General features: G+C 69.6%; 122 protein-coding genes and 29 pseudogenes (1 of these 151 only partly in view). 72 read left to right on the top strand and 79 right to left on the bottom strand.

Annotation, left to right across the window (positions count from 1 at the left end; genetic code table 11):
- Together ASC60_RS25740 and ASC60_RS25745 are read right to left on the bottom strand one after the other, a co-directional pair.
- A protein-coding gene (locus ASC60_RS25740; protein ID WP_234357129.1) for a glycosyl hydrolase 53 family protein crosses the window boundary here: on the bottom strand, nucleotides 1-621 show its 5' portion. The gene continues 510 nt to the left of window position 1, outside the view; 621 of the gene's 1,131 nt are visible here — the first part of the coding sequence; it begins with the start codon at nucleotides 619-621; its stop codon lies off the left edge, out of view.
- Entirely contained in the window at nucleotides 618-3,026 is a 2,409-nt protein-coding gene (locus ASC60_RS25745) for a glycoside hydrolase family 44 protein (protein WP_055554936.1), read from the bottom strand. The genes ASC60_RS25740 and ASC60_RS25745 overlap by 4 nt, the downstream gene beginning before the upstream one ends.
- A 231-nt stretch (nucleotides 3,027-3,257) precedes the next feature.
- Here ASC60_RS25745 and ASC60_RS41780 point away from each other — a divergent pair, with 231 nt between their 5' ends.
- From ASC60_RS41780 to ASC60_RS25755, 3 genes are all read left to right on the top strand, one after another.
- A complete protein-coding gene (locus ASC60_RS41780; RefSeq protein ID WP_159043312.1) occupies nucleotides 3,258-3,431 on the top strand; it encodes a hypothetical protein in 174 nt (57 codons plus the stop codon).
- Between the two features lie 533 nt (nucleotides 3,432-3,964).
- On the top strand, nucleotides 3,965-4,858 hold the full coding sequence (locus tag ASC60_RS25750; protein ID WP_159043313.1) for a VOC family protein: 894 nt from the start codon (nucleotides 3,965-3,967) through the stop codon (nucleotides 4,856-4,858).
- Between the two features lie 59 nt (nucleotides 4,859-4,917).
- Nucleotides 4,918-5,694 (top strand): SDR family oxidoreductase, encoded by a 777-nt coding sequence (locus ASC60_RS25755; protein WP_055554940.1) that lies wholly within the window; start codon nucleotides 4,918-4,920, stop codon nucleotides 5,692-5,694.
- Nucleotides 5,695-5,702: 8 nt separating this feature from the next.
- Here the strand turns inward: ASC60_RS25755 and mdlC are convergent, their stop codons facing one another.
- The 7 genes from mdlC to ASC60_RS25790 are packed head-to-tail and all read right to left on the bottom strand — an operon-like array spanning nucleotide 5,703 to nucleotide 13,168.
- Nucleotides 5,703-7,289 (bottom strand): benzoylformate decarboxylase, encoded by a 1,587-nt coding sequence (gene mdlC / locus ASC60_RS25760; protein ID WP_055554942.1) that lies wholly within the window; start codon nucleotides 7,287-7,289, stop codon nucleotides 5,703-5,705.
- The gene (locus ASC60_RS25765; RefSeq protein ID WP_063787210.1) at nucleotides 7,286-9,673 is read right to left on the bottom strand and encodes a xanthine dehydrogenase family protein molybdopterin-binding subunit; all 2,388 of its coding nucleotides are present in this window, start codon (nucleotides 9,671-9,673) and stop codon (nucleotides 7,286-7,288) included. The genes mdlC and ASC60_RS25765 overlap by 4 nt, the downstream gene beginning before the upstream one ends.
- The gene (locus tag ASC60_RS25770; protein ID WP_055554946.1) at nucleotides 9,670-10,134 is read right to left on the bottom strand and encodes a (2Fe-2S)-binding protein; all 465 of its coding nucleotides are present in this window, start codon (nucleotides 10,132-10,134) and stop codon (nucleotides 9,670-9,672) included. The genes ASC60_RS25765 and ASC60_RS25770 overlap by 4 nt, the downstream gene beginning before the upstream one ends.
- A complete protein-coding gene (locus tag ASC60_RS25775; protein ID WP_055554948.1) occupies nucleotides 10,131-10,991 on the bottom strand; it encodes a xanthine dehydrogenase family protein subunit M in 861 nt (286 codons plus the stop codon). Before ASC60_RS25775 ends, ASC60_RS25770 begins: the two co-directional genes overlap by 4 nt.
- Nucleotides 10,988-11,191 carry a hypothetical protein gene (locus ASC60_RS25780; protein WP_055554951.1) on the bottom strand — a complete coding sequence of 68 codons (204 nt, stop codon included), beginning with the start codon at nucleotides 11,189-11,191 and terminating at the stop codon, nucleotides 10,988-10,990. The genes ASC60_RS25775 and ASC60_RS25780 overlap by 4 nt, the downstream gene beginning before the upstream one ends.
- Nucleotides 11,192-11,216: 25 nt before the next feature.
- The gene (locus ASC60_RS25785) at nucleotides 11,217-11,804 is read right to left on the bottom strand and encodes an aromatic-ring-hydroxylating dioxygenase subunit beta (protein WP_055554954.1); all 588 of its coding nucleotides are present in this window, start codon (nucleotides 11,802-11,804) and stop codon (nucleotides 11,217-11,219) included.
- Nucleotides 11,801-13,168, bottom strand: a complete 1,368-nt coding sequence (locus ASC60_RS25790; protein WP_159043314.1) for a Rieske 2Fe-2S domain-containing protein — start codon at nucleotides 13,166-13,168, stop codon at nucleotides 11,801-11,803. Before ASC60_RS25790 ends, ASC60_RS25785 begins: the two co-directional genes overlap by 4 nt.
- Before the next feature lie 771 nt (nucleotides 13,169-13,939).
- Here ASC60_RS25790 and ASC60_RS25795 point away from each other — a divergent pair.
- The 5 genes from ASC60_RS25795 to ASC60_RS25815 all read left to right on the top strand — a co-directional run bounded on the left by ASC60_RS25795 (nucleotide 13,940) and on the right by ASC60_RS25815 (nucleotide 20,761).
- Nucleotides 13,940-15,190 carry a cytochrome P450 gene (locus tag ASC60_RS25795; RefSeq protein ID WP_055554958.1) on the top strand — a complete coding sequence of 417 codons (1,251 nt, stop codon included), beginning with the start codon at nucleotides 13,940-13,942 and terminating at the stop codon, nucleotides 15,188-15,190.
- Between the two features lie 97 nt (nucleotides 15,191-15,287).
- On the top strand, nucleotides 15,288-16,709 hold the full coding sequence (locus ASC60_RS25800; protein ID WP_055554960.1) for an aldehyde dehydrogenase family protein: 1,422 nt from the start codon (nucleotides 15,288-15,290) through the stop codon (nucleotides 16,707-16,709).
- Between the two features lie 18 nt (nucleotides 16,710-16,727).
- Complete coding sequence (locus tag ASC60_RS25805; protein WP_055554962.1) at nucleotides 16,728-18,104, top strand: MFS transporter; 1,377 nt, start codon at nucleotides 16,728-16,730, stop codon at nucleotides 18,102-18,104.
- Nucleotides 18,105-18,255: 151 nt separating this feature from the next.
- Entirely contained in the window at nucleotides 18,256-19,857 is a 1,602-nt protein-coding gene (locus ASC60_RS25810; protein ID WP_055554963.1) for an ABC-F family ATP-binding cassette domain-containing protein, read from the top strand.
- A 121-nt stretch (nucleotides 19,858-19,978) separates the two neighbouring features.
- Nucleotides 19,979-20,761, top strand: coding sequence for an SDR family NAD(P)-dependent oxidoreductase (locus ASC60_RS25815; protein WP_055554965.1), 783 nt, complete (start codon nucleotides 19,979-19,981; stop codon nucleotides 20,759-20,761).
- Between the two features lie 217 nt (nucleotides 20,762-20,978).
- Here the strand turns inward: ASC60_RS25815 and ASC60_RS25820 are convergent, their stop codons facing one another.
- The gene (locus ASC60_RS25820; RefSeq protein WP_159043315.1) at nucleotides 20,979-22,187 is read right to left on the bottom strand and encodes an NAD(P)/FAD-dependent oxidoreductase; all 1,209 of its coding nucleotides are present in this window, start codon (nucleotides 22,185-22,187) and stop codon (nucleotides 20,979-20,981) included.
- Between the two features lie 439 nt (nucleotides 22,188-22,626).
- Between ASC60_RS25820 and ASC60_RS25825 the strand changes: the two genes are divergently transcribed.
- From ASC60_RS25825 to ASC60_RS25845, 5 genes are all read left to right on the top strand, one after another.
- A complete protein-coding gene (locus ASC60_RS25825; RefSeq protein WP_199831047.1) occupies nucleotides 22,627-23,379 on the top strand; it encodes a hypothetical protein in 753 nt (250 codons plus the stop codon).
- A gap of 401 nt (nucleotides 23,380-23,780) precedes the next feature.
- Nucleotides 23,781-24,380 (top strand): cysteine dioxygenase family protein, encoded by a 600-nt coding sequence (locus ASC60_RS25830; RefSeq protein WP_055554969.1) that lies wholly within the window; start codon nucleotides 23,781-23,783, stop codon nucleotides 24,378-24,380.
- Between the two features lie 79 nt (nucleotides 24,381-24,459).
- Nucleotides 24,460-26,169 (top strand): non-ribosomal peptide synthetase, encoded by a 1,710-nt coding sequence (locus tag ASC60_RS25835; protein ID WP_055554971.1) that lies wholly within the window; start codon nucleotides 24,460-24,462, stop codon nucleotides 26,167-26,169.
- On the top strand, nucleotides 26,166-32,351 hold the full coding sequence (locus ASC60_RS25840) for a condensation domain-containing protein (RefSeq protein WP_159043316.1): 6,186 nt from the start codon (nucleotides 26,166-26,168) through the stop codon (nucleotides 32,349-32,351). The genes ASC60_RS25835 and ASC60_RS25840 overlap by 4 nt, the downstream gene beginning before the upstream one ends.
- Nucleotides 32,348-33,085 (top strand): thioesterase II family protein, encoded by a 738-nt coding sequence (locus ASC60_RS25845; protein ID WP_055554975.1) that lies wholly within the window; start codon nucleotides 32,348-32,350, stop codon nucleotides 33,083-33,085. Before ASC60_RS25840 ends, ASC60_RS25845 begins: the two co-directional genes overlap by 4 nt.
- Nucleotides 33,086-33,108: 23 nt before the next feature.
- On the opposite strand, the gene ASC60_RS25850 is transcribed toward ASC60_RS25845, so the two are convergent.
- Nucleotides 33,109-33,651, bottom strand: coding sequence for a class I SAM-dependent methyltransferase (locus tag ASC60_RS25850; RefSeq protein WP_055554977.1), 543 nt, complete (start codon nucleotides 33,649-33,651; stop codon nucleotides 33,109-33,111).
- Nucleotides 33,652-33,895: 244 nt separating this feature from the next.
- On the opposite strand from ASC60_RS25850, the gene ASC60_RS41785 reads away from it, so the two are divergent.
- The 3 genes and pseudogenes from ASC60_RS41785 to ASC60_RS25860 all read left to right on the top strand — a co-directional run bounded on the left by ASC60_RS41785 (nucleotide 33,896) and on the right by ASC60_RS25860 (nucleotide 35,419).
- The gene (locus tag ASC60_RS41785) at nucleotides 33,896-34,066 is read left to right on the top strand and encodes a hypothetical protein (protein WP_199831049.1); all 171 of its coding nucleotides are present in this window, start codon (nucleotides 33,896-33,898) and stop codon (nucleotides 34,064-34,066) included.
- Nucleotides 34,060-34,161, top strand: a pseudogene (locus ASC60_RS41025) (IS5/IS1182 family transposase); the annotation flags it as partial. The gene ASC60_RS41785 and the pseudogene ASC60_RS41025, both read left to right, overlap by 7 nt.
- Nucleotides 34,162-34,636: 475 nt before the next feature.
- Nucleotides 34,637-35,419 (top strand): hypothetical protein, encoded by a 783-nt coding sequence (locus tag ASC60_RS25860; RefSeq protein ID WP_234357131.1) that lies wholly within the window; start codon nucleotides 34,637-34,639, stop codon nucleotides 35,417-35,419.
- Nucleotides 35,420-35,461: 42 nt separating this feature from the next.
- Here ASC60_RS25860 and ASC60_RS25865 read toward each other — a convergent pair whose 3' ends face one another.
- Both ASC60_RS25865 and ASC60_RS25870 read right to left on the bottom strand, forming a co-directional pair.
- The gene (locus ASC60_RS25865; protein WP_159043317.1) at nucleotides 35,462-35,701 is read right to left on the bottom strand and encodes a universal stress protein; all 240 of its coding nucleotides are present in this window, start codon (nucleotides 35,699-35,701) and stop codon (nucleotides 35,462-35,464) included.
- Nucleotides 35,702-35,795: 94 nt separating this feature from the next.
- Nucleotides 35,796-38,159 carry a phosphoketolase gene (locus ASC60_RS25870; RefSeq protein ID WP_055554985.1) on the bottom strand — a complete coding sequence of 788 codons (2,364 nt, stop codon included), beginning with the start codon at nucleotides 38,157-38,159 and terminating at the stop codon, nucleotides 35,796-35,798.
- Between the two features lie 277 nt (nucleotides 38,160-38,436).
- On the opposite strand from ASC60_RS25870, the pseudogene ASC60_RS25875 reads away from it, so the two are divergent.
- Together ASC60_RS25875 and ASC60_RS25880 are read left to right on the top strand one after the other, a co-directional pair.
- Nucleotides 38,437-38,968 (top strand): annotated as a pseudogene (locus ASC60_RS25875) (response regulator transcription factor).
- A gap of 409 nt (nucleotides 38,969-39,377) precedes the next feature.
- A complete protein-coding gene (locus ASC60_RS25880) occupies nucleotides 39,378-40,583 on the top strand; it encodes a globin domain-containing protein (RefSeq protein ID WP_055554987.1) in 1,206 nt (401 codons plus the stop codon).
- A 345-nt stretch (nucleotides 40,584-40,928) separates the two neighbouring features.
- Here the strand turns inward: ASC60_RS25880 and ASC60_RS25885 are convergent, their stop codons facing one another.
- Nucleotides 40,929-42,644 carry a GAF domain-containing protein gene (locus ASC60_RS25885; RefSeq protein ID WP_055554989.1) on the bottom strand — a complete coding sequence of 572 codons (1,716 nt, stop codon included), beginning with the start codon at nucleotides 42,642-42,644 and terminating at the stop codon, nucleotides 40,929-40,931.
- Between the two features lie 114 nt (nucleotides 42,645-42,758).
- On the opposite strand from ASC60_RS25885, the gene ASC60_RS42325 reads away from it, so the two are divergent.
- The gene (locus tag ASC60_RS42325; RefSeq protein WP_199831062.1) at nucleotides 42,759-42,917 is read left to right on the top strand and encodes a hypothetical protein; all 159 of its coding nucleotides are present in this window, start codon (nucleotides 42,759-42,761) and stop codon (nucleotides 42,915-42,917) included.
- A gap of 191 nt (nucleotides 42,918-43,108) precedes the next feature.
- Here ASC60_RS42325 and ASC60_RS39735 read toward each other — a convergent pair.
- From ASC60_RS39735 to ASC60_RS25900, 3 pseudogenes are all read right to left on the bottom strand, one after another.
- A pseudogene (locus ASC60_RS39735) lies at nucleotides 43,109-43,507 on the bottom strand (GAF domain-containing protein); the annotation flags it as partial.
- Between the two features lie 17 nt (nucleotides 43,508-43,524).
- Nucleotides 43,525-46,203: pseudogene (locus tag ASC60_RS42330) on the bottom strand (acetate--CoA ligase family protein); the annotation flags it as partial.
- 217 nt (nucleotides 46,204-46,420) lie between these two features.
- A pseudogene (locus tag ASC60_RS25900) lies at nucleotides 46,421-47,226 on the bottom strand (type I glyceraldehyde-3-phosphate dehydrogenase).
- 119 nt (nucleotides 47,227-47,345) lie between these two features.
- Between ASC60_RS25900 and ppk2 the strand changes: the two are divergent.
- Nucleotides 47,346-48,149, top strand: coding sequence for a polyphosphate kinase 2 (gene ppk2, locus ASC60_RS25905; RefSeq protein WP_055554992.1), 804 nt, complete (start codon nucleotides 47,346-47,348; stop codon nucleotides 48,147-48,149).
- 17 nt (nucleotides 48,150-48,166) lie between these two features.
- Here ppk2 and ASC60_RS25910 read toward each other — a convergent pair whose 3' ends face one another.
- The 4 genes and pseudogenes from ASC60_RS25910 to ASC60_RS43210 form a co-directional block, all read right to left on the bottom strand.
- A complete protein-coding gene (locus ASC60_RS25910) occupies nucleotides 48,167-49,036 on the bottom strand; it encodes a universal stress protein (RefSeq protein WP_055554994.1) in 870 nt (289 codons plus the stop codon).
- Nucleotides 49,037-49,041: 5 nt separating this feature from the next.
- Nucleotides 49,042-50,064 carry a zinc-dependent alcohol dehydrogenase gene (locus ASC60_RS25915; protein WP_055554996.1) on the bottom strand — a complete coding sequence of 341 codons (1,023 nt, stop codon included), beginning with the start codon at nucleotides 50,062-50,064 and terminating at the stop codon, nucleotides 49,042-49,044.
- Between the two features lie 35 nt (nucleotides 50,065-50,099).
- Nucleotides 50,100-51,044 carry a universal stress protein gene (locus ASC60_RS25920; RefSeq protein ID WP_055554998.1) on the bottom strand — a complete coding sequence of 315 codons (945 nt, stop codon included), beginning with the start codon at nucleotides 51,042-51,044 and terminating at the stop codon, nucleotides 50,100-50,102.
- A 151-nt stretch (nucleotides 51,045-51,195) separates the two neighbouring features.
- Nucleotides 51,196-51,549, bottom strand: a pseudogene (locus ASC60_RS43210) (hypothetical protein); the annotation flags it as partial.
- 249 nt (nucleotides 51,550-51,798) lie between these two features.
- On the opposite strand from ASC60_RS43210, the pseudogene ASC60_RS39750 reads away from it, so the two are divergent.
- Both ASC60_RS39750 and ASC60_RS43215 read left to right on the top strand, forming a co-directional pair.
- Nucleotides 51,799-52,032, top strand: a pseudogene (locus ASC60_RS39750) (SulP family inorganic anion transporter); the annotation flags it as partial.
- A gap of 573 nt (nucleotides 52,033-52,605) precedes the next feature.
- A pseudogene (locus ASC60_RS43215) lies at nucleotides 52,606-52,698 on the top strand (regulator); the annotation flags it as partial.
- Here ASC60_RS43215 and ASC60_RS25925 read toward each other — a convergent pair.
- Nucleotides 52,699-53,391, bottom strand: coding sequence for a response regulator transcription factor (locus ASC60_RS25925; protein WP_055555000.1), 693 nt, complete (start codon nucleotides 53,389-53,391; stop codon nucleotides 52,699-52,701). It lies immediately after the preceding pseudogene.
- A gap of 271 nt (nucleotides 53,392-53,662) precedes the next feature.
- Between ASC60_RS25925 and ASC60_RS25930 the strand changes: the two genes are divergently transcribed.
- From ASC60_RS25930 to ASC60_RS25950, 4 genes and pseudogenes are all read left to right on the top strand, one after another.
- Entirely contained in the window at nucleotides 53,663-54,061 is a 399-nt protein-coding gene (locus ASC60_RS25930) for a hypothetical protein (RefSeq protein ID WP_055555002.1), read from the top strand.
- 144 nt (nucleotides 54,062-54,205) lie between these two features.
- Nucleotides 54,206-54,883, top strand: coding sequence for a CBS domain-containing protein (locus ASC60_RS25935; RefSeq protein WP_063787213.1), 678 nt, complete (start codon nucleotides 54,206-54,208; stop codon nucleotides 54,881-54,883).
- A gap of 361 nt (nucleotides 54,884-55,244) precedes the next feature.
- Nucleotides 55,245-55,828: pseudogene (locus ASC60_RS44155) on the top strand (iron-containing alcohol dehydrogenase); the annotation flags it as partial.
- A 216-nt stretch (nucleotides 55,829-56,044) separates the two neighbouring features.
- Nucleotides 56,045-56,509, top strand: coding sequence for a pyridoxamine 5'-phosphate oxidase family protein (locus ASC60_RS25950; RefSeq protein WP_199831051.1), 465 nt, complete (start codon nucleotides 56,045-56,047; stop codon nucleotides 56,507-56,509).
- A gap of 531 nt (nucleotides 56,510-57,040) precedes the next feature.
- Here the strand turns inward: ASC60_RS25950 and ASC60_RS25955 are convergent.
- Together ASC60_RS25955 and ASC60_RS25960 are read right to left on the bottom strand one after the other, a co-directional pair.
- Nucleotides 57,041-57,523 (bottom strand): annotated as a pseudogene (locus ASC60_RS25955) (pyruvate formate-lyase 1-activating enzyme); the annotation flags it as partial.
- A gap of 100 nt (nucleotides 57,524-57,623) precedes the next feature.
- Nucleotides 57,624-58,064, bottom strand: coding sequence for a pyridoxamine 5'-phosphate oxidase family protein (locus tag ASC60_RS25960; protein ID WP_055555010.1), 441 nt, complete (start codon nucleotides 58,062-58,064; stop codon nucleotides 57,624-57,626).
- Nucleotides 58,065-58,241: 177 nt separating this feature from the next.
- Here ASC60_RS25960 and ASC60_RS25965 point away from each other — a divergent pair, with 177 nt between their 5' ends.
- Both ASC60_RS25965 and ASC60_RS25970 read left to right on the top strand, forming a co-directional pair.
- Nucleotides 58,242-58,631 (top strand): STAS domain-containing protein, encoded by a 390-nt coding sequence (locus tag ASC60_RS25965; RefSeq protein ID WP_055555011.1) that lies wholly within the window; start codon nucleotides 58,242-58,244, stop codon nucleotides 58,629-58,631.
- A gap of 137 nt (nucleotides 58,632-58,768) precedes the next feature.
- Nucleotides 58,769-59,032, top strand: a complete 264-nt coding sequence (locus ASC60_RS25970; protein ID WP_055555013.1) for a hypothetical protein — start codon at nucleotides 58,769-58,771, stop codon at nucleotides 59,030-59,032.
- A gap of 209 nt (nucleotides 59,033-59,241) precedes the next feature.
- Here ASC60_RS25970 and ASC60_RS25975 read toward each other — a convergent pair whose 3' ends face one another.
- From ASC60_RS25975 to ASC60_RS25995, 5 genes are all read right to left on the bottom strand, one after another.
- Entirely contained in the window at nucleotides 59,242-59,619 is a 378-nt protein-coding gene (locus ASC60_RS25975; RefSeq protein WP_234357132.1) for a nuclear transport factor 2 family protein, read from the bottom strand.
- A complete protein-coding gene (locus ASC60_RS25980; protein ID WP_055555015.1) occupies nucleotides 59,616-61,037 on the bottom strand; it encodes an NAD(P)/FAD-dependent oxidoreductase in 1,422 nt (473 codons plus the stop codon). The genes ASC60_RS25975 and ASC60_RS25980 overlap by 4 nt, the downstream gene beginning before the upstream one ends.
- Nucleotides 61,038-61,045: 8 nt before the next feature.
- Nucleotides 61,046-61,657 (bottom strand): hypothetical protein, encoded by a 612-nt coding sequence (locus tag ASC60_RS43235; RefSeq protein ID WP_055555017.1) that lies wholly within the window; start codon nucleotides 61,655-61,657, stop codon nucleotides 61,046-61,048.
- Nucleotides 61,658-61,701: 44 nt separating this feature from the next.
- A complete protein-coding gene (ubiA, locus tag ASC60_RS25990) occupies nucleotides 61,702-62,643 on the bottom strand; it encodes a 4-hydroxybenzoate octaprenyltransferase (RefSeq protein ID WP_234357133.1) in 942 nt (313 codons plus the stop codon).
- A gap of 227 nt (nucleotides 62,644-62,870) precedes the next feature.
- Nucleotides 62,871-64,433 (bottom strand): class I adenylate-forming enzyme family protein, encoded by a 1,563-nt coding sequence (locus ASC60_RS25995; protein WP_079038623.1) that lies wholly within the window; start codon nucleotides 64,431-64,433, stop codon nucleotides 62,871-62,873.
- Nucleotides 64,434-64,945: 512 nt separating this feature from the next.
- On the opposite strand from ASC60_RS25995, the pseudogene ASC60_RS44160 reads away from it, so the two are divergent.
- A pseudogene (locus ASC60_RS44160) lies at nucleotides 64,946-65,105 on the top strand (integrase); the annotation flags it as partial.
- Between the two features lie 122 nt (nucleotides 65,106-65,227).
- Here ASC60_RS44160 and gshB read toward each other — a convergent pair.
- From gshB to ASC60_RS26030, 7 genes are all read right to left on the bottom strand, one after another.
- A complete protein-coding gene (gshB, locus tag ASC60_RS26000) occupies nucleotides 65,228-66,166 on the bottom strand; it encodes a glutathione synthase (RefSeq protein WP_055555022.1) in 939 nt (312 codons plus the stop codon).
- The gene (locus ASC60_RS26005) at nucleotides 66,163-67,056 is read right to left on the bottom strand and encodes an amidohydrolase (protein WP_055555024.1); all 894 of its coding nucleotides are present in this window, start codon (nucleotides 67,054-67,056) and stop codon (nucleotides 66,163-66,165) included. The genes gshB and ASC60_RS26005 overlap by 4 nt, the downstream gene beginning before the upstream one ends.
- A gap of 3 nt (nucleotides 67,057-67,059) precedes the next feature.
- Nucleotides 67,060-67,689, bottom strand: a complete 630-nt coding sequence (locus ASC60_RS26010; protein WP_055555026.1) for a carboxymuconolactone decarboxylase family protein — start codon at nucleotides 67,687-67,689, stop codon at nucleotides 67,060-67,062.
- A gap of 50 nt (nucleotides 67,690-67,739) precedes the next feature.
- Nucleotides 67,740-68,909, bottom strand: a complete 1,170-nt coding sequence (locus ASC60_RS26015) for a CaiB/BaiF CoA-transferase family protein (RefSeq protein ID WP_055555027.1) — start codon at nucleotides 68,907-68,909, stop codon at nucleotides 67,740-67,742.
- Nucleotides 68,906-69,553 (bottom strand): glutathione S-transferase family protein, encoded by a 648-nt coding sequence (locus tag ASC60_RS26020; protein ID WP_055555029.1) that lies wholly within the window; start codon nucleotides 69,551-69,553, stop codon nucleotides 68,906-68,908. The genes ASC60_RS26015 and ASC60_RS26020 overlap by 4 nt, the downstream gene beginning before the upstream one ends.
- Nucleotides 69,554-69,631: 78 nt before the next feature.
- Nucleotides 69,632-70,366, bottom strand: a complete 735-nt coding sequence (locus tag ASC60_RS26025) for a GntR family transcriptional regulator (RefSeq protein ID WP_199831054.1) — start codon at nucleotides 70,364-70,366, stop codon at nucleotides 69,632-69,634.
- Between the two features lie 46 nt (nucleotides 70,367-70,412).
- Complete coding sequence (locus ASC60_RS26030; RefSeq protein ID WP_055555031.1) at nucleotides 70,413-71,741, bottom strand: MFS transporter; 1,329 nt, start codon at nucleotides 71,739-71,741, stop codon at nucleotides 70,413-70,415.
- Between the two features lie 174 nt (nucleotides 71,742-71,915).
- Between ASC60_RS26030 and ASC60_RS26035 the strand changes: the two genes are divergently transcribed.
- Together ASC60_RS26035 and ASC60_RS26040 are read left to right on the top strand one after the other, a co-directional pair.
- Complete coding sequence (locus ASC60_RS26035; protein ID WP_199831055.1) at nucleotides 71,916-72,785, top strand: fumarate hydratase; 870 nt, start codon at nucleotides 71,916-71,918, stop codon at nucleotides 72,783-72,785.
- Between the two features lie 5 nt (nucleotides 72,786-72,790).
- The gene (locus ASC60_RS26040) at nucleotides 72,791-73,411 is read left to right on the top strand and encodes a fumarate hydratase C-terminal domain-containing protein (protein ID WP_055555033.1); all 621 of its coding nucleotides are present in this window, start codon (nucleotides 72,791-72,793) and stop codon (nucleotides 73,409-73,411) included.
- Between the two features lie 55 nt (nucleotides 73,412-73,466).
- On the opposite strand, the gene ASC60_RS26045 is transcribed toward ASC60_RS26040, so the two are convergent.
- Nucleotides 73,467-74,216: a GntR family transcriptional regulator gene (locus ASC60_RS26045; protein WP_159043318.1), complete on the bottom strand. Its 750-nt coding sequence runs from the start codon at nucleotides 74,214-74,216 to the stop codon at nucleotides 73,467-73,469.
- Nucleotides 74,217-74,325: 109 nt separating this feature from the next.
- Here ASC60_RS26045 and ASC60_RS26050 point away from each other — a divergent pair, with 109 nt between their 5' ends.
- The 5 genes from ASC60_RS26050 (at nucleotide 74,326) to ASC60_RS26065 (ending at nucleotide 78,301) form a co-directional block, all read left to right on the top strand.
- Nucleotides 74,326-75,141, top strand: coding sequence for an enoyl-CoA hydratase-related protein (locus ASC60_RS26050; protein WP_055555037.1), 816 nt, complete (start codon nucleotides 74,326-74,328; stop codon nucleotides 75,139-75,141).
- A 162-nt stretch (nucleotides 75,142-75,303) separates the two neighbouring features.
- Nucleotides 75,304-76,026 carry an enoyl-CoA hydratase/isomerase family protein gene (locus ASC60_RS26055; protein WP_370592965.1) on the top strand — a complete coding sequence of 241 codons (723 nt, stop codon included), beginning with the start codon at nucleotides 75,304-75,306 and terminating at the stop codon, nucleotides 76,024-76,026.
- A complete protein-coding gene (locus ASC60_RS26060) occupies nucleotides 76,023-76,880 on the top strand; it encodes a 3-hydroxyacyl-CoA dehydrogenase family protein (RefSeq protein ID WP_055555041.1) in 858 nt (285 codons plus the stop codon). The genes ASC60_RS26055 and ASC60_RS26060 overlap by 4 nt, the downstream gene beginning before the upstream one ends.
- A complete protein-coding gene (locus tag ASC60_RS41790) occupies nucleotides 76,877-77,014 on the top strand; it encodes a hypothetical protein (RefSeq protein ID WP_159043319.1) in 138 nt (45 codons plus the stop codon). The genes ASC60_RS26060 and ASC60_RS41790 overlap by 4 nt, the downstream gene beginning before the upstream one ends.
- Before the next feature lie 81 nt (nucleotides 77,015-77,095).
- Nucleotides 77,096-78,301 (top strand): thiolase family protein, encoded by a 1,206-nt coding sequence (locus ASC60_RS26065; RefSeq protein ID WP_055555043.1) that lies wholly within the window; start codon nucleotides 77,096-77,098, stop codon nucleotides 78,299-78,301.
- A 111-nt stretch (nucleotides 78,302-78,412) separates the two neighbouring features.
- On the opposite strand, the pseudogene ASC60_RS39765 reads toward ASC60_RS26065, so the two are convergent.
- Both ASC60_RS39765 and ASC60_RS39770 read right to left on the bottom strand, forming a co-directional pair.
- Nucleotides 78,413-78,623, bottom strand: a pseudogene (locus ASC60_RS39765) (IS701 family transposase); the annotation flags it as partial.
- Nucleotides 78,624-78,654: 31 nt separating this feature from the next.
- Nucleotides 78,655-79,245 (bottom strand): annotated as a pseudogene (locus ASC60_RS39770) (integrase core domain-containing protein); the annotation flags it as partial.
- A gap of 933 nt (nucleotides 79,246-80,178) precedes the next feature.
- Here ASC60_RS39770 and ASC60_RS26080 point away from each other — a divergent pair.
- On the top strand, nucleotides 80,179-81,093 hold the full coding sequence (locus ASC60_RS26080) for an MBL fold metallo-hydrolase (protein ID WP_055555049.1): 915 nt from the start codon (nucleotides 80,179-80,181) through the stop codon (nucleotides 81,091-81,093).
- 200 nt (nucleotides 81,094-81,293) lie between these two features.
- Here ASC60_RS26080 and ASC60_RS26085 read toward each other — a convergent pair.
- Nucleotides 81,294-81,917 (bottom strand): annotated as a pseudogene (locus ASC60_RS26085) (integrase core domain-containing protein); the annotation flags it as partial.
- Between ASC60_RS26085 and ASC60_RS26090 the strand changes: the two are divergent.
- Both ASC60_RS26090 and ASC60_RS26095 read left to right on the top strand, forming a co-directional pair.
- Nucleotides 81,847-82,206 (top strand): hypothetical protein, encoded by a 360-nt coding sequence (locus tag ASC60_RS26090; protein ID WP_055555052.1) that lies wholly within the window; start codon nucleotides 81,847-81,849, stop codon nucleotides 82,204-82,206. The pseudogene ASC60_RS26085 and the gene ASC60_RS26090 sit on opposite strands and share 71 nt — an antisense overlap.
- 48 nt (nucleotides 82,207-82,254) lie before the next feature.
- Entirely contained in the window at nucleotides 82,255-82,749 is a 495-nt protein-coding gene (locus ASC60_RS26095; protein ID WP_055555054.1) for a cupin domain-containing protein, read from the top strand.
- 158 nt (nucleotides 82,750-82,907) lie between these two features.
- Here ASC60_RS26095 and ASC60_RS43240 read toward each other — a convergent pair.
- Nucleotides 82,908-83,121: pseudogene (locus tag ASC60_RS43240) on the bottom strand (cupin domain-containing protein); the annotation flags it as partial.
- On the opposite strand from ASC60_RS43240, the gene ASC60_RS41045 reads away from it, so the two are divergent.
- The 5 genes and pseudogenes from ASC60_RS41045 to ASC60_RS43245 form a co-directional block, all read left to right on the top strand.
- Nucleotides 83,056-83,355 carry a hypothetical protein gene (locus ASC60_RS41045; RefSeq protein WP_234357153.1) on the top strand — a complete coding sequence of 100 codons (300 nt, stop codon included), beginning with the start codon at nucleotides 83,056-83,058 and terminating at the stop codon, nucleotides 83,353-83,355. The pseudogene ASC60_RS43240 and the gene ASC60_RS41045 sit on opposite strands and share 66 nt — an antisense overlap.
- A gap of 155 nt (nucleotides 83,356-83,510) precedes the next feature.
- A pseudogene (locus ASC60_RS39785) lies at nucleotides 83,511-83,795 on the top strand (aldehyde dehydrogenase); the annotation flags it as partial.
- A 502-nt stretch (nucleotides 83,796-84,297) separates the two neighbouring features.
- The gene (locus tag ASC60_RS26110) at nucleotides 84,298-85,197 is read left to right on the top strand and encodes an RNA polymerase sigma-70 factor (protein WP_055555058.1); all 900 of its coding nucleotides are present in this window, start codon (nucleotides 84,298-84,300) and stop codon (nucleotides 85,195-85,197) included.
- A 405-nt stretch (nucleotides 85,198-85,602) separates the two neighbouring features.
- Nucleotides 85,603-86,732: pseudogene (locus ASC60_RS39790) on the top strand (integrase core domain-containing protein).
- Between the two features lie 8 nt (nucleotides 86,733-86,740).
- A pseudogene (locus ASC60_RS43245) lies at nucleotides 86,741-87,100 on the top strand (hypothetical protein); the annotation flags it as partial.
- Between the two features lie 189 nt (nucleotides 87,101-87,289).
- On the opposite strand, the gene ASC60_RS26125 reads toward ASC60_RS43245, so the two are convergent.
- Nucleotides 87,290-87,895 (bottom strand): lytic polysaccharide monooxygenase, encoded by a 606-nt coding sequence (locus ASC60_RS26125; protein ID WP_037952771.1) that lies wholly within the window; start codon nucleotides 87,893-87,895, stop codon nucleotides 87,290-87,292.
- 756 nt (nucleotides 87,896-88,651) lie between these two features.
- Between ASC60_RS26125 and ASC60_RS43250 the strand changes: the two genes are divergently transcribed.
- Nucleotides 88,652-89,149, top strand: coding sequence for a hypothetical protein (locus ASC60_RS43250; RefSeq protein ID WP_234357135.1), 498 nt, complete (start codon nucleotides 88,652-88,654; stop codon nucleotides 89,147-89,149).
- A gap of 30 nt (nucleotides 89,150-89,179) precedes the next feature.
- Here ASC60_RS43250 and ASC60_RS44165 read toward each other — a convergent pair whose 3' ends face one another.
- From ASC60_RS44165 to ASC60_RS26140, 3 genes are read right to left on the bottom strand one after another with little or no spacing between them, the layout of a single operon-like run.
- On the bottom strand, nucleotides 89,180-89,386 hold the full coding sequence (locus ASC60_RS44165) for a hypothetical protein (RefSeq protein WP_370592966.1): 207 nt from the start codon (nucleotides 89,384-89,386) through the stop codon (nucleotides 89,180-89,182).
- 48 nt (nucleotides 89,387-89,434) lie between these two features.
- Nucleotides 89,435-91,213: a sulfatase gene (locus ASC60_RS26135; RefSeq protein ID WP_055555064.1), complete on the bottom strand. Its 1,779-nt coding sequence runs from the start codon at nucleotides 91,211-91,213 to the stop codon at nucleotides 89,435-89,437.
- Complete coding sequence (locus tag ASC60_RS26140; RefSeq protein ID WP_079038628.1) at nucleotides 91,210-91,800, bottom strand: PadR family transcriptional regulator; 591 nt, start codon at nucleotides 91,798-91,800, stop codon at nucleotides 91,210-91,212. Before ASC60_RS26140 ends, ASC60_RS26135 begins: the two co-directional genes overlap by 4 nt.
- 89 nt (nucleotides 91,801-91,889) lie before the next feature.
- Between ASC60_RS26140 and ASC60_RS26145 the strand changes: the two genes are divergently transcribed.
- The 12 genes and pseudogenes from ASC60_RS26145 to ASC60_RS26195 all read left to right on the top strand — a co-directional run bounded on the left by ASC60_RS26145 (nucleotide 91,890) and on the right by ASC60_RS26195 (nucleotide 107,844).
- Nucleotides 91,890-92,537, top strand: coding sequence for a TetR/AcrR family transcriptional regulator (locus ASC60_RS26145; protein WP_063787217.1), 648 nt, complete (start codon nucleotides 91,890-91,892; stop codon nucleotides 92,535-92,537).
- 163 nt (nucleotides 92,538-92,700) lie between these two features.
- Nucleotides 92,701-94,266 carry an ABC transporter substrate-binding protein gene (locus ASC60_RS26150; protein WP_159043320.1) on the top strand — a complete coding sequence of 522 codons (1,566 nt, stop codon included), beginning with the start codon at nucleotides 92,701-92,703 and terminating at the stop codon, nucleotides 94,264-94,266.
- Between the two features lie 5 nt (nucleotides 94,267-94,271).
- On the top strand, nucleotides 94,272-95,225 hold the full coding sequence (locus ASC60_RS26155) for an ABC transporter permease (RefSeq protein ID WP_055555188.1): 954 nt from the start codon (nucleotides 94,272-94,274) through the stop codon (nucleotides 95,223-95,225).
- Nucleotides 95,222-96,127: an ABC transporter permease gene (locus ASC60_RS43255; protein ID WP_079038630.1), complete on the top strand. Its 906-nt coding sequence runs from the start codon at nucleotides 95,222-95,224 to the stop codon at nucleotides 96,125-96,127. Before ASC60_RS26155 ends, ASC60_RS43255 begins: the two co-directional genes overlap by 4 nt.
- The gene (locus ASC60_RS26165; RefSeq protein WP_055555070.1) at nucleotides 96,124-98,244 is read left to right on the top strand and encodes an ABC transporter ATP-binding protein; all 2,121 of its coding nucleotides are present in this window, start codon (nucleotides 96,124-96,126) and stop codon (nucleotides 98,242-98,244) included. Before ASC60_RS43255 ends, ASC60_RS26165 begins: the two co-directional genes overlap by 4 nt.
- Before the next feature lie 259 nt (nucleotides 98,245-98,503).
- Nucleotides 98,504-99,730: a sulfatase-like hydrolase/transferase gene (locus ASC60_RS26170; protein WP_079038631.1), complete on the top strand. Its 1,227-nt coding sequence runs from the start codon at nucleotides 98,504-98,506 to the stop codon at nucleotides 99,728-99,730.
- A gap of 139 nt (nucleotides 99,731-99,869) precedes the next feature.
- Nucleotides 99,870-100,058, top strand: a pseudogene (locus tag ASC60_RS44170) (oligopeptide/dipeptide ABC transporter ATP-binding protein); the annotation flags it as partial.
- A gap of 192 nt (nucleotides 100,059-100,250) precedes the next feature.
- The gene (locus ASC60_RS26175; RefSeq protein WP_055555074.1) at nucleotides 100,251-102,719 is read left to right on the top strand and encodes a glycoside hydrolase family 3 protein; all 2,469 of its coding nucleotides are present in this window, start codon (nucleotides 100,251-100,253) and stop codon (nucleotides 102,717-102,719) included.
- Nucleotides 102,716-104,167: a sulfatase-like hydrolase/transferase gene (locus ASC60_RS26180; protein ID WP_055555076.1), complete on the top strand. Its 1,452-nt coding sequence runs from the start codon at nucleotides 102,716-102,718 to the stop codon at nucleotides 104,165-104,167. Before ASC60_RS26175 ends, ASC60_RS26180 begins: the two co-directional genes overlap by 4 nt.
- A gap of 34 nt (nucleotides 104,168-104,201) precedes the next feature.
- A complete protein-coding gene (locus tag ASC60_RS26185; RefSeq protein WP_055555078.1) occupies nucleotides 104,202-105,731 on the top strand; it encodes a sulfatase in 1,530 nt (509 codons plus the stop codon).
- Nucleotides 105,732-105,738: 7 nt separating this feature from the next.
- Nucleotides 105,739-106,668: a formylglycine-generating enzyme family protein gene (locus ASC60_RS26190; protein WP_055555079.1), complete on the top strand. Its 930-nt coding sequence runs from the start codon at nucleotides 105,739-105,741 to the stop codon at nucleotides 106,666-106,668.
- A 93-nt stretch (nucleotides 106,669-106,761) separates the two neighbouring features.
- Nucleotides 106,762-107,844, top strand: a complete 1,083-nt coding sequence (locus tag ASC60_RS26195) for an integrase core domain-containing protein (protein WP_055555081.1) — start codon at nucleotides 106,762-106,764, stop codon at nucleotides 107,842-107,844.
- Nucleotides 107,845-108,045: 201 nt separating this feature from the next.
- On the opposite strand, the gene ASC60_RS26200 is transcribed toward ASC60_RS26195, so the two are convergent.
- The 3 genes from ASC60_RS26200 to ASC60_RS26210 form a co-directional block, all read right to left on the bottom strand.
- Nucleotides 108,046-109,416, bottom strand: coding sequence for an FAD-binding oxidoreductase (locus ASC60_RS26200; protein WP_370592970.1), 1,371 nt, complete (start codon nucleotides 109,414-109,416; stop codon nucleotides 108,046-108,048).
- A 105-nt stretch (nucleotides 109,417-109,521) separates the two neighbouring features.
- Nucleotides 109,522-110,376, bottom strand: coding sequence for an alpha/beta hydrolase (locus tag ASC60_RS26205; protein ID WP_055555083.1), 855 nt, complete (start codon nucleotides 110,374-110,376; stop codon nucleotides 109,522-109,524).
- A complete protein-coding gene (locus tag ASC60_RS26210) occupies nucleotides 110,373-111,599 on the bottom strand; it encodes an amidohydrolase family protein (protein ID WP_055555085.1) in 1,227 nt (408 codons plus the stop codon). The genes ASC60_RS26205 and ASC60_RS26210 overlap by 4 nt, the downstream gene beginning before the upstream one ends.
- A 51-nt stretch (nucleotides 111,600-111,650) precedes the next feature.
- On the opposite strand from ASC60_RS26210, the gene ASC60_RS26215 reads away from it, so the two are divergent.
- From ASC60_RS26215 to ASC60_RS26225, 3 genes are all read left to right on the top strand, one after another.
- On the top strand, nucleotides 111,651-112,268 hold the full coding sequence (locus ASC60_RS26215) for a TetR/AcrR family transcriptional regulator (protein ID WP_055555087.1): 618 nt from the start codon (nucleotides 111,651-111,653) through the stop codon (nucleotides 112,266-112,268).
- A gap of 172 nt (nucleotides 112,269-112,440) precedes the next feature.
- Nucleotides 112,441-113,751, top strand: coding sequence for an FAD-binding oxidoreductase (locus ASC60_RS26220; protein ID WP_055555089.1), 1,311 nt, complete (start codon nucleotides 112,441-112,443; stop codon nucleotides 113,749-113,751).
- Between the two features lie 836 nt (nucleotides 113,752-114,587).
- On the top strand, nucleotides 114,588-114,842 hold the full coding sequence (locus tag ASC60_RS26225; RefSeq protein WP_159043321.1) for a hypothetical protein: 255 nt from the start codon (nucleotides 114,588-114,590) through the stop codon (nucleotides 114,840-114,842).
- An 81-nt stretch (nucleotides 114,843-114,923) separates the two neighbouring features.
- Here the strand turns inward: ASC60_RS26225 and ASC60_RS26230 are convergent, their stop codons facing one another.
- Entirely contained in the window at nucleotides 114,924-115,364 is a 441-nt protein-coding gene (locus ASC60_RS26230) for an Lrp/AsnC family transcriptional regulator (protein WP_055555194.1), read from the bottom strand.
- A 67-nt stretch (nucleotides 115,365-115,431) separates the two neighbouring features.
- Between ASC60_RS26230 and ASC60_RS26235 the strand changes: the two genes are divergently transcribed.
- From ASC60_RS26235 to ASC60_RS43265, 3 genes and pseudogenes are all read left to right on the top strand, one after another.
- The gene (locus ASC60_RS26235) at nucleotides 115,432-119,013 is read left to right on the top strand and encodes an indolepyruvate ferredoxin oxidoreductase family protein (RefSeq protein ID WP_234357136.1); all 3,582 of its coding nucleotides are present in this window, start codon (nucleotides 115,432-115,434) and stop codon (nucleotides 119,011-119,013) included.
- A 138-nt stretch (nucleotides 119,014-119,151) separates the two neighbouring features.
- Nucleotides 119,152-119,355 (top strand): annotated as a pseudogene (locus ASC60_RS43260) (acyl-CoA dehydrogenase family protein); the annotation flags it as partial.
- Nucleotides 119,356-119,475: 120 nt separating this feature from the next.
- Nucleotides 119,476-119,817, top strand: a pseudogene (locus tag ASC60_RS43265) (transposase); the annotation flags it as partial.
- A 132-nt stretch (nucleotides 119,818-119,949) separates the two neighbouring features.
- On the opposite strand, the gene speB reads toward ASC60_RS43265, so the two are convergent.
- Nucleotides 119,950-120,936, bottom strand: coding sequence for an agmatinase (gene speB, locus ASC60_RS26245; protein WP_055555095.1), 987 nt, complete (start codon nucleotides 120,934-120,936; stop codon nucleotides 119,950-119,952).
- A gap of 159 nt (nucleotides 120,937-121,095) precedes the next feature.
- A pseudogene (locus ASC60_RS26250) lies at nucleotides 121,096-122,285 on the bottom strand (IS110 family transposase).
- Between the two features lie 239 nt (nucleotides 122,286-122,524).
- Between ASC60_RS26250 and ASC60_RS26255 the strand changes: the two are divergent.
- Nucleotides 122,525-123,577 carry a serine hydrolase gene (locus ASC60_RS26255; protein WP_055555097.1) on the top strand — a complete coding sequence of 351 codons (1,053 nt, stop codon included), beginning with the start codon at nucleotides 122,525-122,527 and terminating at the stop codon, nucleotides 123,575-123,577.
- A gap of 125 nt (nucleotides 123,578-123,702) precedes the next feature.
- Here the strand turns inward: ASC60_RS26255 and ASC60_RS43270 are convergent.
- The 11 genes and pseudogenes from ASC60_RS43270 to ASC60_RS26310 form a co-directional block, all read right to left on the bottom strand.
- A pseudogene (locus ASC60_RS43270) lies at nucleotides 123,703-124,014 on the bottom strand (aldehyde dehydrogenase family protein); the annotation flags it as partial.
- A gap of 20 nt (nucleotides 124,015-124,034) precedes the next feature.
- Complete coding sequence (locus tag ASC60_RS26265; protein WP_055555101.1) at nucleotides 124,035-124,220, bottom strand: aldehyde dehydrogenase family protein; 186 nt, start codon at nucleotides 124,218-124,220, stop codon at nucleotides 124,035-124,037.
- Between the two features lie 22 nt (nucleotides 124,221-124,242).
- A complete protein-coding gene (locus ASC60_RS26270; protein WP_055555103.1) occupies nucleotides 124,243-125,802 on the bottom strand; it encodes a GMC family oxidoreductase in 1,560 nt (519 codons plus the stop codon).
- A 2-nt stretch (nucleotides 125,803-125,804) separates the two neighbouring features.
- Nucleotides 125,805-126,941 (bottom strand): o-succinylbenzoate synthase, encoded by a 1,137-nt coding sequence (gene menC / locus ASC60_RS26275; protein ID WP_055555105.1) that lies wholly within the window; start codon nucleotides 126,939-126,941, stop codon nucleotides 125,805-125,807.
- 1 nt (nucleotide 126,942) lies between these two features.
- Entirely contained in the window at nucleotides 126,943-127,779 is an 837-nt protein-coding gene (locus tag ASC60_RS26280) for a hypothetical protein (protein WP_159043322.1), read from the bottom strand.
- Nucleotides 127,776-131,099, bottom strand: a complete 3,324-nt coding sequence (locus ASC60_RS26285) for a serine hydrolase (protein WP_055555109.1) — start codon at nucleotides 131,097-131,099, stop codon at nucleotides 127,776-127,778. The genes ASC60_RS26280 and ASC60_RS26285 overlap by 4 nt, the downstream gene beginning before the upstream one ends.
- Nucleotides 131,096-131,938, bottom strand: coding sequence for an ABC transporter ATP-binding protein (locus ASC60_RS26290; RefSeq protein ID WP_055555111.1), 843 nt, complete (start codon nucleotides 131,936-131,938; stop codon nucleotides 131,096-131,098). The genes ASC60_RS26285 and ASC60_RS26290 overlap by 4 nt, the downstream gene beginning before the upstream one ends.
- Complete coding sequence (locus tag ASC60_RS26295; protein WP_079038635.1) at nucleotides 131,935-133,761, bottom strand: dipeptide/oligopeptide/nickel ABC transporter permease/ATP-binding protein; 1,827 nt, start codon at nucleotides 133,759-133,761, stop codon at nucleotides 131,935-131,937. Before ASC60_RS26295 ends, ASC60_RS26290 begins: the two co-directional genes overlap by 4 nt.
- 2 nt (nucleotides 133,762-133,763) lie before the next feature.
- On the bottom strand, nucleotides 133,764-134,792 hold the full coding sequence (locus ASC60_RS26300) for an ABC transporter permease (protein ID WP_234357137.1): 1,029 nt from the start codon (nucleotides 134,790-134,792) through the stop codon (nucleotides 133,764-133,766).
- A gap of 7 nt (nucleotides 134,793-134,799) precedes the next feature.
- Complete coding sequence (locus ASC60_RS26305) at nucleotides 134,800-136,350, bottom strand: ABC transporter substrate-binding protein (RefSeq protein ID WP_055555115.1); 1,551 nt, start codon at nucleotides 136,348-136,350, stop codon at nucleotides 134,800-134,802.
- A gap of 144 nt (nucleotides 136,351-136,494) precedes the next feature.
- On the bottom strand, nucleotides 136,495-138,105 hold the full coding sequence (locus ASC60_RS26310; protein WP_063787214.1) for a CdaR family transcriptional regulator: 1,611 nt from the start codon (nucleotides 138,103-138,105) through the stop codon (nucleotides 136,495-136,497).
- A gap of 110 nt (nucleotides 138,106-138,215) precedes the next feature.
- Here ASC60_RS26310 and ASC60_RS26315 point away from each other — a divergent pair, with 110 nt between their 5' ends.
- Nucleotides 138,216-139,061, top strand: coding sequence for a M55 family metallopeptidase (locus ASC60_RS26315; protein ID WP_055555117.1), 846 nt, complete (start codon nucleotides 138,216-138,218; stop codon nucleotides 139,059-139,061).
- Here ASC60_RS26315 and ASC60_RS26320 read toward each other — a convergent pair.
- From ASC60_RS26320 to ASC60_RS26350, 9 genes and pseudogenes are all read right to left on the bottom strand, one after another.
- Nucleotides 139,045-140,061 carry a M20/M25/M40 family metallo-hydrolase gene (locus tag ASC60_RS26320; protein ID WP_370592968.1) on the bottom strand — a complete coding sequence of 339 codons (1,017 nt, stop codon included), beginning with the start codon at nucleotides 140,059-140,061 and terminating at the stop codon, nucleotides 139,045-139,047. The genes ASC60_RS26315 and ASC60_RS26320 overlap by 17 nt on opposite strands.
- Nucleotides 140,062-140,203: 142 nt before the next feature.
- The gene (locus ASC60_RS26325) at nucleotides 140,204-141,445 is read right to left on the bottom strand and encodes an alanine racemase (RefSeq protein WP_055555121.1); all 1,242 of its coding nucleotides are present in this window, start codon (nucleotides 141,443-141,445) and stop codon (nucleotides 140,204-140,206) included.
- Between the two features lie 204 nt (nucleotides 141,446-141,649).
- Nucleotides 141,650-142,245: pseudogene (locus tag ASC60_RS39815) on the bottom strand (integrase core domain-containing protein); the annotation flags it as partial.
- Between the two features lie 65 nt (nucleotides 142,246-142,310).
- Nucleotides 142,311-142,466: pseudogene (locus ASC60_RS44175) on the bottom strand (hypothetical protein); the annotation flags it as partial.
- A 37-nt stretch (nucleotides 142,467-142,503) separates the two neighbouring features.
- Nucleotides 142,504-143,133, bottom strand: coding sequence for a nitrile hydratase subunit alpha (nthA, locus tag ASC60_RS26330; RefSeq protein WP_107097170.1), 630 nt, complete (start codon nucleotides 143,131-143,133; stop codon nucleotides 142,504-142,506).
- Between the two features lie 83 nt (nucleotides 143,134-143,216).
- Nucleotides 143,217-144,689 carry an ABC transporter substrate-binding protein gene (locus tag ASC60_RS26335; RefSeq protein WP_055555123.1) on the bottom strand — a complete coding sequence of 491 codons (1,473 nt, stop codon included), beginning with the start codon at nucleotides 144,687-144,689 and terminating at the stop codon, nucleotides 143,217-143,219.
- A 115-nt stretch (nucleotides 144,690-144,804) separates the two neighbouring features.
- A complete protein-coding gene (locus ASC60_RS26340; protein ID WP_055555125.1) occupies nucleotides 144,805-145,023 on the bottom strand; it encodes a hypothetical protein in 219 nt (72 codons plus the stop codon).
- 244 nt (nucleotides 145,024-145,267) lie between these two features.
- Nucleotides 145,268-146,248 carry a PLP-dependent transferase gene (locus tag ASC60_RS26345; RefSeq protein WP_079038638.1) on the bottom strand — a complete coding sequence of 327 codons (981 nt, stop codon included), beginning with the start codon at nucleotides 146,246-146,248 and terminating at the stop codon, nucleotides 145,268-145,270.
- Nucleotides 146,249-146,308: 60 nt separating this feature from the next.
- Nucleotides 146,309-146,959 carry a GntR family transcriptional regulator gene (locus ASC60_RS26350; protein ID WP_055555129.1) on the bottom strand — a complete coding sequence of 217 codons (651 nt, stop codon included), beginning with the start codon at nucleotides 146,957-146,959 and terminating at the stop codon, nucleotides 146,309-146,311.
- A 117-nt stretch (nucleotides 146,960-147,076) separates the two neighbouring features.
- Here ASC60_RS26350 and ASC60_RS26355 point away from each other — a divergent pair, with 117 nt between their 5' ends.
- From ASC60_RS26355 to ASC60_RS26365, 3 genes are read left to right on the top strand one after another with little or no spacing between them, the layout of a single operon-like run.
- A complete protein-coding gene (locus ASC60_RS26355; RefSeq protein ID WP_055555131.1) occupies nucleotides 147,077-148,246 on the top strand; it encodes a glycerate kinase in 1,170 nt (389 codons plus the stop codon).
- Nucleotides 148,243-149,646: a C69 family dipeptidase gene (locus tag ASC60_RS26360; RefSeq protein WP_055555133.1), complete on the top strand. Its 1,404-nt coding sequence runs from the start codon at nucleotides 148,243-148,245 to the stop codon at nucleotides 149,644-149,646. The genes ASC60_RS26355 and ASC60_RS26360 overlap by 4 nt, the downstream gene beginning before the upstream one ends.
- 45 nt (nucleotides 149,647-149,691) lie before the next feature.
- Complete coding sequence (locus ASC60_RS26365; RefSeq protein WP_055555135.1) at nucleotides 149,692-151,119, top strand: cytosine permease; 1,428 nt, start codon at nucleotides 149,692-149,694, stop codon at nucleotides 151,117-151,119.
- Nucleotides 151,120-151,791: 672 nt separating this feature from the next.
- On the opposite strand, the pseudogene ASC60_RS39825 reads toward ASC60_RS26365, so the two are convergent.
- Both ASC60_RS39825 and ASC60_RS39830 read right to left on the bottom strand, forming a co-directional pair.
- Nucleotides 151,792-152,174: pseudogene (locus ASC60_RS39825) on the bottom strand (integrase core domain-containing protein); the annotation flags it as partial.
- On the bottom strand, nucleotides 152,144-153,298 hold the full coding sequence (locus ASC60_RS39830; protein WP_159043323.1) for an IS3 family transposase: 1,155 nt from the start codon (nucleotides 153,296-153,298) through the stop codon (nucleotides 152,144-152,146). The gene ASC60_RS39830 and the pseudogene ASC60_RS39825, both read right to left, overlap by 31 nt.
- Before the next feature lie 414 nt (nucleotides 153,299-153,712).
- Between ASC60_RS39830 and ASC60_RS26375 the strand changes: the two genes are divergently transcribed.
- Nucleotides 153,713-155,761, top strand: a complete 2,049-nt coding sequence (locus ASC60_RS26375; protein WP_234357139.1) for a polysaccharide lyase family 8 super-sandwich domain-containing protein — start codon at nucleotides 153,713-153,715, stop codon at nucleotides 155,759-155,761.
- A 305-nt stretch (nucleotides 155,762-156,066) separates the two neighbouring features.
- On the opposite strand, the pseudogene ASC60_RS39835 reads toward ASC60_RS26375, so the two are convergent.
- The 5 genes and pseudogenes from ASC60_RS39835 to ASC60_RS26395 all read right to left on the bottom strand — a co-directional run.
- Nucleotides 156,067-156,291, bottom strand: a pseudogene (locus ASC60_RS39835) (IS3 family transposase); the annotation flags it as partial.
- A gap of 4 nt (nucleotides 156,292-156,295) precedes the next feature.
- Nucleotides 156,296-157,375: a glycosidase gene (locus tag ASC60_RS26380; protein ID WP_055555139.1), complete on the bottom strand. Its 1,080-nt coding sequence runs from the start codon at nucleotides 157,373-157,375 to the stop codon at nucleotides 156,296-156,298.
- Between the two features lie 2 nt (nucleotides 157,376-157,377).
- On the bottom strand, nucleotides 157,378-158,220 hold the full coding sequence (locus tag ASC60_RS26385; RefSeq protein WP_055555141.1) for a carbohydrate ABC transporter permease: 843 nt from the start codon (nucleotides 158,218-158,220) through the stop codon (nucleotides 157,378-157,380).
- Nucleotide 158,221: 1 nt separating this feature from the next.
- Nucleotides 158,222-159,241, bottom strand: a complete 1,020-nt coding sequence (locus ASC60_RS26390; RefSeq protein WP_055555143.1) for a carbohydrate ABC transporter permease — start codon at nucleotides 159,239-159,241, stop codon at nucleotides 158,222-158,224.
- 11 nt (nucleotides 159,242-159,252) lie between these two features.
- Complete coding sequence (locus ASC60_RS26395) at nucleotides 159,253-160,527, bottom strand: extracellular solute-binding protein (RefSeq protein ID WP_234357140.1); 1,275 nt, start codon at nucleotides 160,525-160,527, stop codon at nucleotides 159,253-159,255.
- 302 nt (nucleotides 160,528-160,829) lie between these two features.
- On the opposite strand from ASC60_RS26395, the gene ASC60_RS26400 reads away from it, so the two are divergent.
- The gene (locus ASC60_RS26400) at nucleotides 160,830-161,873 is read left to right on the top strand and encodes a LacI family DNA-binding transcriptional regulator (RefSeq protein ID WP_055555199.1); all 1,044 of its coding nucleotides are present in this window, start codon (nucleotides 160,830-160,832) and stop codon (nucleotides 161,871-161,873) included.
- A 116-nt stretch (nucleotides 161,874-161,989) separates the two neighbouring features.
- Here ASC60_RS26400 and ASC60_RS43280 read toward each other — a convergent pair.
- Nucleotides 161,990-163,100 (bottom strand): annotated as a pseudogene (locus tag ASC60_RS43280) (integrase core domain-containing protein).
- Nucleotides 163,101-163,263: 163 nt separating this feature from the next.
- Between ASC60_RS43280 and ASC60_RS26410 the strand changes: the two are divergent.
- A complete protein-coding gene (locus ASC60_RS26410; RefSeq protein ID WP_370592969.1) occupies nucleotides 163,264-163,407 on the top strand; it encodes a hypothetical protein in 144 nt (47 codons plus the stop codon).
- 467 nt (nucleotides 163,408-163,874) lie between these two features.
- A pseudogene (locus ASC60_RS43285) lies at nucleotides 163,875-164,083 on the top strand (hypothetical protein); the annotation flags it as partial.

Genomic DNA, 164,083 nt, shown 5'->3' on the forward strand with positions numbered 1-164,083 from the left:
CTTGGTGGCGTCCGCGCCCGCCTTGAGCAGGAGGCTGAGGTTGGTGAAGTCGTTGTTGACCACCTTGCCGTCGTTCCACAGCATGCCGACGTTGATCTCATTGCCGAGCTGCACGCTGTCCGGGGCGGTGCCCTGGGCCTTGAGGCTGGTGCAGACGTCGTAGGTGTAGTTGTAGACGTCGGTCTGCAACGCGCCGATGCCATGGTTCGCCCAGGCCGCGGGCTTGCGCTGATTGCCCGGGTCGGCCCAGGTGTCCGAGTAGTGGAAGTCGACCAGCAGCTTCAGGCCCTTTGCCTTGACCGCCCTTGCGTAGGCCAGCACCTTGGCCTTGTTGTTGTAGCCGCTGGCGGGGTTGTTCCAAAGCCGCAGGCGGACGTAGTTCACTCCGGAGCCCTTGAGGATGTCGAGCGGGTCCGCGGCATTGCCGTTCGCGTCGTAGTACGTGGCGCCGAGGTCGAGGGCCCGCTGCGCGGTCGACACATCGGCGCCGCGCATGCTGAGCGCGTTCGCGGCGGACGCTTCGGCCGGCACCGTGAGCAGGGCCGCCGCCAGGGCGATCACGGCGAGCAGGGCGACCTTGAGCGTGTGCGTGCGCCCGGGGCCGGGCCGGCACACGGTCACCGCGCTCTCCTCCGGTTCGGCACCGCCGCCGCGCCGGGGGCGTGGCCGGCCGGGGCCGCGATGTGGGTGGCGGCCGCGGTGCCGGGGGCGGTGCAGGGCTTGCCGTTCAGGGTGAAGTCCCGTGGCGCCCGGTTGCCGCCGGTGTAGGAGCCGTTGAAGCCGACGGTGGTGGAGGCGCCGGTGGCCAGGGTGGCGTTCCAGCCGGCGTCGTCGACGGTGACCGCGGTGGCGTCCTGGCGCCAGGTGCCGTTCCAGCCGCTTGCCACCTTCTGGTCACCAGTGAAGGAGAAGCCGAGGCGCCAGCCGTTCAGCGCGGGGCCCTTGTTGGTGATGGTGGCGGTGGCCGTGAAGCCGGTGCCCCAGTCGTTGCCCACCACGTAGCCGACCGTGCAGGTGGCCGCCGGGGCGGCGGCGGCGGTGGTCACCCGGACCGGGGCCGATGGCGGGGAGCTGCGGCCGGCGGTGTCCTTGGCCACGACACGGAAGGTGTACGCGGTGGCCGGGGAGAGCCCGGTGACGGTGGCGCTCGTGGCGGGGGCGTCGACCGTGGCGACCGGGGCGCCGGTGGTGTCGCCGGAGTACACCTGGTAGCTCGCCACCGGGGACGATCCGGCGGTGGACGCGCCCCAGGTGAGGGTGGCCCGGTCGGAGCCGACGGCGGTGGCGGACGGGGTGCCGGGCGCGGTGGGCGGCTTCGCCTCGGAGGATCCGGCGGGCAGGACGTACTCGGTGATGGAGTAGGCCGGGAAGGTGGTGGTGAAACCGCCGTCGGTCAGCGGCTGATCGGCCAGGTGCTTGATCGCGGTGACGTCGTCCTGGCCGTACCGGTAGACCTGCGCCGCGCCGCCCGGCGCGGTACTGCCGGTGATGGCCACCGGGGCGGTCAGATCGCCGGTGGTCTTGTTGACGACGATCACGGTCAGCGCCTTGTCGCCGCTGCGCTGGGCCGCGTAGACCGCGAGCTTGCCCTGGTCGGCGCTGGCGGCGTGGACCGAGGTGTCGCCGAAGGAGCCGCCGTCGCCGTCGTAGTTGCGGAACATGCGGAAGGCGAAGGCGCCCGGCTCGGTGGATGTGGGGGGATCCCACAGGGTGGCGAGGTCCAGCCCCTCCCGGCCGAAGATGCCGAGCACATCGGTCTGGGCGAGGGCCCCGTTGATGTGGTCCAGCGCGCCCCAGTTGTACTCGGTGATGGCGAGCTTGGTGCCCGGGTAGTTCTCCTCGACCAGGGAGCGCATGCGCGGGATGAACTGGACGGGCTGGTTGATCCAGCTCTCGTCCACGTACGTGGGGTCCCACAGCTGCCGTGTGGAGCGCAGCCGCAGCGCCTGGGTGGCCGCGTCCACGTTGTCGCCGAACACTCCGGTCTGCTGGGGGTAGATGTGCTCGTCGAAGTAGTCCAGGATGCGACGGTCGTGCGTCTGCTCGTACGCCTTCATCTGCTGGAGGTACCAGGGGGCGAACAGCTGCCCGCCGTGGGCCGCCCGGTCGGGCGGGTCGGACCAGCAGTCGCCGCCCTTCTCGTTGCACGTCTTCTGGTCCAGGCCGGAGTAGATCAGGGAGTTGAAGCCCCAGCCGACCGGGCCGAGGGTCTTCGCCCCCGGGTCGGCGTCCTTGATGGCGGCGGCGGTGGCGTAGGTGCTGTCGCGCATCTCGTCATAGCCCGTGCCCTGCGGGTGGACGTCCCGGTGGGTGCTCCACCACAGGTCGGGCTCGTTGTCGAGGTTGTAGAAGCGGACCCCGCCGTCGTCCGCGGTGCCGTAGGTGCGGTTCAGGTACTCCACCCAGCCCTTGGTGAACTCCGGACCTGCGGGGACGCTGGTCTCGGCCGGGTCGTTGCCGGTGACGTTCGTACCGTCGGCCTTCACACCGTTGCCGCAGTCCGGGCGCCACTGGGCGTCACTGGCCTTCTGCGGGCCGTACTTGGCGATGCTGAAGCCGCAGGCGGCGTTGCGGGCCGCGGTCGTCCAGCCGCTCATCGGCACGGTCAGCACGGTGTCGGTGCCGGTACGGCGGTTCTGCTCGACGAACTTGTCGGCCTCCGAGCCGTTCGGCATGTCCGCGGTGCCGTTCTCGTAGTACAGGTTCTCGAAGTACCAGTCGGCGCCCGCGTTGTACGCGTCGAGCTTGTAGTTGTAGCGGGTGGTGGCGTTGCCGCCCCACCGGCGGACCGGCAGACGCAGTTCCCGGGCCAGCGCCTCGTCGGCGAAGTTGATCCCGTAGATGTGCGGGTCGATCGCCTTACGGCCGGTGGTGGTGTCGACGCTGAGGGCGGGGCCTTCCGGGGCGGCGGAGGAGACGGCGGACCGCGCTCCCCCGCCCGGTAACGCGCTCGCCTGGCCGGGACCGGCCAGACCGGCGCCGGCCACCAGCAGCACCACGGCCACCGGCGCGGCTCTCGACGTCATACGCCTCGGTCTCGACGTCATACGCACGAACCTCCTTCTCAACGGCCGTGCCGACAGCAGGACCGGACGACAAGGGATGGGAGCGCTCCCATCTAGCGCATAGTCAGTGAAGCCCCCGGAAGTGTCAACCACCTCGACCGGCAGCATGGCAACGGTCGGTACGGCAAGCCGCCGGCGCGCCCCGGTGGCGTTCTTTGGCGCGCGGTGGGGCGCGGTCATGCGGGTGCCAGGGTGAGCAGTCCGCATCCGTCGGCTTTGCCGCGTCCGATTCTCCTCGGTGAGACGGCGCTGGAGCAGGTCGGCGTCGGTGATGGTGGCGGTGTCGTCGAAGCGGGTGCGGGCGTGGCGGATGAGGTGCTTGCCCTCGGCGTGTTCGCCGCGCGCTGTGTCCAGGGGGGCCTGTGAACGGTGTGGATGGTGAGGCCGCTTTGGCGGGCCTGGCGGATCCTGTGCGGCTCGGCTATTCATCGTTGCTGGTCAAACGCCCCACCCGGCGCCCCCACCGGACCCGACGCCAACTACCTCCCCAATCTCACGGACACCCACCTCCGGTCCTGGAGCCGGCCAGCCGCAGAGTCCTGCGCACCCGCATCCTCGGCGGCGTGATCAACGAGTACAGATATGCCGCTTGACCAGGAGCGACGATGATTCGAGCCCCACAGGGCCGGGCGTGAAACTCCGCAGCCTCCGACCAGCGGTCCGGCCGGAACACGGCGGGACGCACCGCCGCACAAGCCGCCTCGTCCGCCACCGCGCCCGGAACGAAAGGCACGGGAAAACCTCAATGGCCCGCGGTAACCGATAGCGATGCAAGAGGCCGATGAAAGGCTGAATCAGGGTAGTTCTTTCCGGGACGAGCAGCAGTATCGTTCTGATGGAAGCCGTTGAAGCCGAACTGCATCAGCCGGGGGATCCCTTTGATTACCCATGTCCGGAGCGTGGCGCTCGGCGTACCCGACCTCTCCGCCGCGCGCGAGTTCTTCCAGAAGCACTGGAAATTGGACCTCGTCGATACGGACTCGGACCGGGTGTTTCTCGGAGCCGGGTGCCAGGAGAACCAAGTGCTGCGGTTACGGGCCACCGCCGAGCCCCGGGTCGATCTGCTGTGCCTGGCCGCGGCCACCGACGCGGATGTGGACGCGATCGCCGGGCGAGTGGCGGCACACCCGCTCGGCCGCCTCGTCAGCGAGCCTGCCACCTGTGATGATGTGGGTGGCGGTTACCGGTTCCGGTTCCTTGACTGCGAGGGGCGCACGGTCGAGGTGTCGTCCCGGGTGGCCGCGCGGGCGTTCCGGTCCGTCGAACCGGGCGAGGGCAGGCCGACCGGGATCAGCCACGTGGTGCTCAATACGTCTGATCTGCGGACCGCGCTGGCCTTCTACCAATCGATATTCGACCTCAAGGTGAGCGACTGGGTGGAGGACATCATGGTATTCCTCCGATCCGGAACGGCCCACCACATGCTCGCGTTCACCCGCGCACCGCACACGTCACTGAACCATGTCGCCTTCGAATTACGCGGGATCGATGAATTCATGCGAGCAACCGGCGCCATGGTCAGGAAGGGGTACTCACCGCTGTGGGGGCCGGGCCGGCACGGGGTCGGTGCGAATACTTTCACGTATTTCCAGGAACCCGTATCGAGATTCGTCGCCGAATACACCACGGGGATGCTGCGGATCGACCCCGACCACGAGTGGACTCCCCGCGTCTATCCGGGCAACGCGCAGACCAGTGACACCTGGGGGGTGGCATCGCCGCGTGACGACGCGGTGTCGGCGAACCTCCTGGGCTGCCCGGACACGGGATTGTGGCAGCCGCCACCGGTGTGACCGGGAGGGGACCGGAGAACGAGGAGTGAGGGATGGCGAGATGAGGAGGGGACAGCCGCATGGGAGGCGAAGGTGGACGGCGGATGGAGCGGGAGCCGGTTGCCGTGGTGACGGGGGGTACCTCCGGAATCGGCCGTGCCGTCGTGGCCGACCTGGCCGCACACGGCTACCGGGTTGTCGTGCTCGACCGAGACGCTCCCGTGGACGGCGACTCGGACAGGGTGCGGTGGGTTGTCGGCGACGTACGCGACCCCGATGCGAACGATCACGTGGTGGACGCCGCGTTGACCCGCTTCGGAGGGCTGGACCTGTTCGTCGGGAACGCGGGGGTTCACGACGGCGGGGTCGGGGTGCGCGACGTCGGCGGCGCCGAGCTGGCCGAAGTGGCCCGGTATGTGCTCGACGTAGACGTCGTCGGCTACCTGCTCGGGGCACGGGCTGCCGCCAGGAGCCTCTCGGACAGTGGGGGGTCGATGGTATTCACCCTGTCCGACGCCTCCTTCCTCGTGCGTGGCAACGGCGCGGGCATCGCGTACGCCGCCGCCAAGCACGCGGCGCTGGGGGTGGTGCGCCATCTGGCCGCCGACCTGGCGCCCGCGGTCCGGGTCAACGCCGTGGCCCCGGGTGGGATCGTGACCGGGCTGCGCACGGTGGACGGTCGGCAGGTCTACGCCGACCCTGACGAGATCACGGCGACGGTGCGGGCGTTCAACCCGCTGGGCGTGATGCCGCGCGCCGAGCAGGTCGCCCCGCTCTACCGGTTCCTGGCGTCCCCCGCGGCAGCAGGCATGACCGGTGAGGTGCTGCGCCCCGATGGCGGCCTGACCGTGCGGTAGGGCGTGGCTCACCCGTTCACCACCACGTCGAGCACGTGGGGGCCGGTGGCGGTGAGCGCGGTCCTCAGCGCGGGCACCAGTTCGGCCGGGTCGTCGACGCGTGTGCCCGCGCACCCCTGGGCGGTGGCGAGTGCGGCGAAGTCCAGCCCGCCGAGCGTCGTGCCCACCGGTTTGCCCATGCCCAACCGTTCAGCGAAGCCCTCCACCGTGGCGTAACGGCGGTTGTTCACCACGATGACGGCAATCGGGAGACGTAGCCGGGCCGCCGACCACAGCGCTTGGATGGCGTACATGGCGGAGCCGTCGCCCACCAGGGCGACCACGCGGGTCCCCGGCCTGCCCAGCGCCATGCCGACCGCTGCGGGAAGTCCGTGTCCCAGCGCGCCGCTCGCGGTCGTGTAGAAGGTTTCGGGACCCAGGTTGGGCAGGTAATCGCACATCACGGGCCGGGTTCCGGGGGCCTCCTCGACCACGACGCAGCCCACGGGCCGTTCCTCCGCAAGGGCGTGCATCAAATGGGCCTGGGAGATCCGGTCGGCGGAGGGCACGGGCGGCTTTGCGGGCTGCCGGGCGGGCGGCGGTGTGCGCGGCCGCCTCGGCGGGTGGGCGCCAAGCATTCGCAGCGCGGGCGCCAGACCGGTGATGACAGCGGTTCCACTCGGGCACCAGGACGCCTGTTCGGGGTCGTCGGTGAGCAGGCAGAGGTCGGCCCCGGGCGGGAGGTGCGGGCCGGTTCCCGGCACATGGTAGGTGAACACCGGTGCACCCACCGACAGCACGAGGTCGTGGCCGGTCAGCTCGCGAACGATGCCCTCGCGCACCGGCGGCAGGAAGCCGGCGAACAGCGGGTGCAGTTCGGGGAAGGCGCAGCGGTGGGACATCGGTTCCGCCCAGACCGGCGCCTGGTGCGCCTCGGCCAGCGCCACCAGGTCGGGTACGGCCTTCTCGCGGTCGACCCCGGCCCCCGCGATGAGGACGGGCGACTCCGCGCGCGCCAGCGCCTGGCCGACGCGGGCGAGCAGGCCGGGGTCCGCGGCCACGGTGGTGCTTGTCAGCCTGGCAGTGACGGGTGGTTCGGCGGGGTGGTCCCAGTCGTCGCTCGGGACGGATACGAGCACGGGCCCCGCGGGCGGAGCCGTCGCGAGGTGCCGGGCGCGGGAGATGGCCGACGGCACGTCCTGGGCGCGGGCGGGCTCGCGACTGAGCTTGACGTACGGGCGGGGCAGCGTGGCCGGGTCCTCCGACAACAGGTACGGGTGGCCCTCCAGCAGCGAGCGCGCCTGCTGGCCGGCGACGACCACCAGCGGCGTCCGATTCCGGCGAGCGGTGAACAGCGCGCCCATCGCGTGCCCCACCCCGGCCGCCGAGTGCAGGTTGACCAGCACGGGACGGTGGGTGGCCTGCGCGTACCCGTCGGCCATCGCCACCACCACCGATTCCTGAAGGCCCAGCACGTACCGGAAGTCGTCGGGAAAGTCGCGCAGCATGGGGAGCTCCAGCGACCCGGGGTTGCCGAAGACGGTGGTCATGCCCTCCGCGCGCAGCAGGTCGAACACCGCCTCACGCACTGTTGTGGTCTCGCCGGAGTGTGTCATCGGACGCCGCCTTCCGCCGTGATGCCCGCTGCTCGCAGCGCCGCGCGGACGCGCGACGGAGTCAGGGGGAGCGAGGTGAGGGTGTGTGCGATCTCCGGAACCGCGGCGGCGACCGCGCAGGTGACCGCCGCGGGCGGCAGGATGGTGCCGCCCTCTCCGAGGCCCTTGAACCCACCGGGGATCGCTGTGCTGGGAGTGCAGGTGTGCTCGATGACGAGGTCTTCGGGAATGTCCTGGTCCGCGGGGATGGTGTACTCCCGGAAGGACCGGGTCACGGGGACGCCCTCGGTGTCGGTCCTGGCCTCCTCGGTGAGGGCCTGTCCCAGTCCCTGGGCGATCCCGCCGGCAATCTGTCCGTGCGCGATCAGGGGGTTGACCAGCACGCCGCTGTCATGAACGGCCCAGTAGCCGGTCACCGTGACACGCCCGGTGCCGACATCGACCGTAACCTCGGCGGCGTGCGCGCCATGGGCGAAGGTGAGCTGCGGCGGGTCGAAGTCCACCGCCTCTTCCAGCCGTATCCGGTCGGTACTCTTCCTGGTCCCCCATCCCCGGTAGCCGCGGTGGGCGACCTCGCGCCAGGTGATCCGCGCGCCGCCGGTACCGTGAAAGGCCGCGTCCGGGGACGACGGGCCCGCATGGGAGGGGATCCGCTGGGTCACCCGGTCGGGATCGGTGCCCAGGAACCCGGCAGCCAGTGTTCTCATCCGCTCGGCGAGCCGCCGAGCGGCGATGAGCAGTGCGCCGCCCGCGAGCGTCAGAGCCCGGCTTGCCTGGGCGGACAGATCGGAGTGCGGGGCGGTGTCGGTGTCCCCGAGTTCGACCCGCACCCAGTCGAGGGGTACGCCCAGCCCCTCGGCTGCGATCTGGGCCAGGCTGGTCTCGATGCCCTGGCCGACCGCGATCACCCCGGAGTAGGCGGTAACGGTCCCGTCGTGATTGATCCGCAGCCGCACTCCCTCCCAGCCGCTCCACGCGATCCCGAACGCTTCGAGCAGAGCCGAGGGCGCGAACGCGCTGATCTCCACCGCGGCCACGACTGCGGTGGCCCGGCGCACCCACGGCGGGTCCGAGGGGGGCGGGCGCTCGGCCAGCGTGGCGGCACGGCGCAGTGCGGCACCGTAGTCGCCGCTGTCGTAGGTGAGCCCGGTGTACGTGGTGTGCGGCAGTTCCTCCGGCCGGATCAGGTTGCGCAGTCTCAACTCCAGTGTGGACACGCGGAGTTCGCGGGCCGCTTCGTCAATGAGCCGTTCGCGGATGAACGCCGCTTCCTGCATGCCGTACCCGCGGTAGGCGCCGGTGGGGACGCGGGTGGTGTACACCCCGGTGACGGTGGCCGCGGCGGCGTCCACGTGGTACGGGCCCTGGAGGGTCAGGGCGGTCACCTGGTGCGGTCCGCTGCCCGCCTGGGTCGCGTACGCACCCAGGTCCGCGAGGATGTGCGCGTCGAACGCGAGGAACCGGCCCTCGGAGTCGATGGCGAGGCGAGCGGTGGTCCGCTGGCCCCGCCCCTGATAGGCGCCGGTGAGGTTTTCCGTGCGCGACTCCACCCAGCGCACCGCGGCGCCCAGGGCGACCGCGGCCGCGCACACCATCGCCTCGTCCGGGTAGAGCAGGACCTTGCTGCCGAACGACCCGCCCACGTCGGGCGCGATGACGCGCACCCGGTCCGCACGCATCCCCAGCACGGTGCAGAGGTCCTGGCGCATGGAGTGCGGGGACTGGCTGCTGGCGTGCACGGTGAGCAGTCCGGTGCCCGGGTCGTACTCGGCCAGCACACCGCGCGGCTCCAGGGGGGAGTGGTTCACCCTCGGCAGGGTGAACTCGCGTTCCACGACCAGTTCCGCTCGTGAGAAAGCCGTGGCGATGTCCTCCTCGGGAGAGCCGAAGCGAATGCTCCCCGCCTCGTTGCCGACGGCGCCCGGCACGATGAGCGGCGCTTGCCCGGCCAGCGCGTCGGCGATGGTGACTGCCGGAGGCAGGGGATCGAGGTCGAGCCGTACGGCTTCGGCCAGGTCCTCGGCCGCGGTCGGCGTGTCCGCGACGACAATGCCCAGCGGCTGCCCGGCGTAACGAGCGGTGTGCGTGGCGACGGGGATGTGGTCCTCCGGCTGGCCGGGCAACCGCCAGACGGTGGGGATCGGTGCCGTGCGCTCGGCGAGGTCGTCGGGGCCCAGCACGAGTGCGCAGCGCGGGTCGTTCCTGGCGGCGGTGGCGTCGAAGCCGACAACCCGCGCGTGCGCGAGCGGGCTTCGCACAAGCGTCGCGTACAGCGATCCCGCCGCGCGCAGGTCGGCGAGGAACCGGCCGTGCCCGCGCACCAACCGGTCGTGGTGGTGGGGCGGAACGGGCCTTCCGATGTGGTGGTGCCGCGTCCCGCTCATCGGTCGGTCCCCGAGTCACCGCAGATCCCGCGAAGCGCGGCGCGGATGCCGCCGTAGCCGGTGCACCGGCACAAGTGCCCGGCCAGCACGTCCTCTTCGCTACCGCCGCGGTCGGCGGCGTGGGCCATCCGCACCACCAGGCCGGGGGTGCAGAATCCGCACTGGAGGCCGTGCTCCTCGATGAGGGCCCGTTGCGCCCTCGTCAGGTCACCGCCGGCGGCGACGCCCTCCACCGTGCTGACCTCCCGGCCGTCGGCCTGCACCGCGAGGACGAGGCAGGAGCAGACCGGGTCCCCGTCGAGCAGCACGACGCAGGCGCCGCAGTCCCCGGTACCGCAGCCGACGTGCGTGCCGGTCAGCCGCAGCGCGGTGCGCAGGTGTTCGGCCAATGTGGTGTGGTTCCAGGCGTCCTCGGTGCGCACGACCCCGTTGACCCGTACCGTGACCGTCCGGACGCTCATCGTCCCTCCCGGCCGGCTCGCGCCGACAGCGCTCGCAGGAGCAGCACACCGGCCACCTCGGCCCGGTACTCCTGGTCCTCGTATCCAGGGCCTCGGGCCGCCTCCCGTGCTACCGAGGCGACCAGCTCCGGGTGCGGTCCGGTGACGGGGCGGCCTGCGAGTGCGGCCTCGACGCCGGGCAGCCGGGCAGGGACGGGCCCGCACCCGGTCACCACCACGCGTGCGGTCCGGACGAGACCGTCGGCGACCTGGAGCCCCAGGCACACGCCGACGACGGGGTACCCGGTGCTGCCACGCGTGCACAGCTCACTGAACTCGTACGCGAGCCCATCGATGCGGGGGAAGGTGACCTCTGTCAGCACCTCGTCCCGCGCCCGGACCGTGGTTCCCGCACCGGAGGCGAACCGGGCCGCGGGAACGGACCGCGCACCGCGCACCGACCGCAGTACCACGTCGGCGCCGAGAGCGACCGCGACCGCAGGCAGTGCGGCGGCCGGGGCCGCATGGCACAACGAACCGCCCAGCGTGGCACGCACACGGATGTGCGGATGGGCCACCGAGGCGGCGGCGGAGGCCAACACGGGCAGCGCCCTGGCCAGTTCCGCGTGCTGCTCCAGATCACGCAGTCTGGTCATCGCGCCGATCCTGACGCGGTCGGGACCCACGTCGATCCCCGCGAGAGCGGATATCCCGTTCAGGTCCACGACCACGTCCGGGCGTATCTCTCGGCGGGTCAGCAGAGGGACCAGGCTCTGCCCCCCAGCCAGCGGTGTCACCGTCAGGCCCGGGGCGTGAAGCGCGCGCAACGCGTCGTCGACGGTCGTGGGTGCGGTGTAGTCGAACGCGACGGCCGTCATGTGGGCGCCCCCTCCTGTACGGCGGCGCGCACCACGGCGGTGACCGCCGAGGGGGTCAGGGTGCACAACGCGTCCAGGACGGTGGCGTCGAGCAGCGCACGGTGTCCCGTGCGCTCGGACACCAGCAGCAGCCGCCGGCCGTTGCCGGTCGGATGCAGCAGGACGTCGACCGCCGCCGACTCGCACGAGACCCTGCACAACAGGACATCCTCCCGGGGTTCGCCTTCACACGATGACGGAGAGCTGTTCATGGGTGGCGACCTCCACGTCTAGCAGGACACACCTGCGCAACAACAGCCAGCGCCCGTGGCGCTCGCGGAGCAGGTCCCGGCGGGCGGCGCTGATGAGCACGGTGTGCTCGACTCCCCGGTTACTGGTGACCAGGAGATTGGCGTCGGCCCGCACTACGCCGGCGGCGGGTGCGTCGAACACCCGCACCGAGCCGATGAAGTGACGCGTGGTGGCGGCCGGCCGGTCCGACCACGCCGGGAACAGTCCGACACGGCCGAACTTCAGCTCGAGCACCCGCTTGGAGGCCTCGAACAGCACGGCGCCCCGGCTGTGCCGGGGCAGCGCGGGGTCCTCCCGCAGCAGCGGCACCGGGATCTCGTAGCGGAAGGCGGGATCGAGCATGTCCAGCCAGCGCTGGTGCTCGCCCTCGTCCAGCGCGGCGCTCTCCTCCGTGAGCACGGCGGTGATCTCCGCGTCGAGGCCGGTGAGCCGTGGGCCGCGGTCGGGAAACGGGCATCGGGCCAGCTCCTCGGCGCAGGCGACGAACTGTGCCGGGGGGCGCGGGTCAGGCTGGTCGATCACGGCAGTTCCCCCATCAACGTCGACCAGCGCCGGTAGAAGGCGCGCTGGTTGTGCTCGCTGAGGGTGGCGACCTCGGCCGTCGCCGGCCCCGGGAACCCCCGGGCCGGGGTGGACCGGCCGATACCGAGGGTCAGGTCCACGGGCCCTCCCCGTCCCGGTGCCGAGCGGGTGAGGGCGGCATCGATCCGGGCGAAGTTCTCGAAGTCGTCCATCTCGAACAGGATTCCGCCCGCGGACTGGGTGCGTGCCTGGAAACGGTAGGAGCGGCGCCGCCATTCCGGGTCCATCGCGGTGGGCACGAGCGTCCAGTACAGGCACTCGGTCTCGCGGGCGTTGACCGGCACATGGGCGCGGACGACCAGGTAGCGGGTCAGCGGATCGGTGTCCTCACCCACAGCGCGGTCATGCGCGACGGTGAGGAACACGGTGTTCGGGAACACCACCCCGTGCGCGACCTCGCAGTGCGAGGTGAACCGCACCTGTTCCGGGGTTTGCGCCGCGGCCAGTTCGGCCCAGCGCTCGGGCGGGTAGCCGGGGAACTGCGGGGCGGTGAGGTCCCTGTCGTCGATAGAGCGCCCGCTCTCGACGACGTAGCCCGCGCGCACGCTGTGCCCGGCCGCGGTCGCAATGTTGACCGCGACGAGGTCGGTTCCCGCGCGCCCCCGGGTGCCGTCGGCCAGGGTGTCACCGTAAATACCCTGGTCGAGCGCGATCTGGTGAGTGGTCCGCATGTGGTAGCCGTCGCCCGCGAAGTTGTCCGTGGGGATCTTCCAGTTGCCCTTGGCGCGCACGCGCTGCGGGGGGCCGCAGACCTCCCACTCTCCTGCCCCACAGTCGAGGATGGCGTCGAGGTACCAGGCGATCTCGCCGAGGTAGTCCTTCAGGGCGGGGGCTTCGGGGTCCCAGGTGGCGAACAGGAACCCGCGCCGGCACACCACGCGCGCAGTGGGCAGGCCGTGACGGGTGTGGTCGAAGTCCGGTGGGTACCCCGACCGGAGCGCGGGCACGCCGACCAGCCTGCCGTCGTTGGCGAAGGTCCAGCCGTGGTAGCTGCACCGAAGGTGTGCGGTGTTGCCCAGGCTCGCACGGCACAGGCGGGTGCCCCGGTGGGTGCATGAATTGTGCAGCGCGCGTACTTCGCCGTCTTCTCCTCGGACGACGACGACCTCGTCCCGGCCGAGCACGCGCAGGACGTAATCGCCCGGCTCGGGCACCTCGTCAGCGAATCCGAGAAATTGCCAGGAAGGGTAGAAAACGCGATCGTATTCAGTGTCGAGGATGTCGCTGTCAATAAATGCCCGGCGACCGATTGCGCGCACGAAAGCATCAACTCCGAACGGCATGCATCCCTCCCGAAGGGCCATTTCGCGACAGGGTGAACCGCGCATCATGCAGCGAGGGACACCCGTTCCGGAAAAGCGGATCGCGTAAACGCTGCAAGGGTCAGGACAAGAAGGACGACAGGGGGGACGTACAGACGCGAGTCCCGCCAGGCAGTCGCATCGCAGGTCACTACCGGATGAGGACTCCGGGTCCCGCCAGACAACGGAGTGCCGCTCACCGGAAAGCCATGCTAAATGCGGCGACTTGGGCACGCAAGGGCCGGTCCTCAGGACCGTGTGCCACCCGCCCCGATCGCCCCGGCACGCCTCCGCTCCCGCGTGACGGCCGGACCCTCATGCCCTTTCCCCTGGTCGCGAGGGGTGTGGCGGTGGGTGCGGGAGCCCTCGGACGGCAGGCCGACCGCGTCGGGCCGCCGGCTGCACAGAAACGGCAACCGCCTCAACTGAGCCAGGTGAACCGGCCGTTCGTTGGCGATATCCGACCGCTTTTCCCGCGGGCCGACGCCTCCCTGCACGGGTCTTCAGCCTCGTCGGCGCGCACCTCTGCCCCCCTGTCGGCGACCTGTGAGGCGGCGCCTGTAGGCCCGTCGAAGCTGACTGAAAAGCAACCGTAATTCCGTCTGAAAACCAGAAGCGAAAGACGGGATCCCGGCGCCTTGAAGCACGCCAGAAACATATATTACGGTGACACCGCGAGATTCACGGATTTATGTTCCGGCTCCGATCCCGGTGTCAACTCCGGCCCTATCGGATGCCCAGTGTCCTCCCACCTACCTCTTGGGAGTCCTTGCTGTGTCACTCGACCTGACAGCCATCGATGACTTCTCCCACAACAACGTCCAGTACATCGAGGACCCGTTCTCCTTCTACGCGCTGATGCGCGAGCACAGCCCGGCCCACATGTCCGGAACGATCTTCGGTGGCACCTGGCTGATGTTCCGGTACACCGACTGCGCGCGCCTGATGAAGGACGAGCGGCTGTCCAACGCACGCTCGGCGGTCCCCTTGCGGTTCCTCCCGCCCGAGCAGCGCGAGGAGTTCGCGGACATGCTCGACATCTACGGACGCTGGCTGGCGTTCCACGACGGCAAGGAGCACACCCGTAACCGCCGGCAGGCCAACCGGGGCTACGTGCCGTTCACCGACGAGTACCTCGAGCCGCGCATCCAGGGCATCGTCGACGGACTGCTCGACCGGGTCGACCCCACCGGGTTCGACCTCATATCGGATTTCGCCTTCCCGCTGCCCGCGATGGTGATCGCCGATGTGCTCGGCGTCCCCGTCGAAGCACACGCCGACCTCAACCGCTGGACGGATGACATCGCGCACCTGTTCGGCTCGACCTCGGTTTCGGTGGAGCACCTGCGCCGGACCAGGAAAAGCACCCAGCAACTCGCCGACTTCCTGGCGTCCGAGGACAACGCGCGCCGCTCGCGCGCCGCGGGCGGGTTGCTGCACCACTTACGGGAGATCGAGGTACACGGGCACCGCTTCTCCGAGCGCGACGTGATCGCGCAGGCGGCACTGCTGCTGTTCGCGGGCGTGGCGTCCATCCGCTATCTCATCGGCAACAGTGTGCACGCCCTCGCCGCCGTCCCCACCGCCGAGCGGGACCTGCTGCTGCATCCAGGCTCCGTGGGCCCCGCCGTCGAAGAACTGCTGCGCGTGTGCACACCGGTCTCGTTCGTCGGACGAGTCGCGGGTGAGGACTTCGATTACACCGCTTCCGACGGGACCGTCGTCCCGCTGCGCAAGGGGCGGCCCCTGCTGCTGTACGTGGCCTCGGCCAACCGCGACCCCGACGTCTTCGACCGCCCGGACGAGCTGGTCCTCGACCGTCCGCTGCCCAACCCACACCTCACCTTCGGCATCGGCCGGCACCTCTGCTTTGGTGACCCGCTCGTGCGTCAGACGACCCGGATCGCGCTGAGTGCCCTGTACCGCAGGTGGCCGGACCTGCACGTGCCGCCCCAGGAGACCAACTGGAACAACAACCTCGGCTTCCACGGCTTCACGTCGCTGTGGGTCACCGGCGGCCGCTGAACACCGGACCGGACCGGTCGCCGCTCGTCCGCCACCAGCGGCAGATCCACCTCACCGCCCACAACGGACTCCTCGGAGCCGACAGGAGAACACCGCCGTGACAGCACCCACCGTTCGCAACGTCATCAACGCCAAGCGGGCCGATCCGGTCCCGGGCACCGAACACATCGAGGTGCTCGACCCGTGCACCGGCGACGCTCACTTACGCGTACCCAGCACCGGAGCAGAGGACGTCGACCGCGCCATGCGCGCGGCGGCGTCGGCCTTCGTGGAGTGGTCGCGGAGCACGCCCAGGGACCGCCAGTCCGCACTGCTGGAGCTGGCCGACGCCGTCACCGGGCAAGCCGCCGAGTTCAGCGAGGCGGAGCTGCGGGACACCGGAAGCCGGGACGCCGCGGGCGAGATCCGCGGGATCGTCGACGAACTGCACTTCTTCGCCGGTGCCGCGCGGCTGCTCGACGGTGTGGCGGGTGGCGAGTACGCGCCGAAGCACACCTCCTATACCCGGCGCGAACCGGTGGGAGTGTGCGCGCAACTCGCCCCGTGGAACTTTCCGCTGCTGATGGCGGTGTTGAAGGCGGCTCCGGCGATAGCCGCCGGGAACACCGTCGTGCTCAAGCCCGCGCACACCACCCCTTCGTCGGCGCTCATGCTGGCCGACCTCGCCGCCCGAATCCTGCCACCCGGCGTGCTCAACGTGGTCTGCGGCGGCCCGGCGACGGGGCGCCTCATGGTCGAGCACCCCGTTCCCGCCGCGGTCTCGCTGACCGGATCGGTGGCGGCCGGTGTAGACGTGGCCACCCGCGCCGCCGCCACGCTCAAACGCACCCACCTCGAACTGGGCGGCAAGACCCCGGTCCTCGTGTGCGCCGACGCCGACATCTCCGACGCCGCGCGGACCATCGTCACCGGGGCCGTCACCAACGCGGGGCAGGACTGCACGGCCGCCAGCCGGGTCCTGGTGGTCGACGCGGCGCACGCGCCGCTGCTCGAGGCGCTCGTGGCGGAGGCCTCGACACGGCGCCCCGGTCCGCCCTCGGAACCCGGCAGCGCGTACGGGCCGCTGAACAACCCCGAGCAACTGGCGCATGTGCGGGGGTGCGTCGAGGCGCTGCCGCCGCACGCACGGGTGGTCACGGGCGGCCACGAGGTGGGCGACCGAGGCTTCTTCTACGCCCCCACCGTCATCGACGGAGTGCGCGGGGACGACGACATCACTCGTACGGAGATCTTCGGCCCCGTGATCACCGTCGAGCGCTGCACCGACGAAGCGGACGCCCTGCGACGGGCCAACTCCTCGCCGTACGGCCTCGCTTCCGCCGTCTGGACAACCGATCATCAAAGGGCGATGCGGCTTTCGGCGGAGCTGGCCTACGGCACCGTATGGGTCAACACCCATCTACAGTTTCCCTCGGAACTGCCGCACGGCGGCTTTCGCCAGTCGGGCCACGGCAAGGATCTGTCACGATACGGTTTCGAAGCGTACACACGGATCAAGCAAGTGACGCATCGTCTGTAGCAGTTGGTTGAGGAGATCGTGGAACGTTCCCCTGGTGTTTTCGCACCGCAGTGGCGGCTCACCAGCATCGGTATCGCCGTGTCCATCAGCTTGTTCGCGTTCGAGGGTCTGGCGGTCGCGACCGCAATGCCCTCGGCGGTGCGCGAGCTGCGCGGGCTCGCCTTCTTCGGCTGGGCCTACAGCGCTTTCTTGGTCATGAACCTGGTGGGCCTCGGCGCGGCGGGCCAGTGGTGCGACCGCGTCGGTCCGCGCAAACCGCTGCTCACCGGCATCGCCGTGTTCACCGTCGGACTGCTGGTGGCGGGAACCGCTGTGAACATGGCGTTGTTCGTCCTGGGCAGGGGCGCGCAGGGGATCGGCGTCGGGCTGGCCTCGACAGCGGTGTTCAAGATCGTGGCCACCGCCTACCCGCCGGAACTGCGCCCCCGGGCACTGGCCATCATCTCCGCGGCCTACGTCGTGCCGGCACTGGTCGGGCCGGTCCTCTCGGGCACGATCACCGCGCACGCCGGGTGGCGCTGGGTGTTCCTCGGCCTGGTACCGCTGGCGCTGGCCTGTGCGGGGGCGCTGCTCCCCGCCCTGCGCACGTCGGACGCGCCCGGTAGCGCCCCGGCGGGCGGGGTCCGCAAGCCCCTGTTCGCGCTGCTCGCCGGGGGTGGAGTCGTCGTGCTCCAGTCGGGGGGCAACGCCGTCGTCGCCGGGCGGACGCCGCTGGCCGTGCTCCTGCTGGGAGTGGGTCTGCTGGCGCTGGTGGCGGGGCTGCGGGAGCTCCTGCCCCGGGGGGCGGCACGACTGCGCAGGGGGGTACCCGCCGTGATCGCGGTGCGCGGCCTGCTGGCGGGGGCGTTCTACGCCGTGGAGTCCGTCGTGCCGTTGACCCTCGCCACGCTCCACGGCTTCGGGACTGCGGCTGCGGGCCTGCCCCTGCTCGCGGGATCCATCGGCTGGTGGGCCGGGGCCCAGGCGCAGGGCCGGATCACCAGGATGACGAGGTCGTCGCTGCTTCGCTGGGGTCTCATCGCCCTGGCGTGCTGCTTCGTGGGCATGACGGCCCTGTGTCTCGAGGGGGCTCCGGGGTGGCCGGTGTACCTGCTGTGGATCGTGGGCGGACTGGGCATGGGGGTGTGCGTTCCCACCACCGGTGTACTCGTCCTCGAACAGTCCGCCGAGGACGAGACGGGAGCGAACTCGTCGGCGCTACAGATCAGTGACGTGACCGCGGCCGGACTGGGCACGAGTGTGGCCGGACTACTCGTCGGCGCCACCGAGGCCGGGCACCTGGGGTTCGGCGTCGGGATGGGGGTGCTCGGCCTGGTGGCCACGGCCGTCTGCGCCGCCACGGCGATGGGTGCCTCGCGCACCGCCCCCGCGAGGGAGAGTGCCGCTGCGGGCTGAGCCGTACGGGACCCGGGCCCACCAAGAATCGGCTGGCGTGTCTCGGCAGTAGGTTGCTAGCATGACGCGCATGTCTACTCCGCGTGTTTCCTAGCGACCGATCCCGCCTCATGGGACAGGTCTGCCTTCAGGAAGCCACGGAGAGTATTCATTGATTACAGTTTCTCGTGTGGATGTGCGTGTCGGTGCACGTCTGCTGCTGTCGGACGTCGACTTCCACATCTCCCCCGGCGACCGGGTCGCCCTCGTCGGGCGCAACGGAGCGGGCAAGACGACGCTCATGCGCACGATCGCGGGTGAGCTGCGGCCCGCCGCCGGGACCATCAAGGCGACCGGACCGGTCGGGTACCTCGCACAGGACCCCCGCGGAGCCGACCAGAACCAGACGGTCATGGACCGGGTCCTGGCCGCCCGTGGCCTGGACCGGGTCACGGCCGCGATGCGCGCCGCGGAGACCGCCATGGCCGAAGCCCGGTCCGACGCCGAGCGGGACCGGGCCATGCGCGCCTACACCAGGGCGCAGGACGAGTTCGACGTCCTTGGGGGATACGCGGCCGAGGCCGGCGCCGCACAGGTGACCGCGGGCGTCGGGCTGCCCGACCGGGTACTGACTCAGCGGCTCGGCGAACTGTCCGGCGGGCAGCGCCGACGGGTGGAGTTGGCGAGAATCCTCTTCGCCGAGCAGGACACGCTGCTGCTCGATGAACCGACCAACCACCTCGACGCGGACTCCATCGCCTGGCTGCGCACCTTCCTGTCGGGGTTCCCCGGCGGTCTCCTGATGATCAGTCACGACATTGATCTGATCGCGGCCGTGGCGAACCGGGTCGTCCACGTCGACGCCGAACGGCTCGCGATCGAGGTGTACAACACCGGTTGGCGGCGCTACCAGGCCGACCGTGAGGCCGCCGAGCGCAGGAGAGCCAGGGAGCGTACCAACGCCGAACGCAAGGCGGCGGCGCTGCGCGCGCAGGCTGAGAAGATGCGCTCACACGTGGCGACAGCGGTGGCCGCGCGGAACATGGTCCGGCGTGCGGACACCATGCTGAGGGAACTGGAGCCGGCACGCAGGGCCGAACGCGTGGCCCGGGTGCGGCTGCCCACCCCGGACCCCTGCGGGCGCATCCCGCTGGCGGCGGTCGGCTTGACCAAGTCGTACGGCGAGCACACGGTCTTCAACGGGATCGACCTGGCCGTCGACCGGGGCAGCCGCCTGGTCGTGCTGGGGCTCAACGGTGCGGGCAAGACCACACTGTTACGCGTCCTGGCAGGTGAGGAGCGGCCCGACCGGGGACGGGTGGTGCCGGGATACAACCTGCGTCTGGGGTACTTCGCCCAGGAGCACGACACGCTCGATCCCGCCGCGACGGTGTTCCAGACGCTGTCGTCCGCGGCCCCGGGACTGGCCGACGGCGAGGTGCGACAGGTGCTGGGCGCGTTCCTGTTCCGAGGCGACGACGCCGACAAGCCCACCGGTGTGCTCTCCGGCGGCGAGAAGACCCGGCTGGCGCTGGCGTGTCTCATCCACTCCGGCGCGAACGTGCTGCTGCTCGACGAACCCACGAACAATCTGGACCCGGTCTCCCGCGACGAGGTCCTGGCCGCCGTGGGCGACTATCCGGGCGCGGTCGTCATGGTCACCCACGACCGCGGCGCGGTGGAGGCACTGCGCCCCGACCGGGTCCTCTTCCTCCCCGACGGGGAGGAAGACCTGTGGAGCGAGGAATACGCCGACCTGATCTCCCTGGCCTGACCCCGGGCACCGGCGCGCCGCCCGGTCCGTAAGGACCGGGCCCCTTCCGGGCCCATACCGGCACAACACCATACGGCCGTACCCGGTCCTTGCGGACCGGTCGATTCGCTGAGGGAGCACCATGCTCGACCTGAAAGGCCGCACAGCACTGGTCACCGGTTCCTCGCGCGGAATCGGCCGCGGCATCGCCGAGCGGCTGGCGGCGGACGGCGCCCGTGTGGCCGTCCACTACGCACACGACGAACGGGCTGCCCAGGAGACCGTGGCGCACATCCGTGAACGCGGCGGAGAAGCGTTCGCCGTCGGTGCCGACCTGTCGACGGTCGCCGGGGTGGACGGCCTGCTGGCCGAGACGGGCTCCCGGTTCGCCGACGGCGGCCGGGACAGACTCGACGTGCTGGTCAACAACGCGGGCTTCAGCACGACGTTCTTCGAGGCCACCACCCCCGAGATCTTTGACAGGCTGTTCGCGGTGAATGCCCGGGCGCCGTTCTTCCTGGTGCAGCGCGCGCTGCCGCTGCTCGCCGACGGCGGCAGGGTGGTGTCGGTGTCCTCCGCGGCGGTCCGGGTGGCGGTGGCGGACGTGGCGTACACGATGGCCAAGGCCGCGGTGGTGGCCATGAACCGGACCCTGGCGCACCTGCTGGGCGAGCGTGGCATCACGGTGAACACCGTGGCCCCCGGTGCCGTGGACACCGACCTGACCGCGGCCGAGCGACGGGAGCAGCCGGAAACCAGGCAGGTCATCATCGACATGACCGCGCTCGGCCGGATCGGCACCCCCGCCGATGTCGCCGATGTCGTGGCGTTCCTCGCCTCGGATGACGCGAGGTGGGTCACCGGGCAGCTCATCGAGGTCAGCGGTGGCCTGTTCCTGGGGCTTCCCCCGGGTCTCGCACACTGACCGCGTTTCCGCCAATGACGGAGGGGAGGAGTCCGTGTCTTCAGGGCGTGTTCCGAAACTGCCGCCTGCCCGTCGGCGCCTGACGCGCACGCTCGCCGCGTTGTCGGGATCGTCCGAGTACGCCCAGTACGAGGGCGAACTTCCGCCGTACGATCGCACGCACCAGGCGCCGCCGGGCCCGCCCTGCGGGCGGATGGCGCTCGTTTCGAGGCACGCCCTAGTGGGACTCGCCGAGCCAGCCCGCGTCCGACGGGGCATCACAGCCGACGAAGGTGTTCACGAATGCCTCAACGGCCCGCTCGTCGGCAGCGGTCCGCGTCAGGTCGTCGAGGAACTCGCCGGTGAAGGGACGCAATTCGGCCTGCTGGCAGGTGTAGGCGAAGGCCGCGAGCCGCTGCGCATCGCGGGTCGCGGAATAACCCGCCAGTGCCTCGTCGAGCCCGAGGGATCCCGAGAGCCCGGCGTCGAGGGCGTCGGCGAGCACGGCGGCGTCGGCGAAGGCGTCGGAGATGCCCTGGGCCGAGACGGGATCCTTGTGGTGGCCGGCGTCGCCGGCCAGGACCCATCCTGGGCCGTGGACGTGTCTGCGGGCATTGCGGACAGCTGCGGATCGAGGCTGCGATACCAGGTCCGCGCCGGCCAGGGCCTGCCCGACCTCGGGCACCTCTCTCAGCGACGACATGTAGAACGCATCCCGCGCCGTACGTCCCGGGGCGGGGGCCTCCTCCGGAGGGAAGACCAGCGAAACCACGGTGAGATCGCCGTTCGTCGGCCACAGGGAGATGCCGCGCCGACCGCGGAACACCACCCGCACCCCCCGTTCCGCGGCACCCCTCCAGTAGCCGTAGAGGCTGCGTGCGAGGATCCCCCTGTCCTCCAGGACCGGGGCCTTCACCAGGCGGGCAACCGTCGAGTTGCGGCCGTCGGCCCCGACGACCACGCGGGCGTGCAGGTCGACGGGCCCGTCCGGGCCGGTCCCCCGCACCCCCGCCACCCTGCCGCCGACGACGATGAGACCGGTGACCGCGAAGCGTTCCCGCAGCCGCGCCCCCTTGGCGCGGGCCTCGGCCACCAACAGGGCATCCAACGCGGTCCGCCGGGGTGCGTAGGTCACGGCTTCCGTCCCTCCGGCCTTCGGTCCGCCCGTCACCACACGGCCCTCGAAATCGAGCGAGGCGCTTGCAATGGGCGGGCAGCCCGTTTTCTCCAATGCTGGAACAAGGCCCCATGCACGAAGCTGTTGAACACCCGGCCACCGGATCCAGTGAGTGGATACCGTATCGGTTCCGGCTGCGTTTTGATCTACCATCTCCACCGCGTAGCCGCGTTGAGAAAGCAGCATTCCCAGTGGGGCGCCCGCGCACCTCGCACCCACGACCAAGACATCGTAAGGGTGATCTTCCGTACCTAATTGATTAACGCTCACTAAACACTTTCCTTTCCCTACGGCAAGGCTGACTCCGGTGTTCGCGCAGCCCGCGCACCATCGAAAGGTGACGCGGCGCAATCGTGCCTAAAACAGCAGCTCAGACGCACTGTAGAGGCAGTCGAGTGAGTGACGGGTTTCCGTCGCAGGTGACTTAATCCCACCCCCCGGAGGGAACCGCCCCCGCCTGCGATCACAGGTACCCGTCCGGCTGCGGGCCGACACTCCGCAACATTGGCTTGGCTTAAATCATTTTACTTACTTTGATGTACTGTTGACGTCGCTCGGCGGACCAACCTAGCATCGCATTATGGTCAGCGATTCGATGCCGCTAATTGCGGCGCGATGTCATCAGGAGACAGATCCCGTACACCTGCTCTGTTATTTCGCCCCCGAGGTCGAACAGGAATTGACCTCCGTAGGACTCCAGCCAGGGCACATGGCGTATTTCGCCGGCCGCGCCGCTGCGCTCGGCCGCGCCTCGTCCGCCGCAGTGGCAGCCATGTTCTACAACTTCAACCCCGCTCTCGTCGCCCGCCATCTCCCCCGGGCGTGGGACCTGGCCTCGCCGGAGTGCGTGATCGAGGCCCGTCTGACTGCCGTGGACCGCGCGTTGCGCCGCATCCTCGGCGACGAAGCGCTGGACAGCCCGGAGGTCGCCGAGGCGGCCGCACTCGCCCGAGTCGCCGCCGAGGCATGCTCTCCCGAGGGACGGCCCCTGTACGCCGCGCACGCCGACCTTCCGTGGCCCCGTGAACCGCACCTGGTGCTGTGGCACGCCATCACGCTCCTGCGCGAGCACCGGGGCGACGGCCACATCACCGCGCTGGTCGGCCACGGTGTCGGCGCCATCGCGGCGCTGGTCACCGATACCGCCACCGGCAGAAGCCTGTTCCGGGCGCAGCAGATGCGCGAGCACCGCGACTGGTCGGAACAGGAGTGGGACGCGGAGGTGACCGCGCTCACCGAATCGGGCTTCCTGGACTCCTCCGGTCAGTTGACCGAGGCGGGCAGGCGGCTGCGTTCCCGGATCGAGGACGCGACCGACGCCGCCGCGGCTCCTCCCTACCGATCCCTGGGAGCCGAACGCGCGGAACGGCTCATCGCGCTGTGCAAGCCGCTCCGTGATGCCGTGGTCGCCTCAGGCGAGCTGCCCGGCGACGACGCGGTGGACGAGCCCGCCCACGGGTGAGACCGAACCCACTCCCCGTCCGCACGCACCGGGGCTCCCGCCGACCACCGGTGCCCGCCTGGGAGGAGGAATCCGCACACCACCCCGCCACACGTTGTCCACCTCACCACTTTCCGCTCGCCGTCCCGCTGCGGGTCGTGTCCGTACCGCCATTCGGACGCGACCCGCTCCAGACGCAACGCCCGGAATGAGTCGCCGGTACCCGGTCCGCCCGCCGTGCCCCGACCGACGACCCGTTGAGGTCGTCCGTTCCGTGGCAGCACGTGGAGCACAGGGTCGGGCCGTCCACCGCCAGGAGCGTCGGCATCCGACGCCGACCGGCGGGCACCACCTGCGGCCCCGTACCCCGCCACGCGACCAACCCCAGCGGATCCAAACGACTCACGCAGTGGAAGTGATCTATGGACGTCACCACACTCATCGACGCGGTCGCACGGATCAAGAGTCAGGCCGACGAACTCACACAACAGCAGATCGTCGACAGCCTCTCCCGCACGCTCGCGGAGTTCACCACCTCGGCGGAGAACCAAGTCTTCGCCGAGGCGTACAGCCCGAGCGGGAACTACACGCGACTGCTGCTGAACGACCCACAGGAGCCCTATCAGATCGTCCTCGTGTTCTGGGGGCCGGGACGGGGGAGCCCGATACACGACCACGACGACACGATCGGCGCGGTCAGCGCGCTCACCGGTACGGCGAAGGAGATCAAATACATCGTCACCCGGTGCGCGGGAGAACAGGTCAAGCTCACCCAGGGCGACGAGTTCACCATCGCGCCCGGCCGGGTCACCCCGATCCTGCCCGAGGACGACAAGCAACTGCACCTGATGGTCAACGAGGAGACACGCTGGGCGGCCACCGTCCACGTCTATCTCACCGCCATCCACCGATACCGGCAGTACGAGCCCGCGCCGGACGGCTTGTTCCGCACGGCCGAGATCTCGCTGTGGTTCGACGAGTGCGGAGTCGGGCGCAGGATGCCCGCGAGCACCCGCTCCTGACCCCGCCGGGCTACACCTCCCGGCCGCCCGGGGCGCGCCACGCCCACCGTGCGCGTCCGGTCCCGAGGAAAAGGGGGTAATGATGGACATGCTCGACGCCGTGGCCCTTCACGCCCGCCAGACGCCGAACTCGCCGGCGCTCACTGACCACCGGGGCACCCGGTTGTCCTACGCCGAACTCGACTCCTCCGCCCGTGCGGCGGCCGGTGCCCTGAGCTCTCTCGGCGTACGCCCCGGGGACCGTGTCGGGCTGGTGCTGCCCCGCACCGCAGACCTGTTCGTGCTCGAACTCGCCGTGCTGCTCGCGGGTGCCTGCTTCACGCCACTGGACCAGGCCCAGCCACCGGACCGGCTACGCCTGCTGCTGAAGCGCGCCTCCGTGGCGCTGCTGGTAACCGACGACGACGAACTGGCCGCGGCCGCCGATGTCCCCACGGTACGGCCCGATGGGCTGCCGGCCCGGGACGGCCCAGCCCCGCACGATCCGGGTGCCCGCCCGGAGGACCCCGCCTACTGCCTGTTCACCTCAGGATCCACAGGCACCCCGGTGGGCACCCTGATCAGCCGTGCGGCGCTGGACGTCTACGTCGCCGCCTACGCGCGGCTGGTGGGCGCCTCACCACGAGAGCGCGGAGCGCAGATCGGCTCGCCCGGGTTCGACGTCACCATCGACGAGCTCTGGCCGTTCCTGAGCACGGGCGCATCCGTACACATCGCGGCCGACACCGATCGCTCGTCGCCCCGCGCGCTGGTGGACTGGCTGCGCGTCAACCGGATCACCCAGACCTACGTCCCCCCGCTGCTGCTGGAGGCGATTTTCCGTCTCGACGGCGTGGACCTCGGCGACGTACGGCTCATCCGCACCGGGGGCGAGCGACTCGCCGCCTACCCACCGCCGGGTTTCCCCAGCCGCGTCCTCAACGAGTACGGGCCGACCGAGACCGTCGCCGGCGCGGTGTTCTGCGATCTCTCCGCGTGGCCCGACCGCGACATCCTGCCGCCCATCGGGACGCCGCTGCCGCACATCAGGGCCAGTGTCCGCGACCCGCGGGGAGCGCCGGTCGTACCGGGCACACCGGGTGAGCTGTACCTGGGCGGCCCGACCGTCGGCATCGGCTACGTCGGCGACGACGAGCGCACCGCGCGCAGGTTCATCGAGGTGGATGGGGAGCGCTGTTTCCGCACCGGCGACCTGGTCCGCCAACTGCCCTCCGGCGACCTGGAGTTCCTGCGCCGACTCGACGACCAAGTGCAACTCTTCGGGAAGCGCGTCGAGCTGGGCGAAACGGAGAGCGTGGCGGTCACCCATCCCGCAGTCCGGCGGGCCGCGGTGGCCGCTCCGACGGACGACGCGGGCCGTGCGGAGCGACTGGTGTGCTTCGTGGAGTGGCACCCGGGGCACGGCGACGCGGACACCGCCGACCTCCGCGCCCACCTGAGCCGACTACTGCCCGGCCACATGGTGCCCACCGAGGTGCGCACAGTCGACCGGCTGCCCACGACCCCCGCCGGGAAGATCGACCGGAGAGCGCTGCTGCGCCCCCGGCCGGGTCCGCCACGTCCGGCGCCGACCCCGCAGGCGCTGGTGCGGGTCTGGGAACGGGTCCTGGGCGTCACCGGTCTCACCGTCCATTCCGACTTCTTCCTGCACGGCGGTGACTCCGCGCGGGCGGTGACCGTGGTGACCGAGATCGGTCTGCGGCTGGGCCTGCGGGTCAGCGTGCGCGATGTGTTCGTCAACCCCACCCCTGCCAAGCTGGCCGAACGGCTGACGGAGGATAAGCAGTGAGCGCAAGCCTTGTGCTCGACATGGTCACGAACACAGCGACCGCCCACCCGGAGGCGGCCGCCATCGTCCAGGGCGAGCGGTCTTTGACCTACCGCGAGCTGGCGGCGGCCGTGCACCGCTTCGCGGCGGCACTGACCGGTGCGGGCGCGTCCCCAGGTGCGCACGTGCTGCTCGCGCTGGACAACCGGCCCGAGTTCGCGGTCGCCTACTTCGCCACGGCCAAGGCGGGCTGCACGGTGGAGGCCATCGATCCGGACCAGCCGGAAGAGGTCCTGCGGCGGAGGCTGGCAGACGGCCGGCCGGCCGTCGTGGTCACCACGCCGGGACACCCCGTCGCCGCACTCGCCGGCTGCTCCGTCCTCACCGTGGACGCCCCCCTCCCCCCGTCGCGGTCGACGACGGGACACCCTCCATCACCGACGGACGGCCCGTGGGTGACCGCCCTCTCCTCGGGCAGCACCGGCGAACCCAAGCGCGTCGTCCGCACCCAGGCCCACCAGGTCGCCGAGGCGACCAATATCACCGCGACGGCGGGTATCACCTCCGATGACGTCCTGCTCTGCCCACTGCCGCTGTTCCACGCCCTCGGACAGTTCTGCTGCCTGCTGGCGGCGGTGCGCTCCGGCGCCACGCTGGTGCTGCCGGACCGGAGCGCGGGCGCGTCGTCGGTGGACGCCGTGGTGCACGCCCTGGCGCTGCACCGCGTCACACTGCTGATCGCCGTGCCCCAGATCTTCGACGCCCTGGCCGACCTGCCCTCGGACATTCCGGCCGACCTGGGCACGGTGCGCCTGTGCCTGTCCGGAAGCAACTTCCTCGATCCCGTTGTGGTGCAGCGCTTCGAGGCGCGCTTCGGCCTCCCCATACGCCAGACCTACGGGAGCACGGAGGCGGGCAGCGTCTGCTGGGACGTTGCGGCGGAGCCCTCCCCGGGCACGGTCGGCAGACCGCTGAAGGGCGTACAGGTCCAGGTGACCGACGAGGGCGGCGCCCCGCTGCCGCCGGGTGTGACGGGCGAGATCGTGGTGTCCGGCCCCGCCGTGGTCAACGACCCCGGAAGCGGCCACCACAGAACAGGCGACCTGGGCAGGCTGGACACACACGGTCGACTGACCGTCGTCGGGCGGTCCCGGGTACTGATCGACACCGGCGGGCACAAGGTGAATCCGGTCGAGGTCGAACAGGCGCTGGCCGACCACCCGCTGATCGCCGACGCCGGAGTGGCCGGAATCCCGCTGCCCGGCCGGGGGGCCCTGCTGGTGGCGGCGGTACGGCTCCGCGACGGCACCCGGGCGGCACCCCCCGATGTGCTCGCGCACTGCGCACAGCGCCTGCCCCCCTACGCGGTCCCCAAGCGGGTGCGCGTGGTGGCCGAGGTGCCGCGCACTGCGCTGGGCAAGATTCGCCGCGCGGTGCTCGCCGCCCGGCTCGCGGACGAGCGGAACGAGGCGACGGTCGGCCTACGGGAGCGGCTGGCAGCGCTCCCCCCGGACCGGCGGCGCGCCGAGGTGTGCGATCACCTGCGCCTCCAGGTGGCCGAGGTGGTGGGTACGGCGCCCTCGGCGGTGGAGCCCGGTGCCTCAGCCCGGGCGGCCGGCGTGGAATCGCTCGCCGCGCTGCGGCTGCGCATGGCCGTGCACCGGGAACTGGGGGTGAAGCTGTCGCTGCCCTCTCTGCTGGGCGCACGCACGCTGGTGGAACTGACCGACGAAGTCGTGAAACGGCTCGACGGGGCCGAGGACGACCCCGACCCGGTGCCGCACGGACCGGCCGAGGGCCCATTCCCACTGGCACCGAACCAGATGTCGCTGTGGCACGCCGACAGCCTCGACCTGGGCGGGTCGGCCTACGTGGTGGCTTTCGCGGCGCGCCTGGCCGACGGCTGCGACGTGGAGGCACTGCGGCGGACGTGGACGACCCTGGCCCACCGGCATCCCGTTCTGCGCACGTCCTTCCCCCTGCGCGACGGCACCCCCGTGCAGCAGGTGTCCGCCGGGGCGGACGTGGACTTCGCGGTCGTGCCGGTGCCATCGAGCTGGGACCGCACGAACCGCGAGGACCTGGTCTGTTCGGCGTTCGAGCCCTTCGACCTGACCGCACGACCGCCGCTGCGCGTCCGGCTCTACACCGGACCGGCCGAGGGGCCGGTGATGGTGGTGTCCCAGCACCACCTGATCACGGATTACTGGTCCATGATCACCATGCTGAGGGAGCTGGCGGTGGTCTACGCGGCGGAGAGCAGCGGCACGGAGGCCTACCTGCCCGCCCCCGCACACACCTACACCGACTTCGCGTCCTGGTCGATCGCACGGTCCCGGACACCCCGCGGCGCCGAGGACCTCGAGTACTGGGTGCGGCATTTGACGCCTCCGCCCCCGCCCGCGGACCTGCCCACCGATCACCCCCGACCGGTGGTGCGCGGGCAGCGCGGCTCGGCATTGCGAAGGGACCTGTCGCCCACCCGGGTGACCGCCGTCCGCACACACGCCCGTGCCACCGGGACAACCCCGTTCGCCGTGCTGCTCGCGGTGTTCCACGTGCTGCTGCACGCCCACACCGGACGCGGCGACAGTGCCGTCGGGGTGAACACCGCAGGCCGCGAGCGGCCCGAATTCGCCGATGTGCTCGGCTACTTCGTCCTCCCCGTGGTGCACCGGGCCCAGCTGACACCGGACCAGACGTTCTCCGCCCTGCTCGACTCGGTCACCGAGACGCTGCTGGCGGGGCTCGGGCACAGCGGCGCCACCTTCGAGGACTTGCTGGGACCGGTGGGCGCACCCCGCGACCGAAGTCGCGCACCGCTGGTGGAAGTCGGCTTCGGACAGAACACCGCGCACGACCCGGCACTGAGCGGAGTGGGCGCACTGCTCTTCGCCGACCGCGACGGCGTACGCGTGCCCCTGGGCCCGCTGACCCTCGAAACGGTCGCACTGCGCCGCACGGGAGCCGTCTACGATCTGGCGGGTGCGGTCTTCGAGGGCGACGATTCGATCTCGATCACCTGGGAGTACGACGCGGACCTGTTCACCCGGGCCACGGTGTGCCGGCTGGCGGCCCGGTTCGAAACCTTGCTGGACACCCTGCTCGCCGCACCTGACACCGAGCTGGGGACCCTTACCGTGGCGGCCTCGCGCCCGCGTGGGCTCACCGGAGCGCCTCCCAGTGAGCCGATCACCGACCGTGTACGGCGGTGGGCCGAGGCGGACCCCGCGGCCCTGGCGATCGTCGACGGCACGGACAGGGCCACCTACGGCGAGATCGACCAGCTCGCGGATCGGGTGGCAGCCGCTCTCACCGTCCACACCGACCCAGCCCGCCCCGCCGTGGTGGCCGTGCGGGCAGAGCGGGCAGCCGACCTGGCCGCCGCGTGCCTCGGGGTGCTGCGCGCGGGTCTGGTCTGTGCCCCCGTCACCGGAGAGGGAACGGAAGCGTCTGACGAGCCGTCAGAGGTGGGGGCATCGGCCCTGCTGGACATGGCAGGGTCCGCGGACGACCCGGGCACCCCCACGGTGCGCGTCCATGGCACGTCCGCGGCATCCACGCCGTCGGCAGAGCGCCCCGACGGTCCGCGGGCACCGCTGCTGGTGGTACGCACCAGCGGTACCACCGGCGCCCGACGGCCGATGGCGCTCCCACACCGGGCGCTCGCCGGCGCGGTGCGCGACGATGAGCGGGGCGAAGTGCTGATCGCCCGCGGCACGGCCGACCGTCTCGCACTCGACCTGCTCACCGCTCTCGCGGTAGGGAGTACCGCGGTGCCCCTGGCTCCCGCCACGCGGCTGGCGGAGCTCGCCCGGGGGCGAGCGGCGGCCTCGGCCCAGGTCACCCCCACCGAACTGGCCGATCTCCTCCGCCGGTTGGACGAGGACGGCGGCACCCCGTCGGTGCGGACCCTGGTGGTAAGCGGCGAGACCCTCGGCTCGGACCTCGCCGACCGGTGGCGGAACCACGCTCCGCAAAGCCGCCTCGTGCACAGGTACGGCGGTGTCGAGTGGGGACCGGTGGTCGCCGAGGAGGAGGTGCCCACCGGCCATGCCGCGACGGTTGTGGAACCGGTCACCGGCATCGTGCCCGTGGGCAGGCCCTCGGCCGATCCGCTGCTGTGCGTGGTGGACCCGTGGGGCCGTGCCTGCCCGACGGGGGTGCCCGGGGAGATCTGCGTCGGTGCCGAGGGGGCGCCAGCACCGCTCGGCGCGGCACGGGAGGACCCCGCGCTCAGTCACCCGCTGGCACCCGATGCCCGAGTGCGGCGGACGGGGGACGCCGGCGTGTTCCTCCAGGACGGCAGGCTGGTCGTGCTCGGCCGGATCGCGGAGATCCACTCCGAACACGGCTACCACCATGCCCCGGCCCGGGTCGAGCGCGTGCTGCGGGGGCACCCGGCCGTACGGGCGGCCACGGCTCCAGGAGGCGGAGCGGAACGGTCCGTCGCGGTGGTGGAGACGGACGGTTCGGTGCCCGAGGGCGAGCTGATGGACGCGCTGCGCCGCGAGCTGCCGGCCCACCTCCTGCCCGAAGAACTGCGATGCGAGGCGCGGCTGCCGAGGACGCCGGACGGCAAGGCCTCGCGCGTCCTGCCGACACCAGTGGTCACCGGCCCCGGGAAGCCCGTGCAGGCCCGGGACATGACCGAGGTCGAGGCCGCGCTGGCGAGCGTGTGGCGCGAAATCCTCGGCGTCCGGTACGTCGGCCTGGATGACGACTACTACGCGCTGGGCGGCGACTCGGTGCAGGCCGTGCGGATCGCCACCAAGGCCGCCGAAAAGGGGCTCCAGGTCACCCGTCGGCATCTGTTCACCCACCCGACCATCCGGTCGCTGGCCCGGGTCACCACCTCGGCCGCCGGGGCGACCAAGGTGAGCGAGACCTTCGCCCGGCGCAGGTCCATCCCCCTGACCCCGGTCCAACGCTGGTTCTTCGGGCTGGATCTGTCCGACGCGAACCACTGGAACCAGTCGGTCGGGGTGCGCGTACCGCGGTCGCTGGCCTCACAGACGCTGCTGGCCGCCGTCCAAGCGGTGGCCGACCACCACGGCGTGCTGCGCCACCGCTTTCGCCGACGGGGAACGGAATGGGAGCAGGTCAGCGATCCGACGGCGCAGACCGTGGCGATCGAGGACGTGACGGCATCCGACGACGATGCCGTGTCCGCCGCGATCAACCGGGCCAGGCGGGGTGTCGACATCTCCGGGGGGCCACTGCTGCGCGCCACGCTGATCCGGGACGCGGCAGGCAGCCGCCTACTGGTCCTCACCGCGCACCACCTTGTGGTGGACGTGCTGTCGTGGGGCGTGTTCCTGGACGACCTGCGGGCCGCCTGCGTCAACCGCGCCGCGGGAGATCCCGTCCGGCTGCCCCCGGTGCCCATCCCCTACCACCAGTGGGCGCGTTCCCTGGCGGAGCACGCCGACGGCCTCGCCAGGCGCCTCGGCCCGGCCGTACGGGCCGACACCCCCGGCGCCATCCCCGGTCCGCCACCCACGACGTACGAGGGCGACACCCGCGTCGTCGAGCGCGCGCTCGACTCGGTGCACACCCGCTCCCTGCTCGAGGGCCTGCGGAGGCTGGGCGCGCACCCGGCTGACGCCGTGCTGGCGGCCGCGGCGGGCGCAGCCGCAGCCGACCTGGACTGCCGCGGGCTCCGCGTCGTGATGGAACTGCACGGCCGTGAAGAGGAGGTGGTCGGCGGTGCGGACCTGTCGCGGACAGTGGGCTGGTTCACCACCCTGGCCCCCGTGCTGGTCGACGCCGCGCCGGATGCCGAGCCGCGCGAGGTGCTCGACAGCGCCCGGGAGGCCCGTTCACGCCATGCCCTCGAACACGGCCTGGTGCGGTACGGCACCCCGGACACCGCCGCTCGGTCCCGGCCCGCGGAGACGGAACGCCCGTGGGTGAGCGTGAACTACCTGGGCCGGCTCGGAACGGTGTTCACGGGCACGGCCGGACGGAGCGACGACGGCCTGGTGGAAGTCCCGTTACCGCACCGGGGTGACCGGGCCCCGGATAACCCAAGGCCATTTCACTGGGAGTTCAGCGCGTACACGAAGGGGGGCGAGATGAGGTTGCGGCTGGCGCACGCGGGCAACGGCGGCCAGGCGGAACGCCTTCTGGACACCGCCTGCGACTACCTCCGCTCCCTCGCCGCCGTCCTGGACCCGGCAGAGACGCAGGAGTTGCGGTGAGCGAGAACTGGCTGGTGGACCTCGTGCCCGCCGAGCAGCCGGGGCGGGTGGCATACCTGTTCCCGCACGCGGGCGCGGGCGTCGGCGCGGTGCTGGCATTGGGCCGGGCCCTGGCTCCGGACCCCCATCCGGTGGCGATCCGTCTGCCCGGGCGGGAGGCGCTGCTCGACCACGCTCCGATCGCCGACCTTCCGGCCGTGGCCGGGCGGCTGGCGGACGCCATCCGTACGCACGCGGGCGAGGCGCGGATCATCCTCTACGGCCACTCGTCAGGGTCGGTGCTGGCGTACGAGACGGCCCGTGCGCTGGAGCCGGAGAGCGCCGTTCTGCTCGCGGTTTCGGCGCAACAGGCGCCGGGGACGCCCGTCCGTACGGCCGCCGGGCTCTGGGACCTCCCGGACGACCAGTTCTTCGCCCAGGTCGTCGCGGACGGCTACCTGCCCGCCGAACTGCTCGACGCCCCGGACGTCCTGGAGCTGGTGGCTCCGGCTCTGCGCGCAGACTACCGGGCGACCCACGAGTACCTCGCCGGAACCACCCGATGGTCACCCGTGGCGTCGCCGATCCTGGCCATCCGCGCCACGGAGGACGAGACCGTCGCCGAGGAGGACATCGCCGCGTGGGCGGCGCTGACGACGGGCGGCCACACGACCGCGCTGATCGCCGCCGAGCACAACCTGCTGCGCGACCGTCCTGCGGAGTTGGCCGACGCGCTCCGGGACGCACTGTCCTGAGCGCCGGGCCCGGCGGTGGCCGGTCAGGGCCTACAGTGCACGGAAACGGCGTACTCTCCGCCGGTGTAAGGCTCCCGGGACCACGTCGCGTAACGGACTTCGAAGGTGAGTCCCGCCGCACGGCAATGAGCGTCGTAGTCGTCCAGCGTGTAACCGCGGTTCAGGGAGAACCCGGCGACCAGGCGCCCGGCCGGACGGACGTGACCGGCCACCCCGGCCACCAGGGCCGGCTCCGTTCCCGGCGGGGTGAACAGCGGGACGTTGCCCGCCATCACCACAACGTCGAACGACTGCCCGAGGTCGAGGTCCACCAAGTCGCGCTGGTACCAGCTGATCCCCGGCGCCCGGCGCCGGGCGGTGGCGAGCATCGACTCGTCGACGTCCACGCCCGTCACGGCGATCCCGTGGCGGGCCAGCTCGATGGCCACCCGCCCGGTGCCACAGCCCGCATCGAGGACCGAGGCGGGCTGGAAGGAACGGACCAGCGCGGCCTCACCGTGGATATCCCCTCCTTCGGCGGCTATGCGGTCGAACCGGGACTGGTACTCCTCACCGTTCCACGTCATGCGGCCAGAGTGCCACATACGCGCGTGCGCGCGACCATACGGGCAGCAAACGACTCTGGCCGCTTCCGGAATCCGCCCGAGGAAACTGCCATCAGCCTGACTCAGTCCCCACCGATGGCATGCTTGGCACACTATTCACGTTGATCATCCGCGCACGCACCAACAGCCGCGCTACCGCACTTGTCGCCACGCCAAGAGGAATCTCCAGGTCAGCCCCCTGTAGGGCATGAGGTGGTCGCATGATGTGTCCCTGGGCGGAGACTGGTGGTGTCGACTTACCGCAGGCATCCCCCTCACCATCGTCTCCAAGACCCTGCGCCACTCCACCCTCTCCACCACCGCCAACATCTACAGCCACCTCACCCACCAAGCCGCACACGACGCCGTCAACGCCATCGACACCACCCTGGAATGACGGACGGTTACGGAATCCCGCTGGGCCGGGTCCTGGCCGGAGCGAACTGCCATGACTCGCCACTACTGGCCCCGACCCTGGACCTGGATGAGGGCTCCCGAACTGAAGAACGCCGCGACCGCGAGGAGCACAAAGAGCGTTGCCCAATTCATGGCGAAACAGGGTAGGGCGAACAGGCCTGCCAGAAGAACGCTGCCGCTCCCTATCGCACCCCAGGTCATTACCCACCGGTGCCCGGCCCGGTCCCGGAACGTGTGCTTCTCGGCCTCCGCGATGGGTAGGATCACGCCGCACGCTGAGCGGGCGGTTCGAACCGCGCCGCGCACGGCACAGATCGAAACATCGGGGGAGCACGGCATGAGTACGAACGGCAATGGTTACTGGGATCCGACGGGCGGACCCGGACCCGGTCCCGGTCCCGGTGGACAGCCGGGCCCAGGTCCCGGCCATCAGCCCTACCCCGGGGCCGGACACCCCTCGTACCCCGGCGGTCCCGGCGTGGGTCCCTACCCGCCGCAGCCCGCGCCCGTGCCGCCGCAGGGGTACCCGCGGCATCCGCACGGCGGTGGCTTGCAGCCGCCGTTCCCGCGCCCGCCGCTGACGCGCAGCCAACGGATCCTCAAGTGCGTCTACAACCCGTTCTACGCCGCCCAGCGGGCCTTCCGCCCCTCGCGCCCGGACGCCGTCGAGGACCTGACGGTACGCAAGATCCAGATGTGGCGGACCGGGCTCGGCATCGCCGCCTGGCTCGTGCTGGTCATGTCGTACAAGCCGGTCGACACCGCCAAGGGCGTCGAGACCGTCGCGGGCGACAAGTTCAACCAGAGCTGGATCAGCACACTCGTCCTCGTGTGCGCCTTCCCGTTCATGATCGCCCTGTTCGCGTTCGCCGCGCAGGGTGCGCTGCGCGGGCTCTACCTGCGTCGGTCCCTGAAGTCCTTCGGGGCGGTGGCGGCTCTGATGGGGGCCATGGCCACGTTCCCCCTCGCCGTCGCGCCCGACCCGGAGACCGCCGGCTTCCGTGACGCCATCGGGACCCCCGGCATGGTCGTCGTCATCACCCTCTGCACGTGGTCGCTGGGCTTCGCCCTGTACGGGATCGCACTCTGCCTCATGCACGTGTTCCGCACCGCCGACATCCACGCGGTGCTGCCGCCGATCCTCGCCACCTTGCTGGTGTGGGTGATGGCCGCCCTCGACGTGATCAACAACGAGAACGCCGAGGTTCCCGTCCTTGCCCGGATCGTGTTCCTGCTCGGCGCTCCGGTGTCGGTGACGGTGTTGTCGTGCTGGGAACTGTACCGGCTGCGGAAATACCACAACCTGACCGTGCGACAGGCCCTCGGCCGCTAGGTCATCTCTGCGTCGCTAAAGCTCGCACAGATAGGTGTGGGGTCATGGTCGTCGGGTGGGGCGGTCGTCCCAGCGGTCGCGGGTGACGGCGAGCTGTCCGCCCCGGGCCGGTGCCGGGCGGCCTTCGCCGTGGCCGAGTTCCTCCCAGGCCGCCACCGCGTCCAGGACCGCGTGCCTGTCACGCGCTTGCTCCGCCGCCCAGGCAAACGCCTGGGCGGCGCCGAAGGAGCCGTCGACGCCCACGACAATCCGCCGCTGTGCCGCCAGCTGCCGATCAGCCACCTCCTCCACGGCGGGAGCCAGGCCTGCGGTACTCGCGGCGAGACGCTGATTCGTCACGGCCTTGTCCGTCCCCTTTGCGGGGCCCGTTCGGCGGTCAGCCGGTCCAGGTCCAGTCGGCGACCTCGGGTAGGTCGGTGCCGTGCTCGCGGATCCAGGCGTGGTGGCGCAGCCGGGTGTCCTCCATCTGCTGCCGCAGCGACGCGGCGCGTACGGCGAGGCCGGGGACGCGGTCGATGGCGTCCATGACGAGCCGGTAGCGGTCGAGGTCGTTGCGGACGACCATGTCGAAGGGCGTGGTCGTGGTGCCGATCTCCTTGTATCCGCGTACGTGGAGGTTCGGGTGCCCCGCTCGGCGGTAGGCGAGCCGGTGGATCAGCCACGGGTAGCCGTGGTAGGCGAAGATGACCGGCTTGTCCCGGGTGAACAGGGCGTCGAAATCGGCGTCCTTCATACCGTGCGGGTGTTCCTCGTGGGGCAGCAGCCGGGCCAGGTCGACCACGTTGACCACGCGCACCATCAGGTCGGGCAGGTGGCGGCGGATCAGCTGGGCAGCGGCCAGGATCTCCTGGGTGGGCACGTCCCCGGCCGCGGCGAGGACGATGTCGGGCTCACGGCTGCCGTCCTCGGTGCCCGCCCACTCCCAGATCCCGGCGCCGCGGGCACAGTGGGCGCGGGCCTGGTCGAGGGTCAGCCAGTCGAAGCAGGGCTGCTTGCCGGCGACCACCACGTTGACGTAATCGCGGCTGTCCAGGACGTGGTCGGCGACCGACAGCAAGGTGTTGGTGTCCGGCGGCAGGTAGACCCGGACGACCTCGGGTGCCTTGTTGAGGACGTGGTCGACGAAGCCGGGGTCCTGATGGGAGAAACCGTTGTGGTCCTGCCGCCACACGTGCGAGGTGAGAAGGTAGTTCAGCGAGGCGATCGGCGCGCGCCAGGGCAGTCGGCGGGTGGTGCGCAGCCATTTGATGTGCTGGTTGACCATGGAGTCGACGATGTGGACGAACGCCTCGTAGCAGGAGAACATGCCGTGCCGGCCGGTGAGGAGGTAGCCCTCGAGCCAGCCCTGGCAGGTGTGTTCGGAGAGGATCTCCATGACCCGGCCGTGCCGGTCCAGATGCTCGTCGACGTCGAGAGTCTTGGCCTGCCACGCCTTGCCGGTGGCGCCGTAGACGGCCTGGAGCCGGTTGGAGGCGGTCTCGTCGGGGCCGACCAGCCGGAAGTCACGGCGCTCGGTGGTGTCCTCCATGACCTGCTCCAGCAGGCCGCCGAGGACTCGCGTCGGCTCGTGCAGGGTCACTCCTGGCTTGTCGACGTCGATCGCGTACCGCTCCAGCGGCGGCACCGGCAGATCGCGCAACCTGAGCCCACCGTTGGCGTGTGGGGTGGCACCGAGCCTGCGGTGTCCTTCGGGTACGCAGTCGAGCACCTGGGCGGTGGGGCGGCCGTGGTCGTCGAACAGCTCTTCCGGACGGTACGAGCGCAGCCACGCCTCCAGTTGGCGCAGGTGCTCGGGATGGTCGCGGACGGCGGACAGCGGGACCTGGTGGGCGCGCCAGGTGCCCTCGACCGGGAGGCCGTCGACTTCGGCGGGCCCGGTCCATCCCTTGGGGGTGCGCAGCACGATCACCGGCCAGTGCGGCCGTTCGACCACGCCCTCCTCGCGTGCGGCGTGCTGGATGAGCGCGATGCGGTCCAGCGCGGTGTCCATGGCCTCGGCCATGGCGCGGTGGACGGTCATGGGGTCGTCGCCGGTGACGTGGATCGGCTCGTGGCCGTAGCCGTGCAGCAGGTCGTCCAGCTCGGGTCCGTGCAAGCGGGCGAGCACCGCCGGATTGGCGATCTTGTAGCCGTTCAGGTGCAGGATCGGCAGGACGGCGCCGTCGTGCACCGGGTCCAGGAACTTGTTGGAGTGCCAGGAGGCGGCCAGCGGTCCGGTCTCCGCCTCGCCGTCGCCGATGACGCAGGCCACCAGCAGGTCCGGATTGTCGAACGCGGCACCGTAGGCGTGCGAGAGAGCGTAGCCCAGCTCGCCGCCCTCGTGGATCGAACCGGGCGTCTCGGGCGCCACATGGCTCGGCACACCGCCGGGGAAGGAGAACTGCTTGAACAGCCGCCCCATACCCGCCGCATCCCGGCTGACGTTCGGGTAGGTCTCGGAGTACGTGCCCTCCAGCCACGAGTTGGCCAGCACGGCTGGGCCGCCGTGGCCGGGGCCCCACATGCACAGGGCGTCCTGGCCGCGGGCCCTGATGACCCGGTTGAGGTGGGTGTGGACCAGGTTCAGGCCCGGTGAGGTGCCCCAGTGCCCGAGCAGCCGGGGCTTGATGTGCTCCGGACGCAGGGGCTCGGTGAGCAGCGGGTTGTCCATCAGGTAGATCTGTCCGACCGCCAGGTAGTTCGCGGCCCGCCAGTGGGCGTCCAGCGCCCGCAGCTCCTCGTCGGTGGGAACGGTCGGCATGGTCTGTCCTCCGGTCGTGTCGGCGTCACCACCAGTCTGTGCGCGGCCGGTCACACACGGGTAGGGCCGTGCGGGTGAGCGGCAGGGCCGTTCGGTCCCGTCCGCCGGTGTTCGTTCCGGGCGGGTTCAGTGAGAGTGACGCAGTCAGTGCGCCGCAGCCCGGGGCAGCGCGTGGGCCCTCCTACCGAGGACTGAAGGATCGCGAAGGCGAACGGCCCCTGTTCGGATACTGGCGCGTCACACACAGCAGCAGGGAACACAGGATGAGGAGCATCTGATGGTGAACAGCGACCGGCCCGGACCCGGCACTCCGATCCGGGTCTTCCTGCTGGACGACCACGAGGTGGTACGGCGCGGGGTGCACGACCTGCTGAATGACGAACTGGACATCACGGTGGTCGAGGGGAGGCCGCCACCGTCGAGCAGTCCCTGAACCGCGCCCCCGCCCTGCGCCCCGACGTGGCTGTTCTCGACGTCCGCCTGCCGGACGGCGACGGCGACGGCGACGGCGACGGCGACGGCGACGGCGACGGCGTAACGGTGTGCCGGGAACCGCGCTCGCGGTTGCCCGAGCTGGCCTGCCGGAGCCGGACGCCCTGCCCGGTCTGACCACACGCGAGCGGGAGACCTTGGCCCTGATCGGCGAGGGGCTGACCAACCGGCAGATCGGCCAGCGACCGTACCTCGCGGAGAAGACGGTGAAGAACCACATCTCCCGCCTGCTCGCCAAGCTCGGGGTGGAACGTCGCATCCAGGCCGCCGTCATTGCCACCCAGGCCCGGGACCGGCTGGGAAGGAACGGCCACTGAGCCCACCGCCGCCTACGAACGCGGTTTCGAATCCTCTGGGCGCCATGGCGCGCCTGATGCCGTTTCGTCCCGACCGGCGCCCGACTGCCCGAACGCGAGAGCCCCGATCTGCGCCTGCCGGCGCGCGATCCGACGTCGGGCACGGGCCACGTCCAGATGGTCGGTTGCGGCTTTCGCCCCCGGTATCAGGGGACGCGGGCGGGGCCAGGCTCACCGGGACGGTGGCATGCCGGTAGGGCCACACGGCCCCGGTTCATCCTCATTCCTGGGCCTGACCGGCCTGACCTGCGCAGCCGTTCGTCCTCGATCGCGTCGCCCGGGGCGCCGAGGGGGCCGATCGGCTGGTAAACGAATTGCAGATGCGATGCCTGAGCCGCACGCCCCGTCGTCTGCACTTCTGAGGAGACCCATGCTTTCCCTCGAGTCCGCCACCGTCGTCCGCGCCACCCTGCCCACCGTCGGCGGAGCCCTTGACGAGATCACGACTCGCTTCTACGGCACGATGTTCGCGGAACAGCCAGAACTGCTGGACGGGTTGTTCAACCGCGGCAACCAGGCCAGCGGTGAGCAACGCAAGGCGCTGGCCGGTTCCATCGCCGCCTTCGCCCGGGCGCTGCTCGCCGACCCCGACGCCCGCCCGGACGCACTGCTGTCCCGGATCGCCCACAAGCACGCGGCACTCGGCGTGACCGAGGACCAGTACACGATCGTCCACAAATATCTGTTCGGCGCCATCGCCGATGTCCTCGGAGACACGGTCACTCCGGAAGTCGCCGCCGCCTGGGACGAGGTGTACTGGCTGATGGCCGGCGCGCTCATCGCCCAGGAGGCCCGCCTGTACCAGGAGGCCGGCGTCGACCCGCGCGGCCCCTGGCGGCAGTGGGCCGTCGTCGAGCGCCGGGAGGAGACCCCCGACGTCGTGTCCTTTGTGCTGTACCCTGCCGACGACGAACCCGTACCGCCCGCCAAGGCCGGCCAGTACGTCAGTGTCCGGGTCCGCATGCCCGACGGCGTACACCAGCTGCGCCAGTACAGCCTGTCCGGCGCCCCCTGTCAGAAGATGCGCCGCATCACGGTCAAACGGGTCGCGAGCGTGGCCGAGGCCCCTGAGGGCGAGGTGTCCCATCACCTGCACCGCACCGTCCAGGCCGGCGACGAACTCACCCTGTCGGCCCCATTCGGCGACGTGGTCCTCGACGATTCCGACGCGCCGCTGGTGCTGGTGTCGGCCGGCATCGGATGCACCCCGATGGCCGGCATGCTCGAGCACCTCGCCGCCACCGGCTCCACCCGACGGGTCTGGGTCCTGCATGCCGACCGCTCCCCGGCCGACCACGCCCTGCGCGACGATGTCCGTCGTCTGGTGAGCCGGCTGCCGGACGCTCGTGCGGAGTTCTGGTACGAGCGGGACACTGACGGTGAACCCGGCGCCCGCAGCGGCCTGATGGACGTGCACGGACTGGCCCTGCCGACCGACGCCGACGTGTACCTGTGCGGCTCGCTGTCCTTCATGCGCGCGGTCCGCACCCAGCTCCTCCAGTCCGGCGTCCCCGCCCGCCGTATCCGCTACGAGGTCTTCGGCCCCGACCTCTGGCTGGCCCACGAGGAGGGCTGACACCGAGCGCCATGCCCCCGTAGGCCGAACGGCTCACCCCCGACGGCCGGTACGTCAGATCGACTGGATCGCCGGGCCGAAGGCCGGAGGCCGGGCGGCCCGTCGTCACCGATGCGGGAGTACCGCAGGCTGGGAGCCGAAGCCGGCCCGCAGCGGTCAGGCAGACTGCACCAGGCGCTGGAGTGACCGGACCTCAGGTGGGTGCTTGGACGACCCGGACGAGGGTCGCGCTCCCGTACAAGATGTTGATCCGCCTCTAAGTACGGGCCGCAAGGGTCCGCCATGCCGCGGAGCCCGGCCCGGGACGTGCTGGACGGTGCTCCGGAGTCGGACACCGGCGACTGATCATGCCGTTTGGGTGAGTGGCACGCGCCACACCAGACGGGTGCCCCCGTCCGGCGGGATCTCGACCGTCATCTCGCCGCCGAATTCCAGGGCCCGTTCCTCCAGGTTACGCAGTCCGCTGCGGCGGCCGCCTTCGGGGACGCCCACGCCGTTGTCCGCGACGGTCACGGTGAGGGTGCCGGAGGCGACCACGAGCGCGATGTCGGCCGTCGTGGCGTGGGCGTGCCGCGCCACGTTCGACAGCGCCTCGGCCAGGACGGCGGCGGCGTGGTCCGCGACCGCGGACGGTACGTCGGTGTCGACCAGGCCTTCCATACGCAGTGCCGGGGTGAAGCCCAGCGTGCCCACGGCTTCCTCGACCGCCCGCGCCGTGCGGACCCGCAGACCCTGCTCGGCCGCTCCCGTCTCCCGGATCCGCAGGCCGAAGATCGTCGACCGGATAATCTTGATCGTCTCGTCGAGGTCGTCGACGGCGCGCAACAGCCGATCACCCGCCTCCGGGTGATCGACGAAGCGGACCGCGCTCTGCAGTGTCATCCCGGTGGCGAACAGCCGCTGGATCGCCAGGTCGTGGAGGTCTCGGGCGATGCGGTCCCGGTCCTCCAGCAGCGCGAGGTGCTCGGCCGTGCGCCGCCGTTCGGCCAGTTCCATCGCCAGCGCCGCCTGTCCGGCGAAGGCCTGCAGCGGCGCCGTCTCCGCCTCGGTGAAGGCCGCCCGCCGTTCGGCGCGCGCCAGCAGCAGCACACCCCGCGCCCCGCCGCGCCCGGTGACCATGGGGACCGCCACCGCCGGCCCGAGCCCTGCCCACCGAGGCGGACCCGCGGTGACACGCACGTCGCAGCCGATGTCGACGCTGGTGATGGGCTCACCGGCCGTCGCCGCAGCTCCGACGAAAGAGCCCTGCCGGGGCAGCACCAGACCGCGGTGGATGTCGGCGTCGGTGCCCGAGGCGATCGCCACGCTCAGGCTGCCGTCCTCCTCCACCGGCAGCGCCAGGGCGCCGAGGTCCGCCGACAGGATCCGGCGCGCGTGATCGACGATCAGCTCCAGCACTCGCATCTCGTCGGCACCGGACAGCAGGCTGGCGGTGATCTCCGCGTTGGCCTCCAGCCAGCGCTGCCGGTGACGGGCCTCCTCGTAAAGCCGGGCGTTCTCGATCGCGACACCGGCCGCGACGGCCAGGGTGGACAGCACGGCCTCGTCCTCGCCGTCGAACTCCCCGCCGCCCCGCTTCTCGGTGAGGTAGATGTTCCCGAAGACCTCGTCGCGGACCCGGATCGGCACGCCGAGGAAGGTGTTCATCGGCGGGTGGTTCTTCGGGAAGCCGTACGAGGCCGGGTGGTCGGCCAGCTCGGGCAGCCGCAGCGGCTCCGGCTTCCGGATCAGTTCGCCCAGGATCCCGTGGCCGGACGGCAGCGGACCGATGGCCTCGATGTGCTCCTCACTGAGCCCCACCGGCAAGAACTGCGACAACTTCCCGTCGCCGCCGATGACCCCCAGCGCGCCGTACTCGGCGTCGACCAGTACCACGGCGGCCTCGACGATCCGCCGCAGTACCCCTGGAAGATCCAGCTCCCGACCGACCGAGAGCACCGCTTCCAGCAGGCTGTGCACCCGGTCCCGGGTGCCGCGCACCGCGTCGATCCGGACCTGCAACTCCTCCAGCAACTCGTCCAACTGCAAGCGCGGCAGCCGCTCCCCGGCACCGGCGCTCATGCCACCCCCACCCACTGGCCCCTCCTTCTGTCGCGCCTCCGCATCCGCGGATACTCAACGCGTCAACGGTAGCCGCTGGAGTCCCACCCGTTGCCGTGGTCGCGTGCCTCGACCATGCTCGCTGTCGACTTCTTCCACATCGACCGCGCCCTCACCCTGCGACGGGTGTACGTGTTCTTCGCGATCGAGATCAACACCCGCTACGTGCACATCCTGAACACCACGTCCCATCCCGACGGCCCCTGGACCACCCAGCAGGCATTCAGTTCATGATCCGGGACCGGGACGGGAAGTTCTCCGACCTCTTCGATGCCGTCCTCAAGGACGCGGGGATCGGCATCGTGCTCAGCGGCATCCAGATACCGAGGTTGAACTCGGTCACGGAGCGCTGGGCCCTTCTGCGAAGAGTTGACCACCGCCGGTCGCCGTCGGGCAGCCCGTTCGACGGCAACCGGCCAGACCAGGCCGAGGAAGCTGGTCATCGGCGGGTGCCCGGACGGGAAACCCGAAGACGAGGGATGCTGCGCCAGGTCGGCCAGACGCAACGGCTCCGGGTGGCGGATCAGCAGCCCCAGGATGCCCTCGCCGCGCGGGTAGTGACCGATCCGCGCGATGGTCTCCTCGTCGATGCCGACGGTGAGGAACTGCTTGATCGAGCCTTCCTCACCCAGCACGCCGAGCGCGCCGTACTTCGCGTCGACCAGACTGACGGCGGACTCCACGATGCGCTGCAGCACCACCTCCAGCTCCAGATCGGAACCGATCGCGAGCACCGCGTCCAGCAGTGTGTGGACGCGGTCGTGCGCCGACCGCACCTGCGCCACCTGCCGCTGCAGGCCGTCCAGTAGCTCATCCAGCCGCAACTGAGGCAAAGCCCCGGACGCCCCGGCAGGCGCACCCGCGCGTCGAGCACCGAGACCCCTTCCGCTGTGGCGAGCACGGGGTTGAAGTCGACCTCGGCAAGCTGCGGCAGGTCGGCCGCCATCCGGGACAGGCGCAGGAGCAGCTGCTCCAGGCCTTCGAGATCGGCCGGTCCGCTGCCGTGGGCTCCGAACAGCAGCGGGGCGCAGCGCGGCGCGGTGATCAGGGCGTGCACGTCGTGGACGGTGAGCGGGGCCAGGCGGGCGGCGTGGTCACCGAGGACCTCGGTCGCGGTGCCGCCGAGCCCGAACAGCACCAGCGGGCCGAAGACCTCGTCCTGGACGACGCCGGCGAACAGTTCGGTGCCACGCGGCGCGAGCGGCTGCACCACCACGCCCGTGAGCAGCCCCGCAAACCGGGTCTCGAAGTCCCGGAATGCCGCGCGGACTTGGGCATCGCCCTGGAGGTCGAGGTGCACGGCACGCTGCTCGCTCTTGTGCACCAGTCCCGGCCAGTGGGCCTTCATCACCACCCGACCGTCCGGGCCGCGCAGCCGCTGGGCGGCGAGGACGGCGTCGTCCTCGGTCTCCGCCCACGCCCACGGGATCTGCGAGATGCCGTAGCAGGCCAGCAGGTCGGCGCAGGTGCGCGGGTCGAGCCAGCCGCCATCCGGATGCCGGGTCAGGAAGGTCTCGACGACCTCTTGGGCGCGGGCCGCGTCGATGCCGTCGAGGTCGGGGACGGTCTCCACGGGCCGGGCGAGCCAGGCCTCGCGACGGGCGGCGTGGGACAGAGCCCGTGCCGCCGCCTGGGGTTCGGCGTACGACGGGATGGTGCCGCCGTCCGCGGCGGGCAGCAGCTTGACCGGCAGGTCCTGTTCGAGGCGTACGACGGCAATCGGCTTGGCCCGGTGTCCGGGGGCGTCGGTGAGGGCCCGGACGAGATCGTCGCCGGTCGCTGCGGCGACCGCGGTGGGGACGAGGACCACCAGGACGGCGTCGATGCCCGGGTGGCGCATCAGCCGGTCCAGGCAGTCCGCGAGCTGTTCCTCCCCGACGGCAGCGGTGGCGTCGACAGGGTTGCCGACCACGGCGCCCTTGGGGAACACGGCGAGCAGATCGTCGACCACCTCCGGGGTGAGCGGGGGCAGGACGAGCCCCCGCCTCCGCACAAGCGTCGGCCGCCAGCACCCCGGCGCCCCCCGTGTTGGTCACGATCGCGACGCGATTGCCGGCGGGAAGTGGCTGAGAGTACATCAGCGCGGCCGTTTCCAGGAGTTCGCCGACCGAGCGGGTGGCGGTGATGCCGGCCTGGGTGAACAGCGCCTGCCGGGTCATGGCGCGGGTGGCCGCGGCCGCGGTGTGCGAGGCGGCGGCGCGCCGGCCTGCATCGGTGCGGCCCGCGTCCACGGTCAGGACCGGCATGCGGCGGGTGACGCGGCGGGCCGTGCGGGAGAACGCCCGCGGACTGCCGAAGGACTCCAGGTGCAGCAGGGCGAGTTCGGTGCGCCCGTCGCCCTCCCACCACTGGAGCATGTCGTTGCCGCTGACGTCGTACTTGTCGCCGAGCGAGGCGAAGGACGAAACGCCGATGCCCAGCCGGGACAGACCGTCGAGCAGGGCGATGCCGACTCCGCCGGACTGCACGGAGACGCCTGCGGTGCCGGGGCGCGGGTGGTCGGCGGCGAACGTGGCATCCAGACGCAGGCCAGGTTCGGTGTTGGAGATACCGAGGCAGTTGGGGCCGACCAGCCGCATGCCGTGGGTGCGGCACGTGGCCAGCAGCGCCTGCGCCTGCTCGTTGTCGAATCCGCCGGTGACGACGAGCAGCGCCCGGACACCAGCTTTGCCGCACTCCTCTGCCGTGGCCGGGACCGCGGGGGCGGGAACGGCCACAACCACCAGGTCGGGAGTCTTGGGCAGGGCGCTGACGGACGGGTAGGACGCGCCACGCCGAGGATGTGGTTCGCGCTCGGGTTCACGGCGAACAGGCGGCGGGAGTAGCCACTGCCTTCAGGTGGTGCAGGATCGCCCGGCCGACCGAGCCGGGTTTGCGGCCGGCATCGACGACGGCAACGGCCTTCGGGCGCAGCAGCGGTTCGAGGCTGGCCACGTCGGCGGCCCGGCCGCGGGCCTCTACTGCGGACAGGTAGGCGTCGTCCTGGTCGAGCCGGATGGTGCAGCGCACCTCGGGGCCCTCGAAGTGACGGGCGGTGGTCAGGCCAAGGTCGGCGAAGAGCCGGAGAATCTCGCGGTTCTCGCTGAGCGCGTCGGCCGTGAAGGTGGTGATGCCCTCGGCGCGGGCCGCGGAGACCAGGTGCCGCCGCGGAGACCAGGTGCTCGACGAGCAGGGTGCCCACTCCGCGGTGGTGCAGCCCGTCGCAGACAGCGATGGAGATCTCGGCCGAGTCCTTCTCCCCCGCCGAGTCGTACTCGGCGATGCCGATCACCCGGCCCTGCATCTCCGCCAGCAGCGCCCGGTATCCGGGGCACTCCGGTGCGCAGGCACGGTCGGCGGCCAGGGCGCCGGAGCGCCGGCTGACTGAGAAGAACCGCAGCCGCAGGTTGTCCTGGGACATCTCCTGGTAGAGCCCCTGCAGTTGGTCGTGGTCGGCCGGGGTCACGGGACGGATGCACACGGTGGTGCCGTCCGCGAGCAAGCCGTGAACCGGGGGGTGGTAAAGCACGTCGTCCGTCATCGCGGTTCTCCTCCAAAGCTCTTGACGGTTCGAGCATCCAGCGGAGCGAAGACCGGTTCCATTGGGCCGTCCGGGGGCGAGTCCTGGGCCGGTCGGCCCCAAGTCCGTCGAGGGCTGTCGGCCCGGCCGTTCGCGTACCAACGGCCGCCCGGCCTGTCGTCCTACACGGTCGTGCCGGCCCTGACCGGGCGCTTTGGGTCGCTGTCCTCCGTATCCGTCAGTCGTCCGCGACCAAGGCGGTGAGGTCCAGGAGCCGGTTGGTGTAGCCCCACTCGTTGTCGTACCAGCCGAAGACCTTGACCAGAGTGCCGTTGGCCTGGGTCAGAGCCGGGTCGAAAACGCAGGAAGCGGGGTCACCGATGACGTCGCGCGAGACGATAGGGGCCATCGAGGCGCGCAGGATGCCGTGCAGCGGGCCGTCGGCGGCCTCGGTGAACGCGGCGTTGATCTCGTCGGCCGTGGTCTTCCGGTTCAGCACCACCGTGAGGTCGGTGAGCGAGCCGTCCTCGACCGGTACGCGGACCGCGATTCCGTCCAGGGCTCCGGCCAGCTCCGGCAGTACGAGGCCCACCGCGCGGGCGGCGCCGGTGCTGGTCGGGATGATGCTCAGGGCCGCCGAGCGGGCCCGGCGCAGGTCCTTGTGCGGGCCGTCGAGAAGGGACTGGTCGTTGGTGTAGCCGTGGACGGTAGTGAGCAGGCCGCGGTCGATACCGAAGGCTTCGTCGAGCACCTTGACCATGGGTGCAAGGCAGTTCGTAGTGCAGGAGGCGGCCGAGATGATCCGGTCGCGCTCGCGGTCGTAGGTGTCGTCGTTGACGCCCATCACGATGGTGGCGTCCACTTCCTTGCCGGGGGCCGACAGCAGCACCGTGTGGGCTCCGGCGCGAGGGTGGCAGGCGGCGCGATGTCGTTGATCGCGACCGCCCTGAGGTCCTGGGTGCCCGCTTCGACGCGGTCGAGGGCCGCACGCAGGTAGGCGCGGCCGATGCGGCCGAATCCGTTGATGCCGACACGTACGGTCATGGCGGTGAGCTCCTCTTCGGTGAGGGGTTTCGGGTGGTGGTCCGGAGTGCGCAGCTCTTCGTGGGTGAGTACCGTGGTGTCCTGGTGTTCGTCCTTGGGGAACCGAGCGGGGAGACGGCATGGCCGGCAAGGAGGCGGCGCGCCTGCCGCGCAAGGTGTACGAGACAGAACTGCTGCGTCTGCAGATCGAGTTGGTGAAACTGCAGGAGTGGGTGAAGGCGGAGGGCGTCCGGCTGGTCGTCGTCTTCGAGGGGCGGGACGCAGCGGGCAAGGGTGGCACCATCCAGCGGGTGGCGGAACATCTCAATCCCCGCGTCGCCCGGATCGTGGCCCTGCCCAAGCCGACCGAGCGTGAGCGCACCCAGTGGTACTTCCAGCGGTATGTCGAGCATCTGCCGGCCGCCGGGGAGATCGTGCTGTTCGACCGGTCCTGGTACAACCGCGCCGGCGTCGAGCATGTGATGGGCTTCTGTACGAAGGAGGAGTACCAGCTGTTCCTGCGCCAGTGCCCGATCTTCGAGCGGATGCTGGTGGAGGACGGGATCCTGGTGCGCAAGTACTGGTTCTCGGTGAGCGACACCGAACAGCAGGAACGGTTCCGGCGCCGTCTCGACGATCCGGTGCGGCGCTGGAAGCTGTCGCCGATGGACCTGGCCTCGATCACCCACTGGGAGGCGTACTCCCGGGCGAAGGACGAGATGATGGTCCACACCGACATTGGCGAGGCGCCCTGGTACGTGGTCGAGAGCGACGACAAGCGCCGCGCACGGCTGAACATGATGGCGCACCTGCTGAGCTCGGTCCCGTACCACGAGGTTTCGCCGCCGGTGCTGGAGCTTCCGCCCCGGCCGCCGTCGACCGGCTACCAGCGGCCGCCGCGCGATCTGCAGACCTACGTCCCTGACCACGCGGCGAGCCTCTGAGCAGCCGGTCACCTCTCTCACCCCCGCTGGGGTACGACGGCGACCGGGCAGGCGGAGTGGTGCAGCACCGCGTGGGCGACACGGCCGAGCTGGAGGCCGTAGTGGCCCTCGCGGCGCCGGGCTCCGACGACAAGCAGGTCGGCGTCGGCCGAGGCGTCGGGCAGGACCCGGCGGGCGTGGCCCTCAACGGTGCGCCGGTGCACCTCGACATCGGCCGGGACGTCCTGCAGAGCCGCGTCCAGTTCGTCCTTGGCCCGCTCCTCGTGCAGCCGGGCGGGTTCTCCGGCCGGCAGAGGGTCATCGGTGGTCTCGTGCGCCGGACACCGCCAAGCTCGTACGGCCTCCAGCGGCACACCACGACGTTGCGCCTCCTCGACGGCGAAGCGCACCGCCGCGCCGTCCGACGGCTTCTCGCCGATGCCCAGGACGACGGGGCGTCTCCCGGAACGGACCCGGTTGTCGTGGCTGCCGCGCAGCACGATCACCGGGCAGTGCGCGTGGCCGGCCACCGTCACGCTGACGGAGCCGAGAAGCGCCTCGGCGAAGCCGCTGCGGCCGCGCGAACCGAGGACCATGGCAGCGGCGGTGCGGCTCTCGCTTACCAGCGCGTACTCCGGCTCCTCGGGCAGCACATCGGTGGTGACCTTCGCGTCAGCCTGACGGCTGTGCGCACGTCCTGCCGCGCTCTCGACGATGTCCTCGGCCATCACCTCCTCGGACGGCTTGCCGAGATCCTGGGCGAGGGAGGTGCCTTCGTACCGTTCCCACAGCGAGGCGTACACCAGCCGCAGCGGCAGCCCACGGAGGGCGGCCTCGTCGGCCGCCCAGTCGACGGCCCGCAGGCTGGGCTCCGAACCATCCACGCCGACGACCAGGGGGAGTTCCATCGTCCTCACCTTCTTGCGCCCAGGCCGAAGACGATCCGGGCCTTGATCTCGCCGCGCAGCACGGCGTCGATGGACTCGTTCACGGACGCGAGCGGGCGGGTCTCGTAGATCACCTTCGTGCGGCCGGCGGCGTGGAGGTGGAAGACCTCGGTGAGGTCCTGTCGCGTGCCCACGATCGAGCCGATGACGGACGTGCCGTTCAGGACGGTGTCGAAGATCGGGACCTGGATCGTGCCGCGCGCGGGCAGGGCCACCATGACGAGCTTTCCGCCGCGCCGCAGACCGGAGCTGACCGCCTCGAACGCGGCCAGGTTCACTGCGAGCGCGATCGCCGCGTGGGCACCGCCGTGCTTCTTCAGCTCCTTGCCGACGTCCTGCTTGCGGGCGTCGATGACCACGTCCGCGCCGAGCTCGGTGGCGAGTTGGAGCTTGTCGTCGGTGACGTCTATCGCGGCGACGGTCGCTCCGGCGATCTTGGCGTACTGCAGGGCGAGATGACCGAGGCCGCCGACCCCCGAGATCGCGACCAGCTGCGTGGGCTTGACGTCCGCGACCTTGAGGGCCTTGTACGTCGTCACGCCGGCGCACGTGAGGGGGGCGGCCTCGCACGGGGTGACGCCCTCGGGCACCGGCTGGGCGAAGTCGGCCCAGGCCAGCATCTTCTCGGCGTACCCGCCGTCGCAGCCGTACCCGGTGTTGATCTGCTGCTCGCACAGCGTCTCCCAGCCGGACAGGCAGTGCTCGCACCGCCCGCACGCCCTGCCGAGCCACGGCACGGCGACTCGCTGACCGAGGGGCAGGTGGGTGACACCCTCGCCGAGTTCCTCGACCAGGCCGACGCCCTCGTGGCCGGGCACGAACGGCGGGGTGGGTCTGACGGGCCAGTCGCCGTGCGCGGCGTGGATGTCGGTGTGGCACAGCCCGGAGGCCTCGACGCGGATGCGGACCTGACCGGGGCCGGGTGCGGGGTCGGGGCGCTCCTCGATGACCAGGGGCTCGCCGAAGGCTCGTACGACTGCTGCCTTCATGGTCCGTTCTCTCCTCGGGGTGTTGTCGGAGTACGTCAGTCGTGGGCGACGACGGCGACGGGGGCGGTGGCGTGGTGCAGGACGGCATGGGTGACGGGGCCGATGTGGGCGCCGACCGAGGAGCGGCGAATGCGTCGGCCGACGACGACCAGGGAGGCCTCCTGGGAGGCGTCGATCAGGAGGGTGGACGGACTGCCGTAGTGGGACTGTTCGACGACCTCGACGTCGGGGAACTTCTGCCGCCAAGGGCGCAGTACCTCGGTCACGATGACGGCGTCGCCCTTCGCCATCTCCCGCTCGACCGCCGGCTCCAGGGCCATGCCGTAGGCGTAGTAGGGCGGCAGGTTCCAGCCGTGCACGACGCGCAGCGGCACTTTTCGGCGCGTGGCGGCGTCGAAGGCGAACCCGATCAGGGCCTCGTCGGGGCGGCTGACGTCGAGTCCGAGGACGACGGGGCGGAAGGGAGCTGCGGTGGAGGGGATGCCTACCGCGTCCATCGCCTGTTCGTCAGTGGCCTGTTCATCGGCGCGCACCAGGACGACGGGGCGTTCGGAGTGTGCCACGACCGCGAGTCCGACTGAACCGACCAGGAAGCCGCCAATCCCGCCCAGGCCGCGCGAGCCGAGGACGAGCAGTTCGGCGTCCTGCGCCGCGCGGGCCACGGCCTCGGCGGGCAGCCCGGTGAGCTGCTCGGTGGTCACCTCGACGCCGGGATGGCGCAGCCGCAGGCTCTCGGCGGCCTCGCGGGGGATCCTCCCCCAGCCTTCGGCCGGGGGTACCCCCATCTCGCTTCGCCCGGTCCAGTGCTGGAGGGTCTCCGCGCCGCTGTGCGTGGCGTCGGCCAGGTGCTCGGGGATCGGCTCCCAGACGTGGATGAGCTTCACCGGCAGTCCGCGCAGCTTCGCCTCGCGGGCCGCCCATTCGGCGGCGGCCCGGCTCTCGGGCGAGCCGTCGATGCCTACGGTGATGGTGCGGGGCATGTTCTCCACCTCCTGAACCGGGTCCCGGCGGGACCCGATTCCAGCGTCGTGTTCAGGGGTTACATGGGGCAGGGACCGCCGGTCCTCCAACGGGACCGACGGACCATGCGGGGGCCGGCGCGACGGGTTGTGGGACGAACGTCCGCATCGCGGCCGCGCCAATGCCGAGCAGGCCGAGCATGAACACCCAGTCCGCCCACCCGTCACCGGCCCACGAGTGGAACGTCGACTTCATCGGCCCGGAGGCGACGGAACCGAGGAAGCCCTTCGTCGGCGACCCGCCGTCGATCCAGCCCTTGCCGGACGCGGTCGCATAACCGAGGCCGAAGGTCTTGTCCAGGAACGCCCACAGGAAAACGAACCCCGTGAGCAGGCGCGGAGACGCGAGGGCGCAGGCCCGCACGGAGAGGGTGTCGGAGCCTGCCGACACGGCGATCGTGGAGCCGTTCCGGTTCCTGCGGAAGGACAGGTGGAAGCCCAGGCTCCGGTGATGGTGCTCGTGCAGGCCATGGCGCTGATCCCTTCGGGGATGTCCGATCGGTGTCCTGACACCCCTCACTCTTGCCGCGGGCGCCGCGCGCGGCCGGATGCCGAAGGGCCGCGGCCGTTGGGCTGAAGGTCCCCTTCTGCCGGGGCCCGTTGGGACGAACGCCACCGGATCGGCACGCGTCGGGCCGCGTGGACACCGCGTGGATCGCTCCCCTCAAGTGGGGGGCATGGCGCTCTGATGGATCCCGAAGGCGAAGGGCGGCTCATGACCGACGGCTCGGACGGGCACGTTCCGTGGTGGCGCCGCCCGGTGCCCGGCCTCGCCGCGCTTCTCGACCACCGGCGTACGTGGCTGAAGGGAGACCTGTTGGCCGGGATGACCATGGCGGCGTACCTCGTGCCGCTGGTCATGGCGTACTCGGGCGTGGCCGGGCTGCCGCCGGTCGCAGGACTCGCCGCCGGGGACTCGGGCCGCTACGCCGCGCTCGCGGCCACGGTCGGAGCGGCCAGAAGGCCCCTGAGCGGCCGACGGTCCCGGCGCGGCAGGCCCATCCAGCCCCATTCGCTGCCACCAGCGCGTGAACTCGGCTCCGGTCTGGGGCCGTTCGGCCTTCGGCTTTGGGGCTATCGGCCGCTTCTGTGCGAGGAGGCCGCTTTCGACAGTGGAAGGCAGGCCGGCCCTGCAGCCGCTCATCCGGACGCATCGACGATCAGCTGCGTGCCACGTCCTTCTGGCTCGTTCGAGCTGAGGCAGCTCTCCGTCCCCGGGAGCCCCGGGAGCCCCGAGGACATCCTCGCGAGTCGCGTGTCGGGGGAGGCACGACGATTGCGCCACGGCCGTCGCCCGCGCCGACACGCGGGCGGCGGCCGTCGTCGATTGCGAGAAGAGCAGCGCCCCGCCCGAGGCAGGCTTTTCACTCCCGGGACCTGGCATCCCCTGCTGGCCGGCCGGAGCAATCTCCGCCTCGGGACGGCTGGTCCGTGCTCCGGGCCGGATAGCCCCTCGCCTGCTCCCGGCCGCCGGCACAGGCTGAAAGCGCCAGTTCCCTACGCCCCGTCCGGAAGGCAGGCCATGAACACCCCCACCATGCTGCGGGCGCTGCCCATCGAGCACCGGCAGCGGCTCATGCGCCTCGCCGGGGAGGTGTCCTTCCCGCAGGGGACCTCAGCGCCCTTCCTGCCTCTGCCGGTCCTGGGCCTGGGTGGCGATGACCGCGGCTTGGATACGGCGCTCCACTCCGAGTTTGGCCAGCAGGCGGGAGATGTGGTTCTTCACCGTCTTCTCGGCGAGGTACAGCCGCTGGCCGATCTGGCGGTTGGTGAGGCCCTCGCCGATCAGGGCGAGGATCTCCCGCTCCCGCTCGGTCAGGCCCTGCAGCCCGTCCGGCGCCTCTTCCTGCTGCTGTCCGCCACGCAGCCGGGCCATCAGCTTGGTGGTGGCGCTCGGGTCCAGCAGGGACTGGCCGGCGGCGACGGTCCGTACAGCGGACACCAGGTCCGAGCCCTGGATCTGCTTGAGGACGTACCCGGATGCGCCCGCCATGATCGAGTCCAGCAGGGCCTCCTCGTCGTCGAAGGAGGTCAGCATCAGGCAGGCAAGCTCGGGCATCTTCGAGCGCAGCTCCCGGCACACGGTCACGCCGTCACCGTCGGGCAGCCGGACGTCGAGCACCGCCACCTGCGGGCGCAGTGCGGGGACACGCACCAAGGCCTGCGCCACCGTGCCGGCCTCGCCGATCACTTCGATGTCCGGCTCGTCGTTCAGGAGGTCGCGCACTCCACGCCGTACCACCTCGTGGTCGTCCAGCAGGAAGACCCGGATCGGGCTGTCGGGGCCGGGCTGCTTGCTGTCCGCCATCGCTGCTCCCTGGTTCCCTGTGTCTCGTCGATGTCCACTTGTCAACCGTATCGGTGTCCGTAGCAAGATCCTGGTCGGATCCTGGCCGAAGGGCCAGGGCCGGTCGGCCCTGTTTCCGCGGACATCCACAGCCGGGGATCACACACCCTGGGTGGCTCCCGGCAGCGGAGGAGGGCCTTTGGCCCCCCCTCCTGGGGCCTGACAGCCCTGGGCTCACGCCGGTCTTCGCAGAAGTCTGAAATCCCACCAAGCGATCGAAGGAGCGGAGCAGATGACTGCGAAGGACACCCGCGCCCAGGCCACCTCCACCGTCGCCGTACAGGTACGAGCGGAAGGGGAGGTGGCCGAAGAGGCGCTCGCGTACGTCCGGACCAAGGTCGGAACCGCCCTCAACCGGCCCGGAATTCCGGAGGTCAGCGGCGAGGTGAGGATCACCAGGGCCGCGGCACACCACGTCGAGCAGCCCTGGTCCGCCGGGGCCGAGCTCGTCGTGGGGAACACCCTTGTGGTCGTACACGCCCAGGAGGCGACCGCACATGAGCTCGCGGACCGGCTGCAGGACCGCCTTCGCAGCCGGCTGAACAGGGTCCTGCACCGCAGGGAGGCGGCTCGCAAGGCGGCCACTCCCCCACCGTGGCGCGGTGGCCCAGCCGTCAGCGGGCGGGATTAGAGTCCCTCAGCCCTCCGGGACGAGGCAGGACGGCCCTCCTTCATGTGCGGCACGGCCCTGCACGGCAGCCGGGGCGGCTGCAAGGCTGAAGCACACGGGCAGCCTGCTGCTCCCCCGCTTGCACCGGTGGAGGAGGGAAGCGTGATGAAGACGCGCACCGTCGGCGAAGTCATGACCAGCGAGGTCGTCTGTGCAAGCCGACAGACCCCATTCGACGACGTGGTGCGGTTGCTGGGCCGGCACCGGATCAGCGGGCTGCCGGTCGTCGACCACGACGACAAGGTGGTCGGGGTGGTCTCCGGCACCGATCTCACGCACGGCTCCGTGGCCACGACGGCGGAAGAACTGATGACGACACCAGCGGTCACCGTTCATCCGGAGCAACGCGTGCCGGACGCCGCACGACTGATGGAGCGTCAGAATGTTGATCGTCTGCCCGTGGTGGACGAGGAGGACCGCCTCATCGGTATCGCCACCCGCCGCGACCTGCTGCGGGTCTTCCTCCGTACGGACGAGGAGATCCGTCGCCAGGTGATCGACGAGGTCCTGGTCGGTGCACTGGGCCTGCCGGCAGGGGCGGCCGCCGTATCCGTCCGCGACGGCATGGTCCTGCTGGAGGGACGCCTCCGCCACCGCGGTGACGTCCCAGTGGCGGTCCGGTTGACCTGGCGGGTGGAGGGCGTCATCGGTGTGGTCAACAGGCTCGGGTTCGACGTGGACGACTGTTCCAACGGCTCAGCCGGCCCGCCCGAGGCGGTACCGGTCAGCCCCCGGAAGGGACCATCGGCACCTGGGAGCACGGGCCAGGCAGGACGAGAGTGAAGGTGCGAGCGGCACCGGTCCCCCGCGGTGCCGCTCCCGTCCGCACGCCGCCGGTCCTCTGGCGGCTCTCGTCAACGGAGGCGCATGCCATGTCCCGTCAGGACGCCGGAACCGACGCAACGGTCACCGCCGACGCGCCGTCCGAGATCGCCATCGCCGTGGACCGGCTGGTCACGAACGGGCTGAAGGCGCTCGCCGACTACGACGCCCTCACCCAGGAACAGGTCGACCACATCGTCAAGAAGGCCTCGGTCGCCGCCCTGGACCAGCACACCGCGCTGGCTCGCCTCGCCGTCGACGAGACTGGGCGAGGCGTCTTCGAGGACAAAGCAGCCAAGAACATGTTCGCGCGCGAACACGTCACGCACAGCGGGTCAGCGCGCGCCGCAACAACCTGCAGTGGTTCAAGGTGCCGCCGGAGATCTACTTCGAGCCGCAGTCCATCCGCTACCTGGCCTCGATGCCGGACGTCCACCGGGTCACGATCGTCACCGACGCGACTATGACCCGCCTCGGCTTCGTCGACCGCGTCAGCCGCGTTCTGCAACGGCGCCACGAGCCGGTCACTCTCCAGATCATCGACAATGTCGAGCCGGAGCCGAGCATCGACTCCGTCCAGCGCGGTGCCCAGCTCATGCGGGAACGCGCGCCCTCGGCCTGCCTGCCTCGACCTCACAGGAGGGCGTGGAGTCGCTGGCCACCGCGGTGGAGCGGCTGCGCGACGCCGTGGGCATCGAGCCGTCGTTCCAGGCCCTGGGTATCGACCAGCGGTCCTTCCTCGACGCTCTGCCCCGGCAGGCCCTGAACGCCTTCGAGGACCAGTGGGCGCCCGCCAACCCGCGGATGCCCGTGCTCGACGACATGGAGGAGATCATGCGCACCGCCTACTTCTGGGGTGCACAGGGCCGGCCGGAAGCAGACAAGGGCCGAACGGCCCTGGTGTGAGGAGCCCCGGCGCCGTTCCAATGATCTGATCGTGCCTGGCTGTGGCATCCGCCTCGGCGGATGCCACAGCCAGGCGACCAACCCACGTGCCGAAAGGACGGCGCACATGCCGTACCGACGTTCCGGTCGTCATCACAGCGACGGGTCACGTCACAGCCTCCGCGCGTCGGCCGGAGACATACAGCAGTGAGCAACGAATCCGTACGGAAACCCTCCATGCCCATCGACAACACCCAGACCCTGCCCGCCGGGCCGCGCACGAGCATTGAGCTGGACGGCGACGAAGCCCTGCGACTGCTGGGCAGTGTGTCCTTCGGAAGGATCGCCTTCACTCGTCACGCGCTGCCGACAGTCCGACCGGTAAACCATGTCCTGGACAACGGGGACATCGTGATCCGCACGCACGAGGGCGCGGCACTGACCTCGCATGCCCGGCATGCCGCCGGCCCGGGTGTGGTCGTCGCCTACGAGGCCGACGCCATCGACCCCGACACGCACCTCGGCTGGAGCGTAGAGGTCACCGGTTACGCCCACCTGGTGACCGATCCGGATGAACTGGCCCGCTACCAGGCGCTGCTCAGCCCCTGGGTGAACCAGACCATGGACTACGCGGTGCGCATCCGCCCGGACCTGATCACCGGCATTCGGCTCACCGCCGCCGACGAGCCCGGCAAAGCCTGATCACGGTCCAGGAGACCCGTCTCGTCCCTCTGTGCCGTCCCGGCTTCACGCTCGCCCCGCCCGACAACGTTGCCCATGCCAGGGCGGCACCTCCTGACGGGGCGCTACCTATCACGGCGTCGTGCGGAGCCGCCAAGTTGAGGCCGAGCACGACTTCACGGAACGGACCGCGAGCAGGGCGGGGAGGGGCTCTTCGGGAACACCCTCGGCAGTGATCCGCCGGCCCGGGTGGTGGCGCGCGATCCTCGCTTCGGCCCCGCGCACCCTGTGGTCGGCCGGGCGGCTCTGCGCATCCAGGTTCAAGGACGGCTTGGGTGCCGCGCCCAGAGGCGCGTTCATGAACGGCGGCCGTCGAAGGGCGTGGACCAGGCGCAGAGGGACGTCGCGGAGCGGGGCTTCCCGGGCCGCCCATTCAGCGGCGGGACTTACGCCGGCGCAGAGATCGGCACGGTTGGGCGGCCGCACGATTCGGCGGTGGGCCGTTGCATGCGGGAGTTGCACCCGTCCACGCCCGACCCCGAGCAGCCCGGCTCACAGCGCCCGCAGCCCGTGCTCCCGGAATTGTTCCCGCACCCGTTCCGTCAGATCCGGAGCCGGGACGGGGGTATCGCGCCGGGGGAAGTCGATGCCGAGGGCGTCGTACTTGTGGGCGCCGAGCTTGTGGAACGGCAGGACGTCCACCCGGTCGACGTTGCCCAGCCCGGCCAGGAAGGCGCCGAGGCCGTCCACGGCGGACGGGTCGTCGGTCCAGCCGGGGACGAGGACGTAGCGGATGTGGACGGGGACGCCCAGGCGGTCGAGGCGGGTGGCAAAGCTGAGGGTCGGGGCAAGCCGGCCGCCGGTCAGCTTGCGGTAGGCGGGGACATCGAAGGACTTGATGTCCAGCAGCACCAGGTCAGTGTCGGCGAGGAGTCCGTCGGAGGCACGGGCGCCCAGGAAGCCGGAGGTATCCAGCGCCGTGTGCAGTCCGGCCTCCTTGCAGCGGTGCAGCACCGAGCCGGTGAAGGCGGGCTGACCACCACCCGGAGCAGGGCCTGCGAGAACCCGTTGCCGCGCCGGCCGGCCCCTTCACCCTGGGGCCGATCGGCCCTGGCTTGACAGCCGGCACCGGCGCTCAGGCGGAGAGGTGCAAGCCGTACATCGTGCGACCGAGGACGAGTTCACGTCCCGTGACCAGTTCCGGCTCAATACGTACGAAGACCTCTTGGGATGAGGGAACCCAGGAGTCCGGACCGAACCGATCCAGGCGATCCAGCTCGGCCGTGTCGGTCACGACAACGGCCCGACCGGTGACGACGACGCTCCAGCCCGAGCACGCGACCGCATCGACCGCGTCCCCCTCGAAGGCGACGACCGCGCCGTCGACCGCACGGGCCAGCTCCGAGCTCGCAGAGGTGCGCAGCAACACCGCCCCGTCACTGTCCAGTACGAAGGTGACCGGCACGACCGCGGGCAGGGCCTGGCGCGTGAAGACGATCCGGCCGACGGGCACCGTGGCCAGCAGGCCCAGACACTCCTGACGGCCGAGTTCGCGGAAACCATCGTTGGAGTACATGAGTCAGTCCGTCTTTCGCCCGGAGGAAGGATTACGTTCCATACTGAGCGCGACGGCAGCCGGGCGTGAGGGACCACCGGCCCAGCCCCCACCGGAGAACGGCCCGGGGAAGCGTGGCGGCCAAGGGGGGCCGACCGGCCCTTCCGACACGCACATCGGCCCAGCTTTCCTCTGACCATGGCCGAAACTTTCATCCAGTCCGCGACCCGCCATACCGAACGTGCCGTCGGCGGGACCACCGTCGTGGAGCTGCGCGGCGAGATCGACATCCTCACGGCACCAGCTCTGATGGAGCGCCTCGACGTCCTGACAGCCGTCGTCCACCCCGACCTCGTGGTGGATCTTCGCACCCTGTCCTTCATCGACTGCGCCGGGCTGGCGCTGATGTGCCGGGCGCGGAACCGGGTCATGGCACGGCACGGTCGGCTGCGGCTGGTCACAGACGATGGACGCTTCTTGCGGATACTGCGCGGCGCCGGGCTGGACGGCGTGTTCGAGATCTACGACCGCCTGCCCGAAGCCCTCGCTGCCGCCCGAGTCAGGCGCCTCCCCATCGATGCGGGCTGACGAACTCTGCAGGCCATCACAGGAACACCGCACAACGCCAGGCCGTCCTGTCACTCAACGTCGCACACCTGCTCCGGTGCACTTCGCGGACTGGCCGGGCCCTCCGGGCCGTACCCGAGGCGAATCAGCATCTGCGCATGCCCAGTGAGGTATGGTGCTGGATTCAGCTCGCGGCGCAGGTCGGCCCACTCCATCGGCTGGTGCAGCAGGGAACCGCGCACACCCTGCGCGAATTCGAGCAGTTCTCTAACAGACACCGACCACACCAGCGCATCGCGAACGCCAGGCCGCTGCACCCCCTGCTCCCGCCGATCGACGGTCCCGACGCGTTAGCCCGCCTCGACATACGTCGGCACGATCGCCTCGGCGGCATCCTCCACGAATATCAACATGCGGCGTGACCGGCACGGATGAGGTTTCCGGCAAGGGGAATCTGCTGATGCGCCGGGAGAGGTGAGGCAGGGCATCAGCCGAGGCCGGGCCCGCCGCGGAGCACCGCGGCGGGCCGGATCCGTCACTCCGGGCGGCGCGGCGGGACGTGTGGCAACCGCGGCCCGACCCTTCTCGGCAGCTACCGGCGCATCGGCGAAGGCCCGTATGCCGGATCTGGTCAGCCCGGCGGACGGGTGTACCGGTTGCGCAGGTTCGTGATCAACCCATCGGTGTCGACGGTCGCGTGCTCGACCCCGGCCGCGGTCATCAGGCTGCCGTCGGCCCGGCGCGCCGCGACGACCCAGTGCGACTCGATCGTGCCGTCGTCGAGAATCGTGGTTGTCCAGTAGTGCTTGCTCTCGGCCACGGCCGCCACGAACACCCGGTAGAACTCCATGATGGCGGGCATGCCGGTCACCGGCTCGTCGCGCAGCCTCACGGTGGCGTCCGGCGCGAAGATCGTGGGGAGCTCCGCCAGCGCCGAGGGGTCCCGCACGGCGCGGTCGGCGAGCTCCATGTAGCGGTCGAGTGCCGTGTGCGTCATCTGGCCCGTCACGTCGTCTCCGTCATCGTGTACTCCTGCCGGATCCGCTCCTCCGGCACACCGTTGACCCGCGCCGCGCGAAGCACCAACTCCGGTGCCATCAGCGACGCCGGATGGGCGGTCATGAACCCCACCGCCCGCAGGGCCGTGCCGACCTGCTCGTCCCGGCCCGCTGCCTCCCGCACCTGTCGCAGGGCCCACGCCTGCCGCCGCCCCTGATCGGTGGCCGGTGGCTTTGCCAGGCCCAGCCGGATGGCGTCGCCGGCCGTGGACGTCTGCCACGCGGCTTCGACGACGACCTTTTCCAGCTCGAGGAAGTGCCGGGCCGGGGCGTCCAGGTCGGGGCCGGAGCGCAGGTACTCCGACAGGCAGGAGGCGTGGAGCGCGGCCGAGGACATACCTTGCCCGTACAGGGGGTTGAACGAGGCGACGGCGTCGCCGAGGACCGCCAGGCGGGCGGGGAAGCGGTCGAGCGCCTCGAAGTGGCGCCACCTGCTGTCGGGGTGGCGGTACGGGACGACCTCGCCGACGATTTCGCCCTTGACGGCTTCCTGGAAGATCGGTGGCAGCTCACGGCACCGGGCGACGAACTCGTCGGCCGTGCGGCCCTCGGCGGCGTTGCCGAAGTGGGCGAGCATCACCACCCACTGCTGGTTCTCGATCGGGTTGACCGCCGCTCCGGCGATGTCCTTCGGGAAGTGCGGGCTGTAGCGGGAGATGCCGCTGAGGGGGCCGTCCCAGTCGGCCGAGCGCGTGAAGCGGGCAGACAGGTAGCGGATGTCGGCCTGGAGCCGTTGCGTCTCCGGTCGGGGCCAGCCGCCCTGCTCCAGCCAGTCACTCAGCCTGCTGCCGCGGCCGGAGGCGTCGACGACGAAGTCGGCTGGGACGACGACGTGGTCGCCGCCGACCGCGTAGCGCACCGACTCGACGGCGCCGCGCGCGTACCGCAGCCCAATGACGCGTCCACTCACCAGCTCGACGTTGGGCAGTGCGAGCGTGCGCCGACGGATCAGCGACTCCAGGAAGGGGCGACTGCTCCCCACGAACCGCGCGTTGGGCGTGGCGATCTGCTCGACGTCGTCGAGGTAGGTGGCGGTGCGCTCCGGACCGCACGAGACAGCACCCCCGGCGAGGGCCTGTGCCACGACACCGGGGAAGAAGCGTTCGAGCTGCGCGCGTCCGCCGGGCAGCAGGAGGTGCACCTGGGAGCCCTGCGGGACGCCGGGACGAGCCGCGCCGCTGAGCGCGGCTTCCGGCTGGTCGGGCTCGATGATCACGACACGGTTGGCGTGATCCGCGAGCACGCGGGCCGCGACCAGGCCGGCGACGCCGCCGCCGAGCACGCAGGCGGTGCCGAGACGAACCTCGGTGCGGACCGGCGGAACGGTGGTGGTGAGCCGCTCGAAGACCGCGGCGGGAGAGTTCGGCATGGGATCCCTCATCCGTCGTGGACGACCTCTCGTTCGAGGAGACTCGGCAGGAAAGCCTCCCGCACGAGACTGACGGGCACGGTTCCACGGCACAGCAGTGCGGTGACGGTCAGCACGGGAGCGTCGGCGTCGCAGGGCGGTCGCACGGCGGGTTCGAGGCGGATCGGTTCGGACGTGACCATCACGCGCCGCACTCCACCGCCCGCGGCCAGCACGGGCCCCAGCGGTGCGTTGGTGGTGCTGAGCACGGCGCGCTCCTCCGGGCTTATGCGGTCGAGCGCCACGACGGCGCTCGCGGTGACGACCTTTTCGGTCCCGGCGCGCAGGTGAACGGTGCGGAACTGCACACGGGCACCCGCCGAGAGCCGCATCAGTTCGGCCACCCGCTCCGGCGGCAAGAAGGGGTCTCCCTCCGCCTGCGCCGAACCCCCGCCGAATGTCCGCTCGGCCGGCGGGACGAGTAATTGGCCATCCGCGCGGTGGCGGATCTCCGCGGTGACCGGAGCACCGCACCACTCCTCCAGCACCTCGGTGGCCAAACTCGCCGGCTCCCGCAGGAGCGCCATGAACTGGGCCAGGCTGCGCGACTCCGTGCGCACGGACCAGGGGCCTGCGTACATGTGTTTCCTCCGCCGTCACTCCGGTGCGACCGCGTGGCCGCGCCTCAAAAGATGCTCCCCGCAACGATGGCGACGAGCACGAGCCACCCGAAGAAACGATTTGCCATGAACTTTTCCCGGCAGTCGGCAGGGTTGTCGATGTCCACCGTCACCACCTGCCAGAGCAGGTGCGCCACGCCCGGCAGAAACAGCGCGTAGAACGTCCAGTGCAGACCGGCGACGGCTCCGGCGGCCACGATCCCGACCACGGTCGCCCCGTAAAACCCGGCGACCCAGGGCCGGGTCGCCCTGCCGAGGCGCAGCGCGAGGGACTTCACCCCCACCTGCACGTCGTCCGCCTTGTCCTGGTGGGCGTAGATCGTGTCGTACCCCAGCGTCCAGAAGACACCGGCGACGAAGAGCAGGAGCGCGGGAGTCCCGATCCTCCCGGCCACCGCGAGCCAACCCGCGAGGATGTAGCAGCCGAAGACCATCCCCAGCCAGGCCTGCGGCCAGTAGGTGATCCGCTTCATGAACGGGTACGCGACCACCAGCGGATAGGAGGCGGCCACGAACACCGCCGCCGGAACGCTGGCCACAGCCAGCACAAGCAGCCCCGCCACCGCCTGCACCACGGCGAAGACAAGCGCTCCCGTGACCGTGACCGTACCGGCCGCGAGCGGCCTCGCGACGGTACGTGCCACCCGGGCGTCGATCTTGCGGTCGGCAAGGTCGTTGACGACGCAGCCGAAGCCGCGCACCAGCACCCCACCGACCGTGAACAGCAGTACCTGGCGCCAGTCGGGCAGCCCGGCCGAGGCGAGCGCGATCCCCCACAGGCCGGGGAGGAGGTACAGCCAACTGCCTATGGGCGCGTGCATACGCGCCAGTTGCAGATAGGGGAGGACGGCCTTCGGCGCACGCGGCACGACCGACGCCGCGATGCTCGGCACGACAAACCGGTATCGCGTGCTCACCTGCGAGGGTTGGGCGGAAATATCGATCACCTGACCGTGCGAGGACTATTTTCGTGACTCTCGCAGAAAGCCCACCGCGGCTGAACACGGTTTCCCCGTGATCTTGGACACGTTTGTTCGCGCCGCGCCGATCTCGTCCCGTTAACCACAATGTGTCGGCCTTGGTGACTTCCTGATGGTCCGTCGATTCATCGGCGGCACAGTAAGCCGTTGCGTAAACGCCGCCTTGTCCTCACGGTGTTTGCCGAACCGAGTGTTCACGTTCGAGGCACATTCGACGCCGGATAGTGACGATGGGGCTGGACGAACTCGTCGCCCTGTGCGCGGAGTACCCTGCGCAGCACTTTGCCATTGCCGTTGCGGGGCAGTGCGTCCAGCCATACGACGTCCTGCGGAACCTTGTACCAGGACAGGGTGGATCGGGCGCGCTCGACCAACTCGGCGGCGAGCGCGTCGTCACCCCGCGCCGGCCCTTCGCCGGGCGAGCCGGGTGCCGCGGCGGCGACGACGTAGGCGCGCAGGCTCGTGTCCCCGGCCGGGCGCCGCACGGAGCTGACCGCCGCCTCCAGCACGCGCGGGTGGCTCTCCAGCAGGCGTTCGACCTCGCTCGGCACCACGTTCTGTCCGCCGATCACCTCGACGTCGTCGAGCCGGCCGTGCGCGTGCACGACACCGTTCTCGTCGATGGAGGCGAGGTCGCCGGTCGGCCACCACACGTCGGTCAGGATGTCGGGGCCGAGGCTGCCGCGGGCGACGCCGCGGGTGGCGACGGGGACGCGGATGTGCAGCTCGCCCCTGCCGCCCGTGGGCAGCTCCTGTCCGTCGGCGTCGACGACACGCACCGGCCTGCCGGGCAAGGGCGGACCGACCGCCGACGGCACGTCGTAGACCGCGGGCGGGCCGACGGCGACGCCACCGGCTTCCGTCGTGCCGTAGGTATTGAGCAGCCGGGGGCCCATGATCGGGACCAGCTGCTCGCGCAGTCGCGCGGTGAGCACTTCCCCGGCGCAGAAGGCCTGACTGACGTTGCCCAGTACCTCGGCATGGCCGGGTTCGAGCAGCAGCCGCGCCAGGAAGCTCGGCTGCGCGAACAGGACGGTGACGTTGTGGCGGCGCATGAGCTCGACCGCGGCGGCCGGGGTCGCGCGGGGCCGCGACAGCACGGCCACCTGCCCGGTTTCGAGGGTGGTGAACACCGACGCGCTCAGCCCGCCCACGAAGTACATGCGCGACACCGAGAGCCCGACGGTGCCGGGTCCGCTCACCAGGCCAGGCGCGCGTGGGGCGCCGAGGTCGCGATGGCGGAAGAAGCACAACTTCGGCGCCCCGGTGGTGCCGGAGGTGAACACGGCCAGCGCGGCGGCGTCCCCGCCCGTGGCGAACACCTCCTCCGGCTCTGCCGCCACGAGCGGACCGACCTCGCTGGTGGGAGCCGGCCCGCTGTCCCCGAGCCACCCGGCGGTCTCCGGGTCGACCACGACAAGCGCCGGTTCAGCCGTGACCACGTCGCGCGTCAGATCCTCCCGGCTCATCTGGACGTTCACCGGCACCGCGACGAGACCCGCCTGCCACGCGCCGAGCAGACACCACACCATCTCGACACTGTCGGGCAAGGCGAGCAGCACCCGGTCACCGGTGCGCAGACCGTGCGACCGGTATCCGGCCGCCACCCTCGCCGCACCGTCGAACACCTCCGCGAAGGTCCACGCCCGGCCGTCGGCATGGAACGCGGTCCGTTCGCTCCACCCCTTCTCGCGCACATGCTTCGCCCAACGGCGCGTCAAGTTCTCGGGTATGTCCACCCGATGCTCCTGTCTCATCCGGGAAACGTCGCCCCATTATGGCTGGCGCGAATTGGCCGGTCTCCAGAGACTCAGGAGGGGTCGGGCGGGGTCAGGCCGTTTCCGCCGGCTCTTGGACGGTGTCGCGGAGCCCGATGACGATCATGGTGACAGTGCCCTGCCCGCTCAAGCTCGGCACTGGGCCGACTTCCCCACACCTGCCGCTGGAGCAGGCCGGGAACTCGGAGGAACGCTGCGGCGGATACGGCAACTCGTCGATCATCAGCAACGGGCGCGGTGAACGTCCGGCGACTGCGGCCGGACGGCTGCTCGCCCAGATCCACGCGGCTGGGACCACGACCCGTGCGGTGGCGACCGCACGGGCGGGTCTTGCCCGCAGCGCCGCCGGAGCTGCCACGGCCGAACTCCAAGCCCTCGGTCTGATCCGTCTGCGAGATGCCGTCGCCAGCACACGCGGACGCCCGTCGCCGATCCTGGAACCTGTCCCGGCGGCGGCCGTGGTCGTCACCGCGGACGTACGACCAGACGGGATGATCCGCGACCGGGACCCGAAGCCCACAACTGCCTTCGACGTCCTCATGGCCGATGCCGGTCTCAAGGTCGTCACCACCGGTATGCGGATACCACGGATGAACTCGCTCATGGAGCGCTGGGATACAGACCTGCCGCACCGAACTCCTGGACCGGACCCATGCGGCGTGAGCTGCACGGATGAGATCTCCGGCAAGGGCACTGCTCCGCCTATGAACCTCGTCCGCAAACGGGTAGTAAGCGGCTGCCTGCCCGGGTGTTACGCGAGTCTGGCAGTCGGCTCACCGGGCGTGGGCCAGCAGGCGTCGCAGGACGGCGTCGGCCACCCGCCCCGCCGTTTCCATGGGGCCACCGTCGATTTCCCTCAGTCCCGTCGGACTGGTGATGTTCACTTCGATGAGCCGGTCCCCGATGAGGTCGATTCCAGCGAAGCCGATACCGCGCCCGATCAGCTCGGGGCGGAGCGTCGCGCAGATCTCGCGGTCGGTCTTCGAGAGGGGTACCGGGGCTGCTGAGGCCCCGACGGCCATGTTGCAGCGGAAGTCGGGCGCCTTGGCTGTTCGGCGGAGCGCGGCGACCGGTTCACCGTCGACGACAAGGACTCTTCGGTCACTGTGGGTGCCGTCGTCGACGAAACGCTGCAGCACCACGTGTCGCCGTCCCCGTGCGGTGCCGACCTCGATCAGGCCGGCGAGGTTCGGGTGTCCGTGTTCCAGCAGTAGTACGCCACGTCCGCCCATGGCATCGGTGGGCTTGAGGACCGCGCGCCCCCATCGCGCCACCGCGTCGGCCAGCTCCGCCGCGGATGCGCTCACCACGGTCTCGGGGATGAGGTCGGGAAAGTGCAACGCGAAGAGCTTCTCGTTCGTGTTCCGCAGTGCGTCGGGACTGTTGCACACGGGGGTGCCACGGCGTTGCGCGAAGTCGAGGAGGTAGGTGGCCCGCAGGTAGTCGTCGTTCACCGGCGGATCGGTGCGTACGAGCACGAGGCCGGCGTCGTCCAGGTCCAGGACCTCGGCCCGGCCGCGGACCAGGGAGCCGGAACGGAGGTCGGCCGCGTGGGCGCGGGCGAGTACGTGGCCGTCGCGTAGGGACAGTTCGCGCATTTCTGCCATGAGCGCCTGATGGCCGCGCGCGGTGGCTGCTCTCATCAGCGCGATGGAGGAGTCGTGAGCGGGGTCGAGCCGGTCCGGCGGGCTGACGAGGAACAGCAGTCTCATGCGGCGGGCCCGGTGTCCGTCAGCCGTTGCGGGTTGTGCACCAGGATCCGCTGGCGCAGCCCGGCGTCGTCGACCCAGTCGCAGAAGATGTCGGCGAGGTCGGCGACGTCAGGGGCGGATTCTCCCATCCGGACGAAGGGCCAGTCCGAGCCCCACAGCAGCCGGGTCGGCGCGGCCTCGACGAGAGCGTCGTGGAACGGGCGGGCATCCGCGTAGCCGCGCGCGGGGTCTCCCACGCGGCACAGGGTCAGCTTCACCCAGGCAGCGCCGTCCCGCACCCGGTCGAGCAAGGCGCGAAAGGCTGCCGAGTGGGGGCCGGCGGCCACGTCGGGCTGGGCCATATGGTCCAGGACGATCGGTACATCGGTGTCGGCGAACTCGTCCACCAGCCGGACGCAGTCGTCCAGCCCCGCCCAGATCTGCGCGTGGATATCCAGCTCGCGCATGGCCGGTGCCAGTGCGCGGAAGGCCTCGGTCCCGATGGCGCCGGGGAAACGCGCGCCGGTCGAGGGGGCGATCCGGTCGTTGAACCGCAGGGCCCGGACACCGGCGGCGTGCAGGCGTGCCAGCTCATCGGCGGAGCAGTCGGCGGGGGCCGTGGCCACGCCCACGGCCCGGCCGTGCGACTGTGCCATGGCGTGTTCCAGCGCGCTGGTGTCGTTTCCGTAGGGTGCCGGCTGAACGAGCATGCCGCGTGTGGTGCCCGTGCGGTCGAGCATGTCGAGGTACGTCGCGGGAGGCGCGTCCGGAATGGGATAGGTGGACGGCCCGGGTGGGAACCGGTCGAAGGGGCCGAAGACATGGGAGTGGCAGTCCCAGGCGCCTGCCGGGAAGTCGCGGGCGGCACGCCTGGGCAGGCGCGCCGGGACGGTGTTTGCGGTGGTGGACATGGTTCAGCCCGTCGTCGGTGTCATCGTGGCAGGCGCGCCGAGAACGGCTTCGGGCAGTTCCACGAGCCGGCGCACCGGCCCGCCGGAGGACGTCAGCGGGCGCTCGCCGCCGGGTGCCGGGATCCGGTGGACGTTCAAGGTCATGGCGACGAGCGTGTAGTAGCCGACGACAGAGGAGAGTTCGACGGCGCCCACCTCCCCCCAGCGCCGCCAGACCCGCTGGTACACCTCTTCGTCGACATCCCCGGTCTGCTGGAGCCGGCGGGCGAACTCATGGACGTCATAGGCGTCCTGGTCGTGGAAGACCGGGGGCTCGCCGGTGCGCAGGGCGTCGACGATCTCGGGTTCCAGACCCGCGCGCAGCGCGGCGTCCGCGTGGATCGACCATTCGAGCTGGGCGGTCCAGTGCCGGGCCACGACCAGGATGGCCAGTTCGTTGAGGCGGTCGGGCAGGCTGGTGCCGTAGCGCAGTATCTCGCCGAAGCGCTGCCAGCGGTCGGCGAGTTCGGGCCGGTGCAACGCCGCTCGCAGCGGTCCGACCAGCCGGGCACGAGGGCCGTTCACGATGTCGCGGTAGACCCTCTCCTGCTCCGGAGTCATCGTGTCGGGGTCGAACAGGGGGATGCGGGGCACGAAGGGCTCTCCTGCTTCTCGATGGTTCACAGAGGTGGGGGGTCGGTTCGTCAGGTGCGGTTGCGAGCTGTCAGACCGTCGGTGGCCTCTGCGCTGTGCTGTCCCAGCAGCGGCGGGGCCATGACGAAGTCGAGCGCGGCGTTGCGGAAGCGCAGAGGGCTGACCACCTGGGGAACGGAACCCAGGGTGGGGTGCGGCAGTTTTCGGACCATGCCGCGATGGCGCACCTGCTCGTCGGCGAAGGCCATCGGCACGGTGTTGATGGGACCGCACGGCACCGAACGGCTGCCGAGTTCGTGCAGCCAGTGCTCCAGATCGCCGCCGGCCAGCGTCTCCCGGATGAGGGCGGTGAGCGCTTCGACGTTGCGCACGCGGGCCTTGTTGGTGGCGTAGTCGGGGTCGGTAGCGAGTTCGGGCTTGCCGAGTGCCTCGCAGAACTGGACGAACTGGCCGTCGTTGCCGACCGCGACGACGAGGTGGCCGTCCCGGCAGGGGTACACGTCCTGGGGCTGGATGTTCGGGTGGCGGTTGCCGCGGCGGACCGGCACGTCCCCGGAGATCAGGTGGTTCATCGCCTGGTTGGCGAGGATGCCGACCTGGACATCGAGCATGGCGAGGTCGATGTGGTCACCCTCCCCGGTGCGGTCCCGGTGGGCGAGGGCAGCCAGGACCCCGGTGGCCGCGTACATGCCGGTGAAGAGGTCCACCACCGGGATGCCGACCTTCTGCGGGCCTCCTCCGGGGCGGTCGTCGGGTTCGCCGGTGACGCTCATCAGCCCGCCCATGGCCTGGATCATGAAGTCGTAGGCGGCCTGGTCGCGGCGCGGGCCGGTCTGGCCGAAGCCGGTGATCGAGCAGTAGATGAGGTCGGGCTTGACGGCCCGCAGGTCCTCGTAGCCCAGTCCGTACCGGTCGAGCGTGCCGGCTTTGAAGTTCTCCAGCACGATGTCGCTGGTGGCGGCGAGCCTGCGGACGAGTTCCTGTCCCTCGTCGGTGGCGAGGTCCGCGGTGACCGAGCGCTTGCCTCGGTTGACGGAGAGGAAGTAGCCGGATTCCGTGTCGAGGAACGGCGGTCCCCAGGAGCGGGTGTCGTCGCCGGTGCCGGGCCGTTCGACCTTGATGACGTCGGCGCCGAGGTCGGCGAGCACCTGTCCGGCCCACGGCCCTGCCATGATGCGGCTCAGGTCGAGGACGCGCACGTGCGTCAGCGGGCCCGTCACGACGCGCTCCCGTCGGCGAGAGTGGCGGAGTCGTCGAGGATCCGCGTAGCGCGCATCGACGGGCGGTCGGACACCTCGGCGTGCCATGCGGCGAGGTTCGGCCGCCCAGCGCGCCAGTCCAGGACACCCCAGCGGAAGTCCAGGTGCGCCAGGGCGATCGCGATCGAGACCCGGCCGATGTCGAAGCGCTCGCCGAGTTCGCCGGCGCGGGACTCCAGGTGGTCGAGCGTCGTGGTGACCTTCAGGCCGAAGGCGTCGAGGTAGGGGTCGGCGGCGTCGTGGGCGAGCCCGCGGTCGCGATGCCAGTTGCGCCACACGAGGAGCAGGTCGAGCAGGCCGTCGCCGAGGGCCTGGAGCGAGGTCGCCTCGAAGTAGCCCGCGTCGTCGTTCGGGTACAGCGCCGTGTCATTCGCCCTTCGGGCGAAGAACTCGCAGATCACCCGCGAATCCAGCAGGACCCGCCCGTCGTCGAGCAGCAGTGTGGGGATCTTGTTGAGCGGATTGGCCTCCAGCACCTGGGGATTGGGCTCGGCCATCTGCACCGGAGTGCGCACGGTGTCGACGTCGCCCACTTGGTCCGTCTCGTGCAGTACGACCATGACCTTGCGGACGAACGGTGACTTCGGGGACCAGAACAGTCGCACCACACACTCCTAAGTCATTGATGCAGCTTTATAGCTTTTACGGTAAAGGTGTGTCCCTGTCGACGGCAAGTCGCCCCGTCAGGAGTGGACGGAGATGTCCAGTCGGACCACGTCACCTCGGTACATGCCGTCCCCGACGAAGACCACGATCCCCTCCGCGTCGACCGCCGTGCGCTGGAGCCGCGCGATCGGCGAGTTCAGCGGGATATCGAGGTCGCTGCTGAGTTCGACGTCGGCCATCACGATCGTGAGGGTCTGATGCACTGTGGCCAGGTGCAGGCCCGGCATCTCCTTGAGCATCCGCAGCGTCGTGTTCTCGGCGAGCTGTTCGTCCGTGATCCGCGCGGCCCACCGCTCCGCGATGTAGGCGTCGCCCAGGTAGTAGGGACGCCCGTCGCGGGAGTGGCGCCGCCGCCAGTGCCGGTACGACGGCGCCGGCGTACCGTCGGCGTGCTCGACATACGGCGGCTGGGCAGCGACGTCACTCGACAGCAGTTCGACCTCGATACCGGGAGGGGAGAGCAACAGGCCGTTCCAGTCGGTGGGGACCTCGCACCACAGATCCTGCTGCGGCCGCCGCCTGACGAACGTTCCCTTGGCCCGGTACCGCTCGATCAGCCCGGCCTCTTCGAGCAGTCCGAGCGCCTGCCGGACCGTGGCGGGCGCGACACTCCACTCCTCCGCCAACTCCACAACGGTGGGAATGCGCTCCCCCACGACCCAGTGACCCGACTCGATACGCCGCCGGAAGATCGTGGCCAACTGACTGTATCGGGCAACGCCGGCGCTGTTGCCGTGAGGGGTGATAGCCATATCGGCCATTGTTGCAAACCGGTCGTACGGCGGGGACACGTGCGGGTCAGACCCTGGCCCCGGTGCGCTCCGGACGGATGAGGAGGAACATCAGCAACGTGCCGACTCCCAGAACCACACCGTAGAGCAGCTGGTTGTACGCCTGGGTGCCGGTCGCGCTGCTCAGCCATCCGGTGACGGCGGGCGTGATCAGGTTGCCGATGCCCGCGAAGGCGGTGATGGTGGCGATACCGCCCGCAGCCGCGGTACCCGTGAGCAGCGCGGCCGGCATGCTCCAGAAGGGTCCCATCGCTCCCATCGTTCCCACGGCGATCAGCGTGAGGACCACGAGCGCGAGCCCGGTCTGCCGCGCTACCAGCGGCAGCACAAGCCAGCCGACGGTTCCCACCAGGGCGGGGAGTCCGGCGTGCACGCGGCGCTCCTGGGTCCGGTCCGAATGGCGGGCGTTGAGGTACTGGACGACGACCGCCGCGGCGAACGGCACCGCGCTCAGCAGCCCGATCTGCACCACGCTGAGCGAGCCGGCGTCCTTCAGGATCGTGGGAAGCCACAGGAACAGGCCACTCGTACTGGTCATGATGCCGAAACCGAGCGCGGCCAGACCCCAGAACCGCCCATTGCGCAGGGCGGCGCCGTAGGAGTGCGGGACCTTGTCCCCGGTGGGCCGGTCGCGCTCGACCTCGCCGGCCACGAGGCGGCGTTCGTCCGCGCTGAGCCAGCGCGCCGACTCCGGGCCGTCACTGAGCACGAAGTACACCACGACGCCGAGCAGACAGGCAGGCAACCCCTCCACCAGGAAGACCCACTGCCAGCCGTCCATGCCCCCGAAGCCGTCCATGGCGTCCATGATCCCGCCGGATACGGGGCCGCCGACGATACCCGAGATCGCCATCGCAGACAGGAACGTCGCGTTGGTGCTCGCCCGCCGCTTCGAGGGGATCCAGTACGACAGGTAGAGCAGGACCCCGGGGAAGAAGCCCGCTTCGAAGACGCCGAGGAGGAACCGCACCGCGTAGAAGTGGCCCGGGGACGCCATGAAGGCGGTGACCGCGGACACAAGGCCCCACGGCACCATGATCCGCAGGAACGTCTTGCGGGCCCCGACCTTGTGCAGCATCAGGTTGCTCGGCACCTCGAACAGCACGTATCCCAGGTAGAACAGGGACGCTCCGAGACCGAACACCGCGTCGGAGAATCCGAGGTCCGCGGAGAACTCGAGCTTCGCGAACCCGATATTGGAACGGTCGATGAACGCGACCACGTAGCACACCACGAGCAGCGGCAGGATGCGCCACTTGATTTTCCGGTAGACCGCGTCGGACTGCGGGCGCCCAGTGCTCTCCGGCCGGGTATCCGGCGTGGCTTCCGTCGCCATCGGCTGGCTCCTCATCGTTGAGAGTTCGCGACGGAGAGACGCACCGTCGCGGCGCTGGCGAGGACGCTAGGTACCGACCAGGCAAAAGTCAATGACCTAACTTTTTGATTGTTGCGATTTTCCGCGCTAGGTTCGTTGAGTCGGCGCTGTCCGAGCCACGGGAGGAACGAAACCTTGGCGATCACCTATGACTTGCTGAAAAGCGTCACGTCCCAGATGTACGCGCGGTCGCTGCGGGCGGTGCCCGCCGACGCGAAGAAGGCCCTGGCGGGCGCCCGGACCCGGGAGACGAACCCCGTCGCGCGCAACACCCTGGACCTGATGGTGGCCAACGCTACCGCGGCCGAGGAACGCGGTCACTTCCTCTGCAGCGACTCCGGAGTGCCGACGTACCAGATCCGGGTCGGGACCCAGGCGAGGTTCGACGGCGACGTCAAGCGGGCGATCCGCGACGGGTTCGCCGAACTCGTGGCCGCGTCCGACCCGCCGCTCCTCAAACACGTCACCAACCCGCTGACCAACGAGCGCGGTTACGCCGGCAAGGACATGCCCATCGTGACCTTCGACCTGGTCGACGGCGCCGACGACGTAGAGATCATCTGCTCGCCCAAGGCGCTCGGCTCCGGACGGTGGGCCGCACTGGAGATCTTCACGTTCCCCTCGATCGCCGAGATCGAGGAGTACATCATGAAGGTCGTCCTCACGGCCGGCTCCCAGGCATGTCCGCCCGTGGTCGTGGGCGTCGGCATCGGCGGCACCTTCGACTACGCCACCAAGCTGGCCAAGGAGTCAGTGGTGCGGCCGATAGGCCAGAGCCATCCCGAACCGCTCATCGCCGACATGGAAAAACGCCTGCTCGAAGCGGTGAACAAGACCGGCTTCGGCCCGATGGGCACTGGAGGCGCCACCACCGCCATGGCCGTGCACGTCGACTACGCCTCCGGGCACGGGTTCACACCTGTCGCCGTGTGCTTCAACTGCTGGATCGATCGCCGCACGCGGGTACGGATCAGCAACGACGGCACCGTCACCGAGACGGAGTGAGGACCATGGCCGAGATACGGGACATCGAGCTGCCCGCCGACGAGCACTTGGTCCGGGAGCTGCGCGCCGGCGACCTGGTCCGGTTGACCGGGGAGATCGTCATCTCCGCGGGACTGCCGGCCTACCGGCGCCTGCTGAGCGAGCTGCACCAGGGTATCGCGCCGCCCCTCGACCTGCGGGGCCGCGCGCTGTTCCACGTGGGCAGCCTGGGCGAAGAGGCCGGCGGCGAGTACAGGCTCCGCTACCTCAACCCCACCACGAGCACGCGGTTCAACGCCGAGATGCCGGAACTCATCCGCGGACTCGGCATCCGCTTCGCCGGCGGCAAGGGCGGTCTCGGCGACGAGTCGGCGGCGGCCATGCGCGACACCGGTTGCGTCTACCTCTCCTTCCTCGGCGGCGGCTGCACGCTGCTCTCGGACGCCATCAGACGCGTCACAGCGGTGCACTGGACCGAGATGGTGGAGCACTACCGCCTCGTGCGGGTCGAGGTCGAACGGCTGGGGCCGCTGACGGTCGGGATCGACACGCACGGCGCGAGCATCTACCGGGACCTCAGAGACGACGCCCAGGCCAGGCTTCCGGACATTCTCAGCGGGCTCGCCGAGGCGCGGGAGATCCGATGAACTGTATCCAGAAGCTGACGCAGTCTGCACTGCGCCTGTCTTTTCTGGGACGTCGTCAGCCGGCAGAGTCGAGGACGAAGCGCAGGGCCTCACGGATCGTCTTCGGGTCGTGGGCTCCCGCCACGGACGCGAGGACGGTCAGCGCCGTGCGTGCAAGATGCTCGGCGACCAGCCGGGAGGCCTGCCGGCCGTCCCGCGCCTGCGCCGCCCCCAGGATCTCCTGGTGGCCGGTCCGTCCCATCGAGATGAGGGCCAGCCGGTAGCCGGGCTCGTTGTGGTAGATGCGCAGATAGCGCACCGAGTGGTCCCACATCGACTCCGCGTGCGTTCGCAGCCGGTCCTCCGTGCGGGACAGGAGCAGGAAGTGGAACCGGCAGTGATGGTCCGTGGCCCTTTCCTCGTCGCCGTCCGACGCCGCCGTCTCCATGGCCGTCAGCGCCGCTTCCAGCTCGCTGACGTCCTCCGCGGTGAGCTGCGGCACCGACAGCAGTACCGCCAGCGGTTCGACAGCCAGCCGCATCGCGTACAAGGCCTCCAGGTCCGGGATGGACAGCGGAGCGACCCGGATCCTGCGGTTGAAGTCCAGTTGCACCAGCCCTTCGGTCTGCAGCCGCCGCAGCGCCTCGCGCAGCGGCGTCCGGCTGACGCGCAGGTCCGCCGCCAGCCGCACCTGGGAGATCCATGTTCCGGGCCTCAGCTCGCCCCGGAGGATCGCGTCGCGCACGTGCTCGTACGCGAGGGTCATGGTGTCGCCGGCCAGGTCATGCGGGCGTTCACCGGAAGAAGGAGCGGGAGTCGTGGACACAGAACCCACATTAGCGGACCCGATCTTCCCTCCAGACGGTGAGAAGACTTCCAAAAACTGTATCCAGTTTGCTTGGATCGTAAGTTCCTTCTGTGTAGAGTCCAGTCACATGACAGCATCTGCAGACAATCCAACGACCGTGCACGGCGTCCGCCTGGAGATTCACGGTCAGGTGGCTGAAGTAGTACTCGACCGTGCTCCGGTCAACGCGGTGACCGTCGGGATGTACGAGACGCTCATCACCGTCTTCCGTGAGCTGTCGGCCCGGACCGACGTACACGCGGTCATCCTCCGGTCCGCTGTGCGGATCTTCAGCGCCGGGGCCGACATCAAGCAACCGGTGGAAGCGGTCTCTCCCTCCGAGAGCGCGGCCGAGTTCCGGCAGCGGATGGCGCGGACCGCCTACGAGGCCATCCTCGACTGCACACTCCCCACCATCGCCGTGATCAACGGAGCCGCGCTCGGTGCCGGGGCGGTCCTCGGCGCCTGCTGCGACATCCGCTACGCCGCCGACGACGCGCGGATCGGACTGCCCGAGATCAACGCCGGCCGCTGTGGCGGCGGCGCCCACCTGATGCGGCTGCTGCCCCAGGGGCAGGTCCGGCTCATGTACCTCACCGGCGACCCCGTGGACGCGGCCGAGGCATACCGCACCGGACTGGTCCAGCACGTCGCCGCGCCCGACGCGATCCTTACTGAGGCCCGGGAGCTGGCCGCCCGGATCGCCGCGAAGAGCCCGCTCGGCCTCCGGCTGGCCAAGCAGGCCCTCAACGAGGCCGAGAACCTGCCTGTCCGGCCGGGGTACGCCGCCGAGCAGGTCTACACGCTGCGGCTCGGTGCTCACCCGGATGCCGCAGAGGCGGCGAAGGCCGTCCTGGACAAGCGCGAGGCGGTCTGGTCCTGGCCCGGCGTCGCGGAGGGCTGAGCAGAGCCAGTCGAGCCGAGCACATGCCACCCCTCAGGAAGAGTTCCCCGTGAGTGAGTACCTCCGCACGACCGGCACCCCGCGAGCCGCGGCAGGCGTCTGCCAAGTACCCCGGGCCGCCGCCGTCCCCTGCCCGGAGACGGTGCGAGTCCCGTGAACACCGTGACCATCGACGAACGTGACGACCGGACCGTCGTCACGCTGAACCGGCCAGATGCCCGCAACGCCATCAACGCGGCGATGATCGCTGAACTCCACGAAGTGTGCGCGCAACTGGAGGCACGCCCGAAGCCCCTGCTGCTGACCGGTTCCGGCGGGGTCTTCGCCGCCGGTGCCGACATCGCCGAACTGGCCGGGCGAGGCCGGGAGGATGCCCTGCAGGGCATCAACAGCCGCCTCTTCGACCGCCTGGCCCGGCTTCAGCAGCCCACCGTCGCCGCTGTCGACGGCTACGCGCTGGGTGGTGGCGCGGAGCTCGCCTTCGCCTGCGACATACGCATCGCTTCACAGACGGCCCTCTTCGGCAACCCCGAGCCGGGCCTTGGCATCATCGCCGCCGCCGGGGCCTGCTGGCGACTGGCCGATCTCGTCGGTACCTCCGTCGCCAAACAAGTCCTGCTCGGCGGGATACGCCTGGACGCGGAGCGCGCCCACCGCCTGGGCCTGGTCGCCGACGTGGTGCCGGCCGCTGACCTGCACACGCGGGCCCACGGGCTGCTGGACCGCATGACGCGCTCGTCCGCTGCCGCCCTGCGACTCACGAAGCTCGTCGTGGACTCCCCGGGCGGACACCCCTCCGTGGACGACCTCGCGCAGGCGGTGTTGTTCGAGACGGACGACAAGCGTGACCGGATGGCCCGGTTCCTGACCAAGGAGACCCGATGACAGCGGTACCCCACCGGATCGGAGTGATCGGCGGCGGCCGGATGGGGGGAGGAATCGCCCAGGTCTTCGCCGCCGCAGGCGCGCACGTGACCGTGGTCGAGAGCTCGCCACAGGCCGCCGACACCGCCCGCGCACGCATCGCGGACAGCCTCGAACGGGCCGTCCGGCGGGGCAAGTCGAATGCCGATCCCGCCGACGTGCTCAGCAGGCTCGACCTGGTGCCCGACGTATCCGAGCTGCCCGAGGAAGCCGATCTCGTGGTGGAAGCGGTACCGGAGATCACGGCCCTGAAGGCCGACGTGCTCACCGCCGTCGAGCAGGTGGTCTCCGCACGGACCGTCCTCGCCACCAACACCAGTTCGCTGTCGGTGAGCGAACTGTCGGCCGCCCTTGAACACCCCGAACGCTTCCTGGGCATGCACTTCTTCAATCCCGTTCCCGCCTCCAAGATGGTCGAGGTGGTCACCTCACCGGCCACCTCGGACACCGTCCGCGACCAGGTGCTCGGGTATGTGGGAGCGCTCGGGAAGAAGGACGTGCTCGTACGCGACTCGCCCGGGTTCGCCACCAGCCGCCTCGGTGTCCTGCTCGGTCTGGAAGCGATCCGCATGCTGGAAGAGGGCGTCGCCGACGCCGACGCCATCGACACCGCCATGGAACTGGGCTACGGCCATCCCATGGGACCGCTGCGCTCCACCGATCTCGTCGGCCTCGATGTGCGTCTGGCCATCGCCGACCACCTGCATCGCACCCTCGGAGACCGGTTCGCCCCACCGCAACTGCTACGTGACAAGGTCACCGCGGGACAACTGGGCCGCAAGACCGGACAGGGCTTCCACGCCTGGCCTCGGTGACCAGCTACGTACTCGGAGTACGGATCGGCATCGGCCGCGACGCGCGCTACCGCTACCCGCGGCGATCACCCACGTGGGGCCGGACAGGCACGGTCAAAGTCGCCGCCGACGCCGTGCTCTTCCTTCGCCAGTGACCCCTCGCACATCACGGGCACGGCAACTGACGTCACCGGCGGAGGACCTCGCAGACCCGCCCGCGAACGAAAGAACGATCGATGACATATCTCTACGCTGCGGCTCGCACACCGTTCGGACGGTTCAACGGGGCACTGGCCGGCGTACGCCCCGACGACCTCGCCGCACACGCCATCGCCGCGGTACTCGACAAGGCGCCGGAACTCGACAGGGCCCGGATCGACGAGGTCGTATGGGGCAACGCCAACGGCGCAGGCGAGGAAAACCGCAATGTGGGCCGGATGGCCGGGCTGCTGGCCGGACTCCCCGTAAGCGTGCCCGGCACGACGGTCAATCGACTGTGCGGATCCGGCCTCGACGCGGCGATGGTCGCCAGCCGGCAAATCGAGACCGGCGACGCCGAAATCGTACTGGCCGGCGGAGTCGAATCGATGACGCGCGCACCGTGGGTGCTGCCCAAGTCCGACCGGCCGTACCCGGCGGGCGATGTCACCGCGGTCTCGACGACCCTGGGCTGGCGGCTCGTCAACGACCGGATGCCCGCCGAGTGGACCGTCAGCCTGGGTGAGGCGAACGAGCAACTGGGAGAAAAGCTCGGCATCTCCCGCGCACGGCAGGACGAGTTCGCCTCACGCTCCCACGAACTGGCGCACCAGGCGTGGGAATCCGGCTTCTACGACGACCTGGTCAGTCCCGTGCCCGGCACCGGCCTCACCCGGGATGAGAACATCCGCTCAACCACCACCGCCGAGGTGCTGGGAGGCCTGCGGCCGGTGTTCCGTACGGACGGCACCATCACCGCGGGCAACGCCAGCCCACTCAACGACGGCGCCTCCGCGCTGCTCCTCGGCTCAGACCGGGCCGCTCTCGCCATAGGGCTGGACCCGGTCGCACGGATCGCCGGCCGCGGCACGTCGGCCCTGGAGCCGCAGATGTTCGGCTACGCCCCCGTAGAGGCCGCCAACCGAGCCCTCGCACGCGCAGGTATCAGCTGGCAGCAGGTCGGCGCCATCGAGCTCAACGAAGCCTTCGCCGTCCAGTCGCTCGCCTGCATCGACGCGTGGCGGGTCGACCCCTCGATCGTCAACGTCCACGGCGGCGCGATCGCCATCGGCCACCCCCTCGGCGCGTCCGGGGGTCGCATCCTCGGCACCCTGGCCAAGGCCCTGCGGGAACGAGGCGAACGCTACGGTGTCGCCGCACTCTGCATCGGCGTGGGCCAGGGCCTCGCAGTTGTCCTGGAGAACACCGGGACCGTCGCTACGCCCGCCCCACACGCCGACTAATACTGCAACGGTGCTTGCTGACGCGGGCTTGGTACTGGCGTCGTCGTCGCCAGCGGGACCAGTGCAGGATGTGGCTGACCGGGGCGGGGCGGCGGTCGGCGAGGCGGGTGATCAGGCGTCGGATCTCGGCGAGGCTGAGGTGGATGAGCTGGGAGGATCCGTTTTCTGCTTTCTCCGCATCCAGCTCTCGGGCCCTCAGGACGGTCAGGCAGACGTGGACGGCCATGGCCAAGGTCATGTGGCGGTGCCAGCCGGGATAGCGGCGGACCTGGTAGTCGTCCAGGCCGCACTCCTGCTTCGCGGTCTGGAAGCATTCCTCGACGGTGTGAGGCTCGAATAATCATCGCTCCTGGTCAAGCGGCATATCGGTACTCGTTGATCACGCTGCCGAGGATGCGAGTGCGCCGCAGGATTCTGCGGCTGGCCGGCTCCAGGACCGGAGGTGGGTGTCCGTGAGCTTGGGAGAGTAGTTGGCGTCGGGCCCGGTGGGGGCGGTGCGCGTTGTAGTGCCTCTGATACGTGGCCAGGACCTGACGCGCGTGGGCTTCGCCGAGGATGAGCATGTGGTCCAGGACTTCTCGGCGGAGGGTGCCGATCATTCGTTCGCAATGGGCGTTGGCCTTTGGCGCCCGGATCGGCGTCTTGATGATCTCGATGTCCTCGGTCTGGAACACGGCGTCAAAGGCGTCGGTGTACTCGCTGTCGCGGTCCCGGATGAGGAAGCGCGGCGAGTCCAGGCGTATGCCCAGGTCGGTGGCGAGGTTGCGGGCCTGCTGGGTGGCCCAGGCCGCGGTCGGGTGTGCGGTGACGCCGGCGATGTGCAGGCGCCGGGTGCGGTGCTCGAGGAAGATCAGAGCGTAGAGACGTTGCAGGCTGATGGTGTCAATATGAAGGAAGTCGCAGGCGATCAGACCGGTCGCCTGCGTAGAGAGGAACTCGCGCCTGTGGGTGCCGGAAACTGTGTCACCCGAGGTGACCTGCGGGTTCGGATCTGCCAGAGCGCAGGAAGCCGGCGAGTGCTGTGCGGCATCATGCTGGGTCGTGGCGATACGTCTGATCTATCAGCTCGCGTGTCAGCTCTTCCGATGACTTGCGCTGCCGGCCCGGTCGAGTGCGGCGAAAGACGTCGAGATCCTAATGCTCCGGCACCAGCTCGCTGTCGCGCAACGCATCCAGCCACGACCTCAATTTTCCTGGAGCGATCGGGCTGTCATGGCAGCGCTGCTCCGGATGGTGCACAAGCACCAGCGTGCACGGCTGGCGTTGCTGGTCACTCCACGGTCGGTCCTGCGCTGGCACGCACGCCTCGTCGCCCGAAAATGGCCCTATCCACACCGCCGCCCAGGCCGACCACCGACGCCGGGAGCGGTGCGGCGCTGAAGTACGGCTCGCCATAGCCGCGGTGTCGCGCTGGAAACGCCAGCCTACGGCGAGCGGGCCAGCGTCGAGCGTTGTAGCCGATCGGGTCGAGGAAGGCCGTCCTGTCAAAGTGCATCTGCCAGATTACGAGCCGTTGACCTGCTGGGATGTCAGGTTGGCTGAGAACGCGGGGGCCCGGGGTTCTCAAATGGCCTGACTTTCGCGGAAGTCGCGATGTCGGTAGATGCAGAACTCCGGTAGAGGGAAGCCGGAGCCTCTAAGGAAGACGAGCAGCTCCGAACGCACAAGAGGGGCGCTGACGTGCGGAGACGTGACCGATGTGGCCGCGCCGGGAATCCCTTGGGCCAATCCTCGGCATGATCGGGCGAGGCGAAGCGGGGCGAGGGAGCGGAGTGGCTGTCACAAACGAGGCTGCCGCCCGGTCTTAGGTCATGACTGGACGGTGTGACCCATCCCGCCGCCGATGTCTTCGGTCAACGCTTCAAGAGGAGAACAACATGAGCCAGGTCAACATCGCACGCCCCGATGCGCCGGGGTACGACGAACTAGTCCCGTCGCGCTACGCGCTGAAGGTCGGCGACATCGACGTGATGATGATCAGCGACGGGGTGCTGCCGATCTCCCCGACAACGATGGCCACCAACGCCGCCACGGCCGACCTGTCGGCCTGGCTCAGTGACATGTTCCTGTCGCCGGAGGTGCTCGACTGGCCACTGAATGTGGCCGTGGTGCGCAGCGGTGGCCGGACCATACTCGTCGATTCCGGACTGGGGACGGAGTTTCCGGGCTTCCCGCGGGCCGGCCAGTTGGCCATGCGACTGGACGCCGCCGGGATCGATCCCGCGTCCGTGACCGACGTAGTGCTCACCCACTTGCACATGGACCACATCGGCGGGCTGCTCGTCGACGGTCTCAGGGGCCGACTGCGCCCGGATCTGCGGGTCCACCTGGCGGCCGCCGAGGCCGAGTTCTGGGAAGCGCCTGATTTCTCCCGCACCGCCATGCCGACACCGGTGCCGGACGTGCTTCGAACGACCGCCTCGCGGTTCCTGGACGTGTACCGCAGCCAGTTGCAGCCATTCGAGACGGACTACGAAGTGGCGCCAGGAGTAATGATCCGTCGCACCGGCGGTCACACTCCCGGCCACAGCATCGTCCGCCTGGAGTCCGGCGGCGACCGGCTGACATTCGCCGGCGATGCCGTGTTCCAGTGCGGGTTCGACAAACCCGAGTGGCACAACGGCTTCGACCACGACCCCGAGGAATCAGCCCGCGTCCGGATCCGTCTCCTGAAAGAGCTGGCGGCGAGCGGCGAACAACTGGTGGCCACTCACCTGCCGTTCCCGTCCGTCTGCCACGTGGCGGTCGCCGGAAACGCCTTCCGTTTCGTACCGGCCGTCTGGGATTACTGACCGCACTTAGGTCGGGCCCGACGCATGAGCCGCGCGTGAGAGGCCAGCCCCGATATGTAGCCCTGGTTGTCAAGCGAGCAGGGTGGAGCGGTGCCCACTTGCCATCGCTGTGGGCATCGCTCCGGGATCGGATGTGTCTGCTGACGCGTATGCGAAATCCGGCGCTTCTCCTGTGCCGTTCAGAAACCCGTCGCGGCAGGTCAGGCCGTGTACCAGTATTCGTTGATCAGGCTGCCAAGGACACGAGTGCGGAGTAGCCATCGCCTGCTGCTCAGGCCGGTCAACGGCGTGGTCTGGTCATCGGCGAGGGGAGGTAGTTGCCCTCGGGCCTGATGCGGGCGATGCCCGTTGTAGTGCCGGGCATCGGTCTCGAGAACGTGTCGAGCGTGGGCCTCGTTCCAGATCAGCACGTGGTCGAGGGCCTCACGCCGTAACGTCCCAATCACCCTCTCGCAGTATGCGTTCATCCGCAGGGTCCGTGGGGCGGTCTTCACGGGTTCGACGTCCTCGGCCGCGAAAACCGCGTCGAAGGACTCGCTGTATTTGCCGTCCCGGTCGCGGATCAAGACGCGCAGCGACTCGAAACGCACGCCCATGTCACCAGCGAGGTTGCTGGCCTGCTGAACCGTCCACCGCGCGGTCGGGTGTGCGGTCACCCCAGCGACGTGCAGGCGACACGTGCCGTGCTCGAGGAAAACCAGCGCGTAGACACGGCGCAGGTCCACCAGGTCGATATGGAGGAAGTCGCAGGCGATGGTGGAATCGGCGGCGCGGGTTGCCGGGCTGGTGTCCGTGGCGGTGCTGCCGCTGCTGGTCGGGATGGGACCGGACGCCTACCGGTCGGACGCGGCCTTCGACGCGTCGTTCAGCCGGGCCATGCCGCTGTGCGCGGGCCTGCTGGCCGTCGGCGCGTCAGTAGCCTTCGGCACGCTGCGGCAGACTGGGGCGGCTGCTCATCCGCCCCACGGGCGGACACACGGCTGGCTGATGGAGCCGCCAGGTGTCCCGCTTCAGCCGTCACCAAGCCGTCGAATGACACCCGGCCGGGATCCCCGGCTGTCACACCGGTGGGTGCCCACCGGTCTCGTTGTCGAGAGGACCGCTGTCCTGTAGTCCGCATCGGCGCACCACAGCGCGCCGACCGCAGGAAAGGATGCAGATATGTCATACCCGTACCCGGAACAGAAGTACTGGGGTGAGGACGGCGAGGTCAGCGCCGTCTTTCGGCCCGCCACCACACCCCCGGACATCGGCGAGAGCGGCACCGGGAAGGACGCCACGCACTATCTGGCGACCACCGGCACCACACGGGGTGAGTTCGGGCTGTACCGGGTGGAGATGCGGCCCAGGGCGGGCGGGCCCAAGACGCATTTCCACAAGCGGATCTCGGAGTCGTTCTACATCCTGGACGGCACGGTGCGCGTGTTCGATGGCGTGCAGTGGGTCGACACGCGCAAGGGAGACTTCCTGCACGTGCCCCAGGGCGGGCTGCACGCCTTCCGGAACGACTCCGACGCCCCGGCCAACATGCTGCTCCTGTTCACCCCGGGCGCCCCGCGCGAGGAGTACTTCGAGCAGGTGTCACAACTGGCACACGCTTCGGAGGAGGAGCGTGCCGCGTTCTTCGACAAGCACGACTCGTACTTCGTGGAATAGGAACCACCGGCAGGCGGGGCCCCGCGCGTGTGACACCGTTCGTCGCCGGGATGTCACTGGCGTGGGGCCCCCGCCGGCGCACCGGGAGTACCGCCCCGCCGTGTTGCCGACACTCACCCGCGGAAGCTCCCGCCCGGTGAGTGCCGGCCCTGCGGGGATTAGGCGGTGGGCCGCGGGACGCGAAGGTGGGCGCGTTCCTTCAGCTCCGCCTCGTCCACCAGCTCCGAGCATGGGCTCGCCGGGGGCGCACATCATGGTGACGACGAACTCGGTCCGCTCGTCGGCGAGAGCGTTGCCGTCCTGGTAATGGATAGCGTCTCCGCCCGGCTCCCAGAAGGTGCCACCGGCCTCGACGACGCGCTCGGGCTCGCCCATGTCGTGGTGGGCCTGCCGCTCTTCGGCGTGCTGGAGGCAGTCGGGCCCGAAGAACTCCGGCTCGAGGACGCCACCGACGAGTTGCTGACCGCCCTGGGCCGGCCCCGCCCGGTGGTCGCTGACGCGCGTGCCCCGTTCTTCGGCGCGGTGCTCGGGGAGCGAGCCCTCCTTCCCGGGCCGGACGCCCATCTGGGCCATCACACGTTCACTCAGTGGCTCCAGAACCACTGAGGTCACCGGCGGCCACGCATCACCACCCGTGCTTCCCACCCGTCGCCCCGCGGCACGCACCGTGTCCGCGACCGGCGTCGCCGACACCCACGCCGTGCCAGGACGGCTGCCATGAGTGATCCGTCCCGGCCCACTGAGACCCCTGTGATCAGTGAGTCGGCAGCGCCAGTGCCGCGCAGCCAAGGACCGAACTGCCGTTCCCCTGCGTGTGGGTGGCGCCCTGGAACCGCACAGACGGTACCGCTCCACCGAGGGACGCACTCGTGCTCTCGGCCCTCACCCGCGACCACGCCCTGCTCGATGCGCTGCTGGCGGAACCCGCCATCGCCAATGTGTACGTCGGTGACCACCCCACCTACTGGATGGCTCCGGGAGTTCCCCACGACAGCTACCTCTCGGACCTCCTGATGCGCAGCAAGGCCGTGGTCGGTGCCCTTTGACACGCGGTCAGCGGGGCATGAGCACCATCACGGCCGTCCCAAGCGCCATCGCTCCGTCCCGCAAGTAACCGTACGGGTCCCTCGCGGCGGCGCGATGCGCGACGGCCGCGGCGGACCGCAGCCAGGGCATGGGACGGGTCAGTGACCGCAGCGCGCACACAAGGAGATACACGGCCAGCAGGCCGGTGATCCAAACACCCGTTGCTGAGGCGCCCGCGGTGTGGCCGAGTGCCGCGCCGTGGTGCGTGCAACGCCGCGAGGGCGAAGAGCATCGTCAGCATAACGTGCACGACGTCGACGGGAGTGTCCATGGGGCGGGGCAATGGATGCGTGACAGGCGTCGGCCCCAAAGGGTGTGATCGCGAGCTCGGAGCAGTGCCCGTGCTGCGACAGCAGGTATCCCTGACTGATCGAGTGCCACGGTGCGCCACCGCGCGGCCCCCGGCACGCCCCTCGACAACCGCTTGTAGCATGACTCGCACGAAGCCAGAAGGGGAGATCCATGCACGCTGGCGCCCATCCCGACAACCTTGGCCAAGCGACGAAGGAGTTCATTTCGGCGCGCCCGCAGCTTTTCGGCATCGCGTACCGAGTCCTGGGCGGCAGTGCGGCGGAGGCTGAGGACATCGTGCAGGAGACCTGGCTGCGATGGCAGAACACGGACCGCGCGAAGGTCCACGAACCCACCGCCTTCCTGACCACGATCGCCACCCGCTTGGCGATCAACCTGGCCCAGTCCGCCCGCGTACGCCGTGAGTCCTATGTGGGGCCCTGGCTTCCCGAGCCCGTCGACACCAGTCATGATCCGCAGCTGGGCGCGGAGCGGGCCGAGGCCCTGGAGATGGCGGTTCTGCTGCTCCTGGAAAAGCTGAATCCCGTGGAGCGCACGGCCTACGTGCTACGGGAGGCGTTCGACTATCCCTACGGGCGGATCGCCGAGATCCTGGAGACGACCGAGGCCAACGCCCGTCAGCTGGTGAGCCGCGGGCGCAAGCACCTGGCCGCCGAGCGCAAGGAGCGCGTCACGCCAGCAGCCCATCGGCGACTGCTGGAGGTGTTCCTCTCCGCGGCACGAACGGGCGACCTGTCGGTACTGGAGGACGTGCTCACCGCCGACGTCGTCAGCTACACGGACGGTGGCGGGATCCGCGGCGCGTCCAGGATCCCGGTGGTCGGACGGGCCCACGTTTCGCGATACCTCGTGGCCTTCGCCCCGCGCTTCTGGCCACAGGCGGACATCCGGTGGGTCGAGACGAACGGCCTGCCGGCCGTGCTGGTCTCGTCCGGCGGGGCGGCTGTCGCCCTGATGTCCGTCGACATCTCGGCGGAGGGCATCGAGCGGATCATGTGGGTGATGAACCCGGCCAAGCTGTCGCCCTACGTGGCCTCTCTGAGCAGCTGACCTGCTGTCGGGGATTCTCGGGTCGTCAACGGGCAGGCGCCACAGGAACGGTTACTTGTCGGTCATCCAGGAGTCCGGACCTCGGACCGTCCACCACTCTGAGGACAGACACTCTGCGGACAGACAACGTGACGTGCGTCGTGTGCGGGGCGGTACAGCCTGCGACAGAGGGCACCCGGTCTCACCGGGGCGCACCACCGCCCTGCCCGTCACCGCCCCCTGGCACCCCAAGCCCCCGTGTACGCGCTCCCGGCGGTCCGCCGGGAAGCCGTACCGCGACGACATCGGAGTCATGCCATGACCGAGCGAATACAATTGCCCTGAAGGGTGTCTTTATTGCCCTACGGTGGTTGACCTGGGGCTTTACGATCACCCGAGTATGGGCTTGATCAGTGATCAGTGATCGTGGGTCTGCGACTGCTCTGCCTGATCTTCTGCCGACTACTGAGCTGCCTCCTCTTGTTGAGCCGCTCGACCGCCGCGAACAACGCCGAGATCCTTGCCCTTCGTCATGAGGTCGCTGTACTGCGTCGACAGGTCCAGCGGCCGCGGCTCTCTTGGGCTGATCGTGCCGTGCTCTCCGCTCTCGCCAAGCACCTGCCACTCGCCTTGCGCCGTCATCGGCTGGTCACCCCGGGCACGCTGCTGATCTGGCACCGTCGTCTCGTGCGCTGGAAATGGCGCCAGACACCAGCCAGGCCCGGTCGGCCACCGTTACCGCAAGAGACAGTCGCGCTCATCCAACACCTGGCGACAGAGAACCCAACCTGGGGATACGTCAGGATCCAAGGCGAACTGCGACGGCTCGGCCATCAGGTCGCCGCCGCCACGATCCGGCGCGTCCTGCGCCGCTCCGGCCTACCGCCCGCACCGCAACGCGCATCCCAGCAGACCTGGCGCACCTTCCTCCAAGCCCAAGCCCAAGCCCACACGCTGCTCGCCTGCGACTTCATGCACGTAGAGACCGTCTTCCTCCGACGTCTCTACGTCTTCTTCGTCATGGAGATCGCCACCCGGCGCGTCCATGTCCTGGGCGTCACCGCCCACCCGACCGGCGCATGGGTCACCCAACTGGCCCGCAACCTGCTCATGGACCTTCAGGACAGAGCTGGGCGCTTCCGGTTCCTCATCCGCGACCGGGACAGCAAGTTCACCGCCCCTGTCGACGCCGCCTTCACCGGCAACGGCACAGCCGTCATCCCGACACCGCCACAAAGCCCCCGGTCCAACGCCTACGCGGAACGATGGATACGCACAGCCCGCGCCGAGTGCACCGACCGACTTCTCATCACCGGCGAACGACACCTGCGTACGGTCCTCGACCAGTACGCCGGGCACTACAACGCCGGACGAGCCCACCGCGGCCTGGACCTACGTGCCCCAGACGACGACCCGGACGTCATCCCCCTGCCCGCAGCCATGGTCAGGCGCCGACAGGTACTCGGCGGACTGCTCAACGAGTACCACCCGACGCCCCCCGGCCGCCTCACCGTCCGCAGGAAACACCCAGCTCAGCAGCCGAATCGGAATATTGACACCCTTCAGGGCGGCGGCGTGCTGGGTTCCGATCAAGGACGGGCTGACGCGGCACGGATTGCGGCACGGCCACAAGACTCTGATGGAGGAGCTTGGTACGCCGAAGGTGCTCATGGATGAGCGCATGGGACATACGGACAGCTCGGTATCGGCGAACTACTCGCACGTCACCTCGGAGATGCGAGTGAGGTTGTGCGAGCAGTTGACCGAGCAGTGGGAGGCATCACTCAACGCGCGCCTGGCGTTGTGCCGCACATCGCCGGTGCCAGTGCTGGAGCAGCTTCGACGCGGTGCATCGCGCCCCACCGAACAACGCAACTACCCAGGTTTCAAACCTATGAGACCGCTACCAGCGCCCGAAACCTGACCAAGGCGGATGTAATATTCGGCACCCACAATGTCAAGATGCGATCGGGCACGTTCACACCAGGAGCGAAGGGAGCTCCGTCGGGGCAGGGTGACCCAATGGGTCCCCTGCCCCGACGGAGCTCGGCTGGCCGGGCGGCGGGTTACCGGCGCCCGGCAGAGACCGGTGCCGTGTGCGGCGCTCCCCTGCTCAGCCGAAGTTCACGTCGCTGCACCACATGTAGGCCTGGTCGAGGTGCGAGGCCTGCCAGATCACGAACAGGATGTGGTGTCCGGTGTAGCCGGAGGTGCTGACGTTGAACGTGTAGTCCGTCGCCGGGCCGAAGCGGCCGGTCTGCGTGATGAAGTCGAGGTTGCCCCAGCCCAGGGTCTGGGTCTTGGGGTCGAAGCCCTGCTTGCTCACGTAGGCCGTGAAGTAGTCGGCACCGTGGGACGCCTGGTCGTGCACGTGGACCGAGAAGTTGTTGCCGACGGTGGTCGTCTTCCACTGCCCGGGCTTGTTCAGACTGGCGTTCCTCGAGAGGTTGTTGCTGCAGAGCGTCCCGTTGGGGGTCTGCGACTGGAACTGGCCACCGAGGCCGTCGCGGAGCGCGCTCATCCAGTTCCACATGGTGTCGGGGTTCGCCTGGAAGGCCTGCCAACACATGGGGTCTTCGGTCTGCATGGCCGGGTTCATGTGGTCGTTACCCCACCTTTCCCAGCAGTGGTACGCGCGGGAGGCGGGGCCGACGACGGAGCCGTGAGCCTGGGCGGGGGCCGACCAGGTCAGTGCGCCGACAACCACGGCGAACAGCATGGCGAGCGCCTGGAGAGGCCGTCGGAGGGCCGACCGGGAACGCCCGGTTAATGGGCTCTGTTTGCGCATGTGGGGGGAACCCCTTCCAGTTGAAAGGCACCATGGGAGCGCTCCCAACGTACGACTTCCGAGTGAAATGTCAATGAAACAAACGGAGTTGATCACAGGGGCGGGCGGCGATCAGGGAATCTGCCGTGAGCCGGGAGTCACGGGAGGATTCGGCGACTTCGGTGGCACGACAGTCAGAACCCTTCCCGAAACCGGAGAGCGAGGGTGCGGCCTGCCTGCGTTCCGCGTAATTCGGAGCTCGGAGAGCCACGACACTGCGGGTGCCGATGAATCATCCACGCAGGTTGGGAGCCTGATCACGGATCTTCGATTCTCCTCGACGTTCACCCCCGGGGTCTTCACCTGCGCAGGGCCCCGGCGGCATCATGGCCTGTCGTGCCGCTGCGACTGGCCTACCTCGCCGCGACTGGCGTTCGTCGGCCTCGCCCCGTATCGAGGAACTCAGGCTCCTCGATACGGTTTAGGTACCAGAAACCCCATCCGTGCTGGTCATGATGGGCGAGCGCTGCGGTGGGCCCGCCGGCCTCGCCACCGACTGCTTCGAGACCAAGACGTCGTCTGGTGCGTTGGAAGTGGCGCCAGACGGCGGTCGGACCCGGTCGTCCACCATTGCCGGAAGAGACAGTTGCGCTCATCCAGCGCCTGGCGCGAGAGAACCCGACCTGGGGGTACGTCAGAATCCAAGGCGTGCTCCGACGGCTTGGTCATCGGGTTGCCGCCGCTACCATCCGGCGCGTCCTGCGCCGTTCTGGTCCACCGCCCGCACCGCAGCGAGCCTCCCAGCAGACCTGGCGCTCGTTCCTGCGCTCACAGGCCCATACGCTGCTTGCCTGCGACTTCATGCACGTGGAGACAGTCTTCCTCAGGCGTCTCTACGTCTTCTTCGTCATGGAGATTGCCACCCGGCGCGTCCATATCCTGGGCGTCACTGCCCACCCGACCGGCGCATGGGTCACCCAACTCGCCCGCAATCTGCTCATGGACCTCGGCGACAGGGCCGAGTGTTTCCGGTTCTTCATCAGTGACCGGGACAGCAAGTTCACCGCCGCGTTCGACGCCGTCTTCGCCGGCAACGGCACAGCCGTCATCCCCACACCGCCTCAGAGCCCCCGGTCAAATGCGTTCGCGAACGATGGATACGCACAGCCCGCACCGAGTGCACCGACCGACTACCTGCTGGCATAATCAGGCGCCGCCAGGTACTCGGTGGACTGCTCAACGAGTACCACACCACGCCACTCCGGTTGCCTCACCGTCGACAGGAAACGCCCAGCTCAGCAGCCTGATCGGAATATTGACACCCTTCAGGCGCAGGACCGCGTTCTCGTGCGGCAGCACCAGCAGTTCCGCGTCCTTCGCCGTCCCGCGACGCAGGAGCACCGATGGAACAGTGAGCAGCTTCCGGGTCACCTTGTACAGCAAGGACACGATCACGGAGGAGTGCCGGTGAGGGCCGCACGGCGCGGGTGGTTATGCGGTGTCCAGCGCGGCCAGTTCGGCCGCGACGGCCCGCAACTGCGCGACAGTGATCCGCGCGACGGGCAGCGCGGCCAGGCCGATCAGCGAGATCGTCCGCATGAATTGCAGGTTCTCCGAGTCGGTGACCCCGGGGATGTGGCGGTTCAGGATATCGGCGGCGGCCGGGTCGGCGGTCAGGAGGTGAACGGGGGTGCGGACCGACAGCCGGCTGTCGGGGAAGTCCTTGACCGGCGGCAGTGGGCGAAGGGCGGCCTGTGCACGCTCGCGCTGGGCGCGCACCAGCAGATGCCGCTCGGCCACCGGGCCGTGCCGGGGCAGACCGAGGCGTTCGTACTGGTCGTCGGGGGCATCGGTGGCGCGCAGCAGGTCGGTCAGCAGCCCTGCCATGCGCAGTTCCGCCTCATCGTCGACGAGAGGGTCGGTCTGGTCCGGGTCGGTGGCGAGGTCGAACAGAAGGGTTCCGTAGGCACCGGGGTTGACCATCGCCCGGCCGGGGACCCGCAGGGTGGGAGTGCCCTTGGTGAAGGCGAAGGGCTCGGCGAGCGTGGCGTCGGCCAGTTCGGCGGGGGTGAACCGGCCCCGCATGCGGGTGGGCATCAGGGTGTGGTCGTACAGCGGGGTGTTGGTGTCGTCCGCGCAGGCACGCATGTAGACGTAGTGGCCGTCGGTGACGTTGACGTGGCCGCCGAACATGCCGAACAGGCCGGCGTCGCGGACGGGCGTGTCGTCTGCGAGGACGCCACGCAGCGGCCTGCCCTGCATGTCCTCGGGCAGCGGCACGCCGAAGTACTCCAGCAGGGTGGGGCCGAGGTCGATGGTCTGCACGAGGGCGGCGCGGCGTTCCCCGGCGGTGCCCACGCGTGGGTCCCAGACGAACAGCGGGAGGTGGACCAGTTCGTTGTACCAGGGCAGCACGCCCTTGCCCCACCAGTCCTTCTCGCCCAGGAACAGCCCATGGTCGGTGTTGACGATGAGCATGGTGTCCGACCACAGGTCCAGTTCGTCCATCAGGTCCAGCACCCGTCCCAGGGAGCGGTCGCACATCGACAGCAGGGCGGCGTACTCGTAGCGCGCGTGCGCGGTCTCCTCCGCGGTCTCGGCCACCCGCTTGTAGTCTGGCCAGTCGAAGTGCGGGCCGTCGTGGTCGTGCGGGTAGAGGTCCTTGTAGTGCTGGTGCGAGAAGAAGGGTTCGTGCGGGTCGAACGTCTCCACCTGCACGAACCAGCGGTCGGCGGCGGCGTTGGTGCGGATGAACTCGATCCCGGCGTCGAAGGTGAGCGTCTGCGGGTGCAGGTCCTCGGTGGCCATGTGCTGCCGGTTGACCCAGTCCTGGCGATACGTGGGGCGGCGCACCTCCTTGAGGTCGTCCGGGATCTTGGGGTCGGCGACCTGGCCCTTCCACGGGTCACCTTCCTGGCCGCGGAAGAACTCCCAGGTGGAGTATCGGCCGTGATAGGTGGCGCCGCCGTCCTCCCAGTAGTGCAGATGGTCGCTGGCGAGGTGGGTGTGGACACCATGGCGGCCCAGTAGCTCCGGCACGGAGTCGTCGAACGGCTCCAGCGGCCCCCAGGAGCGGTGCAGGAAGTTGTAGCGGCCGGTGTGCAGCTCGCGCCGGGCGGGCATGCAGGGCATCGATCCGGCGTAGGCATTGTCGAAGACGGCTGTGCGCTCGGCCAGCCGGGCGAAGTTGGGGGCGTGCGTCCAGCCGGCCCCGTACGGCGGAAGCATGCGCCGGTTGAGACTGTCGAACATCACCATGATGGCTTTCATGTCTGCTCCTCAGAGGTGTCCGGGGCGAGGTCGTCGTCCTCCAGCTGCCGCAGCACGTCCTCCAGCCATGCCTGCCACCGGTCCACGGCGTCGGCGCCCCACCGGTGGACCAGGTCCGCGGCAACCCGGTGGCGGACGGGGTCGAGCCCGGGAACGGGGTTCTCGAAGAGGAGGGTGCGGTCCCGGTGGCGATTTTTCGCGACCTGATTCCTGCGGTAGTCCAGTTCCGTGGTCACCAGACGGATCGCCGCCTGCCGGTCGAGGGCCACGGTGGCCAGGAAGCGGTTGGTGAAGTCGGGGTCGGCGAAGCGGCTGGTGGGTTCGTACGGCGAGTGGATCCACTCCAGCAGCGCCGCGCGGCCGGTGTCGGTCAGCCGGTAGACCTTGGCGTCCGGACGGCGTTCGCGGGGGTCCACGCGGAACTCCACCCAGCCGCTGTTCTCCATGCGGGCCAGGGCCCGGTAGACCTGGCTGTGGTGGATCCGGGAGCTGACGAACTGCCCCTCGGCGGACAACCATTTGCGCAGGTCATAACCGCTGTATGGGCGTGCTGCGAGCAGTCGCAGCAGGACGTGTTCGAGTTTCACCGGGCATCCCTATGTGCGACGTCACATATGTGCGGCTGAAAATAGGCGGCTCGCCGCGGGACGTCAAGCTCCCGGATATCGTTGCCGCCATGCGTCCCGAACAGTCAGCACACACCGGCGGTACCGGCGCCGTCGGTGACGGCAAGGGGTCCGGCCAATACGCCAAGGGCCGGGCGCGGCGCGAGGAAATCCTGCGCACCGCCCTGCAGGCCTTCGCCGACCAGGGTTTCCGGGCGACGTCGATGCGGGAGATAGCCGAGGCCGTCGGGTTGAGCCAGGCGGGGCTGCTGCACCACTTCCGCTCCAAGGACGATCTGCTCGCCGAGGTGCTGCGACTGCGCGACTCCGAGATCTACGCCTTCAACCAGCGTTTCGGGCAGGAGACGGGGCTTGCTGCGCTGAGCCGGCTGGTGGACATGGTGGAGCTCAACGCCCGCCAGGCGGGTCTGGTGCAGTTGTACACAGTCCTGTCGGGAGAGTCCGTCAGCCTTGATCACCCGGCGCAGCCGTACTTCACTGTCCGTTACGCGGAGCTGAGGGAGCGGGTGGCGGGGTACTTGCGCACCGTCAGGGACGAGGGGCGGATCCGCGAGGACGTGGACCCGGAGCAGGCGGCCGCAGCGATCATCGCCGTGATGGACGGCCTGCAGATCCAGTGGCTGCTGGCCCCCTCGTCGGTGGACATGCCGGAGGTCTTCGCCCGGTTCCTGGACGACTATCTCCGCGGTCTGGCGTAGTACCGGCGCGCCGGGAGGTCACGCCCCGGCACCGAGGGCGGTCACGTAACGCGACCGACGCAAACCATTCACATGAATGGTTTCTGGGCCTACAGTGCTCCCCACGCTGCCCGCGGCTCCGGGCGGCGACGCCAATTTCGGCGGATGGAGAGACGAGACGCTCATGACAGCCGATCTCAGAGCCGGGCCACCGACCCGGCGCACCACCTTTCTAGGACTCGCGGGGCTGGGGCTCACCGGGCTCGCCACGGCCAGCGGATGCCGCCTCGCCGTGGACGAGGCCCGCGGCGCGACCGGCGACAGCGGGGCCCACCGCGGCGGAACCCTCACGATCGCGATGAACCTCGACGCCAGGCCGGTGGCGGCCCAGGCTCATCAGGCCCAGTCGGTCGTCTGGCGGCGCATGGTCTTCGAGACGCTCACCGAATACGACGCGGCCGGCATCCCCCGCCCCCTGCTGGCCACCAGCTGGAAGATCACCGATGGCGGCCGCACCGTCGCGCTGCGCCTGCGCGACGACGTCCGTTTCCATTCCGGGCGGCCCATGACCTCCAAGGACGTGATCTTCTCGCTGAAGCGGACCGCGGACCCGGTGGCGGTGACACAGGCCCGTGCCGTCAGCGCGCATATCACCGATATGACCGCCGACGGTGACCACGCCCTGCGCATCCGGCTGGGCCGGCCCGCAGGCAACCTCTTCGACATGTTCGAACTCGCCTCCATCCTCGACCGGGAGAGCGCGGCCGGGCTGGCCAGTGGCAAGGAGGTGGTCGGCACCGGCCCGTTCGCCTGGCGGTCCTGGGCCCCCGGTTCGCACCTCACGCTCGTACGCAACCGGTACTTCCGTACCCGGGGCCGCCCGTACCTGGACCGCATCGACATGCCCTGCATCACCGACCCGACCGCGCTGGTCACCGCCGTGCGCAGCGGCCGTGCGGACATCGCCTACGGCGCCGCCCCGCTGGACGCCAAGGGCCTGTCAAGGGACGATCGTTACGTCATCGACCTCGGAACCGCGGTCGACTACGCCGTCAGCATGGACGTGCGCGCCCACCCCTTCGACAAGCCCGAGGTGCGCCGGGCGGTCGGCTACGCCCTCGACCGCGAACGCGTCCTGAGCCAGGTCTTCGCCGGATACGGCCGTGCCAGCAGCTTGTGGTGGACGGACAAGGAACCGGGCTGGAGCAGAGAGCAGTCCGACGCCTACACCTACGACCGGACCCGCGCCCGCCGGATGATCGAACAGTCGGGGGCCAAAGGCGCGGAGGTGATGATCGACGTCATCGCGGTCCAAGCCGCGCTGGCCGCCGCCCAGATCGTCCGATACGACCTGTCCGCGGCCGGGCTGAGCGTGCGTACCCGGGTGCTCGACCCCATCGACTTCTCGGCTCGGCAGGCCGCCGGGAAGCTCGGCCACATGTTCATCAACGGCTATGGCATCGCCGACCTGTCGGCGGCCACGCTCGTGGGCGCGCACCCGGCCTTCGCCGCCACCAACTCCTCGCACTTCCACACCCCCGAGTACACCGCTGCCATCAACCGGGCGGCGACCGCGAGCAGCGGCGAACGCAAGGCCGCCGTGCGGGCCCTGGGCGCCTACATGCAGCGGCATGCCTTCAGCCAGTCCATCGCGACGACACGGTCCGCCATCATCCGCTCCAAACGAGCCCGTGGGCTCGGGCTGACCTATCTCGGCTGCCCCCGCCTCGACAACACGTACCTGGTGTGATCACGATGACCGGTTTCCTGATACGCCGCCTGCCGTCGGCCCTCCTGGTGCTGTTCGCCACCTCGGTGCTCGCCTTCGTCCTTCCGCGGCTGGGCGGCGGTGACCCGGCGACCGCCGTGGCCGGCCCCGACGCCACCGCCGCCCAGATCGCCGCCGTCCGCTCCGACCTGGGCATGGACCGCCCGCTGGTCAGCCAGTACACCCACTGGCTGGACGGGGTGCTGCACGGTGACTTCGGTACCTCCTACGTCACCGGGCGACCCGTGACCGCGCTGCTCGGCGACCGGTTCGGCAGTACGGTACAACTCGCCCTGGCCGCCGCCCTCCTGATGATCGTCATCGGGGTGGCGCTGGGCGTGGCCGCCGGTTCCAGCAGGCGCCCGTGGGCCCGTTCCCTGCTGGACGTCACCTGCACGGTGCTGCTCGCCACCCCGGCCTTCCTGACCGGCCTGCTCCTGGCCCTGCTGCTCGGGGAGGCATGGAAGGTCCTGCCCGTCAGCGGCGAGGTCTCGATGCTCGTCGACCCCGAGATCGGCATCCAGTACCTGCTGCTGCCCGCACTCGCCCTGTCACTGCCTCAGGCGGCCTCGATGGCGCGACTGATCCAGACCGCCATGCGGCAGGCATACACCGAGGAGTACGTGCAGACAGCCGTGGCCAAGGGCGCCTCGCGCCGGCGGGTCACCCTCCGGCACGTGCTGCGCAACTCGCTGGCCACCGCTCTGGTCTCGCTCGGCATGCGGCTGGGCGAGCTGCTCGGCGGCGCCATCGTCATCGAGGCCGTCTTCGCCCGCAACGGTCTGGGCGCGCTGGCCGTGTCCAGCTCCGGGCAGCGCGACTACCTCGTCGTCCAGGCACTGGTGCTACTGGCGGTGACCATCGCCGTAACGCTGCAACTACTCACCGAAATCGGGCTGTCCCTGCTCGATCCCCGGATCAGACTGGAGGGCACGCGATGAGCACCACCGCGGACGCCACCCCGGGCGGGGCCTCGGCAGCGGCCCCGGTCATCCCCCGGCCACCGAACGCTCCCCGCCCGGCCGAGGGCTGGCGACGCTACCTGCGCGCGGCGCGCCAGCCGCGCGGCGCCATCGGACTGTCCCTGCTCGGCCTGCTGGTGCTTGCGGTGCTGCTGGTGCCCGTCTTCAGCGGCGGCTACGACCAGCAGTCGGCCACCACTTTCTCCTCCCCGTCGTGGCGGCACCTGTTCGGCACCGACGAACTGGGTCGCGACATCTTCGTCCGGACCTTGTACGGCCTGCGCTCCGACCTGGTCCTGCTGTTCGTCGGTGTTCCGATCGCGGCAATCGTCGGCACGCTCCTGGGGATCGCCGGCGGGCTCTCCCGGTGGCTCGGGATGTTTCTCCAGCGTGTCTTCGACATCATCCTCGGCTTCCCGGGGCTGGTGCTCGGCATCGTGATCGCGCTGATCCTCCAGCCCGGCGTCTCCGCCCTGCTGCTGACCATCGCCATCGTGCTGCTGCCCGGCTACGGGCGGCTGGCACGGGCCGCCCTGCTCACCCAGGAACAGCGCGAATACGTGCTGGCCGCCCGCGTGCTGGGGGTGCCCCGGCGGCGGGTGCTGCTGCGGCACATCCTCCCCAACGCCCTCGACCCGATCATCGTGCACACGGCGATCGCCATGGTCGTGGCCATCTTCATGGAGACCGGCCTGTCACTGGTCGGGCTGGGCATCCAGCCGCCGCAGCCGTCCCTGGGCACCCTGCTCAACACCGGAATCCGTTTCCTGTCCCTCGCGCCCATGTACGTCCTGGGTCCGACCATGGTTCTCCTGCTGCTGGCCCTGGCCTTCAGCCTGCTCTCCGACGCACTCAACGAGGCGGTGACCCGGACATCATGACCACGAACGCGGCTGACAGCGGACCAGCGAACGACACGAGCGGTGCCGGCGGTGTCCTGCTGGACGCGGCCGACGTACGGGTGTCCTTCGACACGGCGGCCGGACCCGTCACCGTGGTCCACGACGTGTCCCTGCGCATCCGGCGCGGCCACATCACCGGCCTGGTCGGCGAGTCCGGCTCCGGCAAATCCGTCACCGCCCGCACGCTGATGCGCATGGTGCCCGCCCCGGGACGCGTCACCGGCTCGGTGCGCTTCGACGGCACCGACCTGCTGGCGCTGCCGGCGCGGGAGATGCGGGCGGTGCGTGGCGATCGGATCGCCATGGTCTTCCAAGACCCCCAGGCGTCGCTCAACCCGGTCATGACCGTCGGCAGGCAGGTGACCGAGGCCCTGGTCGTGCACGGCACACCGCGCGGGCGGGCCCGGACGCGGGCCGTGGAACTGCTCGGCACGGTCGGCATCCCGGACCCGCGGCGGCGTGCGGAAGAGTACCCGCACCAGTTCTCCGGCGGTATGCGCCAGCGCGTGGTCATCGCCATGGCGCTGGCCCGCGACCCCGACCTGCTGATCGCGGACGAGCCCACCACCGCTCTGGACGTCACCATCCAGGCCCAGATCCTCCGCCTGCTGGGCGAACTGCGCGACCGCACCGGCGTGGCGGTGCTCATGATCACCCATGACATGGGTGTGGTCGCCGAGCTCTGCGACGACGTGGCGGTCATGTACGGCGGCCGCATCGTGGAGACCGGCACCACCGCCACCGTCTTCGCAGCCCCCGCGCACCCCTACACCCGGGCCCTGCTGCGCGCCATGCCCCGCCTGGACGCCCCGGCATCCGCGCCCGGCGACCGCCTGTTCGCCATCCCCGGCCAGCCCCCGGACCCCGCCCGGCTCCCCGCCGGCTGCGCCTTCCAACCGCGGTGTGATCTGGCCCGGGACAACTGCCGGGACGCCGTACCGGCCTTGGAACGGCTGACCGGGGACACGGCGCACGAGGCCGCGTGCTGGGTGACGGCGGGTCCGGACACGCTCACGGACCCCGCGCCCGGGTGTGCCGGTGCCGACACCGGCACACCCGCCACGTCACTCCCCGCCCGCCCCCGCACCGCCATCGGCGACCCCATCCTGGACGTCACGGACCTGCGTGTGAACCTCGGCGCGCGGCGCGGGTTCGGCCGACGCGGCGGCGGGGCGGTGTACGCGGTGGACGGAGTCAGCCTCACCGTCCGCGCGGGCGAGACGCTGGGCCTGGTGGGCGAGTCCGGCTGCGGGAAGTCCACCCTCGCCCGGACCCTGGTGGGTATCAATCAGCCGACGGCCGGCCGGGTGCGGGTACGCGGCCAGGACGTCACCGCGATGTCCCGCCGGGCGGCCGGCGAGCTGCGGCGGGGCCTGCAGTACGTCTTCCAGGACCCGTACGCGTCGCTCAACCCGCGCCGCACGGTGCGCCAGGTCCTGGACGAGGCCATGGAGGTGCGCGGCGTGCCCGCCGCCGAGCGGCCCGACCGCGCGCTGGAGCTCCTGCACACCGTCGGGCTCGGCGAACGCCACCTCGACCGGATGCCCTACACCTTCTCCGGGGGCCAGCGACAGCGCATCGGTATCGCCCGCGCGCTGGCCGTCGAGCCGGAGTGCCTGGTGCTGGACGAGCCGGTGTCCGCGCTCGATGTGTCCATCCAGGCGCAGATCATGAACCTCCTCACCGACCTACGCGACCGCCTCGGCCTCGGCTACCTGTTCATCGCCCACGACCTGGCCGTCGTCCGGCACATCAGCGACCGGGTGGCCGTGATGTACCTCGGCCGGATCATCGAGACGGGCCCGGCGGAGCAGCTCTACGCCGACCCCCTCCACCCCTACACCGTATCCCTGCTGTCCTCTTCCCCCGCCCCGACCGTCGGCGCCGCCCGCGAGCGCATCGTGCTGCGCGGCGACCTGCCCAGCCCCAAGAACCCGCCGTCCGGCTGCCGGTTCCGCACCCGCTGCCCCATCGGCCCGCTGACCCACCCCGAACGCACGATCTGCGCGCAGAAGACACCGGAACTCGGTGTCGCCGGCCTCACGTCGCACGGCGTGGCCTGCCACTTCCCCGGGGAGCTCAAGGAAGGATCCTGATGACCGACCTGCCGGAACGCGCGGAGACGCTCATCGCCTCCCTGCCGCCGGTGCACAAGCTCCGCCCGCCCACCGGGGGCGCTTCTGGAGCCCCGCCGCCGAGCCCGCCATCGCCGTGGGCATATCGCCCCGGGCGTTCGCGCGCTGGGAGCCGGGCGAGACGGGCAAGCCGGGAGGCTGGCGTCGCCACGAGCCGGGTTCATTCACCCCCCGATGCCGGCAGCAACGAGCTGCCCCTGTCCCGCGAGGTCCGACCGGCATGACACCATCCGAGATGCTGCGCATCCTGAAGGACGCCGGCTACCACGTGGCCATGGCAGGCACCCGCGGCGACCACTTCGCTCAGGGCGTGACCGAGCTGAGCGCCCACGAGTACGGCTTCGCCGAGGGCGCGGAGCACACCCGGGAGCAGCGCCCCGAGGAGTACCCCGACGAGGTGTCGGCCCGCCTGTTCTACCGGGGCCGGGTTCCGGACGACGGGCTGATCGACCACGACGAGGCGGCCGTACGGACAGCCGAGCGCTGGCTGGCCGCGCCGCCGAAGCGGCCGTGGGTGCTCTACGTGCCGCTGTTCTCCCCGCACACCCCCTTCCAGGTGCAGGAGCCGTGGTTCTCCCTGCACGACCGCGAGGCCGTCCCCGACGCCGTGCCGCCGCAGCCGGCCGAGCCCGGCTTCAAGGAACTGATCCGCGAGCGGTACGGCCTCGACCGCGTCACCCCGGAGATGTGGCGCGAGGTCACCGCCGTCTACCACGGCATGGTCTCCCGGCTCGACGACCATGTCGGCCGAATGCAGGCCGCGCTGCGCGCCTCGGGCTGTTTCGACGACACCGTCAGCCTCTTCTTCTCCGACCACGGCGAATACATGGGCGACTTCGGACTCATCGAGAAGTGGCCCTCCTCGATGGACTCCTGCATCACCCGCGATCCGCTGATCATCAGCGGCGGCGGTCTGCCCGCCGGACAGCGGTACCAGGGCATGACCGAGCTGGTCGACGTGCTGCCGACAGTGCTCGAACTGGCTGGGGTCCAGGCCTCGCACAAGCACTTCGGCCGAAGCCTGCTGCCGGTGCTGCGCGACCCGGGGCGCGACCCGCGCGAGCACCGCGAGTACGCCGTCACCGAGGGCGGCGGCCTGGCGGATGAGGGGCCGGTCCTGAAACAGGTGCCCTACCCCTACGAGATCAAGAGCGAGCTGCTGCGCACGCACCCGAGGCTTGTCGGCAAGGCCGTGGCCGTGCGCGACATGGAGTGGACCTACGTGTGGCGGCTGTACGAGCCGCCGGAGCTCTACCACCGCGGCCACGACCCGTACGAGACGGTCAACCTCGCAGGCCGCCCGGAGCACGCCGAAACCGAGCGGCACTTCGAACGCGAGCTGCTGCGCCGGCAGGTCGCCACCTCCGACATCGTCTCGGAGGACCGCGACCCGCGGTTCCCCGAGGTCGCGCTGCCAGGACCGGCCACGGGGGTGTACGAGAGGTGAGCACGCGGGCGAGGTCGGAAGACGGGCAGGAGCCGGACTACCGGTTCCCGCCGGCCAACGAGCACATGTTCCTGGCCCGGCTCCGGTCATCGCCCACGACGTGGCCGCCGTCCGGCGCATCAGCGACCGGGTGGCCGTGATGTACCTCGGCCGGATCATCGAGACGGGTCCGGCGGACCAGCTTTGCGCCGGCCCCCTCCACCCCTGCACCGTGTCCCTGCTGTCCTCTTCCCCCGCCCCGGCTATCGGCGCCGCCCGTGAGCGCATCGTGCTGCGCGGCGACCTGCCCAGCCCCAAGAACCCGCCGTCCGGCTGCCGGTTCCGCACCCGCTGCCCCATCGGCCCGCTGACTCTCCCCGAACACACCATCCGCGCGCAGACCGAGACCCGGCATCGCCGACCTCGCCTCGCACGGCCCGGCCTGCCACTTCCTCGGGGAACCGACGGCGGCTGGGGGCGTCCCGTAGCCGGGCGCCCGCACCTCGCTTCCCCCACTCGTTCCCGAACGACAAGGACCACGATGACGCGCCCGAACGCGGACTCCCGGCTCACCGACGACAACCCGGTGGCGAAACTGGTCGCCTCGCTCTCCCTGGAAGGCAAGGTTCGTCTGCTCACCGGAGGGACGTTCTGGCGCACCCATGCCGAACCCGCCATCGGCCTGGACTCGATGCTGCTGTCCGACGGTCCCTCCGGTGTGCGCGGTGAGCGCTGGGACGAACGGGCCCCGTCCCTCAGCCTGCCCTCCGCCACCTGCCTGGCCGCCACCTGGGACACCGGCCTCGCGCACCGGTACGGGGAAGTGCTGGCCCGCGAGGCACGGGCCAAGGGGGTGCACGCCGTCCTCGGGCCCACGATCAATCTGCACCGCAGCCCGCTCGGCGGCCGGCACTTCGAGTGCTTCTCCGAGGACCCGTTCCTGTCGGGTGCGCTCGCCACGGGATTCATCCGCGGCCTGCAGGACCACGGCGTGGCGGCCGTGCCCAAGCACTACGTGGCCAACGACTCCGAGACCGACCGGCTCACCGTGGACATCCGGGCGGACGAGCGCACCCTGCGCGAGGTCTACCTCGCGCCCTTCGAGACGGCGGTCACCGAGGGCGGGACGTGGGCGATGATGTCCGCGTACAACGCGGTGGGCGGCGTGACCATGAGCGAGAACGACCTGCTGCGGCACCCCCTGTGCACCGAGTGGGGCTTCGACGGGGTGGTCGTCTCGGACTGGACGGCGGTCCGTTCCACCGAGGCCAGTGCCGCCGCCCGGCAGGACCTCGCGATGCCGGGTCCGGACGGGCCCTGGGGCGACCGGCTGGTCGCCGCCGTCCGCGAGGGCCGGGTATCCGAGGCGGCCGTCGACGAGAAGGTGGGGCGGCTGCTGCGGCTGGCCTCCCGGGTGGGGGCGCTGGAGGGGCACCCGGCCCCGGAGGAGCCCCCGCGGATCCCGGAGAGCTTCCCCCGCGAGGCCGCCGTCGCCGGCATGGTGCTGGTGCGCAACGTCCCCGGTGGTCTGCCCTGGGCCGCGCAGGAGCTGCGGTCCGTGGCGGTCAGCGGCCCGGCCGCCCGCACCCCGCGTGTCCAGGGCGGCGGCAGCGCGACCGTCGTCCCGGCGGGGACATCCTCGCCGCTCGAGGCGCTGCGGGCGGCGCTCCCGGGCGTGGCCGTCGGTTACGACATCGGCACCGCCGTCCCGGACGCGCCGGTGCCGCTGCCCCCGCACACCCTCACCAACCCGTTCACCGGCGGCGCCGGGCTGCGGGCGCGGTTCCTGGACGCGCACGGAGCAGAGGTCTTCAGCGAGGACCGGTTCGCCACCGACCTGGTGTGGTTCGGCACCACCCCGCCCGGCGCCCGCACCCTGGAGCTGACCACCCGGTACCGTCCCGACCAGGACGGTCCGGCGGAACTGGCCGTGGCCGGCGCCGGGCACACTGTCCTGCACCTCGACGGCGAGCCGGTCATGGAGGCCGACTTCCGCGCCGACAGGGCACAGGCCCTGGTCGCGGAGGTATTCGTGCCGCCCACCGCCTCCACTTCCGTACGGCTGGAGGCCGGACGGGAGGTCGAGCTGAGGGTCGTGCACGACCTGGCCTCCCGGGCCGGGGCAAGCCGCACCGGTTCCGTCGTGCTGTCCCTGGGCCTGCTGCCGGTCGTGCCCGACCCGGACGCGGAGATCGCGCGGGCGGCCGAGCAGGCCCGGCACGCGCAGGTCGCGGTGGTCGTCGTCGGCACCACCAGCCGGGCGGAGAGCGAGGGCCGCGACCGCGTCACACTCGCCCTGCCCGGCCGCCAGGACGACCTGGTCCGCGCCGTGGCCGCCGCCAACCCGCGCACCGTCGTGGTCGTCAACGCCGGCAGCCCGGTGCTGATGCCATGGCGTAACGAGGTCGCGGCGGTGCTGCTGACATGGTTCCCGGGCCAGGACTTCGGGGCCGCGCTGGCCGATGTGCTGCTGGGCGTGCGAGAGCCGGGAGGACGGCTGCCGACCACCTGGCCCGCCGCCGAGGAGGACGTCCCGGTGCTGTCCACCCGCCCGGTGGACGGCCGCCTCGTCTACGAGGAGGGCCTGCACATCGGCTATCGGGCGTGGCTGCGCGCGGGCCGCACCCCGGCGTACGCGTTCGGCCACGGCCTCGGGTACACCACCTGGCGGCTGGACGACCTCTCGGTGCCCTCCCGTATCCGTCCGGGAGCCGGTCTGACCGCAACGGTTCGGGTCACCAACTCCGGTCCTCGCCCCGGCAAACAGGTCGTGCAGGTGTACGTGTCCCGGCCGGACAGCGCCGTGGACCGCCCGGCGCGCTGGCTCGCCGGTTTCACGCCCGTCCACCTCGCCCCCGGTAAATCCGCTGATGTCGCCGTCGAACTCCCGGACCGGGCCTTCGCCCACTGGGAGGGCGAAAGCTGGTGCCACGAGCCCGGAGCCTTCCTGGTGCACGCCGGGACCGCCAGCGACGACACGCCCCTGACCCAGGAGGTCCACCTGTCATGACACCCCCCAACTTCGTGATCATCGTCCCGGACCAGTTGCGCGCCGACGCGCTGGGGTGCTTCGGCAACGACCTCGCCCGCACCCCGCACATCGACGCCCTCGCCGAACGCGGCACGGTCTTCGAGCAGACGTACGTCCAGCACCCCGTCTGCTCGCCCAGCCGGGCGTCGTTCCTGACCGGCTGGTACCCGCACGTACGCGGCCACCGAACCCTCACCCACCTGCTCCAGCCGGACGAGCCCAACCTGCTGCGCATCCTGAAGGACGCCGGCTACCACGTCACCTGGGCCGGCACCCGTGGCGACGCCTTGGCGCCGGGCGTGACCGAGCTGAGCGCGCACGAGTACGGCCTGTCCGAGAAGCAGACTCGGCCCGGCTTCAACAAGGACTTCCCCTCCGACACATGGGCCCGCGTCTTCTACCGCGGCCGGATCGAGCGGGACGGGCTGACCGACCACGACGAAGCGGCGGTGCGCACCGCCGAACGGTGGCTGGCCGAGCCGCCGTCCGGACCCTGGGTACTGTTCGTACCGCTGTTCGCCCCGCACTGCCCGTTCCAGGCCGAGGAACCCTGGTTCTCCCTGCACGACCGCGCGGCCGTACCCGCCCCCGTTCCTCCCTCCGGCGGCCCCGAGCCCGGCTTCAAGGAGGCGATCCGGCGAAAGTACGGGCTGGACCGGGTGAGCCCCGAGATGTGGCGGGAGGTCGCCGCCGTCTACCACGGCATGGTCTCCCGGCTGGACGACCACGTCGGGCGGATCCAGGCCGCGCTGCGCGCCTCGGGAGCGGACGATCGCACCGTCAGCCTGTTCTTCGCCGACCACGGCGAGTACCTCGGCGACTACGGACTGATCGAGAAGTGGCCCTCCGGGATGGACCCTTGCATCACCCGCGACCCGCTGATCGTCAGCGGCGGGGGCCTGCCCGCAGGCCAGCGCCACGACGGCATGGTGGAACTGGTCGACGTGCTGCCCACCGTCCTGGAGCTGGCCGGTGTCACGGCCCCGCACCGGCACTTCGGCCGCAGCCTCGTCCCCGTCCTGCACGACCCCGGCCGCGAACACCGCCGCTACGCCTTCACCGAGGGCGGATTCGCCGAGGAGGAGGAACCACAGCTCGAGCGGCCGGCCTACCCCTACGACCTCAAGGGCGACCTCCAGCACGAGCGGCCGCACCTCGTCGGCAAGGCCGTGGCCGTACGGGACCGGGACTGGACCTACGTATGGCGGCTGTACGAGCCCCCGGAGCTGTACCACCGCCGCGACGACCCGCACGAGACGGTCAACCTGGCCGGCCGCCCGGAGCACACGGCGACCGAGCGGCGCTTCGAACAGGCCCTGCTGCGCTGGCAGGTCGAGACCGCGGACATCATCCCGGCCGCCACCGACCCGCGTTTCCCTCCGGTGGCCCTGGCCGCCCCGGCCCCACCGCCGCCCACGCCGGCCTGACCACCCGCCGCCCCGACCCCGCCGGAGGACCCCTATGCGCATCATCTACATCGACGTCGACACCCTGCGCGCCGACCACACCCAGCCGTACGGCTACCACCGCCCCACCACTCCCAACCTCCAGCGCCTCGCCGACCGCGGCGTGGTCTTCGACCGCTACTACTGCTCCGACTCCCCCTGCCTGCCCTCGCGCACCGCGCTGACCAGCGGCCAGTTCGGCATCACCAACGGTGTGATCGGACACTTCGGGGAGGCCGCCCGCTTCCGGCTCGACTCCGGGCACCGGCCCGACCGGGACCGCCCGCTGCTCGGCCAGCGACTCCAGGACCACGGCTGGTACACCGCGATGGTGTCCATGTTCGCCGAGCGCCACCGGGCCTACTTCTTCCACGGCAACTTCCGCGAGGCCATCCGCGCCACGGGCGAGATCAACGACGAGCAGGCACACGAGATCAACGCGGTCGCCCTGGACTGGATCCGCCGCCACGCCGACAGGGACGACTGGTACCTGCACCTGACCTACTGGGAACCGCACACCGACTACCTCATCGGTCCGGAGTGGGTGCGCCGGGCCGCCGAGTCGGGCCCCGCCCCCGCCTGGCCGGACCAGGCGGCCATCGACGCCCACGCTGAGGTCTACGGACCACGCAGCGCCCTTGACCTGCACTACTTCCGAGGACCGCGGGACTCCGCCGTGCCCCACGCCATGCCCGACGCCATCCGCACCCGTGAGGACTTCGAACTCCTCGCCGACGGCTACGACGGCGCGGTCATGTACTGGGACCACCACTTCGGCGAACTCCTGCGGACACTGGAGGAACTGGGTATCGCCGACGACACCGCGATCATCGTCAGCGCCGACCACGGCGAGTCCCTCGGCGAGCAGGGCTCCTACGCCGAACACGGCCTGGCCAACGAGCCCACCCACCGTCTCCCGCTGGTGGTGTACTGGCCCGGAGTGACCGACGATCTTCCCGACGACGCCCGGCACTGCGACGCCCTGCTCTACAACATCGACTACGCCCCCACTCTGTGCGACCTGCTCGGCATCCCGATACCCCCGGGCTGGCAGGGCCAGTCCTTCGCCCCGGCGCTGCGCGGCGAGCGGATCGGGTCCCGGGAGTACCTCGTCCTCGGGCACGGCGCCCACACCTACCAACGGGCCGTACGCACTCGCGACCACCTCTACATCCGCACCTACCACCCCGGGTGCTTCCGCGCCGAGTGGGAGTCGCTGTTCGACGTGACCACCGATCCGCACCTCACTCGCGACCTGCTCGCGGACGAACCCGCGCTCGCCGACCGGATGCGCTCGCACCTGGCCGAGTGGTGGACGCGGTACGCGGGCGGCCCCGGCGCCCTGCCCGACCCGATGCAGACCACCCTGCAGACCGGCCCCACGTACTACAACGATCCCGGGCAGTACGCTCAGCATCTGCGGGACACCGGCCGTGCGGCCCTGGCCGAGGACCTTCAGGCACGTCTCGCGCCGACGGGCGGCGCGACCCGGGTCTCGTGGCACGCCCCGCACATCCCCGACGTACGCCTCGCGGAAAGGAAGTAACGCCCGCATGTCCCCGCGCTGCTGCCCACCCGGCCGACCCGCCGGACCTCCGCCTTCTCCCGCGAACCTCCCGTCGGCCCCCGCTCGGGGCAGCGGCTCCCGCGATAACGCGGTCTGCCTGCCCGGCGGGACCTTTCTCATGGGCAGCGAGGACGCCGACGCCAACCCCGGTGACGGGGAGGGCCCGGTTCGCGCAGTGACCGTGGGACCGTTCGCGATCGACAGGCATTGCGTGACGAACGATCGGTTCGCGGCATTCGTGGAGGCGACCGGGTACCAGACCGACGCCGAGCGGTTCGGCTGGTCGTACGTCTTCGCCAAGTTCCTGCCGGGCGAGCTGCGCCGGGTTTCGCCCCGGCCTGACATCACACCGTGGTGGTGCGGGGTGCGGGGGGCGTACTGGGCGGCGCCCGAGGGGTCGGGCAGCGGTCTGTCCGGGCGTGGGGACCATCCGGTGGTGCACGTGTCCTGGGCGGACGCGGTCGCCTTCTGCACGTGGGAGGGGGCGCGGCTGCCGACCGAGGCGGAGTGGGAGTATGCCGCGCGGGGCGGCCTGGAGCAGGCCCGCTACCCCTGGGGCGACGAGCTGACCCCGGGCGGCGAGCACCGCTGCAACATCTGGCAGGGCCGCTTCCCCTCCCACAACACCGCCGAGGACGGCTACGTCGGCACCGCCCCGGTCACTGCCTACGAGCCCAACGGCTACGGACTCCACAACGTCGCCGGGAACGTGTGGGAGTGGTGTGCGGACCGGTGGGCCACCGACCACCCGGAATCCGGCGCGAAAGGCACCAACCGCGTCATGCGCGGAGGCTCGTACCTGTGCCACGACTCCTACTGCAACCGTTACCGCGTGGCCGCCCGCACCGGCAACACCCCGGACAGCTCCGGCGGCAACACCGGCTTCCGCGTCGCCTGGGATCACCGCGACGAATGACGTAGAGGGTCCGCGCGGTTGAGCCTGTGCCGCTCGAAAAGTCATCGCCGCAGTTCAGCGGGGTGCGGTCAGTTCGCTGGGATCATGCCTTGCATGATCGTGTCCTTGTTGTACAAGGTGACCCGGAAGCTGCTGACCGTTCCATCGGTACTCCTCCGCCGTGGGACAGCGAAGGACGCGGAACTGTTGGTGCTACGGCACGAGAACGCAGTCCTGCGCCGCCAATTGACCGGACCGGTCCGCTATGAGCCCGCCGACCGGTTCTGGTTCGCCGCCCTGTCCGGGCTGATACCCCGGCGTCACTGGCATGAGGTCTTCCCAGTCACTCCCGGCACCCTGCTGGCCTGGCATCGTCGGTTCATCGCCGCGAAGTGGGACTACACCGCGCGCCGACGCACCGGACGCCCGCCCACCCCCGCAGCGGTCAAGAAGCTCGTCCTGCGGCTGGCGAGGGAGCATCCGAGGTGGGGGCACCGGCGGATCCAAGGAGAGTTGGCCCGACTCGGGCATCGGATCGCCGCCTCGACGGTCTGGGAGATCCTCAACGCGGCCGGCATCGACCCCGCGCCACGTCGCTCAGGCCCGACCTGGCACGAGTCCCTGACCGCGCAAGCCGAGGGCATCATCGCGGCAGACTTCTTCCACATCGACACCGCCCTCGGCAGGCGGCTGTACGCGCCGGCGTTCCTCGGGCACGGCACCCGGCGACTGCACATCACCGGGGTCACCGCCCACCCGACCCGGGACTGGGCGGCGCAGCAGGCACGGAATCTCACCGCCGACCTGGGCATACGCATCGAGTCCCTGCACTTCTTGCTGCGCGACCGCGATGGCAAGTACGGCGAGGCCTTCGACGCCGTCCTTCGGGCCGAGGAGATGGAGATCCTCAAAAGTGCGCCACGGGCCCCCCGTATGAACGCGCACCGCGAACGCATCATCGGCAGCATCCGACGCGAAGCCCTCGACCACGTCCTCATCATGAACGAGGCCCACGCCCACCACATCCTCGCGGCCTACGAGCGGCACTACAACGAGCACCGCCCTCACCAAGCGCGCAACCAGTTACCACCCGACGCCCCCGAACACCCCGCCGCGGCGCATGACCTCAACACTCACAAAATCCTGCGTACCCGGATCCTCGGCGGTCTCATCAACGAGTACAGATATGCAGCATGACGTGCAGCGATGACTTTTCGAGCGGCACAGGTTGGCGCCGGATGTGTTGGGGGATCTGATCCAGCGGGTGGTACCCGAGGCGCTTCGCGACCAGAGGGCGGTGGTCGGCGTCGACATGGTGATCGGAAGGTGCTGGCTTTGCAATCACACACTGGCCGCATGCGACGGCCCTGAAGCAGGAGCCCGTACTTCGCCAAGGGATCATGCGGGGCCGAAGACTTTGCCGGGGTTGAGTATCCCGGCCGGGTCAAGAGCATGCTTAACCGCGCGATGCATCTGCAGGACGGCTGGGCCGAGTTCCCGGGTGAGACCTGGCCGCTTGAGCAGTCCCACACCGTGCTCACCCGTCACCGTGCCACCCAATTCAAGGGCGTCCAGGATGATGTCGTCGAACGCCGCACGGGCCCGGACCTGAGCCGCCGCGTCACCATGTTCCGTCACAAGCAGCGGGTGCAAGTTGCCGTCGCCGACGTGCGCGATGTTGGCGATGGTGATCCGGTGCCTCTTAGCGGTCCGGTCGATGCGGGCCAGCATCTCCGCCACCGCCCCGATGGGCACACAGACGTCCTCCGTGAGGACCGGCCCCAGCCGCTCGAGCGCGGGGAAGGCCAGCCGGCGGGCCGCGAAGAGCATCTCGGCCTCTTCCTCTGTCTCCGACCGGTCCGCCCAAGTCGAGCCGGCGGCGCGGAAGCAGTCGACCATCTTGCGGGCGTCTTCCTCGGCGGCGCGGCCGTCATCGTCGAAACGGGCCAGGAGCACAACGTCCGCCTCGGCGGAGAGTCCCATGTTCTTCCAGGCGTCGACCGCGCGCAGACAGTGCCGGTCGACGAGTTCCAGCGCGGCCGGCCGCAGCCCTGCGGCAGCCGTCGCCCGCACCGCGTCACCGGCCTGCCCGACGTTGTCGAAGTAGCCGACGGCGGTCGCGCCGACCGGAGGCAGGCGTCGTAGCCGGACCGTGATCTCGGTGATGACACCAAGAGTGCCCTCGGCACCCACCATGAGGCTCACAAGGTCGTAGCCGGCGACCCCCTTTGACGTACGGCGCCCGAGCCGGACCACCTCGCCTGTGCCGGTCACGACCTCCAAAGCGAGGACATAGTCGCGGGTGACACCGTACTTGACGCAGCAGACTCCGCCGGCGTTCGTCGCGACGTTTCCTCCGATGGTCGACCAGGGCGAACTGGCAGGGTCGGGCGGGTACCACAGGCCGAGCGGCGCTACGTGGGCGCGGAGGTCATCGTTGACCACACCGGGCTGTACGACGGCGAGGCGCTCCAGCTCGTCGACCTCCAGCACCCGATCCATGCCGTCCAGCGCGAGGATCACGCTTCCTTCGACGGCATTGGCGCCGCCCGACAATCCAGTGCCGGCGCCGCGGGCAACCAACGGAACTCCTTGCTCCAGGCACGCACGCACCACAGTCTGGACCTCATCGGTGCTCTTGGCGCGCACGACCGCCACCGCTCGGCCCACAGGCGCCCACACCGCCTGGTCGTGCGAGAGGCCGGCGACGATGTCCGGATCAGTCACCACCCGGCCGGCGGGCAGCCGTCGCCTGAGTGCTTCAGCGATACCCACGGCAGGGGGCGTCGTGCTGACGATGTCACGTTCGGCCACCCGCACACCTCCAGAGAAGTCGACTTTCATGGGACGAAAGGAGAGCTGCGGCGTCCGGGCTTACTGGGCGCGGCAGGTCCTGAGGTAGCTGAGGAACGATGCCTGCAGCCCGGTCACGTGTGTGTCGTGCATGAGTGCGCTGGTGACGGATCCGCCGCGTGAGGTGAGGCGGTGAAGGAACGTGGCCGTGTTCTTCGTGAGATTCTGGTAGACCGCCAGGTCTCCGAGGATCTCCCGGTCGTTGAAGGTCACGTGCAGTTTGGTGTCGGGCAGGGTGTCCCCCATGGCTTCAAGTCGAGTGAAGACCTGGCTGTCTTCATTGATAATGCCGGGGCTGCCCGCGCCGATGCTCTCGAAGAAGGTGCTCTTGGTGAGCCAGGCGTAGAGGCTGAAGAGTCCGCCGTAGGAGTAGCCGAAGAGGCCGTGGCCGCTCGGGGCCGTGCCGTAGTCGCGTTCGATCCGCGGGTGCAGGTCGTCGGTGAGGAAGTCCAGGAACATGTCCCCGCGGCTGCCGCTCAATTCAGCGAGGTAGGCGTCGGCTTGCTCGCGCGTCATCGTGCCCGCTTCGACCCCCATCTCCACCGCGTCGGTGAACTCCTTCGCGATGGGCTCGCCGGGGGGCACGAGGTCGCGGTTGCGCAGCCGCTCCCAGTGCTCGGCTTCCTCGCCCGCGTAGCCCACGCTGACTTGGATGTAGGGCTGAATCGCCTGCATGGGGTCCAGCTGCGTGACGATGAGCGGGGCGGTCATGCCCACGGCCCAGTTGCCGTCGAGCACGTACACGACAGGCGCTGGCGCGGCGGCAGGGTCGTAGCGCGGTGGCGTGGTGACCCAGACGCCGTAGTCGTGCCCGCCGCTGGAGCGCATCTCGAAGTAGTCGGTGTGGGCAAGGCAGCCCTGCCACATGGTGCTCATCTGAGGTCCTTTACGATACGGCCGGCCTGGATCACGAGGACGGCGTTGGTGGGGTCGGAGAACAGTTCCGGGTCTTGGAGCGGGTTGCCGTTCCACAGGACGAGGTCTGCCTGCGCGCCGGGAGTGATGACACCCACCTGGCCGGACAGGCCGAGGATCTCGGCGTTGGTCCGGGTCGCCGCCACGAGCGCTTCCATCGGCGTCTCGAGGGCCGCGCGCAGGCTGAGTTCTCTGCCGCGACGCTCCTGGGCCGGACCGATGAGATCGGAACCCAGCCCGATCCGTACTCCTGCGTGCTTGGCGGCAGCGAGCGCCTTCGTCATCTGCTCGCGTACGCCCATGACCCGGTCGCGGGTCGACTCGGCGAGACCGGCTCCGGCGGTGTCGTGCAGCAGTTGCTCGACGACGGCGAACGTGGGCACGAGGGCAACCTCGCGAGCGGCCATCAGGGCCGCTGTGGATTCGTCGAGGCTGGTGCCGTGCTCGACACAGCGCACCCCGGCCTCGACCGCATTGCGTATGCCCTCGTTGTTGTGGGCGTGAACGGTCACATAGGTGTTCCGCGCCGCGGCTTCCTGAACCGCGACAGCGATCTCTTCGACGGTGAACTGGGTGTCGGACAGTCGGTCATGCGCGCCCACCACGCCGCCGGTGACGCAGAGCTTCAGGAAGGAGGCTCCGCGACGGAAGGCTTCGCGGACGTTGTGCCGCAGCTCGTCCGCGTTACCCGCCATCATCGACAGGGCGCACAGGCCCGGGATGTGGTGGCTGCTCCACAGTTCGGTGGGTTCCCATTCGGCTCCGTAGTAGCCGTGCCCGCCGATCTGGCACTGAACAGGTCCGCACGACAGGACGCGCGGCCCTCTGACCTTGCCCTTCGCGATCGCGGTGACGACACCGCCGTCGATCCCGCCGGTGTCGCGAACCGTGGTGAAGCCGGCGTCGAGCGCCGCGCCGGCCGTGGCGAAGATGTCCGCCGCGATCTCGGCGGCGCTGATCCGAAACGAGAAGTGCGGCTGGATCGGGCTCGACACGCCCAGGTGGACGTGAGCGTCGATCAGGCCGGGCGTCATCGTCAATCCCTCGGCATCGAGACGCTCGCCGTACGCGCCGGAACCGCCGAGTCGGGTGATACGGCCGTGCTCGATCGTGAGATCGAGGCTGCTGGGATCGCGCCCCGATCCGTCGATGACCACCGCGCCGACCACATGAACAGGTCCCATCGTCGACCCTCCGCCGTTGCATCCGTCTTTTCCAATGGATAAACTGTGGGAGTGATCCTGTCAACCTCGCAACGCAGCGGCAGCGCGCGCGAGCGACTCCTGGTACGGCTTCTCGACGCCTTCGGTGAGACCCTTCCCCCGCCGGAGATGTCGCTCCGTGAGATCGCCGCCCGGATCGAGACCAGCCACGCCCTGCTGCGGTACCACTTCGGGTCACTGTCGGGCGTCCTGGCCGCCATGCTCACGGCGCAGCGATCCCGTGACAACGAGGCACTTCTGGAGGCCGCCCAGCAGGGCACCTTCGACGATTTCGTGATGGCGATCTGGCGTACTTACACCCGGCCGGAGCAGCTGTCGCGTATCCGCGGCTTCTTCTACGTCGCCGGACTGGCCGCGTACCGCCCCGAGGACTTCCGTGAGTTCGTGGAGTCGATCGACGACCTGACCGTGATGCTGTCCTCACTCGCGGAGCGCGAAGGGCTCAACGCGAAGGAAGCGCGGGATGTGGCCACCGTCACCGTTGCCGCGATGCGCGGCCTCCTCCTACAGGAACTCCTCACTGCCGGAACCCGCTCGGAGGACGCGGTCACCTTGATCTTGCGCATGCGCGAGGGCCGACCCGGCTCCACGATCACGTCCGGAACGTTGAGCGGCCTTCGGCCCCCATAGCTGAGCATCGGCGCACATGCGCGACAACGGTGCGGTACGGCGACGGAAAGTGACAACAACAGTCGCCGGACATGGCCTCTTACTCGCGTACGGTGCGGACAACGGCGGCGCGGCGACCCGCCGCGCCGCCGCAGGAACCGTCTGGTCCGGCGATATGAAGGTGAGTTGAAACGTGGCTGAGAGCACAGACGTAGTCGTCGTCGGGGCCGGGGTCATCGGATCCTCCATCGCTCTCGAACTGGCGCGGAGCGGCCTGCGGGTGGTCGTCGTCGACAAGTTCGGCGGCGCAGGCAACGGCTCCACCAGCGCCTCGAGCGCCGTGGTCCGCTTCACCTATCCCACGATCGCGGGCGTCAATGCCGCGTGGGAGTCCCTTCACTGCTGGGAAACATGGCGCGACCACCTCCAAGCACCCGCCGGTGAACCCCTCGCAGGGTTCAACCGCTGCGGCGTCACCATGCTGGACGTGGACTTCGCACCCCGCAGCCTGTTCACGCGCCACTTCGACAAGGTCGGTGTCCCGTACGAGGAATGGGATGCACAGGAGCTGTCCGAGCGCTTGCCCGCCGTGGACACCGGCCGGTATTTCCCGCCCTGCCCTGTGGATGACGATGAGTTCTTCGCCGACGCATCCGCTCGGCTCGGTGCTCTCCACACACCCGACGGAGGCTTTGTCGACGACCCGCAACTCGCCGCGCGCAACCTTGCTGCCGCCGCCGAGCGGCACGGAGCCACCTTCCGCTGGAAGACCGAGGTCACCGCGGTGATGCGCCGCAGGGGACGCGTGCGCGGTGTGCGCCTCAAGGAGGGAACCGAACTGTCCGCCGCGGTGGTCGTCAACTCGGCCGGCCCATGGTCGGGACAGCTGAACCGGCTCGCCGGAGTAGGCGGCGACTTCACGGTCGGCCTGCGGCCGCTTCGCCAGGAGGTGCACCATGCAGCGGCCCCCGCCGGCTACCACGAAGCCCGCGGCGACCGTCAGGCACCGGTGCTGCTCGATATGGACCTCGGCACATATATACGGCCCGAGGGCAGGGAGTTCCTGCTCGTCGGCGGCACGGAACCCGAGTGCGACCCGCTGGAATGGCTCGATGATCCGGACGACGGGAGCCCCCTCCCGACCGTGCCGCAGTTCAGAACGCAGGTGACGCGGGCGGCTCGCCGGCTGCCCGGTCTGCGCGTTCCCAACAAACCCAAAGGGGTGGCAGGCGTGTACGACGTGACCGACGACTGGACCCCCGTTTACGACCGAACCGAACTTGCCGGCTTCTACGTAGCCATCGGCACCAGCGGCAATCAGTTCAAGAACGCCCCTCTGGTAGGCCGCCTCATGACCACCCTGATCCAAGGTGTCGAAGGCGGGCACGACCACGACCGCAGTGCGCTCACGCACACCTGCGAACACACCGGCCAGACCATCGACCTCGGTGCTTTCTCACGCCGACGTCGGCCAGCCGCATCCACGGGCACAGTCCTTGGCTGACGCCGGGCCGCGACCAGCCGGGGCCGACATGCGCACTTCCTGACACACCTGGTCAACGGGGCAACCGCCATGTTCTTCCGCTGCACCGTCTGCGGCGCCCATCTCGAGTGGGAAGACGCTGGAATGGGCCGCTTCCGCGACGCGGCCGAGGCGGTCACACAGGTGCGGGCCCTGTTCTGAATGCCGCCCGACGCGTCCCTCGACGCTGCCTTCTCGCACCAGACTGCCGAAGCCCCCTGAACAGAGGCGGGAGATGCGCCATGACGTGATGACATACCCACACCGCCGCTGTGACGGCGGTCGGGCCTGACGGCACGCTCCCTCGCGGATCCGGCCAACGGGCCGTGGCCAGGGCGGCGGACGAGCGGCGGGAGCGCTTGTGCCCACCTCTCGCCTTCGGTCCGTTGCCGACCGCAGGACACCCCCGGTCCGCCCAGCGGGCAGGGACGGACAAGTAGCACGCCCCAGCAGGCTGCGCTGGGCGGCGCGACCGGTGGCGGTCGCCGCTCGCTCACCCAGCCGCGACGACGGCCAGGCATCCGCTGTCGCCGGACGCGGGCCATACGGACGCCGTCCGTGGATGAGAAAAACCACGCCGATACCCAGGTACCGATGTCGGACAGCCAGCGGATCGACGCTGTCTGCGGGCCCTCACCCGTACGCCTCCTACCAGCGGCCCACTCGCAGCTGAACTCCGGTCGCCGATCACTGCACGTCATCGGCGGCCAGGCCATTCTCGTTCGACCCGGCCCAGGGACGGGCGCTCGTGGTTCCCGACCTGCCAGGCCATGTACGACACGCTCGTCCTGCGTCGGCCTGACGGGAAGCTGGTTCCGATGCCCGCCAGTAAGTGGGCGTACGACAAGGCCCGCACAGCCTTGACCGTCGACCTGAGCAAGGGCGTCACTTTCAGCGACGGCGCCGCATTCGACGCCGCCGCGACCAAGACGAACCTCGACCACATCCGCACCGGCTCCGGCCCGCAGGGCGACACCCTCCCCGACGTCACTGGACGGCGGCCACGACTGCGATCGGTACCCACGGGTGTGGTCAGGCGGACCCACAGCGGTCCGCTGCCGCCTCTGGCGTGACTCGGTCGGGTACTCCGCGCCGCGATCAAATTCACCACGCGGCGGGAGCGCCAGCCCTGCGGCTCACGGTCCCTCCTGCGATCAGGTGCTCCGCGTCCAGGAACCGAGAACCATGAGGGTTTTGGTCCCGGTTACCTGACCGGCGCGACGCAGGCTGTCGATGACCTGTTGGAGATGCTCGATGTCGCGGACGCGGACGTGCACCAGGGCGTCCGGATCGCCGGCGATGGTGAAGACGGCTTGGACCTCGGGGACCTTGTAGGCGGTGCGGACGATCTCCCCAACCGGTGTGGTTCCGGTGTAGGACAGCTCCACGAAGGCCTCGATGCCCCAGCCGAGCTTGGTGTGGTCGACCTGCACGGTGAAGCCGGTGATCACGCCACTCTCCCGGAGCCGGTCCACACGGCGTTTGACCGCGGCAACCGACAGTCCCACGTCGATCGCCATGTCCGAGAAGGTGCGCCGCCCGTCTTCGTGGAGCATGCGCAGCAACTGGCGGTCGACGTCGTCGATCTCTGTCATCAGTACCTCCATCACACTCAGCGGGTGACAATAAAATGCATCTACAAGCAGTATCTGATCAAATTCTTTGCTTCTTGCCCGCAATTTCTCACAAGTTACTTGTGTCGCACGGTGGGATGTTGTTGTCCTTGGCGCCCGGACCCGTGATCTCGAGGAGGCGCGCATGAGCACCGATCCTGCCGCGGTATCGCTTGACGACAAGTACACGGCCCGCAGCGGCCGGGTACTGATCTCAGGCATCCAGGCCCTGGTGCGACTGACCCTCGAACAGCGCCGTCTCGACGAAGCACGCGGCCTGAACACCCGTGCTTTCGTGACCGGCTACCAGGGCTCACCGCTGGGCGGGGTCGATATGGAGATGGACAGGGCGCGCCGCTTCCTCGACCCCGGCGGCGTGGTGTTCCGGCCAGGTCTGAACGAAGAGCTGGCCGCGACGGCGGTGGCCGGGACACAGGTACTCGGGCAGGTCCCCGGACGCCGTCACGACGGGGTCACCGGGTTCTGGTACGGCAAGAACCCCGGGCTGGACCGGGCAGCCGACGCGATCCGGCACTCCACCGTGGCCGGCACCGCGGCGCTCGGCGGAGCGGTGGCCTGGATCGGCGACGACCCCGGCAGCAAGTCTTCGACGGTGCCCAGTTCGTGCGAGCCGATGTGCCAGAGCCTGGCCATGCCCCTGCTCACACCCGGCAATGTGGCGGAGATCATCGAGCTCGGGCTGCATGCCGTGGCTCTGTCTCGCGCCACCGGCCTGTGGACCGGCTTGAAGATCGTCGCGGACATCGCGGACGCCACCGCGGTCGTCGACCTCGATGCGCTGCGGCCGGACGTCCCCGCACCCCCCCGCAGCCCCCGTGGGGCTCCCCCAACCCTCGTCGGTCCCGCCTCGCTGGACGCCGAGCATGACATGCTCACCCGCCGTCTGGATCTGGCACGTGACTACGCCCGTCAGACGAATCTGAACCACATCGTCTTCAGCGCCCGGCAAGCGACCTTGGGCGTGGTGGCCTCCGGCACCTCCTACGCCGTGGTGCAACGTGCCCTCGCCGACCTCGGTATCGACGAGTCCGCCCTGGAGGATCTGGGCGTCCGTCTGATCCGCCTGGCGATGCCGTTCCCCCTGTCGGCAGAGGAACTGGTGGCCATGACCGGCGACCTCGACCAGGTTCTCGTCGTCGAGGACAAGGTGCCTTTCATCGAAGGCCACCTCAAGGAAGCCCTCTACGGCACGACCGGCGCGCCCACCGTGGTGGGCCGTCGCGGTGAGAACGGCCGCCCGCTGCTGACCGCCCGCGGCACACTGGGCGCCGAAGACGTGGCCAAGGCGCTGGCCACGCGGATCGGGCCCGACCGCCTGCCGCACACCGCTTCCGTTCAGCTGACCGCCATGAAGCCGCCAGTCCCGGCCCGTATCGCGGTGCCGACCCTTTCAGCGCGCACGCCGTACTTCTGCTCGGGATGTCCGCACAGCGCCTCCACCCGTACCGACGACGACACCCTCGTCGGAGTGGGCATCGGCTGCCACGTCATGATCGCGTTGGATGGCGCGGGGCGCGGCAACCAGGTCGGGCTGACCCAAATGGGAGGGGAGGGTGCCCAGTGGATCGGCCTCGCTCCCTTCACCGAGGACCGGCACTTCGTGCAGAACCTCGGTGACGGTACCTTCCACCACTCCGGGTCGCTCGCCATTCGCGCGGCGATAGCCGCGGGCGTCACGATGACCTACAAGCTGCTCTACAACGACGCCGTCGCCATGACTGGGGGCCAGCGCCCCGAAGGGCGCCTGGACGTGCCGACCCTGACCCGCTGGCTCGCCCTCGAGGGCGTACGGAAGGTCGTCGTGACCACCGCCGAGCCGGCCGACTACCGTGGTATACGCCTTGATCCGATCGCCACCGTGCGACACCGCGACGACCTGCCCGAAGCCGAGAAGGAACTGGCCGCCGTCGAGGGCGTGACCGTGCTCATCCATGACGACCGGTGCGCCGCGGAGGAACGCAGGCTGCGCAAGCGCGGCAAACTCCCCACCCCCGCCGAGAAGGTGGTCATCAACCAGCGGGTCTGCGAGGGCTGCGGTGACTGCGGCGACGTGTCCACATGTCTGTCGGTGCAGCCCGTCGCCACCGAGTTCGGCCGCAAGACCCAGATCCACCAGGCCTCCTGCAACTCGGACTTCAGCTGCCTGAAGGGCGACTGTCCCTCCTTCCTCCTCGTGGAGCCGAAGGACAAGCGGCCCTCCCGCCCCCTTCCCGAACTGCCCGTGGAACTGACCACGCCCGGCTCCGCCCTGTCCGGGAACAGCACCCTGCTGCGCATGCCCGGCATCGGCGGCACCGGCGTCGTGACCGTGTCACAGATCCTGCAGATGGCAGCCCATCTCGACGGCCGCTACGCCGCCGGACTGGAGCAGACCGGACTCGCGCAGAAGGGCGGTCCCGTCGTCAGCGACGTGCGGATCTCCTCAGACCCTGTGACCGGAGCCCTGCGGGCCTCCCACGCGACCGCGGACGTGATCATCGGCTTCGACCTGCTCGGGGCAGCCGCCGACTCCAACATGCGGGTGGCCCGCCCCGGTCACACCATTGCCGTCATCAACACCGCCATCGTGCCCACCGCCGCGATGGTCACCAACCGGGTCGTCATGCCCGGCTCCCCGGACGACGCACTGGAGCGGATCGAATCGGTAACCCGCTCCAAGGAGAACCTGTACCTCGATGCCCAGGGCCTGGCCGAATCCCTGTTCGGCGACCACATGCCGACCAACATGTTGCTCATCGGCGCCGCCTATCAGCACGGCTGCGTTCCCCTGACGGACCAGTCCATCGAAGCCGCAATCCGCCTCAACGGCGCTGCCATGGACAAGAACCTCGCCGCCTTCCGCTGGGGGCGGGCAGCGGCCCTGGACCCCGAGGCCGTACGGCGTGCCATCGCCACGCCCGCCCGGGAGGTTCTCGACATCACGCCCGAGGCACGGACCATCGCGGACGCCGCCGCGCGATCCGGGAGCCTGCGAGACGTCATAGCACTGCGCAGCGCGGACTTGATCGCCTACCAGAACAAGGCGTATGCGCGGCAATATGCCGACGAGGTGCGGCAGGTGGCCACCGTGGCCGGACAGCGGGCCGGCGACGAGACCGGCGAGCGCATCGCGATCGCCTACGCCCAGGGACTCCACAAACTCATGGCATACAAGGACGAGTACGAGGTGGCCCGGCTGCATCTGGACGCCGTGGAGCAGGCCAAGATCGAGGACGAGTTCGGTGCCGGCGCCGCCGTCTCCGTCATGCTGCACCCGCCGATACTCCGCGCCCTGGGCATGAAGCGCAAGATCCGCCTCCGGCGCACCGCGCCCGCCACCTTCCGGACGCTCTACGCCCTGCGAGGACTGCGCGGAACCTGGATGGACCTCTTCGGATACGCGGAGGTCCGCCGCCTGGAGCGCACGCTGATCGCGGAGTACTCGCGCCTGGTCCAAGACGCTCTCGCGCACCTGACACCGGACAACGCCGCCAAGGTCGAGGACCTGGTACGGCTCACCGACGCCATCCGCGGCTACGAGGGCATCAAGCTGGCGGCCATCGCCGACTTTCGCGAGAAGGCACGCGAGGCCCTTGCCGGGCTGGACGAACCGACCGCGGTGTCCGCCTGAGCCCTTCGCTCCCTTTCACCGCCCACAGCCAGGAGCTTTCCGTCATGCCTGTCGACCGTCTGCTGCCCACGCGGGAGGCCGAGGACCTGCTCGACCTCGTCCGCGACATCGCCGACAAGGAACTCGCACCCCGTGTCGATGAAACACGAGCGCACCGAAACCCACCCCGAGGGCCTGTTCGGGCTTCTGGGCCAGGCCGGGCTGCTCGGCCTGCCCTACCCGGAGGAGTTCGGCGGCGGTAACCAGCCTTACGAGGTCTACCTCCAGGTCCTTGAGGAGTTGGCAGCACACTGGGCCGCCGTCGCCGTAGCCGCCAGCGTTCATAGCCTCGCCGCCTTCCCGCTCCTGAGCGCCGGCACCTCCGCCCAGTGCCAGCGCTGGGCGGAAGACATCCTCAGCGGCTCCCTCATCGGCGGCTACAGCCTCTCCGAACCACAGGCCGGCTCCGATGCTGCGGCCCTGACCTGCCGTCACCACGCCGTCATCGAGCAGGTCATCGCCGACAGCAAGGCATCCGCCCTGGCCCACCTGCCCTCGGGACACTTCCACGCCAACGCGGCCTGGCTGGTCCTGTGGGCGACGGCCTACAACCTGCTGCGAGCCGCAGGCGCCCTGACCTCGGCCTTCCACGCCAAGGCCACCACCGCCACCTTGCGCACCCACCTCGTCCGTGTCCCCGCCAGGATCGCCCGCTCCGCCCGGCGCGTGACCCTGCACCTGCCCCAGCGATGGCCGTGGCAGCACGCCTGGACACAGCCGTTCGAAACCATCCACGCGCCACCCGATGCCGCCCGACGTCACTGACCATCCCGCCCCGTCAGGGCCCGACCGGAGCAGAACCGTGGAAAAGCTGGGCAGACCAGCAAATACCCCCTGCCCGCGTCCGGCCCCAGCCCCAACCCCCGCCCCTCGCGCAGGCGAGGGAGTTACGCGGCGTCAGCCGGCCCAGGGGGTTGCCGGCCGCGCCATCATGGCGAGCAGGTCGAACGTGAGCCCGGCCGCGGCGAGCGCGGTGATCTGCGCGTGGTCGTACGCCGGAGCGATCTCGACGACATCGGCGCCGATCACGTCGAGGTCGGCCAGGCCGAAGAGGATCATCTGCAGCTCACGGGTCGTGAGACCGCCAGGCTCAGGTGTTCCCGTGCCTGGGGCGTTGGCCGGGTCGAGCACGTCGATGTCGATGCTGACGTACACCGGACGGTCGCCGACGCGCGACCGGACGCGGTCGACGACATCGTCGATCCCGCGGCGTGCGATCTCGAGCGTCGTGATCGTCGCGAAGCCGAGCTCCTTGTCGTTGATGAAGTCCCGCGCTGACGGCATGGTGCCGCGGATACCGAGATGGGCCGAGTGGTGGACGTCGAGCAGTCCCTCCTCGACCGCGCGACGGAAGGGCGTGCCGTGCACCACGCGAGCACCGAAGATGTTGTCCCACGTGTCGAGGTGAGCGTCGAAGTGCACGAGCGCGACCGGGCCGTGCTGGGCGTGGGCCGCCCGCAGCATCGGGAGCGCGATCGTGTGGTCGCCGCCGAGTGTGACGATGCGATCGGCGCTCGCGTAGAGCCCTCGGGCCGCCTGCTCTATCTGGCCGATCGCCTCGCCGATGTCGAACGGCGTCACTCCGACGTCGCCCGCGTCCGCCACTTGCAGCGTCTCCCACGGCTCGACCTCAAGCCCGATGTGGAAGGGGCGCAGCAGCTTCGAGCCGGCCCGCACGGCCTCAGGGCCGAACCGCGCACCGGGGCGGTACGTCGTGCCGGAGTCGAATGGCACGCCGAATACCGCGACGTCGGCCCGGCCGACCTCGTCGAGCCGGGGCAGCCTCGCGAAGGTCGAGGCGCCCGCGTATCGCGGCATCGCCAGGAGCGCGTCGGGTGGCCCGATGATCGTGCGGGTCTCAGTCGCGGACTGGTCCTCGGCCATCGTGATTCCTCCTGGTGAGTGAGCGGGGCACGACCGAGCGTAGGGAGGAGGACGGCCCTGGGAGATTGGGCTACTGACCGAGAACCCCCATCTCCTGTCGGTCGTTCGCACCATGCGGCGCGCAACCCACTGCTGGACAATCGCCTCCTAATGATGTTGTCAAGCTGCGGAAGTGACGCGGAGGTTGCTTTGGTAGCACTGTCCGTCACGGATGAGAGCCCACAGGACGTTCACGCGTCGACGGGCCAGAGCAAGCACAGCCTGGGTGTGCCGTTTGCCTTCGGAGCGTTTGCGTTCGTAGAAGCGGCGCGAATCGTCGCAGCTGCGGATGCTGATGAGTGCGGAGGTGTAGAAGACGCGTTGCATGCCGCGGTGATAGCGCCGAGGTCGGTGCAGGTTGCCGCTGACGTTGCCCGAGTCCCGCGGGAGCGGAGAGACTCCAGCGAGGCTGGCGAGGCGGTCGGCGGTGCCGTAGCGGCTCATGTCGCCAGCGGTGGCCGCGAGGAATTCGGCGCCCAGGAGCGGGCCGATACCGGGCATGCCGGCGATCACGTCGGCGAGCCCGTGGTCGCGAAACCGGGCCGCAATGAGCTTGTCGATCTCGGCGATCTGCTCGTTGAGGCTCATCACCTCCTTGGCCAGGGTGTGGATCACCTGTGCGGTGATCTTCTCCCCGGGGACGGCAGTGTGCTGTCGCCCGGCTGCTTCAAGGACGGCCTCGGCCAGGGCTTCTGGGCTGCAGATCTTGCCGTTGCGCAGCCAGGTCTCCAGGCGACTGCGGCCGGTGCGTCGCAGGGCGGCTGGGGTCTGGTAGCCGGTCAGCAGGATCAGCGGGCCGACGTTGCCCAGATCGAGCGCCCGCTCCAAGGCCGGCAAGATATCGGTGAGTTGGCCGCGCAGGCGGTTGACCCGGCGGGTGCGGTCGGCGTTCAGGCCGGTCCGGCGGCTGGTGAGGGCCCGCAGCTCGATGGCGTGCTCGTCGTCCGGCAGCAGGACCGTCAGGTCCCGGCGCATTCGGGCCTGGTCGGCGATGACGGTGGCGTCTTTGGCATCGGTCTTGCCCATGCCCCGGTAGCCGGCCGAGGCCCGGTTGACGGCCAGGCCGGGTATGCAGACGAGGTGCTGGCCGTGATTGAGCAGCACGTTGATCCACAGCGCGGCCATGCCGTCAGCGACGTCGACCGCCCAGGCCACGTCCTGGCCGAGGGCCAGCACATCGGCGAGCAGGGCCAGCAGCTCCGGCTCGTCGTTCGGCACACGCCGCGACAGCAGCCGTTCACCCTGCGCGGTCAGCACCACGCAGGGTGATGGGTCTTGCCCATGTCCGTACCCGCCCAGATCTGGGCCACCAGGTCCTCCGGCCGTTCGATGACGCTCTGTCTCCCCGGACGACCTCGCCGGCGTGGTCCTACTCAGCGATCCACCCGAAGGCGTTCGCAACTCCTCATCAGCGGCCGAGTCGTCGTGAGACACCGGGCGGCCAGGTGACCGGAACCATCGAGGGCAACCGCATGAAAGCCATACCCGGCGTCTCCGGGCCTCTGGACCTTACGACGGCCCGTCCAACCCACGAACAAAGAAGGACCGCATGACGACTCTGCCCAGGGAGCTGTCCCCCACCGTCGCAGCGGTGTTCGCTGCAGTTGACGCCGAGCGGCAGCGTCTCGGCGTTCCCGGCGCTGTCGTTGCGGTCCGGTCGCCGGACGGCGAGCCGTGGTCGGTCGCCCTCGGGGTCCGTGACATCGCGACCGACGAGCCGCTTGCAGTCGACGCCGTACTGCGCGTGGGCAGTGTGACCAAGACGATCGTCGCCACCGTGGTCCTGCGCCTGACCGAGAGGGGCGAGCTCGGCCTCGACGACGACGTCCTGGCCCACCTGCCGCACGTGCGCGTGCCGAGTGGGGTCACGGTACGTCGCCTGCTCGACATGACCGCTGGGCTGCCGGACTACACGACCGAGGAGTTCATGGAGATCTCGCACACGACGCCGGACCGGGTGTGGGGCCCTCAGGAGCTGCTGGACCTCGCGTTCCGCGAACCACACCGCTTCGCGCCGGGCAGCTCCTGGGACTACTGCAATGCCGGCTACATCCTGCTCGGGATGCTGGCCGAGCACGTGACCGGCGATCTCGTCGAGGACCTCGCGCGGAAACTCGTGCTCGACCCGCTGGGTCTGCACAACACCTCACTGCCCCCGCGCTCCGCCGCCGGGACCTCGCTTCCCGACGCCACGGTGCGCGGCTACCACCGTGTCGGTGCCGAGCTCGTCGACACGACCGACGTCAACCCGTCGTGGGCGTGGACGGCCGGCAACGCCATCTCTACAGCCGACGACCTTGTGGTGCTGGTCGAGGCGCTCGTGCGAGGGGACCTTCTCGCGGAGAAGACCCAGCGGGCACGCCTGGCCGGCGTCCCCGTGCCTGGTACGGACTGGTCCTACGGCCTGGGCATTGCCGACTTCGGCGGCATCTGGGGCCACAACGGTGAGCTACCAGGCTTCCAGACCTTCGCGGGACACGAGCCGGGCACGGGAAGGACCATCGTCGTCCTCGCCAACGTGGACAAGTCGACCGACGAGGTGAATCCGGCCGACACGCTCGCGGCGCTCGTGCGTCGGCACCTCGCGCCCGGCACTGCCTGAGAACGTAGGTCAGTCGGTCGCGGCCAGCAGCACCGAGACGGGCCGGGTCGCGGCGTCAAACGAGGCGTCCGCGCCGGCGGCCCCGACGCCGCTGAGCCCCACGGTTCGTAGGTTGCGTTGACGCCGCCCTGCTGCCACGCATTGATCCACACGAGCGCCGCCCGAATGTCCCCAGCGCGCTGCTGGTGCACGGGGTCGTGGGTGCAGACCGTCGCGGCAAGCCCGAAGCCCGCGCCGTTCACGAGCTCGATGGCCTCGTCGAAGGAGTCGACCACGACGACGGGTGCGACGGGCCCGAACGTCTCCTCACGCATCAGGCGCATGTCGGCCATCACGCCGGTCAGGACTGTGGCGGGGTAGCCGAACCCGGGACCGTCCGGGACCACCCCGCCGCACAGCGCCGTCGCGCCGAGCTCCACGGCCTCGGCGACCCGCACGAGGAGCGCAAGGCGCTCGGTCAGGTCGAGAGCGGCCAACCGTGCTGGGCCGTCACCGAGGAGCGCACTGCGGCGTCGACGTCCTCGGCGGAGCCGACCGGGATGCGGGCGACGACCTCCTCGGTCGACGGGTCGACGATCAGGCGGGTCCCGGAATCGGTCGATGCGACGGCGACTCCGTCGATCAGGTGGTGTAGACGCCTCACGTCAGCTCCTCGTCTCGCAGGTTCAGGTCGTCAGGCGCGCGGCCAGCAGCTCGCCGACCAGGACGCTCGCCAGATGAGTGTTGGCGCGGGGGACGAATGGGAAGACCGACGCGTCGGCGACCCGCAGACCTTCGACGCCAAGCACCCGCCCCTCAGGATCGACGACGGTCGTCGCAGCGGTGGGATCGCCCATGCGACAGGTGCTGGTCGCGTGCTGGGTGTCGACCGCGGTCGCACGCAGGTAGTCCCGCAGTCTCTCCTCAGGACCGTCGAGCACAGCCCGCAACTGGGCGTTCGCCGCCCATACGTCCGACGCGGCGATAGCACCGAAAGCTGGGTGCTCGACGAGCTCGGCGAGCTGCCGGATCCCCGCTGCCAGCCGGTCGACGTCGAGCTCGACGTCGAGCATGTTGAACGACAGCTGGGGTTGAGTGCGGGGGTCCACGCCCCGCAGGCGCAGAGTGCCGCGTGAGTACGTGCGGTTGACGAAAACCCCGACCGCGCCGGCACCCGCCCGCGGCTCGGCCGAGGCCATCGCGAGGGCGTTCTGGTTGAGGGCGACCAACATCATGTCGTTCGTGTCCGGAGTCATCCGGCTGGAATACCTGACGCAGCAGTTCGTGTGGCGGTCCCAGGGTCTCGCCGTCGCCGCCACCGTGAGCGGGATGCCGATCAGCGCCATGGGATGGTCCTGCATCCCCTCGCCGACGGGCAGGTCCGCGTGCACCGCGATGCGCTGTTCAGCCAAATGCCGGGCAGGGCCGATGCCGGAGCGCAGCAGGATCGAGGGCGTCGCGGTGGCGCCCGCGCTGAGGACGACGAGGTCCGCGCGCAGCACCTCGCCGTCCGCGAGACGGACCCCGACGGCGCGTCCCGCCTCCAACTCGACGCGGTCGACGAGCGCCCCGCCCCGGATCGTGAGAAACGGATTGTCGCGGAGCGGCTCGAGGTAGGCATCGTGGCAGGAGACCCGCCGGCCCTCGACGGAGTTGACGGGATACGGCGAGACGCCGGTCGCGCCCGGCGCGTTGACATCGGGCGTCCACGGCTGGCCCGCGGCGAGCGCCGCGTCGCGCAGCGCGAGGTCGACCGAGCCCCATGCCTCCTCGGGGTACCGATGCACCGGGATCGGGCCGTCGGCGCCGTGGAACGGGTCGTCGCCGTGCTCCTGGTCCGACTCGAGGTCGGCGAGGAACGGGAGCACGTCGTCGGCCGACCAGCCGGTGCAGCCGTCGGCCGCCCAGTCGTCGAAGTCCTCCAGAGGCGGGCGGATCGCGATCTGCCCGTTGATGACCGAGCTGCCGCCCAGTCCCTTGCCACGCCAGTAGAGCGAGGGTTCCTGTGTCGCTGTCCGCGAGGCGAGATGGTCCTCCCACAGCAGCGGCGCACTCCCGGGATCCAGGATCGCGGCCAGGGGGTTGGGCGAGCGCCACGACTCAGGTAGCTCGGAGGCCGGGTAGTCACGTCCGGCCTCCAGCAGCAGGACGCGGCGACCTGACCGGACGAGCCCCGCCGCGAGCGCCGACCCGGCCGATCCGGCACCGACAACTATGACCTCGGGAACGGGGGGCTCGGGACGCATGCTCAGCCCCGCCCTGCCGTGACGTCGACTGCGTCGACCGTCAGCTCTGCGAGCGCGTCGGCGAGGGGCTCAACGCCGAAGCCCGTCCCGTCCGGCACTGCGACGACGCCGTCCTTCATGACGATCGGTTCGGTCACGTCCTGGGCGTAGAACCGGCCCGAGCCCGAGATGTCACCGGGCAGCGTGAACCCGGGCAGTCCGGCCAGGGCGATGTTGGCGGCGCGCCCGATGCCGGTCTCCAGCATGCCGCCGCACCAGACGGCGATCCCGTGCGCCTGGGCGAGGTCGTGGATGCGGCGTGCCGCGAGGTAGCCTCCGACCCGGCCGGGCTTGATGTTGATGACGCTCGCAGCGCCCCACATGATCGCGTCGGCGGCGGCCTGGACCGAAACGATCGACTCGTCGAGGCAGATCGGGGTCGCGATCTGCTGCGCCAGCACGGCGTGCTGACGTAGGTCGTCCTCGGCCAGGGGCTGCTCGATCAGGAGCAGGTCGAACGGGTCCAGCCGGCGCAGGAGCGGTGCGTCCGAGAGCTGGTAGGCCGTGTTCGCGTCGACCTGTAGCGGCACGTCCCCGAACCTCTCGCGCACGGCACGGACCGGCTCGATGTCCCACCCGGGCTGGATTTTGAGCTTGATGCGGGCGTATCCCTCGTCGAGGAAGCCGCCGACCTGGGCGAGCAGATCGGGGATCGACGACTCGATCCCAACGCTCACGCCGGACGGCACGACGTCGCGCGTGACCCCGAGGTAGTCGGCGAAGGCCCGGTCGTCCAGGCGCAGGCCGGCGTCGAGGACCGCCATCTCGAGCGCGCCTTTGGCCATGCGGTGACCCACCACGTGCGCCGTCGTGGTCGCCACGACCTCCGGTGTGACGGTGTGACCCGCGGCCTGCCAGTCCAGCAGCGACGGGACCAGGAATCGTCGCAGCATCTCGCGGGCGCCGTCGAGATACTCCGGCGAGTACGACGGATCGGCCAGGGCGACGCACTCGCCCCAGCCCGTCACGGTGCGGCCGTCCCGCGTCGCCGTGACCCGGACGAGGAGCGGACGTCGCTCTGTCTGTGTCGAGAACGACGTCGTGAACGGATGGACCAGCGGCATCCGGACCGTGATCAGCTCGACGCGATCGATGTGCATTTCAAAGGCTCCTCGTCAGGGTGTAGTGACCACGGCGGTCGAAGTCGGTGACGACCCAGCCGTCGGCGAGCAGCCCGCCGAGGGCCTGCCCCAGGCTGACTCGCCAGCCGACCGCCAGGTCGGGATCGGTGCGCCGGACCTGCTCGATATCGCTCGGGATGTCGACGCGACAGGTACGCAGGGCACGGGCGCGGTCGAGGTCGAGGACGGGTCGTCCGTGCTCGGACCACAGGACGGCGGCAGGCGGCTCGATGTCGTTGCCGATGGGTCGGCGCGGCCCGGCCGGACGCTCGAGGTCCCGCACCACGAGCACTCGATCGCTGCGCTGGCCACTGTTCAGTCCGTCGCCCATGACGCCATAGAAGTCGGGCAGGTAGGTGTCGACCGTGCAGCCGAGCTTGTGCAGGTTGAAGTACGCGTTGCGGGCGACGAGCGGGTCGTAGGTCCACGTAATGCGGGTGACGCCGCGCTCGAGGCACCAAGCACGTTGGTGGCTCTTGAGCGCATGTCCCCACCCGGTGCCGACCGCGTCGGGACGGACCCCCGCGAGATGGGAGTGGAGGGCCCGCTCGAGTGGTGGGTGGAAGAATCCGACGCAGACGGCCATGAGCTCGTCGCCACGGAACCCGCCCGCGACGTAGTTGCCGGCGTGCGCGAGCGCGGTCAGCAGCTCGGGGTTGACGTGCGACTGCGTGACGTCGACCTGCCAGACGCTAGCCACGAGCTCGGTCGCGGCGACCATGTCGGAGGGCAGGTGCAGCATCCGCAGCTCCGCCCCTGCCTGCTCTACCTCGATCAGTCCCGTCTCAATCGGCACTCCTTGGGTCTCGCTCGTCACGACCGCACCTCTCGCAAGAATCGGGAGCCGAGGTAGAGGCCGCCGGGAACCGGCCGCACCTGCTCCCACCCGGCCATCTCGTCGTTCGTGAACGCGTAGACCCCTGGGACGGTCGACGGGTACAGCTCGGTCTCCTGGACGTCGTCGGGCGAGGTGCCGCCGGCGTAGCCCTTGCGTTCGCGCAGGGTGAGGCGCAGCCCGTCCTCGTGCGGGGCGATGTCGGCCACGAACCCGGCCGACTCCCACGATCCGCTCAGTGGCTCAGGCGACCGCGAGCGGTCCGCGGACACCACCGCGTGCAGTGCGCCCCCGTCGAGCGTGCGGGCGGCGTCCTCGAAGAGCTCGCGATAGAGGCCGTCGGGGTGGCCACCGGTCGTCAGCAGCGCCACAGCCAGGCTTGTCCCCGGGAAGATTCGCAGATACGAGCGCTGACCGATCGTGCCGCCGTCGTGCCCGTAGACACGGCTGCCCTGCCAGTCCTGCAGGAACCATCCGAGGCCCCAACCGGACGTCGACACCATGCTGGTGCGTAGGTCGACGTGCTCTGTGATCATGAGGCGGGCGCTCTCAGCCGACAGGACGCGGGTGCCGTTGGGGGCGAGACCCTCGCGAAGCGCGGTTTCGGCGAAGGTCAGCAGGTCCCCGATACTTGCCGCGATCAGTCCCGCCGGCCCCATCGAGCGCGGCAGTACCCACCTGCTCGCCGGCACGGCGGCGGCGCCGAGCCCCGAGTGTCCGGTCGCCGTCGCGAACCGCGGAGCGTCTTCGGGCAATGTGAATGTGTGGCGCAGTCCGAGCGGTTCGACCAGGTGGGTCCTCACGGCCTCGTCCCACGTCGTGCTGCGCAGTACTTCGATGATGCGCCCCGCGACGACGAAGGCTGAGTTGCAGTAGGAGAACCGCTCCCCGCGTGGGTGCAGCCGGTCGGTGCGGGCCAACAGGTCGACGTACGCCTCGACGCAATCGTCGCCGCGACCGGTGTCGGTGAACAGGTCGCCATCGAAGCCGCTGGTGTGGTGCAGGAGTTCGCGGACCGTGACGTCGGGAGCGTCGTCGCGGAGCCGGAAGTCAGGGAGGACGCTGCGCACCGTGGCGTCGAGGTCGAGCAGACCCTCTTCGACGAGCTGGAGCACGAGCATCGTCGTCCAGACCTTGCTGATCGACCCGATCTGGAACACGCTTTCGTCCGTCACGGGGACACCTGTCGAGACGTCGAGCACGCCGGACGACAGGGCGAGTCGGTTGAGCACGCTCCCGTCGTCGGTCAGCTCTACGATGCCGAGCTGGGCGCCCACGACGCCGTACCGCTCCCGCAGGAGGTCGAGCCGATGCTGCCACGCGGCGGCGTCGCGGGCAGCCGGTGATGTTGCCGCGGGTCGCGGCACCGTGTCCACCGCTGGGCGCGTGTACCGCTCAACCCATTCGATCAGTCGCCGCTGGTAGTCGAGCCGGTGCTCGACCGATCCCGCGACGACAAACAGGTGCCCGCCGCCCGGGTATACGACGAGCCGGCTCGGGACGGCCTGGATCCGTAGGGCCGAGAACCACTCCTGGGCCTGCGTGCTCGGGCACGTCTCGTCGTGCTCGCCGTGCAGCACGAGGGTCGGGGTCGTGACCTGGTCAACGCGAGCGATCGGCGAGCGCTCGGCAAGGCGCCCGACATCGGTCGGCTCAAGACCCGCGGTGGCCGCCGAGAAGAACCCCTCGGGCTCGAGCCGCTGACCGGCGAGAGCTGCGAAGTCGCACAAGAGGCCCCCGGCGACGGCCGCGGCGAAGCGGTCGGTGTGCGCCGTGAGCGCGCACGTGGAGAGCCCGCCGTAGCTGTAGCCCGTGACCGCCAGCCGGTCCGGGTCCGCGAGGCCTTCAGCGACGAGCGTGTCGACGGGCTCGAGGAAGTCCGGCAGGTCGACCCGCGCCCATCCGCCGTGGACTGCCGTCAGGAAGTCCTCGCCATAGCCGTCCGAGCCGCGGGGGTTGAGCGTCAGGACGCGCCAGCCTCGGTGCGCCAGGACCTGGTGGTAGAGGTGCACTTCGTCGGCGACCCCGCTCCACGCATTGTGCGGACCGCCGTGGACGTCGAGCAGCAGGGGCGCCGCGCCCGACGTGCCGGGCGACGACAGGAGCCAGCCGTGCACGACGGTGCCGTCGCTGATCGTGAAGGATCGCGGCTCGGGGCGCAGCAGTTCGACGTCCGGGAGGGCGTCACGCATCAGCGTCGTGAGCTCGCGATGCTCGCCCGTCCCCAGGTCCACGAGGGCGACCTCCGCGAATGAGTCCTGGGTTGCGACGACGACGGCGGCGCGCGCGCTCGCGGCTGCGACGGACAGCGCCGAGACGACTCGGTGGTCCTCGGCGACGATCGGCGCAGGCGCGCCTCCGGCCAGGTCGACCCCGTAGAGGTGCGTCCACCCTCGGTTGCGCGCGCAGAACAGGACCTGCGCGCCATCGTGCGTCAGCGTGGGACGCCCCCCGGGGTAGCCGACGGCGCCTGGCATGACGTTGAGGTCGAGCTCCGCGGTCAGGTCCTCGTCCGGCCTGCCGTCCAAGTACAGGCGCAGCAGACGGGTGTGGCCGATCGCCATGGTGCGATGGCCGACCGCGATGACCGATCCGCCGTCGGGCGTCCACAGGAGTGGCCCGGTGACGCCCGTCGCCGAACCGACGCGCCGGGCTGGCGCCAAGAGGTCGTCGACGTCGATGACGTGCACGGCACGCTCCCGCTCGACGTCGGCGCGCGGCGAGGTGCCCGCGGCGAAGGCGAGCAGGGTGCCATCCGGGGACCAGGCGGGTTCCCCCGCGTCGGCGTCGCCGTCGGTGACCTGACGCGTGCTGCCGTCGGCGAGGTCCAGCACGATGACCTGGTATCGCACACTGCCGAGCCACCCCACGCCGTCGGTCTTCTGGTCAAGCGTGTCGATCACGATCGGCGCCTGCGGGTCGCCCGCGCCGCGCTCCACCGGGGCGAGGAAGGCGACGCGACGGCTGGAGGCGTCGACGACCGGCCGCCCCGCACCGAGCGGCAGCGTCGTGAGCTGCACGGGTTCGCCGGTTGGCGGCAGCAGGTGCAGCTGCGGCACGCCGTCGACACGCCGCAGGAACAGCAGCCCGGCCGGGCCGAACTCAGCGCCGCTGTCGTCGGGACCACTGGTCAGGCGACGTTCGCCACCGTGCTCGTCGACCTCCCACAGCGAGGTCACGGTGCGGCCGTCGACGACCTGGCGACGGGTCAGCACGACGGCTGAGCCGTCGGGGCGGATCGCCGTCTCGGTCACGGTGACGACCCGGTGGAGGTCGTCGAGGCGGGCGGCGCGCGGCGTCATGAGGCGGCTCCTCGGTACAGGGACGGGGTGTCGACGAGCGAGCCGGCGAACCGGGGCACGGCACGGATCAGTTCACAGGTGTACGGGTGCTCGGGGGCGTCGATGACTCGCGTCGTCGGGCCGGTCTCGACGACCCGACCGTCCTTCATGACGGCCACCTCGTCGCAGAGCTGGCGCACGACCGCGAGGTTGTGGCTGATGAAGAGCACGGTGAGGTCGAGCTCCTGTTGCACCTTGCGGAGCAGGTTGAGCACGGTGCCTTGCACCGAGACGTCGAGGGCGGAGGTGATCTCGTCGGCCAGCAGGACCCGGGGCGACGCGGCGAGCGCCCGCGCGATCGCGACGCGTTGCCGCTGCCCGCCCGAGAGCTGCGAGGGCAGGTCGTTGGCGCGGGCCGGGTCGAGCTCGACGGTTTCCAGCAACCTGACGACCTCCGCGCGACGCCCAGCGCGACCTCGTACGGTGCGCTCACGCCCTTGCTGATCTCGCTGTGCGAACCCGCGCACCTCGAGAGCCTCCTCGACGGACGCACCCACCGTCATGCGCGGGTCGAGCGAGGAGCTCGCGTCCTGGAAGATCATCTGCACGTCGCGCCGCGCGGCGGCGACACGGCCCCGGGCGCGCACGACGTCGGTGCCGCCGACCAGGATGCGACCCGCGTACGGCTCGTGGAGACCCACGACGGCCCGCGCCAGAGTCGACTTGCCGGACCCGGACTCGCCGACCAGGCCGACGGTCCGGCCGCTTGCGACGGTCAGGCTGACGTCGCGCACGGCGTCGTGGGCAGACGACCCGCTGCCGTAGCGGACATGGACGTTCTCAAGGACCAGGTCGGTCACGATCGGCTCCTCACGGGCTCGGTCGGGAACTCCACGTCCTCGGCGATCGTCGCGAACTCCGTGCCGGGCTCGGCCTCGAGGTGCGGGACGGCCTCCACGAGGGCGCGGGTGTAGGGGTGCTGGGCGCGACCTGCGGCGAGTTCCTCGGCACTGAGGTCCTCGACTATCGCGCCCCGGTACATCACGAGGACGCGCGTGCAGAACGACGAGACCAGTGCGATGTCGTGCGACACCAACAGCAACGCCGTGCCGTTGACCTCGTTGATCTCGGAGAGCAGGCTCATGACCTCGCGCTGCACCGTGACGTCCAGCGCGGTCGTGGGCTCGTCGGCGATCAGCAGCGCGGGCTTGCTCATCAGGCCCATCGCCATCATCGTGCGCTGCCGCATGCCGCCGGAGAACTCATGCGGGTAGCGGCGCGCGCGCCGCGCCGCGTCGGGGATCCGTACGGCGTTGAGACGGTCGATCGCCCGGTCGTGCGCGTCCTTGCGGCGGAGCCCCCCGTGCAGCAGACCGACCTCAGCAACCTGCGTGCCGACGTGCACGGCCGGGTTGAGCGACGTCGACGGGTCCTGGAACACGAACGCCATGCGCGTGCCCAGGTGCTGCGCCAGGCTGGTGGACGTCCGGTCCGAGACCCGGCCGTCGACTGCGAGCTCGGTTCCGTCGAAATGCACCGACGACGCCGTGACCATCAGGGGCGCCTCGAGCAGCGCCGCGACGGCCATACACGTCAGCGACTTGCCGGAGCCCGATTCTCCGACGACACCGACGATCTCTCCTCGGCCCACGTCGAAGCTCACGCCGCGGACCGGCGTGGCCCAGGTGGTGCCACGAGGCGTGCTGACCCGCAGGTCTCGCACCCGCAGGACGGGGTCATCGGTGACGTGCAGCGGCACGACGGCGTCGGTCGGTGAAGCAGGATGGCGCCGCAGCCGGCGCGCGGGCGGGTGCAGGCCGAACGCCCGTGAAAGGTTTTCGCCCAGGAGGGCGAATGTGACGCCCGCGAAGACGATCGCGGCGGCCAGCCCGAGCGAGGGGGCTGCGTTGACATAGATGCCGTCAAGGCTCTCGTTGAGCATCCGCCCCCAGTCGTAACGCGGCGCCTGCACTCCGAGGCCGAGGAACGACAGACCCGTCGCGGCGACCAGCGCCGTGCCCGCACTGATGCTCGCATTGACGATGAGTGGGTCACGCACGTTCGGCAGCACGTGGCGCGTCAGGATCCGGAATCGTCCGACCCCGAGAATCCGGGCCGCGGCGACGAAGTCACGTCCCGCGACCGAAGAGCCCAGTGTCTGCGTCAGGCGCGCATAGGCCGGCGCCATCGCCAGGCCGATCGCCACGGTCACGCTGACCGCGCCGACCCCCAGGACGATCGACACCACGATCGCGAGGAGCAGTGCCGGGAAGGCCAGCGTCACCCCGAGGACGCCGTTGACCGTCCGGGCCATCCAACGCGGGGCGACGGTCGGCAGAAGACCCAGGGCGACGCCGACCGATACTCCGATGAGTGTTGCGAGGATCGCTGTCACAACCGAAAGTTGGGTCGCACTCAGGAGCTGTGCGAGAACGTCGTGACCGCCGGCGTCGGTTCCGAGCAGATGCTCCGCACTGGGCTTGGCCGAGAGCTGGGTCAGGTCGGCAACCGCGGCTGTGCCGCCCCAGATCATAGGGCCGAAGATCGCGAAGAACGCGAGCGCTACGAGGGCCAGCGACGTAACGATCCCCAGGGGCGATCGGAGAGCCACGAACACGGTGTGCCGCGAGGCCGGCGAGCCGGCAACGTCACTGGTGGAGGGGGGCATAGAGGTTGTCGCCATTCTCAGGTGTCCTTGAGTGCTGAGCGAGGGTCCAGGCAGACCAGGGCGATGTCGATGATGAGGTTGGCAACGAGCACGATCAGGCCGTACACGATGACGATTCCCTGTGCGAGCGGGAAGTCCTTGCTTCTCACGGCATCCACGATCGTCAGCCCGAGACCCGGCCACGAAAAGATGGTCTCAATCAGCACAGTGCCCGCCACCAAGGAGGCGAGAACGATGCCTGCGATCGTCAGCGAGGAGGTCATGAGGTTCGGCAGCGCGTGACGAAAGTAGAGGCGACGCCGTGGCATCCGCTTCGAACGAGCGGTACGCATGTAATCCTGTTGGAATACCGTCAATGCCTCGACTCGGACGATTCTGGAGACCGCAGCCGCGGTCCCGATCGACAACGCCGATACCGGTAGTACGTACGAGTTCGGTCCCGCGCGTCCCGTAACGGGAAATACGTGGCCCTGAACCGCGAAGAGATACACGAGTGCGACGCCGATGAGAAATTCGGGGATGACGGCGAGCAGTCCGCTCATCGTGGTGTACGCCACGTCGATGAATTGCCGTCGGCCACCCCTGGTGAACGCGGCAGCGAGGATCCCGAGCGGCACAGAAACCAGCAGCACGACCGCCAAGGACAAGAACGTGAGTTCCAGAGTTGCCGGCAAGCGTTGTTCGATAACCGTCGTGACTGGCAAGTGCAGCGAGAACGAATCTCCGAGATCCCAGGTAAGCAGACCCTTCCAGAAGTCCAAGTACTGCATCCACAGGGGATCGTTCAGGCCCAAGCTCTCACGTTGCCTCTCGACGACCGCCGCAGTCGCATTGATTCCAAGCGCATTTCGGACTGGATCTCCAGGGATCAACCGGATCATCAAGAAGGCAACCGTCGCCAGGGCAACCACCGAATAGGCGAGCCGTGCGAGCCGTCGCAGGATGAAGGCGCCCAGTTGCCTTTCCCCAGCTCGGCCGACTCTCGATGTTGTTGCCTGAGACGCGAAGTCGTCCGTCGGCAGCGTGCGAATCGGATCAGTAGTCACGTCAGGCTCAATTCAGCACACGGATGGCAGAGCCAGGAAGAACGCCGCCTACCGGCGGATAGAGCGCGGTGGCCCCATTGAAGTACATGGGGTATGGCGTAACGGATACGGGAACAAGGTCAGCACTCTCCATCAGCGCCTTCTCCGCGTTTTCCCAACCCTTGCACGCGTCGTCACCAGTCAGACGAGCCGCTGCAGATACACGACTTTTGTAATCCTTGTTGTCGATCGACGCGAAGTTGGTCCCCTCGGGTGCCGCCTTGCCCGACAGGTATTGCGGGTAGATCGCCGGCGTTCCGGTTTGCAGGTTGAGTCCGAGCGTTGCCGACCAGCCCGACGGGTCTTTGGCTGCAAATGTCTTGCTGATGACGTAGTTCTCGTCGCCACCATCGAGCTTCACCTTGGCCCCAGCGGCCTCCCATTGCTTCGCGACGTATTCGGCTCCAGCGGTCCCCGTGTCCGTGCTGTTGTCGTATACCAGTGTGATCGTCGGGGACGCATCCGCCGCGTGCAGAGCGCGATTGGCTGCGTCCGGGTCATAGGCGGGCAGATTCCCGGAAACAGAGTCGTAGGTGCACAAGCTTGGGTGCTCGGAGAGAAGCGAGGTCGCGCGTTCACCCTTGCCGCCAGTGACGATCTTTGTGAGGGTACCGAGGTCGATCGCCTGGGTCAGCGCTCGTCGTACGTCGACGTCAGCTGTCGGGAGCCCCTGGTAGTGGTTGTAGGTGATCATCCCGGACATGGCCGGTGATGGGAGTGACTTGAGAGCAGTCAGGCGCGCCTCATCCTTTCCGCTCACCATGGCCGCGTTGAGTCCGCCGGAGAGCAGGAGGTTCGCTCGGGTCGACGGACTTGGCGCGATCTTGATCGTGACGGTCTTGGGCATCCCGGGCGTCTCGGAGGTGCTGTGCTCCGGCCCCCACGTGTATCCGGCCCTCCTGGTCAGGGTGATCGAATCGCCGGCCACCACGCGGTCAATGACGAATGGTCCCGTTCCATCACTGCCGGACGTCAGGGTCTTCGGGTCCTTCAGGCCGTGTTCGCACACCATCTGCTGACCCCCGAGGTTGTTCAGCATGAACGGCCGCGGCTTTGAGGTGGTGACGGTGAGGACATTCCCCTTGGCGCTTGCCTTGGCGTCGGACGGCACGACCGATTCGAGACGCGGCGACTTGTGTGCTGGGTCCGCGATCCAATTGAGGTTGTCCGCCGCCGTTTGCGCGGTGAAAGGAGTGCCGTCAGCGCACGTGATGTTTTTGCGAAGCGTGTAGGTGACCTTGGTCGGACTCTCGGTCCAGCTCTGTGCAAGGAAAGGCGATAGCTTGCCCGTCTTGGGATCGACCGAGAGGAGGCTGTCGTAGGAGTACGCACCAACGATCTGCGCATTGACGAGGTTGGTGACCAGCGGGTTCAGGTCACCAGGATCCGAGTCGACCGCGACGGTGAAGGTGGCGTCAGTCGCGAACCCGCGCCCAGACGACGCGTCCGAGCCGCTGCAGGCCGCAAGGCCCGATGTGGCCGCGAGAAGAATGGGGAGAGCAAGAATGCGCTTGTTCACGGAGGCCGCCCCTTTTGACGTGATGTGGATCGGGTCACATCCTCGATCGCCGATCCGCGCCGCTCATCGGACGTTCGTCCAATCCCTGACCTGGGCTCCTGGACGAGCGCACGAACCACCGGTGGCGAGTGTGGCGCGACAGGCTCAGGCCGGTCGCGAACACGCGTCCAGACGCAACTGCAGCAGCAGGCCGAAGCGCGTGTCGGGGTCACCGAGGTCGATGTCGGCGATCGCCTCGACCCGCTCCAGGCGATACCGGAACGTGTTCTTGTGAACGTGGACCTCGCGCGCCGCGGCGGTCACGTTGCCGAAGTGCTCAAGCCAGGCGCGCAGGGTCGCGACGAGCTCGGTCTCGTGGTTCGCGTCGTACGCGCGCAGCGCCACGAGCGGTCCGCCGAGCTCGATGCCGTCGGCGGCGAGGGAGTCGCCGATCCTCAGCATCAGGGCCTCGACCTGCACCTCGGCGGAGCGGGCGACCCGTCGCTCCTCGTGCGGCCGGGCGCGCAGGACCCGCAATGTGGCCTCGGCGTCGCGGCGCGAGGCCGACAGGTCACGCACGTCGGCGACGACCCCGCCGATCCCGGCGCAGAATTCGGTCGAGGTGTCGAGCCGCCCGACGAACTCGGTCGCATGCTGCTGCACTGCCGTGAGCGTGCGCTCGTCGGCGGCTCGGAGCGGGACGACCGCGTGCACGAGTCCGCCGATCGGCACCGCGACCGCCCGCGGATACACCGACCGCAGGTGCATCCGCAGGGCCGCGGCGGCGCGCTGGGTGTCCGAAACCGTGCGGATCTCGTCGTCGTCCACCAGGGGACCCAACACGAGGACGCATGCGGGCGAGGTCTCGAACCCGAGTTGTTGGGCGGCCTCAAATGCCTTCGAGCCTCCCTCAAGGAGCTGCGACCCAAGCGACTCGGCCACTCGCTGGGCGGCGTCGGCGCTGACCCGCGCCCGCAGTATCGCGAGGGCCACGAGTTGGGCGGCCTCGACCATGACCTGCTCGCGCTCGGCGTCGAACGGCTCGGGCGTCACGGCCCAGATCGAGCCGAGCACCTCGTCGCCGGCCTGGATCCGCATCGCGACCCGCGGCATCGTGCCTGGCGCAGGCTCAGCCAGGAAGATCGGCCGCTCGGACCCGTAGATGACCGGGAAGACGCCCTGCGTGCGCTGGTAAGCGCTGTACATCTCGGGAACCTGCAGACCCAGGATCGTGAGGCGGCGCGGTTCATCGGTACCGACCTGGTCGGCCGAGAACGCGACGACGTGCGACGACCGGTCCTCGATCGTCACGGGAGCCCCGAGCAGCGTCGACAGGGAGTCGGCCAACGTGAACAGGTCCCTGGCGGAGTCGCCGCCGTACTCCGGACCCTCCGGACCCAGGTTGAGCGCGCCGCTCAGCAGCGTCGCGACCTGCACCCACGACGCCCCCCGGACGAGGCTGAAGACCGAGACGTTCCCCTCTTCGGCGACCTCGGCCACCTCGCGCCCCACGGTCAGCGGCTCGCGGACGATGAGCGCCGCGGCGCCGGCGTCACCCGCCGCCTGCACGAGGTCGGCAAGGTCACGGTCTGTGGCGACCGCCACGGCGAGCACGATCGCGTCCCGCGTGATATCCGGGGGGTCCAGCGGGTCGTACAGCACGACTGTTGACACGGTGCGCGTGGCTTGGTGCTTGCCGGCCTCGAACGTCAGCAGGGTCGATCCCAGGCGCTCGGTCAGTCGTCCCAGAGGCGTCGCGAAGACAGGGATGGGCATGGGGCGACAGTACAGCCGGGAGGAGTTGATTTCGGTCGATCGCACTATCAGATATCCCCCTCACGAGCGCAGAATGGCGGGGCCCAGCACGACGAACACAGGAGCCAGCCGTGAAGGTGTACATCTCGGTCGACATGGAGGGCGTCGCGGGCATCGCGACCCTCGACCAGATCGTCCGCGGCGGCTCCGGGTATCCCCGCGCCCAGGAGCTCATGACTCAGGAGGCCAATGCAGCGATAGCGGGGGCCTTCGAGGGCGGCGCGACCAGCGTGGTGGTCAACGACTCGCACGGCACGATGGACAACCTGCTGCACGACCGGCTCGACCCACGTGCCCGGCTCGTGTTCGGCGCCCCGAAGGCGCAGTGCATGGCGGAGGGCCTGACCGACGACTGCGCCGTCGCCCTGTTCGTGGGGTATCACGCGCCGGCCGGCGCTCCGGGGGTCCTGGCTCACACGTTCTCGGCCTACTTCGGCGAGGTGCGGATCGACGGCGCCCAGGTCTCCGAGGCCGAGGTCAACGGGCTCTACGCGGCCTCGCTCGGCGTGCCCGTCGGTCTCGTGACGGGCGACGACGTTATCGGCGCGATCGCGTCCGACGTGTTCGCAGGAGCGACAGTCGTGACGGTCAAAAGGGCTCACGGCTTCTCGGCGACCGACACGGTCGCGCCGAGCGTCGCGCTCGGCCTCGTGCGCGAGGGCGCCGCCCATGCCGTCGCGGGCGCCGCCTCGTTGCCGCGCCCTGCCGCGGGCACTCCCTTGAGGCTCGAGGTCGACATGCCTTCGCCCGTGGCCGCAGAGCTCAGCGCCTGTATCCCTGGCTGCACCCGTACGGCCGACCGCACGGTCGCGGCGGTCCTCGAGAGCGCGGAGGACGTGTTGGGGCTCATCACGGTGCTCTACGAGCTCGCGCTGAGCAGCGAACGCGCACGACAAGCGATCACGAACCGTCGCTGACCAGGTCGAGAACCAGCGCAGCCAACAGCTCGGCGCGCGGCGTGATCCACGCGACCTCGGCATGCTCGTCGCGGGCGTGTGCGCCACCTCCCACCGCCCCGAGTCCGTCGAGCGTCGGGACGCCGGCACCAGCCGTAATGTTGCCGTCGGAGGCCCCGCCAACCGCCATGCTCGTGAGCGGCGGCTGGCCGAGGTCTGCGGCCAGCCGGGCCGCCCGCGCGAACAGGTCGCCCGACGCCGCCGCTTCGAGAGGCGGGCGGTTGATGCCGCCGTGCACCACGACGATCGCCTCGGCGACACCGACGCTCAGTGCTCGGACCGCAGTATCGACCCGCTCCTGCTCGGCGACCGTGCGGGCTCTGACGTCGACCGCGACCGTCGCCCGGGCGGGCACGGTGTTGGCCGCCGTACCGGACGCCATGAGCGTGGGCGTAACGGTGGTGCCGACAGCGGGATCAGCCAGGTCGGCCAGCGCAAGGACGAGCTCCGCCACACCGAGTGTCGCGTTGACGCCGCGCTCGGGTTCCAGGCCGCTGTGCGCCGCCCGGCCGAGCACCTCGAGCTCGTAGAGCGACACGCCTTTGCGCTGGGTCTTCAGCGCACCGCCCGGACCGGCGGCCTCGAGTACCAAGGCGGCCCTACAGCCGGAAGCCTCGGTCTCGATCAGGCCGCGTGACGTGGTCGATCCGATCTCCTCGTCGCCCGTCACGAGCACGGTGACCCGGTCGAGCACCGTGTCACCTTGTCTGGCACGGAGCAGCGCCAGCGCGTGGACGACCTGTACGACACCGACGAGCATGTCGAAGCACCCCGGCCCGCGGACGACCCCGTCCTCGACGGAGAACGGCAGATCCGCCAGGGTGCCGATCGGCCAGACAGTGTCGTGGTGGCCGAGCAGCAGGACCTGGCTGTCGCAACCTCGCAGTACAACGTGGTCGACCCCGTCGACCCGCACGATCTCGGGGCGCCGCCCCAGCCGCCGCTCCACGACGTCGGCCACGACCCGGGCCGAACGGGTCACCGCGTCGCGGTCCGTCGAGGGTGACTCGACCTGGACGAGCCGCTCCAGGTCGGCGAGGAACTTATGGAGGTCCACGGCCGGGACCCCGGAAGTCTGGCCCAGTGCAGCGGACGGGACCGAATCAGAAGTAGGTGCGGACGGCATCGATCACCTCGTACTTGTCGGTGACGACCGGGACCAGCCGCCACTTGTCGAACGTCGTGCAGGGGTGGGAGACGCCGAGGCACACGAGATCGCCGACCTCGAGCGAGGCGTCCTCCGAGACGGCCACCATCGCGTGCTGGTCGTTGACGGCAGTGACCCGCAGGTCGTCGACAGGCCAGGTGTGCCCGTCGCGCCGGACCGCGACGGGCAGCGGGAGGTCGGCGTCGGTGGAGACATCGCGGCGACCGGCGCCCAGGATCGCGAGTGCCGGCTCTGGGCGTGACAGCACCTCGGCCCACACCTCAAGCGCCGGCAGCGGTGCCGGGTCGTGCCCAACAAACGGCGACGTGCGCGCATAAAGACCGTGGTCGTGCGTCAGATAGCAGCCGCTGCGCAGCATCACCTCGACCCGATCGCCGCTCCAGAGCTCCCGGAACCGTGCGACGACTAGGTCGAAGTACGAGCTGCCGCCGAACGACACGACGGCGCCGCTCCCGGGCAGCAGCCGGCGGTCGATCAACTCGCGGACGACTGTCGCGGACCAGTCGAGGAAGTCGGCAGCGCGATCGCGGCGCTCGACGAGGTCGGCGCCAGGTACCAGGCCCTCGAAGCCCTCGATCCCGACGAGTTCCAGCCCGTCGGCGTCGCGAACCACCTGCGCGATTCGCAGGGCGTCGTCTGTTGACCGCACGCCGCCGCGGCCGCCGGCGTAGCCGAGCTCGACCAGCACGGGCTGGGGCCGGAGGTCGGCCGCGTCGGGGCTCACGCGGTCGACCAGGAGGGCGACCGCCTCGACGGAGTCGACCAGCAGCAGTACCTCGAGGTCCGGGTCGGCCCGCCTCAGGGCGGCGAGGTAAGCGAGGTCGGCCGGACCGACGACGGGATTGGCTACCAGGACCCGTCGCACCCCCGCGGTGATGAACACCTTCGCCTGCTGGACGTTGGCGACCGTGATGCCCCAGGCACCAGTGGCGAGCTGGCGCTGGACGAGCGCCGGACTCATCGTGGTCTTCGCGTGTGGCGCAATGAGTACGTCGTGGCGTGTGCAGTAGTCCCGCATCAGCGCGAAGTTGCGCTCGATGGCTGTTTCCCGCAGGGCCACGACCGGTAGGTGGAAGTCGCCGTCGAGAAGGCGCCAGCCCTGCGCGCCGACCTCTGTGAGCGGCACATCGCGGTCAGGGAACGCCCGGTCGCGCCATGTCACCCGTTCGTCGGTCAATGCCCTTCTCCTCATCGTCGTCGCGACCCTGAGCTACACGGGTTCAGTCTCGCGTGAATCGTTGTCGGCTGGTCCGTGCGGGCGACCGAACCCATCGGGCCTGATTCGGTCATCCGTCCGAGTCGGGCAGGCATCGGATCAGTGGACCGTGATCATCCAGCAGTGGATGATCACGGCGCGGCCTGAAGGGTGTCAATATTCCGATCAGGCTGCTGAGCTGGGCGTTTCCTGTAGATGGTGAGGCGGTCGGGATGGCGTGGTGTGGTATTCGTTGAGCAATCCGCCAAGTACCTGTCGGCGCCTGACCGTGGCAGCGGGCAGGGGGATGACGTTCGGGTCGTCGTCTGGTGCACGTAGGCCGAGGCTGCGGTGGGCCCCGTGCCGCGTTGTAGTGCTCGGCGTACTGGTTGAGGACTGTGCGTAGGTGTCGTTCGCCGGTGATGAGGAGTCGGTCGGCGCATTCGGCGCGGGCTGTCCGTATCCATCGTTCGGCGAACGCGTTGGACCGCGGGCTTTGCGGCGGTGTCGGGATGACGGCTGTGCCGTTGCCGACGAAGACGGCGTCGAACGCGGGGGTGAACGTGCTGTCCCGGTCACGGATGAGGAACCGGAAAGCACCCAGCCCTTTCGGTCTCCATGGCGAAGAAGACATGGAGATGTCGGAGGAAGCCGGTCTCCACGTGCATGAAGTCGCAGGCGAGCAGCGTGTGGGCCTGGGCTTGGAGGAAGGTGCGCCAGGTCTGATGGGATGCGCGTTGCGGTGCGGGCGGCAGGCCGGAGCGGCGCAGGATCTGAACGATCCCGCTACGGCCTTTGACGTACTACGGAAGCCGGGTGTGCCCCGTGGGGTTGAGGTTGTTTACCACTACCTGCTGACTGGTAGCGAAACGAGGCAGCTTATTTTCCGGACGTGTGAACTTCGCTGGCGTGCGGATCGCGTCATCCCAGCGGCGAAGTAAAGGCCGATTACGCTGAATACGTCGCGCTCCCACTGACCGTGAAACACCGGCTTGTCAGGCTCGGTCGTGACAGCTTGCCTCCGCCGTCATGAATTCCATTCATACCGCAGCCCCCTCACTGGACGTAGCGAGACGCGTGCCGATCATGGAGTCGCGATTGACCAACTCCGTGAGCTGCTGGACCGAAAGAGATTCGGTTCCAGCAGGGCGTTGCGGGATGACAACGTAACGAATCTCGGACGTGCTATCCCACACGCGAATCTCTTTCTCAGGCGGGACCTCGGTGCCGAACTCCTCGAGCACCTTGCGCGGTTCGAAAACCACACGGGATCGGTATTGGGGCACCTTGAACGATGCCGGCGGCAGGCCGAGAACTGCCCAGGGGTAGCACGAGCACAAGGTGCATACCACGACGTTGTGCACCTGATCAGTGTTTTCGACGAACATTACATGGGCGCCCTCGAATCCCGTCATGCCGAGGTCAGCGAGCGTCCCGGTGCCGTCTTCGAGAAGCCGTGCCTTGAACTCCGGATCATCCCAGGCCCGGGCGATGACGGCGGCCCCATCCTTTGGGCCGATACGGTTTTCGTAGATGTCCACGATCTCATCGAGAGCCTGCTGCACGATCAGTCCCTTCTCCACGAGAAGGGACTGGATGGCTTTGATACGCAGTGCCGCGTACGGCGGCGGTTCCGTGCAGCCGTCGCTACGGGCCATTTCTTCCATCATCGTTCACTTCCCTGGATATCGACTGCCACGACGATTCCCACACTGAGCCTTCTGTCCTGGAGATTGGATCCGGCGATGCCGGACTACGGAAGGCGTGACGCGCCAACAGCCGTGACCCGTGTGATCGAACGCGGTTCGCGCCACACCATCTGGAGGTTGCCGAGAAGCCGGTAGGCTCGCAGCGCAGCTTCGTTGTCGACCAGTTCGGTCATGGCCCGGTACTCTCCGATGGTGCCCACGAACTTGTTGAGCACACCGTTTTCCTGCCATGCCTCCCCGTCCACGGCGGTGTGGCGGGGCAGGAAGTTGCGCTGGAGGCAGCGCCGGGTTGCCCGGTCTATCACCTCGGCGTCGAGGTCGGGAAACTCCCGCTGTGCCACATGCACTGCCTCATCCGGAAACGCGTGGGCGTATTGGCATGCCTTTTCCAGTGCGGTGACCACGGCTCCGTGCCGTTCGGGATCGGCCTGGATGACCGCACGGCGAGTGGCGAGCGCGGAAAGCAGATAGGGCCCGAAGAACCGGGAGAAGTCGAATATCTCCTGCAGTCCGGCGGAGACCGCGATATCCGCCTGCGGAGGAAACGCGAGGCACAGGTCGGCTTTCCCGGCGAGTACCGGTTCCGGCTCGGTCCCGATCGGAACCTGCAACACTCGAGGTGCCTGTGCCGGATCGGCTTCGTAGAGGAACCTCAGGAATCGCAACAAGGACCATTGTGAATCCGGCTGTGGTTGCGTGCAGACGGTCCGTCCGTTGATCGTTTCGGTGATGAAGGTCCGAGGGTCCTCGGTCGCCTGGACGGACTCGTCGCGTGCCAGCGCGAGAATGGCCTGCCCGTTGCAGAGCGTTCCCACTACGACCGCGTCCCCGACGCCCTGCTCGTGTGCTCGCATCGTGAACACCGGGTCGTGCACGGAATAGTCCGCGAGGCCGCTCTCCACTGCCGACCATGCCTCGGTACCGCCGCCCGCCTTGGTGATCTCGACGGTCAGTCCCTCATCCTCGAAGAAGCCGACATCGTGAGCGATGTAGAGCGGCAGGTACAGCAGGGAGTGGAATGCCTCGGCGATTCGCACGACGCCGTCCCGCGTGCCGTCCACGGCCGGTTCCGCGTACTGCGCCCGAGGCGCGCTGGGCTCGACATCCGCCTGGTCCGTGCCCGCGAACAGGGACGCGATGGACACAGCCGGCAGGCCGAGCATGATCGCCTCGGCGATGAACGCCTTGCGGGTCAGATCGCCACGCTGATAGCGCTCGACCAGCCCGTCAAGCTTGCGCCCGGTGGTGACCGGGAGCTGGCGGCGGCGGAGCAGGCCACGGACCCGGTCACGCATATCATCCTCGGCCGGCTCCGCCGCGGGCCCGTGTCCGCGCCGGAACATCTGGTCCGCCTGCTGCCGGTCCAGGACGGCGATGGGCCGCAGCAGGATCGTCCCGTCGCTCTGCGGTACGACTTCGACGACGTCACCTTCCTGAAGCTCGGACGCGCGCCGGACCTGGATCGGCAAGGTCAGCTGGCCGTTGCTGCGGATATGGGCGGTCTCCGGGCGATCCACGGGGCCTCGCTCTCTTGAGATCTCAAGTTGCCTGAGATTTCAGATAGCATGCGGGCGGTCGGGTGCCCTGTCAAGACTTCAGACCGCCCCCTCCGTCAGCCGCCGAACTCAGCGATCAGCTGGTGGCGGTCTGCGCTGCCTGGCGGGCACAGGCGTCGGTGAAGGCGGCCAGGATTTCGGCCATCGCGGCGTCCCCATGGTCACGACGCCGGCGCAGCACCTCCTTCCGTATCTGCGGAAGCTCTGCCGCCCATCGCCGCTCGGCTGAAGCGAGCTTCCCGCGGGCGGATACGACCTGCGGCGCGTCGAACCGGAACGGCACCGGTGAGTGCATGACCTGCCCCGCCGGCGAACGCAACAGTTGATGTATCCGCCGTGGCCCCTTTCACGCCGGTGGACGCCGATGTGTGCGACTGACGGAAGCTGTGCTCCCGGAGTGGGCCGAGGAGGGCAGTCGGCGGCCGTAGGCGGGGTGTGGGCCAGGGACGCGAGTCGGTGTTACAAACGGACGTTTTGCAGAGCGTCGGCCAGCAGCGTGATCAGTTCGTTGATGATCGGGGGGCGGATACCGGGTCTGCTCACGGCAAGGATCTCGCGACTGAGCGGTGCGGCCCCGGGCGGAAGAACCACGGTTGGACCCCGGACCGGTCCGGCTCTTTGCTGATGAGGGCGGCCGGGACCAGACCCACTGCCAGACCGGCTTTGATCATGGCCAGCATGCTGTGAAGTTCTTCGGTTCCCAGCGTGAGGTTGGGAGAGAACCCCAGATCCGCGGCCCAGCGGTGCAGCAGACGCCGTCGGACCAGTGTGTGTGGCCTGAGGTCCATCCCGTCTCCCGGCATTGGGCCAGTTCCAGCGGGCGGCGGCCCGGCTGTGTGGCTGCGACGAGGACCAGCGATTCGTGCCCCAGTGAGGTGATCGTCCACTTGCCGCAAGTGACCGTCGACTACTCGCACGTGATGGCCGCCGCCTTCGGCCGGGAAGCATTCGCCAGGGCGGGCGTGGCGAAGACGGTGCCGAAGCCGTCCGGGGTGCCTCACCCGCACGGTGCCGTGGAGCGACGGCGAGTCCTGACCGGACGCCGCGTCGACGACGCGGGCGAGGGCGTCCTCGATCGCGCGTGCGCTCTCCGAAACGGCCTTACCGGCGTCCGTCAGGGCCCAGCCTTCGCAGCCGCGCTCCATCAACCGGAGCCCGAGTGTGGTCCATGCCGAGCGCGTCGGCCGCGGCCACCAGACGTCCCGTACGGGCGACCACGAGGCCCGCAGCAGGTCCTGGCACAGATCCTCGATGTGTTCGCAGCCCACGCTGAGCCGCAGGAGCCCCGGCGGTACGTGTTCCTGACCGGGTTGCTTCGTCCCGCGCTCGATCGTGGACTCCACACCGCCGAGACCGGTGGCGAACGCGATGACCCGCACCGCGTCGCAGGCGGCGTCGGCAACGGCCGCGTCCGCGTCCGCGAATTCGAAGCTCAGAACCGCGCCGAACCCGTTCATCTGACGGGCCGCCATCATGTGGCCCGGATCGTCGGGCAGCCCCGGACAGTGAACCTGGGCCACTGCGGTATGCGAGCCTGCAGCCGCCTCGTGGCCGGGCCAGGAGGCCCCTCCAGGGGGAGGTCATTTGCGCAGGTGTTCCAGCAAGTTCCTCTCAGCGTGCTTGAGGTGCTCCAGGCCCACTTCGCCAGCTTTGGGGACGTCGCCGTCGCGAATGGCTGTGATGATCGCCTGGTGTTCTTCGGCGATCTCTGCTGGGGCGAGGAGGTGCGCGTTCTGCACTTGGGCGAGACAGAGCCGGATTTCATTCATGATCACGCTGTGCCCGCGGGAGATGCGGTCGCTCTCCAGGCCGTCGATCAGCGCCCGGTGGAAGGCGACATCCGCTTGCACGAGGGCCGCCACGTTCGAACCTTTCGCACACTCGCCGAACGCCTCATGAGCTGTCAAGGCTTCCGGGGGCAGCAGCCGCTCGTCGGCCAGCAGTTCGTAGGCCCGCACTTCTATCACCCCGCGGGCGAAGTACAGGTCCCGTACGCGCGTCTCATCGAGCATCGGAACGCGGGCGCTCTTGTGCGCAGTGCGTTCCAGCAAGCCTTCGCCGACCAGCCGCTCGATCGCGCCCTTCGCGGTCTGCCTTGCGACCTTGTACTCCGCGGCGACCGATGCCTCCGTCACCGCCATGCCGACGCTGATCTCGTCCGCGAGTATCCGCTCACGCAGTGACGTCACGAGGGCGTCGCCGACGGACTGGGTTACGAGCTCGATCGGCATGCGCGTCCTTCGCGTCGTGGGTGAGAGCCAGGGGTTCACAGAGTATCCGCTGAGCGCTAGACAAGCCGACGAATGGGTGAGATAACTTGACGAACAATTTTCGGGAGGAGCGTCTCTATGCAGGTAGACGCCGTCCGGCGCGTCGTCCTCGCCCCGGATAAGTTCAAAGGAACCGTGTCGGCCCAGCGTCTCGTCGAGGTCATGGCAGCAGCGATCGCGGAGCAGGCCCCCGCTGCGGCCGTGTCGCGGCTGCCCGTCGCCGACGGTGGCGACGGCAGCGTGGCGGCCGCGCTGTCCGCAGGCTGGAGAGCCGTCTCGGTGCCGGCGTCCGACTCCTGGGGCGCACATGTGAAGGCGCCTGTCGCCAGGCTCGGCGGCCGGGCGATCGTCGAGGTGGCGTCCGTCTGCGGCCTCGGCGCGCGGCGCCCCAACCCGTCCGAGGCGGCCACGGCCACGACGTACGGCGTCGGCCAGGTGGTAGCCGCCCTCCTGGACGACGGGGTCGAGGAGATCACCCTCGCGCTCGGTGGCAGTGCCGCCACCGACGGTGGTACCGGCCTGCTGTGCGCGCTCGGCGCCGAGCTGCATGACGCACAGGCCAACCGGCTGATGCCGGGCGGTGCCGCACTGCTCGAGCTCGCGACCGTCCGTACTACGGGTCTCCACCCCGGCCTGCGGAACGCCCGGCTGGTTCTGGCGTGTGACGTCGACACGCCCATGGTGGGATCCGACGGCTCGGCCGAGATGTTCGCCCGGCAGAAGGGCGCGGACGACGACATGATCCGCCAGCTCTCCGCCGGGCTGGCACATGCGGCGGACATTCTGGAGAACGCCTTCGGCAACCGGGGGGCGGCCCGGCGGCCGGGCTCCGGGGCCGCGGGCGGCCTCGCATGGGCCGGGCTCCTGCTCGGCGGATACCTGCGTTCCGGCTCGGAGGTGTTCCTCGATCTACTGGGAGCGGGGAACGAGATCCGGGGGGCGGACCTCGTCATCACCGGCGAGGGCTGCCTCGATCCGCAGAGCCTGCGGGGCAAGGCCCCCGTGAGCATCGCCCGGCTCGCCCGGACATTCGGGGTGAAGACCGTCGCGATCGTAGGAAGCGACCGCCTGCCTGCCGCGGCGGACAAGGGGACGCTCTTCGCGGACACCATCGCGCTCGACCGCATCGATCCCGCCTGCGCCAACGACCCCGAGCTGACCTGCCGCCTGGTGGGGCAGGCCACTCGCGGCCTCGTCCAAACCCACCTGGGACTCAGGACCGCCCACAGCAACGGAGCCCGCACGTGACGACTCGCCCCTGGAGCTGCGACACCATCGTCGCGCTCCCCGACTCCACCCGCCGCCGAGCGGTCCTCTTCGGCAAGAACAGCGACCGCCCCGCCGGGGAGGCCCAGCCGCTGCGCCGGTACCCGGCCCGGCCTGCGGGCGGTCCCCTGCGCCTCGCCTATCTCACCATCGGGGACGCACCCGCCTACGCACATATCGGCTCGAGCCCCTTCTGGTGCTGGGGATACGAAATGGGCGTGAACGAGCACCGCGTGGCCATCGGCAACGAGGCCGTCTTCAGCCGCGTCTGGGCGGACGCCGTCGCGAGGGAGAAGGCAGGCGACCCGCAGGAGCCGGGCATCCTCGGCATGGAACTCGTCCGCCTCGGGCTGGAACGCGGCAGCACCGCACGAGAAGCGCTGGACATCATCACGGACCTGCTGGAGCGCTACGGTCAGTGGGGCTCGGCCATGCTCGGCACGCCCCACGCCGAAGGCTCCTACGACAACGCCTTCGTCATCGCCGATCCGCGGGAAGCCTGGGTACTGGAGACGATCGGACGCGACTGGGCGGCCCGCCGCATCACCAGCGGTGTCGCGTCGTTCAGCAACGAGCTGTCCATCCGCACGGACGCGGACCTCACCAGTTCGGGTCTGCACGCGGCGGCAACACGGGTGGGCTGGCCGTCCGACCAGCCGCTGGACGTGGCGGACGCCTTCACCGACCCGGGCACGCCGCTACAGGTGTCGCGCATTCGTCGCCGCCGCTCCCACCAGCTCCTCACCGACGAGGCGGTCACAGGCGTCGGCCTGCACGCCATGAAGGGCGTCCTGCGCGATCATCTGGAAGGCACCTTCCTCGGCGGTCCCTCCTTCGACGCCGCGCGCCCGGACTTCCACACACTCTGCATGCACGAGCACCCGTCCAGTTTCACCTGGGGCAACACCGCGGCCTCACTGATCGTCGAACTGCACGACGAACCCGGCCCCCTCACCCTCTGGTGGTGCCCCGTCACCCCATGTACGGGTGTCTACCTTCCTATTCCGCTGGACATCGAGAACCTGCCCGAGGGGCTGACCCAGCCCGACCCCAGGCTCTCATCCGACCCCCGTGATCATCGTCAGCCCTCGCACGACCCGCTCGCGGTCTGGTGGCAGTGGCAGCACCTGCTCGACGCCGCGAAAGATCCCCAGGCACGGAGCTTCGCCGCCCGTGCCGAGCGTCTGCGCATCTCCTTCGACGACCTCGAAGCACGGTGGGAAAAGACACTCCCCTCCCCCGCCGACGGCCCGGAAGCCCAGGCTGCGTTCGCCCGCACCTGTCTGGACGAAGCCCGCGCCACGGCCACCGCGCTCGCCCATGAGTTCGGCACCGATCCCACCATCGCCCTCGACAGCCGTTGGGCCGCACCGACCGCCTGACTGCGCTCCGCCGAAACACCGCCCGCACCACTGGGAGAACCACCCATGTCCATCAGAGAATCCTTCCGCGGCCCCGAAGCCTCCATCGACGACCAGATCGAGAGCTTCGCCGTCGAGCGCGTGCCCGACAACAAGCGCTGGCCGATCCCCGCCATCAGCCTCGTGCTGCTGGGAAACGCCACCGCCATGTTCTTCTTCTCCTTCGGCGCCCAGCAGACCTTCCTCGTGGGCTGGCCGGCGATGCTGCTGCCGATCAGCTACTTCTTCATCGGCGCCATCCTCATCGGCTCCCTGACCATGCGGATGGCCAGCCGCGAAGGTCTCTCCCAGAGCCTGATATCCCGCGGTCTCGGCTTCGGAAGCCGAGGAGCCGCACTGACCTCGTTCATCTACGCGGTCAACTTCGTCTACTACTTCCTCTTCGAGGGGACGATCGTCTCCCACGCGATCGCCTACTACTTCCACATCCCCATCGACTCCCTCGCCGGCATCGGGATCTTCGCCCTCATCGGTCTGATCACGATCGGCTTCGTCTGGCGCGGCATGTACGCCATGTCGACGCTTCAGAAATGGGGCTTCCCGATCTTCGTCGGGCTGCTTGCCTGGGCACTGATCTCCCTTGGCTCCCACCACGAGGTCGCCGGCCTCAGTCAGTGGAACTCCACCGCGACCGGCGGTGGAGCCGCGCTGTGGACCGCGATGAGCTTCGCCAACGGACAGATGATCTTCCAGGGGCTGATGGCCACCGACTACGGACGCTTCGCCAGCACCAAGATCCGCTACCGCGGCACAGCGACCATCATGCTGCTCGAACTCATCCCCATGTTCGTCATCATCTTCCTCGGCGCCATGCTCGGTGCGTCTCTGGTCGGCTCCTTCGGCGAGGCGAAGGCACAGGACCCCGGATTCGTCTTCGTCCACCTGATGGGGCTGCTCGGCGTCGTCTTCGTCGTCATCACCCAGATTCGCATCAACGTCATGAACCTGTACGGCGGTTCCATCACCTTGTCCAGCGGCTTCGACGTCGTCGCGGGGTTCCGTCCCGGACGCCCCTGGTGGATGTTCGGAGTGTGGCTGTTCGGCGTCATCTTCTACGCCACGAACGTCATCAACCACCTCGGCACGTTCCTGGCCGTCACCGGTGTCCTCACCAACACCTGGGTGCTCATCATCCTCGCCGACTACTTCATCTGCCGACGCTGGCTCAAGCTCGGCCGAGCCGAGGGCATCGAATTCCGCGAGGACGACGTGCGGGAGTGGAACCCCTGCGGCCTGCTCTCCCTCGGCCTCGCCGTGTTCGTCGGGGCCCTCGGCATCCTCGGCATCTACCCGGTGGCGTACGCGTCGTTCATCTCGATGTTCCTCGGACCCATCGTCCACATCATCCTCACCAAGACGACGAAGGGACGCTTCTACACACCCGCCCACGCCGCCGCCGACCGAATCCCGTCCACAGCGGCCTCAGGGAACTGACACCGGGTGCAGGCCCATCCATGCTCACTGAAATGCGAGCGCATACGTGTGGTGGAGACGCTGCACGCCCAGGGCCGGACGATCCCCGAGACCCGGGCGTACCACGTGGTAAGGACCGTACGTAGGTGTCGTTCGCCGGTGATGAGGAGGCGGTCGGTGCGTTCTGCACGGGCTGTGCGTATCCATCGTTCGGCGAACGCGTTGGACCGGGGACTTTGCGGCGGGGTCGGGATGACGGCTGTGCCGTTGCCGGCGAAGACAGCGTCAAATGCGGCGGTGAACTTCTGTCCCGGTCCCGGACGAGGAACCGGAAGCACCGAGCCCTCTCCTCGAGGTCCATGAGCAGGTTGCGGGCGAGTTGGGCGCCCCATGCGCCGGTCGGGTGGGCAGTGACACCCAGGACGTGAACGCGCCGGGTGACGATCTCCATGACGAAGAAGACATAGAGACATCTGAGGCAGACGGTCTCCACGTGCGTGAAATCGCAAGCCAGCAGCGTGTGGGCCGGTGAACGGAGGAAGGAGCGCCAGGACTGCTCGGAGGCGCGCTGCGGTGCGGGGGCAGGCCGGAGCGGCGCAGGACGCCGTGGGTGCCGGAAACTGTGTCACCCGAGGTGACCTGCGGGTTCGGATCTTGTGCCGTTCAGAAACGCGTCACTGCTGGTCATGCCACTTACCTGTACTCATTGATCAGGCCACCAAGGACACGGTCCGGAGCAGCCGTCGTGGGGTTTTCAGGTCGGTCAGCGACGCCGTGTGGTGGTCGGCGAGGGGCGGTAGTTGCTCTCGGGCCTGATGCGGTCGATGTCCGTTGCAGTGTCCGGCGTAGGTGCTGAGAACACGGAGAGCGTGGCGCTCGCTCCAAAGCAACAGGTGGTCGAGGGCCTCGCGCCGCAGTGTCCCGATGACCCTCGCGCAGTGTGCGTTCATCCGTGGGGACTGCGGGGCGATCTTGACGGTTTCGATGCCCTCAGCTTCGAAGTCGGCGTCGAAGGACTCGGTTTATTTGCCGTCCCGGTCGCGGATCAAGAAGCGCAACGACTCCAGGCGCACGCCCTGCGCTTGCCGGAAACCTCATCCGCCCAGGTCATGCGGCATGTCGGTATTCGTGGAGGATGCCGCCGAGGCGCTCGCGTCTTCGTATGTCGAGGCTGGCGATCTGGTCCGGATCGGTGATCGGCGCGGGTAACGGGTGCAGAGGACGGGCGTTGGCGATGCCCTGATGTGGCCGATGAGCGTTGTAAAACAGCTCGAACTCCCGCAGCGCATAGAGCAGGTGCCGGTGGTTCCAGATCAAGATGCAGGACCGCCCCGGCGAGGCTGCCGCGGGTCTGCTCGGCGGCGGCCAGGGCGTCGGTGACGAGGTCGGTACGCATGTGGTCCGCGATCGCCCAGCCGGCCAGGCGAGGTGAGGCGAGGTCGATCACGGTGGCCAAATACAGGAACCTCCCGCCGTCCAGCGGGAGATAGGTGATGTCGCCGACGTACTTCGTGTTCGGCTCGCTTGCCGTGAAGTCGCGGCCGACGAGGTCCGGGGCCTTCGCCGCCGCCGGGTCCGCAACAGTGGTCCGGTGTCTGCGGCGCAAGCGCACGCCCGCCAGACCGGCACCCCGCATCACACGCGCGATCCGCTTGTGGTTGACGCGCTCGCCCGCCTCGCGGAGTTCGGCGGTGATCCTCGGGACGCCATAGGTGCCGTCCGACTCGCGGTGCACGGCCCGTATCCGGGTGGCGAGGCGGGCGTCAGCCGCCTGCCGGACGGCCCGGTCCGCGGCCGTCCGACGCCAGTAGGAGAAGCTGGAGCGGGCGATGCCCAGGATGGTGCACCCCCGCTTCACGCCGTAGCGGCGGTGGTGGTCGGCGACGAACTGGAAGCGGTTCACCAGCGCGTCTCCCCGGCGAAATACTTGGCCGCCTTGCGCAGGATCTCGCGTTCCTCCTCCAGCTCGCGGACCTTCTTGCGCAGAGCGGCGTTCTCCGCCTCCAACGGCGTCGGCGGCTCCGACGGTACTTGTTGCCCGGCGTCCCCGCGGCCGGCTCGCACCAGCTGCCCGGACCCAGTTCCGCAAGGTCTCGGGATTGATCCCCAGATCGGCGGCGACCTGCCGGATCGTCGCCCCTGGCCGCGACTGGTACAGCGCGACCGCGTCCGCCTTGAACTGCGGCGGATAGTTCTTCATGACCACGAGATGTCCGTTCTCAGATCCCCAGGATCCAGTGTCTCGTGTGTCCAGGATCAAGGGTCAAGGCCCACCCTCGCCCCAACGTCGCGACTGTTGACTTACCCAGACCGTAGCCGGTAACTGTTTACGAGTCGTTTTCAAACCGGTTTAGAGATCGGTGTGCACCAAGCCGAAGCCGTGACCGAATCAGCACCCGGAAGACCTCGCCAACCGACGCACGCGCCCCAACGGCAACGTTGTCAGGGTCTGGGTGCGCCCGAAGGAGACCGCATGACTGAAAACAGAGTCGTACCCCTGCCCCATCGACGTCGTGTCCTACTCGGGGGCCTCGGACTCGCCGCCGGTGTCGCCGGGCTGACGCTGTCAGTGCCGACTCTCGCGCGGGCCGCCGAAGCCAGTGGGAGTCGAGCCGTGACGGATGACATTCAGCTCATCATCGAACGCCTGCGACAGCGGTTCCTTGCCCAAGGTGACCAGGTGAGAATCGCCAATGGCATCTTCCTCGCCCGCACGTCCGAGGCCCTGGCCTATGTCGAGTCCCTGCGCGCCGACGGCTCGTGGCCCAACGTGGACTACGGCGACACCACCAGTTCCGCCAACGGTCGGGTCTGGTCGCCCTATCACGCGCTGTACCGCATGATCGCAATGGCTCATGCCTACCGTGACCCGGATGCCGCGGGCTACGGCAAACCGGAGCTGATCGAGGCCCTGAACCGCGCTCTTCTCTACTGGGACAGTGTCAAACCGACCAGCACGAACTGGTGGGAAGTCGAGATCGGCAAGTCGATGGCCATGGGCCGGGTGTCAATCTTCGTCGGCGACGAACTCAGCGCCGAGGCACGGGAGGTGACCTACACCCACAACACCGGCCGCCTGGACCCGGCCGGGGCGAACGGCTCCTGGAGGACCGAGAACTACCTCTATGAGGCCGTCGCGAAGCATGCAACCGCCGACATTGAGCAGGGCTACGCCACCATGTCGCAGACGGTCGCCGTCGACAGCAGCGGTAAGGTCACCGAGGCTGTGCAGGTCGACTCATCCTTCTGGGCACATGGGGCGCAGCTCTATAGCGAGGGCTACGGCATGGCCCTGTTCACCATCGTGGCGGCGTGGGCCGATGTTGCGCGCGGCACCAGCTTCGCCTTCTCGTCCGAGGACATCGACGCCATCGCCTTCTATATCCTCGACGGGACCCGCTGGCTGATCCGCGGGGAGATCGGGATGATGTACCTTGGGTACCGTCCCCCCAACACCATTGATGGCATTACGAGTTACGCGGCCGACTTCCTCGAGCCGCTCGACCGGATGGTTCGGGCCGATGAGAGAAACTCGGCGGCGTATCAGCGGCTTGCCGACAATATCCGGGGGAAGAGTCGGGAGAACGGCGTCACCGGGCATAAGTACTTCTGGCGCTCAGAGTTCTCCTCACATCTGCGGGACGAGTATGGAATCTTCACCAGGGTCAATTCCCCTCGTATGAAGGGCAGCGAGTACCGCTCTACCTTCCGCCCCGAAGTCGGCAATGAGATCGACTGGAACGCGGCGGGAGCCACCTCGATCCAGGTCACCAACCGGGAATACGACGATCTCGTACCCGCCTTCGACTGGTTCCACTACCCGGGTGTCACCGCGCCGTACACCAAGGTGACGACGCAGTCGAGTCCCGCCAACCGCGGCAGCTTCACCGGAGGAATTTCCGACGGGCGTTACGGGGCAAGCGTCTTCACCCTCGACCGGTTCTCGACCACCGGGCTCAAGAGCTACTTCTACTTCGACGATGAGATGGTCGCGCTCGGCGCCGGGATCAGTTCCACCTCACAGCACGCCGTCCATACGACCGTCAATCAGGGAGCGGCCCGGTCCAATGCCTCCGTCGGCGGCAAGGCCGTACGCCCGGGGACCGATTCAGCTGCCACCGGCGCCTCATGGGCGTACAACGACGAGATCGGCTATGTCTTCCCGGAGGGTGGGCCGTTGAAGGTCTCGAACAAGGAACAGACCGGGAGCTGGCTCGACCGCGATCCGGTGAAGCGGAATGCCTTTACCCTCTTCTTCGACCACGGCACCACCCCGGACGGAGCCAAGTACGCCTACGTCCTCCTGCCCGGCGCGACACCCGAAAAAGTCCACTCATATGCGGCCAAGCCGGTCGTCAAGATCCTGCGCAACGACGAGCAGGTCCAAGCAGTCCACCACCCGCGGCTGCGGCTGACGATGGCGACCTTCCATGCCGCGGGCTCCCTCGACCTGGGGTCAAGCCGCACGCTGCGGGTCGATCAGCCGGCCATCGTCATGCTCAACGAGGACGGCAGCTCCGCCGTGGTGAGCGTCGCCAACCCCGACCAGCCCGGCCTGACGGTCTCCGTCACCCTTGCCGCACCTGGCCGCACCCGTCGCGCCAGCTTCCCGCTGGGCGCCGGCCCGAACCTCGGCAAGACGGTGACGCAGCCCCTCAGGTGACGCGAATCACAGACGTAAACCGGCTTGCGGCCGACGGCTTCGCGCCGCCGCCCGCAAGCCGGTTGAGTGGCTCTACACAGATGACGGTGTAGGGCTGGGCGGCGGCTCGCAATCGTCAGAGGAGGGTCACGCGGGTCACTTCCTGCTTGCCTTGGGCGAAACCGGCGCGGACAGCGGGGATGCGATGAGGCTCAACCTCGGGAGTGGACACCGGGTTTCATGCGACGAGTGACAGCGTATGTGACGAGATCAGCTGTTGTTCGAATTCGGCTGGTGTGAGGTAGCCGAGAGCAGAGTGACCGCGGCCGGGCGACACGCTTACGGTTGATCTTCCGGCCCCGCGAGCGGAGTTCGGCGTGGATCCGCGGGGCGCCGTAGGCGCCGTGGTGGTCTGCGTGGATCTGCCGGATCTCGGCGCCTGCCGCGGCCTGCTCGGCCTGGCGCGCGGCGCGGGCCGACGCGGTGGCCTGGTACCGGTAGTAGCCGGAACGGGAGACGCCCAGGACCCGACATATCCGCTTCACGCCGAAGGCGTCAGTCCGCCGTCCGCTCCAGAGCGGCCACGCCGATCGCGCTGTCCGCCATCCCGTAGAACACATAGACGGTCCCCGCGAAGCGCTCGATCGCAGTCGGGAAGACAACGTTGCCAAGCGTTCCTACCGTCTCCTCGCGAGTCTCCGGAGACAGCCACGGCTCCTGCGAGCGCGCCAGCACCCGCGCCGGATCGTCTGGGTCCAGCAGCATGCCCCCGGCCCGGTAGACGGCGCCATGGCTGAGCTCGAAGCCCGTCGCGACCGGGCCGGTCACCCCGTGGTGGATGAGCAGCCAGCCCTCGGGCACCCGCAGCGGCGGCGGACCCGCACCGATCTTCGCCGCCTCGAACGGCATCTCCGGAGCGGCCACCGGAGCGGAGTACCGCAGCGAGGTCAGCGCCGAGAGATCGCGGCGGGCCGCCTCGGCGTCTACGTACGCGATCCAGATCGACGGGCGGCCGTCGGCCACCCCGGCCGGGGCCGGGGCGCCCTCGCCCGGGCGCAGCCAGTCCAGGTCCCACATCGGTCGGTGCAGCATCGCAAAGCTCGGACGGCCGTCGGGGCCGGGCACGATCTCGGGGAAGAAGACAAGGTCTTTATTGGGGAAGAAGTTCAAGTCGGTGGACAGGTGCGGCTGATACGTGAAGTGCAGTGGGCCGAGACGGCGCCAGCTGATCGTGTCCGTGGAAACGGCCAACGCGGGCCGCGGGCCGAGCGGACCGTAGGCGACGTACGTCATGACGTGCACGCCCAGGTCAGGGATGAAGGTGATGCGGGGGTCCTCCACGCCGGCATTGTGTGCACCCCGCTCGAAGCCTTCGTCCGGGGACAGCACCACGCCCTGGCGCTCGACGCCGACCGGTACGCCGTCTTCGATCACGACACGGGCGCGGCCGATCCGGGAGACATTGCCTGCCGCGACCATGCGGGGGAAGAGATAGAGCTCGCCGTCGGGCCCCCAGGCGGTGGCCGGATTGAGGACGCCCTCGGCCTCCAGGGGGTCGGTGGGGTCGGCGTTCATGAGCACGCCGACCCGGTTCAGCGCATACGGGAGCGCGCTTTCGGTGTTGAGCTGGGTCATACCTAGCCTTTGATCGCGGATCCGAGGTTGGCGGAGGTGAAGTGGCGCTGGAAGAGCAGGAAGAGGACGACGGCCGGCACCGCCAGCACGCAGGCACCGGCGAGCACAGCGCCCATGGGGTTGGCCTGGAAGGTGGAATTGGCCTGGGAGAAGTTCGCCAGGCTGACCGCGAGGGGCTGCATCCCCTTGTCCTTGGTCACCAGGAACGGCCAGAGGAACTCGTTCCACGGGCCGATGAAGGTCACCAGCATGGCTGTGAGAATCGCCGGGCGCACCAGTGGCACCGCCACCGAGCGCAGGATGCGCAGCTCGCTCGCTCCGTCCATGCGCGCCGCGTCGAAAATCTCGCGCGGGATCTGCAGGAAGTACTGACGGAAGATGAGCACGGCGACGGAGTTGATGGCGAACGGCAGGATCATTCCGGCGTAGCTGTCGGCCAGGCCGAAGTAGCGCACCACCATCACGTACAGCGGGATCATCAGCAGCTGGAACGGGATCGCCTGGACCAGCAGGACGAGCGCGAACACCAGGCCGCGGCCGCGGAAGCGCAGGATCGCCAGGGCGTAGCCGGCCAGCAGGCCGAAGACCAGGGTGCAGACCACCACCCCGACCGTCATGATCAGCGAGTTGGCCAGGGCGCCCAGCAGGCTGAACGAGTCGTCGATACCGGCGAGGTTGTCCAGGGTCAGGTTGCTCGGCTTCGGCAGCAGGCCGCCGAGGCCGGTGTCGCGCTTCTTCTGCAGCGCCCCGATGAGCATGTAGTAGAACGGCAGCAGAGCGGCGATGGCGCCGAGGCCGAGCGCGGCGTAGCGCAGGATGCGGGCGATGCGCGGGATATGGGCCATATCAGTCCCTCTCCATGACGCGCCGGGCGACGGTCGCGATGATGAGCACGCCGGTGACGAGAATCAGTCCGATGGCGGCCGCGGCATCCGGCTCGCCCTGCTCAATACCCCGCTGGTACACCAGCAGCGCGGGAGTGAGCGAGGCGCCGCTCGGTCCGCCGCCGGTGAGCAGGAACGGCTCGGTGAAGATCTGCCCGGCGGTGATGATCGACAGCAGGATGACGAGCGAGGTGACGGGCCGGACGGCCGACAGAGTGACGGCCCGGAACGCCTGCCAGCGCCCGGCTCCGTCGGTCAGTGCCGCCTCGTGCAGCTCCTTGGGCACGTTCTGTAGCGCGGCGAGGTAGAGCAGGATGTAGAACCCGAGCTGCTTCCAGGTGACGTAGACGGCGATGAGCGGCATCACCAGGTGCTTATTCGCCAGCCAGGACGGGTCCGGGGCCCAGGAGCCGAGGACGTTGTTGACGGCGCCGGAGCCATTGAACAGAAACAGCCATACCGCCAGCGTGGCGACCGAGGCCGTCACGTACGGCACGTAGTACGCCACCCGGAAGAATCCGCGCCAGTGGGTTGCCGCATTCAGCGCCGACGCCAGCGCGAGCGCCAGCACCACGGTCAGCGGAATGTTGATCGCCATGAACAACCCGAGGTTGGCGAAGGCGCGCCGGGTCTTCTCCTCGCCGAGGACCTCGGTGAAGTTGTCGAACCCGACGAAGGGGTGCGGCACGGAGACGCCGGGCGCGGTGAAGAAGTAGTCGTGGAAGGCCATCCATACGCCGACCCCGAACGGGATGATGAACACGACCAGGACGTAGGCGATGTACGGCGCGGTCAGGACGAGCCCGAGCGGGCTGTTGCCCAGCCGTCGCTCGAGCCGCGAGGCGCCGGGCCGACGACCCGGGATACGGCGTTCGGGTGCGGCTGCCGGCGGTGCGTGGCGGGGCGATGGCCGGGGGTGCCGGCCGCGGGGCGGATCGTCTGCGGCCTGGGTCCCATCGCGACTGTCGCGGAGTGATTTCATGGTGTGCCTCATCAGCCGACGATCTGGTCGTCGATCTGCTGCGCGGCCTTGTCAAAGGTCGACTTCACATCGCCCTTCCCGGGCAGCACCACGTCTTCCCAGGCTGTGCGGAACGTCTTCCACACCTCGGTCGAGCCGGCGATATTTGGCACGTCCACCGCTCGCGGCACCGCGTCGGCGAAGGGCTGGTAGAAGGGATTGTCCTTGAGATAGCCGCCCGCGACGGCGGCCACGTCACCGCGGGTGGGGAACTGCCCCGTCTCCTCCAGCAGTGCCGCGTCGTTCTTCGCGCTCATCGAGAACTTGGTGAATTCCCAGGCGGTCTGCTTGTGCTTGCACGAGGTGAACAGGCCGACGTTCTTGGAGTCCGCGAACGTCGATGTCTTGTCGGCCGGTATTCCCGCAGCCGTGGGCAGCGGCACCACGCCGTACTTCACCTTGCCGTCGAACTGTCCCTTGCCCCACGGCCCGGCGATGCCCATGGCGGCCACCCCGTCGGCGAACGGGCCCGCCCACATGTCGCCGCTGTACGCCTCCGGGGACGAGTAGCCGCCTGCGTACATCTGCTGCCAGAAGCCGAGGGTCTGTCGTCCCGCCCTGGAAGTGAAGGTGGCCTTCTTGTCCTTCACCAGTTGCTCGCCGCCGGAGTTGGCCAGGTACAGCGGATAGAAGTCGAACAGCGCATTGATGTAGTCACTGGTCGCCGGCGGATACAAGGTGAACTTCGCCGCCTTGCTGCTCTTGATCCTCTTCGCCGCGGCCAGCACATCGTCGTACGTGCTCAGCTTCGGATTCTCGGCGTCCAGGCCGGCCTTCTTGAAGACGTCCTTGTTGTAATAGAGCATGAACGGGTTGGTTTTCCACGGCACTTGATACAACTTGCCGTCCGGGGAACGGAAGCCGCCCGCGGCACCGCCGGAGCGCTTCTTGATGAAAGACTCGGCATCGCCGAAGGTGTCCGAGAGATTCACCAGGCCGCCCTGCTTCTGGAATGCGGCGACCGCCGCCGGAGCGGTGTTGTAGACGAGGCACGGGGTGTTGCCCGCGGTGATCGCGGCCCCGATGACGTCTTCGGTGGACTTGCCCGACGGCACCGCCTTGGCGGTGACCTTCTCCTTGGTGTGCTCGGCGTTCCAGGCAGCCACTACGGCCTTGGCCCAGGCCTGCTCCTGCTCATTCGTCGAGTACCAGATGTCGATCGGTCCCGAGGTCGGCTTGCCGCCGCCGGCGTCGCCCGAACCGCAGGCGGACAATGGCAGGACAAGCGCCGCGGCGGCGGTCAGCACCGTAACGCGCAGAAAACGCCTCATTGTGCCCAACTCCCTTCCATGCGGGTGGTTGAGGGTCCGAAGCGACTCCCCTCTGGTCGCCGCCGGCCCGCCCCGCCAGAATGATCACCGCGGGGTTACGAGCGTCATCAAACCGGTTTAATATCTAAGCGTCAAGGATGGATGCGAAACGTTTCGGTAATCTGGGTGGCGCAGTTCTGCCACCCAGGAGCCGTACGTCCCGAATCAGTGGAAGGCGAGGCGGTATGGTGCGGGGCCAGGACAAAGCGGGTGGATCGGCGGGCGGTTCCCGCCAGGCGATGCCTCCGCCGCCACGCCGGGTCGGAGGCAGTCGGCCGACCATCGGTGATGTCGCCACGCTGGCCCAGGTCTCCAAGGCAACGGTCTCCTTCGTCATCAACGACCGCCCCGGGGTCAGCCCGCAGGCGCGCCAGCGGGTCCTGGACGCGATCGACCAGCTGGGCTGGCAGCCCAACGCCGGCGCCCGGGCGCTCTCCACCAAGCGGTCCCAGACCCTCGGCCTGGTGATGCGTCGACCGCCGGAACTGCTGAGTACCGACCCGTTCTTCCCCCAGTTCGTCGCCGGCATCGAGACCGGCCTCGCGCCGCTCGGCTACGCGCTCGTGCTCCAGGTCGTCCCCGATGAGGAAACCGAACGGCAGGCGTATGAGCGGCTGGCCCGTGACGGTCGGGTCGACGGCGTGTTCCTCACCGATCTGCGCACCGACGACCCGCGGCCGACACTCGTGACGGAGCTGGGCATCAGCGCACTGATCGTCGGACCACCACAGCACGGCGGCCAGGTGCCGGTCCTCGGGGTCGACGACGGCAGCGGGGTGCGACGTGCGGTCAGCCATCTGCGCTCACTCGGCCACCGGTGGATCGGACACGTCTGCGGCGCCGCAGGGTATGTGCACACCGAGGCCCGGTGCGACGCCTGGCGCGGTGCGCTGGCGGATGCCGGCCTGCCGGAGATCCCGCCCGTGGCGGCGGACTTCACCGGCGCGGCCGGCGCCCAGGCCACGCATCAGCTGCTGGACCTGGACCAGCCGCCGACCGCCATCGTGTACGCCAACGACCTGATGGCCATCGCCGGGATCACCGCCGCGACCAGCCGCGGGCTGCGGGTCCCCGAGGACCTGTCGGTGGTGGGCTTCGACGACATCCCGCTGGCCGACTGCATCGCACCGCCGCTGACGACGGTACGCCAGGACGTGCTGACCTGGGGGCGCGCCGCCGCGCAGGCACTGGTTTCGCTCACCGAGGGAGGAAAGTTCCAGGCGGCCGAGCTCCCGCCGGTGGAATTCGTGGTGCGGGCGAGCACCGCGCCGCCGCGGACTTGAGCTTGGAGCCGTGAGCGGGGGCGGGGGCGGGGGCGGGAAGCAGGCTCTCAGCTTCGCCCGGCCGGTTCCTCGACGTACGCACTACGAGCGAGGCGTGAAGGGTGTCAATATTCCGATCAGGCTGCTGAGCTGGGTGTTTCCTGCTGACGGTAAGGCGGCCGGGTGGCGTCGAGTGGTACTCGTTGAGCAGTCCGCCGAGTATCTGGCGGCGCCTGGCCGTGGTTGCAGGCAGGGGGATGACCTTCGGGTCATCGTCTGGGGCACGTAGGTCCAGGCTGCGGTGGGCTCGTCCGGCGTTGTAGTGCTCGGCGTACTGGTCGAGGACTGTGCGTAGGTGTCGTTCGCCGGTGATGAGGAGTCGGTCGGTGCACTCGGCGCGGGCTGTGCGTATCCATCGTTCCGCGTAGGCGTTGGACCGGGGGCTTTGTGGCGGTGTCGGGATGACGGCTGTGCCGTTGCCGGCGAAGACGGCGTCGAATGCGGCGGTGAACTTGCTGTCCCGGTCACGGATGAGGAACCGGAAGCGCCCAGCTCTGTCCTGAAGGTCCATGAGCAGGTTGCGGGCGAGTTGGGTGACCCATGCGCCGGTCGGGTGGGCGGTGACGCCCAGGACATGGACGCGCCGCGTGGCAATCTCCATGACAAAGAAGACGTAGAGACGCTTGAGGAAGACGGTGTCCACGTGCATGAAGTCGCAGGCGAGCAGCGTGTGGGCCTGGGAACGGAGGAAGGAGCGCCAGGTCTGCGGGAGGCTCGCCGCGGTGCGGGCGGTAGACCGGAGCGGCGCAGGACGCGCCGGATGGTGGCGGCGGCGACCCGGTAACCGAGCCGTCGCAGTTCGCCTTGGATCCTGACGTATCCCCAGGTCGGATTTTCTCGCGCCAGGCGCTGGATGAGCGCGACTGTCTCTTCCGCCAGTGGTGGCCGGCCGGGTCCGGTTGGTGTTTGGCGCCATTTCCAGCGCGCCAGACGGCGGTGCCAGGTCAGCAGTGTGCCGGGGGTGACCAGCCGATGGCGGCGTAAGGCAGGTGTCAGGTGCCGTGCGAGAGCGGAGAGCACGGCACGATCAGCCCAAGAGAGCCGCGGCCGCTGGATCTGCCGACGCAGCACGGCGACCTCATGACGAAGCGCGAGGATCTCCGCGTTGTTCGCGGCGGTCGATTGGCCCAGCAGGAGGAGGCAGCCCAGCAGTCGGCAGAAGATCAGGCAGAGCAGTCGCAGACCCACGATCACTGATCAGGGATCATGCCCATACTTGAGCGATCGCAACGCCCAGGTCACCCACCGTACGGCAATAAAGACACCCTTCAGGCCGCTACTTCTCCGCCGCCTCGTCCGGAGACGCCAGCTACGCCGGGGTGTGGGCCATCTTGGTACCGCACCGACCTCGATGCTGTTCTTCTTCGCTGGCCCTGCAGGCCTGATAGGCATCCCCATCGGCGCCATCGTCCAAGCCGCCGCGCTCGGCGCCCTGTACCGCTACATCACCGAGCGTCGCGCCCGTAGCACCGAGAGCGGCGTCAGCAACGCCTGAACTCCAGACGGTTTCACCATCCCGATGGGTGCGGCCCACCGCTCAGGCGCCAACCGGCAAGGATGAGGCGCGCGATCGCGGCAGATTGCCTGGCTGGGCTCCGTAGGTGAGACGTGCGGACGAAGCTGGTTTCCTCGGTCAGCCCGGAGTGGCACCATTCCGAGCCAGGCGCCTGGTCATGAGTGTGATGGCAACCCAGGTGATGAGGGTTTCGGAGTGCTGGATAAGGCGTTCGTAGTCCCTCGCGTGGTGGCGGGGCGACACTGCCGTCCCCGCCGACGTCCTGTGGGCGGTGGAATCCTCGACGCGGAGCCGGAGGGGCCGACGGGGCTTGCCGCCTGCCCTGCCGACATCAGCGGGGCGTCCTTCGCATCGGAGAGGCGCGGCTACCTCTTTAAACTCTCGCAACATCCCTCCGGCTTGACTGCAGGAGCTGGCCCACCTGGGGTCCGCAGAGAGGATTCATCATGCAATTCAGGCGAAGCTGGGGCATCGGTCTGGTCACCGCCGCAGTGCTGATCGGCGGCGGGGCGACGATTGCCAATGCTGCGTCCGGCGCCTCCTCCCACAACGGTGGGGACCAGCCCGCGGTAGTTCTGCCTGGGGGTGACGGCCCAGGCATCCCGGCGGGCGACTCCCAGGCGTACCCCCTGCCCGAGGGAGACCACCCCGGTAC

Source organism: Streptomyces sp. NBRC 110028, from assembly GCF_001417735.1.
In the GTDB taxonomy this organism is placed as follows: Bacteria; Actinomycetota; Actinomycetes; order Streptomycetales; family Streptomycetaceae; genus Streptomyces.

Excerpts from the sequence above, each read along its gene's own strand:
- ASC60_RS25815 (WP_055554965.1), top strand. The coding sequence starts at position 19,979 with ATGCTCGACCTGAAAGGCCGCACAGCACTGGTCACCGGTTCCTCGCGC.
- ASC60_RS26005 (WP_055555024.1), bottom strand. The coding sequence starts at position 67,056 with ATGTCCACCACCGCAAACACCGTCCCGGCGCGCCTGCCCAGGCGTGCC.
- ASC60_RS26350 (WP_055555129.1), bottom strand. The coding sequence starts at position 146,959 with ATGCCGATCGAGCTCGTAACCCAGTCCGTCGGCGACGCCCTCGTGACG.
- ASC60_RS25950 (WP_199831051.1), top strand. The coding sequence starts at position 56,045 with ATGCCCATCGACAACACCCAGACCCTGCCCGCCGGGCCGCGCACGAGC.
- ASC60_RS25755 (WP_055554940.1), top strand. The coding sequence starts at position 4,918 with ATGGGAGGCGAAGGTGGACGGCGGATGGAGCGGGAGCCGGTTGCCGTG.
- mdlC (WP_055554942.1), bottom strand. The coding sequence starts at position 7,289 with ATGACACACTCCGGCGAGACCACAACAGTGCGTGAGGCGGTGTTCGAC.
- ASC60_RS25930 (WP_055555002.1), top strand. The coding sequence starts at position 53,663 with ATGACTGCGAAGGACACCCGCGCCCAGGCCACCTCCACCGTCGCCGTA.
- ASC60_RS25790 (WP_159043314.1), bottom strand. The coding sequence starts at position 13,168 with ATGGCCCTTCGGGAGGGATGCATGCCGTTCGGAGTTGATGCTTTCGTG.
- ASC60_RS25765 (WP_063787210.1), bottom strand. The coding sequence starts at position 9,673 with ATGAGCGGGACGCGGCACCACCACATCGGAAGGCCCGTTCCGCCCCAC.
- ASC60_RS41045 (WP_234357153.1), top strand. The coding sequence starts at position 83,056 with ATGGATAGCGTCTCCGCCCGGCTCCCAGAAGGTGCCACCGGCCTCGAC.
- ASC60_RS25835 (WP_055554971.1), top strand. The coding sequence starts at position 24,460 with ATGATGGACATGCTCGACGCCGTGGCCCTTCACGCCCGCCAGACGCCG.
- ASC60_RS25850 (WP_055554977.1), bottom strand. The coding sequence starts at position 33,651 with ATGACGTGGAACGGTGAGGAGTACCAGTCCCGGTTCGACCGCATAGCC.
- ASC60_RS26195 (WP_055555081.1), top strand. The coding sequence starts at position 106,762 with ATGATCGTGTCCTTGTTGTACAAGGTGACCCGGAAGCTGCTGACCGTT.
- ASC60_RS25980 (WP_055555015.1), bottom strand. The coding sequence starts at position 61,037 with ATGCCGAACTCTCCCGCCGCGGTCTTCGAGCGGCTCACCACCACCGTT.
- ASC60_RS26225 (WP_159043321.1), top strand. The coding sequence starts at position 114,588 with ATGCCCGCCAGTAAGTGGGCGTACGACAAGGCCCGCACAGCCTTGACC.
- menC (WP_055555105.1), bottom strand. The coding sequence starts at position 126,941 with ATGCACATCGATCGCGTCGAGCTGATCACGGTCCGGATGCCGCTGGTC.
- ASC60_RS26205 (WP_055555083.1), bottom strand. The coding sequence starts at position 110,376 with ATGAGCACCATGTGGCAGGGCTGCCTTGCCCACACCGACTACTTCGAG.
- ASC60_RS26365 (WP_055555135.1), top strand. The coding sequence starts at position 149,692 with ATGTCCATCAGAGAATCCTTCCGCGGCCCCGAAGCCTCCATCGACGAC.
- ASC60_RS25920 (WP_055554998.1), bottom strand. The coding sequence starts at position 51,044 with ATGCCCCGCACCATCACCGTAGGCATCGACGGCTCGCCCGAGAGCCGG.
- ASC60_RS26400 (WP_055555199.1), top strand. The coding sequence starts at position 160,830 with ATGCCTCCGCCGCCACGCCGGGTCGGAGGCAGTCGGCCGACCATCGGT.
- ASC60_RS26145 (WP_063787217.1), top strand. The coding sequence starts at position 91,890 with ATGCGTCCCGAACAGTCAGCACACACCGGCGGTACCGGCGCCGTCGGT.
- ASC60_RS25960 (WP_055555010.1), bottom strand. The coding sequence starts at position 58,064 with ATGTACTCCAACGATGGTTTCCGCGAACTCGGCCGTCAGGAGTGTCTG.
- ASC60_RS26090 (WP_055555052.1), top strand. The coding sequence starts at position 81,847 with ATGGTGGAATCGGCGGCGCGGGTTGCCGGGCTGGTGTCCGTGGCGGTG.
- ASC60_RS26210 (WP_055555085.1), bottom strand. The coding sequence starts at position 111,599 with ATGGGACCTGTTCATGTGGTCGGCGCGGTGGTCATCGACGGATCGGGG.
- ASC60_RS26390 (WP_055555143.1), bottom strand. The coding sequence starts at position 159,241 with ATGAAATCACTCCGCGACAGTCGCGATGGGACCCAGGCCGCAGACGAT.
- ASC60_RS26270 (WP_055555103.1), bottom strand. The coding sequence starts at position 125,802 with ATGCGTCCCGAGCCCCCCGTTCCCGAGGTCATAGTTGTCGGTGCCGGA.
- ASC60_RS25915 (WP_055554996.1), bottom strand. The coding sequence starts at position 50,064 with ATGAAGGCAGCAGTCGTACGAGCCTTCGGCGAGCCCCTGGTCATCGAG.
- ASC60_RS25995 (WP_079038623.1), bottom strand. The coding sequence starts at position 64,433 with ATGAGACAGGAGCATCGGGTGGACATACCCGAGAACTTGACGCGCCGT.
- ASC60_RS26170 (WP_079038631.1), top strand. The coding sequence starts at position 98,504 with ATGACACCATCCGAGATGCTGCGCATCCTGAAGGACGCCGGCTACCAC.
- ASC60_RS26190 (WP_055555079.1), top strand. The coding sequence starts at position 105,739 with ATGTCCCCGCGCTGCTGCCCACCCGGCCGACCCGCCGGACCTCCGCCT.
- ASC60_RS26025 (WP_199831054.1), bottom strand. The coding sequence starts at position 70,366 with ATGGCTATCACCCCTCACGGCAACAGCGCCGGCGTTGCCCGATACAGT.
- ASC60_RS25935 (WP_063787213.1), top strand. The coding sequence starts at position 54,206 with ATGAAGACGCGCACCGTCGGCGAAGTCATGACCAGCGAGGTCGTCTGT.
- ASC60_RS26410 (WP_370592969.1), top strand. The coding sequence starts at position 163,264 with ATGCTGTTCTTCTTCGCTGGCCCTGCAGGCCTGATAGGCATCCCCATC.
- ASC60_RS26165 (WP_055555070.1), top strand. The coding sequence starts at position 96,124 with ATGACCACGAACGCGGCTGACAGCGGACCAGCGAACGACACGAGCGGT.
- ASC60_RS26095 (WP_055555054.1), top strand. The coding sequence starts at position 82,255 with ATGTCATACCCGTACCCGGAACAGAAGTACTGGGGTGAGGACGGCGAG.
- ASC60_RS26030 (WP_055555031.1), bottom strand. The coding sequence starts at position 71,741 with ATGGCGACGGAAGCCACGCCGGATACCCGGCCGGAGAGCACTGGGCGC.
- ASC60_RS25880 (WP_055554987.1), top strand. The coding sequence starts at position 39,378 with ATGCTTTCCCTCGAGTCCGCCACCGTCGTCCGCGCCACCCTGCCCACC.
- ASC60_RS26185 (WP_055555078.1), top strand. The coding sequence starts at position 104,202 with ATGCGCATCATCTACATCGACGTCGACACCCTGCGCGCCGACCACACC.
- ASC60_RS26230 (WP_055555194.1), bottom strand. The coding sequence starts at position 115,364 with ATGACAGAGATCGACGACGTCGACCGCCAGTTGCTGCGCATGCTCCAC.
- ASC60_RS42325 (WP_199831062.1), top strand. The coding sequence starts at position 42,759 with ATGCTCGCTGTCGACTTCTTCCACATCGACCGCGCCCTCACCCTGCGA.
- gshB (WP_055555022.1), bottom strand. The coding sequence starts at position 66,166 with ATGAGACTGCTGTTCCTCGTCAGCCCGCCGGACCGGCTCGACCCCGCT.
- ASC60_RS25925 (WP_055555000.1), bottom strand. The coding sequence starts at position 53,391 with ATGGCGGACAGCAAGCAGCCCGGCCCCGACAGCCCGATCCGGGTCTTC.
- ASC60_RS39830 (WP_159043323.1), bottom strand. The coding sequence starts at position 153,298 with ATGAAGAACTATCCGCCGCAGTTCAAGGCGGACGCGGTCGCGCTGTAC.
- ASC60_RS26355 (WP_055555131.1), top strand. The coding sequence starts at position 147,077 with ATGCAGGTAGACGCCGTCCGGCGCGTCGTCCTCGCCCCGGATAAGTTC.
- ASC60_RS26175 (WP_055555074.1), top strand. The coding sequence starts at position 100,251 with ATGACGCGCCCGAACGCGGACTCCCGGCTCACCGACGACAACCCGGTG.
- ASC60_RS25830 (WP_055554969.1), top strand. The coding sequence starts at position 23,781 with ATGGACGTCACCACACTCATCGACGCGGTCGCACGGATCAAGAGTCAG.
- ASC60_RS26040 (WP_055555033.1), top strand. The coding sequence starts at position 72,791 with ATGGCCGAGATACGGGACATCGAGCTGCCCGCCGACGAGCACTTGGTC.
- ASC60_RS25970 (WP_055555013.1), top strand. The coding sequence starts at position 58,769 with ATGCCCAGTGAGGTATGGTGCTGGATTCAGCTCGCGGCGCAGGTCGGC.
- ASC60_RS26150 (WP_159043320.1), top strand. The coding sequence starts at position 92,701 with ATGACAGCCGATCTCAGAGCCGGGCCACCGACCCGGCGCACCACCTTT.
- ASC60_RS26310 (WP_063787214.1), bottom strand. The coding sequence starts at position 138,105 with ATGCCCATCCCTGTCTTCGCGACGCCTCTGGGACGACTGACCGAGCGC.
- ASC60_RS26295 (WP_079038635.1), bottom strand. The coding sequence starts at position 133,761 with ATGGCGACAACCTCTATGCCCCCCTCCACCAGTGACGTTGCCGGCTCG.
- ASC60_RS25770 (WP_055554946.1), bottom strand. The coding sequence starts at position 10,134 with ATGAGCGTCCGGACGGTCACGGTACGGGTCAACGGGGTCGTGCGCACC.
- ASC60_RS25870 (WP_055554985.1), bottom strand. The coding sequence starts at position 38,159 with ATGCCGACCGTTCCCACCGACGAGGAGCTGCGGGCGCTGGACGCCCAC.
- ASC60_RS25965 (WP_055555011.1), top strand. The coding sequence starts at position 58,242 with ATGGCCGAAACTTTCATCCAGTCCGCGACCCGCCATACCGAACGTGCC.
- ppk2 (WP_055554992.1), top strand. The coding sequence starts at position 47,346 with ATGGCCGGCAAGGAGGCGGCGCGCCTGCCGCGCAAGGTGTACGAGACA.
- ASC60_RS26155 (WP_055555188.1), top strand. The coding sequence starts at position 94,272 with ATGACCGGTTTCCTGATACGCCGCCTGCCGTCGGCCCTCCTGGTGCTG.
- ASC60_RS26380 (WP_055555139.1), bottom strand. The coding sequence starts at position 157,375 with ATGACCCAGCTCAACACCGAAAGCGCGCTCCCGTATGCGCTGAACCGG.
- ASC60_RS26125 (WP_037952771.1), bottom strand. The coding sequence starts at position 87,895 with ATGCTGTTCGCCGTGGTTGTCGGCGCACTGACCTGGTCGGCCCCCGCC.
- ASC60_RS26340 (WP_055555125.1), bottom strand. The coding sequence starts at position 145,023 with ATGCACTCACCGGTGCCGTTCCGGTTCGACGCGCCGCAGGTCGTATCC.
- ASC60_RS26285 (WP_055555109.1), bottom strand. The coding sequence starts at position 131,099 with ATGACGCCGCGCGCCGCCCGCCTCGACGACCTCCACCGGGTCGTCACC.
- speB (WP_055555095.1), bottom strand. The coding sequence starts at position 120,936 with ATGGCCGAGGACCAGTCCGCGACTGAGACCCGCACGATCATCGGGCCA.
- ASC60_RS26255 (WP_055555097.1), top strand. The coding sequence starts at position 122,525 with ATGACGACTCTGCCCAGGGAGCTGTCCCCCACCGTCGCAGCGGTGTTC.
- ASC60_RS26050 (WP_055555037.1), top strand. The coding sequence starts at position 74,326 with ATGACAGCATCTGCAGACAATCCAACGACCGTGCACGGCGTCCGCCTG.
- ASC60_RS25775 (WP_055554948.1), bottom strand. The coding sequence starts at position 10,991 with ATGACGGCCGTCGCGTTCGACTACACCGCACCCACGACCGTCGACGAC.
- ASC60_RS26065 (WP_055555043.1), top strand. The coding sequence starts at position 77,096 with ATGACATATCTCTACGCTGCGGCTCGCACACCGTTCGGACGGTTCAAC.
- ASC60_RS26080 (WP_055555049.1), top strand. The coding sequence starts at position 80,179 with ATGAGCCAGGTCAACATCGCACGCCCCGATGCGCCGGGGTACGACGAA.
- ASC60_RS26110 (WP_055555058.1), top strand. The coding sequence starts at position 84,298 with ATGCACGCTGGCGCCCATCCCGACAACCTTGGCCAAGCGACGAAGGAG.
- ASC60_RS25885 (WP_055554989.1), bottom strand. The coding sequence starts at position 42,644 with ATGAGCGCCGGTGCCGGGGAGCGGCTGCCGCGCTTGCAGTTGGACGAG.
- ASC60_RS25745 (WP_055554936.1), bottom strand. The coding sequence starts at position 3,026 with ATGACGTCGAGAGCCGCGCCGGTGGCCGTGGTGCTGCTGGTGGCCGGC.
- ASC60_RS26385 (WP_055555141.1), bottom strand. The coding sequence starts at position 158,220 with ATGGCCCATATCCCGCGCATCGCCCGCATCCTGCGCTACGCCGCGCTC.
- ASC60_RS25825 (WP_199831047.1), top strand. The coding sequence starts at position 22,627 with ATGGCGTATTTCGCCGGCCGCGCCGCTGCGCTCGGCCGCGCCTCGTCC.
- ASC60_RS43235 (WP_055555017.1), bottom strand. The coding sequence starts at position 61,657 with ATGTACGCAGGCCCCTGGTCCGTGCGCACGGAGTCGCGCAGCCTGGCC.
- nthA (WP_107097170.1), bottom strand. The coding sequence starts at position 143,133 with ATGATGGAAGAAATGGCCCGTAGCGACGGCTGCACGGAACCGCCGCCG.
- ASC60_RS26180 (WP_055555076.1), top strand. The coding sequence starts at position 102,716 with ATGACACCCCCCAACTTCGTGATCATCGTCCCGGACCAGTTGCGCGCC.
- ASC60_RS26060 (WP_055555041.1), top strand. The coding sequence starts at position 76,023 with ATGACAGCGGTACCCCACCGGATCGGAGTGATCGGCGGCGGCCGGATG.
- ASC60_RS25910 (WP_055554994.1), bottom strand. The coding sequence starts at position 49,036 with ATGGAACTCCCCCTGGTCGTCGGCGTGGATGGTTCGGAGCCCAGCCTG.
- ASC60_RS43255 (WP_079038630.1), top strand. The coding sequence starts at position 95,222 with ATGAGCACCACCGCGGACGCCACCCCGGGCGGGGCCTCGGCAGCGGCC.
- ASC60_RS26135 (WP_055555064.1), bottom strand. The coding sequence starts at position 91,213 with ATGAAAGCCATCATGGTGATGTTCGACAGTCTCAACCGGCGCATGCTT.